This is a genomic window from Streptococcus gallolyticus subsp. gallolyticus DSM 16831 (assembly GCF_002000985.1).
Classification (GTDB): domain Bacteria; phylum Bacillota; class Bacilli; order Lactobacillales; family Streptococcaceae; genus Streptococcus; species Streptococcus gallolyticus.
In genome coordinates, this window is record NZ_CP018822.1 from 943,206 (window position 1) to 1,173,891 (window position 230,686).

Annotated in this window: 202 protein-coding genes, 3 tRNA genes, 1 other RNA gene, 7 pseudogenes and 1 riboswitch (2 of these 214 only partly in view); of the genes and pseudogenes, 174 read left to right on the forward strand and 39 right to left on the reverse strand. The window is 37.6% G+C overall.

Annotated elements, in window-relative coordinates; genetic code table 11:
* The 26 genes and pseudogenes from BTR42_RS04895 to BTR42_RS05015 all read left to right on the forward strand — a co-directional run.
* On the forward strand, positions 1-328 hold the 3' end of the coding sequence (locus BTR42_RS04895; protein ID WP_012961800.1) for a zinc-binding metallopeptidase family protein. It extends 1,298 nt beyond the left edge of the window; the window shows 328 of its 1,626 coding nt (coding positions 1,299-1,626); its start codon lies off the left edge, out of view; its stop codon occupies positions 326-328.
* Positions 329-645: 317 nt separating this feature from the next.
* Positions 646-1,647 (forward strand): tryptophan ABC transporter substrate-binding protein, encoded by a 1,002-nt coding sequence (trpX, locus tag BTR42_RS04900; RefSeq protein WP_077496646.1) that lies wholly within the window; start codon positions 646-648, stop codon positions 1,645-1,647.
* 20 nt (positions 1,648-1,667) lie between these two features.
* The gene (locus tag BTR42_RS04905; RefSeq protein ID WP_009853965.1) at positions 1,668-2,537 is read left to right on the forward strand and encodes an ABC transporter permease; all 870 of its coding nucleotides are present in this window, start codon (positions 1,668-1,670) and stop codon (positions 2,535-2,537) included.
* Positions 2,534-3,292, forward strand: a complete 759-nt coding sequence (locus BTR42_RS04910) for an ABC transporter ATP-binding protein (protein ID WP_009853966.1) — start codon at positions 2,534-2,536, stop codon at positions 3,290-3,292. Before BTR42_RS04905 ends, BTR42_RS04910 begins: the two co-directional genes overlap by 4 nt.
* Positions 3,293-3,420: 128 nt before the next feature.
* Positions 3,421-3,693, forward strand: coding sequence for a TIGR04197 family type VII secretion effector (locus tag BTR42_RS04915; protein ID WP_009853967.1), 273 nt, complete (start codon positions 3,421-3,423; stop codon positions 3,691-3,693).
* Positions 3,694-3,699: 6 nt separating this feature from the next.
* Positions 3,700-4,044 (forward strand): hypothetical protein, encoded by a 345-nt coding sequence (locus BTR42_RS04920; protein ID WP_013642970.1) that lies wholly within the window; start codon positions 3,700-3,702, stop codon positions 4,042-4,044.
* A 1-nt stretch (position 4,045) separates the two neighbouring features.
* Positions 4,046-5,575: an LXG domain-containing protein gene (locus tag BTR42_RS04925; protein WP_077496648.1), complete on the forward strand. Its 1,530-nt coding sequence runs from the start codon at positions 4,046-4,048 to the stop codon at positions 5,573-5,575.
* Complete coding sequence (locus BTR42_RS04930; protein ID WP_013642972.1) at positions 5,565-6,074, forward strand: tetratricopeptide repeat protein; 510 nt, start codon at positions 5,565-5,567, stop codon at positions 6,072-6,074. The genes BTR42_RS04925 and BTR42_RS04930 overlap by 11 nt, the downstream gene beginning before the upstream one ends.
* Before the next feature lie 73 nt (positions 6,075-6,147).
* A complete protein-coding gene (locus BTR42_RS04935; protein ID WP_077496650.1) occupies positions 6,148-6,666 on the forward strand; it encodes a tetratricopeptide repeat protein in 519 nt (172 codons plus the stop codon).
* Positions 6,667-6,674: 8 nt separating this feature from the next.
* Positions 6,675-7,184: a tetratricopeptide repeat protein gene (locus BTR42_RS04940; protein ID WP_077496652.1), complete on the forward strand. Its 510-nt coding sequence runs from the start codon at positions 6,675-6,677 to the stop codon at positions 7,182-7,184.
* Between the two features lie 226 nt (positions 7,185-7,410).
* Positions 7,411-9,072, forward strand: a complete 1,662-nt coding sequence (locus BTR42_RS04945) for a ribonuclease J (RefSeq protein ID WP_009853973.1) — start codon at positions 7,411-7,413, stop codon at positions 9,070-9,072.
* Between the two features lie 156 nt (positions 9,073-9,228).
* Positions 9,229-9,942: a matrixin family metalloprotease gene (locus tag BTR42_RS04950; RefSeq protein ID WP_009853974.1), complete on the forward strand. Its 714-nt coding sequence runs from the start codon at positions 9,229-9,231 to the stop codon at positions 9,940-9,942.
* Positions 9,943-10,033: 91 nt separating this feature from the next.
* Positions 10,034-11,953 (forward strand): ABC transporter ATP-binding protein, encoded by a 1,920-nt coding sequence (locus BTR42_RS04955; RefSeq protein WP_077496654.1) that lies wholly within the window; start codon positions 10,034-10,036, stop codon positions 11,951-11,953.
* 235 nt (positions 11,954-12,188) lie between these two features.
* On the forward strand, positions 12,189-12,635 hold the full coding sequence (locus BTR42_RS04960) for a MarR family winged helix-turn-helix transcriptional regulator (protein WP_074656875.1): 447 nt from the start codon (positions 12,189-12,191) through the stop codon (positions 12,633-12,635).
* A complete protein-coding gene (locus BTR42_RS04965) occupies positions 12,628-14,379 on the forward strand; it encodes an ABC transporter ATP-binding protein (RefSeq protein ID WP_074656878.1) in 1,752 nt (583 codons plus the stop codon). Before BTR42_RS04960 ends, BTR42_RS04965 begins: the two co-directional genes overlap by 8 nt.
* A complete protein-coding gene (locus BTR42_RS04970) occupies positions 14,379-16,256 on the forward strand; it encodes an ABC transporter ATP-binding protein (RefSeq protein WP_012961810.1) in 1,878 nt (625 codons plus the stop codon). Before BTR42_RS04965 ends, BTR42_RS04970 begins: the two co-directional genes overlap by 1 nt.
* Positions 16,257-16,387: 131 nt before the next feature.
* Positions 16,388-16,804, forward strand: coding sequence for a cupin domain-containing protein (locus BTR42_RS04975; protein ID WP_012961811.1), 417 nt, complete (start codon positions 16,388-16,390; stop codon positions 16,802-16,804).
* A gap of 136 nt (positions 16,805-16,940) precedes the next feature.
* Positions 16,941-17,909, forward strand: a complete 969-nt coding sequence (locus BTR42_RS04980; protein WP_014620029.1) for a thiamine pyrophosphate-dependent dehydrogenase E1 component subunit alpha — start codon at positions 16,941-16,943, stop codon at positions 17,907-17,909.
* 31 nt (positions 17,910-17,940) lie between these two features.
* A complete protein-coding gene (locus BTR42_RS04985) occupies positions 17,941-18,945 on the forward strand; it encodes an alpha-ketoacid dehydrogenase subunit beta (protein WP_003064327.1) in 1,005 nt (334 codons plus the stop codon).
* 53 nt (positions 18,946-18,998) lie between these two features.
* A pseudogene (locus BTR42_RS13025) lies at positions 18,999-19,127 on the forward strand (biotin/lipoyl-containing protein); the annotation flags it as partial.
* Between the two features lie 189 nt (positions 19,128-19,316).
* Positions 19,317-20,354, forward strand: a pseudogene (locus tag BTR42_RS04990) (dihydrolipoamide acetyltransferase); the annotation flags it as partial.
* Between the two features lie 145 nt (positions 20,355-20,499).
* Positions 20,500-22,245: a dihydrolipoyl dehydrogenase gene (gene lpdA, locus BTR42_RS04995; protein WP_077496658.1), complete on the forward strand. Its 1,746-nt coding sequence runs from the start codon at positions 20,500-20,502 to the stop codon at positions 22,243-22,245.
* Positions 22,246-22,415: 170 nt separating this feature from the next.
* Positions 22,416-23,372: an ABC transporter permease gene (locus tag BTR42_RS05000; RefSeq protein WP_012961816.1), complete on the forward strand. Its 957-nt coding sequence runs from the start codon at positions 22,416-22,418 to the stop codon at positions 23,370-23,372.
* The gene (locus BTR42_RS05005) at positions 23,365-24,330 is read left to right on the forward strand and encodes an iron chelate uptake ABC transporter family permease subunit (protein WP_009853985.1); all 966 of its coding nucleotides are present in this window, start codon (positions 23,365-23,367) and stop codon (positions 24,328-24,330) included. The genes BTR42_RS05000 and BTR42_RS05005 overlap by 8 nt, the downstream gene beginning before the upstream one ends.
* A 5-nt stretch (positions 24,331-24,335) precedes the next feature.
* Positions 24,336-25,082 carry an iron ABC transporter ATP-binding protein gene (locus tag BTR42_RS05010; protein WP_394297451.1) on the forward strand — a complete coding sequence of 249 codons (747 nt, stop codon included), beginning with the start codon at positions 24,336-24,338 and terminating at the stop codon, positions 25,080-25,082.
* 20 nt (positions 25,083-25,102) lie between these two features.
* Complete coding sequence (locus BTR42_RS05015) at positions 25,103-26,164, forward strand: siderophore ABC transporter substrate-binding protein (protein ID WP_077496660.1); 1,062 nt, start codon at positions 25,103-25,105, stop codon at positions 26,162-26,164.
* A gap of 82 nt (positions 26,165-26,246) precedes the next feature.
* On the opposite strand, the gene BTR42_RS05020 is transcribed toward BTR42_RS05015, so the two are convergent.
* Complete coding sequence (locus tag BTR42_RS05020) at positions 26,247-27,134, reverse strand: DMT family transporter (protein WP_077496662.1); 888 nt, start codon at positions 27,132-27,134, stop codon at positions 26,247-26,249.
* Positions 27,135-27,228: 94 nt separating this feature from the next.
* Here BTR42_RS05020 and pdxR point away from each other — a divergent pair, with 94 nt between their 5' ends.
* Both pdxR and BTR42_RS05030 read left to right on the forward strand, forming a co-directional pair.
* Complete coding sequence (pdxR, locus tag BTR42_RS05025) at positions 27,229-28,632, forward strand: MocR-like pyridoxine biosynthesis transcription factor PdxR (protein ID WP_077498006.1); 1,404 nt, start codon at positions 27,229-27,231, stop codon at positions 28,630-28,632.
* A 98-nt stretch (positions 28,633-28,730) separates the two neighbouring features.
* Positions 28,731-29,720 (forward strand): lipoate--protein ligase, encoded by a 990-nt coding sequence (locus BTR42_RS05030; RefSeq protein ID WP_012961821.1) that lies wholly within the window; start codon positions 28,731-28,733, stop codon positions 29,718-29,720.
* A 98-nt stretch (positions 29,721-29,818) separates the two neighbouring features.
* Here BTR42_RS05030 and BTR42_RS05035 read toward each other — a convergent pair whose 3' ends face one another.
* The 3 genes from BTR42_RS05035 to BTR42_RS05045 form a co-directional block, all read right to left on the reverse strand.
* On the reverse strand, positions 29,819-30,400 hold the full coding sequence (locus BTR42_RS05035; protein WP_077496664.1) for a hypothetical protein: 582 nt from the start codon (positions 30,398-30,400) through the stop codon (positions 29,819-29,821).
* Positions 30,401-30,456: 56 nt separating this feature from the next.
* Entirely contained in the window at positions 30,457-30,765 is a 309-nt protein-coding gene (locus BTR42_RS05040) for a DUF898 family protein (protein ID WP_009853992.1), read from the reverse strand.
* Positions 30,766-30,917: 152 nt separating this feature from the next.
* Entirely contained in the window at positions 30,918-31,790 is an 873-nt protein-coding gene (locus BTR42_RS05045; RefSeq protein WP_077496666.1) for a LysR family transcriptional regulator, read from the reverse strand.
* A 212-nt stretch (positions 31,791-32,002) separates the two neighbouring features.
* On the opposite strand from BTR42_RS05045, the gene BTR42_RS05050 reads away from it, so the two are divergent.
* The 8 genes from BTR42_RS05050 to BTR42_RS05085 all read left to right on the forward strand — a co-directional run bounded on the left by BTR42_RS05050 (position 32,003) and on the right by BTR42_RS05085 (position 38,824).
* Positions 32,003-32,863, forward strand: a complete 861-nt coding sequence (locus tag BTR42_RS05050) for a DUF3737 family protein (protein ID WP_012961824.1) — start codon at positions 32,003-32,005, stop codon at positions 32,861-32,863.
* Positions 32,856-34,022, forward strand: coding sequence for a MalY/PatB family protein (locus tag BTR42_RS05055; RefSeq protein ID WP_077496668.1), 1,167 nt, complete (start codon positions 32,856-32,858; stop codon positions 34,020-34,022). Before BTR42_RS05050 ends, BTR42_RS05055 begins: the two co-directional genes overlap by 8 nt.
* 3 nt (positions 34,023-34,025) lie before the next feature.
* Positions 34,026-34,502 (forward strand): cyclophilin-like fold protein, encoded by a 477-nt coding sequence (locus BTR42_RS05060; protein ID WP_064592652.1) that lies wholly within the window; start codon positions 34,026-34,028, stop codon positions 34,500-34,502.
* A complete protein-coding gene (locus BTR42_RS05065) occupies positions 34,502-34,852 on the forward strand; it encodes a cyclophilin-like fold protein (protein ID WP_077496670.1) in 351 nt (116 codons plus the stop codon). The genes BTR42_RS05060 and BTR42_RS05065 overlap by 1 nt, the downstream gene beginning before the upstream one ends.
* A gap of 79 nt (positions 34,853-34,931) precedes the next feature.
* Positions 34,932-35,432 carry a pyridoxamine 5'-phosphate oxidase family protein gene (locus BTR42_RS05070; RefSeq protein WP_335755413.1) on the forward strand — a complete coding sequence of 167 codons (501 nt, stop codon included), beginning with the start codon at positions 34,932-34,934 and terminating at the stop codon, positions 35,430-35,432.
* Positions 35,433-35,564: 132 nt separating this feature from the next.
* Positions 35,565-36,929 (forward strand): MATE family efflux transporter, encoded by a 1,365-nt coding sequence (locus BTR42_RS05075; RefSeq protein ID WP_077496672.1) that lies wholly within the window; start codon positions 35,565-35,567, stop codon positions 36,927-36,929.
* 96 nt (positions 36,930-37,025) lie between these two features.
* A complete protein-coding gene (locus BTR42_RS05080; protein ID WP_077496674.1) occupies positions 37,026-37,706 on the forward strand; it encodes a RibD family protein in 681 nt (226 codons plus the stop codon).
* A gap of 140 nt (positions 37,707-37,846) precedes the next feature.
* Positions 37,847-38,824, forward strand: a complete 978-nt coding sequence (locus BTR42_RS05085; protein ID WP_077496676.1) for an alpha/beta hydrolase — start codon at positions 37,847-37,849, stop codon at positions 38,822-38,824.
* A gap of 80 nt (positions 38,825-38,904) precedes the next feature.
* Here the strand turns inward: BTR42_RS05085 and BTR42_RS13030 are convergent.
* From BTR42_RS13030 to BTR42_RS05100, 3 genes and pseudogenes are all read right to left on the reverse strand, one after another.
* Positions 38,905-41,387 (reverse strand): annotated as a pseudogene (locus tag BTR42_RS13030) (carbohydrate-binding domain-containing protein).
* Between the two features lie 271 nt (positions 41,388-41,658).
* Positions 41,659-42,843 (reverse strand): MFS transporter, encoded by a 1,185-nt coding sequence (locus tag BTR42_RS05095; RefSeq protein ID WP_077496678.1) that lies wholly within the window; start codon positions 42,841-42,843, stop codon positions 41,659-41,661.
* Between the two features lie 30 nt (positions 42,844-42,873).
* Positions 42,874-44,364 (reverse strand): FAD-dependent oxidoreductase, encoded by a 1,491-nt coding sequence (locus BTR42_RS05100; RefSeq protein WP_077496679.1) that lies wholly within the window; start codon positions 44,362-44,364, stop codon positions 42,874-42,876.
* A 113-nt stretch (positions 44,365-44,477) separates the two neighbouring features.
* Here BTR42_RS05100 and BTR42_RS05105 point away from each other — a divergent pair, with 113 nt between their 5' ends.
* From BTR42_RS05105 to BTR42_RS05115, 3 genes and pseudogenes are all read left to right on the forward strand, one after another.
* Complete coding sequence (locus BTR42_RS05105) at positions 44,478-45,356, forward strand: helix-turn-helix transcriptional regulator (RefSeq protein WP_077496681.1); 879 nt, start codon at positions 44,478-44,480, stop codon at positions 45,354-45,356.
* Positions 45,357-45,585: 229 nt separating this feature from the next.
* The gene (locus BTR42_RS05110; protein WP_077496683.1) at positions 45,586-46,200 is read left to right on the forward strand and encodes an NADPH-dependent FMN reductase; all 615 of its coding nucleotides are present in this window, start codon (positions 45,586-45,588) and stop codon (positions 46,198-46,200) included.
* A 17-nt stretch (positions 46,201-46,217) separates the two neighbouring features.
* Positions 46,218-46,826 (forward strand): annotated as a pseudogene (locus BTR42_RS05115) (NADPH-dependent FMN reductase); the annotation flags it as partial.
* A gap of 199 nt (positions 46,827-47,025) precedes the next feature.
* Here the strand turns inward: BTR42_RS05115 and BTR42_RS05120 are convergent.
* Entirely contained in the window at positions 47,026-47,808 is a 783-nt protein-coding gene (locus tag BTR42_RS05120; RefSeq protein WP_077496687.1) for a protein-ADP-ribose hydrolase, read from the reverse strand.
* 129 nt (positions 47,809-47,937) lie between these two features.
* On the reverse strand, positions 47,938-48,198 hold the full coding sequence (locus tag BTR42_RS05125; RefSeq protein WP_009854011.1) for a metal-sensitive transcriptional regulator: 261 nt from the start codon (positions 48,196-48,198) through the stop codon (positions 47,938-47,940).
* A 181-nt stretch (positions 48,199-48,379) separates the two neighbouring features.
* Between BTR42_RS05125 and BTR42_RS05130 the strand changes: the two genes are divergently transcribed.
* The 20 genes and pseudogenes from BTR42_RS05130 (at position 48,380) to pynA (ending at position 63,456) form a co-directional block, all read left to right on the forward strand.
* Positions 48,380-48,667, forward strand: a complete 288-nt coding sequence (locus tag BTR42_RS05130; protein ID WP_326845432.1) for a rhodanese-like domain-containing protein — start codon at positions 48,380-48,382, stop codon at positions 48,665-48,667.
* Complete coding sequence (locus tag BTR42_RS05135) at positions 48,664-50,319, forward strand: FAD-dependent oxidoreductase (protein ID WP_077496689.1); 1,656 nt, start codon at positions 48,664-48,666, stop codon at positions 50,317-50,319. Before BTR42_RS05130 ends, BTR42_RS05135 begins: the two co-directional genes overlap by 4 nt.
* The gene (locus BTR42_RS05140; protein WP_077496691.1) at positions 50,312-50,611 is read left to right on the forward strand and encodes a rhodanese-like domain-containing protein; all 300 of its coding nucleotides are present in this window, start codon (positions 50,312-50,314) and stop codon (positions 50,609-50,611) included. The genes BTR42_RS05135 and BTR42_RS05140 overlap by 8 nt, the downstream gene beginning before the upstream one ends.
* Before the next feature lie 57 nt (positions 50,612-50,668).
* Positions 50,669-51,318, forward strand: a pseudogene (locus BTR42_RS05145) (HD domain-containing protein).
* A 60-nt stretch (positions 51,319-51,378) separates the two neighbouring features.
* Entirely contained in the window at positions 51,379-51,846 is a 468-nt protein-coding gene (locus BTR42_RS05150; RefSeq protein ID WP_009854016.1) for a GNAT family N-acetyltransferase, read from the forward strand.
* 234 nt (positions 51,847-52,080) lie between these two features.
* Positions 52,081-52,539 carry a DUF2798 domain-containing protein gene (locus BTR42_RS05155; protein ID WP_009854017.1) on the forward strand — a complete coding sequence of 153 codons (459 nt, stop codon included), beginning with the start codon at positions 52,081-52,083 and terminating at the stop codon, positions 52,537-52,539.
* A 161-nt stretch (positions 52,540-52,700) separates the two neighbouring features.
* Complete coding sequence (locus BTR42_RS05160) at positions 52,701-53,888, forward strand: Mbeg1-like protein (protein WP_077496693.1); 1,188 nt, start codon at positions 52,701-52,703, stop codon at positions 53,886-53,888.
* A 35-nt stretch (positions 53,889-53,923) separates the two neighbouring features.
* Positions 53,924-54,808, forward strand: a complete 885-nt coding sequence (locus BTR42_RS05165) for a LysR family transcriptional regulator (protein ID WP_077498007.1) — start codon at positions 53,924-53,926, stop codon at positions 54,806-54,808.
* 151 nt (positions 54,809-54,959) lie between these two features.
* The gene (locus BTR42_RS05170; RefSeq protein ID WP_077496695.1) at positions 54,960-55,724 is read left to right on the forward strand and encodes a carboxymuconolactone decarboxylase family protein; all 765 of its coding nucleotides are present in this window, start codon (positions 54,960-54,962) and stop codon (positions 55,722-55,724) included.
* A gap of 22 nt (positions 55,725-55,746) precedes the next feature.
* Entirely contained in the window at positions 55,747-56,607 is an 861-nt protein-coding gene (locus tag BTR42_RS05175) for an SDR family oxidoreductase (RefSeq protein WP_077496696.1), read from the forward strand.
* 39 nt (positions 56,608-56,646) lie between these two features.
* The gene (locus BTR42_RS05180) at positions 56,647-57,831 is read left to right on the forward strand and encodes an iron-containing alcohol dehydrogenase (RefSeq protein WP_009854022.1); all 1,185 of its coding nucleotides are present in this window, start codon (positions 56,647-56,649) and stop codon (positions 57,829-57,831) included.
* 1 nt (position 57,832) lies between these two features.
* Positions 57,833-58,219, forward strand: coding sequence for a nuclear transport factor 2 family protein (locus BTR42_RS05185; RefSeq protein WP_077496698.1), 387 nt, complete (start codon positions 57,833-57,835; stop codon positions 58,217-58,219).
* 18 nt (positions 58,220-58,237) lie between these two features.
* A complete protein-coding gene (locus BTR42_RS05190; RefSeq protein WP_077496700.1) occupies positions 58,238-58,822 on the forward strand; it encodes an NAD(P)H-binding protein in 585 nt (194 codons plus the stop codon).
* A gap of 97 nt (positions 58,823-58,919) precedes the next feature.
* Positions 58,920-59,312: a stress response transcriptional regulator NmlR gene (nmlR, locus tag BTR42_RS05195; protein ID WP_077496702.1), complete on the forward strand. Its 393-nt coding sequence runs from the start codon at positions 58,920-58,922 to the stop codon at positions 59,310-59,312.
* Positions 59,313-59,323: 11 nt separating this feature from the next.
* Positions 59,324-60,169: an aldo/keto reductase gene (locus BTR42_RS05200; RefSeq protein WP_009854026.1), complete on the forward strand. Its 846-nt coding sequence runs from the start codon at positions 59,324-59,326 to the stop codon at positions 60,167-60,169.
* Positions 60,170-60,271: 102 nt separating this feature from the next.
* Positions 60,272-60,595, forward strand: coding sequence for a carboxymuconolactone decarboxylase family protein (locus BTR42_RS05205; RefSeq protein ID WP_009854027.1), 324 nt, complete (start codon positions 60,272-60,274; stop codon positions 60,593-60,595).
* A 22-nt stretch (positions 60,596-60,617) separates the two neighbouring features.
* Positions 60,618-61,043 (forward strand): cupin domain-containing protein, encoded by a 426-nt coding sequence (locus BTR42_RS05210; protein ID WP_012961847.1) that lies wholly within the window; start codon positions 60,618-60,620, stop codon positions 61,041-61,043.
* Positions 61,044-61,185: 142 nt separating this feature from the next.
* Positions 61,186-62,055 carry a hypothetical protein gene (locus BTR42_RS05215; RefSeq protein WP_077496704.1) on the forward strand — a complete coding sequence of 290 codons (870 nt, stop codon included), beginning with the start codon at positions 61,186-61,188 and terminating at the stop codon, positions 62,053-62,055.
* A gap of 120 nt (positions 62,056-62,175) precedes the next feature.
* Entirely contained in the window at positions 62,176-62,676 is a 501-nt protein-coding gene (locus BTR42_RS05220; RefSeq protein WP_009854030.1) for a YkgJ family cysteine cluster protein, read from the forward strand.
* Positions 62,677-62,763: 87 nt separating this feature from the next.
* On the forward strand, positions 62,764-63,456 hold the full coding sequence (pynA, locus tag BTR42_RS05225; RefSeq protein ID WP_077496706.1) for a pyrimidine 5'-nucleotidase PynA: 693 nt from the start codon (positions 62,764-62,766) through the stop codon (positions 63,454-63,456).
* 80 nt (positions 63,457-63,536) lie between these two features.
* Here the strand turns inward: pynA and BTR42_RS05230 are convergent, their stop codons facing one another.
* Positions 63,537-64,208 (reverse strand): Crp/Fnr family transcriptional regulator, encoded by a 672-nt coding sequence (locus tag BTR42_RS05230; RefSeq protein ID WP_009854037.1) that lies wholly within the window; start codon positions 64,206-64,208, stop codon positions 63,537-63,539.
* 74 nt (positions 64,209-64,282) lie between these two features.
* Positions 64,283-65,155 (reverse strand): LysR substrate-binding domain-containing protein, encoded by an 873-nt coding sequence (locus BTR42_RS05235; RefSeq protein ID WP_009854038.1) that lies wholly within the window; start codon positions 65,153-65,155, stop codon positions 64,283-64,285.
* Between the two features lie 100 nt (positions 65,156-65,255).
* Between BTR42_RS05235 and BTR42_RS05240 the strand changes: the two genes are divergently transcribed.
* Positions 65,256-66,281 carry a YeiH family protein gene (locus BTR42_RS05240; RefSeq protein WP_013643020.1) on the forward strand — a complete coding sequence of 342 codons (1,026 nt, stop codon included), beginning with the start codon at positions 65,256-65,258 and terminating at the stop codon, positions 66,279-66,281.
* Between the two features lie 203 nt (positions 66,282-66,484).
* On the forward strand, positions 66,485-67,861 hold the full coding sequence (locus tag BTR42_RS05245; protein ID WP_043878553.1) for an NAD-dependent succinate-semialdehyde dehydrogenase: 1,377 nt from the start codon (positions 66,485-66,487) through the stop codon (positions 67,859-67,861).
* A 102-nt stretch (positions 67,862-67,963) separates the two neighbouring features.
* On the opposite strand, the pseudogene BTR42_RS05250 reads toward BTR42_RS05245, so the two are convergent.
* Positions 67,964-69,118: pseudogene (locus BTR42_RS05250) on the reverse strand (low temperature requirement protein A).
* Positions 69,119-69,239: 121 nt separating this feature from the next.
* Here BTR42_RS05250 and uvrC point away from each other — a divergent pair.
* The 6 genes from uvrC to BTR42_RS05280 all read left to right on the forward strand — a co-directional run bounded on the left by uvrC (position 69,240) and on the right by BTR42_RS05280 (position 76,254).
* A complete protein-coding gene (gene uvrC / locus BTR42_RS05255) occupies positions 69,240-71,039 on the forward strand; it encodes an excinuclease ABC subunit UvrC (protein ID WP_039694094.1) in 1,800 nt (599 codons plus the stop codon).
* Positions 71,026-71,397, forward strand: a complete 372-nt coding sequence (locus tag BTR42_RS05260; RefSeq protein ID WP_009854043.1) for an ACT domain-containing protein — start codon at positions 71,026-71,028, stop codon at positions 71,395-71,397. Before uvrC ends, BTR42_RS05260 begins: the two co-directional genes overlap by 14 nt.
* A gap of 125 nt (positions 71,398-71,522) precedes the next feature.
* Complete coding sequence (locus tag BTR42_RS05265; RefSeq protein WP_077496708.1) at positions 71,523-73,253, forward strand: putative glycosyltransferase family protein; 1,731 nt, start codon at positions 71,523-71,525, stop codon at positions 73,251-73,253.
* A 157-nt stretch (positions 73,254-73,410) separates the two neighbouring features.
* Positions 73,411-74,013, forward strand: a complete 603-nt coding sequence (locus BTR42_RS05270; protein ID WP_009854045.1) for a nitroreductase family protein — start codon at positions 73,411-73,413, stop codon at positions 74,011-74,013.
* 160 nt (positions 74,014-74,173) lie between these two features.
* Positions 74,174-75,580, forward strand: a complete 1,407-nt coding sequence (gene pepV, locus BTR42_RS05275; protein ID WP_077496710.1) for a dipeptidase PepV — start codon at positions 74,174-74,176, stop codon at positions 75,578-75,580.
* Between the two features lie 89 nt (positions 75,581-75,669).
* Positions 75,670-76,254, forward strand: coding sequence for a uracil-DNA glycosylase family protein (locus BTR42_RS05280; RefSeq protein ID WP_012961862.1), 585 nt, complete (start codon positions 75,670-75,672; stop codon positions 76,252-76,254).
* A 78-nt stretch (positions 76,255-76,332) separates the two neighbouring features.
* Here the strand turns inward: BTR42_RS05280 and BTR42_RS05285 are convergent, their stop codons facing one another.
* Positions 76,333-78,123, reverse strand: a complete 1,791-nt coding sequence (locus BTR42_RS05285) for a subtype A tannase (RefSeq protein WP_077496712.1) — start codon at positions 78,121-78,123, stop codon at positions 76,333-76,335.
* 122 nt (positions 78,124-78,245) lie between these two features.
* Here BTR42_RS05285 and BTR42_RS05290 point away from each other — a divergent pair, with 122 nt between their 5' ends.
* Positions 78,246-78,917, forward strand: coding sequence for a Crp/Fnr family transcriptional regulator (locus BTR42_RS05290; RefSeq protein ID WP_009854049.1), 672 nt, complete (start codon positions 78,246-78,248; stop codon positions 78,915-78,917).
* 63 nt (positions 78,918-78,980) lie between these two features.
* Here BTR42_RS05290 and mnmE read toward each other — a convergent pair whose 3' ends face one another.
* Positions 78,981-80,354 carry a tRNA uridine-5-carboxymethylaminomethyl(34) synthesis GTPase MnmE gene (mnmE, locus tag BTR42_RS05295; RefSeq protein WP_077496714.1) on the reverse strand — a complete coding sequence of 458 codons (1,374 nt, stop codon included), beginning with the start codon at positions 80,352-80,354 and terminating at the stop codon, positions 78,981-78,983.
* Between the two features lie 257 nt (positions 80,355-80,611).
* Here mnmE and rpiA point away from each other — a divergent pair, with 257 nt between their 5' ends.
* The 7 genes from rpiA (at position 80,612) to BTR42_RS05330 (ending at position 86,951) form a co-directional block, all read left to right on the forward strand.
* On the forward strand, positions 80,612-81,286 hold the full coding sequence (rpiA, locus tag BTR42_RS05300; protein WP_077496716.1) for a ribose-5-phosphate isomerase RpiA: 675 nt from the start codon (positions 80,612-80,614) through the stop codon (positions 81,284-81,286).
* Positions 81,287-81,449: 163 nt separating this feature from the next.
* The gene (locus BTR42_RS05305; protein WP_009854052.1) at positions 81,450-82,661 is read left to right on the forward strand and encodes a phosphopentomutase; all 1,212 of its coding nucleotides are present in this window, start codon (positions 81,450-81,452) and stop codon (positions 82,659-82,661) included.
* Between the two features lie 9 nt (positions 82,662-82,670).
* On the forward strand, positions 82,671-83,483 hold the full coding sequence (locus tag BTR42_RS05310; RefSeq protein ID WP_012961868.1) for a purine-nucleoside phosphorylase: 813 nt from the start codon (positions 82,671-82,673) through the stop codon (positions 83,481-83,483).
* A 50-nt stretch (positions 83,484-83,533) separates the two neighbouring features.
* Positions 83,534-84,238: a type 1 glutamine amidotransferase gene (locus tag BTR42_RS05315; RefSeq protein WP_077496718.1), complete on the forward strand. Its 705-nt coding sequence runs from the start codon at positions 83,534-83,536 to the stop codon at positions 84,236-84,238.
* Positions 84,222-85,511: a chloride channel protein gene (locus tag BTR42_RS05320; RefSeq protein WP_077496720.1), complete on the forward strand. Its 1,290-nt coding sequence runs from the start codon at positions 84,222-84,224 to the stop codon at positions 85,509-85,511. Before BTR42_RS05315 ends, BTR42_RS05320 begins: the two co-directional genes overlap by 17 nt.
* The gene (gene deoD / locus BTR42_RS05325; protein WP_077496722.1) at positions 85,468-86,175 is read left to right on the forward strand and encodes a purine-nucleoside phosphorylase; all 708 of its coding nucleotides are present in this window, start codon (positions 85,468-85,470) and stop codon (positions 86,173-86,175) included. The genes BTR42_RS05320 and deoD overlap by 44 nt, the downstream gene beginning before the upstream one ends.
* Complete coding sequence (locus BTR42_RS05330) at positions 86,175-86,951, forward strand: Gbs1250 family HEPN protein (RefSeq protein ID WP_077496724.1); 777 nt, start codon at positions 86,175-86,177, stop codon at positions 86,949-86,951. Before deoD ends, BTR42_RS05330 begins: the two co-directional genes overlap by 1 nt.
* 34 nt (positions 86,952-86,985) lie before the next feature.
* Here the strand turns inward: BTR42_RS05330 and BTR42_RS05335 are convergent, their stop codons facing one another.
* Positions 86,986-87,894 carry a LysR family transcriptional regulator gene (locus BTR42_RS05335; RefSeq protein ID WP_012961872.1) on the reverse strand — a complete coding sequence of 303 codons (909 nt, stop codon included), beginning with the start codon at positions 87,892-87,894 and terminating at the stop codon, positions 86,986-86,988.
* Between the two features lie 294 nt (positions 87,895-88,188).
* Between BTR42_RS05335 and cpsA the strand changes: the two genes are divergently transcribed.
* The 25 genes and pseudogenes from cpsA to BTR42_RS05455 all read left to right on the forward strand — a co-directional run bounded on the left by cpsA (position 88,189) and on the right by BTR42_RS05455 (position 113,134).
* Complete coding sequence (gene cpsA, locus BTR42_RS05340; protein WP_012961873.1) at positions 88,189-89,670, forward strand: LCP family glycopolymer transferase CpsA; 1,482 nt, start codon at positions 88,189-88,191, stop codon at positions 89,668-89,670.
* Complete coding sequence (gene cps4B / locus BTR42_RS05345) at positions 89,671-90,402, forward strand: capsular polysaccharide biosynthesis protein Cps4B (protein ID WP_077496726.1); 732 nt, start codon at positions 89,671-89,673, stop codon at positions 90,400-90,402.
* An 8-nt stretch (positions 90,403-90,410) separates the two neighbouring features.
* Positions 90,411-91,100, forward strand: a complete 690-nt coding sequence (locus tag BTR42_RS05350) for a Wzz/FepE/Etk N-terminal domain-containing protein (RefSeq protein WP_009854060.1) — start codon at positions 90,411-90,413, stop codon at positions 91,098-91,100.
* 14 nt (positions 91,101-91,114) lie between these two features.
* A complete protein-coding gene (locus tag BTR42_RS05355) occupies positions 91,115-91,855 on the forward strand; it encodes a tyrosine-protein kinase (RefSeq protein ID WP_009854061.1) in 741 nt (246 codons plus the stop codon).
* A 38-nt stretch (positions 91,856-91,893) separates the two neighbouring features.
* The gene (locus tag BTR42_RS05360; RefSeq protein ID WP_009854062.1) at positions 91,894-93,270 is read left to right on the forward strand and encodes a sugar transferase; all 1,377 of its coding nucleotides are present in this window, start codon (positions 91,894-91,896) and stop codon (positions 93,268-93,270) included.
* A gap of 32 nt (positions 93,271-93,302) precedes the next feature.
* Complete coding sequence (cps2T, locus tag BTR42_RS05365) at positions 93,303-94,478, forward strand: beta 1-4 rhamnosyltransferase Cps2T (RefSeq protein ID WP_077496728.1); 1,176 nt, start codon at positions 93,303-93,305, stop codon at positions 94,476-94,478.
* Positions 94,479-95,489: pseudogene (locus BTR42_RS05370) on the forward strand (NAD(P)H-dependent glycerol-3-phosphate dehydrogenase); the annotation flags it as partial. It lies immediately after the preceding gene.
* 57 nt (positions 95,490-95,546) lie between these two features.
* A complete protein-coding gene (tagD, locus tag BTR42_RS12890; protein WP_043878653.1) occupies positions 95,547-95,939 on the forward strand; it encodes a glycerol-3-phosphate cytidylyltransferase in 393 nt (130 codons plus the stop codon).
* 10 nt (positions 95,940-95,949) lie between these two features.
* Positions 95,950-96,768, forward strand: a complete 819-nt coding sequence (locus tag BTR42_RS05375) for a LicD family protein (RefSeq protein WP_077496730.1) — start codon at positions 95,950-95,952, stop codon at positions 96,766-96,768.
* 1 nt (position 96,769) lies between these two features.
* Positions 96,770-97,738 (forward strand): capsular polysaccharide synthesis protein, encoded by a 969-nt coding sequence (locus tag BTR42_RS05380; protein ID WP_009854066.1) that lies wholly within the window; start codon positions 96,770-96,772, stop codon positions 97,736-97,738.
* The gene (locus tag BTR42_RS05385; RefSeq protein ID WP_009854067.1) at positions 97,735-98,880 is read left to right on the forward strand and encodes a glycosyltransferase WbsX family protein; all 1,146 of its coding nucleotides are present in this window, start codon (positions 97,735-97,737) and stop codon (positions 98,878-98,880) included. Before BTR42_RS05380 ends, BTR42_RS05385 begins: the two co-directional genes overlap by 4 nt.
* Positions 98,870-100,813 (forward strand): capsular polysaccharide synthesis protein, encoded by a 1,944-nt coding sequence (locus tag BTR42_RS05390; protein WP_077496732.1) that lies wholly within the window; start codon positions 98,870-98,872, stop codon positions 100,811-100,813. Before BTR42_RS05385 ends, BTR42_RS05390 begins: the two co-directional genes overlap by 11 nt.
* Positions 100,814-100,821: 8 nt before the next feature.
* On the forward strand, positions 100,822-101,409 hold the full coding sequence (locus tag BTR42_RS05395; RefSeq protein ID WP_077496734.1) for an acyltransferase: 588 nt from the start codon (positions 100,822-100,824) through the stop codon (positions 101,407-101,409).
* A 10-nt stretch (positions 101,410-101,419) separates the two neighbouring features.
* Complete coding sequence (locus BTR42_RS05400; RefSeq protein ID WP_009854069.1) at positions 101,420-102,610, forward strand: O-antigen ligase family protein; 1,191 nt, start codon at positions 101,420-101,422, stop codon at positions 102,608-102,610.
* On the forward strand, positions 102,607-104,037 hold the full coding sequence (locus BTR42_RS05405; protein WP_009854070.1) for a lipopolysaccharide biosynthesis protein: 1,431 nt from the start codon (positions 102,607-102,609) through the stop codon (positions 104,035-104,037). Before BTR42_RS05400 ends, BTR42_RS05405 begins: the two co-directional genes overlap by 4 nt.
* A gap of 298 nt (positions 104,038-104,335) precedes the next feature.
* Positions 104,336-105,547, forward strand: coding sequence for a hypothetical protein (locus BTR42_RS05410; protein ID WP_012961890.1), 1,212 nt, complete (start codon positions 104,336-104,338; stop codon positions 105,545-105,547).
* Positions 105,548-106,185: 638 nt separating this feature from the next.
* Positions 106,186-106,992 carry a dihydroorotate dehydrogenase electron transfer subunit gene (locus tag BTR42_RS05415; protein ID WP_012961894.1) on the forward strand — a complete coding sequence of 269 codons (807 nt, stop codon included), beginning with the start codon at positions 106,186-106,188 and terminating at the stop codon, positions 106,990-106,992.
* A gap of 9 nt (positions 106,993-107,001) precedes the next feature.
* Positions 107,002-107,946 (forward strand): dihydroorotate dehydrogenase, encoded by a 945-nt coding sequence (locus tag BTR42_RS05420; protein ID WP_012961895.1) that lies wholly within the window; start codon positions 107,002-107,004, stop codon positions 107,944-107,946.
* Between the two features lie 219 nt (positions 107,947-108,165).
* Complete coding sequence (pyrF, locus tag BTR42_RS05425; RefSeq protein ID WP_012961896.1) at positions 108,166-108,858, forward strand: orotidine-5'-phosphate decarboxylase; 693 nt, start codon at positions 108,166-108,168, stop codon at positions 108,856-108,858.
* Positions 108,859-108,902: 44 nt separating this feature from the next.
* Positions 108,903-109,226, forward strand: coding sequence for an inorganic diphosphatase (locus BTR42_RS05430; protein ID WP_043878554.1), 324 nt, complete (start codon positions 108,903-108,905; stop codon positions 109,224-109,226).
* Between the two features lie 14 nt (positions 109,227-109,240).
* Positions 109,241-109,870 carry an orotate phosphoribosyltransferase gene (gene pyrE / locus BTR42_RS05435; protein ID WP_003064536.1) on the forward strand — a complete coding sequence of 210 codons (630 nt, stop codon included), beginning with the start codon at positions 109,241-109,243 and terminating at the stop codon, positions 109,868-109,870.
* A gap of 78 nt (positions 109,871-109,948) precedes the next feature.
* Positions 109,949-110,449, forward strand: a complete 501-nt coding sequence (locus BTR42_RS05440; RefSeq protein WP_043878555.1) for a YbhB/YbcL family Raf kinase inhibitor-like protein — start codon at positions 109,949-109,951, stop codon at positions 110,447-110,449.
* A gap of 17 nt (positions 110,450-110,466) precedes the next feature.
* Positions 110,467-111,120: a uracil-DNA glycosylase gene (locus tag BTR42_RS05445; RefSeq protein ID WP_003064542.1), complete on the forward strand. Its 654-nt coding sequence runs from the start codon at positions 110,467-110,469 to the stop codon at positions 111,118-111,120.
* Between the two features lie 12 nt (positions 111,121-111,132).
* Positions 111,133-111,855, forward strand: coding sequence for a Type 1 glutamine amidotransferase-like domain-containing protein (locus tag BTR42_RS05450; protein ID WP_077496736.1), 723 nt, complete (start codon positions 111,133-111,135; stop codon positions 111,853-111,855).
* Positions 111,856-111,862: 7 nt separating this feature from the next.
* Positions 111,863-113,134, forward strand: a complete 1,272-nt coding sequence (locus tag BTR42_RS05455; protein WP_012961900.1) for a dihydroorotase — start codon at positions 111,863-111,865, stop codon at positions 113,132-113,134.
* A 19-nt stretch (positions 113,135-113,153) separates the two neighbouring features.
* Here the strand turns inward: BTR42_RS05455 and plsY are convergent, their stop codons facing one another.
* Positions 113,154-113,792 (reverse strand): glycerol-3-phosphate 1-O-acyltransferase PlsY, encoded by a 639-nt coding sequence (plsY, locus tag BTR42_RS05460; RefSeq protein ID WP_077496738.1) that lies wholly within the window; start codon positions 113,790-113,792, stop codon positions 113,154-113,156.
* 220 nt (positions 113,793-114,012) lie between these two features.
* Here plsY and parE point away from each other — a divergent pair, with 220 nt between their 5' ends.
* From parE to BTR42_RS05500, 8 genes are all read left to right on the forward strand, one after another.
* Positions 114,013-115,962, forward strand: a complete 1,950-nt coding sequence (gene parE / locus BTR42_RS05465; RefSeq protein WP_009854080.1) for a DNA topoisomerase IV subunit B — start codon at positions 114,013-114,015, stop codon at positions 115,960-115,962.
* 95 nt (positions 115,963-116,057) lie between these two features.
* Positions 116,058-118,517 carry a DNA topoisomerase IV subunit A gene (gene parC / locus BTR42_RS05470; RefSeq protein WP_077496740.1) on the forward strand — a complete coding sequence of 820 codons (2,460 nt, stop codon included), beginning with the start codon at positions 116,058-116,060 and terminating at the stop codon, positions 118,515-118,517.
* A gap of 126 nt (positions 118,518-118,643) precedes the next feature.
* Positions 118,644-119,666 (forward strand): branched-chain amino acid aminotransferase, encoded by a 1,023-nt coding sequence (locus BTR42_RS05475; RefSeq protein ID WP_009854082.1) that lies wholly within the window; start codon positions 118,644-118,646, stop codon positions 119,664-119,666.
* A gap of 66 nt (positions 119,667-119,732) precedes the next feature.
* Positions 119,733-119,963 (forward strand): DUF2969 domain-containing protein, encoded by a 231-nt coding sequence (locus tag BTR42_RS05480; protein WP_009854083.1) that lies wholly within the window; start codon positions 119,733-119,735, stop codon positions 119,961-119,963.
* A 61-nt stretch (positions 119,964-120,024) separates the two neighbouring features.
* A tRNA-Tyr gene (locus BTR42_RS05485) sits at positions 120,025-120,105 on the forward strand.
* Positions 120,106-120,138: 33 nt separating this feature from the next.
* Positions 120,139-120,210, forward strand: a tRNA-Gln gene (locus tag BTR42_RS05490).
* 127 nt (positions 120,211-120,337) lie between these two features.
* Complete coding sequence (gene rpsA, locus BTR42_RS05495) at positions 120,338-121,534, forward strand: 30S ribosomal protein S1 (RefSeq protein ID WP_009854084.1); 1,197 nt, start codon at positions 120,338-120,340, stop codon at positions 121,532-121,534.
* A 70-nt stretch (positions 121,535-121,604) separates the two neighbouring features.
* A tRNA-Arg gene (locus BTR42_RS05500) sits at positions 121,605-121,676 on the forward strand.
* Between the two features lie 431 nt (positions 121,677-122,107).
* On the opposite strand, the gene BTR42_RS05505 is transcribed toward BTR42_RS05500, so the two are convergent.
* From BTR42_RS05505 to BTR42_RS05515, 3 genes are all read right to left on the reverse strand, one after another.
* Positions 122,108-122,803, reverse strand: coding sequence for an LrgB family protein (locus BTR42_RS05505; protein WP_009854085.1), 696 nt, complete (start codon positions 122,801-122,803; stop codon positions 122,108-122,110).
* On the reverse strand, positions 122,796-123,176 hold the full coding sequence (locus BTR42_RS05510; RefSeq protein WP_012961905.1) for a CidA/LrgA family protein: 381 nt from the start codon (positions 123,174-123,176) through the stop codon (positions 122,796-122,798). Before BTR42_RS05510 ends, BTR42_RS05505 begins: the two co-directional genes overlap by 8 nt.
* Before the next feature lie 172 nt (positions 123,177-123,348).
* Entirely contained in the window at positions 123,349-123,960 is a 612-nt protein-coding gene (locus tag BTR42_RS05515) for a TVP38/TMEM64 family protein (RefSeq protein ID WP_009854087.1), read from the reverse strand.
* A gap of 90 nt (positions 123,961-124,050) precedes the next feature.
* Here BTR42_RS05515 and ssrA point away from each other — a divergent pair.
* Positions 124,051-124,401: a transfer-messenger RNA gene (gene ssrA, locus BTR42_RS05520) on the forward strand.
* A 178-nt stretch (positions 124,402-124,579) separates the two neighbouring features.
* Here the strand turns inward: ssrA and BTR42_RS05525 are convergent.
* The 3 genes from BTR42_RS05525 to BTR42_RS05535 are packed head-to-tail and all read right to left on the reverse strand — an operon-like array spanning position 124,580 to position 126,430.
* Positions 124,580-125,353: a hypothetical protein gene (locus BTR42_RS05525; RefSeq protein WP_009854088.1), complete on the reverse strand. Its 774-nt coding sequence runs from the start codon at positions 125,351-125,353 to the stop codon at positions 124,580-124,582.
* An 8-nt stretch (positions 125,354-125,361) separates the two neighbouring features.
* Entirely contained in the window at positions 125,362-126,060 is a 699-nt protein-coding gene (locus BTR42_RS05530) for an ABC transporter ATP-binding protein (RefSeq protein ID WP_009854089.1), read from the reverse strand.
* 1 nt (position 126,061) lies between these two features.
* The gene (locus BTR42_RS05535) at positions 126,062-126,430 is read right to left on the reverse strand and encodes a GntR family transcriptional regulator (RefSeq protein ID WP_009854090.1); all 369 of its coding nucleotides are present in this window, start codon (positions 126,428-126,430) and stop codon (positions 126,062-126,064) included.
* Between the two features lie 177 nt (positions 126,431-126,607).
* Here BTR42_RS05535 and BTR42_RS05540 point away from each other — a divergent pair, with 177 nt between their 5' ends.
* The 16 genes from BTR42_RS05540 to BTR42_RS05615 all read left to right on the forward strand — a co-directional run bounded on the left by BTR42_RS05540 (position 126,608) and on the right by BTR42_RS05615 (position 147,869).
* A complete protein-coding gene (locus BTR42_RS05540; protein WP_077496742.1) occupies positions 126,608-129,715 on the forward strand; it encodes a DNA polymerase III subunit alpha in 3,108 nt (1,035 codons plus the stop codon).
* Positions 129,716-129,805: 90 nt separating this feature from the next.
* Complete coding sequence (gene pfkA, locus BTR42_RS05545) at positions 129,806-130,822, forward strand: 6-phosphofructokinase (protein WP_009854092.1); 1,017 nt, start codon at positions 129,806-129,808, stop codon at positions 130,820-130,822.
* A gap of 81 nt (positions 130,823-130,903) precedes the next feature.
* Positions 130,904-132,406, forward strand: a complete 1,503-nt coding sequence (pyk, locus tag BTR42_RS05550) for a pyruvate kinase (RefSeq protein ID WP_009854093.1) — start codon at positions 130,904-130,906, stop codon at positions 132,404-132,406.
* A 466-nt stretch (positions 132,407-132,872) separates the two neighbouring features.
* Complete coding sequence (gene lepB, locus BTR42_RS05555) at positions 132,873-133,430, forward strand: signal peptidase I (protein ID WP_012961909.1); 558 nt, start codon at positions 132,873-132,875, stop codon at positions 133,428-133,430.
* Positions 133,431-133,639: 209 nt separating this feature from the next.
* Positions 133,640-135,361 (forward strand): ABC transporter ATP-binding protein, encoded by a 1,722-nt coding sequence (locus tag BTR42_RS05560; protein WP_077496744.1) that lies wholly within the window; start codon positions 133,640-133,642, stop codon positions 135,359-135,361.
* A 6-nt stretch (positions 135,362-135,367) separates the two neighbouring features.
* Positions 135,368-135,700, forward strand: coding sequence for a hypothetical protein (locus BTR42_RS05565; RefSeq protein WP_077496746.1), 333 nt, complete (start codon positions 135,368-135,370; stop codon positions 135,698-135,700).
* Positions 135,697-137,091, forward strand: coding sequence for an ABC transporter ATP-binding protein (locus tag BTR42_RS05570; protein WP_077496748.1), 1,395 nt, complete (start codon positions 135,697-135,699; stop codon positions 137,089-137,091). Before BTR42_RS05565 ends, BTR42_RS05570 begins: the two co-directional genes overlap by 4 nt.
* 232 nt (positions 137,092-137,323) lie before the next feature.
* Positions 137,324-139,138 carry a glutamine--fructose-6-phosphate transaminase (isomerizing) gene (gene glmS, locus BTR42_RS05575; RefSeq protein WP_077496750.1) on the forward strand — a complete coding sequence of 605 codons (1,815 nt, stop codon included), beginning with the start codon at positions 137,324-137,326 and terminating at the stop codon, positions 139,136-139,138.
* A gap of 525 nt (positions 139,139-139,663) precedes the next feature.
* A complete protein-coding gene (locus tag BTR42_RS05580; protein ID WP_064592916.1) occupies positions 139,664-141,433 on the forward strand; it encodes a PTS mannitol transporter subunit IIBC in 1,770 nt (589 codons plus the stop codon).
* Positions 141,434-141,458: 25 nt separating this feature from the next.
* Complete coding sequence (locus BTR42_RS05585) at positions 141,459-143,411, forward strand: BglG family transcription antiterminator (protein ID WP_077496752.1); 1,953 nt, start codon at positions 141,459-141,461, stop codon at positions 143,409-143,411.
* A 2-nt stretch (positions 143,412-143,413) separates the two neighbouring features.
* A complete protein-coding gene (locus tag BTR42_RS05590; RefSeq protein WP_077496754.1) occupies positions 143,414-143,851 on the forward strand; it encodes a PTS mannitol transporter subunit IIA in 438 nt (145 codons plus the stop codon).
* 17 nt (positions 143,852-143,868) lie between these two features.
* A complete protein-coding gene (locus tag BTR42_RS05595) occupies positions 143,869-145,014 on the forward strand; it encodes a mannitol-1-phosphate 5-dehydrogenase (RefSeq protein ID WP_077496756.1) in 1,146 nt (381 codons plus the stop codon).
* Between the two features lie 188 nt (positions 145,015-145,202).
* A complete protein-coding gene (locus BTR42_RS05600) occupies positions 145,203-145,535 on the forward strand; it encodes a zinc ribbon domain-containing protein YjdM (protein ID WP_009854100.1) in 333 nt (110 codons plus the stop codon).
* Between the two features lie 185 nt (positions 145,536-145,720).
* Positions 145,721-146,362 carry an amino acid ABC transporter permease gene (locus BTR42_RS05605; RefSeq protein ID WP_009854101.1) on the forward strand — a complete coding sequence of 214 codons (642 nt, stop codon included), beginning with the start codon at positions 145,721-145,723 and terminating at the stop codon, positions 146,360-146,362.
* A gap of 11 nt (positions 146,363-146,373) precedes the next feature.
* Positions 146,374-147,003 carry an amino acid ABC transporter ATP-binding protein gene (locus BTR42_RS05610; protein WP_012961915.1) on the forward strand — a complete coding sequence of 210 codons (630 nt, stop codon included), beginning with the start codon at positions 146,374-146,376 and terminating at the stop codon, positions 147,001-147,003.
* Between the two features lie 23 nt (positions 147,004-147,026).
* Positions 147,027-147,869 (forward strand): amino acid ABC transporter substrate-binding protein, encoded by an 843-nt coding sequence (locus tag BTR42_RS05615; protein ID WP_009854103.1) that lies wholly within the window; start codon positions 147,027-147,029, stop codon positions 147,867-147,869.
* A 95-nt stretch (positions 147,870-147,964) separates the two neighbouring features.
* Here BTR42_RS05615 and BTR42_RS05620 read toward each other — a convergent pair whose 3' ends face one another.
* Together BTR42_RS05620 and BTR42_RS05625 are read right to left on the reverse strand one after the other, a co-directional pair.
* Positions 147,965-149,182: a cation diffusion facilitator family transporter gene (locus tag BTR42_RS05620; RefSeq protein ID WP_077496758.1), complete on the reverse strand. Its 1,218-nt coding sequence runs from the start codon at positions 149,180-149,182 to the stop codon at positions 147,965-147,967.
* 173 nt (positions 149,183-149,355) lie between these two features.
* A complete protein-coding gene (locus BTR42_RS05625; protein ID WP_077496760.1) occupies positions 149,356-150,684 on the reverse strand; it encodes an alanine/glycine:cation symporter family protein in 1,329 nt (442 codons plus the stop codon).
* Between the two features lie 443 nt (positions 150,685-151,127).
* On the opposite strand from BTR42_RS05625, the gene BTR42_RS05630 reads away from it, so the two are divergent.
* The 7 genes from BTR42_RS05630 (at position 151,128) to radC (ending at position 157,290) form a co-directional block, all read left to right on the forward strand.
* Positions 151,128-152,591 (forward strand): glycoside hydrolase family 1 protein, encoded by a 1,464-nt coding sequence (locus BTR42_RS05630; RefSeq protein WP_077496762.1) that lies wholly within the window; start codon positions 151,128-151,130, stop codon positions 152,589-152,591.
* Positions 152,592-152,654: 63 nt separating this feature from the next.
* Positions 152,655-153,269, forward strand: a complete 615-nt coding sequence (locus BTR42_RS05635) for a histidine phosphatase family protein (RefSeq protein WP_012961919.1) — start codon at positions 152,655-152,657, stop codon at positions 153,267-153,269.
* A 2-nt stretch (positions 153,270-153,271) separates the two neighbouring features.
* Positions 153,272-153,895, forward strand: a complete 624-nt coding sequence (locus BTR42_RS05640; protein WP_077496764.1) for a histidine phosphatase family protein — start codon at positions 153,272-153,274, stop codon at positions 153,893-153,895.
* Positions 153,888-154,490 carry a histidine phosphatase family protein gene (locus tag BTR42_RS05645; protein ID WP_077496766.1) on the forward strand — a complete coding sequence of 201 codons (603 nt, stop codon included), beginning with the start codon at positions 153,888-153,890 and terminating at the stop codon, positions 154,488-154,490. Before BTR42_RS05640 ends, BTR42_RS05645 begins: the two co-directional genes overlap by 8 nt.
* 108 nt (positions 154,491-154,598) lie before the next feature.
* Positions 154,599-155,717, forward strand: a complete 1,119-nt coding sequence (locus tag BTR42_RS05650; protein WP_012961922.1) for an AI-2E family transporter — start codon at positions 154,599-154,601, stop codon at positions 155,715-155,717.
* 6 nt (positions 155,718-155,723) lie between these two features.
* On the forward strand, positions 155,724-156,563 hold the full coding sequence (locus tag BTR42_RS05655) for a glycosyltransferase family 8 protein (RefSeq protein WP_077496768.1): 840 nt from the start codon (positions 155,724-155,726) through the stop codon (positions 156,561-156,563).
* A 46-nt stretch (positions 156,564-156,609) separates the two neighbouring features.
* Positions 156,610-157,290: a RadC family protein gene (gene radC / locus BTR42_RS05660; RefSeq protein WP_012961923.1), complete on the forward strand. Its 681-nt coding sequence runs from the start codon at positions 156,610-156,612 to the stop codon at positions 157,288-157,290.
* A 149-nt stretch (positions 157,291-157,439) separates the two neighbouring features.
* On the opposite strand, the gene BTR42_RS05665 is transcribed toward radC, so the two are convergent.
* From BTR42_RS05665 to BTR42_RS05685, 5 genes are all read right to left on the reverse strand, one after another.
* On the reverse strand, positions 157,440-158,087 hold the full coding sequence (locus BTR42_RS05665) for a redox-sensing transcriptional repressor Rex (RefSeq protein WP_009854114.1): 648 nt from the start codon (positions 158,085-158,087) through the stop codon (positions 157,440-157,442).
* Between the two features lie 145 nt (positions 158,088-158,232).
* Positions 158,233-158,580, reverse strand: a complete 348-nt coding sequence (locus tag BTR42_RS05670) for a DUF1831 domain-containing protein (RefSeq protein WP_003064609.1) — start codon at positions 158,578-158,580, stop codon at positions 158,233-158,235.
* Position 158,581: 1 nt separating this feature from the next.
* Positions 158,582-159,697, reverse strand: a complete 1,116-nt coding sequence (locus BTR42_RS05675; protein ID WP_077496770.1) for a cysteine desulfurase family protein — start codon at positions 159,695-159,697, stop codon at positions 158,582-158,584.
* A gap of 7 nt (positions 159,698-159,704) precedes the next feature.
* Positions 159,705-160,676, reverse strand: a complete 972-nt coding sequence (locus BTR42_RS05680) for a ribose-phosphate diphosphokinase (protein WP_009854116.1) — start codon at positions 160,674-160,676, stop codon at positions 159,705-159,707.
* Between the two features lie 85 nt (positions 160,677-160,761).
* On the reverse strand, positions 160,762-161,331 hold the full coding sequence (locus BTR42_RS05685) for a CYTH domain-containing protein (protein ID WP_077496772.1): 570 nt from the start codon (positions 161,329-161,331) through the stop codon (positions 160,762-160,764).
* A 132-nt stretch (positions 161,332-161,463) separates the two neighbouring features.
* Between BTR42_RS05685 and yjbM the strand changes: the two genes are divergently transcribed.
* From yjbM to BTR42_RS05710, 5 genes are all read left to right on the forward strand, one after another.
* The gene (gene yjbM / locus BTR42_RS05690) at positions 161,464-162,129 is read left to right on the forward strand and encodes a GTP diphosphokinase (RefSeq protein WP_003064613.1); all 666 of its coding nucleotides are present in this window, start codon (positions 161,464-161,466) and stop codon (positions 162,127-162,129) included.
* Positions 162,104-162,940: an NAD kinase gene (locus BTR42_RS05695; protein WP_009854118.1), complete on the forward strand. Its 837-nt coding sequence runs from the start codon at positions 162,104-162,106 to the stop codon at positions 162,938-162,940. The genes yjbM and BTR42_RS05695 overlap by 26 nt, the downstream gene beginning before the upstream one ends.
* A complete protein-coding gene (locus tag BTR42_RS05700; protein WP_077496774.1) occupies positions 162,937-163,827 on the forward strand; it encodes an RluA family pseudouridine synthase in 891 nt (296 codons plus the stop codon). The genes BTR42_RS05695 and BTR42_RS05700 overlap by 4 nt, the downstream gene beginning before the upstream one ends.
* A 16-nt stretch (positions 163,828-163,843) precedes the next feature.
* Positions 163,844-164,842, forward strand: a complete 999-nt coding sequence (gene pta, locus BTR42_RS05705; protein ID WP_009854120.1) for a phosphate acetyltransferase — start codon at positions 163,844-163,846, stop codon at positions 164,840-164,842.
* A gap of 67 nt (positions 164,843-164,909) precedes the next feature.
* Positions 164,910-165,665: an SDR family oxidoreductase gene (locus tag BTR42_RS05710; protein WP_077496776.1), complete on the forward strand. Its 756-nt coding sequence runs from the start codon at positions 164,910-164,912 to the stop codon at positions 165,663-165,665.
* A gap of 30 nt (positions 165,666-165,695) precedes the next feature.
* On the opposite strand, the gene BTR42_RS05715 is transcribed toward BTR42_RS05710, so the two are convergent.
* Positions 165,696-166,094: a sodium transporter gene (locus BTR42_RS05715; RefSeq protein ID WP_077496778.1), complete on the reverse strand. Its 399-nt coding sequence runs from the start codon at positions 166,092-166,094 to the stop codon at positions 165,696-165,698.
* A 172-nt stretch (positions 166,095-166,266) separates the two neighbouring features.
* On the opposite strand from BTR42_RS05715, the gene BTR42_RS05720 reads away from it, so the two are divergent.
* From BTR42_RS05720 to BTR42_RS05730, 3 genes are all read left to right on the forward strand, one after another.
* A complete protein-coding gene (locus BTR42_RS05720; RefSeq protein ID WP_009854123.1) occupies positions 166,267-167,106 on the forward strand; it encodes a Cof-type HAD-IIB family hydrolase in 840 nt (279 codons plus the stop codon).
* A gap of 166 nt (positions 167,107-167,272) precedes the next feature.
* The gene (locus BTR42_RS05725) at positions 167,273-168,691 is read left to right on the forward strand and encodes a glycoside hydrolase family 1 protein (protein WP_013643068.1); all 1,419 of its coding nucleotides are present in this window, start codon (positions 167,273-167,275) and stop codon (positions 168,689-168,691) included.
* 192 nt (positions 168,692-168,883) lie between these two features.
* Entirely contained in the window at positions 168,884-174,970 is a 6,087-nt protein-coding gene (locus BTR42_RS05730) for a MucBP domain-containing protein (protein ID WP_077496780.1), read from the forward strand.
* 116 nt (positions 174,971-175,086) lie between these two features.
* Here the strand turns inward: BTR42_RS05730 and BTR42_RS05735 are convergent, their stop codons facing one another.
* Complete coding sequence (locus tag BTR42_RS05735; protein ID WP_012961928.1) at positions 175,087-175,743, reverse strand: ABC transporter ATP-binding protein; 657 nt, start codon at positions 175,741-175,743, stop codon at positions 175,087-175,089.
* 13 nt (positions 175,744-175,756) lie between these two features.
* Complete coding sequence (locus BTR42_RS05740; RefSeq protein ID WP_012961929.1) at positions 175,757-177,307, reverse strand: ABC transporter permease; 1,551 nt, start codon at positions 177,305-177,307, stop codon at positions 175,757-175,759.
* Positions 177,308-177,693: 386 nt separating this feature from the next.
* On the opposite strand from BTR42_RS05740, the gene guaC reads away from it, so the two are divergent.
* A complete protein-coding gene (gene guaC / locus BTR42_RS05745; RefSeq protein ID WP_003064628.1) occupies positions 177,694-178,677 on the forward strand; it encodes a GMP reductase in 984 nt (327 codons plus the stop codon).
* A gap of 50 nt (positions 178,678-178,727) precedes the next feature.
* Here guaC and BTR42_RS05750 read toward each other — a convergent pair whose 3' ends face one another.
* Positions 178,728-179,366: an FMN-dependent NADH-azoreductase gene (locus BTR42_RS05750; RefSeq protein ID WP_077496782.1), complete on the reverse strand. Its 639-nt coding sequence runs from the start codon at positions 179,364-179,366 to the stop codon at positions 178,728-178,730.
* Positions 179,367-179,448: 82 nt separating this feature from the next.
* On the opposite strand from BTR42_RS05750, the gene BTR42_RS05755 reads away from it, so the two are divergent.
* From BTR42_RS05755 to BTR42_RS05770, 4 genes are all read left to right on the forward strand, one after another.
* Positions 179,449-180,387 carry a helix-turn-helix transcriptional regulator gene (locus BTR42_RS05755; RefSeq protein WP_231873079.1) on the forward strand — a complete coding sequence of 313 codons (939 nt, stop codon included), beginning with the start codon at positions 179,449-179,451 and terminating at the stop codon, positions 180,385-180,387.
* 16 nt (positions 180,388-180,403) lie between these two features.
* Positions 180,404-180,946: a TMEM175 family protein gene (locus BTR42_RS05760; RefSeq protein ID WP_077496786.1), complete on the forward strand. Its 543-nt coding sequence runs from the start codon at positions 180,404-180,406 to the stop codon at positions 180,944-180,946.
* Between the two features lie 102 nt (positions 180,947-181,048).
* Positions 181,049-181,144: riboswitch (purine riboswitch) on the forward strand.
* A gap of 174 nt (positions 181,145-181,318) precedes the next feature.
* Positions 181,319-181,900 carry a xanthine phosphoribosyltransferase gene (locus BTR42_RS05765; protein WP_009854130.1) on the forward strand — a complete coding sequence of 194 codons (582 nt, stop codon included), beginning with the start codon at positions 181,319-181,321 and terminating at the stop codon, positions 181,898-181,900.
* Complete coding sequence (locus tag BTR42_RS05770; protein WP_420031093.1) at positions 181,893-183,182, forward strand: nucleobase:cation symporter-2 family protein; 1,290 nt, start codon at positions 181,893-181,895, stop codon at positions 183,180-183,182. The genes BTR42_RS05765 and BTR42_RS05770 overlap by 8 nt, the downstream gene beginning before the upstream one ends.
* Before the next feature lie 48 nt (positions 183,183-183,230).
* Here BTR42_RS05770 and BTR42_RS05775 read toward each other — a convergent pair whose 3' ends face one another.
* The 3 genes from BTR42_RS05775 to BTR42_RS05785 form a co-directional block, all read right to left on the reverse strand.
* Positions 183,231-184,169, reverse strand: coding sequence for an FAD:protein FMN transferase (locus BTR42_RS05775; protein ID WP_074657044.1), 939 nt, complete (start codon positions 184,167-184,169; stop codon positions 183,231-183,233).
* A gap of 134 nt (positions 184,170-184,303) precedes the next feature.
* Positions 184,304-184,489: a 4-oxalocrotonate tautomerase gene (locus tag BTR42_RS05780; protein ID WP_002885057.1), complete on the reverse strand. Its 186-nt coding sequence runs from the start codon at positions 184,487-184,489 to the stop codon at positions 184,304-184,306.
* A gap of 104 nt (positions 184,490-184,593) precedes the next feature.
* On the reverse strand, positions 184,594-184,803 hold the full coding sequence (locus BTR42_RS05785; protein WP_077496788.1) for a hypothetical protein: 210 nt from the start codon (positions 184,801-184,803) through the stop codon (positions 184,594-184,596).
* Between the two features lie 468 nt (positions 184,804-185,271).
* Between BTR42_RS05785 and BTR42_RS05790 the strand changes: the two genes are divergently transcribed.
* The 9 genes from BTR42_RS05790 (at position 185,272) to BTR42_RS05830 (ending at position 194,873) form a co-directional block, all read left to right on the forward strand.
* On the forward strand, positions 185,272-185,853 hold the full coding sequence (locus tag BTR42_RS05790; RefSeq protein WP_012961935.1) for a thymidine kinase: 582 nt from the start codon (positions 185,272-185,274) through the stop codon (positions 185,851-185,853).
* A gap of 38 nt (positions 185,854-185,891) precedes the next feature.
* Positions 185,892-186,971 carry a peptide chain release factor 1 gene (gene prfA / locus BTR42_RS05795; RefSeq protein WP_009854135.1) on the forward strand — a complete coding sequence of 360 codons (1,080 nt, stop codon included), beginning with the start codon at positions 185,892-185,894 and terminating at the stop codon, positions 186,969-186,971.
* Positions 186,971-187,801: a peptide chain release factor N(5)-glutamine methyltransferase gene (gene prmC, locus BTR42_RS05800; RefSeq protein WP_077496790.1), complete on the forward strand. Its 831-nt coding sequence runs from the start codon at positions 186,971-186,973 to the stop codon at positions 187,799-187,801. Before prfA ends, prmC begins: the two co-directional genes overlap by 1 nt.
* The gene (locus BTR42_RS05805; protein ID WP_061100465.1) at positions 187,794-188,393 is read left to right on the forward strand and encodes an L-threonylcarbamoyladenylate synthase; all 600 of its coding nucleotides are present in this window, start codon (positions 187,794-187,796) and stop codon (positions 188,391-188,393) included. The genes prmC and BTR42_RS05805 overlap by 8 nt, the downstream gene beginning before the upstream one ends.
* A 103-nt stretch (positions 188,394-188,496) precedes the next feature.
* Positions 188,497-189,747, forward strand: coding sequence for a serine hydroxymethyltransferase (glyA, locus tag BTR42_RS05810; protein ID WP_013643076.1), 1,251 nt, complete (start codon positions 188,497-188,499; stop codon positions 189,745-189,747).
* A 44-nt stretch (positions 189,748-189,791) separates the two neighbouring features.
* On the forward strand, positions 189,792-190,769 hold the full coding sequence (locus BTR42_RS05815) for a nucleoid-associated protein (protein ID WP_009854139.1): 978 nt from the start codon (positions 189,792-189,794) through the stop codon (positions 190,767-190,769).
* Positions 190,769-191,371 carry a lysozyme family protein gene (locus tag BTR42_RS05820; protein ID WP_012961938.1) on the forward strand — a complete coding sequence of 201 codons (603 nt, stop codon included), beginning with the start codon at positions 190,769-190,771 and terminating at the stop codon, positions 191,369-191,371. The genes BTR42_RS05815 and BTR42_RS05820 overlap by 1 nt, the downstream gene beginning before the upstream one ends.
* A 39-nt stretch (positions 191,372-191,410) precedes the next feature.
* A complete protein-coding gene (locus BTR42_RS05825) occupies positions 191,411-193,135 on the forward strand; it encodes an ABC transporter ATP-binding protein (RefSeq protein WP_077496792.1) in 1,725 nt (574 codons plus the stop codon).
* 1 nt (position 193,136) lies between these two features.
* The gene (locus tag BTR42_RS05830) at positions 193,137-194,873 is read left to right on the forward strand and encodes an ABC transporter ATP-binding protein (RefSeq protein ID WP_077496794.1); all 1,737 of its coding nucleotides are present in this window, start codon (positions 193,137-193,139) and stop codon (positions 194,871-194,873) included.
* A gap of 138 nt (positions 194,874-195,011) precedes the next feature.
* Here the strand turns inward: BTR42_RS05830 and BTR42_RS05835 are convergent, their stop codons facing one another.
* The gene (locus BTR42_RS05835; protein WP_077496796.1) at positions 195,012-196,466 is read right to left on the reverse strand and encodes an alpha-amylase; all 1,455 of its coding nucleotides are present in this window, start codon (positions 196,464-196,466) and stop codon (positions 195,012-195,014) included.
* 155 nt (positions 196,467-196,621) lie between these two features.
* Between BTR42_RS05835 and BTR42_RS05840 the strand changes: the two genes are divergently transcribed.
* Positions 196,622-197,245: a class I SAM-dependent methyltransferase gene (locus BTR42_RS05840; RefSeq protein WP_077496798.1), complete on the forward strand. Its 624-nt coding sequence runs from the start codon at positions 196,622-196,624 to the stop codon at positions 197,243-197,245.
* Between the two features lie 34 nt (positions 197,246-197,279).
* On the opposite strand, the gene BTR42_RS05845 is transcribed toward BTR42_RS05840, so the two are convergent.
* The gene (locus BTR42_RS05845; protein ID WP_013643082.1) at positions 197,280-197,888 is read right to left on the reverse strand and encodes a TVP38/TMEM64 family protein; all 609 of its coding nucleotides are present in this window, start codon (positions 197,886-197,888) and stop codon (positions 197,280-197,282) included.
* 652 nt (positions 197,889-198,540) lie between these two features.
* Here BTR42_RS05845 and BTR42_RS05850 point away from each other — a divergent pair.
* The 19 genes from BTR42_RS05850 to BTR42_RS05935 all read left to right on the forward strand — a co-directional run bounded on the left by BTR42_RS05850 (position 198,541) and on the right by BTR42_RS05935 (position 230,577).
* Positions 198,541-199,374 carry a PRD domain-containing protein gene (locus tag BTR42_RS05850; protein ID WP_009854147.1) on the forward strand — a complete coding sequence of 278 codons (834 nt, stop codon included), beginning with the start codon at positions 198,541-198,543 and terminating at the stop codon, positions 199,372-199,374.
* 23 nt (positions 199,375-199,397) lie between these two features.
* Positions 199,398-199,721, forward strand: coding sequence for a PTS lactose/cellobiose transporter subunit IIA (locus BTR42_RS05855; RefSeq protein ID WP_077496800.1), 324 nt, complete (start codon positions 199,398-199,400; stop codon positions 199,719-199,721).
* Positions 199,714-201,417 (forward strand): lactose-specific PTS transporter subunit EIIC, encoded by a 1,704-nt coding sequence (locus tag BTR42_RS05860; RefSeq protein WP_077496802.1) that lies wholly within the window; start codon positions 199,714-199,716, stop codon positions 201,415-201,417. Before BTR42_RS05855 ends, BTR42_RS05860 begins: the two co-directional genes overlap by 8 nt.
* An 87-nt stretch (positions 201,418-201,504) precedes the next feature.
* Entirely contained in the window at positions 201,505-202,911 is a 1,407-nt protein-coding gene (gene lacG, locus BTR42_RS05865; RefSeq protein ID WP_077496804.1) for a 6-phospho-beta-galactosidase, read from the forward strand.
* A gap of 145 nt (positions 202,912-203,056) precedes the next feature.
* A complete protein-coding gene (gene guaA / locus BTR42_RS05870; RefSeq protein WP_012961946.1) occupies positions 203,057-204,619 on the forward strand; it encodes a glutamine-hydrolyzing GMP synthase in 1,563 nt (520 codons plus the stop codon).
* A gap of 429 nt (positions 204,620-205,048) precedes the next feature.
* A complete protein-coding gene (locus tag BTR42_RS05875; RefSeq protein ID WP_077496806.1) occupies positions 205,049-205,795 on the forward strand; it encodes a class I SAM-dependent methyltransferase in 747 nt (248 codons plus the stop codon).
* 269 nt (positions 205,796-206,064) lie between these two features.
* The gene (locus tag BTR42_RS05880) at positions 206,065-206,280 is read left to right on the forward strand and encodes an AbrB/MazE/SpoVT family DNA-binding domain-containing protein (RefSeq protein ID WP_013643094.1); all 216 of its coding nucleotides are present in this window, start codon (positions 206,065-206,067) and stop codon (positions 206,278-206,280) included.
* Positions 206,277-207,671 (forward strand): macrolide family glycosyltransferase, encoded by a 1,395-nt coding sequence (locus BTR42_RS05885; protein ID WP_077496808.1) that lies wholly within the window; start codon positions 206,277-206,279, stop codon positions 207,669-207,671. Before BTR42_RS05880 ends, BTR42_RS05885 begins: the two co-directional genes overlap by 4 nt.
* A gap of 294 nt (positions 207,672-207,965) precedes the next feature.
* Positions 207,966-208,856 carry a helix-turn-helix domain-containing protein gene (locus tag BTR42_RS05890; RefSeq protein ID WP_012961950.1) on the forward strand — a complete coding sequence of 297 codons (891 nt, stop codon included), beginning with the start codon at positions 207,966-207,968 and terminating at the stop codon, positions 208,854-208,856.
* Positions 208,857-208,917: 61 nt separating this feature from the next.
* Positions 208,918-213,486 (forward strand): glycoside hydrolase family 70 protein, encoded by a 4,569-nt coding sequence (locus BTR42_RS05895; protein ID WP_077496810.1) that lies wholly within the window; start codon positions 208,918-208,920, stop codon positions 213,484-213,486.
* Positions 213,487-213,833: 347 nt separating this feature from the next.
* Positions 213,834-214,697, forward strand: a complete 864-nt coding sequence (locus tag BTR42_RS05900; protein ID WP_077496812.1) for a helix-turn-helix domain-containing protein — start codon at positions 213,834-213,836, stop codon at positions 214,695-214,697.
* A gap of 92 nt (positions 214,698-214,789) precedes the next feature.
* Entirely contained in the window at positions 214,790-219,226 is a 4,437-nt protein-coding gene (locus BTR42_RS05905) for a glycoside hydrolase family 70 protein (RefSeq protein WP_077496814.1), read from the forward strand.
* Positions 219,227-219,403: 177 nt separating this feature from the next.
* Positions 219,404-221,086 (forward strand): GbpC/Spa domain-containing protein, encoded by a 1,683-nt coding sequence (locus BTR42_RS05910; RefSeq protein WP_077496816.1) that lies wholly within the window; start codon positions 219,404-219,406, stop codon positions 221,084-221,086.
* A 110-nt stretch (positions 221,087-221,196) separates the two neighbouring features.
* Positions 221,197-222,522 carry an MATE family efflux transporter gene (locus BTR42_RS05915; RefSeq protein WP_013643100.1) on the forward strand — a complete coding sequence of 442 codons (1,326 nt, stop codon included), beginning with the start codon at positions 221,197-221,199 and terminating at the stop codon, positions 222,520-222,522.
* A gap of 129 nt (positions 222,523-222,651) precedes the next feature.
* The gene (locus BTR42_RS05920) at positions 222,652-223,326 is read left to right on the forward strand and encodes a zeta toxin family protein (protein ID WP_014620134.1); all 675 of its coding nucleotides are present in this window, start codon (positions 222,652-222,654) and stop codon (positions 223,324-223,326) included.
* A complete protein-coding gene (locus BTR42_RS12665) occupies positions 223,319-223,480 on the forward strand; it encodes a hypothetical protein (protein WP_014620135.1) in 162 nt (53 codons plus the stop codon). Before BTR42_RS05920 ends, BTR42_RS12665 begins: the two co-directional genes overlap by 8 nt.
* A gap of 139 nt (positions 223,481-223,619) precedes the next feature.
* Entirely contained in the window at positions 223,620-226,172 is a 2,553-nt protein-coding gene (locus tag BTR42_RS05925) for a type I restriction-modification system subunit M (protein WP_077496818.1), read from the forward strand.
* A gap of 3 nt (positions 226,173-226,175) precedes the next feature.
* A complete protein-coding gene (locus BTR42_RS05930) occupies positions 226,176-227,426 on the forward strand; it encodes a restriction endonuclease subunit S (RefSeq protein WP_077496820.1) in 1,251 nt (416 codons plus the stop codon).
* Positions 227,427-227,442: 16 nt separating this feature from the next.
* The gene (locus BTR42_RS05935; RefSeq protein WP_077496822.1) at positions 227,443-230,577 is read left to right on the forward strand and encodes a type I restriction endonuclease subunit R; all 3,135 of its coding nucleotides are present in this window, start codon (positions 227,443-227,445) and stop codon (positions 230,575-230,577) included.
* 38 nt (positions 230,578-230,615) lie between these two features.
* Here the strand turns inward: BTR42_RS05935 and BTR42_RS05940 are convergent, their stop codons facing one another.
* A protein-coding gene (locus tag BTR42_RS05940) for a site-specific integrase (RefSeq protein WP_167367621.1) crosses the window boundary here: on the reverse strand, positions 230,616-230,686 show its 3' end. The gene runs 856 nt beyond the window's last position; the window shows 71 of its 927 coding nt (coding positions 857-927); the start codon falls outside the window, past its right edge; its stop codon occupies positions 230,616-230,618.

Below are 230,686 nucleotides of genomic sequence, written 5' to 3' on the forward strand. Positions count from 1 at the left end.
GGTTGACCAAGCACTCGAACAAATGATGACAGAATTTCCAGAAGAAAATTTTGTCAAACGTCGTTTTTTCCCATTTTTGAGTGATTCAAGTTACCTTGCCATGCGGGAAACGACAGAAAATATTAACAAGCTTAAAGCTAATTTTCCGTTAATGGATAGCATTTATCCATTGCCAGTTGATACTATTAGAACACTTGATATTCCTGCTGTTGATTTAGGTGTTTACGGCATTGGTGCACATACTTGGAAGGAGAGAATTTATAAACCATATTCTTATCACACCCTTCCTAAAGTCATCAGAAGTTTTATTGAACATCTCACCAAGTAACAAGAAATAAATTGAGAAAATTTCGAAAAGTGCTTGAAATTTCCAAAATTTAGGATATAATTATAAAAAAACACAGGAGGAAGCTAAGATGAACATGACACAAACTCTTACAAATTGGCAAAGTTGGCGTAAGTAGAGTTGTGTTTATGTGTTTGCATAGATACGACTTTTGGAGTGCTTCTAAAAAGTATCTATGCGCTAATCTTAGTTACAAAGATAAAAAAGCGTGTAGTAAGCAATTACTAGACGCTTTTCTTTTTAGTTGACTCACCCTGCTGATAGATAATGTTAAGATTTTAAAACCAACGGAGAAAAGAATGAAAAATAAAGCACTTATTGGAACCCTTATTGCTCTTGTTATTTTAGTTGCTGGTTCGATGATTTATGACCAGACTAAAAGCGATTCAAGTAAAAATGATGTGGTTAAAATTGGTATTTTGCAGTATGTGACGCACGATGCTCTAGATGAGATTGAAAGAGGAATTGAGGAGGGTCTTGCTGAGGCTGGCTATGATAGTGATAATGCTGAAATTACGGTGTTGAATGCTGAAGGTGACCAAAGCAAGATTCAAACGATGAGTAAGCAGTTGGTCAATGCTAAAAACGATGTTTTGATTGGTATTGCAACACCAGCGGCACAAGGTTTGGCGTCAGCAACGAGTGATATTCCAGTTGTTATGGGAGCTATTTCTGACCCAGTCGGTGCAAAATTAGTTAAAAATCTTGAAGAACCAGAAGGAAACGTAACAGGGGTTTCCAATCAAGTTCCGATTGAACAAACCGTAGAGCTCATTCAAGAGATTACACCAAATGCCAAGACAATCGGCGTTTTATATGCTAGTAGCGAGGATAATTCAGTATCACAAGTCGCTGAATTTAAAGAGGATGCCGAAGCTGCTGGCATTAATGTCATTGAATACGCCGTACCGTCAACAAATGAAATTACAACAACAATGTCGGTTATGACAGGAAAAGTTGATGCTATCTTTGTTCCACAAGACAATACCATTGCATCAGCCTTTACGACGGTTGTTAATGCTGCCAATGCTGCGAAAATTCCGATTTATTCATGCGTTGATACAATGGTGGAGCAAGGAAGCATTGCATCAGTTGCCCAAAGTCAGTATGATTTAGGTGTGGAAACGGCAAAAATTGCTGTTAAATTGTTAGCAGGTAAAAAAGTGTCAGAAGTTCCTGTCAATATTGTCAATACAGGGACGCCAATCCTTAACTTGAAAGCCGCACAAGAGCTTGGTATTACAATACCAGATAGTGTTCTTTCAGAAGCCACAGTGGCTGTTGAGGCAGATGATAATTAAGGAAGAAGGAGAAAAATCAGATGATTATTTCGTCAGTATCACAAGGGCTTTTGTGGGGAATTCTTGGTCTAGGAATTTACCTTACCTTTAGAATCTTGAACTTTCCAGATATGACAACAGAAGGCTCATTTCCGCTTGGAGGAGCAGTGGCTGTTACTTTGATGAACCATGGTTTTCATCCTATTTTAGCAACACTTGCAGGAATGCTTGCAGGGTGTTTTGCAGGGCTTGTGACAGGCTTGCTTTATACCAAAGGAAAAATCCCAACCATTTTAGCAGGAATTTTGGTGATGACCTCTTGTAACTCAATCATGCTCATGATTATGAAACGTGCTAATCTTGGCTTGCTTGATATTAAAACATTGCAAGATTTATTCCCGTTTGCAGACAGCACTAACTTGCTGATTATTGGTCTTTTAGCGGTTGCTATTGTTATTTCAGGATTGATTTTCTTCCTATACACACGACTTGGTCAGGCTTATATCGCTACTGGTGATAACCGTGATATGGCAAAAAGTTTTGGGATTAATACCGACCGCATGGAAGTTATGGGGCTTACGATTTCAAATGGGTTGATTGCTTTGTCAGGTGCTCTTGTCAGCCAACAAGATGGCTACGCTGATGTCTCAAAAGGAATTGGTGTGATTGTTATCGGACTTGCTAGTATCATTATCGGAGAAGTGTTGTATTCAACTGGTCTAACACTTTTAGAGCGTTTGATTGCCATTGTTGTTGGGTCAATTTTGTATCAATTCTTAATCACGGCAGTTATTGCCCTTGGCTTCAATACGAACTACCTCAAATTGTTTAGTGCACTTGTCTTGGCACTCTGTCTCATGGTTCCTGTTCTTAAAAATAAATTTTTCAAAGGAGTGACCTTATCGCGATGAAAAAAATTGTAGAATTAAAAAATGCTACCGTTCAAGTTAATAACGGTCTTGACGAGGTCAAAACAATCCTTGATGACGTGAATTTGACGATTTATGAACATGATTTTTTGACGATTTTGGGTGGGAATGGTGCTGGGAAGTCAACGCTTTTTAACGTGATTGCTGGAACTTTGATGTTGACTAGCGGAAGCATTTATATCCTAGACAAAGATGTGACGCATTTACCTGCTGAAAAACGTGCTAACTATTTGGCGCGTGTCTTTCAAGACCCTAAAATGGGAACAGCACCACGTATGACTGTGGCTGAGAATCTTCTTATTGCTAAATATCGTGGTGAAAAACGTGGCCTTTTGCCACGAAAAATTCATGCGTTTACCGATGAATTTCAAGCGTTGGTTGCACGAACTGGTAATGGTCTTGAAAAGCATTTGGAAACGCCGACTGGGCTTTTATCAGGCGGGCAACGTCAAGCACTTAGCTTGCTCATGGCAACGCTAAAACGCCCAGAATTGTTGCTACTTGATGAACATACGGCAGCCCTTGACCCTAAAACGAGTGTATCCTTGATGAATTTAACAGATGAATTTGTAACGGGTGACCACTTGACAGCACTCATGATTACACACCACATGGAAGACGCTCTGAAATATGGAAACCGTTTGATTGTCATGAAAGACGGCAAAATTATCAAAGATCTTAATCAAGACGAAAAAGCCCAAATGGCAATCGCTGATTATTATCAATTGTTTGAGTGAGAGAACAGCGCATTGTTATACAAAAACTCCATAAAGCACTAGCATAGTACTGTTAGTGCTTTTATTTTGATTAAGGTTTATGATAAAATAAATGTAATTTTAAACGGAATAATGGGAGGATGGGATTTATGACGACAATTAGGAGTGATAAGGAGACTGCACAAACTTACGCTAGTCAGCTTGTGACTACTTGTCAAACATTAAGTGACGTTGGTAATGCTAGTCAAGATACACAAACGGAGCTTCAAGGGAATACAAAAGCTCACGACCTTATGGAAGAATCAAAGTCTTTGTTAGCACAAATTGTGTCAAGTGTTGAAACAGCTTCTCAAAATCTTCATTCGGTAGCTAGTGATTTTGAAGTGGTGGATCAAGCGGGTGCAGAAAGTTTTGGGAGTTAAGTTAGAGTGACTAGTCAAGATAGATTAATTCAAAAAGAACGTCAATTATTGCAGGCTTTTGAGGAAGCGACGGATAATCGTAGGCTTGCAGAAAGTATTTCTAATGATTTTGAATGGTATGATAGGGAAAGTTTAAGGTTAGAAAATAGCCTTTGGGAAATTTTAGAGCATAGCCGTTATGCAGGAGAGATTGAGCTTAATAATAATCAGCAAAGAGCCTTTCGGTCACGAACTTTTGATTGTGTGATTGATTCGGTTGTTGATTTAAAAAAAGAGGAGATACGGCTTGAAGATGAGATAGACAACGTCCGCAATGAAAGACGTAAGTTATCTTTACAGGGGGAGAAATGAAATGGGACTTAATATGACTTTGGAGCAGTCAGAAGAACAAGCAAGGAGCACGCAGTCTGTTTGTCAAGCAGAAGTGGAGGGATACCAAGCTTTACAAAGAGTAATCAGCGACTTTGCAGAAGAAACAGAGAAGCTAACAGGAAAAGCCTATGATTCGGCTAAAGCTTATTATTCAGCTGTTTTATTGCCGCTTGCTCAAGGTGGTGAATTGTATTCTGAAACTCTTTCGCAAGCCATTGCTAAATTGCCAGAAGAGTATCAAAACCAAGTGGATACCAAAAGTTGGAGTGAGGACGAATTACTTCGCCTTATTCAACAAGAAGAAGACCTTATTAGCCAATTGGACGACATGAATCAAAAGATTTTGCGTCTAACGATTTCAGCGGATGAAAAATCAGAATTAAGACAAAATAATGTGACGTTAATTCGTGGACATCATGCGAATAAACGCGTTTATGAAACGATTTTAGATGATTTACGATCTTATGATAGTTATTCTGTTACTTTGTTCAATGAATTGGAAACAATTAAAATACAAATTACGACAGGATTATCTCAAATCGGTAGCAGTTGGAATGCTTCATCTGGGACATTTACCATTCCAGATGATTTAAGTTGGGCAACAACATTAACATCTCTTAGCACGTCTAAAAAATCAGTAGAAGACATCGAAAAAGCAGATATTATTAATGATTACATGCAGACTTACGGCTTTGATAGAGAAACGGCTACCATTCTTTTTGACCTACAACAAGGCATTATCAAGCAAGCCCAAAAAGAAGACTGGTCAAATCAAAAGGTCATTTATGAATTTAATCGGATAGTTGCGTCGTTTTATTATACTGCTACTAGATGGTATGGTGTTGCAGGAACACTTGCAGAAAAAGATAGAGATGAATTACTTGAGAAATATGGAGTAGCTGCTATAAAAATCCCAAAATTACAGGAAGCTTTATCTGATAATCATGCGAATAGTACATCAAAAGATTTTCTCCATGAAGCGGTTCAGTTATCTGCTTTTACGGAAGGAAGTTGGGGTGAATCTGCTTTTGATATGGCTACGGTTGCACATGTAATGAGTACGATGGGAAATAATGTTTATCAGTATGTTAATATTTTTGGAACAAAGATTCCAATTATAGTCCCAATGGAAAAATATGAAATTTCTTTTAAAGGCGATATTGATTCTGGGCGATATGATGATGCTGATTTTAATTCCGATTTAGACGCTATTAATACCTATCAAAGAATGTGCGATGCTGATAATGTTGAAGATATTTTTAAAATTAACACTAAATATAACAGTGATGTCATTACGAATCAGGTTAATCGTGTCCAAGAATTTTATCAAAATTTAGGCAAGGGAAATATAACTGCTGGAAAAGAAGTAACGAAGTATGTTGTTTCTGCCGAGACTATTGGAAGTAGCTACATCAAGCATGGTAATGAACGTTCTTTATCTGAACAAAAACAAGCAGAAAATGATTTTTATGACTATCTAGAGCGAGGAGAAAAAGAAAATGTCAAATAGGAAGAAAACAATAATTATCTCTGTCATAATTGGTCTCCTTGTGCTTGTTACTTCGTTTTTTGGTTACCGAACTTATCGTTATCATGATTTTAAAAGGGCTTATGAGCAAGGGACACTTGTGGAGCAGTTAGATGTTTTGATGAATGGTAAACGCTATGTGAAAGCGATTAGACACGCTGGTTATGAGGTTGATGACTATGAATTAATTTCATTAGAACGTGTGGATTCACTTGTTACAAAAGGAACACCCGAAATTAATGTTAAGGCTCCTAGTGAATTGGGAAACGTAATTATTCAATTTAAAACAATAATTGTTGGAGAAGATGCTAATGTCTATTTTCAATTAGATAAAGATTTCAAGGTAACCTATCAGTCTGTTGAAGATGAAAATGGTAATGATATTGACATCACATCAGTCCAGCAGGAAAAATTGCTAAAGGTAGTTAAAAAGGAACTTAAAACCATGCTGAAGACTATTTATGAATCAATGTATGCTTGAAACAACCGCTCCTCAACTAAAAAACAAGCAGAAAATGATTTTTATGACTATCTAGAACGAGGAGAAAAAGAAAATGTCAAATAGGAAGAAAACAATAATTGTCTCTGTTATAATTGTTCTCCTTGTGCTTGTTGCTTCGTTTTTTGGTTACCGAACTTATCGTTATTATGATTTTAAAAGGGCTTATGAAAAGGGAACAACTTATGAGCAGTTAGATGTTTTGATGAACAGTAAACGCTATGTGAAAGCTGTCAGAAAAGCAGGATACCAAGTTGAACAATCTGATGTTTTTATGTATGGTCGTATTCCGTGGTTAGTGATTGATGAGAAAGATAATCTGGAAGTGAAATCTCCAGGAGAGACTATTGCAGTCTCTTTTGTAGCAAATGTAGATTCAATTGGAAAAGTAAATGCATTCTGGGTTTTGAACAATAAATTAAAGATTCAAGATTCTCTCTACTACCCTATTCAAGAGGACGGTAGTGATGGCGAGAGAGTAGAGCTTTCAACATCAGAGGAGCAAAAACTTTTAAAGGAAGTTAAGAAAGAGATAACTGATATGCTCAAATCGGTTTATGAATCAGCTTATTAGAGGTAAAAATGTCAAATAGGAAGAAAACACTAATTATCTCTGCCATAGTTGTTCTCATTGTGCTTGTTACTTCGTTTTTTGGTTACCGAGCTTATCGCTATCATGATTTTAAAAGGGCTTATGAAAAGGGAATAACTTATGAGCAGTTAGATGTTTTGATGAACAGTAAACGCTATGTGAAAGCTGTTAGAAAAGCAGGATATGACGTCGATAGTTCAGATGTTTTTATGTATAATAGAATCTTATATTTAACTACAAATGATATCCCTGCTGTGACCATTAGATCAACCGAAGATGATAATCTTTTTATTGTAACTTTTGAAGTTACCGAGAATAATCAAAAGGAAAATGTCTATCTTCAATTAGATAAAGATTTCAAGGTAACCTATCAGTCTGTTGAAGACGAAAACGGTAATGATATTAACATCACATCATCCCAGCAGGAAAAATTGCTAAAGGTAGTCAAAAAGGAACTTAAAACCATGCTGAAGACCATTTATGAATCAATGTATGACTAATACTTAGAGAATTTTAAAATTAGTGAAACTGAGTCAAAGTGCTCAGTTTTTTCATCCCCACAATCGAGCTCTCTAATTCCAAAAGAAGAAAATCTTCTGAAAATATGGTATAATAGTAGTGCTGTAATTCGACTTGCTAACCTTTTTTGGAGGCAAGGACCGTTTGTATGAAAAAAAGCAAAGTAATTTGCTCGTATAAAAAATAAAATGAGGAGAAAACATCGTAATGAGCGATATTAAAATTATTGCCCTTGGAGGTGTGCGCGAAAATGCGAAAAACCTCTATGTGGTAGAAGTTAATGACTCTATTTTCATTTTGGATGCTGGACTTAAATATCCTGAAAATGAACAATTGGGTGTAGATGAAGTCATTCCAAATATTGACTACCTAGTTGAAAATAAAAAACGTGTGCAAGGAATTTTCTTGACGCATGGGCACGCAGACGCTATCGGAGCTTTGCCTTATATTCTATCGGAATTTAAAGCGCCAGTGTTTGGCTCACCGTTGACAATTGAGTTAGCGAAGCTTTTTGTTAAGAAAAATAACAATGTTAAAAAATTTAATAATTTCCATGTTATTGACGCAGAAACTGAAATTGAATTTGCAGATGCGACAATTTCATTCTTTAAAACAACTCACTCAGTTCCTGAAAGTTTGGGGATTGTTGTTGGTACAGATGAGGGAAATATTGTTTACACAGGCGACTTCAAATTTGACCAAGCTGCCCGTAAATATTACCGTACAGACTTGTCTCGTTTGACGGAAATTGGGCGTGAAGGCGTTTTAGCTCTTCTTTCTGATTCTGCTAATGCGACAAGTAATGTTCTGACAGCTAGCGAATCAGAAGTTGCTGCTGAAATGGATAGCATTATCGCAGATGCTGAAGGTCGTGTGATTATTGCAGCCGTAGCTTCTAACTTGGTTCGTATTCAGCAGGTATTTGATTCAGCCGCAGACTATGGTCGTCGTGTTGTTTTAACTGGTTTTGACGCTGAAAATATTGTCCGCACAGCCATTCGTATGAAACGCTTGCGTTTGGTTGATGAAAAATTGATTGTCAAACCAAAAGACATGCACAAGTTTGAAGACCATGAATTGATTATTCTTGAAGCTGGTCGTATGGGGGAACCGATTAATGGTTTGCAAAAAATGGCGCTTGGACGTCACCGTTATGTGCAAATTAAGGAAGGCGACCTTGTTTACATCGTTACAACGCCAAGTCTTTCAAAAGAAGCAGCTGTTGCGCGTGTCGAAAATTTGATTTACAAAGCTGGCGGTGTGGTTAAACTTATCACACAAACAATGAATGTTTCAGGTCATGCCAATGCGCGTGATTTGCAGTTGATGATTAATCTTCTTCAACCAAAATATTTGTTCCCAGTTCAAGGAGAATACCGTAACTTGGCAACGCATGCTGAGTTAGCGCAAGAAGTTGGTATGTATCCAGAAAATATTTACATCGTCAAACGTGGTGATGTCATGGTTCTTGGTAAAGATGGCTTTAATCACGAGGGAAGTGTCCCAGCTGGTGATGTGATGATTGACGGAAATGCGATTGGTGACGTTGGTAATATTGTTCTTCGTGACCGCAAAGTCTTGTCAGAAGATGGTATTTTCATTGTTGCCTTGACTGTTAATAAACGCGAAAAGAAAATCGTTTCAAAAGCTAAAATTCACACACGTGGTTTTGTCTATGTTAAGAAAAGCCGTGATATTCTGCGTGAATCAGCTGAATTGGTTAATCAAACTGTTGAAAATTACTTGGCACAAGATAGCTTTGACTGGGGTGAATTGAAAGGAGCTGTCCGCGATGATGTGGCAAAATTCCTTTTCGACCAAACCAAACGTCGCCCTGCTATTTTACCAGTAGTTATGGAAGTGAGATAAGAAGATAAGGGAGGTAAGGCAAAAGCCAAGTCTCCCTATTTGTTATTTTTGCTGTGCAGTTTTTTCTTGTTTTTTTAAGTTTTGATTGATATACTAAAAGCCCAAGATTTGAAAGTATGGTATTTAATCCAAAAATTCTAGAAAGTGAGGATACGTATGAGAAATTTATTTAGGATAATCTTTTTTATTCCCAGACTCATTATCAGTATTATCTGGAATTTTTTCTGGGCTATTTTTAGAACGATTGTAATTATTGGAATTGTTTGTTTTGGTTTACTATATTATGCCAATAACAGCAGTTCTCAGTTAGCCAATACGATTTCAACCATTGCCAATAATGTCACAAGTTATTTTTCGGCAAATAGTGATGATATTGCAAATAGTCTAAAAGACTTGTCAACGGATGATTTCACTTATTATTCGGGGGCACGTTGGTCAAGCAATTCTGCCAATGTCTATATTGAGACGACCAATGAAACGTTGATTGAAGCTTATGAGGAAGCTATCAATGCTTGGAATGCCACAGGAGCTTTTACTTTTAATTTGGTTTCTGATGAATCGTCGGCGGACATTATTGCGACTGATTATTCTGATGCTAGCTCAAAAGCAGCAGGTCTTGCAGAGACAGAGACAAATGCTTTGACGAACCGAATTACCCATGTTGATGTGAAATTGAACACTTACTATTTAACGGAAAATGATTATGGCTATACGCATAATCGTATCGTTTACACCGCAGAGCATGAATTGGGGCACGCTATCGGACTTGACCATGATGACGATGAACAGTCTGTTATGCAATCTTCAGGTTCTTACTACGGTATTCAAGATGTCGATATCCAAAAAGTTCAAGAGCTATACGCTTCTTAAACTGACAATAAATCTCGGAAAATCTGCCGAAATCAGCAGATTTTTTCATATTCTCCTAGTTTAACGACTTGTGATTTGGTAAAATAGACATATGATTATTTTACAAGGGAATAAAATTGAACGCTCGTTTTCGGGTGATGTACTTTTTGATAATATTAATATTCAAGTTGATGAGAAAGACCGTATTGCGCTGGTTGGGCGAAATGGTGCTGGAAAATCAACTTTGCTTAAAATTTTAGTCGGCGAAGAAACACCAACATCTGGTGAAATTAACACAAAACGTGATTTGACTTTATCTTACTTGGCACAAGATAGCCGTTTCGAGTCAGAGAATACGATTTTTGATGAAATGTTGCACGTTTTTGATGATGTACGTGGCATGGAATCACGTTTGCGTAAAATGGAAATGCAAATGGCAGAGCTGACAGGTGATGCTTTTGATAAATTGATGTCAGATTATGACCGTATGTCAGAGGAATTTCGTGTCAAGGGTGGATTTACCTATGAGGCGGAAATCAAGGCGATTTTAAATGGTTTTAAATTTGATGAATCCATGTGGCAAATGAAGATTTCGGAATTGTCAGGTGGGCAAAATACACGCTTGGCGCTTGCCAAAATGTTGCTTGAAAAGCCTGAATTGCTAGTGCTAGACGAACCAACCAACCATTTGGATATCGAAACTATTGCTTGGCTTGAAAATTACTTGGTCAACTATCAAGGCGCTTTGATTATTGTCAGTCACGACCGTTATTTCTTGGATAAGGTGGCAACGGTGACGCTTGATTTGACACCACATTCGCTTGACAGATACGTTGGTAATTATTCTAAATTTATGGATTTGAAAGCTGAAAAGTTAGCACTTGAAGCCAAAAATTATGAAAAACAAGCCAAAGAAATTGCCAAGTTAGAGGACTTTGTTCAACGTAATATTGTGCGTGCTTCAACGACAAAACGTGCCCAAGCTCGCCGCAAACAGTTGGAAAAAATGGAGCGTTTGGACAAACCAACGGTAGGGCAAAAATCGGCTAACATGACTTTTCATGCGGATAAAGTGTCAGGAAATGTTGTCTTGACGGTGACAGATGCGGCAATTGGCTATGATAACCAAATCTTGTCAGAACCAATTAATATTGATATCAAGAAATTCGATGCCATTGCCATTGTCGGACCAAATGGTATCGGAAAATCAACCTTGATTAAATCAATTGTGGGTCAAATTCCATTTATCAAGGGAACGTCAACTTACGGTGCCAATGTTGAAGTGGGTTACTATGACCAAACGCAATCAAATTTGACGCGTACAAACACGGTTCTTGATGAGCTTTGGAATGATTTTTCAACGACACCAGAAGTGGAAATTCGTAACCGTCTGGGAGCTTTTCTCTTCTCTGGCGATGATGTCAAGAAATCAGTCAGCATGCTTTCTGGTGGTGAACGCGCCCGCTTACTTCTTGCAAAATTGTCCATGCAAAATGATAATTTCCTTATTCTAGACGAACCAACCAACCACTTGGATATCGATAGCAAGGAAGTTTTGGAAGATGCTTTGATTGATTTTGACGGAACACTTTTATTTGTCAGTCACGACCGTTATTTCATTAACCGTGTGGCAACAAAAGTGCTTGAAATCTCTGAAAAAGGCTCAACCCTTTATCTTGGTGATTATGATTATTACCTTGAGAAAAAAGCAGAGCTGGAAGAAATGGAACGTTTGAAAGCCGAAGAAGCACAGGAAAAAACAGTTGCCATTGTTGAAAAAGCGCCAGCTAATGATTATCAAGCGCAAAAAGCTAACCAAAAGGAACTTCGCAAACTCACACGCCGAATCGCAGAAATTGAAAATCAATTAGAAAACATTGAAGCGCGTGAAGAAGCAATCAACCAAGCGATGTTAGCCACAAATGATGCCGTAGAACTCGTTGATTTGCAAAAAGAACTCGATGACTTGACTGAACAACAAGAAAAACTCATGCTAGAATGGGAAGAACTCAGCGAACAGGTTGAAGGGTGACTTTTTAATGATATGCAGCTGTCTGGGATTGGCAATATGCTAATTTTGGATAAGTTTGCATATCATTTTTTAGTTTTAAAAAAAATCAATAGCAAGCTATTGACTTTTTGTGTCAAAGTTCTATAATAACTATTGGTAAATAGATGAAAATGTCTAGCAAATCTTGAAATTTAGCTAAAAAATTGTTTTGGGGCTAAGTTTTGAGAGGCTTGCTTTTTTGAGTTTGGAGGCAATAATGAACCCGACAAATGCTCCTTATGGCTGGTTAGTCAAACGGATAGCTCATCGTTTGGAACAAAACATGAATAATTTCCTAAAACCGTATAATATCACGATTATGCAGTCATGGGTGTTGATGTTTTTGAAACGAACAGAGAAGTGCTACACTTTTAAAGAATTAGAGAAACAATTTGAAGTGTCTCAGCCGACAATGGCTGGTATTTTGGCGCGTTTAGACCAAAAAGATATGATTATCACAAGCCAAGATGAGAAAGACAAGCGTATCAAAAAAGTTGAAATTTCTGACGAAGGTAGGGCTTTGATTAATCGTTTGGGTGAACACTTGGATGATTCAGAGCGTGCAATTGTGGGGGATTTTACCAAAGACGAGCAGGAGACGTTTCATTTATTGCTTGAAAGAGCTTATTATAATGTTGTAGAAAGAGGTGACGAGAATGATTAAAACTTTACTAGCGCAGGTGAAGGAGTACAAAACGCCATCTTTACTAGCTCCTTTGTGTGCCGCTTTGGAAGTTTTCTTCGACATGTCAATTCCCTTTGTGATTTCGAAATTGATTGACCAAGGGATTCAGGCAGGAAATCTTACGGTAGCCATGAAATATGGTTTGTTTATGTTACTTTTGGCTATTTGTGGTTTGACGACAGGTTTCCTAGCAGGGAAATTTGCGGCGCAGGCCTCAGCTGGTTTTGCTGCTAATTTGCGTGAAGGAATGTATGACAATATTCAAACATTTGCCTTCTCAAATATTGATAAATACAGCACGGCTGGTCTTGTAACACGTATGACGACTGACGTGACAAACGTGCAAAATGCTTACCAAATGATTATTCGTGTAGTTGTCAGAGCACCGTTAACAATCATTTTCAGTATGTTTATGTGTTTTGTGGTTGACCGTCAATTGAGTTTGATTTTCCTTCTTGCTGTTATCATCTTGGCGGCTTCATTGCTGTTTATCATGCGTAAAGCAATGCCTGCATTTAACTATGTTTTCCGTAAATACGATGATTTGAATGCCAGTGTTCAAGAAAATATTTCTGGTATTCGTGTGGTAAAAGCCTTTGTCCGTGAAGAACATGAAAATACAAAATTCACTAAGGCTGCTGAAAACATTTACCGTCTCTTTGTCAAAGCGGAAAAAATTGTTATTTTCAATAACCCAATCATGATGTTTATCATCTTTGCTTGTATGATTTGTTTGTCTTGGTTTGGGGCTCGCTTTATCGTAGCTGGTAGTTTAACAACAGGTGAGTTAACATCACTTCTTTCTTATATCTTTGCCATGATGATGTCACTCATGATGTTATCAATGATTATGGTTATGATTTCAATGAGTATGGCTAGTGCGGAACGTATTTCAGAAGTTCTTAACGAAAAAGCTGACATTGTTAATCCTGAAAATCCATTGATGGAAGTTTCAGACGGAAGCATTACTTTTGACCATGTGCATTTTTCTTACAAACACGGCGGTGGCGAAGAAGTGCTTTCTGATATTAATTTGAGCGTTAAATCTGGTGAAATCATTGGTGTTATTGGTGGAACTGGTTCTGGTAAGACCTCATTTGCTAACTTGATTTCACGTCTTTATGATGTTGATTCTGGTTCAATTAAAGTTGGTGGACGTGATGTTCGCGAATACGATTTGGAAGTTCTTCGTGACCAAGTAGCGGTTGTTCTTCAGAAAAATGTCCTTTTCTCAGGGACTATCTTGGATAACCTTCGTTGGGGAAATGAAAATGCGACAGATGAAGAATGTATGGAAGCTTGCCGTCAAGCTTGCGCAGATGAATTTATCGAACGCTTCCCAGACAAATACAACACTTGGATTGAACAAGGTGGTAGCAACGTTTCTGGTGGTCAAAAACAACGCCTTTGTATTGCCCGTGCATTGTTGAAAAAACCAAAAGTATTGATTTTGGATGACTCAACAAGTGCCGTTGATACTGCAACAGATGCGAATATTCGCCAATCATTTGCTGAAACGATTCCTGGGACAACGAAAATCATTATCGCCCAACGTATTTCAAGTGTGCAACACGCTGATAAGATTTTGGTACTTGATGATGGTAAGATTTCAGGATTTGCAAGTCATGATGAATTATTGAAAACAAATGCTATCTACCGTGAAATCAACGATGTTCAACAACAAGGTGGCGGCGATTTTGATGCGGAAGGAGGTAGCAATTAATGGCTCAAACCAAAAAAGAAATTAATAAACAAGATACGCTAAAACGTGTGTTGGCTTATGTCTTGAAAAATTATAAATGGCGCTTCTTGCTAGTATTGGTTTTGATTTTAGTAACAGCGCTTTGTATGGTACGCTTTAGTTTGTTCATGCAAACATTGATTGATAGTTATATTACACCTCTTTTAGCTGCTAAAAATCCAGACTTTTCAGGGTTAGCACACGCTATTTTTCAATTAATCATTATTGGTATCATTGGTGTTCTAAGTTCTTACACTTATAACCGTTTGATGGTTTATGTTGGACAAGGAACAATGCGTCGTATTCGTATTGATTTGTTCACTCATATGGAACGCTTGCCAATCAAATATTTTGATACACATGCCCACGGTGATATCATGTCTATCTATACTAACGACGTTGATACACTTCGTCAGTTGATTAGCCAAAGTATTCCGCAAGTGGTCAATTCATTCTTTTCAATCGTGGTGACTTTTACAAGCATGCTTATTCTTAACGTGCCATTGTCAATGTTATCACTATTTATGGTTGTGATTTTGTTAACTGTTGCGCGTAAAATCGCTTCGCAATCGTCTAAACATTTCCATAACCAACAAAATGACCTTGGTCGTGTCAATGGTTTCATTGAAGAAATGATGGACGGTCAAAAAGTGGTTAAAGTTTTCAATCACGAAGAACGTGCTAAAGAAGATTTCCGAAAAATCAATCAACAGCTCCGCTATTCTGCCACAAACGCCAATATCTATGCTAATATTTTGATGCCAGTATCAGCTAATATTGGACATATTTCCTATGTACTTTGTGCCATGCTTGGGGCAACTCTAGCACTTCATGGTTATGCTGGATTGACTTTGGGAACCTTGGTTTCTTTCCTAGCGCTTAACCGTAGTTTTACAAACCCGATTACACAAATCAGTCAACAAATTAACTCAGTTATCATGGCGATGGCTGGTGCTGACCGTGTCTTTAACCTACTTGATGCCGAAGTGGAAACTGATGAAGGTTATGTTGAATTGGTAAATGCTACTGAGGACGCTGCTGGTAATCTTCAAGAAGTTGAAGAAACAACTGGTATGTGGGCTTGGAAACATCCACACGAAGACGGGACTGTGACTTATCACAAGCAAGAAGGTCGTGTAACCTTCTCAGATGTAACCTTTGGTTATAACGATGATAAAATGGTTTTACATGACATTAATTTGTTTGCGGAACCTGGTCAAAAAATTGCCTTTGTTGGGTCAACTGGTGCTGGTAAAACAACCATTACAAACTTGATTAACCGTTTTTACGATATTCAAGAAGGTAAGATTCATTACGACGGTATTAACATTCGTAAAATCAAAAAAGCTGATCTTCGTCGTAGTTTAGGGATTGTATTGCAAGATACGCACCTCTTTACAGGAACGGTTATGGATAATATCCGTTACGGACGTTTGAATGCGACTGATGACGAATGTATTGCTGCGGCTAAGTTAGCTAATGCACATGATTTCATTAAACGTTTGCCAGAAGGTTACGATACCATTTTGACAGGTGACGGAAGTAATTTATCTCAAGGACAACGTCAATTGCTTGCGATTGCACGTGCAGCCGTGGCAAATCCACCTGCTTTGATTTTGGATGAAGCAACATCATCAATCGATACGCGTACCGAAGTTCACGTCCAAGAAGGTATGGATGCGTTGATGAAAGGTCGTACAACCTTTGTTATCGCTCACCGCTTGTCAACAGTTCGCAATGCGGATTGTATCATGGTTCTTGAACAAGGACGTATCATCGAACGTGGTAACCACGACGAATTGATTGCGCAAAAAGGTCGTTATTACCAACTTTACACAGGTAACGCCATTAGCGAATAATAGATTTAGACAATCTTTGGAAAATAGCAGAGCTGTTTTTCAAGGGTTGTTTTTTTGTTTTAGGTATATATTTTTAGTTGAAAATGCTAAACTGTCGTGATACACTTTGTTCAAACCAAAGGAGGGTTATCATGGCGAAATCTATTGACATTCGGCGACTTTCAGAGGCTATTTCGGTTGAAAAAGACAATGGAACTAAGGTGAATTATTTCTTATATCCCGAATTTGAAATTCATCAAAATGTTTTACCTGCAAATACCATTCAGGATTGGCATAAGCACCAAGCTATCGAGGAAATTATTGTACCAACAAAAGGAAATGTAACCATTCAAGTTTTGGAAAATAATGCCATAAAGACCTATACGGCGAATTGCGGTGAAGTCTTGCGTGTCAAACAATCCATACACAGAATCATTGGTGATGACAAAGAAGAAACAGAATTTATCGTTTTCCGATTTGTACCGACTGGCAACAACCAATCTGATAAAATCAAAAACGACAAAGTCGATTGCGAAAAATTGGTAAGGGAAATATTGGGGGAGAAGTAAGGTTTAAAGACGCATTTGGCGTCTTTTTTTTACCGTTGTTTTTAAAACGTTTTCAAAGTTTCGGTTAAATAATTTGTGATTTGGGAAATAATATCATATGATGAATGGACTAAGAAAAAGATATTTGGAGGGCAATATGATGAATTTGTCTCAAGAACAATATATAGATATGTATCTTAAAATGCAGCGTATTCGTGAGTTTGATATGCGCATTAATAAGTTAGTCCGACGTGGTTTTGTCCAAGGTATGACGCACTTTTCAGTTGGGGAAGAGGCGGCAAGTGTTGGGGCAATGGCACATTTGACTTATGATGATATTATTTTTTCAAATCACCGTGGACATGGGCAATGTATTGCTAAAGACATGGATTTGAATAAAATGATGGCTGAACTCGCTGGCAAGGTGACTGGTGTGTCAAAAGGTCGTGGTGGTTCCATGCATTTGGCAGATTTTGAAAAAGGCAATTATGGTACGAATGGTATTGTTGGCGGTGGTTATGCGCTTGCTGTTGGTGCGGCGTTGACACAGCATTATCAAAAAACGGACAACATTGTTGTTGCCTTTTCTGGTGACGGTGCGACAAATGAGGGTTCTTTTCATGAATCAGTAAACCTAGCGGCTACTTGGGGGTTACCTGTCATTTTCTTTATTATCAATAATCGCTATGGTATTTCTATGGATATTACGAGAGCGACCAATACACCGCATCTCTACACACGGGCTGAAGCTTATGGCATTCCTGGTTTTTATTGCGAAGATGGCAATGATGTTCTAGCGGTTTATGAGACAATGGGCAAAGCGGTTGACCACGTGCGTTCTGGAAATGGTCCAGCCATTGTTGAGGTAGAATCTTACCGTTGGTTTGGGCATTCGACAGCTGACGCAGGTAAATACCGTAGTAAAGAGGAAGTTGATGACTGGAAGAAAAAAGACCCACTTGTCAAATTCCGTACGTATTTGACTGAAAATCATTTGGCAAGCCATGACGAATTGGATGCTATTGATGCGCAAGTGGTTAAAGAAATTGATGATGCTTACGCATTTGCTCAAAATAGCCCTGAACCAGATTTGTCAGTAGCATTTGAAGATGTCTGGGTAGATTAGGCAGCTTTTTAATCACAAGAGGAGAAAGACAATGACTGAAACAAAACAAATGGCATTACGTGAAGCTGTCAATCTTGCAATGACAGAAGAAATGCGAAAAGATGATACGATTTTTCTCATGGGAGAAGATGTTGGCATTTACGGTGGCGACTTTGGAACGTCTGTCGGTATGTTTGAGGAGTTTGGACCTGAACGTATCAAGGATACACCGATTTCAGAAGCAGCTATTGCAGGAAGTGCCATTGGCGCTGCGATAACTGGGCTTCGTCCGATTGTTGATGTGACCTTTATGGATTTTATCACCATTGCCCTTGATGCTATTGTTAATAACGGCGCTAAAAATAATTATATGTTTGGTGGTGGTTTGAAAACGCCAGTAACCTTTCGTGTAGCCTCTGGTTCTGGTATTGGTTCAGCAGCGCAACATTCGCAGTCTCTGGAAGCTTGGTTAACCCATATTCCTGGTATTAAGGTTGTTGCTCCAGGGAATGCTAATGATGCCAAAGGGCTTTTAAAATCAGCCATTCGTGATAATAATATTGTTATTTTCATGGAGCCAAAGGCGCTTTATGGCAAGAAAGAGGAAGTGAACTTGGATTCTGATTTTTATTTGCCACTTGGAAAAGGTGATATTAAGCGTGAGGGAACTGATTTGACCATTGTTTCTTATGGTCGTATGTTGGAGCGTGTTCTTCAAGCAGCAGATGAAGTAGCAGCTGACGGCATTAGCGTTGAAGTGGTTGACCCACGGACACTTATTCCACTTGATAAGGAGTTGATTATCAATTCGGTGAAAAAGACTGGGAAGCTCATGTTGGTTAATGACGCTTACAAGACAGGTGGTTTTATTGGGGAAATAGCTGCGCTGGTTACGGAAAGTGAAGCTTTTGATTACCTTGATTATCCGATTGTACGTTTGGCAAGCGAAGATGTGCCAGTACCATACGCACGTGTTTTAGAACAGGGCATTTTGCCAGACGTTGCTAAGATTAAAGCAGCCATTTATAAAATGGCACGCAATGGTCGTGATGCCTAAGGGAGGTGTTTTCTGTGGCAAATGAAATTATTATGCCAAAGCTTGGTGTGGACATGCAAGAAGGGGAAATTCTTGAATGGAAAAAAGCTGAAGGTGATGAGGTCAATGAGGGTGATATTCTGCTTGAAATCATGTCTGATAAGACCAATATGGAAATCGAAGCTGAAGATTCTGGCGTGCTGTTGAAAATCGTTCATCCAGCAGGTGATGTCGTAGCTGTTACCGAAGTTATTGGCTATATCGGAGCAGAGGGTGAAACTCTTGTTGATTCTGTGGTTGAGAAACATGTTGAACAGTCAGCATCAGCTCAGGAAGCGAAAGCTCAACCGTTGCAAACAAGCACAGTGCCAGCGATTTCCCAAAAGACGTCTGAAACTGGAAAAGTCCGTGCTACGCCTGCTGCTAGAAAGTTAGCACGTGAGCGTGGTATTGACCTTGAAAAAATCACTGGCAGCGGTGAAAATGGGCGGATTCACAAGGAAGATGTGGAACAATTTAGTAAGATTCGTGTGACGCCACTGGCTCGTAGGATTGCAAAGGACAAAGGTGTTGACCTTGAGACACTGGTGGGAACGGGTGTTTCTGGTAAGATTACCAAGGAAGATGTTTTAGCAAGTCTAGGTGATGTTGCGCCGCAAAAAGAACAAGCAGATGTAAAAGTGACACCGCAAGCAGGCGCTTTGGCTGATGTTACGGCTGCAAGTGACGGCGTTGAAGTCATTAAGATGTCTGCTATGCGTAAGGCAATTTCAAAGGGAATGAGCCATTCTTACTTTACAGCACCGACCTTTACGCTTAATTATGATATTGATATGACGAATCTGATTGCCTTGCGTAAGCAACTCATTGAGCCAATTATGGCAAAGACTGGTTACAAGGTGACCTTTACGGACTTAATTGGGCTTGCTGTGATTAAGACCTTGATGAAGGAGGAACACCGTTTCCTTAATGCTTCTCTGATTAACGACGCTCAAGACATCGAACTACATCATTTTGTCAATCTTGCAATCGCTGTTGGGCTTTCTGAAGGTTTAGTGGTTCCTGTGGTTCATGGTGCAAACCAGATGAGTTTGTCAGACTTTGTGGTAGCATCAAAAGATGTGATTCAAAAAGCACAAGCTGGTAAATTGAAAGCAGCTGAAATGTCTGGCTCAACATTCACCATAACGAACCTTGGGATGTTTGGAGTGAAGTCGTTTAATCCGATTATTAATCAACCAAATTCGGCAATTCTTGGGATTTCAGCAACTATTGAAACACCCGTCGTTCATGACGGTGAAGTGGTTATTCGCCCAATTATGGGAATGAGTTTGACCATTGATCACCGATTAGTTGACGGAATGAATGGTGCAAAATTCATGCTAGATTTAAAAGCGCTTCTTGAAAATCCGCTAGAATTGCTAATCTAAAGTAAAAAACGTGGGCGGTGACATAGGTGACTCGGTCATCTTTAAAGCCTAATGTTGACAAATAAATGATATAGTCGGTTGCTTGGGTGAGAGCCGCCCAAAGCTGACTGAGAAACAAAAGAATTTTCTGAAGGGAAAACGTAAAATGGCAGTAGAAATTATCATGCCCAAGCTTGGTGTTGACATGCAAGAGGGCGAAATTATTGAATGGAAAAAAGCGGAAGGTGAGCATGTTCAAGAGGGCGATATTCTGCTTGAAATCATGTCTGATAAGACGAATATGGAAATCGAAGCCGAAGATTCTGGCATGCTTTTGAAAATTGTTCACGAGGCTGGTGATGTTGTTCCTGTGACAGAAATCATTGGCTACCTTGGTGCTGAAGGTGAAGTTATTGACGAAGTTGCGCAAGTAACACCAGAACAAGCAGCGGCAGACTTAACCGCAGCAGGCTTGGAAGTGCCAAAGGCGGTGACGGCTGATGTGACTTCTGAACAAAAAGCTCCACTTGCAGCTGATGAGTATGACATGATTGTGGTTGGTGGTGGTCCTGCTGGCTATTATGCCGCCATTCGAGGTGCGCAACTCGGTGGCAAAATTGCTATCGTTGAAAAATCAGAATTTGGTGGCACGTGTCTAAATGTTGGCTGTATCCCAACTAAAACTTATCTCAAAAATGCCGAAATCCTTGATGGACTAAAAATTGCTGCTGGTCGTGGTATTAATCTGGCTTCAACTAATTACAGTATTGACATGGATAAAACCGTTGAGTTTAAAAATTCCGTTGTCAAAACATTAACGGGTGGCGTTCGTGGTCTCTTGAAAGCTAATAAAGTAACCATTTTTGACGGACTGGCTCAAGTCAATCCAGACAAGACAGTAACGATTGGGTCGCAAACGATTAAGGGACATAGTATCATTTTAGCAACTGGTTCAAAAGTATCACGCATTAATATTCCAGGTATTGATTCAACGCTTGTTTTGACTTCTGATGATATCCTTGATTTACGTGAAGTACCGAAATCACTAGCTGTCATGGGTGGCGGTGTTGTTGGGATTGAGCTTGGACTGGTTTGGGCATCTTACGGCGTTGATGTGACCGTTATTGAAATGGCAGACCGCATTATTCCAGCTATGGACAAGGAAATTTCGCAGGAATTGCAAAAAATTCTGACGAAAAAAGGTATGACCATTAAAACTAATGTCGGAGTAGCCGAAATTGTTGAGAAAAATAGCCAGCTTGAGTTGACGCTAACCAATGGTGAGACAATTCAAGCAGATAAAGCTCTTCTATCGATTGGACGTGTTCCCCAAATGCAAGGTCTTGAAAATCTCAATCTTGATATGGAAGGTAATCGCATCAAAGTCAATGCTTACCAAGAAACGTCAATATCTGGTATTTATGCTCCTGGTGATGTCAATGGTCAAAAAATGCTAGCGCACGCTGCTTATCGTATGGGAGAAGTGGCTGCTGAAAATGCTCTACGTGGCAACCATCGCAAAGCCAACCTCACCTACACACCAGCAGCGGTTTATACTCACCCAGAAGTAGCTATGGTTGGAATGACAGAAGAGGCTGCGCGTGAGCAATACGGCGATATTTTGATTGGAAAATCAAGCTTCACAGGCAATGGACGAGCTCTTGCGTCTAATGAAGCTCAAGGTTTTGTCAAGGTCATCGCTGACAGCAAGTATCATGAAATCCTTGGTGTGCATATCATTGGACCCGCAGCAGCAGAGCTTATTAATGAAGCGGCAACCATTATGGAAAATGAATTGACCGTTGATGACGTTGCCCAAGCGATTCATGGACACCCAACTTTTTCTGAAAATATGTATGAAGCTTTCCTTGATACCATTGGCGAAGCTATTCATAACCCACCGAAGAAATAAATCAAAAGTATGCTCTAAACATGGTTTTAGAGCATACTTTTATATTTGAAACAGTATACTTAATTTTCAGAAAATTCTGTAATATCAGTTGACGCTTGCATGAAAATTTGCTAAAGTAATAGTGGACAGGGTATGGAAATACTTTGTTCAATTTTTTAGGGAGGAAGCCTATGAAAGCTATACGCTGGTTGCTTCCCCTCAGTCTTGTCTTAATGTTCTTATCACTAAGTATTGGGGCAAGTTCACAATTTTCCTGGCTTAAATTGTTTCAAGGGGAAGAGGTAGCCTATCAAGTCTTTTTTGAATCACGCCTACCTAGAACCTTGGCAATCGTTTTGGCAGCGGGTGCCATGAGTTTATCAGGTTTGTTGATGCAAACCATCACACAAAACAATTATGCTGCGCCATCTACTGTTGGGACTGTCGAAGCAGCTCAACTTGGCATGCTAATCTCACTTTTCTTTTTTCCAAAAGCAAGCTTAGCTCAAAAAATGAGTTTTGCCTTTATCTCTTCAATGTTAATGACTTTATTTTTTATCAAAGTCGTTAGAAGATTGCCTTTTAAGGAAAAATGGATGTTACCACTCGTTGGTCTCATTTATGGTGGCATGATTGGAGCAGTAGCAGAAATGATTGCTTACCGCTTTGATTTGGTACAATCAATGACCTCGTGGACACAGGGTTCTTTTGCTATGATTCAGACCAATCAATACGAATGGTTATTTCTTAATCTGATAATTGTTGTTGGTATCTGGCGTTTTAGTGAAAGTTTCTCGATCATGAGCCTTGGTGAAGAAGCAAGTACAATGCTCGGTCTGCCCTTTTCTCAAATGGAGGCAATAGCGCTGTTTTTGGTTTCTTTAACCACAGCGGTAACAATGATTACAGTAGGTTCTCTTCCTTTTCTTGGCGTGATTATTCCTAATATCGTCCGTCATTTTGTTGGGAATCATTTGAAAAAAAGTAGGCGACTTGTTTTTTGGAGTGGGGTATGTTTGGTCTTGGCGTGCGACATTTTAGCTCGTCTCATTATCCGTCCTTATGAACTATCGGTTTCAGTAATATTGGGCGTTTTAGGCTCTGCGATTTTCATTTGGATGTTATGGCGAGGTGACGTCTATGACTAAGAAAAATCCCTCATCAAAACGCATTATAGCTGTTCTATTTGTGCTTGCTGTTGTCTGTTTTTGGGCTTATTTACTTCCCGTTGGAGGGTCGTTGTTGCCTTTTGTTATAAAGCTTCGCTTGAAAAAATTGTGTGCTTATTGTCTTGTGGCAATAAGTGCTAGCTTAGCAACGATTAGCTTTCAGACAATAACTGGTAATCGCTTTTTAACGCCGTCAGTTTTGGGGTTGGAAAATCTTTATGTGTTAATGCAATCGACCTATTTATTTTTCTATTGGCATTGGTCACAAGAAGAACCCAATGCTATTGTAGAATTTATCATCGTCTTAGCGATACAATTGATTTTCTTCTTTTTTCTCCAGCCTAGTATCAAAAAACTCTTGGAAAAAGGTTTTGGAACAATTCTGCTGATTTGTATGTCACTAGGAACGCTTTTTCGCAGTTTATCAACCTTTATGCAGGTCCTCATGGACCCTAATGAATATGATAAACTTCAAAGTAAACTCTTTGCTTCTTTTCAAAATGCAAATAGTGATGTCCTTGTTTTAGTAGCTATTCTGGTCCTTTTTACGGCTATCTGTCTTTATCGAAAAAGTGCAGAGCTTGATGTTTTTTATCTAGGAAGAGAGACAGCAACCCTCTTAGGAATTGATGTTCCACATGTGCAACGGCAAGTGTTATGGTTTGTTGTCCTGTTAACATCAGCTTCAACGGCAATGGTAGGACCATTGACCTTCTTTGGATTTATTGTTGCCAATCTCGCTTATCAAATCATGCCTGATTCTAACCATAAAACCTTATTTACAGCAACGAGTTTGCTTGGTTTTATTATGTTAGTTGTAGGACAAAGCATTGTGGAGCGTTTATTTAATTATAGTGTGACGATTAGCATGGTCATTGAATTTTGTGGTGGTGGCTCTTTCTTCTATCTTTTATACAAGGAGCGAATAAAACCATGATAAAAATGAAAAGCATTGAGAAAGCTTATGGCGACAAAATTGTTTTGGATAATGTAAACTTGGAGATAAAGCCAGGCAAGTTTACAGCCTTTATCGGACCTAACGGTGCCGGTAAATCAACTCTTTTAAGCATTATGAGCCGTCTTTCAAAGAAAGATAAAGGTGTCTTAATGATAAAAGATAAAGAAATCGAAGCATGGTCTTCTGGCGAATTAGCCAAAGAATTAACCATGCTCAAACAACAACTCTACTATCAGATGAAATTGACGGTAGAAGAGTTGGTTGCTTTTGGTCGTTTTCCTTATAGTCACGGACGTTTGACGAAAAAAGACCAAGAGAAAATAGATGAAGCAATAACTTACATGGACTTGCAGCCGTTTAGAAAGCGGATGATTGACACGCTTTCTGGTGGGCAGTTACAACGCGTATTTATTGCTATGGTTTTAGCTCAAGATACGGACATCGTCCTTCTTGACGAACCGCTTAACAATCTGGATATTAAGCAAGGTATTTCGATGATGAAAATACTGCGTTCTCTAGTTGATGACTTAGGGAAAACGGTGATTATTGTCATTCATGATATCAATATTGCCAGCCAGTTTGTTGATGAAATGGTGGCGTTTAAGGATGGAAAAGTTTTCTGTTCGGGAACGCCTCATCAAGTTATGGTGAAGGAGATTTTAGACAATCTCTATGATATGGACCTTATTTTAGATGAGATTAATGGTAATAGGATTTGTGTTTACCAATAGAAAGTTTATATGGTGAAAACATGAAGAAGAAATTGACATTACTATTAACCGCAATGATGGTACTCGTTATGGCTGTATTTTTAGGTGCTTGTTCGTCAAGCTCTAGCTCAAATAGTACAAGCCAATCTAGTGACGCCTCTGAAGTGACGATTACAGATGCAACAGGAAAAGTCAGCGTAGCGACGAATCCTAAAAAAGTGGTTGTCCTTGATTTTGGTGTTGCGGATACTCTCCGTGCTTTAGGGTACGAAGATGTGATTGTTGGGATGCCGAAAGGGTCTGTACCAACGTATCTCTCTGATTTAACTTCTAAAGATTCTATTACTGACGTCGGAAATTTAAAAGAAGTTAATTTGGAAACTATTGCAAATCTAGAACCTGACTTAATTATCGCTTCTGGACGAACATCAAGTCAATTGGAAGACTTCCAAGAAATCGCACCGACAATTTATTTTTCAACAGATACGAGTGATTATTGGAATTCTGTTCAAAAGAACGTTACGGAATTAGCTAAAATTTTCGGTAGTTCTGCCAAGAAAGAAGCCAAAAGTCAATTATCAGATATTGATGATTTGATTGAAGAAACAGCAGAGAAAAATGCTGACACGACCAAAACAACGTTAATGTTGATGCTTAATGAGGGCAATATGTCAGGTATTGCTGCTGATGGACGTTATTCATTTGTTTATGAGGACCTTGGATTTAAAGCAACCGATTTGGAAATTGAAGAATCAAGCCACGGTGCTAAAGACAGTTCAAGTTCTTCAAGCTCATCAAGTTCATCATCAGACACGAGTTCTTCATCAAGATCAAGCAATCAATATCACGGTTCTGGTCTAAGTTATGAAAGTATTAGTGAAGTCAACCCAGATATTATTTTTGTCGTTGACCGCACTTTGGCTATTGGGGGAGATGACTCAGCCAATTCAGATATTTTAAATAATGATTTGATTCAGGCAACGAATGCAGGTCAAAATAATAAAATCATTACCTTAACATCAGACCTTTGGTATTTGTCTGGTGGAGGTTTGGAATCAACCAAACTAATGATTGAAGAAGTTGCAGCATACGCAGGTAACTAAATCCTAATTGACCATAATCTCTCTAATACACATAGATAAGAGAAATTTTCTCAACCATAAAAAGCCTAAGAAAGTAACATTTCTAGGCTTTTTCGTTTTCTTCAACAGTTTGTGTTTTCGCAAGATAGACACCGATTAAAGTGATAACAATAGCTATGACTGATTGGAGATTTAGATTTTCTTGGAAAATCACCCAAGCGTAAAGTGCCGCAACAACAGGCTGTGATAGGGTGATTAAAGAAGATAGGCTGGCATTGACTTTACCGAGACAGTAAGCTAGTAACCCTTGCCCAAGAATTTGGGAGACGAGAGCCAAAGCCAAAAGTGGCAAAAGCTCTGCTATATTTTGTGGTAGGTAAAATCCTTCGGTCAAGAAAATCACAACAGCAAGCACTAACAGTGTTCCAAAGGCACTAAAAAACATAATCACGTTAGATTTGACGGTGTCGCGCAATTGATAAACGGTAATCATAAACATGGCGTAAAAAATAGAAGCGCCAAGACTAAGAGAATCACCGAGCAAACGGTCAGACGATAGACTGACTTTATTTGCCATAAGCACCAAAACACCGACCAAAGTTACCAAACCACCTAATAAAAATTTAGGAGTCATTTTTTCCTTGAAGAGAAAATAACTCACTGGGATAACCGTAAAAGGTGTTAAATTGACTAATAAATTGGCATTGGCAACGCTAGTGTAAGAAAAGGAACTGTTCCAAAAGGTCAAATCTCCTGCTAAGAACGCCCCTGCCAGAATAATGGTCATTATCTGTTTACGATTAAGCGCCTGCACATCTGATTTCTTGATAAAGGGCAGCAGCATCGGAATTGAAAATAAGACACGATAAAAGCCCGTATTGATTGGTGGGAGCGGGCTTAGTTTGACAAATATACCACCAGTAGCTAAAAAACAAATGGCTAAAAAGATTAGACAAATGTCTTTAATTGAATTACAACGATTTCTTTTCATGACATTTTCACCTCGCTCTAAATTGTAATAAATAAGTGGTATAATAAAAAGTACCAGTATTACAAAATTTTTAGGTGCCACTTTGGAGGAAATTGTGATTCATCTTAATCGAAAAAAGGGAAGTGCTCCCCTGTATCAACAAATTTATCAGCAAGTCAAATCGGATATTCTCTTGGGATACTTGTCACCAAATGAGAAAATTTTAGGCACACGAACATTGGCTAAAATGCTTGGTGTCAGTCGTAATACGGTTGACCGAGCCTATATGCAGCTGACTTTGGAAGGTTACATCGAAAGTCGCCAAAATGCGGGATTTTATGTCTTGAAATTGCCCAAGGCTTTTCAGTCAGAAAAAACGTTTACGGAAGAATTTTCAGATACGAAAAAACAAGCGACAGACGAGCATATTATCTATGATTTAACCAACAGCAGCCATACCAGTAATCTTTTTCCTAAGAAAGTGTGGAAGAAGCATTATCAAAATGCCATTGAGCAGTTAGATGAGGCAGAAAAATTATATACATTGCAGCCATTTCAAGGGGATTTTAGACTGAGAAAGGAAATCAGTCGTTATCTGGAGAGGATTCGTGGAGTGAGGTGCCAGCCGAGTCAGATTATCATTACCAGCGGTTTGCAACAATCGTTAGATTATATTTGTCAATTTTTAGGAGATACGCAAAAATCCGTTTTAATGGAAGAACCAAGCTATCCAAAGGCGCGAGAAATTTTCAAGAAAAATGCGTATCCTATCGTAACGGCAAAGGTTGATGAGAAAGGTTTAAATCTGGAGAACATTGACGAGAACGCAAGGATTGAAATGATTTACACCACACCCTCACACCAATTTCCTTTGGGCATGATTATGCCGATTTCCAGACGTCAGGAGCTTTTAGCTTTTGCTCAAGAAAAGGATTCGTTTATCATTGAAGATGATTACGATAGTGAGCTGCGTTACTACGAGCGACCAATACCTGCTCTGAAATCAATTGATTATCTTGACCGTGTCATTTATTTGGGCACTTTTTCAAAAATTCTGTCACCGTCATTTCGGATGAGCTATATCGTTTTGCCTGATCAATTTACAGAAACTTTCTTAGAAAAATTTCAGCTGTACAATAGCACGGTGAATCTTCTTAATCAAATTGCGCTGGCTAATATTTTATCAAGTGGTGATTATGACCGCTTGGTGCGCAAAATGAATCATGTTTTTAAGAAGCGTTACGAGGCATTCAAAAAGGAATTTGAACAGTTTCAGTCGCCGATAAAGCTTTCATCAAATGTCAGCGGTCAATATTTTTTGGTGACTTTTCCAGATAAAATCAATCAGTGTGATTTGATAAAACAAGCTGAAAACGAAGGGGTTCGTGTTTACGATACCATGCAATTCTGGCAAGAAAAGGCAGCTTGTCCGCAGGAAAGTCTTTTTCTTGGGTTTAGTAAAATTGATTTGGAAAATATCCCAGATTGTGTCAGTCGCCTTAGACGAGCTTGGGATTGACCGCAGCATTTCATTGAGGAATTCTTCCAAGCAGATTAAGAGACTGAAAGCGGCGATTTTGCTATACTATCCTTATATGTTATAAAAGGAGCTTTCGCATGAAATATATTGTCAATAACTCCCATAATCCTGCCTACAATGTGGCTTTGGAAGCTTACGCTTTTCGTGAATTGTTAGCTGAAGATGAGCTTTTCATTCTTTGGATTAATGAGCCAACGATTGTTATTGGTAAACACCAAAATGCTATCGAAGAAATTAACAAAACTTACACAGATGAACATGGTATTCATGTGGTTCGTCGCTTGTCAGGTGGCGGTGCGGTTTACCATGACCTCAATAATTTGAATTACACGATTATTTCTAATAAATCACAAGAAGGGGCTTTTGATTTTAAGACCTTTTCCCAACCTGTCATTGAAACGCTAGCTGATTTAGGGGTGACAGCGACTTTTACGGGACGTAATGACCTCGAAATTGACGGAAAGAAATTTTGTGGTAATGCGCAAGCCTATTATAAAGGACGAATGATGCACCATGGTTGTCTGTTATTTGACGTGGATATGACTGTTCTTGGAAATGCCCTGCAAGTTTCAAAAGATAAAATTGAATCCAAAGGGGTTAAATCTGTGCGTGCGCGTGTGACCAATATCTTAGATGAATTGCCAGAAAAAATGACTGTTGAAGCCTTTTCAAATCAATTGTTAAATAAAATGAAAGAATCTTATCCTGATATGACAGAATATGTCTTTTCTGATGATGAACTGAAAAATATTCAAGCCTTGGCTGACCAACAATTTGGCACTTGGGACTGGACTTACGGAGAAGCACCAGAATATACAATTAAACGCTCTGTTCGTTACCCAGCAGGAAAAATCACCACATATGCTAATGTTGAAAAATCAGTCATTAAAGGAATGAAACTTTACGGTGACTTCTTTGGCATCAAAGATGTGGCTGACATTGAACAAGCCCTAATCGGACTTCGCTACGAATACCCAGATGTCCTAGCCAAACTCCAAACAATTGATACCACCCAATACTTTACCAACATCACTCCACAAGAAATCGCCAAAGCAATCGTGGAGTGAGGGGATTAAACAAGTGAATAAAGGGTTGATTTTCTTTTGAAATGACATGAAACTTACACTAAAAGCACCTAACTGATGTAAGGTGCTTTTGTTGTTAACTATTTTAGTTTCATCGTATTATCCCAGACACTTTCTTGTGCAATTGTTGCCCCATCTGGTGTTTCGACATATAAATATGGAGTATCGCTATCTGAATAGTAATGATTCTCCTCAGCCCATTGCTTAAAGAAGCTGTATTTTAAATTTAACAGACTATCTACCAGCTGTTGGAGTTCGTTATCAGAATAGTATTTATATTCTTGTGGAACGATGACAGTCATAATTTCTTTGCTTACGTATCCTTCACTTACTTGGTCATTGCTGCCACTTGCATATAGTGTATTGTTTAATTGTTCTACATAATATTTTTGATAACTTTTGGCTCCTTCATCATCCAGATTAGACCAAGTGGCATATGATGAACTTGCTGTTGTACTGGATGTACTAGAACTTACACTAGATGAAGAGCTACTAGAATATGTAGAACTAGATGTTGAAGAAGTCTGACTTGTTGAAGTTGATGAAGCTTCGGTAACTTCTTCAGAATTTGAACTTGATGTGATAACGCTAGTTATGACAAGGACAACTAACAGACTAAGACCGATGATAATTGCAATCAGCTTATCATTTTTCTTTTCCAATTTGTAACTCCTTTTCAGCTTTTAACGTGGTTCAGTTTTTTGCACGTTTTCCTAATTTAGTCTAAGTAGTGCGTGTGTTTGGTAATCCATTGTTGCAATTTAATATTAAGCCAGAATGAGTAGATACCGATTGTAATGATAGTTAAAATGAGCCACTTAATCCAATTGCCAAAGAGTTGTGTGGCTGTTCCGTCAAAGGCTAGACGGTGTCCGTCAATAACAGTATGTTTGACTTTCCAGTTTATCATGATACAAATGCCCCAAGGTGCGCAGATTCCAAGGGTTAAAATGGTAATCAACCCAGCTAAAATGCTGTGCCCAACGTAACTTAATAAACCACCGTCAAAATAACTTTCTCGTTTCATCCTATCAATCTCCTTTGTATTAAATGATTGCTTTACGCAAAAACGTTATTAGTGTAGCATATTGAACACAGCTATGCAAGATGATATGAGTAAAAACAAACAAAAACCACCAAAATTTGCATTTTAGTGGTTATTATTTATGTTGAAAAGTGTTATTGTTTTTCGATTTCTTCACGCATTATTTTGAGAAATTGTTTGGTACTTGGGGATTGCGTGTTTTGTTTTTTCCAGAGAATTTGCAGGGTGTCGTGATTATTTTCAGCAAATGGAACAAAGGTTAAGTCGCTATCTGGATATGAGGTGTCGATAATGTTGCCAAGGCAAAGAGCGATTCCCACACCAGCTTTGACGAGAAGTGAAGCATTATAGAGCAGATTATAGGTTGCAACAATACGATAATCTCCTAAACCAGCCAATGCGCTAGGTTCTGTACTCGTTTGAGCAGAAGTGATAAGTGGGTAAGCCAGCGCATCGGCGAGGTTTGGCTTTTCAATCAGCGTCAACGGATGCCCTTTAGGCACCAAGGCTCCCCAGCGGTCACGATTGTCAAGGGCTAGGTGATTGTATTTTTTGATATCGTAACTACCAATGGTAATTCCCAAGTCATAAACGCCTTTATTTAAATGTTCGAGAATGTCATCTGCGTTACCACTGCGAATATGGACACGAATATCTGGATATTGTTCGGTTAGCGTTTTGATAGCACGGGCAACAATATCAAGCGACGGGCTTTCGGCGGCTCCGATGTAAATATCACCAGCAATGCTATCTGATTTTCGAATGTTATTTTCAGTTTTTTCAACCAATGCTAGAATTTCAATGGCACGGTTGTAAAGGTATTGCCCGTCATCGGTCAATTGAATTTCACGGCTGCCTCGGTGAAATAAAATCGTGTCTAATTCATCTTCTAATTCCTTAATTTGTCGTGAGAGTGTTGGTTGTGTCACGTGCAGAGCGTCAGCTGCATTGGAAATGCTTTTGGTCTGCACAATTGTGACAAAATAATTAAGCACACGAATATCCATAATGTCCTCTTTCTATGCTTTTTAGTTATATAAACTATATTATATAAGTATTTGTCATGGTTATTATATCGTGATAAAGTAGCTTTGTAAAATGAAGTGGTCAAATGATTTTAAAAAATAAACATTAATGCTTGACTTTGAGTGGACTCCAAGGTGTACACTGAATGGCGTTTCGGTCTTAAAAAAGACTTTGAAAAAATGGAGGGATAAGAATGACAGATATTAATCAAAAATTATTGACAGGAGAACGTGCCTGTTTTAAAGCAGAAAATGCGACCATTACCCAATCAGTATTTGCGGATGGCGAATCACCGTTAAAGGAAAGTCGTCATATTGTTTTGGAAAATGATATTTTCCGTTGGAAATACCCACTTTGGTATTCACGTGATGTCAAAGCACGAAAGATTCAGTTGCTTGACACAGCGCGTTCAGGTATCTGGTACACGCACCAAATCAACATTTCTGACAGTATCATTCAAGCACCTAAGACATTTCGTCGTAGCTCTGCCATTGTTCTGGAAAATGTCCAAATGCCAAATGCTCAAGAAAGTCTCTGGTCATGCGAGGACATTAAGTTGACTAATGTTAATATAACGGGTGATTATTTTGGCATGAATAGTAAGCATATCAAGGCGGATAATGTGACGATTACAGGAAATTATTGCTTTGACGGTGCTGAAAATGTTGAGATTTCAAATAGCACTTTGTTGTCAAAAGATGCTTTTTGGAATTGTAAACACGTGGTTGTGCGTGATTCGACAATCGTAGGCGAATATCTTGCTTGGAATTCAGAAGATATCACGTTTATCAATTGTACGATTGAAAGCAATCAGGGGCTTTGTTATATGAAACACGTGACTTTGGAGAATTGCCAGCTGATTAATTCGGATTTAGTATTTGAATACGTTGAGGATTTGCGGGCAGATATTCATTCTGACATTATTAGCATTAAAAATCCAATTTCTGGGAACATCACAGCAGATGCCATTGGTGAGATTATTTTTGACGACCCAGAAATCAATGCCAATCAAACAACCATTTCATTGAGAAAGGATGTGCTTGCGCGTGCCTAAGTATCATTTTGATAAAATTGTCAATCGTCGTAAAGTGAATTCCTATAAATGGGATGTTGGTGAGAATGAACTCCCAATGTGGGTTGCGGATATGGATTTTGATACGGCGCCAGAAATTAAAATTGCCCTGCAAAAGCGCATTGAGCAAGGCGCTCTTGGTTACAATACTGTGCCAGATTCTTTCTTTGAAGCCTATATTTCTTGGTGGCAAAACCGTCATGATTTCATACTTCAAAAAGATTGGTTGATGTTTTGCACGGGAGCTGTTCCTGCCATTTCATCAATTGTTCGTAAAATGACTAAGCCAAGTGATAAGGTGTTGCTTTTGACGCCTATTTATAATATTTTTTACAATTCTATTTTGAACAATGGACGAGAAGTGTTGGAAAGCCCTTTGGTCTATAAGGACGGAAATTATCAGCTTGATTATGATGATTTGGAAAATAAGCTAGTGCAATCCGAGACGACGTTGATGATTTTTTGCAATCCTCACAATCCGACAGGTTATGTTTGGACAAAGGCAGAGCTTGAGAAAATTGGTCAGCTTTGTTTGAAACATGATGTCCTTATTTTATCAGACGAAGTGCATTGTGATTTGACACATCCTGATAGCTATTATACGCCGTTTGCATCGGTATCAGAAGAAATCGCAAATATCACTATGACTTGCTTAGCGCCGTCAAAAGCTTTTAATATTGCTGGTTTGCAAACGTCGGTAATTTCTGTGCCAAATGAAGCCCTTCGTAAACGCGTCAATCGTGGCATCAATACGGACGAAGTGGCTGAGCCAAATTCTTTTGCCATTCAAGCAACAGAAGCAGCTTTCAATGAAGCAGGGCAATGGTTAGATGAGCTTAACGAGTACTTGGCAAAAAATCGTGCTTACTTGATTGAGCAAGTGACGACAGCTTTTCCAAAAATCAAAATCGTTCCAGCAAAGGCGACTTATCTTGCTTGGCTTGACTGCTCTGCTATTTCACAAAATACAACAGCATTATGTGCCTTTATTCGTCAAAAAACAGGTTTAATCCTATCTGACGGTGACATTTTTGGTGGCAATGGTAAACTTTTCATCAGGTGGAATTATGCTTGTCCGCTTGAAGTGTTAGTTGACGGTGTTGAACGTTTTAAAAAAGCGGTCAAAGAGTACAAGGAGTAATAAATGAAAAAATTGGGGTGTTTTATCTTAGTTATGATGTTTTTGGGTTTGTCTGCTTGTAGTAGTGTACAAGATAATCAGCAGAGTGAGCAAACGCAAACAACAACGACAAGTAAAACAGAGGAAGAAAAAATGGTAACAGCTACGGTTAATGGAGAGACATTTACAATCACGTTAAATCAGTCACAAGCAGCGCAGGAATTTTTAAATCTTTTGCCCCTAACACTTGATATGCGAGATGTAAACGGTAATGAAAAATATGCGGTGCTCAACCAAACATTTACAAACGATGATAAAAAAGCAGGAACGATTCACGCTGGTGATTTGAAATTATGGTCTGGCGACGGTTTGGTTCTTTTCTATGATGATTTTCCCTCATCTTACCAATATACAGACTTAGGAACGATGTCAGATAGTCAAGGCTTGGCAGAAGCTCTTGGGTCTGGGGACGTTACTATTACCTTTGAGGTCGTCGAGTGATGCGCCCAATAACAGTAACCATTGCAGAAGAAATATTTGAGCTTTCCTTAGAAAATAATGCTAGCGCGCAAGCTTTTTCTGAACTTTTGCCACTTGAATTGGAAATGGTTGATGTGAATGGCAATGAGAAATTTTATTTACTAGCTGACCACCTACCAAGTCAAGAACGCTGTTCTTGTTTGATAAAAGCAGGTGATTTATTACTATGTCAGACAAATGAATTAACCTTTTTCTATGATGATAGTAAAACCTGCTTTAAATACACTTATCTAGGACACGTTAAAGACAGCCAGAATTTCAGAAAAGCCATGACAGGCAAAATAATTACCGTTATTTTTGAGGAAAAGTAAAGTAACTTTGACCATTTCGTGAAATCGCCGCCCATTTTTGCTATAATGTTTGAAAAAAGAAATGATGGGGTGGCAACCTATGACAAAAATGAGACGTCGTGACCGTGAAGTGACTGACTTGACAGAAATCAAAGCTATTGTTGAGAAAAATATGATTTTGCATTTAGGGCTTTTTGATGAGGAATTTCCTTACGTTGTCCCTTTGCATTATGGTTATGAATACCGTGAAGAAACTGACCAGTTTATTTTTTACACACACGGTGCGAGACAAGGGCATAAAATTGATTTAATCCACCAAAATCCCAATGTTTGTGTTCAGATTGAGGGAGAAGCGGTGCCCGATTACGACTATGACGTGCCTTGTAAATACGGTGCTTTCTTTAGTTCGTTTATCGGACGTGGAAAAGCAGAGCTTCTCGAAGATTCAGAGCAAAAAGCCTACGCCCTTAATCTACTCATGCAGCACCAAGCTGGCAAAACATTTGAATTCACCGAAAAAATGACAAAACCAGTCGGCGTGATTAAGATTGTGATTGACCAATATTCCGCCAAAGCTAAGACAATGATGCCTAAAGAATAATAGAAAAACAACTAATCTAAAGCAGATTGGTTGTTTTTTTGTTAATAAAGATAAAAAATTGAAAAATTCCCTTGACTTGGAGCTAACTCAAAGGTGTAAAGTAATAGATGACGTTAGAAAGAGGAGGAAATTATGGAAAGTGACGTAGTCGCAACACAGCAAAAAACGTATTTTTTTGGTAATCGTGATTTGGCTAAATTGTTTATTCCTTTGATTATTGAACAAGGATTGGAATATCTGGTGGGCTTAATCGCCTCGATTTTAGTTTCAAGAGCTGGTGAAGCAGCGGTGTCGGGTGTTTCTCTTGTGGAGTTTCTCATGGCGCTCTTTATCAGTATTTTTGCTGCTTTTGCAACTGGTGGCGGTATTGTTGCAGGTCAATACTTAGGTGACCGTGATGGTAAAAATGCTAATAAAGCTGTCAATCAATTAGCGAAATTTACCCTTATCTTTAGTATCGTGATTACGGTTTTTATTTTTGCCATTAAACCGTTAATTTTAAATCATTTGTTTGGCTCAATTACGCCAGCAGTTCATGCCCAAGCCAATCGGTATTTTAATATCGTTGCCTTATCGACACCATTTATTGCCATGTATAATTGTGGCGCAGCGATTTTTAGAACCTTAAACAAATCACGCTTGCCGATGAATATTATGTTGGTCATGAATGGCTTGAATATTTTAATGGGGATTAGTTTGACTTATGGTCTCGGTTGGGGTGTCGAAGGTGTTGCTGTGCCGATTTTGCTATCACGTGTTGGTGCCATGGTGCTAGTTCTTTGGTTTGCACATCACTTGACATCTGAATTAACTTTGGGAAACTTTTTGCGTGAAAAAGTTGACTGGCAGATGATTAAAAAAGTTCTTGGTATTGGACTACCATTTGGGTTTGAAAATGGCATGTTCTTTCTTGGTCGCTTGATTGTGTTATCAATTGTGTCTTTATTTGGAACAGCGGCGATAGCGGCTAATTCGGTTGGTGGAACGATTATCATGTTCCAAGCGCTTCCAGGAATTTCTATCGTGCTAGGTTTAGCAGTTATCATTTCAAAATGCGTTGGTGCTGGGGATTATGAGCAAGCAGAGTACTATAAGCGTAAGGTTAGCCGAATTATTCATTTGGCAAATGGGGTGATTTCTTTGCTCATTATTGCTGCAATGCCATTATTGATGAAAATCTATGATTTGTCTGCGCAAGCAACGCAGTATGTTTGGATTATTGTCCTTGCACACGGTATTCTTGTTAGTATTTTTTGGAATTCTGGCTATGTGTTACCTGTTGTTTTTCGTAGTGCTGGGGATGCCAATTTTCCAATGGTAGTTAGCACGTTATCAATGCTATTAGCGCGTGTGGTATTTGCCTACATTTTTTCTGTTACGCTTGGTATGGGAATGCTAGGAACGTGGGCAGCTATGTTTTTAGATTGGTTTATCAAAGGAATCATCTATGAAATTCGCTACCGAAAAGGAACATGGAAAAATTACAAGTTAGTCTAGGAAAAACAAAATAATTTAAAAAAATTTTTGAAAAAACCTTGACTTGGAGTTAACTTAAAGGTGTAAAGTATAAGTCGTTGTAGAAAGGAAGAGAAAATGAAGAAACCTTATATCGTTTGTCATATGATGACCTCATTGGACGGTCGAATTGATTGTACAATGACCTCAAAAATTAAAGGTGTGGAGGCTTACTATGATAGTTTAGCTAAACTTGACGCGCCATCAACACTAAGTGGTAAAGTAACAGGCATGCTTGAAATGGCAGAATATGGTGAGTTCCATGCGACGAATGCAAGACCGCTTGGAAAAGAAGATTTTTCAAAGAAAGTGTCGGCAGAAGGCTATGAAATTATCGTTGATACAAAGGGAACATTGCTTTGGCGAGATGATTCGAGCTATGAGAAGCCTCACCTTATCATCACTAGTGAAGCTGTCTCAACAGACTATTTGGATTATTTAGACAGCAAACACATTTCCTGGATTGCCTGCGGTAAGGAGAAAATCAATCTTGCACGTGCCATGGAAATTTTGACTGAAGAATTTGCCGTTTCACGTTTAGCGGTTGTTGGTGGCGGACACATCAATGCGGGATTCTTGCAGGCAGGGCTTTTAGACGAGATTAGCCTTCTTATCGGTCTTGGAATTGACGGTAGAGAAGGCATGGCAAGTGTCTTTGACGGCTTTTCTATGGAAACCGAACCAACAGCGGTTACTTTAAAAGAGGTAAAAACCTATCCAGACGGTGCCATTTGGCTCCGCTACACGCCCGAAAATTAACAATCAAACCTTGTATTCTAGCAAGGAAATTTTAGAAGAAAAACATGCCTTTTAAGCATAATATCTATAAAATATAAGTATTTGTAATATCTGATAACCTTTGTTATCATAACTTTAGAATAAAGAGAGGAAAAAAGAACATGACTGAACAATTACATTTAACCCAAGAATGGGACAAAGCTTTTCCAAAAAGTGATAAGGTTGACCACAAAAAAGTGACTTTCCATAACCACTTTGGAATTACTTTAGTTGCTGATATGTACACTCCGAAAAATGCTTCAGGCAAATTGCCAGCCCTTGCTGTTTCAGGACCTTTTGGAGCTGTGAAAGAACAATCTTCAGGGCTCTATGCTCAAGAAATGGCAGAACGCGGGTTCTTGACAATTGCATTTGACCCATCTTACACAGGAGAATCAGCTGGTTTCCCACGTTATATGCAATCACCTGATGTGAATACAGAAGATTTTCAAGCAGCAGTTGATTACCTTTCAACACTTGAAAATGTTGACGTAGATAAAATCGGTATTATCGGTATCTGTGGTTGGGGTGGCATTGCGCTTAATGCAGCGGCTATTGATCCACGTATCAAAGTAACAGTTGTTTCAACAATGTACGATATGTCTCGTGTGACTGGAAATGGTTATTTTGATGCGTCAGATAATGAGGAATCACGTTACCAAATGCGCTTAGCGCTTGCTAACCAACGTACAGAAGATTACAAGAATGATAGCTACAAATTAGCTAGTGGTGTGGTTGATCCATTGCCAGAAGATGCACCACAATTTGTCAAAGATTATTATGCTTATTACAAACAACCACGTGGTTACCATGCTCGTAGTCTTAATTCAAACAACGGTTGGGCAATTCAATCAAACACAAGTTTCTTAAACACACGTTTCCTTTATTACACTAATGAAATCCGTAATGCTGTTTTGCTTGTTCATGGCGATAAAGCACATTCATACTATATGGGAAAAGATGCTTTTGAAAAATTGACAGGCGACAACAAGAAAATGATTTCTGTTGCAGGTGCTAGTCATTGCGACCTTTACGACCAAAAAGACATTATTCCATTTGATGATATTGAAAACTTCATCAACGAAAACTTATCAAAATAATCTATCCTAAAATTTAACAAAACTTCCTACTTTCTTTGCACATAAAAGGGTTCCGTTACGTTTAACGGAACCCTTTTTAATTATGCTTGTTTAGTGTTTGGTTTAGTCATAGAATGATGTTTTGAAAAATTCTGTGGTTGGTGAGTTAAACTAAGCAATGAAAAATGATTTGTTTTGTTGTGTTTTTGATTTGTCAATTGATGACGGTTTAGAACAAGGTTTTGGCGAGAAGTTGCTGCTTGTCTGAAAAATACTTGTTGGGTCATTCTTGTTTGCATTTGTGGGAAATACGTTCTAGCTACTGGTTGTTGATTGTGATGAGAAACAAAGAAATCGTTGGCTGGTGCAGTCGGTGCTTTGCTAGTCTCTTCATTTGTTTCTTCAGAAGTTGTGTCATCTGTTGTAGTTTGCTCACTTGAATCAGAATCAGCTTCGTCTGATGTAGTCTGTTCACTAGTTTCAGAATCTGTTTCGTCTGCCGTTTCTGTGTCTGTGGTGTCAGCTTCATTTTCAGTATCATCAGTCGTTGTTTCATCAGATGAATTTTCGGTGTCAGAGGTCGTTTCTTCATTTTCTACCGTATTGTCAGTCGTTTCTGTTTCAGCATCAGAGGTCTCATCTTCGGTAGTCTCAGTTGCATTGTCCGTGTCAGTTGTTGGGAAATCAGGTGGTGTCATACCATCTGTTGGGAATGTTTCGTCGCTGTTTGGAAAATTACCATCAGAAAAGTCAGGCATTTCGCCAGAAAAATCACCGCCAGGCATTGGTCCGCCAGGACCGAATTGACTTTCAGTTGTTTCTGTGGTTGCTGTTGCTGTGGCTTGGTTACCGCTTGAAACGGTAATTGTATAAGTTTCACCGTCAACTAAATCAGCTGCGCTAAAGACGACATTTCCAAAATCAGCTGCGGCAGTCGTAGAAGCGATGACGTTTCCTGAACTATCAGTTACCGTAATTGTATCGCCAGCACTACCACTCACATTTGCCATAATATAAGCTTGCGTTGAGCCTGTGTCAAATGCTTGTGCCATACCTTGATTTCCAATTGCCCAGACAGTTCCACCTGTGATAATACCTGTGTTGTCATAATCAAGAGCAGCATTGTCAACACTTGTTAAACAGAACCGCTAGAAATTGTCAGATAGCCATTGCTATCTAGCCCATCACCGTCCGCAATAACATAAACAGTTGCCCCAGCGATATTAATGGCGACATCATTTTCAATATCATCTGTTGAATTGGTTAGATTTGTCAAATCAGCCTTTTCTTTTGTTGTCCACTCAGTCGCATTAATGCCATCATCACCAGCACTAATGGTAATTGTACCGCCAGTTAAATTAATGTAGCGCCCTTCAATGCCTTCGTCGCCAGAAGTGATTGTCACAACAGAAGTTCCTTCAATGGTAACTTGGTCGGTTGCGGTAATGCCTTTATCCGTTGATGTGATAGTGACTGTTGAATCAGAAATCGTTAAATCACCAGAATTGACATCGGTGTCATCTTCGATTTGAATCCCGTCATCTTCAGCAGAAATCACGATAGCAGAGTTTGTAATGGTAACGGCACTAGTGGCGTGAATACCATCGCTTGTTGTTGATGTGAGATTGAGATTAGCATCAGAAATGATAATACTACCAGCTTTCAAAGCGTGTTTGGCAGAGCTTGAGACGGTCAAAGTGCTACTATTTTTACTAGAAATACGAAGAACACCTTCGGCAGCGATAGCAGTTGTCAAATCGGAAGAAATGCTACTATCGGACAGCACGATAATGTTGAGGTCACCGCTAGAAGAGATAGAACTGTTTGTTAATGTGGTGTTGTCCAAGTTAAGTGTTACGGCATCAGTAACACTAGAATCTACTGTAATTGTATAGCCGTCACCATTACCTGTAATGGTATATGTTCCTGCGCTAGTAATCGTAATGACAGAACCAGAGATTGTTATACCGTCGGAGTCACTAGTAGCTGTGTCGTTATCAATAGAAATGGTTGCGACACTTGTATCGTCAGCAGTGGTCGTTTCAGTATCTGTTGAAGTAGCGACATCTGTGGCTGTGCTATCGTCATCAGTTGTATTTTCGTTATTATCTGATTCGCTGCCATCACCGTCAGTTGCCTCTGTGCTGTCTGAAGCACTTGTGTCGCTGGTAGCGTCAGCTTGTGTTTCTTGTTCGGTTGAAGTGTCGTTTTCGTCTGACTCGGTTACACTAGTTGCCGTATCAGCCTTGTCAGAATCGGTACTTTCGCTTGTTGCTTCAGTTGTATCAGCTTCATCAGCAATAGCAGTGCTTTCTGTCTCACTTGTTGCTTCATTTGAAGTCGTCGATTCAGAGGTTGCTTGTTCGCTAGAATCATCGCTAGTTGAACTATCGGTAGTAGCCACAAGGTCATTTGCCGTCGCAGCTGTTGTTTCATCGGCAGAAACGGTTCCAGCAGAAGCAAAGAGCGCAATAGCACCAACAAGGATGATTCCTGAAACTAAACCGTGTTTAGATTTTCGTTTCACTTCGTGCCCTTTTGCTTGTCCAATAGCAGAGCGATTTAAAAGATGTCGTTTGTTCATAAATAAGAACTTCCTCTCTTTATAGAATACCCTTTCATTTTATAAAGCATTACTTAAGCATTTCTAAAATGTCATATGACAGTTTGGTATGTAATATTAATAATAAATGACAAAAATCTCCTAAAATACGATTAAATTGGATTAAAAAACGCCCTAAAGGCGTCAGAATAAAAATTTATGAGGAAGCTCCAAATTTTAAAAATATTCACTGAGAAATACGTAAACAAATAAAGCTAAGCACTTTGTCTTAGCTTTATTTTCAAAACTGATTTTAAGTCGTTTTACAGTCAAAGAAGTTGTAAATGTATTCGATAATTGCAAGGATAACAAAACCAATTGCAACCAATCCAAGTGTGCCTGAGGCACTTGTTTGCCCAAAGATACCAGCAATGGCATTTACCATTGGTGCGGCAAAAGCAGCACCGAGATTGATTCCCATAAGAATGACCGATGTGGTTAAGGTACCACCATTTTTAGGACCGACTTGTGCCACGCGAAGAAAAGCTTGTGGGAACACCCAACCAAAGAATAAACCAGCAATGATAACGCCTGTTGTTACCAAAGCAACGTTTGTCGCTGTGGCTACCAAGTAGAAACCAAATGCAATACCAGTATAGGCAACTGGTAAAATAAAGTTACCAATTAATTTTGAAACTGGTGCGTAAAGAAGGGCTGCTACCATGGAAGACAAACCAAGTAAAGCAAGAATTGATGACGCAGCAGACGGAGAGAATAATCCTGTTTCTTGTCCGAGCACTGCCATTTTGATCGTCATCATGAGAAACATAGCAAAAGTAACCATGAAAAGAAGAGCAAGTAAGAGAATATGACCACTCACAGCATCTTTAAAGCTATTCTTAGGCATTTCCACATCATCAGCTTTTTTATCATCAGGAATGGTTACAAATAGCCAAATAAGAATTAATGGAATAAGACCAACAAAGAAACCAGTAAAGGCAGTTCGCCAACCGCTGATAATTAAGGCTGAAAGGAGAAAAACAAAAGCGGCATTTCCTAGATTTTGTGCGGTATTTTGCAAACCGAGCATTCCTTTTAACTGCTGACCATCGTAAAATTGATACATCAAACTGACAGAATAAGGATTAAATAGCCCAATCCCTAGTCCCATTAATAAACGTGCGGCAATAATGATTGGAAAACTAGAGACAACTGCAGGAAGAACACCACCGATGATGTAAAGTGACAATCCAAACAAAATAGTCCGTTTAATTCCAAATTTATTTCCAATAGCTTCTGTAAATAAAATCAAAACCAGAACGCTAAAATTTGGCAATGTTGAAATCAATTCAATCGTTGATTGTGAGACATTTGGGAATTGCTCTGCAAGCTGTGTGTTAGCAATTGAAATAGAGGGAGCTGTCTGTGCCAAAAGTGATAGAGATAAGAGTGAGGCTTTGAAAAGCCAAGAAGAAGCATTGACTGTTTTTTGTGACATGGGGATAACCTCCGTCTGATTAATTAAAAATTAGTTATTTTCTGTAATATCTTTAACAGCAGCCAAACCAGCTAAACGACCAGAGGTCCATGAGAATCCTGAAGCCAGTCCTTCATAAGCTGGGTAATTGCGAGGGGCATAATAACCACCAGCATTGGCACCACCAGTATAAAGACCAGGAATAGCTTTCATATGAACATCAAGCACACGGAGATCTTTGTCAACTCGAACGCCACCGACCGTGCCTAGGTAAACAACTTGTCCAATAAAAGCATAGTAAGGTCCGTTTTCAACGGCATATTTCAAAGAATCAACTGATTTGCTAAATTGTTTATCATTTTGTGAATGGATTGCGGTATTATATTCAGCGATAGTCAGTTTAAAGGCGGCAACATCGAATCCTGCATTTTGGGCTAATTCCTCAATGGTATCTCCTTTAAATGCGATTCCTTGTTGGACTGCCTCATCAGCAAGAGCAACGAAATCCCCCTTGGCATCGGAAGCGCCAGGACCAGACTTAGAAATTAAAAGTTGTGGCTGCTTGGTGTAACTGTCAAGCGTTGCTTTATCCATGACATAGAAATATTTTGAGCCGACCCCATAAGCAGCATTTGACCATTGTACGGTATCATAAACCACATCCTCATTTGTAAAACGAGAACCGTTTGGGTCAACCCATAGAAGTGGAGATAACAGTAATTGTGTTAATGGAGAATCATTAAAGCCAGCTAATTGTTTTCCTTTAGTATCTTGACTGACAACGGATTCTGCCATTTGTGCGGCATGAATCAGAGCAGCGCCATCAATATTTACCGCACCTGCATTTTCCATGGCTGACAGACCTTCACCAAAATTCGGAACGCCAAGAGAGCGCAAATTAACTGTTCGCATGACTTTAGCGACACGACGTTTATCCGCACCAAAACCACCAGTTGTGATAATGCTAGCTTTAGCATGGACAATAATTTCTTCTCCATTTTCATCAACTGCTGTTAAACCTGTAACACGACCAGAAGTGTCTTGGAGCAATTCTTTCATGGTAACACCAAAGATAAATTGTGCTCCTTCAGCTTCAATAGATTTTTGAACGGCTGGGAAAGTACGATTTTTATCCATATACATATGGTAAGAACCACCACGATATTTATTATTACGGTGAGCAAATTGTGTCGTATTTTCCACAGGATTCAGTTGAATTTCCATACCAAGCTGTTTGAGTTCCTCAAGAGTTTCTTTAGCGTGCTCAACCACATTTTTTAAAAGTGCCCCATTTGAAAGGTAATGGTTATGCTCTTGCAATTGGTCGATAGCTTCCTGCGTGGTTAGTTGATAGCCAAGCGCTTTTTGTTCATCCGTTCCAACCGCAAAGAAGCCAGAAGAAATTTTAGTATTGCCACCGACTTGTGCTAGTTTTTCAAGAACGAGAACACTAAGACCGTTTTGAGCAGCAGCATGAGCGGCAGACAATCCAGCTCCGCCTGCACCAGCAACCACGACATCAACAGTATATTCTTTAACCATATGAAATTCCTCGCTTTGTTTTTTGTGCTATAATTATAAGTGAAAAAAATCACGTTTGTAAGCCCTTTAAATATCTTATAATATGACTTAAAATAACTTTTACGAGGAAAATGATGCTAAAAAAGATATATAATTGTCAGGAATATATGCTCAATGAGCCGATGTTACCGCAAGAGAAAGAGCGAAAGCATCTCTATATTTTGGAAAGTTTGTCACAAGTTAGGGTAAATACTCCCAAAGGTGACATGACGATGCAGCCTTATGATGTTTTGGTGGGGCAAAGTTTAATGGGATTTCATTTAAACTCTCATGACCGCAACCCATTGTTATTACGGCTTTATTCGATTGAATTTGACTTACCGTCACCGCTTAATCGATACACAGTGGGGGATAATCCGCTTATCCATGATTTAATGAATGAAAACAAATCGAGCAAGGCTTATATTCTATTTACCCACTTAACCGCTAAAATTTGTCATGCTTATTTAGATGCAATTGAGCAGCTAGAACAGCTAGCGCAGGATGATGATAAATATGTTCATTTTCAAAAGCAGAAAATAGCAGGGCTATTGTTTACCGAATTGTTGCGTGACCATGAGAATAAGGTATCCAAATCAGGGTCACAATTTCCAAGTGCTCAAGTCAAATATGCGAGTCAAGAAACACAATCTGGTATGATTATGCAATATGTGACGGAAAATATCCAAACCGTCACGTTAAAGGAGACAGCAGCTCATTTTTCTTACCAGCCCAATTATTTTTCACGCCTTTGCCAAAATCTTTTTGGGGTGACCTTTAACGAACTAAAAACGCATATAAAATTAGAATTAGCCAAAGAACAACTGCGTCTGACGACGAAAAGTTTGGATGAAATTAGTCAAGAACTGGGCTATAAAGCTATTTCTAATTTTCATCGTAATTTTAAAGCACAGACAGGTTTGACTCCACGAGAATACCGTCAAGAAAGCCGTTTACCAAATTTTGAGGACTAAATTAGTTATTGAAATAACTTAAAAAGCTATCTAAAGTCATATTTTTAGATAGTTTTTTTCTGTTCTAGAAAAAGCGTTTTCAGGTATAATGAAATTGTTATACAAATCACAACGGCTAATGAGATTTAGTTGATAAGGCTTGAAAACGGAAAAACTTTGTTTGCCATGCCAAAAGCCACTTTTTTTAAGCTGATGATTTTTTCAAGTAAGAAGGTAAAAGGAGACGACTATGACAAGATTAATAGCCCTTGTTGGAACAAATTCTGACAAGTCAACCAATCGTCAATTGTTGAGCTATATTGCCAAACATTTTGCGGATAAAGCTGATATTGAACTTATGGAAATTAAGGATATTCCACTTTTTAACAAAGGGTTGATGCATTCTATTCCGACTAGTGTTCAAGAAAAAGAGGCAAAAATTGCAGCAGCGGACGGTGTTATCATTGCCACGCCAGAGTATGACCACTCTATTCCAGCGGCTTTGCAAAATGCTCTGGAATGGTTTTCGGTAGGGCAACATCCATTTGTTGACAAGCCAGTCATGATTGTAGGAGTATCTTATGGCACGCTAGGTTCTTCACGTGCTCAAGCTCAGCTTCGTCAAATCTTAGATGCCCCAGAATTACGTGCTTATATTATGCCAAGCTCGGAATATCATCTGGCACATTCTTTGCAAGCATTTGATGAAAGCGGTGCGTTGAAAGATTCTGAGCAAATAAGACGTTTAGAAGCCTTGTTTACAGATTTTCTAGTGTTTATCAAAATCACAAGTCAACTGACAGAAACACATGCGCAGCACCAAAAAGAAGTTGAAGCTTTTTCATGGGAAGAATTGGAGCAGTAAGAGAGGAGAATTTTAACATGAAAATCGTTGGAATCGTAGGGTCTAATGCACCTTTTTCACATAATCGTCTCTTGTTGCAGTATATCGGTTATAAGTTTTGGCAGCTTTTTGATTTAGAAATTTTAGAGATTACAGATGTGCCACTTTTTAACCAATCAGATGACCAAACAGATAATCCTGTTATTCAAAATTTGGCTCATAAAATTGCAGCAGCAGACGGCGTTATCATCGCGACACCTGAACATAATCATACCACAAGTGCAGCTTTAAAAAGCACGATTGAATGGCTTTCCTACCAAATTCATCCCTTTGATGGCAAACCAGTTATGATTGTAGGAGCCTCTTATTATCAACAAGGGTCATCACGGGCACAGTTACACCTTCGTCAAATTCTTGATTCCCCAGGTGTTAATGCCATGGTTTTACCAGGAAATGAGTTTCTCCTTGGAAATGCTAAAGAAGCCTTTGACAGTCATTATCATTTGAAAAATGAAGCAACAATCAATTTCTTAGGAACTTGTTTAGAAAATTTTGTGAAGTATGTTGGTTTGGTAAACGGACTGAATGCCCCAAACGAAGAAATTCTCAAACCTGCTGGAGCTAACGAAAGTACACCAGTATCTACGGATGCTAATTCAGGTGCTTCAGCTAGTTGGAATGCGAGTGTAGCCCCAGTAGCCAAGCCTATCACCTCTAACTCAACATCCCCATTTGATAAAACACTAGACGACATCTTTGGTCCTGATTTAGGCATTGAAGGAAAAGATATTTTAGATACAGTAGCTTTAGATTAAAAACAAAAACGCCTTTATGGCGTTTTTTTGATTAATTAAGCAATTGCTGATAAAGATTTAATTCCTCGTCCTCGTCAACGTTAAAGATAATTTTATTAACAAATTGGCTGTGTTCTAAAAAGTCTTTTGTGGTTTGAATGGCAATTCTTGCCGCATTTTCATTAATAAAATGAACTTCATCATCTGTTGCAAGAGATGATAGAGCAACAGATTCAAGATGATTTTTTTCTGCCAACGTTAGACAAGATAAATAACTTTTAGCAAGTAAATCTTCATCAATTGGCGTCAAATGTTCGTTGATAGCAGGGCTAACGGTGTGAAGCACAAATTTGGCAGGCAAGTTATAAGCTGGCGTAATTTTTGCCGTTCCAGTTGGTTCATCATGACCTTGTTCTTGCATGAGTTTGTAGCAATCCAGACGAAGTTGCACACCAGCATAGGTATGAATAGCATTGTCAGCGCAGTCATGAAGCGGTTGGAAACAACCAAGCATACGGCGATTAGCAGCATTGACAATGGCATCCACCTTGAGACGCGTAATATCACCTTTCCAAACATAAAGGCGGTCGTCTGTCGGAATGGGTTGCAGATGATTCAAGAAAACAACGACACGCTCTGCTTTTTTGAGTTGTAGATAGTTGTTTTGCATATCCAAAAAGCTGCTTGAAACCGCCATTGGTGGACGAACATTAAGAAGAGCACGTAATAATGTTTCCTGACCAGCTAAGTCACTAGGGACATCAATTGCTCTAAATTGTGGATTTTCCTTAATCAGGTAATCTAGAAGGTAGGTCACCATTTCTTTTTTTGTCATATGGTCTCCTTAGCATAATAAAATCGCTTTCCTAAGCATAAGTATATCACCTTTTTAAGGAATTAGCATTAAGAAAAATGAAAAAATCTGAAAATGACAAATGGAAATCTGTGCAGCAGTAACGAATTCCTATTTTTTGATAATCAATTCCAATGCTTTTTGTAATTTTTCTTCTTGTTTTTCTTTATCCTCAACTGGATTTTCGATGATTTGATTGATTTTGTTGCTAATAACGATACCCATGGTACGGTTAATACTAGAACGAACAGCAGTTAATTGTGTCACGATATCGATACATTCTTTATCGTCCTCAATCATTTTTTGAATCCCACGCAGTTGCCCCTCGGCACGTTTTAAACGATTAATGATGTCTTTGTTATCTGTTGCCATAAGCCCTCCTTTGACTGCTATTATACCGATATGGGGTATTATTTGTCAAACCCAAGACATTATCGTTGACAGTAAATTGTAGGATGTGATATTATCAAAATATACCCATAGGGGTATTTATCGATAGAGAGGAGACAAGGTTATTTTTCTAAAAAAATTATTTTCATCATCGATAAAAAATATTGATGTTACGGAACTTCAACGACTTTTAGATAAAGATATTGTGTTATTAGACGTTCGAACAGCTCAAGAATACGCTAGGGGGCATATTAAAGGAGCTCGGTCATATCCTTTAGACCGTTTGAATACCTATCAGGGTACCAAAGATAAGCCAATTTATCTTATTTGTCATTCTGGAGCTCGCAGCAAACGTGGCGCAAAATTATTACAACAAAAAGGCTATGAAGCCATTTCGGTTAAAGGCGGTATGATGGCTTGGCATAGAAAAATTATCGGAGGAAATAAATGACTAAAATTTTAATTGTTGGTGGTGTCGCAGGTGGGATGTCAGCAGCGACTCGTTTACGTCGCTTAATGGAGAACGCTGAAATCATTGTATTTGACAAAGGACCTTACGTTTCATTTGCCAACTGTGGGCTTCCATTTCACGTTTCTGGGGAAATAGCAGAGCGTGAAAGTCTTATCGTACAGACACCAGAACGTTTGAAAGCACGATTTGCTATTGACGTTCGACCAGAATCAGAAGTGGTGGCAGTTGATACGGATAAGAAAACCATCACAGTTCGCCATGCGGATAAAGTCTATACAGAATCATACGACAAACTGATTTTGTCACCAGGTGCCAAACCAGTTGTTCCTCAAATGGAAGGGCTAGATAGTGCTGATAACGTGTTTGTGCTTCGCAATATTCCTGACTTGGATAAGATTCTGAATGCATTAAACGACACCAAAGCTAAACGTGCCACTGTTATTGGTGCTGGATTTATCGGACTTGAAATGGCAGAAAATTTGGCTAAAAAAGGCTTGCAAGTGACAATCGTTGAAAAGGCACCGCATGTTTTGCCACCGTTAGATGAAGAAATGGCAGCTTTTGTTAAGGATGAATTGACACGAAACGGCATAACGGTTTACACTAATCAATCTGCCAAAGCTTTCAAGGATAATGGAAAAGTTATCATTCTTGAAGATGGTAGTGAGCTACTATCTGATATTACTATCATGTCAGTTGGGGTTCAACCAGAATCAAATTTAGCCAAAGAAGCAGGTCTTAAACTTGGTATGCGTGGGGGGATTCTTGTTAATGAGTATTATCAAACCAGCAATCCAGATATTTACGCTGTTGGAGATGCCATTATTGTCAAGCAAGAAATCACTGGTCAAGATGCGCTTATTTCTCTAGCTAGCCCAGCAAACCGTCAAGGTCGCCAAGTTGCGGATAATATCGCTGGCATCGCTCGTCAAAATAAAGGAAGTATTGGAACAGCTATTGTTCGTGTCTTTGATTTGGCAGCTGCTTCAACAGGTTTGAGTGAACGCATAGCTCGCCAACAGTTTGAAGATGTTGCTGTTATTCATACGACATCAAAAGACCATGCTAGTTATTATCCCAATGCTAGCGACATCGTTTTGAAATTGATTTTTAATCAGAAAACGGGTGCTATTTATGGAGCACAAGCTGTTGGGCAAAAAGGCGTTGATAAGCGTATCGATATTCTAGCAACAGCGATAAAAGCAGGTCTGACGGTAGCTGATTTACCAGAATTGGAATTCACTTACGCACCGCCATTTGGCTCAGCTAAAGACCCAGTAAATATGACAGGATATGCTGCGCTTAACATTATGGAAGGCATTAGTGAAAATGTTCAATGGTATGCTTTATCAGATGAATTAGCCAAAGGAAAAATCTTGCTTGATGTTCGTACGAGAGAAGAAGTTTCACGCGGTCATTTTGCAAATAGTATTAACATACCACTTGATGAATTGCGTGACCGTTTAGCAGAATTAGACGCCAATCAAGAATACATTATCAGTTGCCACAGTGGGCTTCGTTCTTACATTGGGGAACGTATTTTGAAGCAAAATGGCTTTAAGATTCAAAATCTTGATGGTGCTTATTTCCTTTATAGTACTGTCAAACCAGAGGAGATTGTTCATGATTAAAACAATTACAGCTAGAGAATTACAAGAAAAAATAAGCAAAAAGAAGCTGCATTTGCTTGATGTTCGTGAGAAAGTAGAATACGCCATGGGACATGTGCCAACAGCGGTTAATCTACCTTTAAGCGAATTTGTATCAGGCTACCAAAGACTTGATAAGGACAAGGTTTATCATATCATTTGCCAAAGTGGCTCACGTTCTGAGCAGGCAGCGGTTTTCTTATCCCAACAAGGCTATCAAGTTGTCAATGTCGCAGGTGGCACATCTGCTTGGACAGGAGTATTGGAATACTAAAATAGTTGACATCATTAAGCAAGGCTACTGGTCTTGCTTTTATGTTATAATCAATCTATGATTGATAAGAATAATATGTTACAAAATGCAGAAAAGTTTGTTTATGATAAATTGCATACAGATACCAGTGGGCATGATTGGTGGCATGTGGTGCGCGTGAGAAATACAGCGCGTGAGTTGGCAGAAAAAGAAGGGGCAGACCAGTTTATTTGTGAATTGGCAGCGTTGCTTCATGATATGGCAGATGATAAGTTAAATGCTAATCCCGAGCAAGCTTTGACAGAGCTGAAAGCTTGGCTAATGCAACAAGAACTATCAGAAGAAGCTATTGAGCACATTATCCAAATTATCACGACCATGTCATTCAAAGGAAGTGGTCAAAGTGTTCCGCCAACTTTGGAAGGTAAGATTGTGCAAGATGCAGACCGTTTAGATGCCATTGGTGCAATTGGAATAGCGCGGTGTATGGTTTATTCGGGAAGCAAGGGACGTCCGATTCATGACCCAAGTAAGGTAGCACGTGACAATCTTAGTTTAGAAGATTATCGCAACGGGCAAGATACGGCAATCATGCATTTTACGAAAAGTTACTCAAACTTAAAGAGTTGATGAATACGGCTTATGCTAGAAAAATGGCAGAGCACCGTCACAAAGTTCTAGAAGAGTTTTTAATAGAATTTTACGCAGAATGGGACGGCAAGTTATAGGTTGCAACAAAAAGGCAAAATGTTATAATAGAAAAACGAAAAGATTGGGAGGTCAATAAAATGACAATTAGACGTGCGACAATCGCTGATATTCCAACATTGATGGACCTTTTACAACAAGTCCTTTATGTGCACCATGTGGCAAGACCTGATTTATTTCAAGAAAAAGGTGTCAAATACACAGAAGACGAATTAGCGGCACTTATTGCTGATGATAATCGTCCGATTTTCGTTTATGAAGATGATAACGGTAAAGTGCTTGCGCATATGTTTACTATTGTTGAAGACGTTAGCGCACCAAAAGTTCCTCAAAAAACACTCTTTATTGATGATTTGTGTGTGGACGAAGCAGCGCGCGGACAAAAAATTGGTGAAAAACTCTATCAGTTTGCTTTGAAATACGCCAAAGAAATTGGTTGTTACAACCTAACGTTAAACGTCTGGAGTGCAAACAAATCAGCCGTTCGCTTCTATGAACGTCAAGGCATGACACCACAAGAAACACGTATGGAACAGATTATTGATTAAAAATGAGAAGTAAATGTGTAAAACGTTTACTTTTTATTTTTTGCTAAAAAAGACTTACGAAGAAAAATTTTTTATGCTAGACTAGCTCTTGTTGACTGTAAACTGGAGTCGAGTATGGGAAGGAAAAATCAGTAAAAGATTTTCCAAAACGTTGTCCTTGCAAGGGCTTTTTATTTGTACGCAGACCTAGGTTGATTGGTTAATGAATAATTAATTAATGAATGGAGAACTAAAATGCCTAGAAATTTTAAAGAAGCTTTGCTATTTACGTGTATGATGTGTGGAATGATGGTCTTTGGAATGAGTATTTGGAACTTGCACGTTGCAGGTGCCTTTGCATGGAGCCATGTTTTTCTTGGTTTCTTTCCAGGATTTGTTGTTGCCTTTATTTTAGATATGCTTATTATCGGACCACTGGCTAAAAAAGTCGCTTTTAGCCTTATCCCACGTGATTCAAAAAGCAAATACGTTAAAATTTTTGCGGTATCTGGTTGCATGGTTCTAGGAATGGTCACTTGTATGTCATTATATGGCATCATTTTCAATTTAGGCTTGGAAGGTGTCAGCCTTGTAGCCTATGGACAAGCTTGGCTAACAAATTTTGTTGTCGCATTACCATATAATTTTGTCGTGGTTGGTCCGATCGCTCGTTATTTCCTAGGCGAAATTCAAAAACAAGCCGTACTAGCCTAAACAAAACGCATACAAGCAAGGATAACTCCTTGCTTTTTTTGGTTTTAAGGACGTTTGGAGTGTCGAAAGTCATTCAACGTTTTTAGAGAATTTGGTAGTTTGGCTTTTTCTTGACACTCTTGGAAAATGTTTGTAAAATTCAAGAGAGTAAAGAGGACGATATGGCAACAATTAATGATTATCTAGCAAAACATAAAAATGAAACGTTTGAGCAATTTCCATTTAACGAAGCAGATATTCTTTGTTTGAATGAACTGGGGTATTTTTGCTTTGAAGATTTGGATAATACGCTTGATTTTTCAAAAGAATTGACATTACATGACATTCTGATGCCTTACGAGGCTGGTGAGAAGGTATTCAATCATAGCTTTTTGGTAACCAAGGCGCGTGTTGAATTGCTGAAAAATGTAGCCTCATCAGAAAGGTTCGCTGATTTGCGTTTGTCAGCTTACGTGAATGATGTTGATGCCGAATACGAGAGACAATTTTCTGCCATGGTTTTTAGTTTACCTAAAATTAACCATTATCAATTGGTCTTTCGTGGGACAGATGATACCTTGATTGGCTGGAAAGAAGATTTTAAACTAACTTATGTTCGTGAAATTCCTGCTCATCGTGCAGCGGTGATTTATCTTGAGCGTTACTTAGCGAGTCATCCAATGCCTCTCACGGTATCAGGACATTCTAAAGGTGGGAATTTGGCTTTGTATGCTGCGGCTCATGTAAAGGAAAAATGGCGTCCGCAAATCAAGCAAGTTTATATGCTTGACGCACCAGGATTGCAAGAAAAAGGGCTTGAGCGAGCGGGTTATCAAGCGATTCGTGAGCGCGTGCGTGTCATTCGCCCTGAAGAATCTATCGTTGGTGTCATGCTTTATAATGACATTGCCCCTGTTGTGGTTAAGAGTCAGGCTTCCGGAATCATGCAACACGCTTTGACGACATGGCAATTTGATGCTGAGACGGGGCAGTTGATTTTAGCAGAACAGCCAACCGATTTAAGCCGTAATCTTGAAAAAACGTTTAAACAATGGACGGATGAATTGTCCAGCCAAGAATTGAAAATTCTCTTTGATACCCTTTTTGATACCTTGATGTCAAGCGGTATCAAAAGCATTAACGATGTGACGATTGACCGAGAATTTGGCGCAAAATTGGCAACGAGCATTGCTTCCTTTTATTCCATTGGAACGGAGAAGAAATTGCTCCTTGCCAAATCAGCGAAGTTATTTCTTGAAGCTTTTGTCGGACATAGTAAACTGGGAAGTCTGGGAAAAGACCGTATTACCCTTAATTTTCCTGATTTTAACAGCTTGTTGAGCTATTTGAATACTAAAAAATTGAAATAAAAATGGCTTTTCAGCCTAAGAAGGAGGTTGCCAGCTTGCTAAAACAAATCAAATATTTTCAATCAGTTGTCGAAGAAAATTCCTTTACCAAGGCAGCCGATTCGCATTTTATCTCACAGTCAGCTATTTCACAGCAGATTCGGAGTTTAGAGGCAGAACTGGGTGTGACACTTTTAACGCGTAAAAATCGTGGCTTTGAGTTGACAGAAGCAGGGCGTTATTTTTATGAAAAATCGCTGGCGCTGGTAGCTGATTTTGATGCCCTTTGCCAAGAGACACAAGCAATTGCCAATCAACAAGCTGCGCAACTGTCCGTTGGTTATTTGTATTCCTATGAAGGCAGTGAAATCCAAGAAGCGATTGCGAGTTTTGCTAGTCAATTTCCTGATGTGGCGCTAACGGTCAAAACAGGAACGCATGACCAACTTTATGATGACTTACGCTTTGGTAAAATCGATTTGGTCATCAATGACCAGAGACGTGCTTTTTCGACAGATTATGAAAATTTAGTTTTGACTGATTTGCCACTTTACGTCGCATTTGCGGCTTTTAATCCGCATACCAAAGAAGAAGTGTTAGCTATTGAAAATTCCCTTGATAAGCCCTTGATTTTGGTTGCGGACAGCCAGCAAGAAGAAACAGAGCGCGCATATTACCGTGATTACATCGGCTTTTCAGGCGATATGCAATTTGCACCAAATGCCACAGAAGCTAAAATGTCAGTCGTCGCTAATCGCGGTTATTTGCCACTTGAATTTGGAAAGGGAGCAAGCCTTCCACCGACACTTAGCTGTCGCCCAATATACAAGCAAAGAAAACCCATTTTACGTCGAATGTGCGCATTTTGGAAAAAAGATAACTCAGGCTATTACGTCGAAACAATGGCAGAGCTTCTAGCCAAAGCTTTTCAGCAAAACTAAAACCAAAAAGGTATTTCAGATAAGTTTTTCTTATCCGAAGTGCCTTTTTTTAAAATTGATAAGCCGATAGCTTGGATTTATAATGTAGCCATAAAGATGTTAGAAGTTAAGCAACATCATAACTGACAGCGGAAAAGCAGGAGGAAATAGCATGGCTATTACAGAAAATGCGAAACAATATCATGAAAAAATGTTTCCAGGATATGTCTCTGATTTTTTGAGAACTGACCCTGAATTCATTGAACGATTTGACAACTTTGCCTTTGATGAAGTGGTTAATCACCCGAATGCGACATTGGATGACAAGACACGATTTATGGTGATTTTAGCGACGTTACTAGGTTGCCAAGGCATTGATGAATTTCAAGCTATTGTGTCAGCAGCGCTAAATTTTGGCGTTACACCAGTTGAAATCAAAGAAATTGTCTATCAAGCGGTGGCTTATTTGGGAATTGGGCGTGTCTTTCCATTTCTAAAAGCAACCAATAAAGTATTGGAAGAAAAAGGCGTTACATTGCCACTTGAAGGACAAGCAACCACAACCATTGACAATCGTCGTGAAGCTGGTACACAAGCGCAAGTGGATATTTTTGGTGAAGGCATGCGTGATTTTTGGCAATCAGGTGCTAAGGAAAGTACCCATATCAATTATTGGTTAGCTGATAATTGTTTCGGAGATTATTACACACGTACAGGTCTTGATTATAAGCAACGTGAGTTGATAACATTTTGTTTCTTGGCAGCTCAAGGTGGTGTTGAGCCACAATTGACTAGCCACGCAGCTGCAAATATGAAAATTGGCAACGATAAAGCTTTTCTAATCGCAGTTATTTCAAATGTCTTACCATTCATTGGTTATCCACGTAGTTTAAATGCTCTTCGTTGTGTCAATGAAGCTGCCGATAAGTTAAAGTAAAAACAATCAGGAGGAAAGATAAATGACAAAAGATGTTATGTTAGTAACAGGTGCTGGGCAAATTTCAATGGCGATTGCACGCCGCATGGGATATGGTAAAAAAATTGTTTTAGGTGACCGTTCGATTGATAATGCCAAAGCAATTGCTAAGACCTTAACAGAAGCTGGTTTTGATGTCGTGACATTTGAAATGGATTTGTCATCACGTCAGTCAATTAAAGAGATGATTGCTTATGCGCAAACTTTTGGTGACATTAAGTATTTGGTTAATGGTGCAGGTGTTTCGCCATCGCAAGCTTCGATTGAAACCGTGCTAAAAGTTGACCTTTACGGAACATCTGTTTTATTAGAAGAAGTTGGAAAAGTCATTGCAAAAGGCGGTGCAGGTGTCACTATTTCTAGCCAATCAGGTCACCGTATGCCTGCTTTGACTGCTGAACAAGACCTGGCACTTGCCATGACACCAACGGAAGAATTGTTGACACTTGATTTTCTACAAGAAAATAAGATTGAAAATAGCCTCCATGCTTACCAATTGGCAAAACGTGCCAATGAAAAACGTACCATGTACGAAGCCGTTCGTTGGGGAGAACGTGGTGCCAGAATTAACGATATTGCACCAGGAATTATTGTTACGCCACTTGCTATTGACGAATTCAATGGTATTCGAGGCGATTTCTACAAAAATATGTTTGCCAAATCACCAGCTGGACGTCCTGGAACAGCAGATGAAGTGGCAGATGTCGCTGAATTGCTCATGAGTGAACGTGCGCAGTTCATCACTGGCTCAACCTTCCTTATCGACGGTGGCGCAACAGCTTCTTATTTCTATGGACCATTAAATCCAAATACCGAAACTGGTATGGCAGAAGGAAAAGATTAAATGATTGGTTGAAAGGCAATATTTTACAGGGAGAAAGCAATGAATGATTTTCAATTTCAAAACACAACCAAGGTATACTTTGGTAAACATCAACTTCAGCATTTACACCAAGAAGTCTTGAAATATGGACAGAAGGTGCTGATTGCTGACGGTGGTGAGTTTATTCGTCAATCCCCACTCTATGCACAGGTACTAAAAGAACTAACCGATAATGGTATTCAGATTTTTGAACTTGGTAGTGTTGAGCCTAACCCGAGACATACAACGGTTAATAGAGGGGTGAAACTTTGTAAGGGAAATAACATTCAAACGGTACTGGCTGTTGGTGGTGGCTCAACCATTGATTGTTGTAAAGCCATTGCTGCCACAAGTTGTACAGATGAGGATGATGTGTGGACGCTGATTGAGAAAAGAGAGCCAATTAATCAAGCGCTAGCTGTTATTGCGATGCCAACAATAGCGTCAACAGGTAGTGAAATGGATAAATCTTGTGTCATTGCAAATGAGGAATTACACTTGAAAAAAGGTTTGAATGGAGAAGCGATACGACCTAAAGCAGCCTTCTTGAACCCAGAAAATACCTTCACAGTACCTGCTAGACAAACGGCATGTGGTGGTTTTGATATCATGATGCATTTACTTGATATGAATTATTTTGTCGATAGTGATAAATACCCACTCCAGTTTAATGTTGTGGAGACGTTATTAAGAACAATCAGAGAACAACTTCCTATTGCTTTAAGAGAACCAGAAAATTATGAAGCTAGAGCGACCTTGTTATGGGGAGCAAGCTGGGCATTGAATAGTTTTTGTACAAGTGGCTTTAAGACAGCACCCAGTAATCATGGTTTAGAACAATTCTCAGCATTTTATGACCAAACGCATGGCTTAGGGTTAGCCTTAGTTGTAACAAAATGGATGACGTATTTATTAGAAAAAGACCCAACGGTAGCTCCAGATTTTGCTAGGCTTGGAACTAATGTTTTAGGCTGCCAGCCAGTTGATGATGTTATCGAAGGTGCTAAAAATGCTATTAAAGCCTTTGATGCCTTTATCGTTAATGATTTAGGGTTACCACGAACAATGACCGAAATTGGCTTGAATGATTCAAAATTATCAGAAATGGCTCACGCTGCTGTCACTGGATATGGTGATGGAACATTAAAAGGTTATCGAGAGCTAACAGAAGCAGACTGTTTAGCTATTTATAAAATGTGTTTGTAGAATGGAAAATGGAATATTGTCGGTAGAAGAGATACTTAAAAATCGTTATCGCCAAGTCAACGATGCTATGGTCGCAAAGGACACGAAAACCTTGGCTGAATTGATAGCACCTGATTCAGTTCTCGTTCATATGACGGGTTATGTACAATCTGTGAAAGAATGGCTAGCGCAAATTGAAAGCGAAGAAATGCGCTATTATGCATGGCAAGAAGATGCCATAAAAGCCATTCATATCACTGACAATACAGCCAGTCTTGTTGGGCAAAGTCGTGTTAAAGCACGAGTTTGGGGAGCAGGACCAGCCACTTGGCGCCTGCAAATTAAAATGGATTTTGAAAAGATTGACGGTGATTGGAAAATTATCAAACAAAGCGCAAGCACTTACTAGATTAGAAAGGCAGATATGATGACAAATGTAGCGATTATTGGTGCAACTGGTTCATTAGGACGCAGTTTGCGTGAAGAATTAAAAGATAAAGCTGACTACAAGGTAACGCTTTTCTCACGTCGTGCAGAAAGCTTAGCCTTGGCAAGTAATGAAAAAGCTATCAATGGCTCAGCAACATCTGGCAATGATTTAGACAAGGTTTTAGCCGACCAAGATATTGTTTTTGTAGCTCTATCAGGTGATTTACCCAAAATGGCAAGAGAAATCGTTGCTAGTATGAAGCGTGTTGGTGTGGCTAGAATTGTCTTTGTCTCATCAATGGGCATTTATGGGGAAGTGGCAGGAGAACCAAAAGGTGTAGTTGCGCCGATTCTTAAACCATATCGCAAGGCGGCAGACATTGTTGAACAATCAGGACTTGATTACACGATTTTGCGCCCAGGCTGGTTTGACAATGGACAAGATAGCACATGTCAGATTACGCAAAAAGGTGAGACTTTCTATGGACATGACGTTTCTCGCAAAGCAATCGTGACACTCGTAAAACACATTATTGACCAACCAGAAACTTATCTTAACACCAGCTTAGGCTTGTATCGTTAAAAAATCGACGATTTTTCAATAAATTTGACGTTTTTTGCTTGACTTGGAGTTAGCTCTAAGGTATATACTGAGAGTGAAATAAGAAAGGAGATGACGTATGAATATCAAAAAAGTAAGCGAACAGATAGGAATTTCAGCAGATACCATTCGCTATTATGAACGAATTGGCTTGCTTCCTCGAGTAACGCGTAATAAATCAGGAGTCCGTGATTTTTCAGAGCGTGACATCGCCACTTTGGAATTTGTTCGTTGTTTCAGAAAAGCAGGCATGAGCGTTGAATCTTTAATTGAATACATGGCCTTGGTGGAAGAAGGTGACGGAACTGAAGAGGCACGCATGACTTTGCTTGAAGAACAACGTGATAAATTGGCAGAACGTATTGCTGAATTGCAAAGTGCACATGATAGGCTCAATCACAAAATTGAAAATTATCAAAACATCATCCTCAAAAAAGAACAAGCTCTATTTGAAGATGACGAAAATGAGTAAAGGAGAAGCAAATGGACTACAAAACGTTATCAAATGGCGTTAAAATGCCGATTTTAGGATTTGGTGTGTATCAAGTGCCAGACCTTGACGAATGTGAGCGCGTGGTTAGTGATGCGATTTCGGTTGGTTACCGCTCAATTGACACCGCTCAAGCTTATATGAATGAAGAAGCTGTTGGAAATGCTATCCGCAAGTCTGGTATTGCGCGTGAAGAATTTTTCATCACAACTAAAATTTGGATTAGCAATTATGGCTATGAAAAAGCCAAAGCTTCTCTGGATGCTTCTTTAGCGAAACTTCAAACAGACTACATTGATTTGGTGCTTTTACATCAACCATTTGGTGATTATTATGGTGCTTATCGTGCCATGGAAGAATATTATAAAGCTGGTAAAATCAAAGCAATCGGTATCAGCAATTTTGCACCAGACCGTGTAGCAGATTTGGCTATTTTTGCGGATGTCACTCCAATGGTTAACCAAGTTGAAACGCACGTTTTCAATCAACAATTAAATGCTCGCAAAACAATGGACGAATATGGTGTTCAAATCGAATCTTGGGGACCATTTGCAGAAGGGCGCAATGATTTCTTTACCAATGAAACACTTGTTGCGATTGGACAAAAATATCATAAATCAGCTGCGCAAGTTGCCCTACGTTACTTGATTCAACGTGATGTTATTGTTATTCCTAAAACAGTTCATAAAAATCGTATGGAACAAAATTTTGATGTCTTTGACTTTGTTTTAACAGATGATGACATGGCAGAAATTTTGAAACTTGATATGGGTGAAAGCCAATTCTTCTCACATGCTGACCCTGAAACAGTTAAAATGATTAGCTCGTTTAAGATTTAAATTATGCTTAAAAGGCATAAAACACTATGTCAAATAAGTATTTGTTATTAAAAACGAGAAGCGTATAATGGCAGTATAAACCCTATTAAGAAAGGAAAACCAATGACAATTAAACAAACAGCAGGACGTGACCAATTGGGTGAATTTGCACCAGAATTTGCACATTTTAATGATGATGTGCTCTTTGGTGAAAACTGGAATAATAACGATATTGATTTAAAAACACGCTGTATCATCACAGTTGTGGCACTTATGGCATCAGGTATTACAGACAGCTCACTAAAATTCCATTTGCAAAATGCGAAAGCTAACGGTGTTAGCAAAGAAGAAATTGCAGCAGTCATTACACACGTGGCTTTCTATGCAGGTTGGCCAAAAGGCTGGGCAGTCTTTAACCTTGCCAAAGAAGTTTGGAACGAAGATTAAGAAAGATATGAAAGGATAACAAATGACAGATAAAGCAACTTTTGACAAAGAAAATGTATTCGGACAAGGACAACCAAATGACGCTTTTGCGCAATATTTTGACGGACAATCATTCTTGAACCCATTGGTTGGTACAGATTCACCGCTTTTCTTGGCGAATGTCACTTTTGAACCTGGTTGTCGCAACCATTGGCATGTTCACAATGCTGATAAAGGTGGCGGACAAATTTTGATTTGTACAGCAGGTCAAGGTTGGTATCAAGAAGAAGGCAAAGAAGCTGTTAGCCTTGAACCAGGGAAAGTTATCGTGATTCCAGCCAATACCAAACATTGGCATGGCGCTAAAAAAGATTCATGGTTTAGCCATATTTCAGTGGAAGTTCCTGGCGAAAACACGTCAAATACTTGGCTAGAAGCCGTTAGCGACGACGATTACAACGCCCTTTAAACTATTCTTTTACAATTACATTTTACTCATACAATCAAAACACAAAACAATCTCATTTCGCTTAACGCCCAGCTGAAAACGGTTTGGGCGTTTTTGATGTGACTACCGTGACAATTTTATCTAACCATGCTAAACTAAATTTATGACTCACATCACTCATAAAAGAATTGTGCAAGCTGGTCATTTTTTGCAACTTTTTAAAAATGATTCTCAATTTACAACACCGATTTTTAGAATTGACCACAAGCGAAAGCACCTTCAATTTGTCATTGTTTTTAAATTGGATAACGACGAGGCATTTTACGTCCTCAATCGTTCAAAACTTGGATATGATCATGAGTTGAAACGTCTCAAACGTTTTACCAAATCGACACTTTATCAAGGGATTTTATCCGTTCCGCTAAAGGCACGCCAGACGATTCAGATTTTACAAGTGCCAAATGATAGCAAGGTGGTCAAAGACTATGTGACCTATTACACTCAAACTCAGATTGATGAGATTTTACATGGAAAACCAACTGAAAGCAGTGACGTTTACGACCCATTTCGTGATGCACATTCAGCGATTTTTCACAATCTTTCCCAAGCAGAAAAGCTGATGTCTTACGAAGATTACCAAGGAATTCAAGATTTTCATCCTTTTTCAGTAGTGAAGGACCAAGCTTATGCTTTGACTTGTGCTTACAAAGATCCGATTAAAAAGAAAACAATCCATTTGCAATTAATGGGCTGGTATTATCGTGGTCAGCAATTGAAAATCAGTTGGAAGCCAGATAATCAACGCAAAGCACGTTGGCGTTCGTCCCTCGTTGCCATTGATAGAAAGACACGACGCTATTTCTTTCAAGGAAATATTTATCACGAAAAGGGAACAGCTCCCGTTTTTCTGGAACAGTTGACCTTTACCTTTCACGATTCTATGCAAAATAGCAGGGCTGCTAAGGCGGAATTCGCAAGATTTATAAATGCAATCAAGAAACAAGAACGTGCAGCTTTGTTAAAGCTCCGCTGAAAAGAGGATTTCTTTGACATTACAATTCACTTTTTAGGCTCACGGATAAACTCCTCACCGGAAATTTTATTTATGCTATAATATTTTCTGACTGAAATCGAAACATTAGAAAGTAACAAAATGACAGAAATTGATATTGAACGTTATCATGAACTTGCTCAACAAAAACAAAAAGAGCACCGTAAATTTTTAGCGACACTCAAGAAAAAAGCACCCAAAAATCTTGATAAAATCACTCAAGAAATCCACACTGAAGTGTTTAATGAGATTGATTGCACCAAATGTGCCAACTGTTGCAAAAGCTTAGGACCGCTTTTTACAGAAGCTGACATCACACGCATTTCAAAAGTCTTTCGCATGAAATTGTCTGTTTTTGAAGAAACGTATTTGCGTGTTGATGAAGACGGCGACAAAGTTTTCCAATCTATGCCTTGCCCATTCTTAGGCGATGATAACCTTTGTACAATCTACGACGTTCGTCCCAAAGCTTGCCGTGAATTTCCACACACCGACCGCAAGAAAATCTACCAAATCAATCACTTAACCATTAAAAACACCCTTTTCTGCCCCGCCGCCTATCTCTTTGTCGAAAAACTCAAAGACCGCTTGGAAGGGAAGTAGGAAGAATCCCACTTTAAAACCAATTTGAAGTGGGCTTTTTTTGATTATGTTGCTTTATATGCTATAATATTTGCCAAAGGAGTTTTCATGACAGCAGATTACCATTACTTATTATTCGATTTGGACCACACTTTGCTTGATTTTAATGCGGCAGAGGATGTGGCGTTGACGGAGCTTTTGCAGGAAGCGCGTGTGTCAGATATTCAGGCTTATAAGGATTTTTACATTCCCATGAATCGTCAGTTGTGGGATGATTTGAGCCTTAAGAAAATCACCAAAAAAGAGTTGGTCAATACGCGTTTTACAAGACTATTTGCGAATTTTGGGCATGAGGTAGATGGGCATGCTTTTGCCAAACGTTACCAAGAATTTCTTAGTCAACAAGGGCAGACTTTAGTTGGTGCAGATAAGTTGCTTGATAATCTTAGCCAGCAAGGCTACCGTATTTTTGGAGCAACCAATGGCATTACCAAAATTCAAACAGGGCGCATGGCAAATTCAACGATTAAAGATTATTTTGAGCATGTTTTCATTTCTGATGAAGTCGGTTACCAAAAGCCAGATAAAGGCTTTTATGATGTCATTGCGGGAGCTATTTCCCAATTCAATCATCAAGAAGCGCTGATGATTGGTGACAATCTTTTAGCCGATGTCCAAGGTGGCAACAACGCAGGCATTGATACCGTTTGGTACAATCCAGCCCGCAAAGAAAATCATACCAAAGCCACTCCAACCTACGTGGTTAAAGATTACCAAGGTTTACTTGAATTATTACGATAATGATAAAAATCAAACCCAGCGTGATACAGTAGAGTTAGAGTTAACAAAAAATCAGCTGAACATTGTGTTTCAGCTGATTTTTAGTAATCGATTTTTCGTTCTTCAGTGATTAATCTTGCCATTTGCTCAGGGTTGATAATGCGGATTTGGTGTCCAATTTTATCAATTAACTGTTCATCTCGCAAGGCTTTAACCATTCGAGCGATTGTTACAGCATGTACGCCGAGATAGCAAGCGATTTCTTGATACGTAAAGACGGTGTCGAGCACGAGAGTACCAGAAGCATCTTTTTCTGCTTGATCAAGAAGAAAGCGACTAAATTGGACTAGAGCAGGCTCATTTTTGCTGCTATGAAAATGTTCCATAAGGTAGACAAGATTTTCAGTCAAAGTGTTAACCATCAAAGTTGCCACCGATGGAAAACCAAGTAAATCCTGAAAATTTCTGTTTGGAATACGATAAGCGACACAAGGTGTCTTAGCAACGATTGAAAACGTCTTTTTCCCATAATAATTGAGATTAAAAGCAGTCATCAATGGTGTGAATCCGACAAATTGTTGTTTCTTGAAGTAGAGATAAGTTGTTTCTTTGCCGTCGCAAGAAATAGAAGAAAGTGCACAAACACCTGATGATAGGATATAAATATCACCATTTACTTCTCCAGCAACAGATTTTGTCAGCTTATCGCCTTTTTGAAACGTCACACGCTCACCATATTGGAAAAGTTCTGTAATGTTCAATGTAGATTGCATACTTGCCCTTTCTAAATTAACGTAGGCCTTATATAACTATATAGTTTACGTCAAAAAAGCGTTTAAATCAAGTCCTAATTTGTTAGAAAGAGTTTGAAAATGTCTTGATATAAACTTTTAAAATGACTATTTTTTCGCCAAACAAAAGTAAAATCATGGCTTATTGGTGGTAAATCAAGCTTAATTTCAAAGAGTTTGCCGCTGTCTAATTCTTTTTGAACCACACTTTTATAGACAAAAGTAATACCAAGATTATTCGTAATCAATTGACAAATCGCATTGAGACTACCGATTTCGGTAATGTGATGAAAGTCAGTGATAGCTAGATTAGCTTCTTTTAGTGTCACTTCAAGCATTTCACGTGTTCCAGAGCCTTGTTCGCGAATGATGATAGGATAGTCTAGTAACTCTTCGAGCGTGTAGGTTTTATCCGTAAGTCCAGCTTTTGGGGAAGCAACGGCAATAAAGGGTTCGGTTTTATAGGGCATAAAGTCATATTTTTCTTTGGAAAAGAAACCTTCAATTAAAGCAAAATCAATTTTTCCTTGGTCAATGTCCTTTAATAACGTTTCCGTATTATCAACCAGCATTTTAATTTGAAAATTAGGATGTTCGGAAAGAATGACGGCTAACGAATCGCTTAACACATATTCGCCGATAGTCAAAGTAGCACCGAAGTTAATTGGTGTTTGGTCTTGATTGAGATGTGATTTGAAATGTTGAATGTCATTGTTTATTGTTGTCAGCAAATCAAGCAATTCTTTACCACTTTTGGTGAGTTGACATTGTTTTCCAGAGAAAGTAAAGAGTTTGGTTTGATAATCATTTTCCAAATTTTGAATGTGTTTGGTGACAGCGGGTTGTGTGATATGCAATTCTTTAGCAGCTTGGGTAAAATTAAGCGTTTCGCAGACTTTCATAAAGGTAAAAACACGGTAATCAAGCATAATAATCTCCTATTATTTTTTGTTATTATATCATAATAAATCATAATTTTACATTATGGCTTGTCCAAGTTATAATATTTTGTGAAAAGGAGTTTTTATTATGATGACAATTGAGAAAAAATTGCCAGGAATTATGTTTTGTGTGATTCTGGCTTTGCCAGCCTGGTTTTTAGGGCATTTATTTCCACTTGTAGGAGCGCCAGTATTTGCAATTTTACTTGGGATGGTTGTGGGGAATTTTCATAATAATCGCACCCAAACCACTGATGGTATTGCTTTTACATCAAAATATATTTTACAAGCGGCGGTTGTTTTATTAGGTTTTGGTTTAAACTTAACACAAGTTTTTAAAGTTGGGACACAATCATTGCCAATTATTATTTCAACCATTGCAGTCTCGTTGGTTGTAGCGTTTTTATTGCAAAAATGGCTAAAATTGGATAGTAATATAGCAATCTTGGTTGGTGTTGGGTCATCTATTTGTGGTGGCTCAGCCATTGCCGCAACAGCACCGGTTATCAAAGCAAAAGATGAAGAAGTCGCAAAGAGTATTTCGGTTATCTTTCTCTTCAATATCTTAGCAGCATTAATTTTTCCAACGTTAGGGGACTTACTTCACCTATCTAACCAAGGTTTTGCGCTTTTTGCGGGAACAGCTGTCAATGATACGTCATCCGTTACGGCGACAGCGACAGCTTGGGATGCTGTTCACGGGTCAAATACCTTAGACGGTGCAACAATTGTGAAATTAACGCGCACACTGGCCATTATTCCGATTACTTTAGGGCTGTCATTCTATAAAGCCTATCAAGATTCAAAAAATGGCAGAGCTAAACAAACGACTTTCCAATTGAAAAAAGCTTTTCCAATGTTTGTCCTTTATTTCTTATTGGCTTCGATTGTTACGACAATTGTCAGTGGTTTAGGAATTGATACAGTTATTTTCGATAATCTTAAGACACTCTCAAAATTCTTTATTGTCATGGCAATGGGAGCTATTGGTCTTAACACGAATCCTATCAAACTTATTAAGACTGGTGGACAAGCTATTGGAGTGGGGGCTACGTGTTGGATAGCTATTACCTGTGTCAGTCTTTGGATGCAGCATCTTCTAGGGATTTGGTAATAAAAATGTAGAAACAATGTTTGTGAATGTTCAAGCATTGTTTTTCTTTTTTGAAAAACGATAGCCTTTACTTGAAACCGTTTCCTGAAGTGCTATAATGAACTTGGATACCTTAGTTAAATTTTATGAACAAAGACCGTTAATCTTATGGTTAACAGTTGTAAGGCGTGAAATTTAGCAACGATAAAGGAGGAAAAGGTACGATGGCATATAAAACAACTTATCCTTATACAAACGAGGTTCTTGCGACTTTTGACAATGCAACGGATGAAGCGTTAGAGGAAGCTTTGGCAAATGGGCATGCGCTTTACAAAAAGTGGCGTGCTGAAGGTGGCTTGGATGAGCGAAAAGTTCAATTGCATAAAATTGCTGAGCTGCTACGTCGTGACGTTGACAAATACGCTGAAGTCATGACAAAAGATATGGGAAAACTCTTCACAGAAGCTAAAGGCGAAGTGGAACTCTGTGCAGAAATTGCGGATTACTACGCTGATAAGGCAGAAGAATTTTTGAAACCACGTCCGCTTGAAAACATTAATGGTGATGCTTACTACATCAAGCAAGCGACAGGTGTTTTGGTAGCCGTTGAACCATGGAATTTCCCATTCTATCAAATCATGCGTGTCTTTGCGCCAAACTTTATGATTGGAAATCCGATGATTTTGAAACACGCTTCAATCTGTCCAGCATCAGCACAAGCATTTGATGATTTGGTTTTGGAAGCAGGTGCACCAGTTGGCGCATTCAAAAATCTCTTCCTTTCTTATGACCAAGTTTCTAAGGCTATCGCAGACCCACGTGTTGTTGGGGTTTGCTTGACTGGTTCTGAACGTGGTGGTGCTTCTATTGCGGCAGAAGCGGGAGCAAATTTGAAAAAATCATCTATGGAACTTGGTGGTAACGACGCCTTCATTATCCTAGAAGATGCCGATTTTGATTTGCTTGATAAGACCGTTTTCTTTGCTCGTCTCTACAATGCTGGTCAAGTTTGTACCTCATCAAAACGTTTTGTCGTTGTTGGTCAAGAAAACTATGACAAATTCGTTGATATGGTAGTCAAACATTTCAAATCAGCCAAATGGGGTGACCCAATGGACCAAGCGACAACTTTAGCACCGTTGTCATCAGCAGCCGCAAAAGAAGAAGTGCTTGGTCAAATCAAATTAGCTAAGGAAAATGGTGCAACTGTGGTTTACGGTGATGAACCAATTGACCACCCAGGAAACTTTGTCATGCCAACTGTTTTGACAAATATCACCAAAGAAAATCCAATCTACAATCAAGAAATCTTTGGTCCAGTTGCTTCTATCTATAAAGTTGATACTGAAGAAGAAGCTATCGCGCTTGCCAATGATTCTAGCTATGGTCTTGGTGGTACCGTCTTTTCAAAAAATCTTGATCATGCCAAAGAAGTGGCTGCCAAGATTGAGACAGGGATGTCATTTATCAATTCTGGTTGGACATCACACCCAGAAATCCCATTTGGAGGCATTAAAAATTCAGGTTACGGTCGCGAATTAAGCGAACTCGGCTTTGATGCCTTTGTCAACGAACACCTTGTTTTCGTTCCAAATGATTAATTAACTCGCTCTCCTTTTATTTATATTTAAAATAGAAAACCGCAAACTAATTTAGCTTGCGGTTTTTGGCTATGCTGTAAAAGTCTTATTGTTAAATAACGTTTATGAAAAATCACGTAGATTTTTCCTTGGGTCAGGATGTGGAATGTTGTGATACTCACGTTTTCTTCGACGAACTGTCAGATAGTAACGATTGTATGCCCATGTTGTCGCACAAAGAACGAGCGACAGTAGTAGGATATGATGTCTAACAAGGGACATGATAAAAGCACCAATTCCCAAAAGCAATCCGATTTTAAGATACGTTTTCAAATGAAGTTGATAAATGCTTTGATTATAATGCGTTGTTGTCACAACACCTGCATAAAAACTGAGAAAACCAAAAAGAAAGAGAGCAAATCCAAGGTTAGCATGATGAGAATCAGCTAAAAATTCTATCCCAACGGTGAAAATATTAATACCGATAAAAATCGGAATATGAGCATAGAACAGCAATGAACCTGCTGCTTGACGATGATGGTCTATTGCCAAGAAAGTTTGTGTCATGTAAGAAATAAACATGAAAGACATTCCAGCAAATAATAGGGCACCTTGATAAAGAGATTCTGTCAGCGGATAGGTACTGATAATAGCAATGACAGTTTCACCCAAGGTTAAAATTGTCACCAACTGAGCTCGCTCAACAGCATGCGGAAAATTAATGCGTGACGAATCGTGATAGCGCCTTGTAAGAACTGGAAAAATATTGGGGATGAGGTAAATTAACACCGTCCAAATATTAGCTCCCAATAATCCTAATGCAAAAGGCAACAAAGACATCCCATAAATGGCACAAGCAACAATGCTAAATCTTATGTCTCTGTTAAATCCTAAAACACGCCTTTTGAGAAAATATTGTAGCGCAATAATGGCATAAGCTAGTATGAGAAGCCAATTAAAGATGACGACGGTCGGATGGCCAGCGTAAAGATGCGCCATATTCATATCAAATGTCAAAGCAAGATTTCCAACAACAAACATCAGCGCAATAACAGAGAAAATATCAATTCGCCTCGAATCACCGTATTTATTGTAGTAAAACACTTCGGTCATTCAAAGATTCAGCAAAATAATGTTAGATATAATAAATGAAAAAATTTCTTGAACACCAACATGACTTAAATGGATTGATGAGGTCAATTGACTAATGCCCAAAACAAAAGCCAAGTCAAAGAAAAGTTCATAGTTGGATACACGTTTAGCAAGAAGTTCTGGCATAATAGCTCCTTTACTTTCAATGAATCAATCTTGCCTTTATTTTATCAAAAAAAGCCAAATCCCAAAAATAAGAGGAACTTTTACCACAGCAATGCTAAAACGATTTTGTTATAATAGAGACATGAATGAACTGATTAAACATAAACTGGAGCTATTGCCAGATAGCCCAGGATGCTATATACACAAGGATAAAAATGGCACGATTATTTATGTTGGTAAGGCAAAAAATCTGAAAAATCGTGTGCGTAGCTATTTTCATGGCAGCCATAATACCAAAACAGAACTTTTGGTTTCAGAAATAGAGGATTTTGAGTATATTGTCACAGGTTCCAATACCGAGGCGTTGCTTCTTGAAATCAATCTCATTCAAGAAAATATGCCAAAATACAATATCAAGCTCAAAGATGATAAATCCTATCCTTTCATCAAAATCACAACTAATGAGCAGTACCCACGTTTAATGATTACCCGCCAAATCAAAAAAGACGGTGCCATGTATTTTGGACCCTATCCTGATTCGGGAGCAGCAACGGAAATCAAACGCCTGTTAGACCGCATTTTTCCGTTTAAGAAATGTACCAACCCTGCTAATAAAGTTTGTTTTTATTACCATTTAGGGCAATGTAAAGCACATACGATTTGTCATGTTGACCACGACTATTTTGTTGATATGGCGCACGATGTGAAAAATTTCCTTAACGGTCAAGACAATAAAATTGTTGACCAACTTAAAGATAAAATGCAAAAAGCGTCAGATTTAATGGAATTTGAACGTGCGGCAGAATATCGCGATTTACTGCAAGCTATTTCAACTTTGCGCACGAAACAGCGCGTGATGAGCCAAGATATGATGGACCGTGATATTTTTGGCTACTACGTTGACAAAGGCTGGATGTGTGTGCAAGTATTTTTTGTTCGCCAAGGGAAACTCATTCAACGTGATGTTAATATGTTTCCTTATTACAATGACCCAGAAGAAGATTTTTTGACTTACATGGGACAATTTTACCGTGACAATAAGCACTTTATTCCCAAAGAAATTTTCATTCCTAAAGAAATTGATGAAGAATTGGTCAAGGCAATTGTTGATACGAAAATCATCAAGCCCCAACGTGGCGAGAAAAAGCAGCTTGTTAATCTAGCTATCAAAAATGCACGTGTGAGTTTGCAACAAAAATTTGATTTGCTTGAAAAAGATGTTAAGAAAACTTATGGTGCTGTTGAAAATATCGGCGAATTGCTTAACATTCCAAAGCCTGTTCGTATTGAAGCCTTTGATAACTCAAATATTCAAGGAACAAGCCCTGTCGCTGCTATGGTGGTCTTTGTAAATGGAAAACCAAGTAAGAAAGATTATCGAAAATTCAAGATTAAAACAGTTGTCGGACCAGATGATTATGCCAGCATGCGCGAGGTCATCTATCGCCGTTATAGCCGCGTGATGAAAGATGGCTTAGTGCCACCAGATTTGATTATCATCGATGGTGGTCAAGGTCAGGTCAATGTGGCGCGTGATGTTATTGAAAACAAGCTCGGTCTTGATATTCCAATTGCTGGTCTGCAAAAAAATGATAAACACCAAACGCACGAATTATTGTTTGGTGACCCTTTAGAAGTTGTTGAATTGCCACGAAATTCCGAAGAATTTTTCTTGTTACAACGTATCCAAGATGAGGTGCACCGTTTTGCTATTACCTTCCACCGTCAAGTGCGTAGTAAAAATTCATTCTCATCAAAACTTGATGGCATTGCTGGATTGGGACCAAAGCGCAAGCAATTACTCATGAAGCACTTTAAGAGCCTACCCAATATTCAAAAGGCTGATATAGACGATATTGTGAACTGTGGTATTCCACGAAATGTCGCAACTGCGATTAAAGAAAAATTAAATGAGGAGGAAGCTGTCAATGCTAACCATTAAACCGATTACTGAAGAATTTGCTGTTTGCCAAGTTGAGGATTATTCACAAGTCAATCTGGAAAATCCATTTGTTTTTACTGGGGCAACAGATGACGAAAAATCACTTGTTTGTCCGATTGCACTTGTCCCTGAAAATGCTTTGAGCGTTGATAAGACTTGGTCAGCTTTTCGAATCGAGGGTGTTTTAGACTTTTCTTTGATTGGCATTTTATCAAAAATTTCAAGTCTTTTAGCAGAAAATAATATTGGTATCTTTGCCATTTCGACTTATAACACGGATTACATTTTAACGAAAACAACGGATTTTCAAAGCGCACTCCGAGTATTAGAAGAAGCAGGATATCAGATTTTGGGATAATTTTTGCAAGAAACGAAAGGTACTCTTGAATATAAATAAGAAAATTTCATGAAAGTTTTCTGTTTCTGTTTGTAATCTTTTTTAAACTGTGCTAACATGGATAGGGATTTTTTAAGGAGATAAGCATGTTTAAGAATTTTAAGAAGAGCCTTTCTCATCTGCGAGAAAAGCGCTTTTGGCTACCAAGCTTTATGATAATGCTGGTTGCTTTTTTACTGATTCTTCCACAAATCATATCAAAAGGTGTTATTGTTGGTAGTGATTTTCTCTTTCACTACAATCGTTTTTATGAAACGGCTATGCAGATTAAGACTGGTAATTTCAGTTATTTTATATCTTTGTATGGCTTTTATAGCTCAGGGCGGATTGTTAATGCGTTATACGGTCCCTATTTTGCCTATTTTCAAGGTTTGCTGGTTCTAATCAGTCGCAATTGGTACACGTATCAGTTGCTATCACGCTTTTTGTTGAGTGTGATTGCAGGCTTTTCAATGTATCGATTGATACGCAGGGTAGCTGTCAAGCCTAAAATTTCTCTAGCCATTGCCATTTTTTACATGATGACTTTTTCTGTTCAATATTGGACATTTAGGCAAGGCTTTTCAAGTTGGGGAGCTGCTTTTATGCCGTGGTGCATGATTCCAGCGATTGATTTTGTGAAAACTAAAAAAGTAGGCGTGCTACGCTTAGCCGTTGCTGTCGCTTTGATGATGCAAGTCCATATGCTAAGTTGTTTCTTGCTCATTGTTTCTTATTTGCCGTTTTATTTGTACGGTTTTATCAAATCTAAAGAAAAGAAAACCATTATCATCAAAGGAATACAAGCTGTTTTACTTGCTCTTTTATTGACAACGAATGTCTGGGCTGCGCTTATTGACGTCGGGCGTAATAATAATTTGGTTGAACCATTTATCAATTCAAAATTATATATTATGACGGTGAATCAACGTAGCATTCAATGGCTGATAACACCGTTACCTTTGCTACTTTTGGTGCTGTATCAATTGTATTTTTCATTCAGACATTGGCGCCATTTTGATACACTATTACGAGTCACAACGGGAGCATTTTTCTTCTTTCTTGTTCTGTCAAGTAGCATTTTCCCTTGGTACAGTATTAACAAATTAAACCTTTCTTTGGTCAATTTAATTCAATTTCCATTTCGCTTTTTTGTGCCTGCTACGGTGTTATTATTGTTAGCAGTAGCGTTAGTTTTAGAGCGTTATTTTGACGTCAAATGGTCCAAATTAGTGACAGTCGGAGCGATTTTGATTAATCTTTTCAGCCTTGCTCAGTTAACACATCTGCAACAAGAAAAGATTGCTGAATACTATACTGCTAAACACCCCATCAAAACTAAAAAACATACCTTTGTTTGGGGAAATTCTGAGGAAGTTCGAGCTAGTTTTCACAGTTCAGATTTGTATGAGCTGTTAGATTTAATCTCGAAATCAACACCAGATTATCTTCCCGCCGAAAAATCAAACAAGGACAACAAATACGTTCTTTATGAGGAATTTGTCATCGGTCATACAGATGCTTTTGACAAATCACAAGATGGCAACGCTCTTATCTTCACATGGACTGCTGACAATAGTGGTAAGGTTAACATTCCAATTGCCAAGTACAAAGACACCGAGCTAACACTCAATGGTAAGAAACTAAGTCGTACCGATTATTCCTTGTCAGGAATTGGAACACCAACTGTGACACAAAAAATCGGAAAAAACACATTAAAAATAACTTACCATATTGGCGTCTGGTTCAAGGCTTTGCTGATTGCTAACGCCCTCACATGGCTAGCAACAGCAGGCTACGCTTGGCTAAAGAAATTAAGAGTGATAAAAAAAGTATAATAATTTTAGGACTGGAATTACACATCCAGTCTTTTTATTTTACGAAAATCTTGTTTCATGTTACATTTCTTTCCCAAAACTACTAAAAAAAGCTGTGAACTCTTTCAAAAAATGTTAGAATAGAGGAGCAGAGAATATTTTAGAAGGAGGTTCGCTTATGAAGTTTCTAGAATTAAACAAAAAGCGCCATGCCGTCAAAACTTTCAATGACAAACCCGTTGATTATAAGGATTTACGAACAGCCATTGAAATCGCTACATTAGCTCCAAGTGCTAATAATATCCAACCTTGGAAATTTGTTGTGGTAGAAGATAAAAAAGCCGAACTTGCTGAACATCTCCCAGAGATTAATAAAAAGCAAGTGGAGCAAGCACAGTACGTTGTAGCGATTTTTACCGATACAGATTTGGTTCAACGTTCTCGCAAAATTGCTCGTATTGGTGTCAAATCATTGAGTAATGATATGTTAGGTTACTACATGGAAACCTTACCTGCTCGTTTTGCAGAATTTGACGACAAACGCAAAGGCGAATACCTTGCCCTTAACGCTGGAATTGTTGCCATGAATCTTGTTTTGGCTTTGACTGACCAAGATATTTCATCAAATATTATTCTTGGTTTTGATAAGTCATCAACCAATGATATTCTAGAAATTGATAAACGTTTTCGTCCAGAGCTCTTAATCACTGTTGGTTATAGCGATAATAAGCCTGAACCAAGTTATCGTTTGCCTGTTGACGAAATTATCGAACGTCGTTAAGCGTACCGACTTTAATTTCATGCACCAAACTTGGTTTATTTGCTAGGCTGAGTTTGACAAATACAGTAACATGAGTTTACCGATTTTTGGTGAGTTCAAAGATAAAACAAGATAGCTTTTCTTTTTTGAGAAAAGCTACCTTTATGGAGGAGTTATAAGAATGACAGTAGATTTTAAAGCAGAAGTTGAAAAACGTAAAGATGCCATGATGGAAGACCTCTTTGCTCTTTTGCGTATCAACTCAGAACGTGATGACAGCAAAGCTGACAAAGAACACCCATTTGGACCTGGTCCAGTAAAAGCTTTGGAACATTTCCTAGCTATGGCTGAACGTGATGGTTACAAAACACGTAACATTGATAACTATGCTGGTGATTTTGAATTTGGTGAAGGTGACGAAGTTCTCGGAATCTTTGCTCACTTAGACGTTGTGCCTGCAGGTAGCGGTTGGGATACTGACCCTTATGAGCCAGTTATCAAAGATGGACGCCTTTATGCGCGTGGGTCATCTGATGATAAAGGTCCAACAATGGCATGTTACTATGCCCTAAAAATCATCAAAGAACTTGGTTTGCCAGTATCTAAAAAAGTTCGTTTCATCGTTGGTACTGATGAAGAATCAGGCTGGGGCGATATGGAATATTATTTTGCTCACAATGGCTTGAAAGACCCTAATTTTGGTTTCTCTCCAGATGCTGAATTCCCAATTATCAATGGTGAAAAAGGAAATATCACAGAATTCCTACACTTTGCAGGTGACAATAACGGTGCCTTCACATTGAATAGTTTCGATGCTGGACTTCGTGATAACATGGTGCCAGAATCAGCAACAGCTATCTTCACAGCTGACAGCACTTTGGCTGAACTTCAAGAAAAATTAACAGCATACACAACAGCTGAAAACTTGACTGCTGAACTGACTCAAGAAGGCGACGCTTTCCGTTTGACAGTTGTCGGAAAATCAGCTCACGGTTCAACACCAGAACTTGGTATCAACGGTGCAACATACCTTGCTAAATTCCTTAACCAATTTGCTTTTGAAGGAGCTGCTAAAGCTTATCTTGAAACAGCAGCAAACGTTCTTCACGGTGATTTTGCAGGTGAAAACCTTGGTGTTGCCTATACTGATGAAAAAATGGGCGCTCTTAGCATGAACGCTGGTGTTTTCAAATTTGACCGCAACTCAGATGACAATACAATCACTCTTAACTTCCGTTACCCACAAGGTACAGATGCGCAAACTATCAAAGCTGAACTTGAAAAACTTAACGGTGTGACAAAAGTAACACTTTCAGATCACGAACACACACCACACTATGTTCCAGCTGATGACCCATTGGTTGCAACACTTCTTTCTGTTTACGAAAAACAAACAGGCTTGAAAGGTTACGAACAAGTTATTGGTGGTGGTACATTTGGACGCCTTCTTAAACGTGGTGTTGCTTTCGGTGCAATGTTCCCAGATTATGTCAATACAATGCACCAAGCAAATGAATTTGCCGACGTTGAAGACCTTTACCGTGCTGCAGCAATCTACGCCGAAGCACTTTACGAATTGATTAAATAACCTTTGACAATGACAGGAGGAGATTTTTACAACTTGTAAGAATCTCTTTCTTTATATTTGAAACCTTTGAAAAGTAGAAGGGGGGAGAAATGGATACCATTGAACAATTAATTGCGGACATTATGGCAGATGAGCAAAATGCGACCTACACTCAACAGGGCATAAAGCCACTTTTTACTGTTCCAAAAACGGCTCGGATTAATATTGTCGGACAAGCTCCTGGCATTCGTGCGCAAGAGTCGGGTTTGTATTGGAATGATCCAAGTGGTGATAATTTGCGAAAATGGCTGGGCGTTGACCGAGAAATATTTTACGATTCTGGGCTTTTTGCGGTTGTACCAATGGATTATTATTTTCCGGGAACGGGAAAATCAGGTGATTTGCCGCCACGAAAGGGCTTTGCTGAAAAGTGGCACAAACGAACCTTGGCTTTCGCACCAAATATTGAATTACATATTTTGGTTGGCTCCTATGCACAGCGTTATTATTTGCAGCAGAAATCTTCTGCCACGTTGACAGAAACGGTAAAACATTATCGCGCCTATTTACCAGAATTTTTCCCTTTGGTACATCCCTCACCTCGCAATAACCTCTGGCAAGCAAGAAATCCTTGGTTTGCAAAAGAAGTTATCCCAGATTTGCAAAAATACGTCAAAGAAATTCTTGAAAGATAATATGATACCTCATTAAAAATAAAAGCATAAGAAAGTATTTTCTAAACAGAAAAGGTATTCTTACGCTTTTTTTATTAATTATGAGTTGTCAGCTAAGCTTTGATTAACCCAATCAATGAAGTTGCTTGTTGAATCACCGCTGATTTCGGCTTCGGTATGTTGTTCACCCCAAACCGTTGCAAAATCAAGGTCTTTAACACCGTAATTTTCAAGGGCAAGTGCCAAATTAACCTCAGTAGTTAAAGCTGTATCGCCTTGACTAAGTCCTGTACGAATTCGCCAATAACTAGCAACATTTGAAGAATTTTCACCACCATAATAATCAGTTAGATAGTACAATGGCGTGTACATATTGATACGTGTGGTTAAATCTTTTCCTAAGCTATCTGTTTTAGCAAGGTCGGTAGTAAAGGCTTCTTCGTAATCTGTTCCTTTGACTAAATCTCCCAAGGTTGAGTCCCAATGAACGCTGTTACCGTCACCATAGCCGAAAAGTTGATTTTCGCCTTGTGATAAATCAAGGGCATCAAAGGCACCCAGAGACTTAGTTGATGATTTCATGTATTTGACAAAATCAGCAATGCTAGAGATACTAGCAGTATTGGTATCCTCGTCATAAGTGACCCATGTTGAATCAGCGTTGAGCGCCGCAATATAATCAGCAGCTGTTTCATAAGTTCCAGATAAATCAATTGTGATTGAAGAAGATGACGTACGATTGATATCATCAACATCCTCAATTGATGTTGTATCATCAGTAGTACCAAGATCGGTTGGGGCTTCGCCAGTCGGCATATCTCCGCCGCCTAAGCCGCCTTGAGAAGATGAGCTGGCATCATATGGGAATGTCGTATTAGCTAAAAATGTGTTAAGTGAATCCTCAATGACTGATTTGAGATAATTGTAGTAGGAACCTGCTTGATAAATGCCGTCATCAGATTTCTTCAAGGTGAGCTTGTTGCCATCTTCATCTTGAAGTCCAAGTTTATTAATATATTTCGCAAAAGCAGTAGCTAAGCCATCTGAAATAGTTTGTTCTTCATCGCTCAAATCAGAACGTGTCGATCCCATGTTCCATTCATAAGCTTCATTTGCGGTATCAAGGTTAGTGATTGGACACCAAGCCATAACACCAGCAACGCTGTCAGAGACACCTTCGACAGCACCGATTTCTGTAAGGTAATCGTCATACAAAGAACTATCTCCAGAAGAACCGATAATAGCAGATTGTGCACCGCCACCAGACATTCCAAAAACAAAGATAGAATCTGTATTTCCTGAAATATTGCCTTGGTTATAACGTAAATAACGAATCGCTGCTTTAGCGTCTGTAACACCACTTGGAGCACCAGAATCACGTCCACGCAATCCTGCAGATACGTAAATCATTCCTTGTGATGTATAATCAGTAGCATCACTAGTATATTCTGTAAGTGCAGACATAGCTGAATAACCAGGTGTATTAATTGGAATCACGATAGGAGCCGTTTCAGAAGTATAATTTCCGACTGTTGCTGAGGTATTTATCTCACAAGTATAGGTTCCATCACCATTATCAGTCGCTGTCATGTAATCACCAGGCACAAAAATTGATAACGTTTGCTGTTCAGCGTCTGTAGGATTAGCCGCATAAGAAATGCCGATTTGATAATAAACATTATCATCAGCATTGTACTGCCATTTTGAGTTATCTACCTTATCAAGTGTCGTTGAGACTTCACCAGAAGAAAGACTAGATGTAGAAGCGGTAGTGTTTTGCGAGCTGGAGCTAGAGGTACTAGAGTTAGAACTTGACGAGCAAGCCGTTAGTAACATAGCAGAGCATAATAAAACAGCAGAGCTTGTAAAGAACCATTTTTTTCTTGGCATAGTATTCTCCCTTTTTAAAAATTTGTCCTAAATTTTTCTTAACCAATAAATGAAAATTAGGTTATTACTTTATCTCAAATTATCTCTATGGTACACTAAAGAAAACGCTGTTACCATAACAAATGTTAAGTAGTGAGGTGATAAGAATTAGTAAAGAAAAGATTTTACAAGAATTTTATGCCTTAGGCACACGATTTGAAGTGCCTAAAAATGCTTTGATTAATACAACGGTTTGCCAAGAAAAGATAACCCATGTTTATTTGCTAGAATCAGGAATTGTTTCTTTGAGTTCTATAACGCCTCAAGGACAAACGATTATTTACCAATATTTTTCACAGCCTGGTTTTTTAAATATCGTTCCATTATTAACACGATTTTATCTAGGGTATGAAAATGACATGACGGTTGATTTGACAGCAAAGACTGCCTGTGTCATTTATCGATTGACTGTTGAGACTTTCATGGCAAAATTAGCAGAGCCGTTGGTGAAAGACCTTATCATTCAAACGGTTTTAGCAGATTATGTGACTGTTATGGAGAAAATTCGTGATAGTGGTGAGGATTCTACAAAGGTTAATTTGTACCGTTTTATCACACAGCATGCGAGCCAAGATGAAACTGGAGCTTATATATTAGACGACTTTTTTACTTACACAGAAATCGGTAATTATTTGCAAGTTCACGAAGTGACTATAGCTCGCTTGATGAGTGAATTAAAAAGAGAAAATATCATTGCAAAACAAGGTAAAACACTCTGTATTATAGATATGAACGCCTTAGAACGGCTGAAATGAGGTGTGTACACACAAAAGATGCTGAAATACTCAGCATCTTTTTGTATTATTTATAAGGGAAGATTATTTCCCCAGACAGAATTGGCTAAAGAGTTTTGTGATTAATTCATCAGGTGCTGCATCACCTGTGATTTCACCGAGAATTTCCCAGCAACGTGTTAAATCAATTTGAAGAAGATCAACAGGCATTCCTAGTTCAAGCCCTTCATTGACGGCTTGCAAACTTTGCACCGCTTTTTCAATCAATGAAATATGGCGAGCATTTGAAAGATAAGTTGCATCTTTTTCAACAATACCAGCATTATCGAAGAAAAGTTGGTTAATACGTTCTTCAATCACGTCGATATTTTGATTTTTAAGAACGGAAATGCGAATGACATCATCTGGCAACTGGTCAGCTTCGATTTTTTCTGGTAAATCCGTTTTATTAAGAAGAATAATGCGGTTACTATCTTTGCTAAGTTCCAAGAGTGCACGGTCTTGGTCAGTCAAAGGTTCAGAACTATTGAGCACAAGAAGAACAAGGTCAGCTTCCTCAAGGGCTTTTTTCGAACGTTCCACACCGATTTTTTCAACCACATCATCTGTTTCGCGGATACCAGCTGTATCAACCAGTTTCAAAGGCACACCTTTGATATTGACATATTCTTCAATCACATCACGGGTTGTTCCCTCAATGTCAGTAACGATAGCCTTATCTTCGCGTAACAGATTGTTAAGCAAACTTGATTTACCAACATTTGGACGACCGATGATAGCAGTAGATAAGCCTTCGCGCAGAATTTTGCCACGTTTTGCAGTACGTAATAGATTTTCCAAAAGTTTTTGGAATTCTTGTGTTTTTTCGCGAATCAAAGCCGTCGTCATTTCTTCCACGTCATCATATTCAGGGTAGTCGATATTGACCTCGACTTGAGCTAAGGTATTTAGAATTTCTTGGCGCGTGTCATTGATTAATTGTGACAATGACCCATCAAGTTGTTTTACCGCAATATTCATGGCTTTGTCTGTTTTCGCACGGATAATATCCATAACGGCTTCCGCTTGTGTCAAGTCAACACGACCATTCAAGAAAGCACGTTTGGTAAATTCACCAGGTTCAGCAAGACGAGCCCCTTGGCGCAAGACAAGTTGCAAAATTTCATTTGTCACGGCAACACCACCGTGCGTATTAATCTCCACGACATTCTCGCAGGTAAAGGTTTTTGGCGCAAGCATCACAGACACCATAACCTCATCAAGCACTTCATCAGTATTAGGGTCAACAATGTGACCGTAATTAATCGTATGTGAAGCAACCTTGTTAAGGTCTTTACCACGATAGACTTTTTGTGCAATAGCTAGTGCTTCCGTACCAGAAAGTCTTACAATCCCGATTGCACCCTCACCAAGCGGTGTAGAAATCGCAGCAATCGTATCAAATTCATTTGTAATCATTACTATTCTTCCTATCTATATGTCAAAGTTATTCTTTGAAAATAATCTTAGTTAATTGTAACGCAAAACATTTTTTCTAGCAATAGACGAGTGCCATTGCAATAATTTCTGATAAAATCAGCTAAAGAATTTACCAAAAACACTAAAACAATTAAGTCCGATTAAAATCATTGTGGCAAAAACACCCTAAATCATGATATAATAGTTATTTGGAAATAGGAATTATTGACAATAATACATAAAATGGTGAGGTAGCTATGGAAAAACTCAAAAAAATGGCTGGTGTCACAGCCGCTCAGTACGTCAAAGATGGTATGGTTGTCGGACTTGGAACAGGCTCAACAGCATACTTTTTTGTTGAAGAAATTGGTCGCCGCATGAAAGAAGAAGGACTCAAAGTTGTCGGCGTAACAACTTCAAGCCAAACAACTGCACAAGCAGAAGGGCTTGGGATTCCTTTGAAAGCTGTTGATGATATTGATGTTATCGATGTTACCGTTGACGGTGCAGATGAAGTTGACACTAACTTCAACGGTATCAAAGGCGGTGGTGGCGCCCTTCTTATGGAAAAAATCGTTGCCACACCAACCAAAGAATATATCTGGGTTGTTGACGAATCAAAAATGGTCGATAAACTCGGTGCCTTCAAATTGCCAGTCGAAGTGGTTCAATATGGTGCAGACCGTATTTTCCGTGAGTTTGAGAAAAAAGGTTACAAACCATCATATCGCATGACAAACGGCGAACGCTTTGTGACTGATATGAAAAATTATATCATCGACCTTGACCTTGGCGTTATTGAAAATCCTGTCGAACTTGGCAAAGAATTGAAAGCCATGGTCGGTGTTGTTGAACATGGTCTCTTCAACGGTATGGTCAATAAAGTTATCGTTGCAGGTAAAGACGGTGTCAACATTTTAGAAGCTAAATAATGATTTCAGCAGGAGGAAATTAACAGTTACCATAACTGAATCTTCTCCTGTTTACTATGTTATATTGATTAATTATTATTTCTAATCACTTGACTTATTAGGATATTAAGAGATTAGGAGGTTTTGGGTGCCAACCGTAACCACCCTAGATTAGGAAAAAATTATGTCAACATTTAATCGTATTCACCTTGTAGTTTTAGATTCTGTCGGAATTGGTGCAGCACCAGATGCTAACAATTTTGTCAATGCTGGTGTGCCAGACGGTGCTTCAGATACCCTTGGTCATATTTCAAAAACAGTCGGATTAACTGTTCCAAATATGGCGAAAATTGGTCTTGGAAATATTCCTCGTGAAACACCTCTAAAAACAGTACCAGCAGAAGCGCAACCAAGTGGCTATGCGACAAAATTAGAAGAAGTATCACGTGGAAAAGATACCATGACAGGTCACTGGGAAATTATGGGGCTTAACATTACAGAGCCTTTTGATACTTTCTTTGAAGGATTCCCAGAAGAAATTTTAACAAAAATCGAAGAGTTTTCAGGGCGTAAAATCATTCGTGAAGCCAACAAACCTTATTCAGGAACACAAGTTATCGCTGACTTTGGTGAACGTCAAATGAAGACAGGTGAATTGATTGTTTACACTTCAGCTGACCCAGTACTTCAAATCGCAGCACACGAAGATATTATTCCACTTGACGAACTTTATAAAATCTGTGAATTTGCTCGTTCTATTACATTAGAACGTCCAAGTTTGCTTGGTCGAATCATTGCTCGTCCATATGTTGGTGAACCTGGTAATTTCACACGTACAGCTAACCGTCGTGACTATGCTTTATCACCATTTGCACCAACAGTGCTTAATAAATTAGCTGACGCAGGTATTCCGACGTACGGTGTCGGAAAAATCAATGATATTTTCAATGGTTCAGGTATTACAAACGACATGGGGCACAATAAATCAAATATGCACGGTGTTGATACCTTGATTAAGACCTTGCAATTGCCAGAATTTACAAAAGGATTATCATTTACAAACCTTGTTGATTTTGATGCCATGTATGGTCACCGTCGTAATGCCGCAGGTTACCGTGATTGTCTAGAAGAATTTGACAATCGTTTGCCTGAAATCATGGAAAATATGAAATCAGATGACCTTCTTTTAATCACAGCAGACCACGGTAATGACCCAACTTACACAGGAACAGACCACACACGTGAATACATTCCATTATTGGCTTACAGCCCATCATTTAAAGGAAATGGTGTCTTACCAGTCGGACATTTTGCTGATATTTCAGCAACAATCGCTGAAAACTTTGGTGTTGAGACAGCCATGATTGGTCAATCTTTCCTAGAAAAATTAGTATAAGAGGTGCATATGACAACAATTATTGAAAAAATTGAAGAAGCTCGTCAGTTCCTGGTATCACAAAGTTGTGACGCTCCTGAATTTGGCTTGATTTTAGGGTCAGGTCTTGGCGAACTTGCCGAAGAAATTGAAAATGCTGTTGTAATTCCCTATGAAAAAATTCCTAATTGGGGAAAATCAACAGTAGCAGGACACGCTGGACAATTGGTTTATGGTGACCTTGGTGGACACAAAGTCATTGCTCTTCAAGGACGTTTTCATTTTTACGAAGGAAATCCAATGGAATTAGTGACTTTCCCAGTTCGTGTCATGAAAGCTCTTGGTTGTAAAGGACTTATTGTGACAAATGCAGCTGGCGGAATTGGCTTTGGTCCAGGAACATTAATGGCAATTTCAGACCATATTAATATGACAGGGCAAAACCCATTGATTGGTGCGAATCTTGATGACTTTGGACCACGTTTCCCAGATATGTCAGATGCTTATACGGCTGAGTATCGTGATACTGCTCACAAAGTCGCTGAAAAAATCGGTATCAAACTTGATGAAGGTATTTATCTTGGGGTTTCTGGACCATGTTACGAAACACCTGCCGAAATTCGTGCCTTCCAAACTCTTGGAGCTGATGCGGTTGGTATGTCAACAGTTCCAGAAGTCATCGTTGCTGCTCATTCAGGTTTGAAAGTTTTAGGAATTTCAGCCATCACAAACCATGCCGCAGGTTTCCAAAGTTCACTTAATCATGAAGAAGTTGTTGCTGTTACACAACAAATCAAAGAGGACTTCAAAACCCTAGTTAAGGCTGTTTTGGCAGAATTGTAAGTCAATATTAAAACTTGGTATTATCATACTAAATCAGAAAGAGATGTGTTATGCGAATTCATTTTATTGTTCACGAAGCTTTTGAAGCACCAGGTGCTTACTATGATTGGGCTATTAAACGTGGTCATGATGTGACAATAACAAAACTTTACCAAGGCGAAAAATTGCCAAAAGACAGTTCTGGTATTGACCTACTAATTGTTATGGGTGGACCACAAAGCCCACGAACAACAGTAGTAGAATGTCCTCATTTTGATGCACAAGCTGAAATCTCGCTTATCAAAGAAGCTATTTCACAAGATAAACGAGTTCTTGGTATTTGTTTAGGAGCTCAATTGCTAGGTGAAGCCTACGGAGCATCTGTTGAAAGAAGCCCAGAAAAAGAAATTGGAAATTATCCAATCACATTAACAGAAGCTGGTTTAGCAAATTGTAATCTTTCGCATATTGGAACATCTACAACTGTTGGGCACTGGCATGGCGATATGCCTGGTTTGACACCACAAGCCAAAATTCTTGCAATTAGTCAAGGTTGCCCACGACAAATTGTCAAATACAGTGATAAACACTATGCTTTCCAATGCCATTTAGAGTTTTCAAAACCATTGATTGAAGCACTTTTGGCAGAAGAAGTTGATTATGATGAACAAGTTAAGACACACTCATACCTTCAAGCAGCAAATGAAATGCTAGCTTATGATTATTCAGAAATGAATCATATTTTAGAGCAATTTTTAGATGCTTTCACAAAATAAAAGATTTAACTCTAAAACTTACTGCTTACGCTTTAGTGCTACCCTCCTTTTGACTAGTCTAGTAGCAGGAGTAGGCGGTATTTTACTTCATGACTTATTAGAATTGGTTGAATGGACGATTTTTGGTCATGGGGAAAGTACAGGCGCGCAACCTGTCACAAACCTACAATTTATTATCATCTTATTAGCTGGTATTATTTCAGCGTTTATTTGGTTTGTTTTACAAGATAAAAATCGTCAAATCATTTCAATCAAATCACAGCTAAAAGCTACTGATGACAGCAAACGTCCGATACTTTGGATACACTTGATACATATTTTTCTTCAAGTGGCTTCAGTCGGAGCTGGTTCACCTATTGGTAAAGAAGGTGCGCCACGAGAACTGGGAGCTTTAGGGGCAGGTCGTATTTCTGACCGAATGACATTGACCTTAAAAGACCGAAGGCTTGCTATTGTTTGTGGGGCATCAGCAGGGTTGGCAGCTGTTTATCAAGTACCGATTGCCAGTATCTTTTTTGCTTTTGAAACACTTGGATTAGGGCTGTCATTTTTGAACCTTATTTCAGTTTCAGGCACCGCGATTCTAGCTAGTCTTATTGCGGGAACGGTTATTTCAGATACACCACTTTATCATTCAGGGCAAGTCGTGCTCGATGCTAAAACATGTGGTCTTACAATCCTTCTAGCCATCCTTATCACCCCCTTAGCGCAGCTATTTCGCTACCTCACCCAAAAGGCTCAAGCCAGCAAAGTGACAACTAAAAGCATTTTGTGGAAACTTCCCTTAACTTTTTTGCTTCTCGCAAGCTGTTCTCTTTATTTTCCAGAGATTTTGGGAAATGGCGGAGCTTTGGCACAAGCTGTTTTTGATGGGATGGGTGTGTGGTATGCTTTAGCTTGTGTGGTTATTAAAGCCGTACTTGTTTTGCTGACGCTGAAAAATGGTGCCTACGGAGGCACTCTGACACCGTCATTTTCAATAGGCGCTGTCCTAGGATTCTTGGTAGCAGTGCTGTGTCAATTGGTAGTCCCAGAATTATCACTAACTTCAGCTATGTTAATTGGCTCAAGTATCTTTTTAGCCATTACCATGAACGCTCCGTTAACAGCTGTTGGTTTGGTTGTGTCGTTTACGGGACAATCTCTCAAAGCTCTTCCAATTTTGCTTCTTGCAGTCATCGTAGCCTTTGCTACAAAAACTATTATTGAACACATTGAAAGGAAATATTATGTCAATCCATATCGAAGCCAAACAAGGCGAAATCGCAGATAAAATTTTACTTCCAGGAGACCCACTCCGTGCTAAATTTATCGCAGAAAACTTTTTAGAAGATGCCGTATGTTTTAACAATGTCCGTGGTATGCTTGGTTTTACAGGAACTTATAAAGGCGAACGTGTCAGCGTTATGGGAACTGGTATGGGAATGCCATCAATCTCTATCTACGCGACTGAATTAATCCAATCTTACGGCGTTAAAAAATTAATCTGTGTCGGAACAGCTGGCTCACTTAATAAAGATGTTCACGTTCGCGAACTTGTTTTGGCACAAGCAGCAGCAACAACATCAAGCATGATAAAAAATGAATGGCCACAGTATGATTTTCCACAAATTGCTGATTTCACCTTGCTTGACAAAGCCTACCATATTGCGCAAGACCTTGGAATGACAACTCACGTTGGCAGCGTGTTATCTGTTGACGCTTTTTATTCAGATTTTGCTGAAAATAATGTCAAACTCGGGCAACTTGGTGTGAAAGCTGTTGAGATGGAAGCCGCTGCACTTTACTATCTCGCAGCAAAACACGGCGTTCAAGCACTCGGTATCATGACGATTTCTGATAGCCTTGTTGCTGACGAAGACACAACCGCTCAAGAACGCCAAACAACTTTCACAGACATGATGAAAGTCGGTCTTGAAACTCTTATTGCAGATTAATGCAAGAAATATATGAAACAATAGACATCCTTTTGGATGTCTATGCTTATAATCACGCTTGGAAAATAGCAGAGCAGCACAGCGATTTTCCAGCGCAAAGCCGTTATCTTTTAGAAATGTTAAAAGAGCGTAGGGAACTTAACGTTGACTTTGCTTTTTCACATCCAGCAGAAAATCAAGTAATTTTAGCCAATTATGGCGTTTCACTCATTACCAATGCGTATGAGGAAGAACAATTAGCAAATTATATTATGGATTTGGAAGCTAAGGTGAAAAATGGCAATATCATTGATTTTGTCCGCTCTGTTAGTCCAATTCTATATAGGCTCTTTCAACGTCTTGCCAAACGCGAAATTCCAAATTTGGAAAACTATATCCACGATGCTAAAAACGACCAGTATGATACTTGGCTGTTTACAAAAATGAAGCAGAGCGACTATGCTATTTTTCATAGATATCTTGAGATTCGTCGTGATGGCAAAGTGACTTCAAAAGCTTTGGCAGAACTCTTACAGTACGGACAACTTCCTCAGGAAACTAAACAGTTAATCAGCGAACTTCGTAATTTTGAAAAATCCGTTCGGAATCCCCTAGCCCACCTCATCAAGCCTTTTGACGAAGAAGAACTACACCGAACAACAAATTTCTCATCCCAAGCCTTTCTAGATAAAATCATTGCCCTTGCTACCTATGCAGGTGTCAAATATAACAAAGAAAAATTCTATTTCGACCAAGTTAATGACATTATCAAAAGTGAGTTGAAGAGAAATGGATAGAACATCAAAACTCTTGGACAATGTCCAAGAGTTTTTAGTTATCAAATTTAACTTCTTCAAGGAGATATTCAATAAATCGTTCGCCCATTTTTGAAAGGTTAGCTTTTTCGTGGCGAATATAGACAATGTCAATCATATCTTCAACATCAAGTGGAATAGAAACAATATTATCACCATTTAGATTGCTATTTAAAATACCTGTAGCGATTGTATAACCGTCGAGTCCAATCAAGAGATTGAAAAGTGTCGCGCGGTCACTAACGACAATCGATTTCTTATGGGGAATTTGTGAAAAAATTTCTTCAGAGAAGTAGAAGGAATTATGAATCCCTTGATCGTAGCTAAGGTAAGGAAATTCTTCCAAATCTTCCATCGTTACCAGTTTTTTGCTTGCAAGAGGATTGTTTTTGCTGACAAAGATATGCGGACGCGTTCTAAAAAGACTCGTATAGGTTAGATGATTATCATCGAACATTTTGGTCAAAACATCGTGGTTATAACTATTCAAAAATAAAACGCCAATTTCTGAACGAAAATTCTTAACATCATCAATGATTTCATACGTTCGTGTTTCACGAAGGAAGAGCTCATAACGTGACATATCTGTTCCTTCCAAAAGCGAAACAAAAGCATTGACAACGAAAGCATAGTGCTGTGAAGATACGCTAAACAGTTCTCGGTTTGTATTTTTGCTCTTATAACGTTCCTCTAAAAGAGCTGTTTGTTCTAAAATTTGGCGAGCATAAGAAAGAAACTCAACGCCATCCTTAGTCAAGGTAATGCCTTTTGGGTTACGAATAAAAATTTCAATCCCCATTTCACGCTCCAAATCTCGTACAGCATTTGAAAGGCTTGGTTGAGTGATAAAAAGCTGCTTAGCAGCCTCGTTCATGCTCCCTGTTTCTACTATTTTAACGATATAGTGTAATTGTTGTATTCTCATAGCCTTAGTTTAGCCTAAAAATGAAATTCCCGCAAGTAGACAACGTTTTCTTATGATGGGAGTGCTTTAAAAACGAATATTTACATTACAGCAACAAAATTACAAAAAGATAACTAAAACGTAACATTTTAGTGATTGATTTACTTTTCTTAAAATAAAACGCTTATATTTCTCAAATAATGCTTTAGGAAGCGCCTACAAACGTAAAGGTTTAGAAAATTACAAAATTGCAAAAAAATTACAAAAGTGCTAAAATAGGAACGTTAATATCCTTATAGGAATCGGAGATTTAAAATGCCCACACATTCACGTCATAGAAGACATCATAAGAGTTCACGTTCATATTCTCGTTTTGATACGAAGACGATAGTAAATAGTGTTTTATTAGTGTTGTTTGCTTTGTTAGCGGGAATCGCAACTTATCTCATGTATGCCAATAATATTCTAGCTTTTCGTCATCTGAATATTATCTACACCGTTTTACTAGTTGCTGTATTCCTTATATCTTTGGTTTTGATAATTCGGAAAAAAGGGAAAATTGTTGTGACGGTTCTCTTGGTTATTTTTTCAATTGTCGCAGCTATTTCACTTTTTGCTTTTAAATCATTGGTTGATGTGGCTAATGATATGAATAAATCAGCCTCATATTCAGAAATTGAGATGAGTGTTGTGGTGCCAGCAGATAGCTCGATTTCAGATGTGACAGAATTATCAAGCGTTCAAGCACCGACTAATGCTGACGGTAGCAACATTGATGCGTTAATCTCACAAATCAAATCTGATAAAGGTGTTGATTTAGCGACAGAAACAGTAGATTCTTATCAAGCCGCTTATGAAAATTTGATTAATGGTTCAAGTCAAGCAATGGTTTTGAACAGTGCTTATTCAAGCTTGCTTGAGCTATCATATGATGATTACGAATCAAACTTGAAAACAATTTATACTTATAAAATTAAGAAGAGTGCTTCAAGCGAAGCAAAATCATCTGATGCTAATGTCTTTAACATTTATATTAGTGGTATTGATACCTACGGTTCTATTTCAACCGTTTCACGTTCAGATGTTAATATCATCTTGACAGTTAATATGAATACACATAAGATTTTGATGACAACAACACCACGTGACTCATATGTTCAAATTCCAGACGGCGGTGCAGATCAATACGATAAACTGACACACGCTGGTATCTATGGTGTTGAAACATCTGAAAAGACACTAGAAAATCTTTACGGTATTGATATTGATTATTACGCTCGTATCAACTTTACATCATTTGTGAGTCTTATTGATGCTATTGGTGGTGTAACAGTTTATAATGATCAGGCATTTACAAGTCTCCATGGTAATTATAATTTTGAAGTTGGTAATGTTAATTTGAGTTCAGGAGAAGAAGCTTTAGGCTTTGTTCGTGAACGTTACAGTCTTACAAATGGTGACTATGACCGTGGAAATAATCAACTTAAGGTTATTCAAGCAATCATTAATAAATTAACATCATTTAGTTCAATTTCAAATTACTCAACAATTATTTCTACCTTGCAGGATTCTGTTCAAACGGATATGTCATTAGATACAATGATGAGCCTTGCTAATGCTCAGCTTGATTCAGGTAAGAAATTTACAATTACATCACAAGAAGTAACTGGTACAGGTTCAACAGGAGAATTGACTTCTTATGCCATGCCAACTGCAAGTCTTTATATGATTCAGTTGGATGATGCTAGTGTAGCAAGTGCATCACAAGCCATTAAAGATGTTATGGAAGGTAATTAGATGATTGATATTCATTCGCATATTGTTTTTGATGTAGATGACGGACCAACTACTATTGAAGAGAGCTTAGCTTTGGTTGGGGAAAGTTATCGTCAGGGTGTGCGTACGATTGTCTCAACGTCACATCGTCGCAAAGGAATGTTTGAAACACCAGAAGATAAGATTTTTGCTAATTTTAGTCAAGTCAAAGAAGCTGCTGAAGCCAAATATGAAGGCTTAGAAATCTTATATGGTGGCGAACTCTACTATAGTAGCGATATTCTGGAAAGACTGGAACATCATCAAGTTCCAAGAATGAACGATACACGTTTTGCATTGATTGAGTTTAGTATGACAACACCATGGAAGGAGATTCATACAGCACTTAGCAATGTGATTATGCTTGGAATCACACCAGTTGTTGCTCATATCGAACGCTATAATGCGCTTGAATTTAATGAAGAACGTGTTAAGGAATTGATTAACATGGGGTGTTACACGCAAATTAATAGCTCACATGTTCTCAAACCAAAATTATTTGGCGATAAATACCGTCAGTTCAAAAAACGAGCACGTTATTTCTTGGAAAAAAATCTTGTTCATTGTGTCGCAAGCGATATGCATAACCTTGGACCAAGACCGCCATTTATGGACGAAGCTAGGGAAATCGTTACAAGAGATTTTGGACCAAATAGGGCATATGCTCTTTTCGAGGGAAATCCTCAAACCTTATTAGAAAATAAAGATTTATAGGAGTTAATATGAATTCAAATGATAATGCAAGTATCGAGATTGATGTGCTCTATTTGCTAAGAAAACTTTGGAGTAGAAAATTTTTCATTATTTTCATTGCTCTAGCTGTTGGGATAGTAGCTTTACTTGGTAGTATCTTTTTTATCAAACCTAAGTACACATCAACAACTCGTATTTATGTTGTGAGTCGAAGTAGTGACAGCAGTTTGACCAATCAGGATTTGCAAGCAGGTTCTTACCTTGTTAATGACTATAAAGAAGTCATTACGTCAAATGAAGTTTTGTCATCTGTTATTGATCAAGAAAACCTGTCACTTTCTACAAGTGAATTGTCAAATATGATTTCTGTAAGTATTCCAACAGATACACGTGTTATTTCAATCTCTGTTGAAGATACAGATGCGCAAGAAGCTTCTGATATTGCTAACACTATCCGTGAAGTTGCTGCAGAAAAAATCAAATCTGTAACCAAGGTAGATGATGTGACAACTTTGGAAGCTGCCGAAGTCGCTAGCAAACCATCATCACCAAATATTAAACGCAATGCTGCTTTAGGTGCACTTGTTGGTGGTTTCTTGGCTATTGTTGGTATTCTTGTGCTTGAAGTACTTGATGACCGTGTTCGTCGTCCAGAAGACGTCGAAGAAGTGCTTGGTATGACACTTTTAGGAGTTGTACCAGATATTGATAAATTATAAGGAGAAAAATTGTAATGCCACAATTAGAATTAGTGAGAGCTAAAGCTCAAATGGTTAAATCTATGGAGGAATATTACAATTCTATCCGTACCAATATTCAATTTAGTGGACGTGATTTAAAAGTAATTACGTTAACTTCGGCTCAACCTGGCGAAGGAAAATCAACAACGTCTGTTAACCTTGCAATTTCTTTTGCGCGTGCAGGTTTCCGTACACTTTTGATTGATGCGGATACACGTAATTCAGTCATGTCAGGAACGTTTAAATCTAATGAACGTTATCAGGGGTTGACAAGTTTCTTGTCTGGAAATGCAGAGTTGTCAGATGTTATTTGTGACACAAGTATTGATAATTTGATGATTATTCCTGCTGGGCAAGTCCCACCAAATCCAACATCATTGATTCAAAATGATAACTTCAAAGCGATGATTGAAACTGTTCGTGGACTTTACGACTATGTTATCATTGATACACCACCGCTTGGTTTGGTTATTGATGCTGCTATCCTAGCACACCATTCAGATGCTAGCTTGCTTGTGACAAAAGCAGGAGAAGATAGACGTCGTACAGTTACAAAACTAAAGGAACAATTGGAACAGAGTGGTTCAGTTTTCCTTGGCGTTATTTTGAATAAATATGATATTCACTTAGATAAGTATGGTTCATATGGTAGTTACGGTGGGTATGGTAGCTATGGCAATTACGGAAAAAGTGAAGAAAAAACAAAAATTGGTAGAGGTAAACGAAAAAAATAGCTGATACCTTTACCTTAGAATAGGGAACAGGGAGTTATATGTATAGCGAAGATTCGAAAAAGAAAGTTTATTACCTTTTGTCGGATATTATAGCTTTAGTGGTAAGTTACCTCATCTTAGCACAATTTTATCCTTATCATCTTTTTGATAGTAAATTCTTTGCAGTTGTTTTTGGGATTTTAATTGTGATTGTTGGTGTTTTGAGCGATGAATACTCTTCAATTACAAATCGTGGTTATTTAAAAGAATTAAAAGCATCTGTGATTTATGGTATGAAAGTTTTAGTTTTATTTACTTTTGTACTGATACTTGGAAAAATTCGTTTTATCCATGACATTTCACAGATGTCTTATTTCTTCTTGGGGCAAATTTTTATTTTAGTAAGCCTTTTTGTCTTCATTGGACGTATTTTAGTTAAGAATCTTTTCAAAAGTCATGCAACGGATATTAAACAGGTATTGTTTGTCACGGATTTTACGAATGGTAAGGAAGTCATTAAAGAACTTAATAATTCCAATTACCATATCGCTGCTTATATCAGTCGTCGTGATAATCCTGACATTTCACAGCCTATCTTAAAAAGTACTAAAGAAATTAGGGATTTTGTGGCAAATCACCAAGTTGACGAGATATTTGTTGCCAAAAATCACCAAGATGATTTTATAGAATTTGCTCATTGCTTAAAATTGTTAGGAATTCCAACGACAGTAGCTGTTGGGAATTATTCGGACTTCTATGTTGGAAATAGTGTTCTAAAAAAAGTAGGTGATACGACCTTCATAACGACAGCATTCAATATTGTAAAATTCCGTCAGATTGCTTTAAAACGTCTTATGGATATTGCAATGGCTTTAGTTGGATTAGTGATTACTGGGATTGTAGCTATTATTATTGCACCAATAGTCAAGAAACAATCACCAGGACCTCTAATCTTCAAACAAAAACGTGTTGGTAAAAACGGTAAAGTTTTTGAAATTTACAAATTTAGAAGCATGTACACCGATGCCGAAGAACGCAAAAAAGAATTACTAGCGCAAAATGATTTGGATACTGACTTAATGTTTAAGATGGAAGATGACCCTCGTATCTTCCCATTTGGACATAAGTTACGTGATTGGTCACTTGATGAATTACCACAATTTATCAATGTCCTAAAAGGTGAAATGTCTGTTGTGGGCACGCGTCCACCAACGCTTGATGAGTATCATCACTATGAGTTACATCATTTCAAACGCTTAACAACCAAACCAGGAATCACTGGCTTATGGCAAGTTAGCGGTCGTAGTGACATTACCGACTTTGAAGAAGTCGTGGCACTTGATATGAAGTATATCCAAAACTGGAGCATCAGTGAAGATATTAAAATTATTGCCAAAACATTTGGAGTCGTACTAAAAAGAGAGGGAAGTAGGTAGGGTCCCTCTTCATTCTTGTATTGGGAGAAAAAATGAAAAGTGTCTATATTATAGGTTCAAAAGGAATACCAGCAAATTATGGTGGGTTTGAAACCTTTGTAGAAAAACTAACTGAAAATCAAAAAGATAAAAATATCAAATATTATGTGGCATGTATGCGAGAAAACTCTGCTAAATCAAATATCACAGATGATATTTTTGAACATAATGGAGCAACTTGTTTTAATATTGATGTGCCAAATATTGGTCCTGCACGAGCAATTGCCTATGACATCGCTGTTCTAAACAGGTCGATTGAAATCGCAAAAGAAAATGGTGATGTTAATCCAATTTTTTATGTTTTAGCTTGTCGCATCGGACCATTCATTAATCATTTTAAAAAGCAAATCCACGCTCTTGGTGGTCAATTATTTGTTAATCCAGATGGACATGAATGGATGCGTCAAAAATGGAGTGCCCCTGTTCGTCGTTATTGGAAAGTTTCTGAGTCATTGATGGTAAAACATGCTGATTTATTGGTATGTGATAGTAAGAATATTGAAAAATATATCCAAGATGACTATAAAAAATATTCACCAAAGACAACTTACATCGCTTATGGAACAGAGCTTGAAAAATCTAGCCTTTCTTCAAAAGACCGTGTCGTACGTGAATGGTTTTCAGAAAAGGGAGTTTCAGAAAATAATTATTACCTTGTTGTTGGACGATTCGTTCCAGAAAATAACTATGAGGCAATGCTTCGTGAGTTTATGAAGTCAAATACAAAAAAAGATTTTGTATTGATTACTAATGTTGAACAAAATGCCTTTTACGAAAAACTGAAAAAAGAAACAGGTTTTGACAAAGACTCTCGCATCAAATTTGTAGGAACTGTTTATAATCAAGAACTTCTTAAATATATTCGTGAAAATGCATATGCTTACTTCCACGGTCATGAAGTTGGTGGAACAAATCCATCACTATTAGAAGCATTATCTTCAACTAAGTTAAATCTCTTGCTTAATGTTGGATTTAACAAAGAAGTTGGTGAAGATGGAGCAATTTATTGGGATAAAGATAATCTTCATAAGGTTATTGAAGATGCAGAAGCAATGTCTCAAGAGCAAATTGATGAATTAGATAGACTGTCAACAAAACAAGTCCAAGAACACTTTAGTTGGGATTTTATTGTTGATGAGTACGAAGGATTGTTTGGGGAGTTTGATTAATTGTTTTCAATAGGTGTTATTGGTGCTGGAACATGGGGATTAGCTTTAGCACGTGTACTTTCATTGAACGGGAATAATGTGACCGTTTGGTCAGCTATCCCATCAGAAATTGATGAATTAGTAGAAACACGTCGAAATAATCGATTGCCTGACATGGTTATTCCAGATAATATTGTTTTTACAAAATCAATTGAAGAAGTTTGTAAAAAAAAAGATATCATTTTATTTGCCGTGCCATCTGTATTTGTACGTGAGACAGCAGCAAAAATTCGGGAGTTTATTCCTAAAAATCAAATAATTGTTGATGTTGCTAAAGGAATCGAGAAAAAAACTCACTATATGTTATCAGAAGTGATTACAACTGAAATAAAGAAAGATGGGAAACATGATAACATTGAAGTTGTAGCTTTATCTGGTCCTACACATGCTGAGGAAGTTGCACTTGACTTGCCAACTACCATAGTATCTGCTTGTGAAAATGAAACCGTTGCTAAATTTGTTCAAGATATTTTTATGAGTGAAAACCTACGTGTTTATACTAATAATGACATCAAAGGCGTTGAACTATGTGGGGCGCTAAAAAATATTGTAGCACTAGCTGCAGGAATTTCTCAAGGACTAGGTTATGGTGACAATGCTAAGGCAGCGTTAATTACAAGAGGAATGTCTGAAATTAAACGTTTAGGTTTAGCGATGGGATGTTTAGAAAGCACTTTTGAGGGACTTGCTGGTGTTGGTGATCTAATTGTTACAGCAACTAGCGAACATAGCCGTAATAATAAAGCTGGGCAACTCATTGGTCAAGGATACTCAGTTCAAGAAGCACTGGATAAAGTTCAAATGGTTGTAGAGGGTGTTAATGCGCTACCAGCAGCTTTAGAATTATCAGAGACTTATCAGATTGAACTTCCAATTATTTTTGCGGTCAACGATATTATCAATAAAGGCTGTAATCCAGCTCAAGTAGTAAAAGAATTGATGAATCGAGATAAAAAATCTGAGTGTGAAAAATCAATTTTAGATATCACTTTTGAAAATACAATACTAAAAAATAAAAGGGGAAACGAGATGAAACGTGTGATTACCTATGGAACATTTGACCTTCTACATTATGGACATATTAATCTTTTGAAACGAGCTAAAGCTTTAGGAGACTATCTCGTTGTTGTTATCTCATCAGATGAATTTAATTGGAATGAGAAGCAGAAGAAATGTTATTTCAGTTACGAACAACGTAAAGCCCTAGTTGAAGCTGTTCGCTATGTAGATCTTGTCATTCCTGAAACAAGCTGGGAACAAAAAAAATCTGATGTCCATGAGTATCATATCGATACATTTGTAATGGGGGATGACTGGAAAGGTAAATTTGACTTTCTTGAAGAAGAAGGTGTAGAAGTTGTCTATTTACCGCGCACACCTGAAATTTCTACAACACAGATAAAAAAAGATTTGAATAAGTAAAGGGATAACCATGGAACCAATTGAAAAATTACATAAAATTGATTTAGAAATAGTAAAGAGTGTCATTAAAGTTTTTGAAAAATATGATTTAAAATATTTTATGCTTGGCGGTACGATGCTTGGTGCGATTCATCACGGCGGTTTTATTCCATGGGATGATGATATTGATTTAGGAATGCCTCGTAAGGACTATGAGAAATTTTTGAAAGTTGCAGAAGATGAGCTACCTAGTCATCTACAAATTGTTAACTATAAGAATACCCCATCATATCAATATTATATTACAAGGGTTCAAGATACAAACGTTAAGGTAATTGAGGAACGTATCGGTAATGACTCGAAGTTTACTTTTGCATCAATTGATATTTTTCCAATTGATGGTACCCCAAATAATAAATTACTTAGGAAAATATATTATTTTAGAGTATTGACCCACAGAGCATTAATGTCATTGCATTATAAAGATTCAATCGATAGGAAGCGAAAACGTGGAAAACTAGAAAGTGCTTTTCTTTGGGGAATGGAAAAAATTCCTTTTGAAAAAATAATTAATCCATATAACGAAAAAGAGAAAATTGATAGATTACTTTCACATCAAAATATCGATAATTCTAATTACATAGGTAATATCATGGGAGCTTATAGAACACGTGAGATAGTTCCAAAAGAATGGTATGGTGAGGGAACAAAATATAAGTTTGAAGATATTGAACTTATTGGATTTGATAACTATCACGAGTATTTGAAATACACATATGGAGATTATATGGAGTTACCTCCTGTGGATAGCCGTAAAACACATTATCGTTTAGAAAGTTTAAAGCCATAAAATGAATAAAAAATTTAATTCTTTTTTTAAGATTTTTAAAAAAGTAAACGGTGTCAATATAATAAAGCAGTATGTTAAAACAGGAGTTTTCTTCTTTGCAGTTTTCCAAATACTTTCTCAAGGATTCTCTAAGAAATCGTTAGAAATAGTTCGAAATTCAGTTGATAATAAAATTTTAAATAAACTTAGAAGAAAATATACACCGTATATTATTAAAAATAAGCAGAGGATTTTAAATAGTTCTACTAATCGTAAATCATCTGATAAAGTGTGGGTGATGTGGTTACAGGGAATGAGTAATGCTCCTGAAATAGTTAAAGTATGCTATAATTCCTTAGTTAATAATTTAACCGATAAAGATATTATTCTATTAACAGAAGAAAATTATAGAAATTATGTCACCTTTCCTGAGTTTATTCAAACAAAAATTGATAAGGGACTGATTGGAAAAGCTCATATGTCGGATTTGCTTCGTTTAGAGCTATTAGAAAATTATGGTGGAACATGGGTTGATGCTACGGTTTTTATATCAGATAGAAATATACCCGATTTTATTTTTAATTCGAATTTCTTCATGTATCAAAAATTGAAGCCAGCATTAGATGGTAACCCTTTGTCAGTTTCTAATTGGTTTATCACTTCAACAACAAATAATCCAATTTTAATGATGACAAGGGAGTTATTATATGAATATTGGAGAAAGCATAATAGTGCTATTCATTATTTTATTTTTCATATGTTTTTTCAATTAGTAGTTGAAAATTTTAATGATGAATGGAAAAAAGTGGTACCTATTTCAAGTGCAATGCCACATGTGCTTTTATTAAGGTTATTTGATAACTATGAAGAAGAAATGCTAGATGCAATTTTTTATCAAACATCAATCCATAAGTTGACGTATAAATTTTCTAAAGAAAAACAGAATCAACCAGATACATATTACCAAAAAATAGTAAAGGATAATAAATGAAAGCAAGAGTTATTGCATTTTACTTACCCCAATTTCATCCAACTGTAGAAAATGATAAGTTTTGGGGGAAAGGTTTTACAGAGTGGACTAATGTTGCAAAGGCTAAACCTTTATTTAGAGGTCATAATCAACCACGGATACCTGCTGATTTGGGATTTTATGATTTAAGAATGCCTGAAATCCGTGAAGAACAGGCTAAGTTGGCCAAGGAAGCTGGAATTGAAGGATTTTGTTATTGGCATTATTGGTTTGGAAATGGTGTTCGGACGTTAGAGCGACCTTTTAATGAAGTTTTAGAATCTAAAGAGCCAGATTTTCCTTTTTGTTTAGGCTGGGCCAATCATAGTTGGACAACAAAAACATGGGCCAAGGATAAAAGTAGGTCAGATGACACAATGATTTTTGAGCAAAAGTATCCAGGTGTTGAGGATTATAAGAAACATTTTTATGAAATTTTACCTGCGTTAAAAGATAAGAGATACATTACGGTTGATGGGAAACCATTGTTTTATGTTTGGGATCCAAATAATCTACCGAATCCTAAAGAGTTTGTCGATTTGTGGAAGAAAATGGCGTATGAAAATGGTTTGCCGGGAATGTATTTTGTTGCAAAGGTTGATCCACTTGGTACATTAGGTTTTGATAATATAAAAAATGTGGAGGAGAATTTTCAGAACGAATATCAGAAAATACTAGATGTTGGGTTTGACGCAATAAATTCTCATACTTTGAAATATGCTGAATTGAATGCAAATGGAAAAATAAAAAAAGTGTTTTATGCTTTAGTTAGGAAATATTTTTCATCGGTTTTTGTTGAGAAGTATAAATATAAAGATATTATTCGCTCTTTTAATACTAAGGAGGACTTTCAAGAAAATATTTATCCTCAATTAATCCCTGGTCGCGATCGATCTCCACGTTCCGGGAAAAAAGCCGTTATCTATTATGAAAATACTCCTGAAGAATTTAGAATAGCAGTGAAAAATGCAATTAGTTGTGTTGAAAAAAGAAATCCTGAGCATAGGATAATTTTCTTAAATTCCTGGAATGAATGGGCTGAAGGAGCTTATATGGAGCCTGATACTACTTATGGAAAGAGGTACATTCAAGTACTTAGAGAAGAATTAGAAGATGATGAATAAAAAAGTAAAAATTTCAATTGTTGTTCCCGTTTATAATCAGGAAAAATATCTTGATATTTCAATACCATCTTTGTTATCACAAACATATACTAATATAGAAATTATTATTGTAAATGATGGTTCTATTGATTCAAGTGATGAAATCATTGAAAAATATAGTTCAAATGACAATCGTATTAAAGTAATAGAAAAAAATAACGGTGGTTTAGTTGATGCAACAATTTACGGGATTAAAAATGCTACTGGTGATTATGTTGCATTTCTTGATCCAGATGATAGAGTTGATAGTGATTTCATAGAGAATTTTATCAACGAATTGACAGAAGGTGCTGATATTATTTCTATGGGATATTATTTAGATAATCTAGGAACTTTAACACCGTGCTATTTATATAAAACAGGTATATATACTGGTGAAAAATTAAAGGAACTGACTCGTAATTTTATTTATGAATCCGGAAATATATCTGTGTCAAATAAGATTTTTATTTCTAGATGGAATAAATTATATAGAGCAGAGTTAGTAAAAGAGGTTATAAAGGATTTTGAGGCTTGTAAAGACATTAGCTTAGGAGAAGATACAATATTTACTTCACTTGTTTTAAACAAGAGTAAAAAAGTAAAGGTTATTGAATACCCAAATTCCTATTTTTATAATATTGGAAATCAAAATTCAATGATGAATTCAAGTGACATTAGAGCGGGAATACAAAAAAGTAGGATTGCGTATAATAAAATAAAACAACTGTCTAATATTAGTGAAGATCAGGCATTAGCACTTTATTTTTTTTTAATTGAGAATTTATTCCAGAAAAAGAAAAAAGTAATGGATAAATCTTTTGATGAATTGTTTAAATATTTAAAAAAAGATACACTATATCAAAAAGCTCTAAGTCAGATGGTTATAGGGTGTTCAAATAAAATTAAAAAAATTGAACTAAATTCACGAAAATTATTAACAGGTAATCAATATATGTTCTGCTTTTCTACGTTGAGCAATATTAAATCTTTGGCTAAATTTTTTTTAAGAGAGATTCCTAGTAGGATACAAGATATTAGAAAGTCAGGCTTTTATAAAGCTTATAGGTTTGCTGAATATAGAAAAGATAGAAGGAACGCACGTGAAGATTTAATAAATAAACTTCCTATCGTTGAGCAAGAGGTATTACCTTTTTTGAAAAAATATGTCGGAAAAAGTACTCCGGTGGAAGAGACGGCTTTATCTAAGAATATTTTTGTTTTTTGGTGGGATGGTTTTGAAAGTGCACCAAATATTGTAAGAAAATGTTTAGAGTCAGTAAAAAAATATAATCCTGATTCAAATATTATTGAGGTTTCTAAGAATAATTTTGAAGATTATACAGATATTCATCCAGAAATACTTAAAGGTTTTTATAAGGGAGATATTTCAATCCAAACATTTTCTGATATTTTGAGATTTAATCTTTTAAAAAATAATGGTGGTGCTTGGATTGATGCAACAATTCTGTTCTTAGAAAAATTTGATATTTTTGAAGAATTGAAGGATAAATCATTTGCTACTATATCATTTACATCAAGTATGAATTTTTTAAAATATAAAAATGAAGTATGTTCTTGGTCGGGTTATTTTATAGCTTCAAGAAAGGGAGGTTATTTTGTAACTGTTATGAATGATTTGTTTGAAGAATACTATTTATTATATGGAAAATTTCCGTTTTATTTCTTTATTGATGCATTATTTGTCATATGTAAGATTAATAAAATTGATAATGATGTTCTATCAAAAACGAAGTTTGTCTGTGCAGATATGTTTTTATTACCAAAACTATATGATAAAGATTTTAATATTTACTCCTTAAAGCAATTAACAAAAATTCCTCAAAAACTTTCATGGTCTCACAAAGGAAATTCAAAATTAACAAATAGTTTTTTTAATCGCTTAGAATTATAGGGGATATTATGAAAGAATATATATTTAAAGTATTTCATCCGATAATTATTTTTAATAAACTTTCATGGTTAATAAATAAGAAAAAGCTAAAGAAAGTGGGGACACATGTGTCAATTGGACCGTTTTATGAATTTAAAGGTTCAAAATTTATATCTTTAGGAAACGGTGTTGTTGCCAGAAAATTTTTAAAACTACATGTTTGGGAAAGTTACAGAGGAAAAAATTTTTTCAATACTCCGAACTTATTGATTGGAAATTATACTTCATTTGGTGATAATTGTTATATAACCTGTGCTAATAAAATTGTTATTGGAAATAATGTGTTAATAGGTGACAATGTGTTTATAACTGATAATTTTCATGGAAGAAGCTCAAAGAACGAGTGTAATATACCACCAGCAGAAAGAGAACTTTGGAGTAAAGGACCGGTTATTGTAGAAGATAATGTTTGGATTGGTCGAAATGTAAGTATAATGCCGGATGTGACAATTGGTCGTGGTACGGTAATTGGTGCGAATTCTGTTGTAACTAAAGATATACCAGAATTTAGTGTAGTAGTTGGCTCTCCAGCAAGAGTTATTAGAAAGATTATGTAGGTTTTATGGTATGATAAAAATTCAAAAGAATGTTTTGATCGCTTTTTTGGCATTAATTATATTTTTTGAACCTACTTATATTTCTATTTTGCCTCATGAGGGGATCCTTTATAATATTTTGAAGCTTATTACAGCACTATTCATTTTTATATATTTTATAAAACGAAAAAAAACTTTATCTATCTCTCAGATTTTAGTATTAGTAGGTGAGTTAATAGTACTTATTTTTACTATTCTGAATAATGGTCAAATCGAGTCAGAATTTCTTAATTTTATAATGTTAGGCACCTTAGTTCTCTTAATAGAACTATATAGCGATGATTTTATTTCGCTATTAGAGGCACTTATGCTACACTTTGAATTATGTATCTATATTAATTTAGGTTCTTTAATATTATTTCCAGAAAGGTTATTTAGTCGTTCTAATGTTGCTTATGGAGCAACTTATGAATGGTTTCTTGGGTCGAGAAATAGTTTTATTAGTTGGTTGCTACCAGGCTTAATAATTGCTTTGATATACAGGTTTTATAAGAGAAAAAGTAAGCGTTGGTTATGCTTGGTAGTTGGAATTCTTGTTACACAATTATTCCAGACTTCATCAACTCTTATAGTTTCTTCCGCTATTATATTGTGCTTAGCTGTCATACCATATTTTAATCGTGTATTTAGACCAACTATTAGTTTTTGTGTATCTATGGTGATTCAGTTTGTGATTGTAATTTTAAATAATGTAAAATTTTTAGCTCCTATTGTAGAAGGTATTTTAGGAAAAAACTTAACTTTTACAAATAGGACTACGATTTGGAAGAATGCTATAAATCATACAAGTATTTTTAGAGGATATGGAAAATTACAATCAACTCAGGTTGCGGAAATTCTGGGTAATTTTGGTAATTATATTTGGAAGGGGGCTACACATGCACATAATCAATTATTAAATCTTGGATTTCAGGGAGGAGTTATTTTAGTAGTAATCACACTTATTATTTACTATATTGCATTTTGGAAATTAGAACATTTCTGGAATAATCCCATTGCTCGTGTGTATTCTTTTGGTTTGTTTGCATACATTATAGCTGGTTATACTGAGGTTACTAACCATTTATTGTTGCAGTTGATAGTCATTCTTCCATTAATTATCGAAAAAACAATTATTACTGTGGATGATAATATTCAATTTAAAAGGATTATTTTAAAATGATAAACTCTAAAAAAAATGTAATAAAAGGACTTTTTTGGACACTTTCAGAGAGATTTATGTCACAGATTGTTTCTGTAATAGTTACTATAGTTTTAACTAGACTATTAGCACCAGAAGATTATGGTGTGGTATCGATTGTTACTGTTATAATTACAATTTTAAATGTTTTCATGACGAGTGGTTTTAGTGCGTCATTGATTCAACAGGAAGATGTTGAACAGATTGATTATTCAACAGTTTTATATTTTAGTATTTTATTAGGTTTTTTACTTTATGTAGGGGTGTTCGCTATTTCTCCTATGTTAGCGGCGTTTTATAGTTTACCACAACTTGAATTAGTTTTGAAAATCCTAGCTTTAAAAATCCCTCTATCAGCTCTGAATTCAGTACAACAAGCTTATGTTTCTAGAAATATGTTATTTAAAAAATTTTTCATCTCTACAGTAACTGCGACAGTTGTATCAGGTATTATAGGGGTAGTAATGGCCTACACTAATTTCGGTGTATGGGCTTTAGTTGCTCAAGATTTATCAAATGTTGTAACTATAAGTGTGGTATTATGGTTTTCTGTGGGGTGGCGGCCAACATTACAATTTTCTTTTAAAAGATTAAAAATTCTTTTTGATTTTGGAATAAAAATATTTATTCAAACTTTGTTTAATACCATATACGCAAACATCAGAAGTTTATTGATTGGTGGATTTTATTCTCCTGCTGACTTGGCTTATTATACTAAGGGAAATCAATATCCTAACTTAATAGTAACAAATGTTGATACTGCTGTTAGTAAAACAATGTTTCCAGTTATGTCTAGAGAACAATCTGATTTGGATAGAATTAAAGTATTAACTAAAAGAACAGCTCAAGTTAGTTCCTATATAATGAGTCCAATTTTGATAGGTTTTTTCGTATGTGCTAAACAAATAGTTTCAGTTGTAATGACCGATAAGTGGCTTCCAGCAGTTCCGTATATTAGAATAATTTGCATATGCTTATTAATTAGGGCATCACAAACTGCAATTTTACAAGCAATAAAATCTATTGGTAGGTCAGATATTGTTTTAAAAATGGATATTCCTGTCAGAATACTGGCTTTGATCATTCTGATGTTTACAATACGTTTTGGAGTTATATATATTGCAATATCAGAAATTATTATAGAGTTTCTAGCTTTATTAATTTATTCATACTATTCCTCTAAGTTGTTAAATTACAGTTATTTAGAAATTTTTGGCGATTTCCTAAAAAATGTTATTTTAGCTGTAATTATGGGAGGAGTTGTATATTTTATTGGTGTTGCTAGTGGATTGAACATGTTGCTAACTTTGATAATCCAAATTGTTATAGGTGGGATTATTTATATTGTTTTATCGATCCTTTTAAAAAATGAAAGTTGGCTATTGTTTAATTTAACTATTAAAAAATAAATATTTAGATTCTTTATCATGAGTGACAGGATTTATACCTTAGTGAGAACAAAATTTGTTCTCACTTTTTGTGTTTAACGCATATTCTTATTCAAAAATAAAGTGATTCAGTTGTATAGTCCACATGGGGGATTCCTTTTGTAGGATTTATATTTTCTTCCCCATCGTTCGTTTTTTGTCTTTCTTTGCTAACTTCCTCCTCTTTTTCGTTGCTCTTTTGCCTAGCATATGTTATATTAATAGTAACGTATTGTAACGAAACTGTAATATTAATAGATAAAGGTAAGTGGTGGAAGTGATGGAAAATACTAATTCAAATAATCATCGATTGTTGATTCAGAAGTTGCTTGTTAGTATTCATTACTTGACACTTTTCAGAGATGAGATTGTTTTGGTTGAAAAGACTCCGTCATTGTTGGGGGCGTCTTTTTCGCCGTATGTGGTTCAATCAGAATTGGGTGAAATTTTGGCGGCTGTTGATGCGCTTTCTAAGCAAGAAAAATTGATTAAATCAACATTTTGGTATGATGAAGCATCTTTCAGATTGATGAATCATTCTTTGGATATTGTCGGTAATTGGATTCGTGGGATTGATAATGTTTTAGAAATCTGTGAGTCAAAATCTGTTTTTCAAGCGATTCTTGGTGATAAGCGCCAGCGTGTTTTTGGCGTGCTGATTGATGTTTTTACTTCAATTCGAATTACCAATTTATCAATCAAGGAAGAATCAGAATACCCTATTTTAGTTGACCCTCTGCAAGCGGTAGAATATCAAAAAAGGGAAACGAAAAAAGCCGAATTATTGGCTAAAATTGATGCCTTGACCCCTAGAAAATCAGAACAGAGTCTTGAAGTTGATAAAGACAAAGATGTCCGAGATGCTCCTATCCTTGAGAATAAAGAAGATGAGCTTGTAGCTGAACCGCAATCAGTTGAGCCAGAGGTTGACGAGGAAGAACCGTCTGATGATGTTGAAGAAGAGGTTGCTAGTGTTCAGCCTGAAGTTGCGGATGCTACCGAATCGGTAGCTGAGGTCGAAGAAGAGTTTAAAGAGACAGAGAGTGTATCTGATGCTCCTCTTGCTACGCTTCTTGATGAGGAAGAGTCAGAGCTTGAGCTTACAGAAATTAGTCGTGAGGCTGCTATCAAGCAATTCCGTCATTATCTTTTTGACCATAAAGGGATGATTTATGTTGCAGATGCTCAAGATGATTTAAAACGTGAAATCAAGTTTTACAATGCATTTGATCGTTTTGAGGGTGCTTTTGATGAAATATCAGATATTCTAGTTCTTATGGAAAAAATCTTAGAAGATTTGGAAGAACGTGACGAAGAAACATTTGATGACGAAGGAAACTTAACGAGTGAGCCAACAGAACCAATTTATCTTCTTATCTATGGGCAAAATCTATTAATGGAAGATAGTCGCTTTGAAAGTCTTTTATCAGAGCTTCAGCACTTTTCAAATCGTTCAGATTTACACATTTCAGCCTACAAGGCTTATGAATAAAAGTAAAAGAAGGTTATTTGATGCCTTCTTTTTATTTTTGGGTATTATGTCGATAAGTAGGAGATGATGCAGAAGTGCCTATAAAAGAGAGAAAAAGCTTGAAAGCACTTTTTGAAATTGCTATTATGCAACTTAGAAGTGGTGATTTAGAAATAAGTGAGAGTTTTGATAATTTTGGATGGTGTTAAATTTTAAAACTGATAGCGTTTTTGCAACGAAGTGTCCTTCTTGGAGCTGACGCTCAACATTTCTACGGTATGTTAGTGATAAATGTTTGCCTTTCGGTGTATAATAGTCTTGCATTTTAGAGTCCTTCTAATTGTTATTGTAGCGATTACAATTATATCTTTCTGAGATGTTTTTTTATATGCTCGACTGACTAATTTTATTTTAGAACTTCCAAACTTTAAATGATGTTAACGATAACAATCATTCTTACAAAACTAATTGACAATCATCTTAAAACGCGTTATAATAATAAAAATTTGAAAACCTTTAATTAAGTCCAGAGAGACTTTCAAGGTTACTGTAAAAAGAGTTTTAACTCTAATAAAAGGTATGAGTGTGCTTTGGTGTACTCTGCTTATTTTGCTGTAACCTTGCCTTCTGGCGAGGTTTTTTTGTGTGAAAGGAATGTTATGAATCCAAGTTGTAAAAACAAACCTTTGGTGTTGAAAGAAGATTTATTTATTGTTAGTCAAAGAGAGATTGCTCCACGTATTTTTGAGATGACATTATCAGGAGAAATGGTCTTGGATATGGCTCCTGGTCAATTTTTACATCTGCGTGTGCCTGACCCAAGTAAATTGTTACGTCGCCCAATTTCGATTTGTCAGATTGATAAAGTTAATAAAGTGGCAACGATTGTGTATCGTGTGGAGCGTGCAGGAACAGCGATTTTATCGCAAATGAAGGCTGGTGACCGTGTTGACACAATGGGGCCTCAAGGGAATGGATTCGATTTGTCGGTGGTGACATCAGGTCAAAAAGCGTTGCTAATTGGTGGTGGAATTGGTGTACCTCCATTGGTTGAGACAGCTAAACAACTCGCTGCTAAGGGTGTTGACGTCACTTCTGTTCTTGGTTTTGCCAATAAAGAGGCTGTGATTCTGGAAGAAGAATTGTCAGCTTATGGAAAAGTTTATGTCACAACAGATGACGGCTCTTATGGTATCAAAGGCTATGTCTCAACAGTCGTTGATGACTTGGTGCAAAACGAAACGTATGATGCGATTTATTCATGTGGTGCGCCAGGCATGTTAAAATACGTTGACCAAAAATTTGAAAATCATCCGCATGCCTACCTGTCAATGGAATCGCGTATGGCGTGTGGTATGGGAGCTTGCTATGCTTGTGTTGTTCATTTAAAAAATGCACAAGAAGCGGCTAATAAACGTGTGTGCGAAGACGGACCGGTTTTTGAAACTGGTAAAATCATCTTATAAGGAGGTCTTATGTCAGAAAATCGTTTAGTGGTCAGTCTCCCAGGGCTTGACTTGAAAAATCCAATTATCCCAGCGTCAGGTTGTTTTGGCTTCGGTCAAGAATATGCTAAATATTACGATTTAGATAAGCTTGGCTCAATCATGATTAAAGCGACAACCAAAGATGCTCGTTTTGGAAATCCAACACCGCGTGTGGCTGAAACGCCGTCAGGAATGCTAAATGCTATTGGTTTGCAAAATCCAGGTGTAGATGTTGTTTTGGCTGAAAAACTACCGTGGTTAGCGCAGCATTATCCAGAATTGCCGATTATTGCCAATGTTGCGGGCTTTTCAAATGATGAGTATGCTTATGTGTCTGAAAAGATTTCAAAAGCTCCAAATGTTAAAGCTATCGAGCTTAATATTTCTTGTCCTAACGTTGACCATGGTAATCATGGCTTGTTGATTGGACAAGTGCCAGAATTGGCTTATGCAGCAGTAAAAGCGAGTGTTGAGTATTCTGATGTGCCAGTTTATGTTAAATTAACACCGAGCGTGGCTGATATCACAACAGTTGCTAAGGCTGTTGAAGAAGCTGGTGCAACAGGATTTACCATGATTAATACTTTGGTTGGTATGCGATTTGATTTGAAAACTCGTAAGCCAATCATTGCTAACGGTACTGGTGGCATGAGCGGTCCAGCGGTTTTTCCAGTAGCTCTAAAACTCATTCGTCAAGTGGCGCAAGGTACGGATTTGCCAATCATCGGTATGGGTGGTGTGGATTCGGCAGAAGCTGCTATTGAAATGATGATTGCTGGTGCGTCAGCGATTGGCGTTGGAACAGCTAATTTTGCAGATCCATATGCTTGTCCAAATATTATTGACCGTTTACCAGAAGTTATGGATAAATACGGCATTGAAAATCTTGAAACCTTACGACGTGAGGTTAGGCAAGAATTACGTGGAAAATAAGCTCTGCTATTTTTCCGAAAAGTCAAGTAAGTTTTTGACTTTACCAGTAAAAAAAGATATAATATTAACAACTGAATAACCTTTAATTGAGTCCAGAGAGGCGAGAAAGGTTCGTGAAAAAAGAAGATAAAAAGTCTTTGAATGATGGGTGTTTGCTACCCTGCTTTTCGTGTAACCTCGCCCTTTGGCGAGGTTTTCTTTGTAGAAAAAGGAGAAAAAATGCACGAAAGTCGTCCGATTATTGCTCTTGATTTTCCGTCATTTGATGATGTGAAATCATTTCTTGCTTTGTTCCCTGCTGATGAAAAACTTTATGTTAAGATTGGTATGGAGCTATACTATGCAGCAGGACCAGAAATTGTCCGTTATGTTAAATCACTTGGACATTCTGTTTTTCTAGATTTAAAATTACATGACATTCCAAATACAGTCAAATCAGCTATGCGTGTGTTATCAAATCTTGGTGTCGATATGACTAATGTTCATGCTGCTGGTGGCGTTGAAATGATGAAAGCAGCGCGTGAAGGTCTTGGACAAGGTCCGAAACTAATCGCGGTAACACAGTTAACGTCAACGTCAGACGAACAGATGAAGGCTGATCAAAATATCCAAACAAGCTTAGTGGAATCTGTTTTGCATTATGCTAAGAAAGCAAACGAAGCTGGTCTTGACGGTGTGGTTTGTTCAGCACGTGAGGTTGCAGTTATTAAAGACGCAACTTCTGAAGATTTCGTTTGCTTGACACCAGGTATTCGTCCTGCGGGAGCTGCTGTCGGCGATCAAAAACGTGTAATGACCCCAAGTCAAGCTAGTGCCATTGGCTCAAGCTATATTGTTGTTGGACGCCCAATTACAAAAGCGGATGATCCTGTTGCGGCTTACAAAGCCATTTACGATGAATGGAATGCTTAGTATTGGAATACTAAAATTGTTTTAGGGTTGGTATGGAGTTAACAATGAGGCAATCTTACACAGCGGTTATTGATAGACCAATCGGTTATCAAGATAGATACGGGAATAACTATCCAATCAATTATGGTTACATTCCAAATCTGATTGGAGGTGATGGTGAGTGGCAAGATGTCTATATTATTTCAGAGAATGTCTCAGCTCCCCTAGAAGTATTCGAAGGGGAATTAGTAGCCATTATTCATCGTGCTGATGATGTGGAGACTAAATGGATTTTAACAACCGCTGGTGAAACAGTTACTTATGACCAAATAAAACAAGCAACCCATTTTTTAGAACAATATTTTACATCAACCATTGAGTTATTATAGAAAAGAGGAATATTATGACTTTAGCATCACAAATTGCATCAGATTTGCTTGATATTCGAGCTGTTTACTTGAAACCAAACGATCCATTTACTTGGGCATCTGGTATTAAATCACCAATTTACACAGATAATCGTGTGACGCTTTCATATCCTGAAACGCGTACATTGATTGAAAATGGTTTTGTTGAAAAAATCAAAGAAGAATTTCCTGAAGTAGAAGTGATTGCAGGGACAGCAACAGCAGGAATCCCTCACGGTGCGATTATTGCTGACAAGATGAATCTTCCATTTGCTTACATTCGTAGCAAACCAAAAGATCACGGAGCTGGTAATCAAATCGAAGGTCGTGTGACAAAAGGTCAAAAAATGGTCGTCGTTGAAGACCTTATTTCAACTGGTGGCTCTGTACTAGAAGCTGTTGCAGCAGCAGAACGTGAAGGTGCTGATGTCATCGGAGTTGTGGCTATCTTTACTTATGAATTGCCTAAAGCAACTGAAAACTTTGAAAAAGCAGGTGTTAAATTGGTGACACTTTCTAACTATACTGAATTAATCAAAGTTGCTAAGGTGCAAGGTTATATCACAGCTGACGACCTTCAATTACTACATAAATTTAAAGAAAATCAAGAAACTTGGCGTGATTAATCAAGTTTAGTATTTGGCTACTAAAGTAAAATTGCTTTAGTGGCTTTCTTGGTTTAAAGGATGAAAGGAGTAAAAAAGATGAAACTTTCTTGTACATTTGAAGATAATATTTTGCCAGACGCTTATGCTAAGAAAGCAAAGGTACAAGTAAAGGGAAATGCAGTGATTTCTTTTCCGTTTACGATTGAAGATGTTCCTGAAAAGACGAAAAGTTTTGCATGGACATTTGTTGATTATGATTCTATTCCTGTCTGCGGTTTTGCTTATATTCATTGGGTTGTTGCCAATGTTTCAGCTGACGTAACAGTGATTTCAGAAGATTTTTCACGTCTAGACAACAAGCATGCACATGGCAAGAATAGCTTAGTTAGTAAATTACTAAATGAGGATTACTCAGACATTGACGAAGGGTATATGGGACCATATCCACCTGATAAAGACCATATTTATACCCTTACAGTTTATGCACTAGATTGTGAATTACCATTGGCAAATGGTTTCTACATGAATGAGCTATTGCATGCTATGGAAGGACATGTGTTAGCAAAAGAAAAACTAGATTTAGTAGGGAAATACTAAGATAAAAAGGAGTAAACATGCAACATTCAACTTGGCATGAGTTAATCAAAAAAGAATTGCCAGAGCATTATTTTGGCAAGATAAATCAATTTATGGATTATGTTTATCAGCAGGAGTTGATTTACCCACCACGTGAGAAAGTTTTTAATGCCATTCAGACCACTCCGCTAGAGGACGTTAAGGTGGTGATTATTGGTCAAGATCCTTATCATGGACCTAATCAGGCACAGGGATTGTCATTTTCTGTCCCAGAGAATATTCCTGCACCACCGTCTCTTCAAAATATTCTTAAAGAATTATCAGATGATTTAGGACAACGTGACCATCATGATTTGACACCATGGGCACAGCAAGGGGTGTTGCTTCTAAATGCGTGTTTGACGGTTCCTGCAGGACGTGCTAATGGTCATGCAGGACAGATTTGGGAGCCTTTTACAGATGCTATCATTAAAGTAGTCAATCAAAAGGAAACGCCAGTTGTCTTTATTCTTTGGGGTGGATATGCTCGTAAGAAAAAGGCGTTGATTACTAATCCAATTCATCATGTCATTGAAAGTGCACACCCAAGTCCACTTTCAGCATATCGTGGTTTCTTTGGTAGCCACCCTTTTTCGCGAGCAAATGCTTATTTAACTCAAGACGGGCTTGAAGCAATCGATTGGTTAAAATAATAGGAAAAACAGATGATTTATTTTTTAGCAAGTAATCTCATCATTTATGAAAAAAGACGTCTTAATCCCGCAAATGCTTTTGTTAATCTTTTGAAAGAACACCTGCCTAGCAAGTTTAGCGCTCTTTTTGTATGTTCGGATCCGAACGATAACACGTTTACAGATCAATATGCTGCTGATGTAAAAACGGCTTTTGAAGCCGAAGGCATGACATTTGAAAAATATACGGTGCTGGATAATCGAACGACAAATCAGGCTTCCAGCTTGGTAGCTGAGGCGGACTTGATTTTCTTAGCGGGTGGGCATGTGCCTACACAGAATGCTTTTCTGAATTCAGTTGGTATGCGTGAACTGCTGCAAAGCAGCGATAAACTTGTCATCGGCTCAAGTGCAGGTTCTATGAATGCGGCGGAGCTTGTTTATGCACAACCAGAAGAAGCTGGCGAAGCGATTTCAAAAGATTATCAGCGTTTTTTAGCTGGTCTTGGAATTACCCAAGTCCAGTTAATTCCACACTATCAAGAAACAAAGCATCATATACTTGATGGGCTTCGTGTTTTCGAAGATATTACTTATCCAGATAGTAATGGGCGCTGTTTTTATGCCATTTGTGACGGTAGTTTTCTGTATGGGAATGGAACTGTTGAAACGATTTACGGTGAAGCTTACCGTATCAAAAATGGCGCATTGTCGCAGATAAATGCTGAAAATGAAACTTATCAATTTAGAAAGTGAGTTTAGTATGTTATTAATTAAAAATGGTCGTGTTGTTGATCCAAAATCTGGCTTTGATCAGGTTGCAGATGTTCTTGTTGACGGCAAAAAAATTATTAAAATTGCTGATTCGATTGAAGAAGCTAGCGCTGAAATCATTGATGCGACAGGGCTTGTTGTAGCACCTGGTTTGGTTGATATTCATGTGCATTTTCGTGAACCAGGGCAAACACACAAAGAGGATATTCACACAGGTGCTCTTGCAGCTGCAGCTGGTGGTTTCACTTCTGTTGTTATGATGGCAAATACCAATCCAACGATTTCAGATGTAAAAACACTAAAAGAGGTTTTAGCGAGTGCTGCTAAGGAAGATGTGCATGTTTACACAAATGCAACTGTAACGAAAAACTTTGACGGTCAACACTTGACTGATTTTAAAGCCCTTCTTGAAAATGGTGCACTCAGTTTTTCAGATGACGGTATTCCGCTTCAAAGCACGAAAGTATTGAAAGAAGCGCTAGATTTGGCGAAAGCGAACAATACTTTTGTTGCCGTTCACGAAGAAGACCCTGAATTGAATGGTATTCTTGGGTTTAATGAGCATATTGCACGTGATAAATTCCATTTTTGTGGGGCAACAGGTGTGGCAGAATACAGCATGATTGCGCGTGATGTCATGATTGCTTACGACCGTGGCGCGCATTTGCATATCCAACATTTATCAAAAGCAGAATCTGTTAAGGTGGTCGAATTCGTTCAACAACTTGGTGCCAATGTTACTGCTGAAGCAGCGCCACAGCATTTCTCAAAAACAGAAGATTTGCTGTTAATTAAGGGCTCTGCAGCTAAGATGAATCCACCACTTCGTACCGAAAAAGACCGTTTAGCTGTTATCGAAGGTTTGAAATCTGGTGTCATTTCAGTGATTGCTACTGACCATGCACCACATCACGCAGATGAGAAAAATGTTGATGACATCACAAAAGCCCCATCAGGTATGACAGGACTTGAAACATCATTGTCACTTGGTTTGACGAATTTAGTAGCGACAGGTGATTTAACTTTGTCTGAATTATTGGCTAAAATGACGATTAATCCGTCATCAATGTACGATTTCGATGCAGGGTATTTGGCGGAAAATGGTCCTGCGGATATCGTTATTTTCGCAGATAAGGAAGAACGTATTGTATCAGACCATTTTGCTTCGAAAGCATCAAATTCACCATTTATCGGTGAAAAATTACAAGGTGTTGTTAAATATACCATCTGTGACGGTAAAATTGTTTACCAAGCGTCATAAAAAAAGCGGACTAGTTTTTCTAGTCCACTTTTTGTTTGCTTAAATTTAATCCCCAAGGAACAAGGTTTTCTTCATGTTTTCGAATGCGTGTGATATTGTCTTTGTGTCTAATAATGATAATACTTGCGATTAACACGATAATTAGCGTAAAGGGCAAATCGTAGTGTGGTAACAAAAAACCAAATGCTGGAAAGATAAGGACACTAACAACAGCCACAGCAGCAGCGACAACACTTGATAAGGAAATCATGCTAAAGAGATACAATGTTCCAACAAATATAATCAATAAATAAAGTAGGAACATTGGTGCAAATCCCAAAAGCACACCAGCACTAGTCGCCACAGCTTTACCACCTTTAAATTTGGCAAAAATCGGGAACGTATGTCCGATAATAGCAAAAAGTCCGATCAATATCGGAGATACTGCCGTAACACCGAGAATATGCGGAAGTAATGTGGCTACCGTTCCTTTTAACATATCAATGATAAACGTCACCGTACCAGCTTTTGGTCCTAGGACACGAAAAGTATTAGTTGTTCCTGTATTACCACTGCCGTGTTCTCTTAAATTGACATGGTAAAAGAATTTTCCAATCCATAATCCTGTTGGAATAGATCCTAATAAATATGCAATCACAATCAAAACTAAAATTTTCATGTTTTCATTATATCATATTCAAGTTGGGATAGAAGAAAAATTTGAAAAATAAATAACTTGATTATTCAAAGTAAAACAATGGTAGCGTTTTAAAAATTTACAGTAAAATGAGTGAAAAAAGGCAAAATGACGTGCAAAATCGTCAGAATTTTTGATTTTTTTTTGCAAAAATCAGAAAAAACTTGTAATATAAAAAAGATGAACTATTTGGAGGTCACTTTTGGCTAAAAAAGAAATTAATGTAAATAATTATAATGACGATGCGATTCAGGTCTTGGAAGGATTAGATGCTGTTCGTAAACGTCCAGGGATGTATATCGGTTCAACAGATGCGACTGGTCTTCATCACTTAGTTTGGGAAATTGTCGATAATGCTGTCGATGAGGCGCTTTCTGGTTTTGGTAATCAGATTGACGTGATTATCAATTCTGACGGTAGTGTGACAGTTAGTGACCAAGGACGTGGAATGCCAACTGGTAAGCACGCTATGGGGATTCCAACAGTTGAGGTTATCTTTACCGTTCTCCACGCAGGTGGTAAATTCGGTCAAGGTGGCTATAAGACATCTGGAGGTCTGCATGGAGTAGGTTCTTCGGTTGTTAATGCGCTTTCTAGCTGGCTTGAAGTTGAAATCACACGTGACGGTGCCGTTTACAAGCAACGTTTTGAAAATGGTGGGAAACCAGTTACTACGCTTAAAAAAATCGGTACAGCACCAAAATCAAAATCAGGGACAAAAGTCACTTTTATGCCTGATGACACAATTTTTTCGACAATTGATTTTAAGTTTAACACGATTGCTGAGCGCTTGAAAGAATCTGCTTTCTTGCTTAAAGATGTGACATTGACTTTGACAGATAATCGTCCAGAAGAAGCAGAACATTTGGAATTTCATTATGAAAATGGGGTTCAAGATTTTGTTGAGTACCTCAATGAAGATAAGGAAACGTTGACACCAGTTATTTCAGTTACAGGTGAAGACCAAAATTTCCAAGTTGAAGTCGCTCTCCAATATAACGACGGTTTTTCTGATAATATCCTTTCTTTTGTTAACAATGTTCGTACAAAAGACGGTGGTACGCATGAAACTGGTCTAAAATCAGCTATTACTAAGGCAATGAATGATTATGCTCGTAAGTCTGGTTTGCTGAAAGAAAAAGATAAGAATTTAGAAGGTTCTGATTACCGTGAAGGCTTGTCAGCGGTGCTTTCAATTCTTGTGCCAGAAGAACATTTACAATTTGAAGGGCAAACCAAAGACAAACTTGGAAGCCCATTAGCACGTCCGATTGTTGATGGAATCGTTTCTGAAAAATTAACGTATTTCCTTTTAGAAAACGGCGAAATTGCTTCAAACCTTGTTCGCAAAGCAATTAAAGCGCGTGATGCCAGAGAAGCAGCGCGCAAGGCGCGTGACGAATCACGTAACGGTAAGAAAAATAAAAAGGATAAGGGCTTGCTTTCTGGTAAATTAACGCCAGCACAGTCTAAGAATCCTAAGAAAAACGAATTATATCTGGTCGAAGGGGATTCTGCCGGTGGTTCAGCTAAACAAGGTCGTGACCGCAAATTTCAAGCGATTCTACCATTGCGTGGTAAGGTGTTGAATACGGCAAAAGCCAAGATGTCTGACATTGTAAAAAACGAAGAAATCAATACCATGATTTACACAATTGGTGCGGGCGTTGGTGCAGAATTTAACGTTGAAAATTCTAACTACGATAAGATTATTATCATGACCGATGCCGATACCGACGGTGCTCACATTCAAACGCTTTTATTAACGTTCTTTTATCGTTATATGCGTCCGCTAGTTGAGACTGGACACGTCTATATTGCCCTTCCACCTCTTTATAAAATGTCAAAAGGTAAAGGCAAGAAAGAGCAAGTGGAGTATGCTTGGACAGATGGCGAGTTAGAAGAATTACGTCAAAAATTTGGTAAAGGTGCTCAGCTACAACGTTACAAAGGTCTTGGGGAAATGAATGCTGACCAACTTTGGGAAACAACCATGAATCCAGAAACACGCACCTTAATTCGTGTAACAATTGAAGACTTAGCACGTGCCGAACGCCGTGTCAATGTCCTCATGGGCGACAAAGTTGAACCACGCCGTAAATGGATTGAGGACAACGTCAAATTCACTCTAGAAGAAAATACGGTGTTTTAATCAGTCGTTGAAAGTGACCAGTAGCGCTCTATTATCTGTTTAAAATGATGAGCTTAAATTATAATTTTTGATGTAAGATAAAAAGGATAATAAACATGTCAAATGTACAAAATATGTCTCTTGAAGACATTATGGGAGATCGTTTTGGGCGATATTCCAAATATATTATTCAAGAGCGGGCTTTGCCAGACATTCGTGATGGCTTGAAGCCTGTTCAACGCCGTATCCTTTATTCAATGAATAAAGACGGCAATACCTTTGATAAAGGTTTCCGTAAATCGGCGAAATCCGTCGGTAACGTTATGGGGAATTTCCACCCACACGGTGACTCTTCAATTTATGACGCCATGGTGCGTATGAGTCAAGATTGGAAGAATCGTGCGACTTTAATTGAAATGCACGGTAACAACGGTTCTATGGACGGTGACCCACCAGCTGCCATGCGTTATACCGAAGCACGCTTGTCAGAAATTGCGGGTTATTTACTCCATGATATTGACAAAGATACGGTTCCTTTTGCTTGGAACTTTGATGATACCGAAAAAGAACCAACGGTTTTACCTGCGGCTTTTCCAAATTTATTGGTAAATGGTGCGACAGGGATTTCAGCAGGTTATGCAACGGATATTCCGCCACATAATTTAGCAGAAGTGATTGATGCGGTTGTTTACCTCATTGATCATCCTAATGCTAAATTGGATAAATTAATGGAATTCTTGCCTGGACCAGATTTTCCTACTGGTGCGATTATTCAAGGTAAAGATGGCATTCGTAAAGCTTATGAGACTGGTAAAGGTCGTGTTGTGGTTCGCTCACGCACAGACATTGAAAGCCTCAAAGGTGGTAAAAAACAGATTGTCGTTACAGAAATTCCTTATGAAGTTAATAAAGCGGTACTTGTTAAGAAAATCGATGATGTTCGTGTGAATAATAAAGTGCCTGGTATCGCGGAAGTTCGTGATGAATCCGACCGTGATGGTCTGCGTATTGCTATTGAGCTTAAAAAAGATGCTGACGAGCAAACTGTTCTCAACTATCTTTTGAAATACACAGATTTGCAGGTGAATTACAATTTCAACATGGTTGCCATTGATAACTACACACCACGTCAGGTTGGTATCGTTCCAATGTTGACAAGTTACATTGCGCACCGTAAAGAAATTATCGTTGCTCGTTCGAAATTTGATAAAGAAAAAGCTGAAAAACGCCTTCATATCGTGGAAGGTTTGATTCGTGTGATTTCGATTCTTGACGACGTTATTGCTCTTATTCGTGCGTCTGAAAATAAAGCTGACGCTAAAGAAAATTTGAAAGTTAGCTATGAATTCTCGGAAGAACAAGCCGAAGCAATCGTCACATTGCAATTGTACCGTTTGACAAATACTGATATTGTAACGCTTGAAAATGAAGAAGCAGAGCTTCGTGAACGTATTACAATGCTTAAAGCCATTATCGGCGATGAACGTACCATGTACAATGTCATGAAACGTGAATTGCGCGAAGTTAAGAAAAAATTTGCTACACCACGTTTGACAGAATTGCAAGCTGAAGCTGAAACGATTGAAATTGATGTGGCAAGCTTGATTGTTGAGGAAGATACCTTTGTTAGCGTAACGAAAGGCGGTTATATCAAACGTACCAGCCCACGTTCTTACAACGCTTCGACAGTTGAAGAAATTGGAAAACGTGATGATGATGAGCTGATTTTCGTAGCACAAGCTAAGACAACACAGCACTTGCTGATTTTCACAAATCTTGGTAATGTCATTTACCGTCCAATCCATGAATTGACTGATATTCGTTGGAAAGATATCGGTGAACACTTGTCGCAAACCATTACCAACTTTGCGACAGATGAATACGTTTTGTATGCTGAAATTGTTGATGATTTCGGTTCACAAACCTACTTTGCTGCAACAAAACTTGGACAAATCAAACGCTTTGAACGCAAGGAATTCACACCTTGGCGCACTTACAAATCAAAATCAGTTAAATACGCTAAGTTAAAAAATGCTGATGATAGTGTCGTTACCCTCTCACCAATTGCGTTAGACGACGTAATGATTGTGACACACAACGGTTACGCACTGCATTTCAATATCGAAGAAGTGCCAGTCGTTGGCGCAAAAGCAGCAGGGGTCAAGGCAATCAACCTTAAAGACGATGATTTCGTAGCCTCAGCCTTTGTTGCCAATACAGATAGTTTCTTTATCTTAACACAACGTGGTAGCCTTAAACGTATGGCGACAGAGCTTATTCCAGCTACAAGCCGTGCTAATCGTGGTTTGCAAGTCTTACGCGAACTCAAATCAAAACCACATCGTGTCTTTATGGCTGGCCCAGTTCATGCTTCTAATGATGTGCAAAATCTTGACTTATTCACTATTAGCACAGTAGATTCTGATGATGTCGAAACATTAGAAGTCCATTCAAATAAAGGAGCTGTTTACCAAGCTATTTTAGAAGATTTAAACCTTTCTGAACGTACAAGTAACGGTTCATTTATTTCGGATAAAATTTCTGATGAAGGTGTATTTAGCGCACGAATCAAATAAATTCATAAGTCGGGGAAAAGTCCCCGATTTATTTTCAAAATAAATTTTCAGAATTTTATGAAAAACTACTTGAAAAAAGATTTAAAAAGCGTACAATAAGATAAAAACAAAGAAAGAGGATTTAACATGACAGTAGATTTAGACTGGGAAAACCTAGGATTTGCCTATCATAAATTACCATTTCGCTATATTTCATATTACAAAGACGGTAAATGGGATGACGGACAATTAACAGAAGATGCAACGCTTCATATTTCAGAAGCGTCTCCAGCTTTGCATTATGGTCAACAAGCGTTTGAAGGCTTGAAAGCTTATCGCACAAAGGATGGCTCTGTTCAATTATTCCGCCCAAATATGAATGCAGAACGTTTGCAACGCACAGCAGACCGCCTTCTTATGCCACAAGTGCCAACTGAAAAATTCATTGATGCCGCTAAGCAAGTTGTGCGCGCCAATGAAGAATTCGTCCCACCATATGGTACAGGTGCAACTCTTTATCTACGTCCTCTTTTGATTGGTGTTGGTGATATTATTGGTGTTCACCCAGCTGATGAATACATTTTCACTATTTTTGCCATGCCAGTTGGAAATTACTTCAAAGGTGGCTTGGTGCCAACAAACTTCTTGATTCAAGATGAATATGACCGTGCTGCACCGAATGGTACAGGTGCTGCAAAAGTTGGTGGTAACTACGCAGCAAGCCTTCTTCCAGGGAAAGTGGCGCACGACCGCAAATTCTCTGACGTTATTTATCTTGACCCAGCTACTCATACCAAAATTGAAGAAGTCGGTTCAGCAAACTTCTTCGGTATTACAGCGGATAATGAATTTATCACACCGCTTAGCCCATCTATTTTGCCATCTATCACAAAATATTCACTTCTTTACTTGGCAGAGCACCGCTTTGGAATGAAAGCTATCCAAGGTGACGTAAAACTTGATGAATTAGACAAATTCGTTGAAGCTGGTGCTTGTGGTACAGCAGCCGTTATTTCACCAATCGGTGGTGTTCAACACGGAGATGACTTCCATGTCTTTTATAGCGAAACAGAAGTAGGTCCTGTAACCCGTAAACTTTATGACGAGCTTGTTGGTATCCAGTTTGGTGATATTGAAGCTCCAGAAGGTTGGATTTACAAAGTTAACTAAAAAATGAAAGCTTGCTCTTGCAAGCTTTTTCGTTTTCATGTAAAATGGGTAAAGTGAGGTGAAAGAATGAGCAAAAAAGATAAGAAAATCGAAATTCAACTAGCTGATGCTAAGGTTGAAATCAATAACGCCAAAGTCGAAGGCTACACTTTGACAGCTGGTAAAAAAATCATTGGTGAAATCGCTGAACTAGACGGTAAATTTGCAATTGTCAAGAGTGGAGAAGTCGAAGCATTCTTCAAGACATTAGAACAAACGATTGAAAGTATTATTGAAAATTACAATCTTAATCGCTAAAAAAAGCCGAAAAGTACTTGCAAGAGAACAAAAACTATGTTAGAATAGTTTTTGTTGTAACGGAAGGGTAGCGAAGAGGCTAAACGCGGCGGACTGTAAATCCGCTCCTTCGGGTTCGGGGGTTCGAATCCCTCCCCTTCCATTCTAAGAGAAGTCTTAGATTGTACATTGTTTTTGGGGTATAGCCAAGCGGTAAGGCAAGGGACTTTGACTCCCTCATGCGTTGGTTCGAATCCAGCTACCCCAGTCAAAGGTATCAAGTTTCGGCTTGACACCGTCAAAGATAAAAGTTGTTGTCGTTGCGGGTTACCTTGAGAAATATTATTGTTGTCAAAAGTTAGCATTAGCTAGCTTTTGTTGGAGGATTTTTTAGAATGAATGAATTTGAAGATTTGCTAAACAGTGTTAGCGAAGTAAACCCTGGTGATGTAGTCACTGCGGAAGTTTTAACTGTTGATAATGATCAAGCAAACGTTGTTATCGAAGGAACAGGTGTTGAAGGTGTCCTTACACTTCGTGAATTGACTAACGATCGTGATGCTGACATCAATGACTTTGTTAAAACTGGCGACACAGTTGAAGTTCTTGTTCTTCGTCAAGTTGTAGGTAAAGATACTGATACAGTTACTTTCCTTGTCTCTAAAAAACGCTTGGAAGCTCGCAAAGCTTGGGATAAACTTGTTGGTCGTGAAGGTGAAGTTGTTACTGTTAAAGGTACACGTGCTGTTAAAGGTGGTCTTTCAGTTGAATTTGAAGGACTTCGCGGATTCATCCCAGCTTCAATGATCGACACTCGTTTTGTACGTAACACTGAAAAATTTGTTGGTCAAGAGTTCGAAGCTAAAATTAAAGAAGTTGTTCCAGCTGAAAACCGCTTCATTCTTTCACGTCGTGAAGTTGTTGAAGAAAAAGCTGCTGCAGCTCGTAAAGAAGTCTTCTCTAAACTTGAAGAAGGCGCAATCGTTAAAGGTAAAGTTGCTCGTTTGACAAGCTTTGGTGCTTTCATCGACCTTGGTGGTGTTGACGGACTTGTTCACGTGACTGAATTGTCTCACGAACGTAACGTATCACCTAAATCAGTTGTTTCTGTTGGTGAAGAAGTTGAAGTTAAAGTTCTTTCAATTGACGAAGAAGCAGGTCGTGTATCACTTTCACTTAAAGCTACAACACCTGGACCTTGGGATGGTGTAGAACAAAAACTTGCTGCTGGTGATGTTGTTGAAGGTAAAGTTAAACGTTTGACTGACTTCGGTGCTTTCGTTGAAGTATTACCTGGTATCGATGGACTTGTTCACATCTCACAAATTTCACACAAACGTGTTGAAAATCCAAAAGATGTCCTTTCAGTAGGTCAAGAAGTTAATGTTAAAGTTCTTGATGTTAACGCTGCTGCAGAACGTGTATCACTTTCTATCAAAGCTCTTGAAGAACGTCCAGCACAAGCTGAAAATGAAGAAAAACGTCAATCTCGTCCACGTCGTCCAAAACGTGAAGCTAAACGTGATTACGAACTTCCAGAAACTCAAACTGGATTCTCAATGGCTGACTTGTTTGGCGATATTGAATTATAATAATAATTAGAAAAGACTTGTTTAACAGGTCTTTTCTTTTTACTTTGATGTGGTATAATATAATAAGTTGCCACTCTTAGTGTAATGGATATCACGCAAGATTCCGGTTCTTGAAATAGGGGTTCGATTCCCTTAGGGTGGAGAGTTATAATCTACCTAAAAAGCCTTGAAATCAAGGCTTTTTGAAGTATAAAAACGTTATTTATTTCGAAAAGCTTTAGAGTCATTCAAGGACATTACCAAATAAAAAAATCAAGGTATTTGCAGATCTTTTTTGCCTAAATATCTAAGATAATGTTTGCTATTTGGTACAATACCTTAAAAAACTATTAGAGTACAGATGATATAAATTAAAAAGTTTGTTATGTTTTGAATTAACTTGACTCATAATTTTGGGGAAAGAAAATTAGGGGAATCTTCCTTTAGAAAGATTGAATTGTTGCTGCGGTTTTTATGCATGAATTGGCTAGGATTTTTGAGTAGCTATTGTTTTCTTGCTAAGATTTATAGCTTGAATTTCTACATAGTAAAAAAGTCTGAGATGATTTCTCAAACTTGGTTCTTATACTAGTGTTATTTCAGAATAATTTGAGCAACAATTGGGCTAATAATAACATATACGATTCCTGTCACGCCAATGGCGAGACCAGCCATTGCGCCTTCGACATGACCATATTTTAAGGCTGTCCCTGTTCCGATAGCGTGTCCTGTACCACCAAGACTTAATCCAATCGCTACTGGATCATCAATTTTTAAAAGTTTTAGAAAAACTGGACCAAGAACGCTAGTTAAAATTCCAGTGATGACAACAACGACAAGGGTAACTGTTGTAATTCCGCCCATTTTGTCGGTAATTCCAACTGCCATAGCAGTTGTTACAGATTTGGGAAATAAAGAAATAGCTAAGAGGTATTTAATTCCAAAAGTTTTAGCGATAAGTGCTGTGAATGTAGTGTTAACAATACAAGCGATTAAAATACCTGACAGAATGCTTCTGATGTGATGTTTCATTAGGTGAAATGAGCGATAAAGCGGTATTCCAAGTGCGACAGTCGAAGGAACGATAAGCGTGTTTAGGTAGCTTCCTCCAACGTAATAGTCGGCATACGAAATGTTACTTATTTTTAGAAAGGCGATAATAAAAAAAGTAGCTAGAAGTAATGGTGTTGTAATTGGATGCGGAAAACGTCTAAAAATTAACATTCCCATTAAATAGGCAAGAATTGACACCATTATACCAAAGATTGGATTTGTGATAACCTCATTCATGACGGACTCCTTTATCAACGTAATCTCCTTCAAAACGTTTTTTGATAAATTGCACAACAAAACCGATAACGGCAACGTTTAGGAAGATCGCACCTAAAATAATGATAGTAATAGGGAGCAGGTAATCCTTAATATCGTTAAATTTTTCCATAATCCCAACAGCTGCAGGCAAAAAAAGAATGGTCATATTATTCAATAAAAAATTTCCGACAACGTCAATGTGTCTAAGGCGGATAATTTTAAATTCGAGCGCAAGAAAAAGTAGCACTAGCCCAATAATGCTACCAGGAACGGGTAAATGCAACAAATTTGAAATTGCCTCTCCAATAAATGAAAAGACCAGAATAATCATAAATTGAACGTATAACTTCATTAGTAAACTCCTTCGTTATAAGTCTACTACTATGTAGGGATTTTTCAAGGTTCTTGAAACGTTTACATGAAAATTTCATGTAAATATGGTGAGTTTCATCATGTCAGTAGAAGTAATACGAAGATGATTTAGAAATAAAAATAGGGTGAATCAAATCACCCTAACATTGAATTTAATGCAAAATCATTTTGATAAGGTCGCCACCAAAAATCCAAATATAGCTATATGAAATAATGGAAATCGGTTTTGCGAGCATGATAATTAGAATAAAACGTCGTAGAGAAATACGTGTCAGTCCAGTAATCATCACCAATACATCAGCAGGAGATATCGGTGACAACATACAAAGGATAAAAAATGTCTCAAATCCCTTTGTTTCAAGTCTTGCTTCGTATTTGTAAAAAGTTTTTTCATTTACAAATAGCAAAATAAATTTTCTTCCATAGATACGGACGAGCAAGAAGAGGATAATACTTCCAATGATAATTCCAAGATAATTGTACAAAAAACCGAGCCAAGGACCGAAAATAAGGAAGCCAGCTACAGTTGTTACACCACCAGGGATAACTGGGAAAACAACTTGAAAAATTTGAACCAAAACAAAAATTAATGGTCCCCAGAATTGGTGACGTTGGACAAAATCTTTCAAGGCGTTGCTATCATTCAAGATCCCTAATCGGTAAAACCAAACCACTAAAGCTAAAGTACCAATCAAGGCTAAAATTCCTAAAAACTGGATTAGTCGCTGAAAAAACACATAGCGCTTAGACATTTTCGTTTTCATAATGTTATCATATCATAAGTGATGTTTTTTTGCTATTTTAAACTTTATCTGTTATAATAGTCAGAGTGGTTTTCCACTTTTATAATATCTGGGGTCGTTACGGATTCGACAGGCATTATGAGGTACATTTTGCGACTCATCGGCAGATGTAAAATTGCCAGTTAAATATAACTGCAAAAAATACAAATTCTTACGCTGTAGCTGCCTAAAAACCAGCTCGCGTGATCTCTACAGAATTGCTTGTGTTTTGCTAGAGGTTTCATTGATTAACAAGCTACGTTTGGTTATTGTCTAGCTGACCAAAAAGAGATTAATAGACTCGCTTCATCTAGGTTTGAGTTATGTATCGAGATTAAGTTAAATTAAAAACATAACCTATGGTTGTAGACAAATGTATTGGCAGGTGTTTGGACGTGGGTTCGACTCCCACCGGCTCCATCAAAGCTTTTCATAGTTTAGTAAAGTTTTCCAAAACGTTGTTATATCAACGTTTTTTGTTTTTGTGTTTTGCCTAGTTTGTGTTTTTGAGAGTCTTGTTTTAGGTTTCTTGGTTGAAAAAACTATGTGATTTGAAACGGATTGTTGTACAATAGAAAAAACATCAGCTTGGCTGATGTTTCTACTGAATATTTAGCTTGTTTTTCAATAGATAGTTAGTTGCAAAGTAAAATACAATCCCCTCAATAAGACATTCAATCCCAGAATAAGTAAAAAGATTAATACTAATATCAAATGTGTCTCTTGTGAGTTGACCACTAATCGTTTCAGATAAAATAATGACGATGATAGCAATAGCGAAGTAAGCAACAAAGCCCATGAGCGCACGTCTATCCGTAAATAATTGTCCAACAGCAATAGAAAGATAAATCATTAAAATACCTGAAAGACTTGATAGAATGAAACAAATGAAAATAATTAACCATTCAGTCGGTGTAAAGAGGGATGCAAAGTAAGGAAGAGCCATTAAAAATCTTCCGACACCAGAAATTGGTAAGACAAGAAGAGTAATTCCAATTACTAGGACAATAGCATTGAAAACAGTCCATATAAATGAAGCAAGAAGCTTAGAGAGAATTAGTTGGTGAGAGGAAACAGGCAGTGTCAATGTTAAATAACCTTCGCGCCCAAAGACATTTTTATAAAATCGACGAATAATAATCACCAAGGTTGCAATCCAAGCACCAGCAACTAACACACCAAAAATTAAAGCTAAGATAATTGGAATAAGCTGAGCGAAGTGTGCAGAGTTGATTCCAGACTGATTTTGGGCATATGCTTCAAGAGATCTTATACTAAAGCCAAGGAAAAATGAAATGGCAATAACAGAAGCATTGAGAGCAAAATACCACTTGCCAACGGATTTTAGTTCGTATTTTAAAAGTTTTGAAAACATAATTCCTCCTAAGCTTTATATTTTTCACGAAAGAGTGAGTCAATTGATTTACCATACTCTTCACGAATATCATCGGTATTTCCTTGTAAGATCACTTTTCCTTCTTTAAGAAAGACGATTTCATCAAGAATGGGTTCAATTTCAGCGATTAAATGTGTTGAAATAACAACTGAAGCATCTTCACAGTAATTATTAATAATTGTGCGTAGAATGTATTCTCGTGCTGCTGGATCAACACCGCCAATCGGTTCGTCAAGAATGTATAGCTTAGCTTGGCGGCTCATGACTAGAATGAGTTGGACTTTTTCTTTATTTCCTTTAGATAAATTTTTGAGTTGCTCATCAGGATTGAGATCTAAGTCTTCTAAAAGATGCTCAGCTTTTTCACGTGAGAAATCATTATAGAAGTCCTCGAATAATGTCAAAGCATCCTTGATTTTCATATTTTCTCGCAAATAAGACGTGTCAGGTAGATATGAAACGATTTTCTTTGTTTCCACAGAAGGGCGATAACCGTCAATGACAATATCGCCAGTGGTTGGGTGAAGAAGTCCATTCATTAATTTTATGAGTGTTGTTTTACCACTGCCGTTTGGACCGAGTAAACCAATAATTTTACCAGCAGGAAGGCTGAGTGTAACATCATCGATAGCCACATGCTTTTTGTATTTTTTGGTAACGTGATGCAGTTGGAGCAGTTGTGTCATCCTAATTTTTCTCCTTGATATAAGATTCTAATACAGAAACGATGTCATCGATTTGGAACCCCATTTTTTGCATATTGTTAACAAATGATTGGAGTTCAGCTTCGGCAACTTCGCGACGTTTTTGCATGATAAGATCGGTATCTTCTGTTACAAAACGCCCAGATGTTCGTTGAGAGTAAACCATACCTTCACGTTCTAATTCTGAAAAGGCACGTTGCATGGTGTTGGGATTAACACCAGCTTCTTCGGCAAGTTCACGGACAGTTGGGAGTTGGTCGCCGCTTTTAATTTCTTGACTGATAATCTGCATTTTGATATGCTGTGCGATTTGAACGTAAATGGGTGATTTTTCATCAAATTTCCAGGACATACGATACCCCTTTCTATTTAATTTTCAAAGAAGTCTTGTACTACATAAATGGTACAGAAATAAGTTTGAAAAGTCAAGGAAACTGTCATCTTTATTTCCTATTTATATTAAAAACTAAATTTAATACTATTTTAGTGTATAATAGAACTAAGTATTTTAACGAAAGGAGCGTTTTTTATGTTTGCCCAGTTAGACACGAAAACTGTCTATTCTTTTATGGATAGCTTGATTGACTTAGAGGGGTATGTTAAAGCGGCTAAATCTTTAGGTTATCAAACAATTGGAATTATGGACAAGGATAATCTTTACGCAGCCTTTCATTTTATTGAAGAGGCTAAAAAACAATCCTTGCAGCCTGTTGTTGGGTTAGAGTTATCTTTTGCCGTTGAGGAGACACTATCGTTAAAACTCTACCTACTTGCGCAAGATACAACCGGTTATAAAAATTTGATGAAGATTTCGAGTAAACAGATGTCTTCAGACATTCAGCTAGACGAACTCTCTGATTATTTGACTGGTGTAGCCATAGTAGTGCCTTATTTCGAGGAATTAGAGACATTGTCGCTTCCTTTTGATTACTACATTGGGGTTGATGTTAATTCGCCTCAAAAAGCATATGAAAAGCCGATTTTTCCGCTTTATACGGTTCGTTATTTTGAAACTAATGAGGTGGAAACTCTTCACATGCTACACGCTATTCGTGATAATATTAGCTTAAAAGATGCTCCGCCTGCATCTCAAGGACAAAATCTGTTAGCTTGTGATATTTTGACACAAGCGTTTAGAGAGACATTTCCGCAAGCGTTAGAAAATCAGGAAAAGCTCGTATCAAACATTCATTATGAGTTTGACACAGATTTAAAATTGCCAAGATTTAATCGTCAAAAGCCAGCACAGGAAGAATTGATTGAACGAACAGAAGCGGGATTGCGAGCTAAAAATTTGTGGCTGCCAGCTTATCAAGAGCGTTTAAAAAAAGAACTATCAGTTATCCATAAAATGGGCTTTGATGATTATTTCTTAATTGTCTGGGACTTGTTACGTTTTGGTCGAAGTCGTGGTTATTATATGGGAATGGGACGTGGTTCAGCTGCGGGAAGCTTGGTTTCTTATGCCCTTGATATTACAGGAATTGACCCAGTCAAAAATAACCTACTTTTTGAACGTTTCTTGAATGAAGAACGTTACAGCATGCCAGATATTGATATTGACCTGCCAGATGTGTATCGTAGCGAGTTTCTTCATTATGTGCGTAATCGTTACGGGAGTTTGCATTCAGCGCAGATTGTGACGTTTTCAACCTTTGGAGCAAAACAAGCCATTCGTGATGTTTTTAAACGGTTTGGGGCTCCTGAGCATGAATTGACAAATATCACGAAAAAAATCAGTTTCAGAGATACTTTAACGTCGGTTTACGAGAAAAATCTTTCTTTCCGTCAGATTATTAATTCTAAAATTGAATATCAAAAAGCATTTGCGATTGCAAAACGTATTGAAGGCAATCCACGTCAGACCTCTATCCACGCGGCAGGGGTTGTTATGAGCGATGATAATTTAACAGAACATATTCCGTTAAAAGCTGGCGAAGACATGATGATTACGCAGTATGATGCTCAAGCAGTTGAGGCAAATGGTCTTTTGAAAATGGACTTTCTTGGCTTACGTAATTTGACATTTGTCCAACGTATGCAAGAAAAAGTTGCTAAAGATTATGGGGTCACTATTGATATTAAATCAATAGATTTAGAGGATAAAAAGACTTTAGAATTATTTGCGGCTGGCAAGACCAAGGGAATCTTCCAGTTTGAACAAGCTGGAGCAATTAATCTTTTGAAACGTATTCAACCACGTCAATTTGAAGATATTGTTGCAACGACTAGTTTAAACCGACCAGGTGCTAGTGATTACACTGAAAACTTTATCAAACGTCGTTTTGGGCAAGAAGAAGTGGATTTGATTGACCCATTGGTAGCACCGATTTTAGAGCCAACTTATGGCATCATGCTTTACCAAGAACAGGTTATGCAAATCGCTCAAATTTATGCTGGCTTCACTCTCGGAAAAGCGGATTTGTTACGTCGTGCCATGTCTAAGAAAAAGGCTGATGACATGCAAAAAATGGAAAGTGATTTCTTAGAAGGAGCGCAACGATTAGGACGTCCACTTGAAACGGCAAAGGATTTATTTAGTCGTATGGCAAAATTTGCTGGCTATGGTTTTAATAGAAGCCATGCTTTTGCTTATTCAGCTTTGGCTTTCCAACTGGCTTATTTTAAAGCGCATTATCCTGCTGTTTTTTACGACGTTATGTTGAATTATTCTAGCGCTGATTATATTACAGACGCTCTGGATTCACAATTTAAAGTTAAGAAAATCGATATCAATACCGTTCCTTACAGCGATAAAATTTCAGATGGACAGATTTACCTTGGCTTAAAAAATCTAAGAGGTGTTCCACGCGATTTATGCTACTGGATTATTGAAAATCGTCCATTTAGCAGTGTCGAGGATTTCTTAACACGATTGCCAGAGAATTATCAAAAGAGAGAGATGATTACACCTCTTGTAGAAGTTGGTGCTTTTGACCAATTTGATAAAAATCGTCGAAAAATCATTGAAAACCTTGACCCCCTCTTTATCTTTGTCAATGAGCTCGGGAGTCTATTTGCGGATACGTCTTATAGTTGGATTGAGACAGAAGATTATCCAAATGCTGAAAAATACCGCTTAGAGCAGAGTTTGTTAGGCGTAGGAATTAGCCCACATCCGCTTTTAGAAATCGCAAGGCAATCCACAAAAGATTTTACAGCGCTAGCAGATTTGCAAGAAAATACCGAAGCAACTATTTTGGTGGAACTTAATCAGATTCGTGTCATCAGGACAAAAACGAAAGGTGAGCAAATGGCATTTTTGAGTGTTACAGATACTCAGAAAAAATTCGATGTTACCTTGTTCCCAGAAACCTTTGCGCGTTTCAAAGATGAGCTTCAAGAAGGAAGATTTTATTACCTTACTGGAAAAATTCAGAATCGAAACAACCGCTTGCAGATGATTTTAAATCATATTCAAGAAGCAAGTAGTGAACGATTATGGCTCTTACTTCCAAATCATCTCCATGATAATGAAATTTCTGAGATATTATCACAATATCCAGGAAACATTCCAGTGATTTTACACTATCAAGATAGTAAGCAAACATTGCAAAGTCAAAGACATTTGGTTCAAAGGACAACTGAGCTTATTGAAGCGCTATCAAGTTATACTTTGAAAACGATTTATCAATAAAAATTAAGTAAAAATCAAATAAAGTGAAGCTTTTTACAAAGTAATGTGCTATAATAAGAACGTTAGATTAATAAAAGGAGTATTAGCAAAATGAAACGTATTGCTGTTTTAACTAGTGGCGGCGACGCTCCTGGTATGAATGCTGCTGTTCGTGCAGTTGTTCGTAAAGCAATTAAAGAAGGAATGGAAGTTTTCGGAATCAACCGTGGCTATGCTGGTATGGTTGAAGGCGATATCTTCCCATTGGATGCTCAAAGTGTGTCAAATACTTTGTCACATGGTGGTACATTCCTTCAATCTGCTCGTTATCCTGAGTTTGCAACTCTTGAAGGACAATTAGCAGGTATCGAACAACTTAAAAAACACGGTATTGAAGGTGTCGTTGTTATCGGTGGTGATGGTTCTTATCATGGTGCTATGCGCTTGACTGAACATGGTTTCCCAGCTGTCGGTATTCCAGGTACAATCGATAACGATATCGCTGGTACAGATTATACTATTGGGTTTGATACAGCTGTTAACACAGCTATGGAAGCTCTTGATAAAATCCGTGATACATCATTCAGTCACAAACGTACTTTCGTTGTCGAAGTAATGGGACGTAACGCTGGTGATATCGCTCTTTGGTCTGGTATTGCTGCAGGTGCTGACCAAATCATCATCCCTGAAGAAGAATACGACATCAAAGACGTTGTTGCAAAAGTTAAAGATGGTTATGAAAACAAAGGTAAAGAACGTCACCTAATCGTTCTTGCTGAAGGTGTTATGCATGCCGAAAAATTTGCTGAATTGATGAAAGAAGCTGGAGATACTAGCGACCTTCGTGCTACAAACCTTGGTCACATCCTTCGTGGTGGTGCTCCATCACCTCGTGATCGTGTTCTTGCTTCTTGGATGGGTGCACACGCCGTTGAACTTCTTCTTGAAGGACGTGGTGGACTTGCTGTTGGTATCCACAACGAAGAATTGGTAGAAAGCCCAATCCTTGGAACAAAAGAAGAAGGTGCATTGTTCTCATTGGCAGAAGATGGAAGCATTATTGTTAACATGCCTCACAAAGCACGCCTTGACTTTGCTAAATTAAACCGTGACATTGCTCACTTATAGTATTGTATTTATAGATTAAAAATTATTATTGTTATTAAAAGTCGTTAAATCGACGAAAAATAAAGGGAGTTTCATATTATCATGAATAAACGCGTAAAAATCGTTGCAACACTTGGTCCTGCGGTAGAACTCCGCGGTGGTAAAAAATTCGGTGAAGATGGATATTGGGGCGAAAGCCTTGATGTTGAAGCATCAGCTCAAAAAATCGCTGAATTGATTAAAGAAGGTGCAAACGTCTTCCGTTTCAACTTCTCACACGGTGACCACGCAGAACAAGGTGAACGTATGGCAACTGTACGTCGTGCAGAAGAAATTGCTGGTCAAAAAGTTGGTTTCCTTCTTGACACTAAAGGTCCAGAAATCCGTACTGAACTTTTTGAAGGTGACGCTAAAGAATATTCATACAAAACTGGTGAAAAAATCCGTGTTGCTACTAAACAAGGTATCAAATCAACTCGTGAAGTTATCGCATTGAACGTTGCTGGCGCTCTTGACATCTACGATGATGTTGAAGTTGGTAAACAAGTTCTTGTTGATGATGGTAAACTTGGTCTTCGTGTTATTGCTAAAGATGATGCAACCCGTGAATTCGAAGTTGAAGTTGAAAACGATGGTATCATCGCTAAACAAAAAGGTGTAAACATTCCTTACACTAAAATCCCATTCCCAGCTCTTGCTGATCGTGACAACGCTGATATCCGTTTCGGTCTTGAACAAGGTCTTAACTTTATCGCTATCTCATTCGTACGTACTGCAAAAGACGTTAACGAAGTTCGTGCTATCTGTGAAGAAACTGGTAACGGACACGTTCGTTTGTTCGCTAAAATCGAAAACCAACAAGGTATTGACAACATTGATGAAATCATCGAAGCTGCTGACGGTATCATGATTGCTCGTGGTGATATGGGTATCGAAGTACCATTCGAAATGGTTCCAGTTTACCAAAAAATGATTATCACTAAAGTTAATGCAGCTGGTAAAGCAGTTATCACAGCAACTAACATGCTTGAATCAATGACTGACAAACCACGTGCTACTCGTTCTGAAGTATCTGACGTATTCAACGCTGTTATCGATGGTACTGATGCAACTATGCTTTCAGGTGAATCTGCAAATGGTAAATACCCAGTTGAAGCTGTTCGTGCAATGGCTACAATTGATAAAAATGCTCAAACTCTTCTTAACGAATACGGACGTCTTGATTCATCATCATTCGCTCGTACTTCTAAAACAGAAGTTGTGGCTTCAGCAGTTAAAGATGCAACAAGCTCAATGGATATTAAACTTGTCGTAGCTCTTACTGAATCTGGTAACACTGCTCGTCTTATCTCTAAATACCGTCCAGATGCTGACATCTTGGCTGTAACATTTGACGAAAAAACTCAAAAATCACTTATGATTAACTGGGGTGTTATTCCAGTTGTAACTGAAAAACCTGCATCAACTGATGATATGTTTGAAGTTGCTGAAAAAGCTGCCCTTGAATCAGGATTGGTTCAATCAGGTGATAACATCGTTATCGTCGCTGGTGTTCCAGTTGGTTCAGGTGGTACAAACACAATGCGTATCCGCACTGTAAAATAAGGCGGTAAGTCAGAAATCTTTGATTTCGTTGACGCACCTCCGTCAGGAATGCTAGGATACTCATAGTTCAGAGAACGAAGAGTATCTCCAGCAGTCTACGACGAAAATATAAAAGCCTATCATATCAAGCTTTGCAGCCTGTGTGATAGGGCTTTTTTTATGTTGTGGGGCATTTTGGGGCAAACTAGAGTGGTAATTCATTAATCGTGTCCACAACTTTATCTTTCATTTTGTTTGTGGGGCGCAAAATATTTCTTTGTATTGAAGTCTGTTTGTCTTTTGAAAGTAAGTATCCATATCTTTCCAATCTAATCTAAAAATTTTTCTTTATTCTAAATTATTTCACTTACTCTATATAGGCTGTTATGTTTACGTGTTAGCGGCTTTTTCTTGATTTTGGGGTTAAATGACCTACTTTTTTTATACAATGAAAAATGATATAATAGAACAAAGAATAGGAGAAATTATGGTAAAGCGCGATTTTATTCGAAATATTATTATAGCTTTGATAGCTATTTTGGCGATATTCTTGTTGAGGATTTTTGTTTTTTCAACATTTAAAGTTCATGAAGATGCGGCTAATTCGTATTTGTCGAATGGGGATGTTGTAGTTGTCAATCGTAATCGGACTCCTCAATACAAGGATTTTATTGTTTATGAAGTTGATGGTACTTTTTATATTAGTCGTGTTATTGCGACTGCTGGTGAAAGTGCGACAGTTATGGATGATATCCTATATATTGACAACGAAGTTCAAGAAGAGCCATACATTAGCCAAATTAAGTCTGAATATCTATCGACATCGGATAATCAACAAGCCTTTACATCTGATTTTTCTGTTAATACTATCACGAATGATAAATATAGCGAGGTGCCAAAGGGAAGTTATCTGGTATTAAACGATGACCGTCAGAATACAAATGATAGTCGTACATTTGGTCTGATTAAAGAAAGTCAGATACGTGGTGTCGTCACGTTTAAACTATTACCACTAAGTAAATTTGGCTTCATCACAACAGAGTAGCAGTAGCTGCTCTGTTTTTTTATGCAATTTGATATTATTTAAATTCTGAAATAGAAAATTTTCTTCCAAAAGTACCTTAGTGATAAGTTTTAACTATCACTTGATTAAGAATAATTATTAGATAAAAGTATATACAAATGATAAAATGGATTTACATTTATGTTTTATAGACCTATTATCACTATTTGTTGTTGGTAGGAAGGGAGTTTATGAGTAAATTATTTCAGAGAAAAGAAGCGTCTTGGAAGGCTTTCTTTCATTTATTGCATGAAGCACACTTACCTTGGTTATTCATTGGAATAACAATTAGTATTTCACTAATTTCTTCTAGTTTAGGGTTGTTGTTGCCAGATTATACTGAGCGTATTATTGATGGTGATTATGGTAATCGTGTAATGGCAACTTTTATCGGTGTTATTATTCTGACGGCTGTTGTTGATTTTTTGGTGTCTTTTTTGCAGTATAGTCTTAATGCTCGTGTTGCAAAGCATTTGAGAGAATACATCTTTGGAAAGATTTTAAGATTACCAATTGTTGAAATCGAAAAGAATGGCTCCAAAGAGCTTATCAGTAGATTGACAACTGATTCATCCGCAGTAGGAAGTTTATTTTCTGAAATTTTACCGAATATGATTTCTGGAGGATATTACATTGTTAGTTCTTTAGTGATGATTGGCAAATATAGTTGGAAGTTGGGAATTATTGCCATTTCTGTTGGAGTTGTCCAGCTTGGTTTGGCATTTTTTTCTGGGCGTGTTGTGTTTAAATTTAATCATAAAACACAAACCAAATTATCATATTTGACTGAAGTCGTTTCGGAAGTGATGAACCACATTTCTTTGATAAAGGTTTTCTTGACCGAAAAAAGTGAACAAGAACGTGCACAAAATTTGTCATCAGATTATTATCAAACAAGTTTCAAGGCACAGATGGTGACTAATACCTTTACCTACTTATCACAATTTGTAACGCTTTTGGGTAGTTTATTTACCATTATAGCTGGTGGTATTATGGTGACACAAAACGTTATTAGTAAAGGGGAGTGGGTTGCTTATTTCATGTTTTATTATTACATGTCTCAATATTTAGAGATGTTTCCTTACTATTGGGATGAGTTAAAAGGGCTGCAAGGAACAGTTAATCGATTATCAAATATCTCAAGTCAATCAGAAGAAAATCTCGATGAAGGAATTGCTTTATTAAATAATGAAAATGCTATTTCATTTGAGCAAGTATCGTTTGGGTATGGAGAGAAAACGGTTCTTGAAAATATTTCTTTTAGCATTCCTGAGACAGGTATAACTGCTTTAGTCGGCAAAAATGGAGCAGGAAAATCGACGATTTTAGGTTTGATTGAGCGTTTTTATTCTCCGAATTCGGGAAAGATAACTTATGGACAGCATAATGTTGCTGACTTCAAACTTTCTGATTGGCGAAAAAACTTTGCGTGGGTTCCACAAAACATACGTTTGACAGAAAAAACGATTCGCGAAAATTTATTGTATGGTTGCACAAAAAATTACTCTGATGATGAGATTATTTTTTATTGTCAAAAAGTTGGTTTAGGAGATTTTATAACGGAATTGCCACTAGGGCTTGATACGAAAGTTGAAGAATTCGGTGAAAATTTTTCTGGCGGTCAAAGACAAAAAATAATGATTGTTAGAGCGATATTGCGCGGGGCTAAGTACCTTATCTTGGATGAACATAGTTCCAATCTTGATACTGAAAGTTCTTCTAAAATTGCTGAATTGTTGTTTGAATTGGCAAAAGAAAAAGCGGTTATTTTAGTTTCTCATAAGATGTCGTATGTTAGTCAAGCTGACAATATTCTTGTTCTTAATCAAGGGAAGATAGAAGCCTGGGGAAAACATAGAGACCTTCTTGAGAAAAGCCTTGTGTATCGAAATCTTTATCGTCAGGGAGTGTAGGAAAAGATGGAAAATATTATTGAAAATTCGGAGACTAGGGGGCAATGGAAAAGTTTTTGGGGATTGATAAAAGAAGCAAATGTGCCTTGGTATCTCTATTTTTTGACATTAGGAATGGATATTTTATCAGCTAAGTTATTTGTGAAATTACCTGTTTTACTTGGCGATATAATGGAGGGCATGATTTTTAATGGAAATCTTGTTTTTGATTATAGCCTTATTAGTTTAGCCAATTTAGTGTTTAGTTTTTTAACAATACTTGTCTTTAATATCGTGGACTTGAAGATTAATATTTCAGGACTGTGGGGGTATGGAATAAAATCATTCAACTTCCAATGAAGCGAATAATATCAGAAGGCGCAAGTTCTTTGACAAGTCGTGTCACCAATGATAGCACAGGTCTTGGCTTGGCTTTAAGCGGAATTTTTAATTTATTTAGTACGATTTGTTCAATTCTTCTGGTTTACCTTGAGATGTTAAGAGTGAACAAAAATCTGACACTATTGCTCTTAGTTGTTCCTTTGTGGGTTGTGTTTTCAATGAAAATTATTGGTCGTCTTGCTTATGGGGCTCAAAAAAATATTCAAGATAATCTATCCACATTGACATCATATCTAAGCATTCAACTTCCAAATATCAAACAGATAAAATCCTATGGCATGGAGACTCAAGAGTTTGTCAAGGGAAAAGCAATCATTGAGGAGCAATACCATTCTGAAATGGTTATGGCGCGAGTGAATATTGTCAGTAATTCTTTAACTTTGATGACCAATTTATTGAATAATTTAATTGTTCTTGGTTATGGAACGTTTTTGATGAGTCAACAGCAATTGTCATTAGGAGATTTTACCACATTTTTTGTGTTTGTTACGCAGGGAAATTTGAATGCAGGTATGTCTGTGATTTTGATGTACTATCAGAATATAAAGACTGGTCTAGGATGTTGCTCGAAAATTGCTGAAATCATGAAAGCAAATTCTGAATTGCTAAATGTGGGTGAGACTTTGCTTGGTGAGGCGTTGGAACAAGCACTTTATTTTGACTCGGTTTCTTTTGCTTATAACGATAAAATTATTTTAGACGATGTCAGTTTTTGTATTCCAAAAAACAAGCTAACCGTAATTGTGGGAACGAACGGCTCTGGTAAATCTACACTTTTAAAATTAATTGAACGTTTGTACCAACCAAATTCGGGAAATATTTATTATGGAAAAGAAAATATTCAAAAATATTCTTTGAATGAGTGGCGTCGTCAAATCAGCTATGCCATTCAAAATAGTCCATTAATGTTTGGAACGATTAAAGAAAATTTGGTGTACGGTGTAACAGCCTCTGATGAAACTGAATTACTTTCACTAACGAGTAGCTTGGGATTTGATATCAAAGACAGTGCCAAATTTTTAAATGCTCAAGTTGGTGAAATGGGAGAGCATTTATCAGGTGGGCAAAAACAGAAACTTTCAATTATTAGGTCTATTGCTAAAGATGCAAGCATTTATTTATTTGATGAAATTACAGATGCCTTAGACTCGACAAGCGACTGTAAGGTTCTTGAGTTGTTGACTGAGAAGCTTAAAAATAAAACCATTGTTGCCGTTACCCATGATATTAATATGGTAAAAGCAGCAGATTATGTTGTATTTCTTGAAAACGGGAGATGTGTAGAAACTGGAAAGCATGAAGAATTGCTTCAACAGAGTAAAAATTATCGTAACCTTTGGTCTTACTAGATAACTTTATATCTTGGCTTCATCACAACAGAGTAGCAGTAGCTGCTCTGTTTTTTTATGAGATATACCAATCGATAATTGGTATATACAAAACTATACCAATTTAATTGTTGACAATATAAAATCAAAATTATATACTGATGTTGTTAGGTTTTAGAAGTCTTTATTAGACTATACCAATTTAAAAAATAAGAAAGAATTAGCAAGTAAAGTCTTGCTAAAGGTGAAAATTATGTGTGGTATTGTTGGTGTTGTAGGAAATAAAAATGCAACAGACATTTTGATGCAAGGTCTTGAAAAGCTCGAATATCGTGGTTATGATTCTGCTGGAATTTACGTGACTAATGGTACAGATCAAGGACGTTTGATTAAATCTGTTGGACGTATTTCAGATCTTCGTGCTAAAATCGGTATTGATGTGGCAGGATACACAGGAATTGGTCACACACGTTGGGCAACTCATGGTCAAGCAACAGAGACAAATGCTCACCCACATACATCAGAAACAGGACGTTTTGTCTTGGTTCACAATGGTGTCATTGAAAACTATTTGCAAATTAAAGAAACATATCTTTCAGAACATCATTTGAAAGGTGAAACAGATACAGAAATTGCTGTTCATTTAGTTGGACAATTCGTTTCAGAAGGTTTATCAGTTCTTGAAGCTTTCAAGAAAGCTTTGACTATCATCGAAGGTTCATACGCTTTTGCCCTTGTTGATTCAGAAGATGCAGATACGATTTATGTTGCTAAAAATAAATCACCACTTTTGATTGGTTTAGGTGATGGTTACAACATGGTATGTTCAGATGCGATGGCAATGATTCGTGAAACAAGTGAATTTATGGAAATTCATGATAAAGAATTGGTTGTCTTGACTAAAGATTCTGCGACAGTTACTGATTACGAAGGCCATGAAATTGAACGCGAATCATACACAGCTGAGCTTGATTTGTCAGATATTGGTAAAGGAACTTACCCTTACTATATGTTGAAAGAAATCGACGAACAACCAACTGTTATGCGTAAATTGATTAATACATACTCAGACAGCGAAGGAAATATGGTTGTTGATCCTGATATTGTTAAGACAGTACAAGAGGCTGACCGCATTTATATCTTGGCAGCAGGAACTTCTTATAATGCTGGTTTTGCATCAAAAGCAATGCTTGAAAAATTGACAGACACGCCAGTTGAACTTGGAATTGCTTCAGAATGGGGCTACAATATGCCACTTTTGAGCAAGAAACCAATGTTTATCTTGCTTAGCCAATCAGGTGAAACGGCCGACAGTCGTCAAGTTTTGGTAAAAGCCAATCAAATGGGTATTCCAAGTTTGACAGTTACTAATGTTCCTGGCTCAACGTTATCACGTGAAGCAACTTATACAATGCTTTTACACGCTGGTCCTGAAATTGCCGTTGCATCAACTAAAGCTTACACAGCACAAATTGCTGCTTTAGCCTTTTTGGCTAAGGCTGTCGGTGAAGCAAACGGCAAAAAAGAAGCGCTTGAGTTTGACTTGGTACATGAACTATCTATCGTTGCACAATCTATCGAAGCAACGTTGTCAGAAAAAGATGTGATTGCTGAAAAAGTGGAATCACTGCTTAAAACAACTCGCAATGCTTTCTATATTGGTCGTGGCAATGATTACTATGTTGCGATGGAAGCAAGTTTGAAATTAAAAGAAATTTCTTACATTCAATGTGAAGGATTTGCTGCAGGAGAATTGAAACACGGTACAATTTCATTAATTGAAGATGGTACACCAGTTCTTGGTTTGATTTCATCAAGCGAAGCGATTGCTAGTCACACACGTGGTAATATTCAAGAGGTTTCTGCGCGTGGTGCAAATGTATTGACAGTCGTTGAAGAAGAATTGGCTAAACCAGGAGATGATATTGTTGTTAACCAAGTTCATCCATATTTAACAAGCATTTCAATGGTAATTCCAACACAACTCATTGCTTACTTTGCTTCTCTGCAACGTGGTCTTGACGTTGATAAACCACGTAACTTGGCAAAAGCGGTTACTGTTGAATAATAAGATTTATAGAAAATATGACTACCGAACATATGTTTGGTAGTTTTTTTATTTGCAAAAATACTGATTGGTTTGAAAAAAGTTTAAAGTTGTTTTTAAATTACCATACAACTAAGAAAAATTTTGCTTAAAAGGGTGGAGAGTCATGGTTGAGTTTTGTAACTCTATGAGAAAACGGTTACAATATATTTAGATATAATTTCTAAAAGTTATTACCATTTTGTGGTGAAGAAATTTTCTAACAAGAATTTCGACAATTCATTCACTACAACAAAAACTTGCAAGTCGTTTTACCATCACGTAATTCTAAATAACATTCCTAAATGATTTCAGGAGTAGGTTTTAGTGCATCTATTTTACAGGTGAAACTTGGAAAATATCGTCACTCGTTTATACGAGTGCTTTTTATTTTTGTACAGGATATCAAGTATCTAACCATTTGTCACAAATTTTGTGACAAAGCTTGAGTGTAAAACGCTTACATCAAAGATTATAATGGACTCAAGAATAAAGGAGGAATCTCTGATGGAAAATAAAAGTTCATTGAAAGTGAGAGTTCAAAAGTTAGGGACTGCACTTTCCAACATGGTTATGCCCAATATCGGAGCATTTATAGCTTGGGGGATTATGGCGACTTTGTTCATTGATACGGGGTGGATTCCAAATCCTACGCTGAATGTCATGGTGTCGCCAATCTTAACGTATTTGTTACCTTTGCTGATTGGATACACGGCTGGTTATAACGTTTATGGACAACGTGGTGCTGTCGTTGGTGCAATAGCGACATTTGGTGCCATTGCTGGTTCATCAGTAACAATGTTTATTGGTGCCATGGTAATGGGACCATTAGGAGCTTGGTGCATTAAGAAATTTGATGAAAGATTCCAAGAAAAAATTCGTCCTGGTTTTGAAATGCTGGTTAATAATTTTTCAGCTGGAATTATCGGATTTATTCTTATCATCTTGGCATTCTTAGCTGTCGGACCAGTGGTTTCTAGTTTGACTGATGCTATTGGTGTTGGAGTTCAGGCTATCATCGATGCTAAATTGTTGCCAATCGCTAATATCCTTATCGAACCTGCGAAAGTGCTTTTCCTTAACAATGCACTTAACCACGGTATTTTCACACCTTTGGGAACTGAACAAGTAGCCGAAACTGGAAAATCTATTTTGTTCTTGCTAGAAACAAACCCAGGTCCAGGTCTTGGTATCTTGCTTGCTTATTCTATCTTTGGTAAAGGTTCAGCAAAATCTTCAGCACCTGGAGCAATTATCATTCATTTCTTGGGTGGGATTCATGAAATTTACTTCCCATACGTCATGATGAAACCAATGTTGTTCTTTGCAGCAATTGCTGGTGGTGTGACAGGAACATTTACTTTCCAACTTCTTGGAGCAGGTTTATCGGCAGCGGCTTCTCCAGGGTCTATCATCGCTATCTTGGCAATGACACCTCGTGGTGGTTACCTTCCAGTTCTTGCAGGTGTCTTAATGGCAACGATTGCGTCATTCCTTGTAGCTGCCATTATCCTTAGAACAGATAAATCAGAAGGTGATTCTCTTGAATCTGCTCAAGCTGCTACACAAGCTGCAAAAGCTGAATCAAAAGGTCAAGAAACTTCAACATCAGGTGATGTTAAAGCTGTCACTTCAGAAGAAGTTCAACAAATTATCTTTGCTTGTGACGCTGGTATGGGAAGTTCGGCTATGGGAGCTTCAATCTTACGTGACAAAGTTAAAAAAGCTGGACTTGATATTCCAGTATCTAACAAAGCAATTTCAAATCTAACTGATACTCCAAATACTTTAATTGTCACTCAAGAAGAATTAGCTGAACGTGCAGCGCAAAAAACACCAAGTGCAGTTCATGTGAGTGTTGATAATTTCTTAGCTACTCCAAAATATGATGAAATTGTTTCTGCGCTAAGTGGCGAATCTGCTGGTGTTCAACCTGTTAATCAAGAAGCTGCTGACGCTGCCAATACTGAAAGTAATGAAATTGACCTTAATCAAATTGACGAAGTTATCTTTGCTTACGGCAAAGCAAGAGGCTCAGTAACAATGGGTGAAGCAACCTTAAAAGCAATCTTTAAAAATAAATCAATCGGTATTCCAGTTGCAAAAGAAGCAAATGACCAACTCGGAAAATTCAATGCGAAGAATATTCTTATCGTATCAACGATTGCAAATCAAACAGAAGTACAAAAATATGCGCCAAATGCACAACTTTTGATAGTAGATAGTTTGGTAACAACTCCTGAATACGACAAAATGGTTGCTCGAATGTATAAATAATGATGAAAGTAGTCTTTAGTACATTATGCTATTAACAAAACGAGAAGAACAGTTGTTGAAAGCTTTCTTAGAATTTGGAAAGCTTTCAATTGATAATATTTCAGATATTTTAAAGGTGTCAAAACGTACGGTTTATCGTACAATTGCTGACTTAACAGATAGTCTAGCGATACTAGATGTTGACATTGTTAAAGAAGAGAACAAGTATCAATTATTGGGAAATTTGGAAAATCTTTCTGACTTTACAACGCAAGTTGCCTATACACGCAATGAACGTCTTAATTTGATTACTTATCAGCTTTTGATTAGTGATGAAGAAGTCACAAACGATGATTTACAAGAACAATTTGCGGTTAGCAATGTCACGATTATCCAAGATATTGCGGATATTGAAAAACGCCTAAAAGATTTTGATTTAATCTTAGAGAGAAAAAAAGGCTATTTTTTGAGTAGTCCAACTCACAATAAGCGGAGAGTTTTGGCAATATTGTTAACGAATAATATCAGTCTGCCAAATTTTTGGAAACATGACTACAATCACTTTACCATTGTTTCTTCTGAACAATTGAAACAAGCGACTGAAGTTTTTCAACGTTATCAAAAAGAACTTCCTGAATTTGATGCGAAGTTGACTCAATTTTTCATTATTTTACTAGCTTTGACAAATTGGGGGCAAGTTGAGTTGAGGTCAACACCTGTTACGAAAGTATCACTTGAATTCTCGCAGAAAGTTTTTGCTGATTTTTCACGCATGAGTGGGCAATTTTATAGCTTAAAAGAAATTCTTTATTATGCTGAGATGGTGGATGAATTAGCTGTCAAACGTCAAGAAACACCTCTATTTAATGAAAATTTTGACAGTGAATTCTTCTATAACGTTTCAAATCTCATCGATAAAGTTGCTCGTTATACTAAAATCAATTTTGCTAAAGATCAGGTTTTGTTTAAATTTCTATTTAACCATATTCGTTTAAATTTAGCTGTTCCGCTGATTTTTGAGGAATCAAATAGTACTTCAATTGCTCACCAGACGCTTCATAGCAACGAATACCTTCATCGAGTAGTGAGCTTATTAGTTAAAGAAATTTTTCCAGCTTACCTACAGAGTGAGCGAGAGTACGAGTTAATCACTTTGCATTTTGCTTCTAGTTTACGTCGTAGCCCAGATATTTACCCTATTTCGCTGTTATTGTTAACGGACGAACGCCCATTGGCTACGGAATTATTAGTGACAAGGATAAAGACCATTGCGCCTTTTGTTGAAACAATCCAAGTCAAAGCAAGTTCTCAGTATGATGCTAAGGACAAGGAATACTACGACAGCGTTTTATCAACCAAGGTTTTACGCGATGATGACATCAAGATGATTTCAATTTATCCAGATGCAAAAGAATTATTAACGTTACAAGAATACCTTCAAAATGTGCAGGCACATCGAGAAGTGAGAGTTCGTGAACAAATCATTCGGACACCGCAGTATGATTTTCAAAAATATTTGCTTGCCAGTCAAATGCTTCTCAGTCGTTTTGCCTATCAGCATATCGATAATCCAAAATCATTTGTCGAAACTGTGCCGACATTGATAGATAATATCGAGGGCATTACGGATAAGAATTACCTATCTCAAAAATTATTGCAACGTTTCAAGACAAGTCCAATGGCTATTCCAGAAACCAATCTTGCCTTGCTTCACACTTATTCAAGTAAGGTTACGAAAAGTTGTTTTGTTATTTTTGATTTGGAAAATCCTGTGCCAGCCATGTCCATGAATCACCAAGAAGAAGAAATTTCACGGGTGCTTGTCATGCTAACTCGTCTCAACGAGAGCGATGAAGTTAGAGATTTAATGACGGCTATTAGTCAATCTATTATCGAAAATCATTTGTACACAGAAATTTACAAAACGGGTAATAAGGATATTATCTATCAACTACTCAATCAAATTTTTACGGAAAAAATAAAGAAACTGGAGAATTAGACATGGATTTTCAAAAAGATTTAATCAAGTTAAATGAATCATTTGACACCAAAGAAGAAGCCATTCGGTATTGTGGCAGACTTTTGTTTCAAGGTGGTTATGTTCAAGAAGATTACATTGAAGCAATGATTCAACGTGACAATGACCTTTCTGTTTATATGGGGAATTTTATCGCTATTCCTCATGGAACAGATGAAGCTAAAGAGAAAGTCTTGGAATCAGGCATTACCGTTGTTCAAGTGCCAGATGGTGTGAATTTTGGGACTGAAGATAATCCGCAGATTGCAACGGTTCTGTTTGGAATTGCAGGAATTGGGAACGAACATTTGGAAATGATTCAAAAAATCTCAATTTTCTGTGCTGATGTTGATAACGTCGTCAAATTGGCAGATGCGCAATCAAAAGACGAGATTATTCGATTATTAAATAATGTGGAATAGACAGAGAGGGACGAAAAATGAAAAATGCAGTACATTTTGGTGCAGGAAATATAGGACGTGGTTTTATTGGTGATATTCTTTCAAAGAATAATGTTGCCATTACCTTTGTTGATGTTAATGAACGCGTGATTGACGAGCTTAACAAACGACATTCCTATGAAATCGAAGTCGCCGAGGAAGGGCAACCGCATATCGTTGTCAAAAATGTAAGCGGTGTCAATAATTCTAAAAATCCTGATGAGGTTATCAAGGCTATTGCCAGTGCGGATATTATCACGACCGCAATCGGTCCTAATATTCTGCCGTTTATTGCTGAGTTAATCGCAAAAGGAATTGAAGCTCGCAAAGCTGCTGGGAACAACACACCGATTGACGTTCTAGCTTGTGAAAATATGATTGGTGGTTCGCAATATTTGTACCAAGAAGTGAAGAAGTATTTATCAGCAGACGATTTGGTATTTGCTGAACAGTACGTTGGTTTTCCAAATGCAGCAGTAGATCGTATCGTACCAGCACAAACTCATGAAGATCCTCTTTTTGTTGTTGTAGAACCTTTCAATGAATGGGTAGTTGAAACAAGTCGTATGAAAAATCCAACCTTTAAACTAACTGGAGTTCATTACGAAAAAGACTTGGAACCATTTATTGAACGAAAACTTTTCTCAGTTAATTCAGGTCACGCAACGTCAGCTTATACAGGTGCATTTTATGGCGCTAAGACAATCTTAGAAGCTCTAAAAGATGATCGTGTCAAGGCTCAAGTTGAAGCTGTTCTTGGTGAGATTCGCAGTCTTCTCATTGCTAAGTGGAACTTTGACGAGCAGGCATTGATTGATTATCATAAAATTATCATCAGTCGGTTTGAAAATCCTTTTATCGTTGATGATGTCAATAGAGTAGCTAGAACACCGATTCGTAAACTTGGTTATGATGAACGTTTTATTCGTCCAATTCGTGAATTAAAAGAACGTCAGTTATCTTATCAAAATCTCCTTAAGACAATTGCTTTTGTTTTTAATTACAACGATTCAAACGATGAACAAAGTGTTCAATTGCAAGAACTTTTGGCGACAAAACCATTACCAGAAGTAGTTGCTGATGTGACAGGTTTAACAGACCAAGACTTGATTTCAGAGATTGTTGATAGCATCGAAAATCTATAACGACGATTTTAGAGGATAGGTTTTTGTTTGGAGGCATTTTGCCTCCTTTTTATATTGATTTCTAACCTCGCAAAGTCGGTTACCGTTGAATAATCTCTTGTCAAATAGCGATTTCTAGGGTAAAATGGGTAATGTAACTTTTTGAAGTCGGAAATAAAAGTTATAGCTATTTTTGATAAGGAGAAATGATGTCTTTACCAAATTGTCCACAATGTAACTCTGAGTATGTTTACGAAGATGGTTTATTACTAGTTTGCCCAGAGTGCGCTTATGAATGGAATCCAAGCGATTCAGTTGAAGAAGAAGGCTTGGTTGTTCTTGATAGCAACGGTACACGTCTTGCTGACGGAGATAGCGTTACTATCGTGAAAAATCTAAAAGTAAAAGGTGCACCAAAAGACCTTAAACAAGGTACTCGTGTGAAAAACATTCGTCTTGTTGAAGGTGACCACAACATTGATTGTAAAATTGATGGTTTTGGCGCAATGAAATTAAAATCAGAGTTTGTAAAAAAATTGTAATGATTGAAAGCTAGACGAGATGTCTAGTTTTTTAGTTTGATGCCGATTTTTGGAAAAAATTTTAAGCAGAGACTAGTCAGCAAATGTCTGTTATTTTTATACTTTTTATGTAAAAATATTCTCAGATATATTCAAACCGTCTGAAATTTTGGTATAATAGAAGCAAATTCTATTTAGGAGATCACATGTCATATATTTTACAAGTTCTGCCAAGCTTGTTAGATGGCGCTAAGGTAACTTTGCAAGTTTTCTGTATTGTTATTGTTTTGTCAATACCGTTTGGTGCTGTCTTGGCTTTTTTGATGCAGATTAAATTCAAACCATTACAATGGTTGTTGACGTTATATGTTTGGATTATGCGTGGAACACCATTGTTATTACAATTAATTTTCTTCTACTACGTGTTGCCGAGTGTTGGTGTTGTAATGGATCGCTTGCCAGCAGCTATTTTAGCGTTCACGTTGAATTACGCAGCTTATTTTGCAGAAATTTTTCGCGGAGGTATTGCAGCCATTCCTAAAGGGCAATACGAAGCAGCTAAGGTTTTAAAACTAAATCAACTCCAAACGATTCATTATATTATCTTACCGCAAGTGTTCAAGATTGTTTTACCAAGTGTTTTCAATGAAATTATTAATCTTGTTAAAGATTCATCATTGGTTTACGTTCTTGGTGTGGGCGATTTGTTGCTTGCAAGTAAAACCGCAGCCAATCGTGATGCCACATTAGCACCGATGTTTGTTGCTGGAGCAATTTACCTATTGATGATTGGTGTGGTGACACTGATTTCAAAACAAACTGAGAAAAAATTTAATTACTATAAATAAGAGGTGACCAGATGTTAGAATTAAAAAATATTTCCAAACAATTTGGTCAAAAGAAGATTTTTGATCATTTTAATTTGACGATTGAAGATGGCAAAATTTTATCTCTCGTTGGTCCTTCAGGTGGCGGAAAGACAACCCTGCTACGTATGCTTGCTGGACTTGAAAAAATTGATTCTGGGGAAATCATTTACAATGGCGAAGTTGTTCCTATCGACCATTTAGAGACGCTTAATTTACTTGGTTTTGTTTTCCAAGATTTTCAGCTTTTCCCTCATTTATCTGTTTTAGATAATTTGACCTTATCACCTGTAAAAACAATGGGCATGACAAAAGAAGCAGCTAAAGAAAAAGCGGTTACCTTGCTTCAACGCCTTGGTCTTGGTGAACACGCTGACGCTTATCCGTATTCGTTGTCAGGTGGTCAAAAACAACGTGTGGCTCTGGCGCGTGCCATGATGATTGACCCACAAATTATTGGTTATGATGAGCCAACATCAGCACTTGACCCAGAATTGCGTCAAGAAGTTGAAAAGTTGATTTTACAAAATCGCGAAGCTGGCATGACTCAAATCGTTGTTACCCACGATTTACAGTTTGCAGAAAGCATTTCAGATCATATTTTAAAAATTAATCCAAAATAAAGAAAGTCTTACTAGGTGAGTTTATGAAATTCAAAAAAGTTCTTGTGGGCGCTTTGGCGCTTGTATCAACACTAACTTTGGCAGCTTGTAGTTCTTCATCATCTAAAAAAGCTACTAGCACTGACCAATGGGACACTTATGTTAAAAACGGTGAAATTACTATCGGTTTTGATAATACATTCGTTCCCATGGGGTACGAGGATGAGGACGGAAGCAATGTCGGTTTTGATATTGATTTGGCAAATGCCGTCTTTAAAGAATATGGTATTACCGTCAAATGGCAATCAATTAACTGGGATATGAAAGAAACCGAGTTGAATAACGGAACCATTGATTTAATTTGGAACGGTTATTCAATCACAGATGAGCGTGCAGAAAAAGTCCTTTTCACAAACCCATACATGGTTAACGAGCAAGTCTTGGTAACTAAAAAATCATCAGGTATTACAAGCTTTGCTGACATGAAAGATAAAGTGCTTGGTGCACAGTCAGGGTCATCTGGTTACGATGCGTTCACATCAAATCCAGAAGTGTTGAAGGACATTGTTTCTGGTGGCGATGCGACACAATACGAAACCTTCACACAAGCACTTATCGATTTGAAAAATGACCGTATTGACGGTTTGTTGATTGATAAAGTTTATGCTAATTACTACCTTGAACAAGAAGGTGAACTTGATAACTACAATATCATTTCAAGTGAATTTGACGGTGAAGACTTTGCCGTTGGTGCTCGTAAAGCCGATAAAACACTTGTTAAGAAAATCAATCAAGCTTTTAAGAAATTGTATCAAGATGGTACATTCCAAGAAATTTCAAACAAATGGTTTGGTGAAGATGTCGCAACAGACGACGTTAAAAACTAAACGAAAATAGTAAAACTCTGAGGTTAGCCTCAGAGTTTTTGTTTATTATGATTTTGATAGATTTCTTGTTTAGTCAAAAGACTAGAAGAGCATATTTAGTCTTTTGCTTCAATATTAGAGTTATCGCTAATTGGGGTAATCTGGTGAAAAATAAGGTGCCATTCTTCTTTACGACGCCAAATGCTAGTGTGTGATTTATGACCAAGCGTATAAGTGATGAGTTTTGTTTTTTGGCTTATTGATGTCATTTGAAAATCATCAAAATTGCTCATGCAATGTTTTTTACGGGAAATCATTTCCTCTTTTGAATAAGTTTTTCCGTCATCATCAATAAGTGTAAAATTATCAGCTAGCAGGTCTTCGTAGTCTGGAATTTTAGAAAGAATGATTTTTTCGTCTTTATAAAGTTTTTTATAAACATTTTCCCAAATTTCATCTTCGGGAATAGCAGCAGGTTCAACGTGAACGTCGGTATCATACACCGAAAATTTCTGACTGAGCAATGTTTCAATCTGTTCGGTAATTTCATGACTTTCATAAACAGAAAGATCTGGATTCATTTCGACGACAATATCAAGGTAAATATTGCTTCCATATGAACGCCCACGTTGAGATTTAACAGCAGTTACTTTAGGAATTTTTAAAATGGCTTCCTTGTATTTTTTAAGCTCTTTTTCATCAAATCCGTCTGATAAGCTAAAGGCGCTTTCCATAAAGATGTCATAAGCTGTTTTCAAGATAAAATAGGTAATGACAATAGCAGCAAGTCTATCAATGATAACAAGATTGAAAGAAGCAGCAACAATAGCAACAGACGTACCAATAGAAGTGACCGCATCAGAAAGATTATCCTTTGCAGCAGCAACCAGAGCACTCGATTTCACTTTTTGCGATAGGCGTTTATTGTGAACATAAACACCGTACATAATAATGGCTGAAATGACACCGACGATAGCCCCCTCTGGGTCAATGGCTGTGCGGCTTCCAGAAATGATTTTCTGAATTGTTTGAGACAGCACTTGGAAACCAACGATAAACATGATAAAGGATGTAATCAAACTCGCTAAATCTTCAATTTTCCAATGCCCAAAACGATGTTCGGCATCCGCTGGCTTACTGGCTAAATGAAGCCCGATTAGCAGAGCGACATTTCCCAAAATATCAGACAAGTTGTTAAAACCATCGGCAATAAGCGATGATGAATTAAGCGTGTAACCTGCAATTAGCTTGGCGGCAGAAATCGTAAGATAGGCAATGATGCTTACTATTGGACCACGTTTAGCTAACCGAAGATTCTCAGCTGGTGTTGGCATAAGCAATAACTCCTTTGAAAACGATAGTTATATCATAAAATCAATAATCGTTAAAATAAATATTACTCTCTATTATACCATTAGTTTAAGCTTGTCACAAAGAAAATATGATAAAATCAACTATTTAGCGACGATAGCAAATTAAAAATCTGGAATGAATTCCAGATTTTTAATCAATGATTATCAAAATAATGTTTTGTTTCTTTAATAATAATTGGTGAAAGTGCTAGTAAGGCAATCAAATTCGGAATTGCCATAAGCCCATTAACAATATCAGCGATAACCCAAATTGTTTCTAGGCTGATGTAGCCACCCAAAGCAACCATAGCAATAAAGACAATACGATAAACCGGGATAGCTTTGACACCAAATAAGAACTCAAAACAACGTTCCCCATAGTAGCACCAACCAAGAATCGTTGTGAAGGCAAATAAAATCAAGCTAATAGTTAAGGCATAAACACCGAAGTTTCCAAAGACAGATGAAAATGCTGATTGCGTGAGCGTTGCCCCATTCAAATTACTTGACCAGCCACCAGTAACGATAATAGAAAGACCTGTTAAAGTACAAATAATAATGGTATCAATAAATGTTCCTGTCATAGAGACAAGCCCTTGTTCAACAGGTTCTTCCGTTTTAGCAGCAGCAGCGGCGATAGGTGCAGAACCAAGTCCAGATTCATTAGAGAAGATACCACGTGCAATCCCTGCTTGAATAGCTGTGACAACTGTTGCACCAGCAAAACCACCCGTAGCAGCTTTTCCAGTAAATGCTGAACGTATAACTAATCCTAAACCTGGAATAATATGCTCAAAATGGAAGGCTAGGATTGTAAGGGTTGCTAAGATGTAAATAATTGCCATGAAAGGAACAATTTTTTCAGCTACCTTAGAGATAGATTGAATACCACCAAAGATGATAATACTAACTAGCACAGCTAAAACAAGACTGATTACTTTAGGCGACCAACCAACGGTATTGTTAAGAGAATCTGTAATAGAATTAACTTGTGTAAATGTCCCAGAACCAAAAAGTGCCACCATAACACCAAAGATAGAAAAAGCAATAGCGAGTGGTTTCCAATGTTTGCCCATTCCGTTTACGATGTAGTGCATTGGTCCGCCTGCGATGTCTCCGTTGGCATCTCTGGTACGGTATTTAATGGCAAGAACACCTTCGGCATATTTGGTTGCCATACCGAAGAAAGCAGCCATCCACATCCAAAATAACGCCCCAGGTCCACCTAACTTAATGGCAGTTGCGACTCCGACGATATTCCCAGTTCCGACGGTTGCTGCGAGAGCTGTTGCAAGAGCCGCAAAGCTTGAAATGTCTCCTTGACCTTTAGCCTCAGCTGAAAAGATGAGTTTCAAGGCTTTTGGAAGTCGGAAAATCTGCAACAGACCTAAACGAGTAGAAAGGTAAATCCCCGTTCCAACAAGAAGAACAAGAAGTGGCGGTCCCCAGACAAGGCTGTCCAAAGACGATAGAAAATCATACATAAGTAAAAACTCCTAATAATCATAGCACTTAAATCACTGGTTAAAAGATAAAACCAATTTTTTAACTATTAACCACTAAATGAGTACTAGCTATTTTTCGTATTTTCAGAAAAAATAGAATAATTTCAACTTATTTATTATATAGAGAGAAACGCCGTTTGTCAAATTGTCATCTGAAAAGTCTATATCAATAAAGGATAGAAAAGGCTTGGTTAAGGGATTTTACAAATCTTTGTCAGAACATAATCATCAAAAAGTTGAGCAAAAGAAAAAGACTTCCTATTTACCCAATAAATTCAGTTATCATAGGCTAAAAATGCATTTATTTGGTAAATTATCGTGATAATAGTGGTATAGTATCATATTTCAAGAACATAGTAATAGAAAACGCCTACATTTCTGGGTATAATACAAGAGTAAATCAATGTATGAGGTGACTATATATGACAAAACAATTTCCAGAAGGATTTTTGTGGGGCGGTGCAACAGCTGCCAATCAATTTGAAGGCGCTTGGAATGTTGACGGACGTGGTCCAGCAACATCGGATACAGCGCGTGCCGTTGCTCCAGAAGAACGCAAATCAATGGGAAGTGAATTTAATTCACCAATGACTCGTGCTAAATTGGATGCAGCTTTGAATGATAAAGAAGGGCTTTATCCAAAACGTTGGGGGTCTGATTTTTATCATCGTTATAAAGAAGATATTGCCCTTTATGCCGAAATGGGCTTCAAGACGTTTCGTCTTTCTATTGCATGGTCACGTATTTTTCCAAATGGTGATGATGCGACACCGAATGAAGCTGGGTTAGCTTTTTATGATAAGGTTTTTGATGAGCTTAATAAATACGGCATCGAGCCACTGGTTACTTTATCTCACTATGAATTTCCAATCCATTTGGTAACAGAATACGGTGGCTGGCAAAATCGTAAAGTGATTGATTTCTTTGTTCGTTATGCTGAAACGGTCTTTAATCGTTACAAAGATAAGGTCAAATATTGGTTGACATTCAATGAAATTAATATTATTGGTATGACTGGTTATTTATCAGGTGGGCTCTTGTTTGAAGATGGTAAATTGAACCTCCAAGATATGTATCAAGCAGCTCATCATCAGTTTGTAGCATCAAGTTTGGCAACAAAAATCGGTCACGAGATTAATCCTGATTTCAAGATTGGGTGTATGTTAGCGCGTATGCAAGCCTATCCTGCGACCTGCAATCCAGAAGACGTCATGGAAGAAATCAAAAAAGACCATGAAAATCTATTCTTCTCTGATGTTCAAGTTCGCGGAAAATACCCAGCATATGCCAAACGTTTCTTTAAAGAAAATAATATCGAATTAGAAATCGCAGACGGTGACCTTGAAATTCTTGAAAAATATCCTGTTGACTTCATGTCATTCTCATATTATATGAGTTCAATTGCTCGTAAGCAAAAAACGGGCGACCAAACAGCAGGAAATCTTATCCTAAGCGAACCAAATCCATATCTTGAAGCTTCTGACTGGGGTTGGCAAATCGACCCTGTCGGACTTCGTATCACGCTTAACAATCTTTATGACCGTTACCAAGTACCGCTTATGGTTGTTGAAAATGGTCTAGGTGCTCTTGATACAGTAGAAGAAGACGGTTCGATTCACGACCAATACCGTATTGATTATCTCCAATCACACGTCAAACAAATGTATGAAGCCATTGAGGACGGTGTTGATTTGATGGGATACACTTGGTGGGGTTGTACAGACCTTGTTTCGGCGTCAACTTCTGAAATGTCAAAACGCTATGGTTTTGTTTACGTTGATGCTGACGACCAAGGAAACGGTAGCTTTGACCGCTCACGTAAAGACTCATTCTTCTTTTATAAAGATTTGATTGCAACACGTGGCGCTAATATTTTAAATGATTAATGATAATAAACTCAGTTGGGCTTTTTCAGCTGAGTTTCTTTGCTAGGAAGGAAAATGATATAAATGGCAACAAAATTGTATTTGATGCGCCATGGCGAGACCTTATTTAATACACAAGGGCGGGTGCAGGGAGCTTGCGATTCGCCTCTAACAGATTTAGGTATTCAGCAAGCTCTTCTTGCCAAAGATTATTTTAATGAAAATAGCATTTGGTTTGATAGTGTTTATTCTTCAACGCAAGAACGAGCGACAGATACTGCTAAATTGGTGTCTGGTCAATCACAAGTCACTCAATTAAAAGGCATCAAAGAGATGAACTTTGGTGAGTTTGAAGCACAGCCTGAATTTCTTTTGCCAAAATTTAGAGCAGGTGCTAATTCGTTTGAAGATTTGTTGGTGCCTTTTGGTGGCGAGGACATTGTAACAGTTGGTAAGCGGGGGTTGGACAGCATTCTTGAAGTGCTGGCAAATGATAATCATGCTGATAACATTTTAATGGTTAGCCATGGAGCAACGATGTGGGGTGTTTGTCTGCAGCTCGGTATTCAATTTCCAGAGGGAGTTGGCTTTTCAAATTGTGCTATTTGTGAGTTCCAATATCATCAAGAACAGTTAGAGTTGCAAAAACTGATTTTACCAACCAAGGCATTTAAGACATATTCATTTGAAGGGGAGTAAAAATGATTAAAACTTTTTATGTGATGCGACATGCTCAAACGCGCTTTAATCTTCAAGGACGTATCCAAGGAGCTTGTGATTCTCCCTTGACTGAACTGGGAATTGAGCAAGCAAAGTCTGCTAGACAACATTTTAAAGAAGAGGGCATTACGTTTACACGTGTCTATTCTTCGACGCAGGAACGTGCTTGTGATACTGCTGAATTAGCAACGGGGCGCACAGATTATATTCGTTTGAAAGGACTAAAAGAAATGGATTTTGGTTCTTACGAAGCACACCAAGAATACCTCAATCCACCTTTACACCGTGAAGATGGTTCAGGTTACCGTGATTATTTTGTGGCTTATGGTGGCGAATCCAATGTTCAAGTTTATGAACGAATGGCTAAGACTATTCGTGAGGTTTTAGAGCAAAGTAGTGATGAAGACCAGCTCTTATTTGTCAGTCATGGTGCGGCAATAACTCAGTTTTACCGTCATGCTACGCTGAATCCGCCAGTTCCTAAGAAACGTCTGGCAAACTGTGCCATTTTCAAAATGACTTATGATGGTAAGGATATTATGGTGCAATCAATCTATAATCCAACAGAAAAAGAGTACATTTTTGAAAGGGAAGAGAATGACTAAGACACTCTACTTAATGCGTCATGGAGAAACCTTGTTTAATCAACTTGGGTTGATTCAAGGCTGGTGCGATTCACCCTTGACGAGAAATGGCAAACAGCAAGCTCAAGCAGCGCGTGATTATTTTCATGCTCATCACATTACTTTTGATAAGCTTTATTGTTCGACAGCAGAACGTTGTTCTGATACTTTGGAAATTGTGAGCGGACGTGCAGATTATACACGGCTCAAAGGTTTGAAAGAATTTAATTTTGGTCGAATGGAAGGAAAGCCAGAGTATTTACATCCGAATCGTGAACCTAATCAAAAGGGACATGGCGATTTCTACCTAAAATATGACGGTGAAAGTGAAACGCAGGTGAAAAAACGGGTTAGTGATACTGTTTTTCGTTTAGTGTCGCAAGCAGACGATGATGCAACGATTTTAGCAGTCAGCCACGCAGGCGCAATCATGAGCTTTTTTAGCGCTTTAGAATTAGATAATCATCCTGAATTGCATTTTTCAAATTGTTGCATATTTAATTATAGTATCACGGATAGCACTTATGATTTAATCAAAATCATTGACCCCGTTAGTGGGCAAATTTATGATAAATAGTATTGTTAGCCAAGAATAGCAAAAAGCAGGTTAAAAGAAGTAGATATTTCGGTTTTTCGATAAATTTTGATATGATATAATGAAAGCAACTGAAAATTAGGAGCTGTTATGAAATTCGAGAAAAAACAAGTCTATTATGTTGTACTTGCCTTTGTCCTTTGTTATGCTATCCAAGCTTATTGGAGTAATGGTGCGTCGATTGTCGGAACGATTTATAAGGCAAGCTTCCCCTTTTTAATTGGTGCTGGAATTGCCTATATTGTCAACATTGTCATGAGCTTATATGAAATGCTCTACACGCGCGTTATCAAAAATAGAGTGCTTTTGAAGGCCAAACGTGCAATTTCGATGATTTTGGCATACTTGACCTTTATTTTATTGATTAGCTGGCTCTTTTCGATTGTCCTGCCTGATTTGATTTCAAGTATTAATTCCTTACTGAAGATTGATACGACTGGCATTGCTAATTTTATTAAAGAAGTGAGTGATAATAAGGCTATCAAAGAACTGTTTGATTATTTTGGAAATTCATCTGATATTACCTCAACTCTTTCAGATTATAGTCAGCAAATTTTAAATCAAGTGCTGTCCGTTTTAACAGGGGTTTTGACGTCGGTTAGTACGATTGCTTCAACTGTTTTAAATGTCTTTGTTAGCTTAGTCTTTTCAATTTATGTTTTGGCAAGCAAAGAACAATTGGGGCGTCAGTTTAATCTTTTGATTGATACCTATCTTGGCAAATACGCCGAAAAAGTTCACTATGTCCTAGACATTTTGCACCAACGTTTTCACGGTTTCTTTGTTGGTCAAACGCTAGAAGCGATGATTTTGGGGAGCTTGACAGCAGCAGGAATGTTTCTGTTTAGTTTTCCCTATGCGGCAACAATTGGTATTTTGGTTGCATTTACGGCACTAATTCCTGTTATTGGTGCTTATATCGGAGCGACCATTGGTTTTATCTTAATTGCCACACAATCTGTTTCACAAGCGTTTCTCTTTTTAATTTACTTGATTGTTTTACAACAATTTGAAGGGAATGTCATTTATCCGCGTGTCGTTGGTGGTTCAATTGGATTACCAGGTATGTGGGTCTTAATGGCAATCACAATCGGTGGTGCTTTATGGGGTATCCTTGGAATGTTAGTAGCTGTACCTTTGGCAGCAAGTCTTTATCAAATCATTAAAGACAACGTTGCTAAGCGCCAACAAGCAAACTTAGATAACTGAGATAATATGGATACAATCAATTTACTCTTTTCAATCGATGATGGCTATGTTTCGCAATTTATGGTCACGCTATATTCGATTTATCAAAATAGTAGCAATCATAACCTAGCCGTTTATGTTTTACAAAAGCAATTGTTAAAAAAGAATGATGACATTTCGGAATTCTGTCAAAAACTAGGTGTCCGTTATACGCCTGTTGTGATTGGTGAGGAAGCATTTGAAGATGCTCCAACAACAGATCGTTACCCTGAGACCATTTATTATCGCCTTTTGGCTCATGAATATTTGCCAAAGGAATTGGACAAGATTTTATATGTTGATGCGGATATTTTGTGTTTGAATGATGTTGTTCCCTTATATAAGCTGAATTTAGGGGATAAACTATATGCCGCTGCTAGCCATACGTCAGATGGCAATATTTCAGAACTCGTTAATAAACTGCGTTTAGGGAATTTTGAGGCAGAAGGGTATTTTAATTCTGGTGTCCTTTTGATGAACTTGGATGCCATTCGCCAGTCGGTGCACCGACAAGACATTTTAGATTATATTGAGCAAAATAATCATCTCTTGTTGTTGCCAGACCAAGACATCTTGAATGCCTTATATGGGCATCAAACCTTGCAAATTCCTGACCAGATTTATAATTACGATGCGCGATATAATGTTCTTTATTATAGTAGAAGTTCTGGCAAATGGAATTTAAATTGGGTTATTGAACATACGGTGTTCTTGCATTTTTGCGGACGAGATAAGCCATGGAAAAAAGATTACCGCGGACGTTACAGCGCTCTTTATAAACACTATCAGCACCGCGCATTACGTTTAAAAAATAAGAAAAATCATTAAAAAAGTACCTCGACTTACGAATAAATAAGTGGAGGTACTTTTTATTATGTATGCAATTGAAATGAAAGCAGATGCTATGTTGCCACGAGAACGCTTGAGAGATTTGGGGGCAGAGCACCTTAGCAATCAGGAACTATTATCTATTTTATTACGAACAGGAACAAAAACAACCCCAGTTTTGGAAGTTGCCAATCAAATCTTGAAAAATCTAGATAGCTTAGCTGATTTTCAACACCTATCCCTGCAAGAATTGCAACAAATCAACGGTATTGGTTATGTTAAATCAATTGAAATCAAAGCAATGATTGAACTAGCAAAGCGCATTAGCAAGGCTGAATATGTCCAAAAAGAACGCATTATGAGCAGCGAACGCCTAGCACGTAAAATGATGTTAGAATTGAGCGACCAAAAACAAGAGCACTTGGTGGCTATTTATCTGGATACGCAAAATCGAATTATTGAACAACGAACGATTTTTATCGGTTCTGTTCGCCGTTCGATTGCTGAACCACGTGAAATTCTCTATTATGCATGCAAAAATATGGCAACATCAGTTATTATTGTCCATAATCATCCGTCAGGCTCCCCAGAGCCAAGCGAGAACGACCTGCAATTTACCCAAAAAATGAAACGCGCTTGTGAAGATATTGGTATTATTTGCCTTGACCATATCGTCATTGGAAAATACCAATATTACAGCTTCCGAGAAGAAACAGATGTTTTGTAATGTCGTTCACTTTGAATTTCTAACGAGAAAGCAGCAGAAGAAAGTCATTCATAAAATATATTCTAAAAAATAAATGGTAAGCAACAAAAAAGATACTTTCACTTAGTGGAAAGTATCAAGAATGTTGTTTTTGAAGCTAACTTGATAGCCTAATTATTTTGATTGGATTGATTCATGAAATATAGTAAGGTTTGCAACTCACTTGTTAAATCAACGTATTGAACGATGATACCTTTTGGAACATTGAGGTGAACAGGAGAGAAGCTCAAAATACCATGAATACCAGCATCAACCAAGACATCCGCAACTTCTTGAGCTTTTGAACTTGGAACAGTTAAAATAGCTGTTTCAATGCCAGCTTCTTGCGCGTGTTTTTTTAGTGATGAGATACCATAGATTGGAATGCCATCTGATGTTTCATGTCCCACCATTTCATTATCGTCAGTATCAAAAGCCATAGCAATTTGCATTTTATTACGATCGTGGAAACGATAGTGAAGCAAAGCTCGTCCAATATTTCCGCAACCAACAAGAAGAACATTTGTCGTTGAATGGTCATTTAAAATGTCAGCAAAGAAATTCATCAATTTTTTGACATCATAGCCGAATCCTCGACGCCCTAGTTCGCCGAAATATGAAAAATCTCGACGTACGGTTGCAGAATCAATTCCCATAGCATCTGCAATTTGTTTAGAACTCGCTTTTTCGACATTATCTGTATTGAATCGCTTGAAAATACGATAATAAAGTGAGAGTCGTTTAGCTGTTGCTTTAGGAATAGATTTCTCAGTAGTCACAATACCATCTCCCTTTTACTTGTTAACACTATTGTATCAAAAAGTTTGTGAAAACAGAAACAAATTTAACGAAATAAGCTAAAAAAACGACTTAAACTAACAAAAAATGTTAGATATTAAGTCGTTTTTAGTGTTTAAAAGGTTATTAAACACGTTTTTTTGTGAAAATATCACGTTCCACAAGACTATCCATTAAGAAATAAAATTTTTCTTGAAGGATTTTATTGTCCTCAGATTTGAAGATATTGACAAAACGCAGACCAGATTTATCAGTAATGCTGAGTTTAAAACCTGTCAAATCTTTGTTAATCGTAATTTTCAATGGGAAACCATCACCAGAATTAGGCACTTTTTCCAACAAGCGTGTTAATTCGTAGTTTCCGATACGATTTTGTGAAAATGTGGTATCACGAAGCGTGTATTTTTTGATGTTATCGCTAATAGCATAGCTATAAAGACAGTTTTCTAAAGTAATTTCTTTTTCAAATGCCATCTTATTTTCCTACAATTTCTATTAATTTTTGAGCGAGTTGTTGGACTTCGCTGATTGTATTAAGCTCTGAAAAGCTAATGCGAATAGATTCTGTTAAACGTGGAGAATCGTCACCATAAATGCTAGACAAAACATGACTTGGATCGACTGTTCCAGCAGTACAAGCAGAACCTGTTGAAACGGCAAAACCTGCTAAATCAAGTTGCGTTAAAAGAATACCGTTGTTTTGATTTGGAAAACCGATGTTAAGAACGTGAGGCATGTTATGTTGGCTACCATTGATATAATAATCCAAATCAGAAATGCCATCAAGGAATGCTTGACGAAGTTCTTGAACGTGTTGATAATTTTCATCTTTATGAGCAATGGCGTCAGACAAAGCTTGGGCTAAACCGGCAATACCAATCATATTTTCCGTACTAGCACGGCGTTTCTCTTCTTGTTCGCCACCATGAAGCAAGTTATCAAAATGCTGTGGTGTTGAGTAGAGAATACCGACACCTTTTGGTCCATGGAATTTATGAGCAGAAGCTGAAAGAAAATCAGCTTTGATTTCTTCAGGAAAGACATCAATTTTTCCGACGGCTTGAACGGCATCAACATGGAATGCGGCTTGATGGTCTTGAAGAAGTTCTCCAATTTCTTTAACAGGAAGAAGATCACCAGTTTCGTTATTGGCAAACATGATGCTAACCAAAATAGTATCATCACGTAAAGCGTCAGCAACTTGTTGCGCAGAAATATGACCATTTTCAGGCTTCAGATAGGTCACTTCAAAACCAAAGCGTTTTTCCAAGTATTCCATGGTGTGAAGCACAGAATGATGCTCGATAGCAGTAGTGATGAGGTGTTTTCCTTTAGCTTGATTAGCAAGGGCGTAACCTTTGATAGCAGTATTGTTGCTTTCGGTTGCACCAGATGTAAAGATAATGCGGCGTGGGTCAGTCTTTAAGGCTGAGGCAATCATTTGGCGGCTCGAGCGTAGGCGCTGGTTGGCTTGACGTCCAATGCCATGAATACTTGAGGGGTTACCAAAATCGTTGACCATGATTTCTGTCATTGCATCAATAACAGAAGGTGTGAGAGGGGTAGTAGCAGCATTATCGAGATATATCATATATTAGTTAGTCCTTTGTAGCGTTATATGAGAATAATGGGCTGAGTGGTGATTTTTCGTGGATACGAATAATCGCGTCAGCAATTAATTTGCTTGCTGAAAGATATTTAATATTTTTTGGCAAGCGTTCTTTAGTAGCGACAGAGTCAGTTACTAAAATTTCTTTAATAGGAGCTGTATCAAGGCTTTCGGCAGCACCGCCAGCAAACAAACCGTGACTTGCTACGGCATAGATTTCTGTTGCGCCATCGCGTTCTACGATTTTAGCAGCTTCAGCAAATGTTTTACCTGTGTTCAAAATGTCATCGATAAGGATAGCTTTTTTACCAGCAACTTCACCGATGATATAACCTTCTTCGCGGTGAGAATCATCTTCTGCATAGTCGATGATTGCGATTGGTGAATCAAGGTATTGCGCTAAGCTACGAGCACGTTTGATACCAGAGTTTTTAGGGCTAACAACGACAACGTCTTCACCTTTTAGTCCTAATTCACAGTAGTATTTAGCAAAAAGTGGAACAGTAAAGAGGTTATCAACTGGAACATCAAAGAATCCTTGAACTTGAACAGCGTGAAGGTCAAGAGTCAATAGACGATCCACGCCAGCTTTAACTAACATGTTAGCAACAAGTTTTGCAGTAATTGGTTCACGTGATGCAGCGATACGGTCTTGACGTGAGTAACCAAAATAAGGGATAACCACGTTAACTGTGCTTGCACTAGCACGTTTACAAGCATCAACCATAATCAAAAGTTCCCAAAGGTTGTCATTAACAGGGTAGCTAGTAGATTGGATGATGTAAATATCATCTCCACGAACTGTTTCTTCGATGTTAATCATGATTTCGCCGTCTGAAAACTTACGTGTTGACACTTTTCCAAGTGGGACACCAACTGTGTCCGCAATCTTTTGTGCAATCTCTACGTTAGAAGAAAGAGAAAAAAGCTTGAATTGTTTGTCGGCGTAATGTTCTGCCATGATATAAATAAACTCCTTTAAAATTAATACTTATATTCTATCAAAAAAAATGAAATAATTCAGCACTTTCTCATGAAAAAGCGCCTTAAATTCGTTTTAGGGTCGCGCTGAATCGAGCGACTTTACTTTTAGCGTACTTGAAATCGATAGCGTGTTCGGCTAAGAAGTTGTCAAAATCTTTCTTGCCTTGTTCGGCATTTTCAACTTCTAATTCAAGTTCGTAGTCTTTAATACCAGCGTATTGGTTGCTATCAAGTGCCATTAAACCAATTTTAGTCATGGTTTCACGGCGTGTTGTTGTAAGGCTGCCAAAGTTTTTAAGACTTGAGAGTTTAACCCCGTTTTCTTCGATAAGTTTTAGAAAATCAACATCTGGAAATTCTCCAGATTTGATGGTTTCTTTAGCATCTGCAACACTCAAATTATAGTTATATTCTAAGTTGCCAACTTCTTTTGGAATTTTTAGTGTTATTTCTGCACGGTTGGGCAAGGTTCTAATACGTAATGACATACGATTAGCCTTCATATCAAAGTTTTCTGAGTCGAAGTAGTAGTTTGTCTGTGTGACTGGTGCTACGTGTGAAAACTGATTATTGAGACGATTAAATTCGTCTTTAGTGAGTAAGGTTTTGTACTCAATTTCAAGGTGTGTCATAAATAAATTTCCTTTTTTTCACCATTAGATTTATGGTATAATTAGTTTATTATATTAATTCTATACAAAAGTCAATTTTTTGACAAGGATTGGTCATGTCTTTCGTGACAGGTCCATTAGGAAGGAAATGTGATGGACTGGGAAAAATTTTTAGATCCTTACATACAGACAGTTGGGGAGTTGAAGATTAAATTACGTGGTATTCGTAAGCAGTTTCGTAAGCAAAATCGCCATTCTCCGATTGAATTTGTAACTGGTCGTGTAAAATCAGTTGAAAGTATCAAGGAAAAAATGGAACTTCGGGGAATTAAACCTGAAAATATTGCACAGGATTTGCAAGATATTGCAGGTGTTCGTGTCATGGTTCAATTCGTAGATGACGTTGATGAAGTTCTAGCTCTTTTGCGTGGCCGTCACGACATGACAATTGTTCAAGAACGTGATTATATCAATAACATGAAAGCAAGTGGCTATCGTTCTTATCATGTTATTGTAGAGTATCCAGTAGATACGATAGATGGTCAAAAGACGGTCTTGGCTGAGATTCAAATTCGAACATTAGCCATGAATTTCTGGGCGACAATTGAGCATTCATTGAATTATAAGTACAAGGGTGAATTTCCAGATGAAATCAAGAAACGCCTTGAAACGACAGCGAAAATTGCGCTTGAATTGGATGAAGAAATGAGAAAGATTCGTGAGGATATTAGAGAAGCACAGCTTTTATTTGATCCCGCAAGTCGAAAATTAAGTGATGGTGTAGGAAATAGCGATGACACAGACGAATATTACAGATAAAGTGACACGAGTAGCTATCGTGGCAAACGGAAAATACCAAAGTAGGCGAGTTGCTTCAAAACTTTTTGCGACCTTCAAGGAGGACAAGCGATTTTATCTATCTAAGAAAGATCCTGATATTGTCATTTCTATCGGCGGTGATGGTATGTTGTTATCAGCGTTTCACATGTATGAAAAAAATCTTGATAAAGTGCGCTTTGTCGGAATTCATACAGGACACCTTGGCTTCTATACGGATTATCGTGATTTTGAAGTTGAAAAATTAATCGAAAATTTGCATGCTGATAAGGGACGTAAGGTTTCTTATCCTATTTTGAGGGCAAAAATTACCTTGGACGATGGGCGTGTGGTTAAAGCGCGTGCGTTGAATGAAGTAGCCATTAAACGTATTGAAAAAACGATGGTTGCGGATGTTGTTATTGATAAAGTGAAACTAGAACGTTTCCGTGGTGACGGTCTTTCTGTATCGACACCAACAGGAAGTACAGGTTATAATAAATCATTAGGTGGTGCGATTTTGCATCCGACAATGGAAGCCCTGCAGCTGGCGGAAATTTCTAGTTTGAATAATCGTGTCTATCGCACGCTAGGGTCTTCAGTGATTGTTCCTAAAAAAGATAAAATTGAGATTATTCCTAAACGTCAAGGCGTTTACACGATTTCAATCGATAATAAAACGATGCATTACAAAAATGTGTCTAAAATTGAATATTGCATTGACAATAAAAAAATTAGTTTTGTGGCGACACCGTTCCATACAAGTTTCTGGGAACGCGTAACAGATGCCTTTATAGGAGAGTTGGAGTCGTGAGATTTGATTTTGTTGCTGATCGACAGACAAAAGTAAAAACATTTTTAAAAGGTCATGATGTTTCAAAAGGATTATTAGCCAAAGTTAAGTTCAAAGGCGGGAATATATGGGTAAATGGTGTTGAACAAAATGCCATTTATTTATTGAACGTTGGTGATATTGTTACCATTGAAATTCCTGACGAAGAAGAACATGAGACGTTAGTTCCTGTCAAACATGACCTTAATATTGCTTACGAAGATGAGCATTTTTTGATTATCAATAAACCGCATGGCTATGCTAGTATTCCAAGCGTTTTGCATTCCAATACGATTGCTAATTTTGTGAAACATTATTATCTAGAGCAAAATTATCCCAATAAACAGGTGCATATTGTGACACGTTTGGATAAGGATACGAGCGGATTGATGCTGTTTGCCAAACATGGCTATGCACACGCTAGATTAGATAAGCAACTGCAAAATAAAACCATTGAAAAACGGTATTATGCTTTGGTTTCTGGCAAAGGTGAATTAGCAGATAAAGGTGAAATTATTGCACCGATTGCTCGTTCAGATGATAGTATCATCACACGTTGTGTGCATCCGTCTGGCAAATACGCCCACACGAGCTATGAAGTTGTGGCGCGTTTTGGTGAGGTAGCTTTGGTAGATATTCGTCTCCATACGGGACGTACCCACCAGATTCGTGTGCATTTTTCGCATATTGGCTTTCCATTGCTGGGAGATGATATGTATGGCGGAAGCATGGATTATGGCATTACACGTCAAGCCTTGCATTGCCATTACCTTCGCTTTGTAAACCCATACACAAACGAAGAGATAATTCAGACCACAAACTTGACAGATGATTTTGATAGCGTTATCATGGAACTACAACAAAATTAGATAGAAGGTTAAAAATATGGGAATTCGATCTTTATTTGGTAGCTTACGGGAAAAAATTATTGGTAAAAACCTCAAAATTGTTTTTCCTGAAGGAAATGACGAACGCGTGCTTCGAGCAGCCGCTCGTTTGAAATTCGAGGGATTAATTGAGCCGATTATTTTAGGAGACGCTAAAGAAGTTCGAGCTTTGCTTGCGAAATTTGGCTTCGCTGATCAAAATTATGTCATTATCAACCCAGCAGAATACGATCAATTTGATGAAATGAAAGAAGCATTTCTTGAAATTCGTAAGGGAAAAGTAACACCAGAAGATGCTGAGCGTTTGTTGCAAGATGTCAATTATTTTGGTGTCATGCTTGTCAAACTTGGCTTGGCTGACGGAATGGTTTCTGGTGCCATTCATTCAACCGCTGATACGGTTCGCCCAGCGCTTCAAATCATTAAAACGAAACCTGGCATTTCACGCACTTCAGGAGTGTTCTTGATGAATCGTGAAACAACAGAACAACGTCTTGTGTTTGCTGACTGTGCGATTAATATCGACCCTACCGCTCAAGAATTGGCTGAAATTGCTGTGAATACTGCGGATACGGCTAAAATTTTTGACATTGAACCAAAGATTGCAATGTTGAGTTTTTCAACGAAAGGAAGTGCTAAGGCGCCACAAGTTGAAAAAGTACAAACAGCAACTAAGATTGCTAAAGAAACACGTCCTGACATTCTTTTGGATGGTGAATTGCAATTTGATGCGGCATTTGTTCCAGGGACAGCGGCTGTAAAAGCACCAGATAGTGATATTGCAGGACAAGCAAATGTCTTTATCTTCCCAGACCTTCAATCAGGAAATATTGGTTACAAAATTGCTCAACGCTTAGGGATGTTTGAAGCTATTGGTCCAATCCTTCAAGGACTCAACAAGCCTGTGAATGATTTGTCACGTGGTTCAAGTGCTGAGGATATTTACAAATTAGCTATCATCACAGCTGCTCAAGCTATTGATGGTAACGACAATTAATAAAAATTAACAAAGCTCAGTTGGTTTTTCCGACTGGCTTTCTTGTCTTAATAAGAAAAGAGGAAATATGTCAAAAATTGCTTTAGTTACGGGAGCTTCTGCTGGATTTGGTAAAGCTATCGCTGAAAAATTAGTATCTGACGGTTATCGTGTCATTGCTAGTGCCCGCCGTTTGGAAAAATTGCAGAGCTTACAAGCAGCACTAGGTGAACAGAATGTTTACCCTCTTCAAATGGATGTCTCACAAACACAAGCTATTGATGAAGCTTTGGCTTCTTTGCCTAAAGAGTGGCGAGAAATTGACATTCTGGTTAACAATGCAGGCTTAGCACTTGGCTTGGATAAGGCATACGAAGCAGATTTTTCAGATTGGCTGACAATGATTAATACGAATATCATTGGTTTGACTTATTTAACTCGCCAAATTTTGCCAGATATGGTTAAACGTAATACTGGTATGATTATCAATCTTGGGTCAACTGCTGGTACAGTTCCTTATCCTGGGGCTAATGTTTACGGGGCTTCAAAAGCTTTCGTGAAACAATTTTCATTGAACTTGCGTGCGGATCTTGCAGGCACTAAAATTCGGGTTACCAATATTGAACCAGGTCTTTGTGAGGGAACAGAATTTTCAAATGTTCGTTTTAAAGGCGACAATGAACGCGCTGAAAAACTCTACGATGGCGCACATGCTATTAAAACAGAAGATATTGCTAACACCGTTTCTTGGGTGGCAAGCCAACCTTCTCATGTCAATATCAACCGCATTGAAATAATGCCTGTTTCCCAATCTTTCGGACCACAACCCGTTTACCGAGATTAAAAAAGAGCCATATGGCTCTTTTCATCATTCCTATAAATCATTACCAATAGAAGGTCCTGATGTGGTGTCAGACCAAGCAACGATAGCTTGACCAGTTTCTTTTAGATAACTAGACAGAAGTGGTTTTAAGTCTTGAATGTAAGTTATGATACCAAGTGATTGACCAGAAGTATCTAAAATCAGCTGATAAGTTTGCGTTAAGATGACATCAAAACTATCTGTCGGTATTTGCAAATGTAGGCTTTTTTCTGGAGATTGATGCAGGCTTTGCCAAATCCATTCAGAAAGTTTCTCGCTTTCATTTTCTGGAAAAAATGAACCGTCAGAGCGATTGTTGCTATAAATGAGCTTTAAATTGTTATCATAAAAACTAGCTCGGTAGGGAAGATGAGCCAGTAATGCTTTAATGTTTTTCATGTTATCAATCATAACGATTTTATCAGAAAAGCACAACTAAACTGTTTGTAAGCTGCTATGAGGGAACTTGCACATGCATTGTCTTGAACATTCAGAGGATAATATCAGAAAACGCTAACATCATACTATCTTCTTGCTAACAAACTGTTTATAATAGATAACAAAGATAGGTTGGAGGAAAACGATGAGTAAGATTATTTTTTTAGACGTCGATGGAACATTAGTGGATTATCATAATCGCGTGCCAGAGTCTGCTGTCAAAGCAATTCAACAAGCGCGTCAAAATGGACATTATGTCTTTGTTTGCACGGGACGTAGTCGTGCAGAAATGCAGCCTGAGCTATGGGAAATTGGTCTTGATGGCATGATTGGTGGCAATGGTTCTTATGTTGAACATAACGGTCAGGTGATCATGCACCAGTTGATTTCAAAAGAGGATGCCAAAGCTATTGTTGACTGGCTACACGAACGTGGGTTGGAATTTTACTTAGAATCAAATAATGGTCTTTTTGCTTCGGAAAATTTCAAAGAAGTTGCCCGCCCAGTAATGCGACAATATGCGCTTTCTAAAGGCAAAACTGCGGCAGAAGTTGAACATATGGAAGCAGAAGATGCTCTTCATGGCTTGATTTATGGCGGCGAATTGTATCGTGATGATTTGAATAAGGTCAGCTTTATTCTTAATTCTTACCAAGACCATTTGGATTCAGCCAAAGCTTTTCCAAGTTTAAAAGCTGGAACATGGGGTGGTCGTGGTGAAACGGCGTTATTTGGAGACCTCGGTGTTAAAGATATTACCAAAGCACACGCAATTGATGTTCTTTTGGAGCACTTGCAAGCTGATAAAAAGGATACCATTGCTTTTGGTGATGCTAAGGTTGATATTCCCATGCTAGAATATTGTGAAATTGGTGTCTCAATGGGAAATGGCGGTCCAGAAATTCTTGCTATGGCAGACATGGTAACCGATGACGTTGAGGAAGACGGACTTTATAATGCCTTTGAAAAATTGGGATTAATTTAAAACAAAGAAAACTGCTTGGCAGAGGCGTTGAGCAGTTTTTTGATATTTTATTGAGATTCTTAACATTGGTTCATATGATAGTACAAGGAATGCGTTTTATATCATTAGTTTTTGTTTGATTTTAACGATATAATATTATTGAAAAATCATTAGTGAGGAGATTTTTATGTTACACAAAAATTTAAAACCATTTCCAGAACATTTTTTGTGGGGAGCTTCAACGTCAGCTTATCAAGTTGAAGGAGCTGCTTTGGAGGACGGCAAAGGTCCGTCATGCCAAGACGTGAAAGAAATTCCTGCAGGAACAGCTGATTTGTCAGTTTCAGTTGACCATTATCATCATTACAAAGAAGATATTGCTCTAATGGCAGAAATGGGCTTCAAATCATATCGCTTCTCCATTTCTTGGACACGTGTTTTGCCGAATGGAACAGGCGAGGTTAATCCAAAAGGGATTGAATTCTACAATAATTTGATTGACGAATGTTTGAAATATGACATTGAACCAATCGTCACAATGTTCCACTTTGATATGCCAGCGGCGCTTGATGAACGTGGTTCTTGGTCAACACATGATTCTGTTGATTGGTTCGCTGAATATGCGCGTGTCTTGTTTGAAAACTTCGGTGACCGTGTTAAATATTGGCTAACAATCAATGAACAAAACATGCTAACATTGGTTGGTCCAGTTATCGGTACGCTTCATGTGCCAGAAGGAACAACTAATCTCACTAAAGAGATTTACCAACAAAATCATCACCAATTGGTTGCGCAAGCTAAAGCAATGCAACTTTGCCATGAAATGCTTCCTGATGCTAAAATTGGTCCAGCGCCAAATATCTCTTTGGTTTACCCAGCGTCATCAAAACCAGAAGATGTTATTGCTGCTCAAAACTTCAATGCGCTTCGTAATTGGCTTTATTTAGATGCTTATGTTTTCGGTGAATATAATAACCTAGCTTGGGCATATTTGGAAGAAAATGATGCTTTGCCAACGGTTACTGATGAGGACCGTGCTATCATGAAAGCAGCTAAACCTGATTTTATTGGCTTTAACTATTACAATACAGCGACTGTTGAAGCTTCTGACGGTAGTGAAGTCGCAGGCGCTAATGGCGACCAACAATCAAATCAAACTTTCCCAGGCTTTGCGAAGAGTGTTGACAATCCAAATCTTGTGAAAACAGAATTTGGTTGGGAAATTGACCCTGTTGGTTTCCGTGCAACTGTTCGCGAAATGTACAGCCGTTACCGTTTACCACTTTTAGTCACTGAAAATGGTCTCGGAGCCTATGATACTTTGACAGAAGACGGCAAAATTCACGATAACTACCGTATCGAATACCTTCGCCAACACATTGCACAAATCCAATTGGCTATTTCTGACGGTGTTGATATGCTTGGTTACAATCCATGGTCGGCAATCGACCTCATCTCAACACACGAAGGTATCCGTAAACGTTATGGCTTTATTTACGTCGACCGTACAGATGAAGAAGTAGGCAGCCTCAAACGCTACCGCAAAGATTCCTTCTTCTGGTACAAGAAAGTCATTGCCGCAAATGGACAAGATTTGTCAGATTGATAAATAAAACGTTAAAAGAACTGATTCAGATTAGAATTGGTTCTTTTTATTTTCTAACAGCCTTAATTCAGAAATAAAATACTATCTAGTCTTTATTTTTTATTAAAAATAAAAAACAATCATTTAAAAAGTATATTGTTTATGTTATATTAGTATATATTTTTAAAGAAAGTTGAAGGTAATTTTATTTTTATGAGTGAAGAATTAAGGAAAAAAGAACGTCAACGATTTACAATACGGAAAACAAAAGCTTGGGGAGCATGCTCAGTACTTTTAGGCTTGAGCATTCTTTTTGTATTGTCGCCAGTAAGTGTCAAAGCAGATGATGCAACAAACTCAGTTTTAGAAAATACCACAGTAGTGGAAGATCCGAATGAGACTTTGTCTGTAGATACAGATGATTCTAGCACTACACCAGAAAACAATAATGATGATAATTTTTCTGAAGCGCAGGAAGAGAGCTCTGTAGAAAATGACATTAAGTCGAAAAATCTTAATGCTTTATCACAATCTGCCCTATCATCTAATAGTTTGTCGAGTGATGCGAATGATGAAGTATCGACGGTTACAATTTCTTATACTATTAATTATGTTAATTCGGAAGATAACTCGATTGTATCAACAAAAACTGCTTCGGTTGATGTGGAATCTACTACTGATACTGAAGTAGCATCGACTACAGTTACAGAAAAATCTGAAGCGATTTCTGGATATAGTATTGCAAGTGGTACTTCAAATATTATTACAACAACCCTGACTGAAGGCGAGGAAAACGTCATAACATTTTACGTGATACCTTCGGAAAGTACAACGAAAGATGTGACAGGGGTGGAAACTGTTTATTCACGCGATACATCTGCAACAACGAATAATGATAGTACAGTAGCTAATGAAACAGGGGAATATTGGCCAAATACAAACGGTGAGATACTTTCTGAATATGCAAAAAGCATTACTACTAGTTTTGCCACAGCACAAGTTTATTCTGATGAGTATAGTGCAACGCCAACACTTGTAAATTACTCTGATTTACTACTTTATGTAAACGGTGAACAAGTAGACGTTGCTACGTTAATAAGCGATGGTAGTTCAGGAAATCCAAGTTCTATAGCGACAAATTTATTTGGTGAAAATACTTATTTTTATGTTAAAAATGCTTTTTCTATCTATAATCAAGAGACTGGGCAAATAGATGTGTATAGCATGAAATGGACATTGCAGTCTGTTAACTATTCAACAGATGATACTACTATCGGTTTTAGTGTTTATGAGACAGGTAGCGGTCGTGTAAATACTTTCTTAAGTTTGGGATCAGGTTCACAGGTGCAGCAACGTGGTAATTACATTAATAGCCATGTTCAATTTTTCAAAGTAGTTGATAGCGAAAATGCTGGAAGTGTATCCGTTGAAGAAGCTATAGCGGCAGGCTATATTGAATCATCTGCTGTAAAAATACACTTGGGTTATGCTGATATTGACGCTGATGAATCTGTGGAAATCACAGAAAGTATCATTAAAAATGTTTATGTCTCAGAAAATATAGCACTGGCTTATCAAGTTACAGATGATGGTTTTTTGGCAGTGACTCGCAAGTATAACGATACAAGCAATGTTAGTGAAACAACAGAAGGGCAAGCATATTTTCTTATGGAACTAGATGTTCCTGCTGATGGTTTCGATATTTCTATTAGCACTGTAGGAACTAAGCTAGATGCTTCAGGAAATAATATTGTTGGACAAGGTTCCAAAGTTGCTCCAAGTATTTTATCGACTATTAAGTATCCTCAAAAACTTTTTATCAATTATTATGAATTAGATGAATATGGAAACAAGACGACTATTAAACTTCAAGATAGTGTCGTAGGAAACGGTTATTCTGGTGATTTATATACTGATGCTGTCGATGAAAATGGTGATAAAATTAGTTTAACTCCACCAAGTACAATCACAGATACCGAAGGAAATGTTTGGGTATTAATTTCTGATAGGACTGATGGAACAAAAAATACACGTTTTATAGATGGGACAACTGAATCTATTAATTATTACTATGCGTTATTGACAGGAGATGTTATTGTCCATTATGTTGATGAGTCAGGCAACTCAATTTCTGATGATATTTTAGACACAGAAAATGGGAACAATGGTTCTTCATACGATACGACAGATAATAAGTTAACTTCTATTACTTCAAATGGAAAACTTTACCACTTGGTAGGGGTTGGTGTGGAAGATAGTGATGGTGCATTAACTTTTACTAGTGATGGAAAAGTTATTACATCAGAAACGTCATCAGAGGAGCAAGGATATCTAACTTCTACTTCAACATCGACTACGGAAATAACATCATCATATGATTCAACGACAGAGCCTTCGACTATAACTGTCACGACAGAGAACCGAGATGAAACCACAAGAGAATTATTATCGATTACCGAAGTGACAACTACTATCACTGTAAGTGCGGTTGAAGGTTCGGATGAAAATCTTGTGACTAAAAACGTTACAACTACAATAATCACGATACCTACAGTTGAAGTCACTTATGTTTACAAGCTCGTTACCGGCGATGTTCTGGTTCATTATGTCGATAAAAATGGCAACATCATTTCTGATGATGTGGTCGATGAAGAAAACACCCCGGTCAACGATACTTATGACACGACCGACCACAAGCCAAGTGAAATCAGCTATAACGACCACACTTATCGCCTAGTTCCGTCATTAACCGAAGGTGCTGAAACTGGTACAGTTGTTGAAGGTACAACTGAGGTAACCTATGTTTATGAATTGGTAACCGGCGATGTGTTGGTTCACTACGTTGATAAAGCCGGCAATACTATCTCTGCTGACGTGGTTGATGAGGAGAATACCCCAGTTAACGACACTTATGACACGACCGACCACAAGCCAAGCGAAATCACTTACGGCGGTCACACTTATCGCTTAGTTCCGTCATTAACAGAAGGCAACGAAACCGGCACAGTCGTTGAAGGCACCACTGAAGTAACCTATGTTTACGAATTGGTAACTGGTGATGTTATCGTTCATTATGTCGATAAGGACGGTAATATCATTTCTGCTGATGTTGTTGATGAGGAGAACGCCCCAGTCAACGACACTTATGACACGACCGACCACAAACCAAGTGAAATTACTTATGGTGGTCACACTTATCGTCTAGTTCCAACATTGACTGAGGGTGCAGAAACTGGCACAGTCGTTGAAGGTATAACTGAGGTCACTTATGTTTATGAACTGGTAACCGGTGACGTTGTTGTTCACTACGTCGATAAAACTGGCAATACTATCTCTGCTGACGTGGTTGATGAAGAAAACGCCCCAGTCAATGATGAATATGACACAAGGGATCATAAACCAAGCGAAATCAGCTATAACGACCACACTTATCGTTTAGTTCCGTCATTAACGGAAGGCAATGAAACCGGCACAGTCGTTGAAGGAACAACCGAGGTGACTTACGTTTATGAATTGGTAACCGGTGATGTTCTGGTTCATTATGTCGATAAAACTGGCAATCCGATTTCCGATGATGTGATTGATGAAGAAGCTGCGCCAGTCAATGATACTTATGACACGACGGATCATAAGCCATCTGAAATTAATTATGACGACCATATTTATCGTCTAGTTCCGTCATTAACGGAAGGTGACGAAACTGGAACAATTGTCGAAGGCACAATTGAGGTGACTTACGTTTATGAACTGGTAACCGGCGATGTTCTGGTTCATTATGTCGATAAAGATGGCAACACCATTTCTGATGATGTGGTTGATGAAGAAGATGCCCCAGTCAATGATGACTATGATACAACGGATCATAAGCCGACAGAAATTTCGTATAATGGTCACATCTATCGTCTAGTTCCAACATTGACTGAAGGCAACGAAACTGGTCAAGTTGTCGAAGGAACGACTGAAGTGACTTACGTTTACGAGCTCGTTACCGGCGATGTGCTTGTTCACTACGTTGATAAGGATGGCAACACCATTTCTGATGATGTGGTTGATGAGGAGAATGCACCAGTCAATGATGCCTATGATACGACGGACCATAAGCCGACAGAAATTTCACATAATGGTCACATCTATCGCCTAGTTCCATCATTAACGGAAGGTGACGAAACTGGCACGGTCGTTGAAGGTACAACTGAAGTGACTTACGTTTATGAATTGGTAACAGGTGATGTGCTTGTTCACTACGTTGATGAGGATGGCAATCCAATCGCAACTGATGTGATTGATGAAGAAGCTGCCCCAGTCAACGACAAATATGATACGACGGACCATAAGCCAAGTGAAATCAGCTATAACGACCACACTTATCGCTTAGTTCCGTCATTAACGGAAGGTAACGAAACTGGAACAATTGTCGAGGGCACAACCGAGGTGACTTACGTTTACGAGCTCGTTACTGGCGATGTGCTTGTTCACTATGTTGATAAGGACGGTAATATTATTTCTGCTGACGTGGTTGATGAGGAGAACACCCCAGTCAATGATGACTATGATACAACCGACCACAAACCAAGTGAAATTACTTATGGTGGTCACACTTATCGCTTAGTTCCATCATTAACCGAAGGCGACGAAACCGGCACAGTCATTGAAGGCACAACTGAAGTCACTTATGTTTATGAACTGGTAACCGGTGACGTTGTTGTTCACTATGTCGATAAGGATGGTAACACGATCTCGGATGACGTGGTCGATGAAGATGGTGCACCAATTAATGATTCTTACGATACAACGGATCATAAACCAAGTGAGATCACATATAACGGTCATGTTTACCGTATTGACACAACTGCGACTGAAGGTAACGAAACTGGCACGGTCGTTGAAGGTATAACCGAAGTCACTTATGTTTATGAACTGGTAACCGGTGATGTGTTGGTTCACTATATTGATAAGGCTGGCAATCCAATTTCTGATGATGTGGTCGATGAAGAGAATGCACCGGTCAATGACGCATATGACACGACTGACCACAAGCCAAGTGAAATTACTTATGGTGGTCACACTTATCGCCTAGTTCCGTCATTAACGGAAGGTAACGAAACTGGAACAATTGTCGAAGGCACAACTGAAGTCACTTATGTTTATGAACTTGTTACTGGCACAGTCGTTGAAGACATACCTGAAGTGGCCTATGTTTACGAATTGGTAACCGGAAATGTGCTTGTTCACTACGTGGATAAAGACGGTAATTCAATCGCAGATGATGTAGTTGATGAAGAAGCTGCGCCAGTCAATGATACTTATGACACGACGGATCATAAGCCATCTGAAATTAATTATGACGGCCATATTTATCGCCTAGTTCCGTCATTAACGGAAGGCAACGAAACTGGTACAATCGTCGAGGGCACAACTGAGGTCACTTATGTTTATGAATTGGTAACAGGTGACGTTATCGTTCACTATGTCGATAAGGATGGCAACACCATTTCTGCTGATGTGATTGATGAAGAAGCTGCCCCAGTCAATGACGAGTACGATACAACGGATCATAAGCCGACAGAAATTTCGTATAATGGTCACATCTATCGCCTAGTTCCGTCATTAACCGAAGGTGCTGAAACTGGTATAGTTGTTGAAGGTACAACCGAGGTGACTTACGTTTACGAGTTGGTAACAGGTGACGTTGTCGTTCATTATGTTGATAAAGACGGTAATCCAATCGCAGATGACGTAGTCGATGAAGAAGCTACTCCAGTTAACGATGAATATGATACGACAGACCACAGACCGACTACGATAACAGTTGACGGTGTGACTTATCATTTGGTGGAAAGTGAGTTGCCAAGTAACGAAATTGGTAAGGTATCGGAAGGTGTTACAGAAGTTACTTATATTTATCAAAAAGAAATAATAGAAGTAGTAACACATCATATTGATGAAAATGGCAATCCCGTAGCAGATGATGAACGTGGCACAACTCCACATAAGACACCAGAAGAACTTCCTGAATACGAGTTTGTTAAAACAACGACTGATGAATTTGGTAATACCACTCATATCTACAAAAAAGTAGAAAAACCAGTTGTAAGAAAAACTGTAGCACCACCTACAGACAATCCTCAAAAACACGAAACTAATGTAAAAACTGTTATTAATCCTACAGATAATAAGGCTCAATCTAACGATTTCTTGCCAAATACTGGTAATGAAAACAGCAGTATGACATCACTTGCTGGAATGCTTGTGACGTTTATTGCTACTTTATTATTTAGAAAAAAACGTAAGGATAACTAGTAAGGCTTAATTATAGATAATAAGCATTCCTTCTGTTTACATTATAAGGATAAAACAACACCCCAAAAGTTGGTTCACTTTTGGGGTGTTGTTGTGTAATAAAGTTATTTATATCACTAAACCTCTGTAAATTGTTTTTTCTTGAGTTCAAACGTGACGTCTGTTTCTTGAGCGACAGCTGTTTCGTGAGTGACGATAATAACGGTTTTATTTTGCTTATGTGCAATATCTTTGAAGATATTGACAATGTCTTGTGTTGTTTCTTCGTCCAAGTTTCCTGTCGGTTCGTCAGCGATAATTAAATCATGTTCTGTTGCTAAAGCGCGAACGATAGCAACACGCTGTTGTTGCCCACCAGAGAGTTGAAGAACTGGCTTGTCAATCATTTCTTTGGGAATACCAACGAGTTCAAAAAGTTCTTCGATTTTGGCATTGTCCACGGGTTTGTTAGAGATTTCTAGCGCCGTTTGAACATTTTGACGAGCAGTCATGTAGGTCATTAAATTATAAGCTTGGAAAATCGTTGAAACAGAGTTTTTACGATAATTGGTCAAACCAGATTTATTGATATCATTATCTTCCAAATAAATTTCACCAGCTTTGGGGCTATCTAAGCCAGCTAGTAGAGAAAGGAAAGTTGTTTTTCCGCTTCCTGACTGACCAAGAATAGAGTAAACTTTCCCTTTTTCAAAGGTTAGATTAACGTCTTTAAAAAGATAATCGTCAGGATTGTTGGTGTACCAATAACCGATATTATGTGTTCGTAAAGTCATTTCTTAGTCCTTTCTAGTTAGATGATAAGATATCCTTAGGTTTCATGCGGATAATGCCAATACTTGCAAGAATTGTTGAAACAAATGAAATCAGAAGTGCAATTCCACCAAGTTTTGCGACATCAGTTCCTGTTAATTTGATATCAAGGTCATCGATTTCTTGAGTTGAAGAGGTTGCCATTGATACCATATTACCCATGCCGCCACGACCGCCTCCGCCACCAGGGGCACCAGATTTTTGACCAGAATCACTATTGTTGCTGTCAGAAGAATTAGTATCTTGACCAGGACCACCGCCATTTTGTCCTGAAGTTTGGGTCGTTTGTTCGGTAGAAGTTGATGATGACAAGAGCTGATTACCGAGCGCATTTCCCACAAAATTACCAGCAAATGAAGCAATAATAAGTGATACCACCGTTACCATGAAGAGTTCCATAAAGAATTGACCGATAATCTTAATGCGATTTTCACCGAGGCTCATCAGAACACCAATTTCATAACGACGTTCGCGAATGCTAAGGATAACAATAAGTGTCAAGATAACAGCGCCAGCGATTGCTACCAAGATAACGATGTTTTGAGCGATTGATGAAATATTGTTAAGTGGTGAAAGCATTTGTTCGTAGATTTCATCACTTGAAGTGACAGAGTAAGAATCAGTATCGATTTCAGATTCTACTTCGTCAACGAAATCGTCCATATCTTCTGGATTTGAGAGAGTATAAACAGCTGAATCAAGTGTGTCTGTTTCACCTTTCATTGTATCTGCTGTTGTTAGATTGGTGTAGATATTGTTTTGAGGATTTGAAGCATTAGACATCATTTGAGCCGTAGTAGCTGTTGATGAATTCTCATAGATACCAACGACAGTCAATGTATAACTTGTTTCAGTATCATCTACGGTTGTTGTTACGGTAAAGGTATCTCCGACACTAAGGTCATTAGCGTCAGCTAAATCTGAAGAAATCACCGCAGAATTATCCGCAGTATCAGACGTGATACCAACACCGTCAGTGATTTCACTTGTGCCAGATGTAAAGTCACTCACGTAATCAGTGCTGTTGACACCTGTAATGGTAAAGTCACCAGATGTCATTTCCATACCGCCACGACCAGAGGGTTGATTGCTATCAGATGAATCATCGCTGCTTGAATCTGAATCATCTGAAGAAGATGAAGATGATGTCGAAATAGCAGAAATATCATCACCAGCTGTTGCTGTCGTTGTTGTGGTAAAGAGATAAGAAGCTACGCCGTCTTTTTCAGCGATAGACTCGGCTGTCGCAAGGTCAACAGAAGTAGTTGCTGAACTATCGTCACTAGAATCATCAGAACTGCTGTCGCTGTCAGGATTGAAAGCTTTCATCATCGCTTCCCGATTAACAGATAAGGTGACTGTTGCGCCAGCTTCACTTTTGGCTGATTCGACAGCTGAATCGGCAGCATTTTTAATGGTCAATCCAGCTAAAACGAAAATTAAAATAGCACTAGTTACTAAAATTAGTAGTGCCGTACGTCCTTTCTTTGCTTTTGTCGCAAGCCAAGCTCGCTTAATAAAGTTCATATAAAACTCTCCTTTGAAATTTTGATACGAAAGAAGTATAGACAACTTGTCTTAATTTCAACTGAAAGAAAACTGAAACAAAACTTAAATCATTTTGTCACGCTTTAAACATAAAAAACATACGTTAAAAACGAACATTTTAAAAATACAAAATAAAATAATTGACATAAAACGAACGGTAGTGTAAAATAATAATGGAAAGGTAAGTTTTTACCTAGCGATGCTCTGCTATTTTCAGACGTAGGAGAGTTATAGGAAGGTCATTTTTTAATGAAAGAGTTTCTAACTATTAGGCAAACTCTACTATCAAAAAGTGACTTTCTTTTTTAGTTAAGACATTTTTGACAGGTTGGAGTTGCGGTAGCAGAAACTATGGAGAAACTGATATGTATAACGAAATGCCTGTCTTTGATTACGAAGATATCCAATTGATTCCAAACAAATGTATCATCAGTAGTCGTTCGGAAGCTGACACGCAAGTGACACTTGGCGATTATACCTTTAAATTGCCTGTTATTCCTGCCAATATGCAGACCATTATTGATGAAAACATCGCAGAAGATTTGGCTAAGAATGGGTATTTTTACATTATGCACCGTTTTGATGAAGAGGCTCGTAAACCATTTGTTGAGCGTATGCACGAACAAGGGTTAATTGCGTCTATTTCAGTAGGTGTTAAAGACTATGAGTACGATTTCGTCACAAGTTTAAAAGATGATGCGCCTGAATTTATCACAATTGACATTGCCCATGGACATTCTGATAGTGTGATTAACATGATTCAACACATCAAAAAAGAATTGCCTAAAACCTTTGTCATTGCTGGTAATGTTGGAACGCCAGAGGCTGTTCGTGAGTTGGAAAATGCTGGCGCTGATGCTACGAAAGTTGGGATTGGTCCAGGGAAAGTCTGTATCACTAAAGTAAAAACTGGCTTTGGAACGGGTGGGTGGCAATTAGCTGCGCTTCGTTGGTGTGCCAAAGCTGCTCGTAAGCCGATTATTGCTGACGGCGGAATTCGTACGCACGGCGATATTGCCAAGTCAATCCGCTTTGGTGCAACAATGGTTATGATTGGTTCATTATTTGCAGGGCATTTGGAAAGCCCAGGAAAATTGGTCGAAGTAGATGGTGAGCAGTATAAAGAATATTACGGTTCAGCTTCTGAATACCAAAAAGGTGAACATAAAAACGTCGAAGGAAAGAAAATTTTATTACCAGTCAAAGGGCATTTGAAAGATACTCTGGTTGAAATGCAAGAAGACCTTCAAAGTGCAATTTCCTATGCTGGTGGACGTGATTTGCACAGCTTAACACGTGTTGATTACGTCATCGTTAAAAATTCCATTTGGAATGGTGATTCGATTTAAGTTTGAAATATATAAAAGCCGCTCTTTTTTTGAGTGGCTTTCTTTGTATGTTAATGATAAAACTCTGAGAATGCTTTATTTAAAGTGGCATCTGTCTCGGCTAGTATCTCTTCCTTAGAACGAACAGCAGTTCCTTGAGCTCTGACAAGGTGGAAAGCGTCAAAACCCATGATTTCTTGGAAAATGCCACGAATGTAGTTAGGAGCAAAATCCAAAGTTGTATAGCGGTCTTGATTAGTGTAAATAGAACCGCTGGCAAGAAGCAAAAGCACTTGGTAATCATCGGTCATTAGCCCAACAGAGCCATTTTCAGTATATTTGAATGTTTCACGAGCAATCAAGATATTGTCAATATAGTCTTTCATTCGTGAGGTCACATTGAAATTATGCAAAGGTGACACAATAACGATACGGTGGTGATCTTTAAACTGTTCTAACAATGCTTGCGATTGTTTTGCTAGAGCTAATTCAGCTTCAGTCAATGGAAGATTGTCAGCTTGTTTTTTCCAAATTCCTAATAATTCGTCTTGTTCAATGCGTGGGATGTCTGTCGCATAAAGATTTAAAATTGTGAGATCATCGTTTGAAAATCGGACAGCGTATTTATCAAGGAATTTTTCTTGCAAAGTCGCACTAAAACTGTTGTTATTTTGGTAATCAGGGTGTGCATTTATTAGTAAAGTTTTCATCTTTGTGTTCTCCAATTCTTTTTGATATACTAAGCATAACACTAAATGGTGTCAAAATATGACACCGATAAGGAAAGAAAAGATGAAAAAATCAGAACGCCTTAACCACGAACTTATTTTTCTGTCAGAACGCCCATTTTTTCAATTGAAAGATTTAATGGCAGAATTTCAGATTTCAAAACGAACAGCTTTGCGAGACATGGCTGCACTAGAAGATATGGGACTGGCTTTTTATACGGAAACTGGTAAAAACGGTGGCTATCATCTGGTTAGTCAGACCTTGCTGACACCGATTTATTTCACCCAAGACGATTTGACAATGATTTTTTATGCCTTAAATTCATTGCGCAGACTTTCTGTGACACCATTTGATAAAAGTTATCCGCAGATATTTGAAAAACTTTTGGTCTCTTTATCGACAGCACAGCGAGAATATGTTTTAAAAATCTTAAACGTTTTGGAATTTTACGATGTTCCTGTCATTTCATCTAGCACATTTTTGCGCGAATTATTGGAAGCGACGGTAGATGAGCATATTTTACACATTGACTATAAGCAAACGGAGCGCTTACAGCAGTTGATACAAGTCTATAAAGTTTTTTATCGTAGTGGGATTTGGTTTTTTGAAGCTTATTTGGTGGATGAGGACAAATGGAAAACCTATCGTGTGGATTGTTTGCTTGCTTGTGAGAGGGCAGAAAACCAAGAAAACCGTCAAAAGCGCACGCAGTTAGAGAAGTCTTTTAGGGCATTTTACCAAGATTATCTGACAATTTCTTTTAAGTGCGAAATCGATGGTGCTGGAAAAGAGCATTTTTTAAAGGGGGCTTATCGTGATATGCAACTCCACGAAGAAAATGGTCAGTATTATATTGTAGGACATTTTAGTAGAGAAGAATTGGACTATATGGTACAATACTTAATCACTTTTGGAAAACATTTAACTGTGATGGAGCCTGATTTTTTACGCGAGGCTTATTTAGCAGAATTACAAGAAATCGTTGACCGCTACGCACAATAAAGGAGGAAAAGTAGTGATGAACAAAGGAAGATTGGAAGCTTTTACAGATGCCATTGTTGCCATTATTATAACGATATTAGTTTTGGAATTGCCAAAGCCAGATAGCTATACCATCTCGACGCTTTTTGAACATTGGCAAGCTTACATTGCTTACATATCATCGTTTACCTTGTTATTAGGTGTTTGGTATAATCATCATAATTTATTTAAATCAATTGAAGTGATTGACCGCAGGGTCTTTTGGGTTAATGGTGTGTGGTTATTGATTCAGTCATTTATCCCATTTGTAACTTCATGGATTGGTGATTATCCTGATCACGCCCAACCTTTGGTGACCTTTATTGTACTGAGCATATTGTGGACCATGTCTTATCGATTACTTTATCATTTCCTGAGTGAGATTAATGACCAAATGCCACCTTATCCTTATCGTGTAACGCTAAATATCATAACAGTTTATATTGTCTTGATTGTAATAGCGCTTATTCAACCGCTTTTAGGATTATTAGCCTTAGCTTCTTATAATATTTATGGTGTTTTTCGCCCAGCAGCATTTTAATGACTGTATTTTCAGAAAATTACTTCTTTTAATAATAGGACCAATGTCATCTTGCCATATAACCATTGAAAATGATACAATAGACGTGTCATTAGTTAGTGATGGTTAAAATTTAATAAAACTTATTTATGCTACGAATGGGCGTAGCGTCTCTACAAGACACCGTAATGTCTAACAATAAGTCTTTGCTCAATGACAGTTGAGATGTTTTTGCATATAGTTGTGAAAATATGACCGAGTAACAAGAGGTGTTTACCATATGTGTAAACATCTCTTGTTTGTTTTTATATGTGTCCTTATGCCTAATCACGTTTCATCATAAGTTATTATTTTTAGCCAATTCGATTTTAAAAATTTTCAGAAGGAGAATCCATGAAATTATTGGAAAATCGCATCTTAAATGATGGGAATGTTTTAGGTGAGGACATCTTAAAAGTAGATAGTTTTCTAACTCACCAAGTTGACTATGAATTAATGCAGGAAATCGGCAAAGTTTTTGCTGATGCCTACAAAGATGCTGGTATTACTAAGGTTGTTACTATCGAAGCATCAGGTATTGCTCCAGCCCTCTATACAGCGCAAGCGATGAACGTTCCGATGATTTTTGCTAAAAAAGCGAAAAATATCACGATGACTGAAGGTATTTTAACCGCAGAAGTTTATTCGTTTACAAAACGTGTGACTAGCACCGTATCAATCGCAAGTAAATTCTTGTCAGAAGACGATACAGTTCTCATCGTTGATGATTTCTTGGCAAATGGTCAAGCTGCTAAAGGGCTTTTGGAAATCATTGGTCAAGCAGGAGCGAAAGTTGCTGGCATTGGGATTGTCATTGAAAAATCATTCCAAACTGGTCGCCAATTATTAGAAGAAACTGGTGTCCCTGTAACATCGTTAGCACGTATTAAAGAATTTAAAGATGGACAAGTTGTCTTTATGGAGGCAGATGCGTAAAATGGAAATGAACGAACAAAAACATTCACAAGCAGCTATTCTTGGTTTGCAACACTTGCTTGCTATGTATGCTGGGTCAATTTTAGTGCCAATTATGATTGCTGGTGCGCTTAATTATTCAGCTGAACAGTTGACTTACCTTATCTCAACAGACATTTTCATGTGTGGAGTTGCAACATTCTTACAACTTCAATTGCGTAAGCACTTTGGTGTTGGGCTTCCAGTTGTTCTTGGCTGTGCCTTCCAATCAGTTGCTCCACTTTCAATCATTGGTGCTAAACAAGGTTCAGGTTATATGTTCGGTGCTTTGATTGTGTCAGGAATTTACGTTATTTTGATTTCTGGGATTTTTTCAAAAATTGCCGATTTCTTCCCACCAGTTGTGACAGGGTCAGTTATCACAACAATTGGTTTAACATTGATTCCTGTTGCGATTGGAAACATGGGAGACAATGCTGATTCTCCAACGGCTCAATCAATGATTTTAGCATTGATAACAATTGCTATCGTGCTTGCGGTTAATGTTTTTGCAAAAGGCTTTATCAAATCTATTGCGATTTTGATTGGCTTGATTGGAGGGACAATTATTGCAGCTTTCATGGGCTTGGTTGACACGTCAGTTGTTACTGAAGCACCGCTTGTTCACATTCCACAACCATTCTACTTTGGTGCACCAAAGTTTGAAATCACATCAATTGTGATGATGTGTATCATCGCAACCGTTTCAATGGTTGAATCAACCGGTGTTTACCTTGCGCTTTCAGATTTGACTGGTGAAAAACTTGACAGTAAACGACTTCGCAATGGTTACCGTGCAGAAGGTGCAGCTGTTTTACTCGGTGGTATTTTCAATACATTCCCATATACAGGATTCTCACAAAACGTTGGTTTGGTTCGTATTTCTGGTATCAAAACACGCCGTCCAATCTACTACACAGCCTTGTTCCTTGTTATCCTTGGACTTCTTCCAAAATTCGGTGCTATGGCACAAATGATTCCTAGTCCAGTTCTTGGTGGCGCTATGATTGTTCTTTTCGGTATGGTAGCTCTTCAAGGGATGCAAATGCTCAATCAAGTCGATTTCCAACATAACGAACACAATTTTATCATTGCAGCGGTGTCAATTGCCTGCGGTGTTGGTTTTGACGGAACCAATCTTTTTGATAGCCTACCAAGCACACTTCAAATGTTTTTGACAAATGGTATTGTTATCGCAACTTTGTTTGCTGTTGTTCTTAACTTGATTTTAAACGGTAAAACAAAAACAGAAGAAGCAAAATAAACTAAAAAAGCATTTCTAAGGAATAACCTTGGAAATGTTTTTTGTATCTTATGAATAGAGTAATTGAAAATCTTGTTTAAGACCGCTGGTGACTGCAAAGCGATTATCTTTGGTAATGATAATTCCTTCGATATTTGGAGTGCTTTGAATGGTTTCAAAAGCTTGCTTAATCGGTAGACCAAACAGACGTGTCGTCCATATTTCACAATTAACAGATAGGTCTGAAACAATGGTTAAACTCGCCATGTCAGTCTCGATAGGATAACCCGTATGTCGGTCAAAAATATGATGATAATCCTTGTCGCCAACTTGTAGATGGCGTTCATAAATGCCTGAAGTCACAACAGATTTGTCTTTGAGTGTTAAAATGCCGAGATTGTTGCCACGCTGTTTTTGGGGATGTTGGATACCAATATGCCAAATACCATTTTCACGCTTGGGATTATCACCATAAACGAGGACATTGCCACCAAGATTAATCATAGCAGAGCTGACATTTTCAGTTTTCAGATAATCCATAATTTTATCGGCAATGTAACCCTTGGCTAACGCACCAAGGTCAATTTTCATGCCCTTGCGATTAAGAAATACACTTTTTTCAGCTGCATTTAAAATAATGTGTTCTGGGTTTGCGAGTGCAATAGCTTTCTGAATGTTTTCCTTGTTAGGAACCTTGGCATCTTCAAAACCAATGCGCCAGCTTTGCACCAAAGGACCAATAGCAATATCAAGATTGCTAGGTTGTAAAAGGCTATGCGTTTTACCAAGTCCGATAAGTTCAAACAAATCTGGATGAACAGTGACAGGAGCGATACCAGCATTATGATTAATAATCATTAGCTCAGAATCGTTATCGTTGGCGCTAAAGCGATTCTTATAAACGGTTAGAAGATGACAGACTTCCTTGATGTGCTGATGGGGAGTGTCAGAATCAACGACAATATCAATAATCGTTCCCATCATTTTCACGCTATGAGCAAGTTGCAAAATGTCACCTCCAAAATCATTTTATGAAATTAGGATAACGCTTTCTATCACGAAAATCAAGCTCAAAAGTACAAAAAAACTTTCCTAATCAATACGACTAGGAAAGCAGTAAGTGTTTTAAAAATCGTTAAAACTTAGTTTTTCTTTTTCATTTCGCCATGTGGGTAGTAAGTTCCTTCTGGCATATCATTGATGAAAACGTGGATAGCTTCTTTTGGAGCTTTAGCAACACGTGAAACAACCTCAGTTACTTCGCGAGCAAGCTCAATTTTTTGTTCTTCAGTACGACCTTCGAATAAATCGATTTTTACGAATGGCATAAGAATCTCCTTTTATAATTTATCTAACACAAACATTGTAGCATATTTTGCGAGAAAATTCAGTAAATTTCAGGAAAGAGAAGAAGCATTTTCAAAGGTAAAAGTTATTTAAAAAGTTTCAGAATGTCAGAAAGACCAAATGTCGTTTTATGGTAAACCTTATTGTAGGCTGCTTTTTTAGGATTTTTTAGCCAACCTGTTCCTTTTTTACCATAGCCAGGGATGACGGCTTTTTTTGTTTGCCTTTTCCATTTTGCCGTTGTTCGAGCCTTTAAACTCTTTTTAAAACTTGGTTTTCGAAAACCAACTTTCATAATCGTAACCTCCACTAATTAACTAAATAGTAGCTATATACGGTATAAGATACCTTATCATCCTTGTTTAGTCAATACAATTTCTATTGGTTTAAGCCCGAAAAATCAACTTTAAAAACAATTTTGTAACAGAATAGTGATTTTTTTAACAATGTGTCATTGAATCAACATGATTGTCTATGTTATAATAATAGCGAGCATTAACAACTTAACAGCACGTGGGAGCGGCAAATTTTGTCGCTCCTATGTGTGTTTTTGTTTTATTAGTAGTAATGAATGATGAGTTAGGAAACGGTGGTTTTTTAGCTTTTTTGCTGTAAACAAGTTTTTTCGTCCGTTGTAGCGATTAGCTTCGTCTATTTAAAGGTTTGTAAGGTCTATTATGCTAAATGCTAGTTTCTCTTATTTAACCCTAGGCAATTTTATGGTAGAATAGAAGAATATTAGTAGAAGGTAGGATTGTCACTTTTGGCTCAACTCTATTATAAATATGGAACCATGAATTCTGGTAAGACCATTGAAATTTTAAAAGTTGCTCATAACTATGAAGAACAAGGCAAACCAGTTGTCATTATGACTTCGGCACTTGATACGCGTGATGGTTATGGTGTTGTTTCAAGCCGTATCGGTATGCGTCGCAAGGCGATTGCTATTACGGAAGAAATGGACATTTTTGCTTTTATTCAAGAATTGCCAGAAAAACCATACTGCGTTTTAATTGATGAATGTCAATTTTTAACGAAAAAGCATGTCTATGATTTGGCGCGTGTTGTTGATGATTTGGACGTTCCTGTGATGGCTTTTGGGTTAAAAAATGATTTTCAAAACGAATTGTTCGAAGGCTCCAAATATCTACTGTTATTAGCAGATAAAATTGACGAGATTAAAACCATTTGTCAGTTTTGTTCTAAAAAAGCAACCATGGTCTTGCGAACTGAAAATGGCAAGCCTGTTTACGAAGGAAATCAAATTCAAATCGGTGGCAACGAAACCTATATCCCCGTTTGCCGTAAACATTATTTTAACCCAATGATTTCCAAAGAAAAATAAGAAAATGAATTTGCAAAAGAGAGGTTAATCGAAAACAAATGAACATTTATGATCAGCTACAAGCGGTTGAGGACCGTTACGAAGAATTAGGCGAATTGCTATCTGACCCTGATGTCGTTAGCGATACAAAACGCTTTATGGCTTTGTCTAAGGAAGAAGCGAGCACACGTGAAACCGTAACTGTTTACCGCGAATATAAACAAATTCTTCAAAACATCGAAGATGCCGAAGAAATGATTAAAGACGCTGGTGGCGATCCTGAACTTGAAGAAATGGCGAAAGAGGAACTCAAAGACTCAAAAGCAGCTAAAGAAGAATACGAAGAAAAACTTAAAATTCTTCTTTTACCAAAAGATCCAAACGATGACAAAAACATCATCTTGGAAATTCGTGGTGCTGCTGGTGGTGACGAAGCTGCGCTCTTTGCTGGCGACCTTCTTCAAATGTATCAAAAATATGCTGAAAGCCAAGGTTGGAAATTCGATGTCATGGAAGCTTCTTACAACGGTGTTGGTGGCATCAAAGAAGTTGTTGTCATGGTATCTGGTCAATCTGTTTACTCTAAGTTGAAATACGAATCAGGTGCTCACCGTGTTCAACGTGTCCCTGTCACAGAGAGCCAAGGTCGTGTTCATACCTCAACAGCAACTGTCCTTGTCATGCCAGAAGTTGAAGAAGTCGAATACGAAATCGATCCAAAAGACTTGCGTGTGGATATTTACCACGCATCAGGTGCTGGTGGACAAAACGTCAACAAAGTTGCGACAGCTGTTCGTATGGTTCACATTCCAACTGGTATTAAAGTTGAAATGCAAGAAGAACGTACGCAACAGAAAAACCGTGACAAAGCCATGAAAATTATTCGTGCGCGTGTTGCTGACCACTTTGCCCAAATTGCTCAAAATGAACAAGACGCTGAACGTAAATCAACAATCGGTACAGGTGACCGTTCAGAACGTATCCGTACTTATAATTTCCCACAAAACCGTGTCACAGACCACCGTATTGGTTTAACATTGCAAAAATTAGATACGATTTTGTCAGGAAAACTAGACGAAGTTATCGATGCCCTTATTCTTTTTGACCAAACTAAGAAATTAGAAGAGTTAAATCAATAATGAATTACGCTGAAACAATCAGCCAACTAGAAAAACAATTACAAGCAATCGGCGAGGACCCAGAAAATCTCACTTACGTTTTCCGTGAATTAAAAGGTTGGACCTTGCTTGATTTCATCTTACATCAGAACCAAGCTATCACCGAAAAAGACCAAATGTTACTTGAGCAAATCATGGCTCAGTTGACAGAACATCGCTCACCTCAGTACATCACTGGGAAAGCCTATTTTCGCGATTTAGAGCTTTCAGTTGACGAGCGTGTTTTGATTCCACGACCTGAAACTGAGGAGCTGGTTGATTTGGTTTTAAAGGAAAATAGCAGAGCTGACTTGCGAGTTTTAGATATTGGTACAGGAAGCGGTGCGATTGCCATTTCGCTCAAGGCTGCGCGACCAAATTGGCAAGTAACCGCCTCTGACATTTCAGCAGACGCCCTGCAATTAGCGAAAGAAAATGCCCTCAAAAATCAAGTAGAGCTCACCTTGATTCAATCTGATGTTTTTAGCCAAATTACAGAAAGATTTGATATGATTATTTCAAATCCGCCCTACATTGCTTATGACGATGAAGATGAAGTTGGCATTAATGTGCTCGCTTCAGAACCGCATTTAGCACTTTTTGCAGATGAAGATGGCTTTGCCATTTATCGTCAGATTATTGAGAATGCTAGTGAGCATTTGACCGAAAACGGAAAACTTTATTTTGAAATTGGTTATAAACAAGGAGAAGGTTTGCGTGCTTTGTTGAGCAAGCATTTTCCTGCTAAACACGTTCGTGTCATCAAAGATATGTTCGGTAAAGATAGAATGGTCGTGATGGATAATGACTGATTTAGAAACAATTTTGCAAAATGGTGGAGCGGTGATTTTACCGACAGAAACCGTTTATGGGCTTTTTGCCCAAGCGATGAATGAGAATGCCGTTGAGCATGTTTACCAACTCAAACGTCGTCCTAAAGACAAGGCGATGAATCTCAATGTAGCTGATTTTGAGACAATTTTAGCTTTTTCAAAACAGCAACCAAGTTATCTCAAAAAGCTTTATGATGCTTTTTTACCTGGTCCATTAACCATTATTTTACAAGCTAATGACCGCGTGCCAGCTTGGATCAATTCTGGCTTATCAACAATTGGTTTTAGAATTCCCAATCACCCACAAACCTTGAAATTGATTAAGAAAGCTGGCCCCTTAATTGGTCCGTCAGCTAACATTTCTGGACAAGAAAGTGGGAAAGTTTTCAAGGAAATTCAAAAACAGTTCGGTGGTACTGTGACTGGTTTTGCTGACGACGCTGCCTTAACAGGGGTTGACTCGACAATTTTGGATTTATCTGGAAAAACTGCTCGTATTTTACGTCAAGGTGCGATTACCCAAAACGACTTATTAGCAGTTGTGCCTGACTTAACATTTACGAAAGAGTGATTTTTGGGAAATTCTTCTCATACTGTTTCGGCTTTTACATCATCTTGGAGCTACTAAGCTTTTAAGTAATGTGATATGGTCTTATCAAAAAGGAGATAAGGATATGATTTTTGACAAGGAAAACTACGAAGCATTTGACAAAGAACTCTGGGAAGCAGTGCATGCTGAAGAAGTTCGTCAACAAAATAACATAGAACTCATTGCCTCTGAAAATGTTGTTTCAAAAGCTGTCATGGCAGCTCAAGGCACATTGTTAACCAATAAATACGCTGAAGGCTACCCTGGCAAACGTTATTATGGCGGAACAGATTGTGTGGATATCGTTGAGAATTTGGCGATTGACCGTGCAAAAGAATTGTTCGGAGCTAAATTTGCGAATGTCCAACCTCACTCAGGAAGTCAAGCGAATGCCGCAGCTTATATGGCTTTGATTCAACCTGGCGATACAGTCCTTGGAATGGATTTGGCTGCTGGCGGACATTTGACACACGGTGCTCCTGTTAGTTTTTCAGGGAAAACATATCACTTTATTTCTTACACGGTTGACCCTGTGACAGAACGCATTGATTATGATAAATTAGCCGAGCTAGCAGAAGAAGTGAAACCAAAATTGATTGTTGCGGGAGCATCAGCTTACTCACGTATTATTGATTTTCAACGTTTTCGTGCCATAGCAGATAGTGTCGGTGCTTATCTTATGGTGGATATGGCGCACATTGCAGGTCTTGTGGCGTCAGGTCATCATCCAAGCCCAGTTCCTTATGCGCATATCACAACCACAACGACACATAAGACGCTTCGCGGTCCTCGTGGTGGATTGATTTTGACAAATGACGAAGCTCTCGCTAAAAAAATCAATTCTGCTGTTTTCCCTGGATTGCAAGGTGGACCATTGATGCATGTCATTGCAGGTAAAGCTGTCGCGCTCAAAGAAGCCTTGGACCCTGCTTTCAAAGAATATGGCGAAAATGTGATTAAAAATGCTGCCGCTATGGCTGATGTCTTTAATCAACACCCAAATTTCCGTGTGATTTCAGGCGGCACAGACAATCATGTCTTTCTTGTTGACGTGACAAAAGTCGTTGAAAATGGGAAAGTGGCGCAAAATGTCCTTGAGTCTGTTAACATCACGCTCAATAAAAATTCAATTCCATTTGAAACCTTATCACCGTTTAAAACATCAGGTATTCGTATCGGTTCACCAGCCATTACGAGCCGTGGCATGGGTGAAAAAGAATCGCGTGCTATTGCTGAATTGATTGTTAAGGCACTTGAAAATTATCAAAACGAAACTATTTTAGAGGAGGTTCGTCGCGAGGTTAAAGCATTGACAGATGCCTTCCCGCTTTATTAACGAACAGTTGAATACTATTTGGGTATTCAACCACAAAACTAACCATGATTGATTTATATATTAAACGCATTGTTATTCATCAATTTACACCCAACGATACTGAGCTGATTTTGTCAGACCAATTGTTGACAATCACGCCACGTATTGATGAGTATTTTCGTAAAAAACTAAGCAAAGTTTTCTCAGATGAAGCTAAACGTGGAATGTTTGCAGAAGATAATGTCTTTCTTAGCTATTTAAGTGATGATTTGATGGAGTCATCTGTTAAGATTGCCCAACTTTGGAAAGAAGAATTTGTCATCTCGGAAAATCAAAAAACAAATGATTTGGTTTTTATCCAATTTGACAAAGACGGTGTTGAACATTTTGCCTTTCTTCGTATTGCTTTGAAGGAAAATTTCACCCATATTTCTAGTGATAGTGAAAGTCCGATTAAGGTGACACAAAATAATCTGCCATCAGCTGCGCAAACACCAGATGAAGCTTTGGTGATTAATCGCTCTAACCATCATTATTATTTGATTGAGAAGCGTATCAAGCATAATGGTAGCTTTGCTAATTATTTTTCAGAAAATCTCTTGCAAGTCCAACCAGAGCAATCGGTGAAAAAATCGATAAAAATGGTTGAACAAACAGCGCAGAAAATTGCTGAAAATTTCCAACAAGATGATTTTGCTTTCCAATCCAAAATGAAAGCTGCTATCCATAAAAATCTGGAAGAAGAGCAAGAATTATCACCAGAAAAATTGGCAGACCAACTTTTTGATAGTAATTTGACTGCTCGTTTAACTTTTGTTGATGAGTTAAAAGAAAGTATTCCAGAACCAATTCAGGTAGCAGATATTGACCATTCACGTCAGACGAAAAAATTGGAAAATCAGAAGTTATCCCTATCCAATGGTATTCAACTGATTGTACCTAATAATGTCTATGACGACGCTGAATCGGTAGAATTTATCCAAAATCCAAATGGAACCTATTCTATCTTGATTAAAAATATAGAGGATATTCAAAATAAATAATGTTTAAGTTCTTAAGACGCCTAATCATACTGGGCTTTGTCATTTTTTGTGGTTACCAAACGTATGTGGTTCACAAAAACGTGCAAAATGTTTTACAGTATAAAGATATGGTCAAGGAGATTTTAGACGACAACGATACCACCGCCAATGTTGATTTGGTCTTGGCAATGATTTACACGGAGACCAAAGGTGATGACGGTGACGTTATGCAATCAAGCGAAAGTTCAGACGGTGTTGCTAATTCCATTACGGATAGCCAGACCAGTATTCGTCAAGGCGTGACGGTACTTTCAGAAAATCTTACCTTGGCAGATGAAGCAGGAGTAGATGTTTGGACAGCTGTGCAAGCTTACAATTTCGGAACTGCTTATATTGATTACGTGGCAAAAAATGGTGGCGAAAATACGATTGCTTTGGCAACGGCTTATTCTCGTGATGTTGTCGCTCCAAGTCTTGGAAATACAACGGGAGAAACTTATTTTTACTATCATCCCCTTGCCCTTATCTCAGGCGGAAAATTATATAAAAATGGTGGGAATATTTACTATTCTCGCGAAGTTCACTTTAATCTGTATTTGATTGAATTGATGAGTTTATTTTAAAATGACATGAGAGCCAATGCTCTATTAGAAAAGAGAAGAATGAAAGAATTAGGTCATTATTTTAAAGGGTACCTCAAGGAGACAATCTTGGGTCCCCTTTTCAAATTGTTTGAAGCATCTTTCGAGCTTCTAGTTCCGATTATTATTGCTAGAATTGTTGATACCATTATCCCTCATCATGATAAAAATCACCTTTATATGATGATAGGGCTGTTATTTTTACTGGCAATTGTTGGGGTGCTTGTGGCTATTACGGCACAATATTTTTCTTCCAAGGCTGCCGTTGGTTACACACGTCAGTTGACAAAGGATTTATTTAAAAAAATCATGGGCTTGAGTAAAGAGGACCGTGACCAGCTGACAACATCTAGTTTAGTAACACGTTTGACAAGCGATACTTACCAAATTCAAACGGGTATCAACCAATTTTTACGTCTGTTTTTACGAGCACCGATTATTGTTTTTGGTGCGATTATTATGGCATTTACCATTAGTCCTAAAATGACGATTGACTTCTTGTTAATGGTGGTGATTTTGTTTGCGATTGTCTTTACCATGTCGCACTTGCTCAATCCGATTTACGCAAAGATTCGTCAGGCTACCGATAGAATTGTCAATATGACACGCCAGCAATTAGAAGGTGTGCGTGTGATTCGTGCATTTGGTCAGGTTGTAGCAGAAGAACAAGAATTTGCGGCAGCCAACCAAGATTATACTGACTTGCAAATTAAAGCTGGTCACCTATCAAGTCTCGTAACGCCGTTGACTTATCTGGTGGTTAATGGCACATTGATTTTGGTGATTTGGCAAGGAAATCTTGAAATCGGTCGTGGGCTTTTGTCACAAGGAATGTTGATTGCTTTGGTGAATTACCTCTTGCAAATTTTGACGGAATTGCTCAAGATGACCATGCTTGTCACATCATTGAACCAATCTTTTATCAGCGCTAAACGTATCACAGAAGTATTTGAAAAGGATTCTGAAGATTTGGCAACTGAGCTGGTACAAAGTGAGTCAGCATTTGCTTTGGCGGTCAAAGACATGACGTTCACCTATCCAACCGCTGCCGAGCCGTCGCTGTCACATATTGATTTTAGTGTGAACGCTGGTGACTTTTTAGGTGTGATTGGTGGAACAGGCTCTGGGAAATCAACTTTAGTCGAACTTCTCACTCATCTCTACACACCGCAAGAGGGAAGCTTAGCTATTTTTCAAAATCAGCACTCTCCTAAAACACTTGGGGAATGGCGTTCTTGGGTCAATGTGGTGCCACAAAAGGCAGAGTTATTTCAAGGAACAATTCGTTCAAATTTGACCTTGGGAATTCGTGATGAAGTGAGTGATAATGAGCTCTGGAGAGCTTTGGATATTGCTCAAGCTAGTGATTTTGTGTCAGAAAAAGAGGGACAATTGGATGCCAAGGTTGAGGCATTTGGGCGTAATTTCTCTGGCGGACAACGTCAACGTTTGACAATTGCGCGTGCGCTTGTTAGAAAAGCGCCGTTCTTAATCTTAGACGATTCGACATCAGCGCTTGATTATTTAACAGAAGCGAAGTTGCTATCAGCCATTCATGAGGAATTAAAAGAAGTGACTCTTGTCTTGATTTCACAACGCACTAATAGCTTGAAAGTAGCTGATAAGATTTTGCTGCTAGATAAAGGACATCAACTTGGTTTTGCCAGCCATGATGAGTTACTCAAGCAAAATGATGTTTACCGCGCTATTCATTACTCACAACACCAAGAAGAAAAGGAGGCGTAAGATGAAGGCAAAAAATCAAAATCATACTAGCCGCCGTTTGTTCAAAGATCTTTTATCACAAAAAGGACTTGTTCTTGGTGCCACACTTGGAACGATTGCGCAAGTCGCTCTGACCGTTTATTTGCCTATTTTGATTGGGAATGCGGTGGACGTTGTTTTATCTCCGAAATCAATTAGTTTAATTGTGCCAATTGTAGCGAAAATGATTGTTGTTGTCGCTTTGAATACCTTGATGCAATGGGTGAATCCATTGATTTATAACCGTCTAACGTTTGGTTATATTTACACATTGCGTCAAAAAGTCATGGAAAAATTAAACCAGATGCCGATTTCTTATCTTGACAAGAAAAGTTCAGGTGATTTGGTTAGTCGTGTGACAACTGATGCCGAACAATTGAGCAATGGTCTGTTAATGGTGTTCAATCAATTTTTCATTGGTATTCTAACGATTATCATTACCATTGTGACAATGGCTGATATTGATTTGTTAATGCTTGGTTTGGTGCTAATTTTAACACCATTATCACTTTTCTTAGCACGTTTTATCGCTCAAAAGAGTTATCATCTTTATCAAAATCAAACAAAATCACGCGGGCAACAAACGCAGTATATTGAAGAAATGATTCGTCAAGAAAGTTTACTCCACACCTTCAATGCGCAAGATATGGCTATTGACACTTTCACGACGATTAATGATACTTATGCTGATTACTCACAAGGAGCTATTTTCTATTCTTCAACGGTTAATCCGTCAACGCGTTTCATTAATAGCTTGATTTATGCTCTTTTGGCAGGAGTAGGGGCACTTCGGATTATGTCAGGTGCTTCTACAGTTGGGCAATTGACAACTTTCTTGAATTATGTCAATCAATACACCAAGCCATTTAATGATATTTCATCCGTTTTGTCAGAATTGCAGAGCGCCATTGCCTGTGCAGAACGTCTCTACGCTATTTTAGACGAAGAAAATGAGCCTCTTCCAGTAAAAGCTCATCTTAATGCAGATAGTATCCAAGGACAAATTGAATTCAAAGATGTGTCGTTTGGCTATACTAGCCAAAATACCTTGATTAACCACCTTAATTTATCAATCCCAGCGGCTTCAAAAGTGGCTATCGTTGGACCAACGGGTGCAGGAAAATCAACTTTAATCAATCTTTTAATGCGTTTTTATGAAGTCAATAGCGGAGCTATTTATTTGGATGGCGTTTCTATGGCAGATTATTCTGTGTCAGAATTGCGCCAACAAATCGGTATGGTATTGCAAGAAACGTGGCTGAAAGTTGGAACGATTCACGATAATATTGCATATGGAAATCCTGATGCTACACGAGAAGAAGTCGTTGCTGCCGCAAAAGCAGCCAATGCTGATTTCTTTATTCGTCAGTTACCAAATGGTTACGATACTTATCTGGCTGATGCAGGAGCATCATTGTCGCAAGGACAACGTCAGCTGTTAACGATTGCTCGAATTTTTGTCAAACTACCAAAAATCTTAATTCTCGATGAAGCAACCTCATCTATCGATACTCGGACAGAAGTATTGATCCAAGAAGCTTTTGAAAAATTAATGCAAGGAAGGACAAGTTTTATCATTGCACACCGCTTGTCAACCATTCAATCAGCTGATTTTATTTTAGTCATGGTAGATGGTGACATTATTGAACATGGTACGCATGACGATTTAATGGCAAAACAAGGCGTTTATTACCAAATGCAAACAGCCCAAGCAGGGTAGAAAAGATGTGAAAGTTGCCATCGTCATTTACGTAAATATAATTATGTAAATAGATGTAAGAATTTTTCGATTCTCAGTTTAAATTAGAAAAGAAATTCCCTTAGAAATCGCTATTCTAAGGGAGTTTTTTTGTATTCATTAGTGATTTGGCACCCATGCGCTGACAGATTTTTCATTAACAGGAAAAACGCCATAACCTTGCACATCAATGGTGACCTCGGTCTGATTATTTTCTAAGGCGTCTGTAAAAATGTGTTTGGCCCATTTCTCGCCAACAAATAAGCGTTTTGAAGCAGCGTTAGCATTACTGATGAGTATAGCTAGTGCTGTGGGGTGTTCATCATCCCCAAGACAAGTCCACGCAATGCAATTTGGGTCATCAAAGTAATCTTCTTCCTGTCCATAGACAGCTGTTTGACGAAGTTGCAACAATTGGTCAATCTCTTTTTTGAAATTTTCTTGTGCAAATTCGCCAGAAATACCGTAGTAATCACCATAGAAAATGCAAGGCAATCCAGTCTGACGAAGTAGAATCAAAGCGTAAGCAGCAGGCTTAAACCATTCTGCAATGGTTGATTCCAAAGCTTGCCCACGTTGTGTGTCATGGTTATCGACAAAAGTAACGGCAGAATCTGGGTGATTCTTGACCAAGGTTTGGTCAAAAATTGTCCGCAAATCATAAGTTTCCATTTCTTGGCTAGCTTCAAAGAGATTTTGATGAAGGCGGACATCTACCAAATCAAAACGATAATCGGTATTTTCCAAGTAATCGTTGTTAGACTGTTCATCACCATTCCAAAATTCACCAAAGACGTAGAAATCGTCGCCGTATTTTAATTTCATATCACGGATAAAATTGCCCATGAAGAAAGAATCAATGTGTTTGATAGCGTCTAATCGAAAACCAGCGATACCAGTTGTTTGAACAAACCAATCTGCCCAATCGTAAATGTTTTTAATGACTTCAGGGTGTTTGAAATCCAAATCAGCATACATCAGATAGTCATAATTCCCATTTTCACCGTCAACTAAATCTTGATTTGCCCAACCTTTATTGTCGCCTTGAATTTGAAAAATTCCAGTTTTTCCAGTTTTGACATCATAATCTGTTCCTGTAAAATGATACCAGTGCCACTCAAAATCATTATAGGTTTTATGCCGACCTGCAAAGGTAAAATTTGTCCAACCTTCGATTTCAAAAGGCTCACTAAGAACCTCTGTGCGGTCCTCTGGCGATACTTCGACAACAGTAAAGGTTTCGGTGTGGTCAGCTGCTGCCTTGTGATTCAAAATCACATCCGCTAAGGGCTCAATACCATTTTCTTTTAAGCTAGCAATGGCAGCAAGATAATCGGCTTTAGTTCCATATTTGGTTCGAATCGTTCCTTTTTGGTCAAATTCTCCGAGGTCGAAAAGGTCATAAACACCATAGCCAACATCGCCAGCGTGTGTAGCCTTAAAAGCAGGAGGTAACCAGATTTTAGAAATGCCTTTTTGAGCTAGTTCGGGAGCATTAGCTGCTAATCGTTGCCAATGTTTCCCGTCATTTGGTAAATACCATTCAAAATATTGCATCAAAGTTTCGTTTGTCATAATAAAGCTCCTAGGAGAAAGACTTTTTTCTTTCATTTTACCAAAAAGATAAAATAACGCAAGCGTTTGCGTAATAAAAAATATCTCTACCTATCAAAACAAGCAAAGAATTCTGGTATAATATTTTCTAAAATGATGTAAAGAGGAGTTTAGGAATGATGAAAAATCCATGGGAAACAATTAAGCTAGATGATTATGAAAATCACATGAAGCTGGCTTCTGTCAGTCAATTACAAGCAATGAATCAGATGATGAAAGGGCAACTTGATTATCCTGTATCTAGTGTGATGATTCTTGGAGTTGCTGGTGGAAATGGACTTGAACATATTCAAAAAACAAGGTTCAAGAAAGTCTATGGCATTGACGTTAATCAGCATTATTTGGACCAAACAGCGGAACGATATGTTGATTTGGCAGACATTTTGGATTGCAGACGTGTTGATTTAACAGCTGACCTGGCAAATCTTCCTCGATCGGAATTAGTAATTGCTAATTTATTGATTGAATATATTGGTTATTCATCTTTTCAAAAGATAATCCAAAAAGTTGCTCCAAAATACGTGTCTTGTATTATTCAGCAGAATCCTCAAAAGGATGTTTGGGTGTCTGATTCACCTTACTTGCATTCATTTGATTGTCTAGACAGCGTTCATCATCAGATTGAAACCAGCAAATTAACGGAAATAATGTCCAATATTGGTTACATAAAGATAAAAACATCACGTTATCGATTACCAGATAAAAAAGTCTTGATTCAATTAGACTTTGAGAGAAACTAAAAAATCTGAGAAACAGATCTCAAATTTTTTGAGTCTAAAGAAAATGTAGTGCCCATTCACCACCGTAAATGAGAATTAACACGTGTCCGATAATGGAAATTGGTTTACAGAGGATAATGATTTTTGAAAAAGTTTTGAAGGACATATTGCTAAGCGCGGCTAACATCACAAGTAAATCAGCAGGTGCAAAGGGTGATATCATACATAAAATAAAAATGATAGTAAAGGATTTATGGGTGGCAACAAGTTTTTCATATTTTTTGAAGGTTTCCTCTTTGACAAAAAGCAGGCAAAATCGTTTCCCATACCAACGTGTCAGTAAAAATAAAATAGTAGAACCAAGGATAATACCAATGCAACTCGTTAAAATGCCAACAACTGGATGAAAAGTCATGACAGCTAAAACCATAGTCAAGCTAATAGGGACGATTGGCACAACAACCTGCATCATTTGTAAAAGAGTGAAGAAAAGTGCCCCTAAAAATTTATCTTGCCCCACAAGCGTTTGTAATTTGGCTTGATTAGTTAGATAGCCATGCTGATAAAGCCAAATCATAAAGAGACAAGAAGCGATAAAAACAACAGCTGAAATGATATGAATCAAACGCTGCACAAGTTTGTAATTGTTAAACAGAAATCTCATCTCCAATCTTACTTAATGATATTTATTGTAAAACTTTTTACTAACATCAGTCAACTTTTTAAAATTCATTTATCACTTTTAAAAAAATAGGTCTTAAGACGGATGTATCCTATCCTAGAAAGTCATATAATATAATCATCCTAAAAACTTTTCATATAACTCCTAAGCAAGTGGTTTTCCAGCCGCTTGCTTTTTTTTATCCTTCCCTTTGTAAGGACAAAGTATATCTCCTTTGGTAAGCCTCATGCCCTTGCTAAATCCAGTGATAGATGGTTGAAATGGGATCATTGCCCCTTGTGTCTCACCATCATTTTAGGAGAGTGTTTCTATTTAATGTATTAAACAAAATCTTTTCCTTAATTTTATTAGTTAGGAAGGGTTATTTAACCAAGCACTTACGGTTGCTTTCATATGGATAATTGCATTTTAAAATTTTTGTTGATTTTTAAACAAAAAAAACAAAAAAATAAACAAGAAAGGGTTTACAAACAAAAAAGGTTGTGCTATAATAAACCCATAATTAAATAAAGTAAGCGTTACTAAGCGAGATTAGGCGTGATCATAAATGAATTTGGAAAGACAATCATTGGATTTGTATTCCTTAATTTGTATTATGATTACGCCTTTTTGCTTTAACTAATCAGGAGGGATTATGTACCAAATAATATCTTCTATGAATAACAATGTTACTCTAGCACAAGATGTGAATGGAGAAGAAGTTGTTTTGATTGGAAGTGGTATTGGATTTAACAAGAATAAAGGTGATACCATCAATGAAGAAAAGATTGAAAAAATTTTTCATCTTCGGACAGAGGAATCAAAAGAGAACTTTATTTCTTTATTAAAAAATATACCACTAGACTTCATCACGGTTACCTATGATGTTGTAGATTATCTGTCCAAGAAATATCACTATCCTGTACAGGAGTATATTTATGTGACATTGACAGATCATATTTATTGCTCATATCAAGCCCTTGTGGCTGGAAAGTATAAGCCCAGTAGTCTTCCAGATGTTTCTTCAAAATATCCTATTCCCTATCAAATAGGGCAAGAAGCACTTGATATTTATCGTAAGAACCTACTAGAGTCGCTTCCTAATGAAGAAGTTAGCAGGATTGCTTATCACTTTATGAATGCTGAAGGAGTGATGATATTACAAAAAGAGAAGAATTTAGAAGTAAGGAAAAATATTTTACATTTAATTGATGGTGTTCTGGAAAAGAACAATATCAAACGGACAAGTGAAAACAGTAATTTTTATGATCGTTTTATGATTCATTTGAATTATTTTTTAGATTCTTTAGATCGAAGTGAAAACGAAAATAAATCATTGATGGAGATAGAGAAGCAAGTAAGATTAACTTACCCTTTAGCCTATCGAATTGGTAGTGATATTTATGATATTGTCACCCGAGAAGTAGGGGTAGAAAGTTATAAGTGTGAGAAAGTGTTTTTAGTTTTACACATACAACGACTATTATAATAATGATTAAGGAGAATTTTATCATGAATAGAGAAGAAGTAACATTACTTGGTTTTGAAATTGTAGCCTATGCTGGTGATGCCAGGACAAAGTTGTTAGAAGCTTTGAAGGCAGCAGAGAGGGGAGAATTTGATAGGGCAGACGGGTTCGTAAAAGAAGCAGAGAATTGTATTATTGAGGCGCATAAATCACAAACAAATTTATTGACTAAAGAAGCATCAGGTGAAGATATTGCTTATAGTGTAACAATGATGCACGGGCAGGATCACTTGATGACAACCTTGTTACTAAAAGACTTAATGCAATATCTTATTGAGTTATATAAAAGAGGAGTAAAATATGAATAAGCTAATTGAGTTTATTGAAAAAGGCAAGCCTTTTTTTGAAAAGTTATCACGTAATATTTATTTAAGGGCCATTCGAGATGGTTTCATTGCTGGAATGCCTGTTATCTTACTTTCTAGTATTTTTATCTTAATTGCCTATGTGCCAAATGCTTTTGGTTTTTATTGGCCTTCGGGCGTTGAGACTCTCTTGATGAAACCATATAATTATTCAATGGGACTCTTAGCAATGTTGGTTGCTGGAACTACGGCTAAATCATTGACTGATTCTGTTAATCGTGACATGGCAGCAACAAACCAAATTAATTACATGTCAACATTACTGGCTTCCATTGTAAGTCTATTGATTTTGGCAGCAGATCCTACAGCAGATGGTTTTGCAACTGGATTTTTAGGAACTAAAGGACTTCTGACAGCCTTTTTAGCAGCTTTTGTTACTGTGACTATCTATAAGGTTTGTGTGAAAAATAACGTTACCATTCGTATGCCTGATGAAGTACCACCTAACATTTCACAAGTTTTTAAAGATGTTATTCCATTTACTTTATCAGTAGTTTTTCTTTATGCTTTGGATATTTTAGCGCGTCATTTTGTAGGAACAGGTGTGGCAGAAGCGATAGGTCAGTTTTTTGCACCACTTTTTTCTGCAGCAGATGGTTATGTTGGTATTACTTTTATATTTGGTGCCTATGCTTTCTTCTGGTTTGTTGGTATTCATGGCCCATCAATTGTTGAACCAGCTATTGCGGCTATTACCTACGCTAATATTGATACGAATTTAGCTCTTATGAAAGCTGGGGAACACGCTGATAAAGTTTTAACTTCAGGAACACAAATGTTTATCGTTACGATGGGGGGAACAGGAGCAACTCTTGTCGTTCCATTCATGTTCATGTGGCTATGTCAATCAAAACGTAATAAGGCTATTGGACGTGCTTCAGTCGTGCCAACTTTCTTTGGGGTAAATGAGCCAATTTTATTCGGAGCTCCAATTGTTTTGAACCCTGTCTTCTTTGTGCCATTTATTTTAGCACCCATTGTTAACGTTTGGATTTTCAAATTCTTTGTTGATACACTTGGTATGAATAGTTTCACGACTAACTTACCATGGACTACTCCTGGACCTTTGGGAATCGTTCTTGGTACTAATTTTCAACTTCTTTCATTTATTTTGGCGGCTCTCCTGATTGTGATTGATGTTATAATCTATTATCCATTTGTCAAAGTTTATGACCAACAGATTCTAGAAGAAGAACGTACAGGGAAGTCTAATGATTCTCTAAAAGAAAAGGTAGTCGCAAACTTTAATACTTCTAAAGCAGATGCTATCCTTGAAAAAGCAGGAGTGGGCAGTGAAGAAACACCTGTTCACAACAATATTGTCAAAGAAACCAACGTGCTTGTCCTTTGCGCAGGTGGTGGGACTAGTGGACTTTTAGCAAATGCTCTTAATAAGGCAGCTGCTGAATATGGCGTACCTGTTAAAGCAGCCGCAGGTGGATATGGTGCTCATCGTGAAATATTACCAGAGTTTGATTTAGTTATTCTTGCACCACAGGTGGCATCTAACTATGAAGATATGAAAGTGGAGACTGATAATCTTGGGATTAGGCTTGCTAAAACTGAAGGTGCTCAGTATATTAAATTAACCCGTGATGGACAAGCCGCTTTAGCCTTTGTGCAAGAACAGTTTAACTAATTAGTTAGCAATATTTGAGATGAATGATAGTTCACCTCCTTTGACTATTATTCATCTCAAATGCTATTGATATCGAAAGGAAAGAATATGACAAAAACATTACCTAAAGATTTTATTTTTGGTGGTGCTACAGCTGCTTATCAGGCTGAAGGTGCGACTCATGTAGATGGAAAAGGTCCTGTTGCCTGGGACCAATATCTGAAAGATAATTACTGGTATACAGCTGATCCAGCTAGTGATTTCTATCATCAGTATCCTGTGGATTTGGAATTGGCAGAGCAGTTTGGTGTGAATGGCATTCGTATTTCAATTGCCTGGTCACGAATTTTTCCTAAAGGCTACGGTGAAGTTAATTCTAAAGGTGTGGCTTTTTACCATAAACTTTTTGAAGAGTGCCATAAGCACCATGTGGAACCTTTTGTAACACTTCATCATTTTGATACGCCCTTAGCTTTACACTCTAATGGTGATTTTCTTAATCGTGAAAATATAGATCATTATGTTAATTATGCTGATTTTTGTTTTGAAGAATTCTCTGAGGTTAATTACTGGACGACGTTTAATGAAATTGGTCCAATCGGAGATGGTCAGTACTTAGTGGGGAAATTTCCTCCAGGCATCCAGTATAATTTGGCAAAAGTTTTTCAGTCTCATCATAATATGATGGTTGCTCATGCACGTGTTGTTAAATTATATAAGGATAAAGGGTACTCAGGAGAAATTGGTGTTGTTCATGCTTTGCCAACTAAATACTCGTATAACCCAGAAAATCCTGAAGATGTCCGTGCCGCCGAGTTAGAAGATATACTCCATAATAAATTTATTTTGGATGCAACTTATTTAGGTGGCTACTCTGAGGAAACGATGAAGGGTGTTAATTACATTCTAAAAGTAAATGGTGGAGAATTAGATCTCCGTGAAGAAGATTTTGCCGAACTTGAAGCAGCAAAGGACTTAAATGATTTTTTAGGGATTAATTATTATATGAGTGACTGGATGCGAGCTTGTGATGGTGACACTGAAATCATTCATAATGGAAAAGGTGAGAAAGGAAGTTCTAAGTATCAGATTAAAGGGATTGGTCGTAGAGAAGCTCCGGTAAATGTTCCTAAGACAGATTGGGACTGGATTATTTATCCACAAGGATTATATGATCAGATCATGCGCGTGAAAAAAGCTTATCCAAACTATAAGAAGATTTACATCACAGAAAATGGTTTAGGGTATAAAGATGAATTTGTAGACAATACCGTTTACGATGATGCTCGCATTGATTATGTAAAAAAACATTTAGAAGTTATTTCAGATGCAATTGAAGCAGGTGCAAATGTTAAAGGATACTTTATCTGGTCATTGATGGATGTATTTTCTTGGTCTAATGGATATGAGAAACGTTATGGTCTATTCTATGTTGATTTTGAGACACAAAAGCGTTATCCAAAGAAAAGTGCTTACTGGTATAAACACCTTACTGAAACAAGAGTTATCCAATGATAATAGTTATTTTCTTATTATCCTATTGAAAAATTATGATTGTATGCTAAAAGATATTGAAAATCTACTGCTAAATGCATGAAATTATGCTACAATTAAAAAGAATACTGTCAGCTTAGGGCTGACTTTAATAGAAAGGGTAATAATGACTGACAATTCTAGTTTGAATGATGTTCAAAAAATCATTGTTCTTGATTATGGTAGCCAGTACAACCAATTGATTGCACGTCGTATCCGTGAATTTGGTGTGTTCTCAGAATTGAGAAGCCACAAAATCACAGCAGAAGAAGTGCGTGCGATTAACCCAATTGGTATCGTACTTTCAGGTGGTCCAAATTCAGTTTATGCTGACAATGCCTTTGGTATTGATGAAGAAATTTTTGAATTGGGTATTCCAATTCTTGGTATCTGCTATGGTATGCAATTGTTGACTGACAGACTTGGTGGTAAAGTTGTTCCAGCAGGTCAAACTGGTAACAGCGAATACGGTCAATCAACACTTCGCTTAAAAGCAAATTCAAAATTGTTTGCTGACACACCAGATGAACAAACCGTTTTAATGAGCCACGGTGATGCAGTTACCGAAATTCCAGCAGGTTTCCACCTCGTTGGTGATTCTGCTGATTGCCCTTACGCAGCCATTGAAAATACTGAGAAAAACATTTATGGTATCCAATTCCACCCAGAGGTTCGTCACTCAGTATATGGTAATGATATTTTACGTAACTTTGCTTTCAAGATTTGTGGAGCTAAAGGTGATTGGTCAATGGATAATTTCATTGATTTGCAAATTTCTGAAATTCGCAAAAAAGTTGGAGACCGTAAAGTTCTTTTAGGACTTTCAGGTGGTGTTGATTCATCAGTTGTTGGTGTTCTTCTTCAACGTGCTATCGGTGACCAATTGACATGTATCTTCGTTGACCATGGTCTTCTTCGTAAAGGAGAAGGGGACCAAGTTATGAATATGCTTGGTGGTAAATTCGGATTGAACATCATTCGTGTTGATGCTTCAAAACGTTTCTTAGACCTTCTTGCTGGTGTTGATGACCCAGAGAAAAAACGTAAAATCATTGGTAATGAATTTGTCAGTGTATTTGATGACGAAGCAAGCAAACTTAAAGGTGTTGACTTCTTAGCACAAGGTACTCTTTACACAGACGTTATCGAGTCTGGTACAGATACTGCTCAAACAATCAAATCACACCACAACGTTGGTGGTCTCCCAGAAGATATGCAATTTGAATTGATTGAGCCACTTAACACACTTTTCAAAGATGAAGTTCGTGCGCTTGGTACAGCTCTTGGTATGCCAGATGAAATCGTTTGGCGCCAACCATTCCCAGGACCAGGACTTGCTATCCGTGTTATGGGTGAAATCACAGCTGAACGTCTTGAAACTGTTCGTGAATCTGACGCTATCCTTCGTGAAGAAATTGCTAAAGCAGGTCTTGACCGCGACATCTGGCAATATTTCACTGTTAATACAGGTGTTCGTTCAGTTGGTGTTATGGGTGACGGACGTACTTACGATTACACAATCGCAATCCGCGCTATCACATCAATCGACGGAATGACAGCAGACTTTGCACGTATCCCATGGGATGTGCTTCAAAAAATCTCAGTCCGTATCGTAAACGAAGTTGACCATGTCAACCGCATCGTCTATGACATCACAAGTAAACCACCAGCAACAGTAGAGTGGGAGTAGTACTAGATTTTTAGCGACGAAGTCGCAATAAAAATCTTTAGTACTACCCCTGCGATAGCTGTCTCAGAACAAGGAGCAAAAAGCGACGCAGTGATGAGTTAACAGCGAACCGCTGGGAGTTTAAACGATACAACCACTTAGAACAAGATAGTCTAAGTGGTTTTTTTTATGTTTGACACAACGATTGATAAGCGAAGCGTCATCAGAGTTGATGTCAACCCCTCTGCATGTGAAAGTTGAACTTGCAATTGAAGTGAATCAAGGTTAACTTGATTCGATGGAGTAGAAAGCTGACCAGATTTGGTTAGCTTTTAGTTGTCATTTTTAGTTGTCTAATTTAGAGCGTGGTTTTCAATATATTGTATTTTCACTTTACAATGCAATTGATTGCTGTATAATTAAGGATAAAAAGACTTTGTGGAGGAATATATGAGCGAGTGGAATGCGGTATTATATGATAATAAACATGATTTTGTGGCTGAATATGGGAAAGGACTTTTAGAGTTTGTACCTAAGAATAAAAATCAACATATTTTAGATTTAGGGTGTGGAACGGGAACGCTTACCTCACAATTGGCAGATCTTGCGGATACAACGATTGGTCTTGATAGCTCTGAAAGTATGATAGAAAAGGCACGAGAGCACTACACCGACATACAGTTTGTGGTTGGTGACGCCCTTACTTTGCCGTTTGAAAAGCAATTTGATGTTGTTTTTTCAAATGCCGTTTTTCACTGGATAGCTGACCACAATACTTTGTTAAAACAGATTCATAAAGTCTTGAAACCAAATGGTTTATTGATATGTGAATTCGGAGCAAATGGTAATATTGCAACAATCGAGAATACATTTATGGCAGCTTGCCGAGATTTTGGGTATGATTACAAACCTAAGTTCAATTTTCCAACAAGTCAAGAGTTTGCAGATTTATTGGAAAAGAATAAGTTTGTGATTGAGAAAATATATGATTACGACCGACCAACGCCGTTAAAAGACAAGGAGAAAGGATTAGCCAATTGGATGCGACAATTTTTTGCATCAGATTTGGAACGAATACCTGAAAAAGCTCAGAATGAAATCATTGAAGAAGTCGATAAATTAACAAAAGAATCGCTTTGGAATGGCAAAGAATGGGTTGCTGACTATCGTAGATTGAGAGCTATCGCACATCTGTAACTTCTAATTTTTCAAAAAGCTGTTGTGATAGAAGCAGCAGCGAAAGATTTAACACCACTTAGAATTTTTCTAGGTGGTTTTTGTTTCTGGCTAACACCAACTTAACACCCAAAATCACTTTTGGTTAGCTTTTTGACATTGTCTTTTTCTATTTATTGCAAAGTTACTAAAAAGTTTGATTTCATCAGTTATGCATTAATTTTTTATCATTTTTTGGTATAATAAGTTATACAAATCATACTTTTTTGTATTTAAAGAGGGTTAATATAATGACATCAGAAGATAAAAAATATGCATGGACGGCGACTGTTGGGGAAAAAGGTCAAATTGTTATTCCAAAGCAAGCAAGGGATGTTTTCGGGATAAAATCAGGTGACACGCTCTTGATTCTGGGGGATGAGCAAAAAGGACTTGCTATACCACCCAAAGGCGCTTTTGCAGAGCTTTTTGACATGATATATGATGAAGGTGGTGATGATAAGTGAAGAAGATTGCTTGTTTTTGCATACCTGCGCATGGTCATACCAATCCCATGCTGCCAGTTATAGCTGAATTAGTAAAGCGCGGAAATATTGTGCGCTTCTATTCGTTTGATGAATTTAGTGAAAAAATCAAAGCAACAGGGGCAACATTTATCTCAGTTGACAGATTTTTACCAGAACTTTCAGAGGGAGAAATGGAGCGTCTCAAAAGTATTTCGACGACTGAGATGACAATTCAAGCTATTCGTACAACTTGTGGTATGAATGATTTTCTTGATGAGCAATTCAAGGATTTCCAGCCTGATGTGGTCTATACAGACAGTGTTTGTTTCTGGGGGAAATTAGCTGCTTGGAAATATCATGTGCCAATGGTTGTATCGACAAGTACTTTCGCTTTCAACCAAATGTCTTCGCAATACATGAAATATAGTTTGTCAGAAATGACTGATATGATTTTCGGACTTCCCAAAATTTCTAAAGAATTAAAAACGCTAAAGCCATATGGTTACCATGTCAAAAATGCTTTAGCATTGGTGCAGAGTGATAACGAGACGGATAGTGTAGTTTACACGACCGAACGCTTTCAACCTTATGCTGAGAGCTTCTCGGACCACTATCTCTTTGCTGGTCCGAGTGTTTTTTCTAAAGCAAATCCTGCTAAAGATACCAAACGCCCTCTCATCTACATTGCTATGGGGACAATTATCAATGATAGACCTGACTTGTACGAAAAATGCATTAGCGCCTTGAAAAGTTTGACTGTTGATGTCGTTATTTCTTGTGGACGGATGTTTGACCAGTCATCTCTCGGAAAATTACCAGATAATATCAGCATTTATCCCTATGTTGACCAACTTGAACTATTGTCTAAGGCGAGTGTATTCATTACGCATTGCGGTATGAATAGTGTTTCAGAGAGTTTGTACATGGCAACACCAATGGTGCTCTATCCGCAGACAGGTGAACAGCAGGCAGTTGCACGTAGGGTGACAGAAATGGGTGCAGGAATATTGCTTACTGATGATGGTGTAGATGGCATACGGACAGCAGTTGAGGAAATTTTGCGTAATAAAAATTATGTAAAAGCAGCCGAAGCATGTAGTAGTGATTTTCGTTCATCCTCTGGAGTAGTTGGAGCAGCAGAATTTATTGAAAACGCTCCCCACACAAGTGATGACGTGGATATCCTTAAGGAGCTTAATGCTGCTAATGGTAAATTTCAAATATGCTATTGGCTGATAGTGTGCGTGGTCATGTTTCTTTTTGGAATGTTTGTTAGAGATTGGACAAAGGTCTGGATAATTGGTGTTTTAGCAGGTATATTAGCCTACCCTATTGGAAATGTTAGGCAGAAAAAATACTATGATAAGCTTATTGAGAGATATAACAAATAATGCACAAGTGTCATCCGCAAATTACAGAAAATGAAACCATCTAGAAATTCTTCTAGGTGGTTTTTGTTTGTTCAAAAATCTATTTTAAGGATATGATTGATTAAAAATTGTTTCTTAAACATCAATTTTGACTGATGTTATTTGTAAATTCAAACTAAAATTTTGCATTAATGCAAAATCGAGAGTTGATTATTAGAATTTTTGAAAATTTGCTGAAAATATTCATTTTTACTTTCAAAACATCCCAAAAAGAGGTAAGATAGTAAATGTGCATTTAAGGGAAAAGGAGGTTCTATGAAAGAAAATTTAGGAAAAAGCTTTAAAATGCTACGGGAATCAAAAGGATTATCACAAAAAGAAATAGCAGGCGACATCATTTCGATTGCCCAGTTATCTCGATTTGAACGCGGAATAAGCAGCATTAACGCCGAAACTCTCTATAACTGTTTGGAAAATATGAACGTTTCTGTTGAAGAATTTCAATGTGTTTGTCGTGATTTTTTACAAAATCAGAATGCCATTTTTCAAAACGACGTTGCCAAAGCTTTTCTTGAAAAAAACACCTTAAAATTACGAGAATACTTAGCGAAATACCAACGTTTGACGACTATTGCGCCAGAACAAAAATTTTACCGTTTGAACACAATCGTTATTAAATCGGTATTGTATCGGTGTGATGACTTTGACAAAGTTGCTAAAAAAGATATTCAATTTTTGGTAGATTACTTGTTTTCTGTGGATGAATGGGGGCGCTACGAACTATGGCTATTTACCTACAGCGCTTCCTTGATGCCTAGTAATTTAGTGGAAATTTTTGCCTGTGAAATGATTAATCGAACGCAGTTTTATCAAGAAATTCCTGAAAATCGCCGTCTCGTCAATCAAATGTTATTCAACGTTATTGTTGTTTGCATTGAGAAGAATCGGCTGTCGCTCGCTTTTAAATTACTGAATTATGCGGATAATTTAAAAAGGGAGGAAACGGATTTATTCACGCGCAATGCAGTCAAATATTGCCGTGGTTATTATCTCTGTAAAAAGGGCAATTTATCTGGGCTGACAATCATGGAAAAATGCACAGAAATCATGATATTTTTGGAATGTTACACTATCGCGCAACAGATGTCAGATAGAGTAACAAAAATTAAACAGGAAAAATCACATTTGCAAAAAGAAATAACATAAGAAAAAATTGGGCTATACTTTTGAGTGTAGTCTTTTTTTTATGAAATTATTAGGAGGAATTATGGAGAAAAAGATTCATTACAAACTACACAAAGTGAAGAAACAGTGGGTAACGATTGCTGTTACTACTTTGGCATTAGTGGTAGGCTTGGGAGCTGCCACTTCAACGCAGGTCGTAACAGCTGACGAAACAAGTGCTGTTACGGTAACAAGAGGAAGTGATAGTCCAGGAGCTAGTGTTGACAGTAGCAAGACACAAGCAACGGACACAACTACAAGCAATTCTGACACAGTAACAGAAGCTAGCACTAGCACAACAGGTGAAGATACTACGATTGCTAGCGATGATTCACAAAAAGTAACAGATACTACAACTGCGCAAGGAGAACAAAAGACTACAAAAAACACAGCAGAAGAAGCGTCACAAACATCATCAACAAGCACAGATGAGACAACAACTGTTTCAGCAGAAGATGAAAAATCAACAAAAGACCCTGACACAACAACTACAACAGATGCTTCATCTGATAAAGTAAGCGATAAAACAGAAGAAACTGCTGACGCTGATAAAGAAAATAACTCTGAAACCGAAACATCTGATGATAAAACAAAAGATGCCTTGGCAGAAGAAGTTAGCCATTCAGCCGTTAGCGAAACAGGAGAATCAACTGACCAATTAAGCTTGGATAACATCAAGAAAATCGATGGCAAATATTATTATGTCCAAGCAGATGGTAGCGTGAAGAAAAACTTTGCTATTACCGTTAACGGTCAATTGCTTTACTTTGATGCGGAAACTGGTGCTTTAACTTCAACGTCAACTTATTCATTTACTGAAGGATTGACAAATCTTGTCGATAACTTTTCAAAAAATAATCAAGCTTACGATTCAACCGAAAAAAGCTTTGAATTGGTTGATGGGTATTTAACAGCCAATTCTTGGTATCGTCCGACTAAAGTTTTGGAAAATGGTGAAACTTGGGTCGATTCAACAGAAGAGTCATTCCGTCCATTGGTTATGGCATGGTGGCCTGACGTTGATACACAAATCAACTATTTGAACAGCATGTCTGAATACTTTGGATTAAATAAAAAATATTCTGCGTCAGACTCACAAGCTAGTTTGAACCTTGCTGCGGAAGCTATTCAAGTGAAAATTGAACAAGAAATTGCTCGTCGTGGAAGTACTGAATGGTTGCGTGAAGTGATTAGTTCATTTGTGACAACACAAGACAAATGGAACATGAACTCTGAGGACCGTGATACGGACCACTTGCAAGGTGGTGCTCTCCTTTACGTTAATAGCGATTTAACAGAATGGGCTAATTCAGATTATCGTTTGCTTAACCGCGCACCGACTTACCAAACTGGTGAAACCAAATATCATAAAGCTGATCGCACAGGTGGTTATGATTTCTTGCTTGCTAATGACGTTGACAACTCAAATCCTGTCGTTCAAGCGGAGCAATTAAATCAACTTTACTATCTCATGAACTGGGGGAAAATCGTCTTTGGTGATGCTGATGCCAACTTTGATGGTGTTCGTGTGGATGCCGTTGATAACGTCGATGCTGACCTTCTTCAAATTTATACTAATTTATTTGAAGCGGCTTATGGTGTTGATAAAACAGAAGCACAAGCCCTTGCTCACATTTCTATCCTAGAAGCTTGGAGCTTTAATGACCCTGATTATAACCATGATACAAATGGTGCTGCGTTAGCTATTGACAATGGGCTTCGCATGGCATTTCTTGACGCTTTGACTCGTCCATTGGATAGCCGTACAAATTTGGAATCATTGATTCATAATGACCTCGGCATGACTGACCGTACGGTAGATAGTGCTTATGGTGATACCATGCCGTCTTATGCTTTTGTTCGTGCACATGATAGTGAAGTTCAAGGCATTATTGCATCAATTATCGCTGGTCAAATCAATCCTAAGACTGACGGATTCACATTCACACTTGATGAATTGCAAAAAGCTTTTGAAATTTACAATGCTGATATGAATAGTGTTCATAAAAAATACACACATTTCAACATTCCAGCAGCTTATGCGCTTCTTTTGACAAATATGGAATCTGTGCCGCGTGTTTACTATGGTGACTTGTTTACTGATAATGGTCAATACATGGCAGTTAAATCACCATACTATGACCAAATCACAGCATTGCTTAAATCACGTATTAAATACGCTGCGGGTGGTCAAGCAATGAATGTTCAATACCCAGACGGAGCTTGTGCAGGCATTTTGACATCTGTTCGTTTTGGTTATGGTATTATGACAGCTGACCAAAAAGCAACTGACGATTCTGTGACAACTTCAGGTATTGTGACAATTGTGTCTAACAATCCAAATCTGAAATTAAACAGTTCTGATAAAATTGCTGTCCAAGTTGGTCTTGCTCATGCTGGTCAATATTATCGTCCATTGCTCTCTCCAACAGAAAATGGTTTGCAAGTTTTCCTTAACGATTCTGATACTGACATCACAAAACTTGTTGATGAAAATGGTTATATTTATTTCACAGGTGATGAAATCAAAGGTTTTGAAACCGTTGATATGAACGGTTTCCTTACAGTTTGGGTACCAGTTGGTGCAGCTGCTGACCAAGACATTCGTGTCAAAGCAAGCACAGAAGCTAAAAAAGACGGTGAATTGACTTACGAAACAAGTGCTGCGCTTGATTCACAAGTTATCTTTGAAGGTTTCTCAAACTTCCAAGATTTTGTTCAAGACCCTTCACAATACACTAACAAAGTCATTGCTGAAAATGCTGATTTGTTTGCTTCATGGGGAATCACATCATTTGAATTGGCACCACAATACGTGTCATCAACCGATGGAACTTTCCTTGATTCAATCATTCAAAACGGTTATGCTTTCACAGACCGTTATGACTTGGCAATGAGCAAAAACAATAAATACGGTTCAGCAGAAGATTTACGAAATGCTATCAAAGCGCTCCACGCGCGTGGTATCCAAGTCATTGCTGACTGGGTTCCAGACCAAATTTACGCTCTTCCAGGTGAAGAAATCGTCACAGCAACACGTGTTAACGATTACGGTGAAGAACGCGAAGGCGCTCAAATCAAAAACAAACCTTACGCCGCAAACACTAAAAGTAGCGGTGAGGACTATCAAGCACAATACGGTGGTGAATTCTTAGAATACCTTCAAGAAAACTACCCAGAATTGTTTGAAAAAGTCATGATTTCGACTGGTAAAACAATTGACCCATCAACTAAGATTAAAGTTTGGAAAGCCGAGTACTTCAACGGTACCAATATTCTTGGCAAAGGTGCTGATTATGTCTTGAATGACGCTGCAACAGGAACATATTTCACCGTGACTGAAAATGGTGCATTCTTACCAAAACAAATGACATCAGATACAGCGCAAACTGGTTTCTATTATGACGGTACTGGTATGACTTACTACTCAACAAGTGGTTACCAAGCCAAATCTTCATTTGTTCTATACAATGGCAACCGTTATTACTTTGATGAAAATGGTCATATGGTGACAGGTATGCGTGACATTGACGGTCAAACTTATTATTTCTTGCCAAATGGTATCGAACTTCGTGATGCTATCTATGAAGATGCTAATGGTAATCAATATTACTTTGGTAAGTCTGGTAACCGTTATGCTGGTCATTATTATGCTTTTGAGACAACATCAACAGTAGATGGCGTGACTAAAACGACAACAAACTGGCGTTACTTTGATGAAAATGGTGTCATGGCGCGTGGTCTTGTTAAGATTGGCAACGATTATCAATATTATGATGACAATGGTAACCAAATTAAAGGTCAACTCGTTACCGATAAAGACGGTAACACACGTTATTTCAAAGCTGATTCAGGAGCTATGGTGACTGGTGAATTTGCCCTTGTTAACGGTGGTTGGTATTATTTCGATGAAGATGGTGTGGCTGTTAAAGGTGCTCAAACGATCAACGGACAACAACTCTACTTTGATGAAAATGGTGTTCAAGCTAAAGGTGTCTTTGTGACAAATGAGGACGGCACACGCAGTTATTACGATGCCAAATCAGGTGAAAAATTTGTCGGTGATTTCTTCACAACAGGTGATAATCATTGGTATTATGCTGACGAAAATGGTAATTTGGCAACTGGTTCGCAAGTTATTCGCGGTCAAAAACTCTACTTTGCAGCAGACGGATTACAAGCCAAAGGTATCTTCGCCACAGACGCTGAAGGAAATCGTCATTTTTACGACCCAGATTCAGGTGACCTTGCTGAAAATAAATTTATCGCTGATGGCGACGACTGGTACTATTTCGATGAAACTGGTCATGTCGTAACGGGTGAGCAAGTCATCAACGGACAACAACTCTACTTTGACGAAAATGGTGTTCAAGCTAAGGGTGTCTTTGTCACAGACGACAACGGCAACAAACGTTACTATGACGCACAGACTGGCGAAATGGTCGTTAACCAAACTCTCACAGTTGACGGCGTTGAATACACATTTGGTGCAGACGGTGTGGCTGTTGTAAACGCACAAGATTCTGATGAGCAAAGTGAAAGTACAGATGAGACACAAGTGACATCTGACGATGCAACTGTTGCCGAAACAGAAACTAGCTCTGCTGAGTAAACAAACGTAATATCATCATATCGCTAAATTAACGTTTATATCCTACATACTTATAGAAAAAAGCTGCTAAGCCTATTAAATAGGGCTTGGTGGCTTTTTTGTTATACCAATTTTATGGCCTAATTGACTAAAAAATGCCTAAAATTAGAAATTTAATTTTTGTAAAAATCTCTTGGATTCATTATTAGTTTGATATATCAATATATTATTGCTGTAACATTAGGTTGCTAAAATAAGTGACGAAGTAGTGAAGAGTGTAACGATTGTTTTAAGATTTCATGCTTCCTTCTTTTAGGGGAAATAAGTAGATATTACATATATGCAATTTTGGGAAATAAAGGGGGAATATGAAAAAAACATTAGGTAAAACATTTAAAATGATTAGGGAGTCAAAGGGATTATCGCAAAAAGAAGTCGCTGAAGGGGTCGTTTCTGTCGCTCAATTATCAAGATTTGAACGTGGAATTAGCGACGTTACAGCAGATGTTCTCTATATCTGTTTGCAAAATATGAATGTCACTATGGACGAGTTTCAAAGCGTTTATCACAACTTTGTCCAACCACAAAATACCTTTCTTCAAAACGAGATTTCTGAAGCATACCTTGAAAAGAATATTTTAAAATTGGAAAAGATTTTAGAAAATTGTAAAAAATTAGAAGAAAGGTTTTCAAATTATAAACTTTATAAACTAAATACGCTGGTCGTTAAAGCCGTTCTAAGCCAATGCACCAAGCAAGAAAAGATAAATAAAAAGGAGATTCAGTATCTGGTTGATTACCTTTTTTCAGTTGAAGAATGGGGGCGTTATGAACTCTGGTTATTTACTAATAGTGCCTCTGTAATGACAGTCCATTTATTAGAAACATTTGCGGGAGAAATGGTGAAGCGCACGCAATTTTACCAAGAAATTCCTGAAAATCGTAAGCTCATCATTCAGATGTTGCTTAGTGTTATCAGCGTTTGTATTGAAAAGGAACACTTTTCAGTGGCACTCAAACTTTTAAACTATGCTGACCGATTAAAGAAGCCTGAAATAGACTTTTTTGAAAACGCTGTTATTAGATATTATAGAGGTTATTATCTATTTAAAATGGGAAATTCAGACGGTTTAGCAACCATGGAAAAATGCACAGAAATCATGATGTTTTTGGATTGTTATAATGTCGCTCAGCAAATGCAGGACACCATTGCAAAATTGAAAAGCAACTAGTCATATATGTAAAAAAATAAAACGCAATTTTAAATCTAGATTACACTTTAGGTGTAGTCTTTTTGTTTATGAGCTATTTAGGAGGGAACTATATGGAAAAAAAGGTTCATTATAAACTACACAAGGTTAAGAAACAGTGGGTAGCAATTGCCGTTACGAGCTTGGCATTGGTAGGCTTGGGAGTAAGTGTCCCTACTCAATCTGTTTCTGCCGATACGACAGACACCACAACGTTAGTTTCTGATGATTCAGGAGCGGATACAGCAGTTGATAGTAGCACATCACAATCACAAGATGTAACCGTTGCTGATACGCAAGATACTTCAACGGTGGCTGACGATAGCACAACTACTGATTCGACTGTTTCAACAGATGATTCGCAAGATGTTACTGATGTTGTTACTGGTGACGCTGACCAACAGACTACTACGAGCGCAGCAGTACAAGCTTCTCAAGTCACATCAACAGATACAGATGCTACGACAACAGACGAGGCGACTGTTAATCAGACAGCAGATGATTCTGATGATACAACAACGGATACAGTAGACACAACGACAGCAGTAACAGCTGACTTAGCAGGGGAAGTTAGTCGTTCAGCTGTTACCGAAACTGGAGCGGATGCCGATCAGTTGAGCTTGGATAATATTCAAGAAATTGATGGCAAATATTATTACATTGACGAAGATGGCAATGTTAAGAAAAACTTCGCGATTACCGTTGATGGACAATTACTCTATTTTGATGCGGAGACAGGTGCTCTGACCTCAACATCAACTTACTCATTTTCGGAAGGACTAACGAATTTAGTTGACAATTTTAGCATTAACAATCAAAGTTATGATTCAACCGAAGAAAGCTTTGAATTGATTGATGGGTATTTGACAGCTAATACTTGGTATCGTCCTACTAAGATTTTAGAAAATGGTGAGACTTGGGTTGATTCGACAGAAACTGATTTCCGTCCATTGTTAATGGCTTGGTGGCCAGATGTCGATACGCAAATCGATTATCTGAACTATATGTCTGATTATTTTGATTTGGGAACAACCTATTCAGCAGACGATTCTCAAGCCAGCCTAAATTTGGCAGCAGAAGCTGTACAAGTGAAAATTGAACAAGAAATCACACGTCAAGAAAACACCGCTTGGTTGCGTGAAATTATTAGTTCATTTGTGACGACACAAGACAAATGGAATATCAATACTGAAAATGAGGGAACTGACCATTTGCAAGGTGGAGCGCTTTTATATGTTAATAGCGATTTGACGCCATGGGCTAATTCAGATTATCGATTGCTTAACCGCACACCAACTTATCAAACAGGTGAGACAAATTACTTCAAAGCCGACCGTACGGGTGGTTATGAATTCCTTCTTGCCAATGACGTTGATAATTCAAATCCAGTTGTTCAAGCAGAGCAATTGAATCAGCTTTACTATCTCATGAATTGGGGAAGTATTGTCTTTGGTGATGACGATGCTAACTTTGACGGTGTTCGTGTGGATGCTGTTGATAATGTGAATGCTGACCTTCTTCAAATTTACACTAATTTGTTTGAAGCAGCTTACGGTGTTAACGAGTCAGAAGCGCAGGCTCTTGCTCATATTTCTATCTTAGAAGCTTGGAGTTATAATGATCCAGACTATAACCATGATACGAATGGTGCAGCGTTAGCTATTGATAACGGACTTCGTTTGTCATTCCTTTATTCATTGACACGTCCGACAGCTGAGCGTTCTGGCTTAGAACCACTTATCACGTCAGAAATTGGCTTGACTGACCGTAGCGAAGATAGTGCTTACGGCGATACCATGCCATCTTATGTCTTTGTTCGTGCACATGATAGTGAAGTGCAAACCATCATCGCATCAATTATCGCTGAACAAATTAATCCTGAAACAGACGGTTACACATTCACTTTAGATGAATTGAATCAAGCTTTTGAAATTTATAATGCTGACATGAATAGCGTTGATAAGGAATACACACACTATAACATTCCTGCGGCTTATTCACTTCTTTTGACAAATATGGAATCGGTGCCACGTGTTTACTATGGTGACCTTTATACGGATAATGGTCAATACATGGCAACAAAATCACCATATTATGACCAAATCACGACCTTGCTACAAGCACGGATCAGATATGCTGCTGGTGGGCAATCAATGGCGGTTAATTATTACACGCCAGCTTCAAGCATGTCAACTGATAATGCTGATTCCGTTTTGAATGAAACAGGTGTTCTGACCTCTGTTCGCTATGGTTATGGTATTATGACAGCTGACCAAGAAGCAACAGATGATTCTGTTTTGACCTCAGGTATTGTGACGATTATTTCTAACAATCCAAATCTTCAATTGGACGATTCCGAAGTGATTGCTGTTCAAGTCGGTGTTGCCCATGCTGGTCAATACTATCGCCCATTGCTTTACCCAACTGCTGACGGTTTGCAATCTTATCTCAACGATTCTGATACTGACATCACGAAACTCGTTGATGACAATGGTTATATTTACTTCACAGCAGATGAAATCAAAGGTTATGAAACCGTTGATATGAATGGTTACCTTTCTGTTTGGGTTCCAGTTGGGGCAGATGAAAATCAAGATATTCGTGTATCAGCTGACACATCAGCTTATGCAGAAGGTGAATTGACTTATCAAGCAACCGCTGCGCTTGATTCTCAAGTAATCTACGAAGGCTTCTCAAACTTCCAAGATTTTGTTACAGACGATTCGGAATACACAAATAAGCTTATTGCTGAAAATGTTGACCTCTTTACGTCTTGGGGTATTACCTCATTTGAAATGGCACCACAATACGTGTCAACTGATGACGGTACATTCCTTGACTCAATCATTCAAAACGGCTATGCCTTTGATGACCGCTATGACCTAGCAATGAGTCAAAACAATAAATACGGTTCATCAGAAGATTTACGAAATGCGATTAAGGCGCTTCATGCGGCAGGTATTCAAGTCATTGCTGACTGGGTTCCAGACCAAATTTACTCACTTCCAGGTGAAGAAGTTGTCACAGCAACTCGTGTGAATGATTATGGTGAAGAAACAGAAGGTGCTTACATTAACAACACTCTTTATGTCGCTAACAGCAAGAGTAGTGGTGAAGATTATCAAGCACAATACGGTGGTGAATTCTTGGATTATCTTCAAGAAACCTATCCAGAAATGTTTGAAGTAGCAATGATTTCAACTGGCGAACCAATTGACCCTTCAACTAAGATTAAGACTTGGAAAGCCGAATACTTCAACGGTACTAATATTCTTGGTAAGGGGGCAGGTTATGTGCTTAGCGATGCGGCGACGGGTACTTATTTCACCGTGACTGAAAACGGCACTTTCCTTCCAAAACAGTTGACAACGGATTCAGCTATCACAGGATTCTATTATGACGGTACTGGCATGAGTTACTTCTCAACGAGTGGTTATCGTGCGAAAGCTTCATTTATCGTTTACAACGGTTACTATTATTACTTTGATGACAATGGCTACATGGTGACTGGAACCGTTGAAATTAATGGTAAAACCTATTACTTCCTACCAAATGGTATTCAACTACGTGATGCGATTTACGAAGATGAAAATGGCAATCAATATTACTTTGGACCACTTGGCAACCAATACTTCAATAATTATTATTCATTTGATGTTGAAGAAGTCGTAGATGGTGTGACAACAACTGTCACAAAATGGCGTCATTTTGATGAAAATGGTGTCATGGCGCGTGGTCTTGTTGAAATTGACGGTGTTTATCAATATTATGATGAAAATGGTTATCAAGTCAAAGGCGAATTGATTACAGACGCAGACGGCAACCTTCGTTACTTCAAAGAAGATTCAGGTGAAATGGTCGTATCTGATTTTGTGAAAATCGGTGACAATGACTGGTACTATTTCGATGAAAATGGTATTGCTGTTACAGGTGCCCAAACCATTGCTGGACAAAATCTCTACTTTGACGATAATGGTGTTCAAGCTAAAGGTGTCTTTGTGACTAATGCAGATGGCACTCGTAGTTACTATGACGCTGATTCAGGTGAAAAAATCGTTGCTGATTTCTTCACAACGGGTGATAATGACTGGTATTACGCAGACGAAAACGGCAATTTAGTTACAGGTTCTCAAACCATTAACGGACAAAACCTTTACTTTGCTGAGGACGGACTACAAGCCAAAGGCGTCTTTGTCACAGATACAGCAGGAAATATCCATTATTATGATGCCAATTCAGGAGAACTTGCAGTCAATACATTCATTGGTGACGGTGATGATTGGTACTATTTCGATGAAAATGGCATTGCCGTAACTGGTGCCCAAGTCATTGACGGACAAAATCTCTATTTCAACGCAGATGGTTCACAAGTGAAAGGTGACGTCGTTAGAATTAACGGCTTACGTTATTACTATGACGCTAATTCTGGTGAACAAGTACGTAACCAATGGGTAACCTTGCCAGACGGCACAGTCGTGTTCTTCAATGCGCGTGGTTACACATGGGGATAACATGATTTACTAAATTTACTAATAGTTCCTTAAAAATAGTCCATTTTCAATGGGTTGCAAAACTGGTTAATCTGGTGGTTGTGACATATTTTTAGACACTATGTATGAAAAAGAACCACCAAATCAACCGTTTAATGGTCTGGTTTGGTGGTTTTTGCTTTTTTAGGAGGATTTGATATGTTTAAAAAGTCTAAGGAAACATTTTACATTCGGAAATTGACCATTGGCGTGGTTTCAGTAGCTGTTGCAGGTTTATTAGTGATAAACAATGCTCAAGTCAATGCTGATGAGACAACAACTGACACGGTAGAGCAAGTAGCGACTGATACAGAGCTGACAGAATCTGATTTGATACAAGCTCAAGCCGACCAAGACCAAGCTATCACAGAAGCGCAAGCGGCAGGTGTTGAGGTAACAATAGAAGACATGGTGACCACATCTGATTTATCTGAAGCTGTTACCAATACCATTGCTGATACAGAAGCTATCCAAGACGCTACCGCTCAACAAGAACAAAATAATGCTGACTATGCTGTTGCCATTGAAAATTATAATCAAGAAGTTGCTGACAATCAAGCCGCTTATGAAGCAGCAGTAGCCGATTACGAAGCTAAAACGACTGAGGACGGCTATTTAAGCGAAGCAGCAGGACAATCTCTTATCTTCGAATCAGGCTCAGAACCCAATACCATTGCAGAAGTTGATAACAATGCCACAGCAGTTGACCAAGCAACCGCACTCGCATGGGTAGAAGCTAATGCCGTCGAGGACAAAGACATCATTGCAAATGATATTATCAGCAATCCAAATTACATTAGTAGTGGCAGTTATTATTTCCTACAACAAGGAATTCCAACAGTAGTTACTTATAACAATCTTGAAAATACCTATTTCAATACAACAAAAGTTGCTAGTGTGGTATATACTTACACCCTAGAAAGCCAAGAATCTGGCGACCAAGTCTTGGTAAAATTCTTCAACGATCCAACAAACACCATTGATGTTATCAGCTTGAATCAAACAACGCAGATTGGCATGGACGTGCAATTTTTAGATGAAAATGGCGAAGCTATTGACGTCTCTGGAGCTCTACTCTCGTTTGCCTCTCTTAATTCAGGTGCAGTTTATGATGACGAAAGTGAGTCTTATGTTTTAAATTCTGATGAATATGTGACGAATTTTGATGGTGATTATATTGCTATCAATGGGGCTTCTGTAAGTTACAATGCTAGTGAAAATCGAGCTTACGCCGCTACCAGCAACGAATCCCTTGAACAAGGTAGCCGATTTGAGCAGAATGAATGGGATGGTACGGAGTTATCATGGTATGGTGCCATTGTCGGCGTGGTTGGAGATGACGGTGAGATTCATTTTTCATTCGGTTCCAACAACCGTTCAACGCAATGGTTTGCTTTCAATTCAAGCGTTAAGGCGTACAGCGTTCCCGTTCTAGAAACGGTTGAAGAACCAACTTTGCAAGTTGTTAGTGTCAGCTATACTCCATATCAATATCAAGCTCCGACAAGTTCTTTAGATGATATTATCGTATCAGAAGAAAGTTTGGATGACCCAGAAACAACCGTTTTAAATCCGACTACGGATGATATTTCTGCTGATGTCGATGATGAGATTAATACTGACGACGAAGTAACTGCAGGTGATACGGCAGTTATCGTTCCGAGACAAGAAGCGATTGACAATGCCCTTGATCCAGTTAGCTCGGTCACGGTTTCTGATGCCTACATCGCTGATACATTGCCAAAAACAGGAACGGAAAAACAATCACTCCTTGCCATTCTTCTCGGGACTTTATTGACAATGTCAGGTCTTATCGACATTCGTAAAAAAGTGGATAAATGACTTAGAACGTTTATGGTTTAACTGTCTAAAAAATTTGTGCAAATAGTCCATTGCATAAATGCAAACGATTGCTCTATAATGACATTAATATGGATTATGGAGACAATAAGATGACAAAAACAGAGCACTTTTTTAGAGATTCGATGAAGATTGCAATCCCAGTAGCTTTGCAGGCTATGCTGCAATCTTCTTTTTCCATGATAGACCAATTAATGGTAGGTCAGCTTGGCAAAACAGCCATTGCAGCCGTAGAAGTAGGCGGTAAGCCAGAATTCGTCTTTGCCTTTGTTAGCGGAGCTATTGCCACCGTGACAGGCATCATGGTTTCTCAGTATATGGGAAAAAATGACCAAAAGAAAATCAACACCAGTATGTCTGTTAATCTTCTGGTGATGATGATTTTAGCTGTTTTCACGATGAGTGTCTGCTTTTTCTTGCCGCACATGATTTCAGGGATATTTACCAAAGACACGACCGTGATTGCTAATGCCGCAGACTATATCAAAATCTTAGCCTTGGTTTATCCCTTGTCTGGGATTTCTTCAATCCTAGCGGTGCAAATGAGATGTCATAATCATGCCGAATATCCGCTTTATATTAGTGCCGTGGCAGCAGTTGTCAATACCGCTTTGAATTATCTCTTGATTTTCGGACATTTTGGTTTTGCGCCAATGGGAGTTAAAGGGGCAGCCGTAGCAAGTTTGATGTCACAAATCGTCAATCTTCTCTTAATGATTTATTACTACCGTAAAATCTGTTCTTTCGCAGTTGATTTACATATGGACAGCGTTGAAATTCGGCAATACGCTGTTATGCTTTTACCAATTGTTATCAATGAATTCCTCTGGACAATGGGACAAAATGTGAATACCTACATTTACGGGCATATGGGAACTAGTGAATTAGCAGGAATGTCATTGACAGGACCAATTCAAGGGCTATTTATCGGAGCTTTATCAGGACTTTCTCAAGCGGCAGGTATCCTTATCGGACGACGCCTTGGAAAACGTGATTACGACAAAGCCTACGAAGAATCCAAACAGCTGTGCCTCTACGGTTTGGTGGGCTCTTTGATATTATCGATTACCCTTATTGCCACCAAAGGCTTGTATATCGGACTTTACAATGTCGAAGCAGATGTTAGTCAAGTTGGCTCACAACTACTGGTAGCCTTTGCCATTCTAGCCCCAATCAAAGTGCAAAATATGATTTTAGGTGGTGGCATTATCCGAAGTGGCGGTAGAACCAAATACATCATGATTATCGACATACTAGGCACTTGGCTTATCGGCGTCCCCATCGGACTCCTCACAGGACTCGCCTTAAAACTACCAATCGTATGGGTCTATTTCCTCCTATCACAAGAAGAACTCTTCAGACTAATTATCTCTATCATCATGTTCCGCAGCAAAAAATGGATGAATACTATAAGATAAGGTGAGGTGAGGGGGGAAAAACGTAGCATGAATTGAAACAAAAAACATTCTTTTATGGTATAATAGTGTTGTAAGTGTGTTTATGTTTTATGATGAAATTAAGAATAATCTAACGCAAGGGGGCATATGATGAATTTAGAAGATAAATATCTACAATATGCCAAAGAAAATAAAGAGGAATTTATTAAAAAAATAACTCATGGAAAATTTCCGAGCGACGAAAGGGATGCTGTTTTTATGGCAGGAAGCCCAGGCGCTGGAAAAACGGAAATTGTTACAGAGTTAATTAAAAACTATGATAATTTAGTTGTTATTGATGCTGACTGTTTTAGAGAGATGTTTGCTGACTATAATGGACAAAATTCGAGTTTATTTCAAAAAGCTTCGTCTTGGTTAGTTGAACAAGCTTTTCAGTTTGCTGTTAAAAATGGTTATTCATTTATTATGGATGCTACATTTGCTGTTCCGAGTGCAGAAAAGAAAATTGTTAAAGTTTTAAAGAAGAATTACCAAGTGTTGATTTTTTATGTTTATCAAGAACCTGAAATTGCTTGGAAGTTCACAAAAGCTAGAGAAATTGCAGAAGGTCGCCTAGTTCCAAGACTAACTTTTATTAACGCTTTTTTCAAAGCTAGAGAAAATGTAAAAAAAGTAAAAGAACGACATTCTGAGGTTATTTTGCATATCATTATTAAAGACTATCAAAATAATATTTCTGAAATCCATTATGACACTGATAACTTAGAACTCATTATCCCACAAAGATATAAACTGGAAGAATTGGAGAAAATACTAAATGACTGAACAAGAGCAAGTAAAACAAATCGTTGAGAAATATAATAAAAGCCTTTCGAACTTATCAAATAATGCAAGTGCAAAAGAATTTAAAACTGTCATGAAATACATCGCCGACCAAGCTAATAAACGCCAACGTCAATTGGTTGGATTGGAAGATTGAATAGAATATGAGGAATAAACACCCTTCCTATTTAGTTTTATATAAGGAAGGGTGTTTTTGGTTGAATAATCAAAAATGTATCAATAATATGGTATTATATTGGTATATAATTTATAAATCAAGTAATCGGAGGAAGATTATGAATAAACAGCAACTTGCTTCAAAGATTTGGGAATCAGCTAATAAAATGCGTTCTAAAATTGAAGCCAACGAATATAAAGACTATATTTTGGGTTTTATATTTTATAAATTCCTTTCTGAACAAGAAGAAAAATATTTAAAGGAAAATGACTGGACTGACGAATATCTATGTGAATTAACTGAAGAAGATTCAGAAGTTGTTGAAAGTATTCAAAAAAATCTTGGATATTTTATTTCATATAATAATTTATTTTCTACTTGGATTAAAAAAGGCAGTGACTTTGGTGTTCAGGATGTACGAGATGCATTATCAGCCTTTAGTCGATTAATAGATTCAGCTCATAAAGATGTTTTTGATGGTGTTTTTGACACTCTTCAAACTGGAATTTCAAAATTAGGTGACGGTTCAGCTTCTCAAACAAAGGCAATTAGTGATTTAATCTATCTTATTAAAGACATTCCTATGGATGGAAAACAGGATTATGATGTTTTGGGATTTATTTATGAATATCTGATTGGTATGTTTGCTGCAAATGCTGGTAAAAAAGCTGGTGAATTTTATACCCCTCATGAGGTTTCGCTATTAATGTCAGAAATTGTTGCTGAACATTTAAAAGATAGAGATTCAATTAAAATCTATGACCCCACAAGTGGTTCTGGTTCATTGTTGATTAATATTGGTAAAAGTGCTTCAAAATATATATCGAATAAGGATAATATTAAGTATTATGCACAAGAGTTAAAACAAAATACATATAATTTGACACGTATGAATCTTGTTATGCGAGGAATTTTACCGGATAATATTGTTACACGAAATGGGGATACCTTGGAGGATGATTGGCCTTACTTTGATGACAAAGATCCAATTGCTACTTACGAACCTTTGTATGTTGATGCAGTTGTCTCTAATCCACCATACTCACAGTCATGGAATCCCACTGATAAGGAATCTGACCCTCGATATGCACGTTTTGGATTAGCACCAAAAGGAAAAGCAGACTATGCTTTTTTACTTCATGACCTTTTTCATATTAAAAGCGACGGTATCATGACAATTGTGTTACCACACGGTGTATTATTCCGAGGTGGTGAAGAGGGTGAAATTCGTAAAAACTTAATTGAACAAAATAATATTGATGCCATTATCGGTTTACCGTCAAACATCTTTTTTGGGACTGGTATTCCAACAATTATCATGGTTTTGAAACAGAAACGTGAAAATACAGACGTATTAGTTGTTGATGCTTCGAAAGGTTTTGTTAAGTCAGGTAAAAATAATAAATTACGAGCTTCTGATATTAAGCGTATTGTTGATGCTGTGATTGATCGTGAAGATGTTGCAAAATTTTCACGTGTGGTATCTCGAGATGAAATTCGAAGTAATAATTATAATCTTAATATTCCTCGTTACGTTGATTCTTCAGAGAAAACTGAAAGTTGGGATATTTTTGCAACAATGTTTGGAGGTATCCCAAAATCTGAATTAGAGGATTTAAGTAACTTTTGGAATGCTTTTCCAAATTTAAAATCAGATTTATTCAAAGAGATAAACGCATCAACATATCAATTAAAGGTATCTGATGTCAAGAAAGCTGTTTTGGCTCATCCAGAAATTCAACAGTTCTTTGAAACTTCTCGAAAAGTTTTCTCAGATATTCCACAATATATGCGAGAAGAACTAATTGATCGTATCAATGAAGTACATGTTCAGAGAGAAGAAGAAAAATTAGCGCAATATATTTTTAAATGTCTTGAAAATATGCCACTGATTGATAAATATGATGCGTATGAAAAATTAGACACTCAATGGCAATATATGCAAACTGATATAGAAATTCTTCAAACAGAAGGTTTTGATGCTGCTAAAAAAGTTGATCCTAATCTAGTTATCAAGAAAAAATCAGGTAAAGAGGTAGAAGTTCAAGAAGGTTGGCTTGGACATGTTTTCCCATTTGAATTGGTTCAAAGAGAGTTGCTTGCTGATGATGTTAACTCAATTTCTAGTAAAGAAAATCGCTTAAATGAAATCTCAGCAGAAATAGAGGAACTTTTCGAAGAGTTACCAGTAGAAGAAAAAGAAAAAGATTTTGTTAATGATGCTAAAGATGCATTTGTTAGTGCAAAAGTTAAGAAAGCTCAAAAGGATGAAACGTTAGATGTAGCGGTAAGAAGTATCTTAAAACAAGTAACTCGTCTTCAAAATGAAGAAAAATCTCTTAAATCTGATGTAAAATCAGCTGTCGAAACTCTGCATAATAAAACTAAAAATCAAATTGAACAATTGTCTGCCCCTCAAGTTTACATGCTATTAGAGAAAAAATGGATTGCTCCATTTATCGAGCAAATGCAATTACTAACTCAAGAATTAGTTAATGGATTAGTGCAAAAACTAGAACAACTTTCTCAGAAGTATGATGAAACTTTATCGGATATCGATAACGAAATTAAGAAAGCAGAATCTGATTTAGCCCTAATGTTGAAAGATTTAGAAGGTAATGAATTTGATATGAGTGGCATTCAGGAATTCATTAAATTGTTGGGAGAATAGCTAATGAAAGATACAAATAAGTTAAGCCCCAAAATTCGTTTTTCAGGATTTACTGATGATTGGGAACAGCGTAAGTTAGAATCATTATGTGAGGTTTTTACTGATGGCGATTGGATTGAGGCAAAAGATCAAAGTAATTCAGGAGTAAGATTAATCCAAACAGGAAATATTGGCATCACAGAATATTTAGATAAAGAGAATAATAAAAAGTGGATTTCAGAGGAAACACTTAAAAGGCTTCGTTGTGAAGAAGTATATCCAGGAGACATTCTAATTTCTAGATTGCCAGATCCAGCTGGAAGAGCTTGCATTTTACCTAACTTAGGTATTCGTATGATTACAGCTGTTGATTGTACAATCATTAGAACTTCTAAAGAATATGACAGTAAGTATTTAGTTCAATACCTTTCAACACCAACATACTTTAAAATTGTAAATTCATTTCTTGGTGGTGGTACAAGACAAAGAATAAGTCGTAAAAACTTATCTAAAATTGATATCCCAGTACCTCATATATTTGCTGAACAACAAAAAATCGGTGAGTATTTCTCAAACTTAGACCGCCTCATCACTCTTCATCAGCGTAAGTTAAATGGCCTAAAAAATGTAAAAAAAGCGATGCTTGAAAAAATGTTTCCTAAAAATGGTGAAAAAATTCCAGAAATTCGTTTTTCAGGATTTACTGACGATTGGGAACAGCGTAAGTTGGGAGAAGTGGCAGATATTGTTGGTGGAGGAACACCAAGTACATCAAAGGATGAGTATTGGGACGGTGATATTGACTGGTATACTCCTGCTGAAATTATCGACCAAATTTTTGTTTCCTCAAGTGAAAGAAAAATTACTCAAGAAGGCTATGATAATAGTTCTGCTAAAATGCTTCCTATTGGAACTGTACTCTTCACTTCTCGTGCAGGTATAGGTAAAATGGCAATTTTACGCAAAAAAGGGTGCACTAACCAAGGTTTTCAATCAATTGTTCCTCATGCAAACGAGCTTGACTCATATTTTATCTTTTCCCGTTCAGAGGAATTAAAAAGATATGGAGAAATGGTTGGGGCAGGTTCAACCTTTGTCGAAGTATCAGGGAAGCAAATGTCCAATATGAATTTATTGCTACCTAAAGATATAAGAGAACAACAAAAAATCGGTGAGTATTTCTCAAACTTAGACCGCCTCATCACTCTTCATCAGCGTAAGTTAGATAAGTTAAAGACAGTAAAAAAAGCTATGCTTGAAAAAATGTTTATTTAGTAATTAGGAGAATGTTATGGTTTTTAATAGTGAATCAGAATTCGAAGAAGCCTTAATTAAACTCCTTTCTGAAAAAGGTTGGGAGAAAAAAGTCTTAAAGAATTATACAGAAAAGGACTTATTACGTAATTGGGCTGATATTCTTTTTGAAAATAATCGCGGTATTGATCGTTTAAATGATTATCCGTTGACAGACACTGAAATGCAGCAAATCATGGAACAGATTGAAAATTTACGAACACCATTAAAACTCAATGGATTTATTAATGGTAAAAGTGTTTCAATAACTAGGGATAATCCAGATGATAAACTCCATTATGGAAAAGAAGTAAGTTTAAAAATTTATGATCGGCGTGAAATTGCAGCTGGTCAAAGTCGTTATCAGATTGTTCAGCAGCCCAAATTCCCTACAAAATCTAAAATGCTTAATGACCGTCGTGGAGATTTAATGCTTTTAATTAATGGAATGCCAGTTATTCATATTGAATTAAAGAAGAGCGGTATTCCAGTTAGTGATGCTTACCACCAAATTGAGAAGTATTCGCGAGAAGGAGTGTTCACGGGACTATTCTCATTAGTTCAAATTTTTGTAGCAATGGAACCTAATGAAACGGTTTATTTTGCAAATCCTGGACCAGATGGACAATTTAATAAAAGTTATTATTTTCATTGGGCTGATTTTAACAATGAACCTATTAACGAATGGGATAAAATTGTATCCACACTTCTATCTATTCCGATGGCACATCAATTAATTGGTTTTTATACTGTTGCAGATAATTCTGACGGTGTCTTAAAAGTTATGCGTAGCTATCAATATTTTGCAGCAAATGCTATATCTGACAAAGTTTCCCAAACAAATTGGGATGGTGATAATCAATTAGGTGGTTATGTATGGCATACAACTGGTTCAGGAAAGACAATGACAAGTTTTAAATCTGCTCAATTAATCGCAGCTTCTAAAGATGCAGATAAAGTCATTTTTTTAATGGATCGTATTGAACTCGGAGAGCAATCTTTGAGAGAATATCGAGGATTTGCTTCAGAAATGGAAGGGGTACAAGAAACAGAGAATACAGGGGTTCTTATCACTAAGTTAAAAAGTACAGAGCCTTCAAATACGTTAATTGTGACGTCTATTCAAAAAATGAGTAATATAAAAGATGAACCAGAAGGTCTTAATTCAAATGATATCGAAATAATGAATAGCAAACGTATTGTGTTTATTATTGATGAGGCTCACCGCTCAACTTTTGGTGATATGCTTATTACAATTAAAAGGACATTCCCTAAAGCGATTTTCTTTGGTTTCACAGGTACACCGATTCAAAAAGAAAATCAAAAGAAAAATAATACAACCTCGACTGTATTTGGAAATGAATTGCATCGTTATAGTATTGCTGATGGTATAAGAGATAAAAATGTTTTAGGTTTTGATCCTTATAAAGTCCTTACTTTTAGGGATAAAGACATACGACAATCCGTCGCTTTGGAGAAAGCAAAAGCTAAAACTGCAGAAGAAGCTATTTCTGATCCTCTGAAGTCTAAAATATATTATAAATATATGGCTTCAAATGAAATTGGAATGGCTGGTTATACTGAAGATAACGAGCGATACGTAAAAGGAATAGAAGACTATGTTCCAATGACTCAATATCAAACAAATGAGCATGTTAATAGTGTAGTTAACGATATCTTAGAAAATTGGGTAAGATTAAGTCGCGGTGGAAAATTTCATGCGATATTTGCGACGAGCAGTATTCCAGAGGCTATTGTTTACTATAGAAAGTTAAAAGAATTAAAACCTGACTTGAAAGTTACAGCATTATTTGATCCTAATATAGACAATAGTGGGAATATTGACTTTAAAGAAGATGGATTATCTGAAATTATCAAGGACTATGATGAAAGGTATGGTCAAAAATTTGTAATTGCGACATTTTCTAAAATGAAGGAAGATATTTCGAATCGTTTAGCTCATAAAAAACCATATCAAAGGCTGTCCGCTGTTCAACAGATTGATTTATTAATTGTTGTTGATCAAATGTTAACTGGTTTTGATTCTAAATGGATTAATACTCTCTATATGGATAAAATGCTTCAATATGAAAATATCATTCAAGCTTTTTCTAGAACTAATCGTTTATTTGGTGATGAAAAACCTTTCGGTACAATTCGTTATTATCGAAAACCTCATACAATGGAACGAAATATAGAAAAAGCTGTAAAAATGTATTCTGGAGATAAACCATTAGGCTTATTTGTTCAGCATATTGTTGAAAATGTCGAAAATATGAATCGTATATATAAAGAAATTTCTGATTTATTTGTACGTTCAGGTATTGATAATTTTGAGAGTTTACCAGATGATAAATCGATTTCTCGTAAATTTGCCAAACTATTTAGTGAATTAAGATCGTGTTTAGAAGCTGCTAAAATACAAGGATTTACTTGGGAAAAGAAAACTTATAAAGACGACTTTAATAAAAAAGTTACAATTGATTTTACTGAAACGGATTATTATGTTTTGTCATTACGATATAAAGAATTTAATTCAAATGATGGCGGAGGTATTGGAGAGCCTTCCGTTCCGTATGATATAAATTCTTATGTTACTGAACTTGATACTGGTGTAATTGATGCAAATTATATGAATTCGCGATTCAGTAAATATCTGAAGTTGTTAAATGATTCTTCATCAAGTAAAGCTATTTCAGACGCCGAGGAAGAACTTCACAAAACATTTGCTACTTTAACACAAGAAGAACAAAAATTCGCTAATATTTTTCTTCATGAAATTCAACGAGGAGAAGTTGAGGTGTCTGAGAATAAAACATTCAGAGATTATATAACAGAGTATATGGTAAGGAATAAAAATGACCAAATTCATAATCTAGCTGAAAAACTTGGGCTTGACGAAGAGAAATTACGTCGTATAATGAAATTGAAGCTTAATGAAGCAAATATTAACGAATTTGGACGTTATTCAGAGTTAAAAGATACTGTTGATAAAAATAAAGCTAAAGAGTATCTAGAAAAAATTGAAGGGAAAAAAATTATTCCTCCAAAAGTTGGAATAAAAGTGGATAAGTTATTAAGAAAATTTATCATAAGTGGCGGATTTGATATAGAAACAGTTCATGAAGAATAGAAAAATAAAAGAAGGAGATTTTCTCCCTCTTTTATTTTTTACGAATTTAAACTTGATAGTGACCGCATAATGATGTCAATATCTTTGCTTTCTAGTTCGTTAATGATAT

Excerpts from the sequence above, each read along its gene's own strand:
- BTR42_RS05080 (WP_077496674.1), top strand. The coding sequence starts at position 37,026 with ATGAAGAAACCTTATATCGTTTGTCATATGATGACCTCATTGGACGGT.
- BTR42_RS05740 (WP_012961929.1), bottom strand. The coding sequence starts at position 177,307 with ATGAACTTTATTAAGCGAGCTTGGCTTGCGACAAAAGCAAAGAAAGGA.
- BTR42_RS05400 (WP_009854069.1), top strand. The coding sequence starts at position 101,420 with ATGATAAAAATTCAAAAGAATGTTTTGATCGCTTTTTTGGCATTAATT.
- BTR42_RS05935 (WP_077496822.1), top strand. The coding sequence starts at position 227,443 with ATGGTTTTTAATAGTGAATCAGAATTCGAAGAAGCCTTAATTAAACTC.
- BTR42_RS05310 (WP_012961868.1), top strand. The coding sequence starts at position 82,671 with ATGACAACAATTATTGAAAAAATTGAAGAAGCTCGTCAGTTCCTGGTA.
- plsY (WP_077496738.1), bottom strand. The coding sequence starts at position 113,792 with ATGAAAATTTTAGTTTTGATTGTGATTGCATATTTATTAGGATCTATT.
- BTR42_RS05230 (WP_009854037.1), bottom strand. The coding sequence starts at position 64,208 with ATGCAATCTACATTGAACATTACAGAACTTTTCCAATATGGTGAGCGT.
- BTR42_RS04950 (WP_009853974.1), top strand. The coding sequence starts at position 9,229 with ATGAGAAATTTATTTAGGATAATCTTTTTTATTCCCAGACTCATTATC.
- lpdA (WP_077496658.1), top strand. The coding sequence starts at position 20,500 with ATGGCAGTAGAAATTATCATGCCCAAGCTTGGTGTTGACATGCAAGAG.
- BTR42_RS05675 (WP_077496770.1), bottom strand. The coding sequence starts at position 159,697 with ATGATATATCTCGATAATGCTGCTACTACCCCTCTCACACCTTCTGTT.
- yjbM (WP_003064613.1), top strand. The coding sequence starts at position 161,464 with ATGGACTGGGAAAAATTTTTAGATCCTTACATACAGACAGTTGGGGAG.
- radC (WP_012961923.1), top strand. The coding sequence starts at position 156,610 with ATGTATGCAATTGAAATGAAAGCAGATGCTATGTTGCCACGAGAACGC.
- BTR42_RS05900 (WP_077496812.1), top strand. The coding sequence starts at position 213,834 with ATGAAAAAAACATTAGGTAAAACATTTAAAATGATTAGGGAGTCAAAG.
- BTR42_RS04940 (WP_077496652.1), top strand. The coding sequence starts at position 6,675 with ATGTCAAATAGGAAGAAAACACTAATTATCTCTGCCATAGTTGTTCTC.
- BTR42_RS05735 (WP_012961928.1), bottom strand. The coding sequence starts at position 175,743 with ATGACTTTACGAACACATAATATCGGTTATTGGTACACCAACAATCCT.
- BTR42_RS05150 (WP_009854016.1), top strand. The coding sequence starts at position 51,379 with ATGACAATTAGACGTGCGACAATCGCTGATATTCCAACATTGATGGAC.
- BTR42_RS05670 (WP_003064609.1), bottom strand. The coding sequence starts at position 158,580 with ATGGCATTTGAAAAAGAAATTACTTTAGAAAACTGTCTTTATAGCTAT.
- BTR42_RS04910 (WP_009853966.1), top strand. The coding sequence starts at position 2,534 with ATGAAAAAAATTGTAGAATTAAAAAATGCTACCGTTCAAGTTAATAAC.
- BTR42_RS05565 (WP_077496746.1), top strand. The coding sequence starts at position 135,368 with ATGGAAAATATTATTGAAAATTCGGAGACTAGGGGGCAATGGAAAAGT.
- trpX (WP_077496646.1), top strand. The coding sequence starts at position 646 with ATGAAAAATAAAGCACTTATTGGAACCCTTATTGCTCTTGTTATTTTA.
- BTR42_RS05120 (WP_077496687.1), bottom strand. The coding sequence starts at position 47,808 with ATGACAAAAAAAGAAATGGTGACCTACCTTCTAGATTACCTGATTAAG.
- BTR42_RS04935 (WP_077496650.1), top strand. The coding sequence starts at position 6,148 with ATGTCAAATAGGAAGAAAACAATAATTGTCTCTGTTATAATTGTTCTC.
- BTR42_RS05125 (WP_009854011.1), bottom strand. The coding sequence starts at position 48,198 with ATGGCAACAGATAACAAAGACATCATTAATCGTTTAAAACGTGCCGAG.
- rpsA (WP_009854084.1), top strand. The coding sequence starts at position 120,338 with ATGAATGAATTTGAAGATTTGCTAAACAGTGTTAGCGAAGTAAACCCT.
- BTR42_RS05475 (WP_009854082.1), top strand. The coding sequence starts at position 118,644 with ATGACAGTAGATTTAGACTGGGAAAACCTAGGATTTGCCTATCATAAA.
- BTR42_RS05075 (WP_077496672.1), top strand. The coding sequence starts at position 35,565 with ATGGAAAGTGACGTAGTCGCAACACAGCAAAAAACGTATTTTTTTGGT.
- BTR42_RS05750 (WP_077496782.1), bottom strand. The coding sequence starts at position 179,366 with ATGAAAACTTTACTAATAAATGCACACCCTGATTACCAAAATAACAAC.
- BTR42_RS05840 (WP_077496798.1), top strand. The coding sequence starts at position 196,622 with ATGATGAAAAATCCATGGGAAACAATTAAGCTAGATGATTATGAAAAT.
- BTR42_RS05335 (WP_012961872.1), bottom strand. The coding sequence starts at position 87,894 with ATGAGAATACAACAATTACACTATATCGTTAAAATAGTAGAAACAGGG.
- BTR42_RS05605 (WP_009854101.1), top strand. The coding sequence starts at position 145,721 with ATGTCATATATTTTACAAGTTCTGCCAAGCTTGTTAGATGGCGCTAAG.
- BTR42_RS05685 (WP_077496772.1), bottom strand. The coding sequence starts at position 161,331 with ATGACACACCTTGAAATTGAGTACAAAACCTTACTCACTAAAGACGAA.
- BTR42_RS05725 (WP_013643068.1), top strand. The coding sequence starts at position 167,273 with ATGTTACACAAAAATTTAAAACCATTTCCAGAACATTTTTTGTGGGGA.
- BTR42_RS05925 (WP_077496818.1), top strand. The coding sequence starts at position 223,620 with ATGAATAAACAGCAACTTGCTTCAAAGATTTGGGAATCAGCTAATAAA.
- BTR42_RS05930 (WP_077496820.1), top strand. The coding sequence starts at position 226,176 with ATGAAAGATACAAATAAGTTAAGCCCCAAAATTCGTTTTTCAGGATTT.
- BTR42_RS05590 (WP_077496754.1), top strand. The coding sequence starts at position 143,414 with ATGGATTTTCAAAAAGATTTAATCAAGTTAAATGAATCATTTGACACC.
- BTR42_RS05175 (WP_077496696.1), top strand. The coding sequence starts at position 55,747 with ATGACAAAAGATGTTATGTTAGTAACAGGTGCTGGGCAAATTTCAATG.
- BTR42_RS05200 (WP_009854026.1), top strand. The coding sequence starts at position 59,324 with ATGGACTACAAAACGTTATCAAATGGCGTTAAAATGCCGATTTTAGGA.
- pfkA (WP_009854092.1), top strand. The coding sequence starts at position 129,806 with ATGAAACGTATTGCTGTTTTAACTAGTGGCGGCGACGCTCCTGGTATG.
- BTR42_RS05155 (WP_009854017.1), top strand. The coding sequence starts at position 52,081 with ATGCCTAGAAATTTTAAAGAAGCTTTGCTATTTACGTGTATGATGTGT.
- BTR42_RS05220 (WP_009854030.1), top strand. The coding sequence starts at position 62,176 with ATGACAGAAATTGATATTGAACGTTATCATGAACTTGCTCAACAAAAA.
- BTR42_RS05395 (WP_077496734.1), top strand. The coding sequence starts at position 100,822 with ATGAAAGAATATATATTTAAAGTATTTCATCCGATAATTATTTTTAAT.
- BTR42_RS05450 (WP_077496736.1), top strand. The coding sequence starts at position 111,133 with ATGATTTATTTTTTAGCAAGTAATCTCATCATTTATGAAAAAAGACGT.
- parC (WP_077496740.1), top strand. The coding sequence starts at position 116,058 with ATGTCAAATGTACAAAATATGTCTCTTGAAGACATTATGGGAGATCGT.
- pepV (WP_077496710.1), top strand. The coding sequence starts at position 74,174 with ATGACAGTAGATTTTAAAGCAGAAGTTGAAAAACGTAAAGATGCCATG.
- uvrC (WP_039694094.1), top strand. The coding sequence starts at position 69,240 with ATGAATGAACTGATTAAACATAAACTGGAGCTATTGCCAGATAGCCCA.
- BTR42_RS05065 (WP_077496670.1), top strand. The coding sequence starts at position 34,502 with ATGCGCCCAATAACAGTAACCATTGCAGAAGAAATATTTGAGCTTTCC.
- BTR42_RS05760 (WP_077496786.1), top strand. The coding sequence starts at position 180,404 with ATGAACAAAGGAAGATTGGAAGCTTTTACAGATGCCATTGTTGCCATT.
- BTR42_RS05060 (WP_064592652.1), top strand. The coding sequence starts at position 34,026 with ATGAAAAAATTGGGGTGTTTTATCTTAGTTATGATGTTTTTGGGTTTG.
- BTR42_RS05850 (WP_009854147.1), top strand. The coding sequence starts at position 198,541 with ATGTACCAAATAATATCTTCTATGAATAACAATGTTACTCTAGCACAA.
- BTR42_RS05420 (WP_012961895.1), top strand. The coding sequence starts at position 107,002 with ATGTCAGAAAATCGTTTAGTGGTCAGTCTCCCAGGGCTTGACTTGAAA.
- BTR42_RS05540 (WP_077496742.1), top strand. The coding sequence starts at position 126,608 with ATGTTTGCCCAGTTAGACACGAAAACTGTCTATTCTTTTATGGATAGC.
- BTR42_RS05390 (WP_077496732.1), top strand. The coding sequence starts at position 98,870 with ATGATGAATAAAAAAGTAAAAATTTCAATTGTTGTTCCCGTTTATAAT.
- BTR42_RS05235 (WP_009854038.1), bottom strand. The coding sequence starts at position 65,155 with ATGCTTGATTACCGTGTTTTTACCTTTATGAAAGTCTGCGAAACGCTT.
- BTR42_RS04960 (WP_074656875.1), top strand. The coding sequence starts at position 12,189 with ATGAACCCGACAAATGCTCCTTATGGCTGGTTAGTCAAACGGATAGCT.
- BTR42_RS05405 (WP_009854070.1), top strand. The coding sequence starts at position 102,607 with ATGATAAACTCTAAAAAAAATGTAATAAAAGGACTTTTTTGGACACTT.
- BTR42_RS05030 (WP_012961821.1), top strand. The coding sequence starts at position 28,731 with ATGAAATATATTGTCAATAACTCCCATAATCCTGCCTACAATGTGGCT.
- BTR42_RS05285 (WP_077496712.1), bottom strand. The coding sequence starts at position 78,123 with ATGCCAAGAAAAAAATGGTTCTTTACAAGCTCTGCTGTTTTATTATGC.
- BTR42_RS05315 (WP_077496718.1), top strand. The coding sequence starts at position 83,534 with ATGCGAATTCATTTTATTGTTCACGAAGCTTTTGAAGCACCAGGTGCT.
- pynA (WP_077496706.1), top strand. The coding sequence starts at position 62,764 with ATGACAGCAGATTACCATTACTTATTATTCGATTTGGACCACACTTTG.
- pyrF (WP_012961896.1), top strand. The coding sequence starts at position 108,166 with ATGCACGAAAGTCGTCCGATTATTGCTCTTGATTTTCCGTCATTTGAT.
- BTR42_RS05830 (WP_077496794.1), top strand. The coding sequence starts at position 193,137 with ATGAAGGCAAAAAATCAAAATCATACTAGCCGCCGTTTGTTCAAAGAT.
- BTR42_RS04985 (WP_003064327.1), top strand. The coding sequence starts at position 17,941 with ATGACTGAAACAAAACAAATGGCATTACGTGAAGCTGTCAATCTTGCA.
- BTR42_RS05535 (WP_009854090.1), bottom strand. The coding sequence starts at position 126,430 with ATGTCCTGGAAATTTGATGAAAAATCACCCATTTACGTTCAAATCGCA.
- BTR42_RS05875 (WP_077496806.1), top strand. The coding sequence starts at position 205,049 with ATGAGCGAGTGGAATGCGGTATTATATGATAATAAACATGATTTTGTG.
- BTR42_RS05240 (WP_013643020.1), top strand. The coding sequence starts at position 65,256 with ATGATGACAATTGAGAAAAAATTGCCAGGAATTATGTTTTGTGTGATT.
- BTR42_RS05620 (WP_077496758.1), bottom strand. The coding sequence starts at position 149,182 with ATGCCAACACCAGCTGAGAATCTTCGGTTAGCTAAACGTGGTCCAATA.
- BTR42_RS05280 (WP_012961862.1), top strand. The coding sequence starts at position 75,670 with ATGGATACCATTGAACAATTAATTGCGGACATTATGGCAGATGAGCAA.
- deoD (WP_077496722.1), top strand. The coding sequence starts at position 85,468 with ATGTCAATCCATATCGAAGCCAAACAAGGCGAAATCGCAGATAAAATT.
- BTR42_RS05185 (WP_077496698.1), top strand. The coding sequence starts at position 57,833 with ATGGAAAATGGAATATTGTCGGTAGAAGAGATACTTAAAAATCGTTAT.
- BTR42_RS05455 (WP_012961900.1), top strand. The coding sequence starts at position 111,863 with ATGTTATTAATTAAAAATGGTCGTGTTGTTGATCCAAAATCTGGCTTT.
- BTR42_RS05265 (WP_077496708.1), top strand. The coding sequence starts at position 71,523 with ATGTTTAAGAATTTTAAGAAGAGCCTTTCTCATCTGCGAGAAAAGCGC.
- BTR42_RS05320 (WP_077496720.1), top strand. The coding sequence starts at position 84,222 with ATGCTTTCACAAAATAAAAGATTTAACTCTAAAACTTACTGCTTACGC.
- BTR42_RS05160 (WP_077496693.1), top strand. The coding sequence starts at position 52,701 with ATGGCAACAATTAATGATTATCTAGCAAAACATAAAAATGAAACGTTT.
- BTR42_RS12665 (WP_014620135.1), top strand. The coding sequence starts at position 223,319 with ATGACTGAACAAGAGCAAGTAAAACAAATCGTTGAGAAATATAATAAA.
- BTR42_RS05815 (WP_009854139.1), top strand. The coding sequence starts at position 189,792 with ATGATTGATTTATATATTAAACGCATTGTTATTCATCAATTTACACCC.
- BTR42_RS05350 (WP_009854060.1), top strand. The coding sequence starts at position 90,411 with ATGAATTCAAATGATAATGCAAGTATCGAGATTGATGTGCTCTATTTG.
- pyrE (WP_003064536.1), top strand. The coding sequence starts at position 109,241 with ATGACTTTAGCATCACAAATTGCATCAGATTTGCTTGATATTCGAGCT.
- BTR42_RS05290 (WP_009854049.1), top strand. The coding sequence starts at position 78,246 with ATGTTAAGTAGTGAGGTGATAAGAATTAGTAAAGAAAAGATTTTACAA.
- BTR42_RS05070 (WP_335755413.1), top strand. The coding sequence starts at position 34,932 with ATGACAAAAATGAGACGTCGTGACCGTGAAGTGACTGACTTGACAGAA.
- BTR42_RS05765 (WP_009854130.1), top strand. The coding sequence starts at position 181,319 with ATGAAATTATTGGAAAATCGCATCTTAAATGATGGGAATGTTTTAGGT.
- BTR42_RS05000 (WP_012961816.1), top strand. The coding sequence starts at position 22,416 with ATGAAAGCTATACGCTGGTTGCTTCCCCTCAGTCTTGTCTTAATGTTC.
- BTR42_RS05855 (WP_077496800.1), top strand. The coding sequence starts at position 199,398 with ATGAATAGAGAAGAAGTAACATTACTTGGTTTTGAAATTGTAGCCTAT.
- BTR42_RS05270 (WP_009854045.1), top strand. The coding sequence starts at position 73,411 with ATGAAGTTTCTAGAATTAAACAAAAAGCGCCATGCCGTCAAAACTTTC.
- BTR42_RS05820 (WP_012961938.1), top strand. The coding sequence starts at position 190,769 with ATGTTTAAGTTCTTAAGACGCCTAATCATACTGGGCTTTGTCATTTTT.
- BTR42_RS05380 (WP_009854066.1), top strand. The coding sequence starts at position 96,770 with ATGAATAAAAAATTTAATTCTTTTTTTAAGATTTTTAAAAAAGTAAAC.
- BTR42_RS04925 (WP_077496648.1), top strand. The coding sequence starts at position 4,046 with ATGGGACTTAATATGACTTTGGAGCAGTCAGAAGAACAAGCAAGGAGC.
- BTR42_RS05355 (WP_009854061.1), top strand. The coding sequence starts at position 91,115 with ATGCCACAATTAGAATTAGTGAGAGCTAAAGCTCAAATGGTTAAATCT.
- BTR42_RS05720 (WP_009854123.1), top strand. The coding sequence starts at position 166,267 with ATGAGTAAGATTATTTTTTTAGACGTCGATGGAACATTAGTGGATTAT.
- mnmE (WP_077496714.1), bottom strand. The coding sequence starts at position 80,354 with ATGATTACAAATGAATTTGATACGATTGCTGCGATTTCTACACCGCTT.
- cps4B (WP_077496726.1), top strand. The coding sequence starts at position 89,671 with ATGATTGATATTCATTCGCATATTGTTTTTGATGTAGATGACGGACCA.
- BTR42_RS05625 (WP_077496760.1), bottom strand. The coding sequence starts at position 150,684 with ATGTATGATTTTCTATCGTCTTTGGACAGCCTTGTCTGGGGACCGCCA.
- lepB (WP_012961909.1), top strand. The coding sequence starts at position 132,873 with ATGGTAAAGCGCGATTTTATTCGAAATATTATTATAGCTTTGATAGCT.
- BTR42_RS05215 (WP_077496704.1), top strand. The coding sequence starts at position 61,186 with ATGACTCACATCACTCATAAAAGAATTGTGCAAGCTGGTCATTTTTTG.
- BTR42_RS04975 (WP_012961811.1), top strand. The coding sequence starts at position 16,388 with ATGGCGAAATCTATTGACATTCGGCGACTTTCAGAGGCTATTTCGGTT.
- BTR42_RS05805 (WP_061100465.1), top strand. The coding sequence starts at position 187,794 with ATGACTGATTTAGAAACAATTTTGCAAAATGGTGGAGCGGTGATTTTA.
- BTR42_RS04955 (WP_077496654.1), top strand. The coding sequence starts at position 10,034 with ATGATTATTTTACAAGGGAATAAAATTGAACGCTCGTTTTCGGGTGAT.
- pta (WP_009854120.1), top strand. The coding sequence starts at position 163,844 with ATGGGAATTCGATCTTTATTTGGTAGCTTACGGGAAAAAATTATTGGT.
- glmS (WP_077496750.1), top strand. The coding sequence starts at position 137,324 with ATGTGTGGTATTGTTGGTGTTGTAGGAAATAAAAATGCAACAGACATT.
- BTR42_RS05015 (WP_077496660.1), top strand. The coding sequence starts at position 25,103 with ATGAAGAAGAAATTGACATTACTATTAACCGCAATGATGGTACTCGTT.
- BTR42_RS05180 (WP_009854022.1), top strand. The coding sequence starts at position 56,647 with ATGAATGATTTTCAATTTCAAAACACAACCAAGGTATACTTTGGTAAA.
- BTR42_RS05095 (WP_077496678.1), bottom strand. The coding sequence starts at position 42,843 with ATGTCACAAAAAACAGTCAATGCTTCTTCTTGGCTTTTCAAAGCCTCA.
- BTR42_RS05560 (WP_077496744.1), top strand. The coding sequence starts at position 133,640 with ATGAGTAAATTATTTCAGAGAAAAGAAGCGTCTTGGAAGGCTTTCTTT.
- tagD (WP_043878653.1), top strand. The coding sequence starts at position 95,547 with ATGAAACGTGTGATTACCTATGGAACATTTGACCTTCTACATTATGGA.
- pyk (WP_009854093.1), top strand. The coding sequence starts at position 130,904 with ATGAATAAACGCGTAAAAATCGTTGCAACACTTGGTCCTGCGGTAGAA.
- BTR42_RS05530 (WP_009854089.1), bottom strand. The coding sequence starts at position 126,060 with ATGACACAACTGCTCCAACTGCATCACGTTACCAAAAAATACAAAAAG.
- BTR42_RS05650 (WP_012961922.1), top strand. The coding sequence starts at position 154,599 with ATGAAATTCGAGAAAAAACAAGTCTATTATGTTGTACTTGCCTTTGTC.
- BTR42_RS05430 (WP_043878554.1), top strand. The coding sequence starts at position 108,903 with ATGAGGCAATCTTACACAGCGGTTATTGATAGACCAATCGGTTATCAA.
- BTR42_RS05905 (WP_077496814.1), top strand. The coding sequence starts at position 214,790 with ATGGAAAAAAAGGTTCATTATAAACTACACAAGGTTAAGAAACAGTGG.
- BTR42_RS05330 (WP_077496724.1), top strand. The coding sequence starts at position 86,175 with ATGCAAGAAATATATGAAACAATAGACATCCTTTTGGATGTCTATGCT.
- BTR42_RS05880 (WP_013643094.1), top strand. The coding sequence starts at position 206,065 with ATGACATCAGAAGATAAAAAATATGCATGGACGGCGACTGTTGGGGAA.
- BTR42_RS05515 (WP_009854087.1), bottom strand. The coding sequence starts at position 123,960 with ATGAAAACGAAAATGTCTAAGCGCTATGTGTTTTTTCAGCGACTAATC.
- BTR42_RS05595 (WP_077496756.1), top strand. The coding sequence starts at position 143,869 with ATGAAAAATGCAGTACATTTTGGTGCAGGAAATATAGGACGTGGTTTT.
- BTR42_RS05045 (WP_077496666.1), bottom strand. The coding sequence starts at position 31,790 with ATGGATATTCGTGTGCTTAATTATTTTGTCACAATTGTGCAGACCAAA.
- BTR42_RS05910 (WP_077496816.1), top strand. The coding sequence starts at position 219,404 with ATGTTTAAAAAGTCTAAGGAAACATTTTACATTCGGAAATTGACCATT.
- BTR42_RS05305 (WP_009854052.1), top strand. The coding sequence starts at position 81,450 with ATGTCAACATTTAATCGTATTCACCTTGTAGTTTTAGATTCTGTCGGA.
- BTR42_RS05410 (WP_012961890.1), top strand. The coding sequence starts at position 104,336 with ATGGAAAATACTAATTCAAATAATCATCGATTGTTGATTCAGAAGTTG.
- BTR42_RS05440 (WP_043878555.1), top strand. The coding sequence starts at position 109,949 with ATGAAACTTTCTTGTACATTTGAAGATAATATTTTGCCAGACGCTTAT.
- BTR42_RS05860 (WP_077496802.1), top strand. The coding sequence starts at position 199,714 with ATGAATAAGCTAATTGAGTTTATTGAAAAAGGCAAGCCTTTTTTTGAA.
- BTR42_RS05580 (WP_064592916.1), top strand. The coding sequence starts at position 139,664 with ATGGAAAATAAAAGTTCATTGAAAGTGAGAGTTCAAAAGTTAGGGACT.
- BTR42_RS05100 (WP_077496679.1), bottom strand. The coding sequence starts at position 44,364 with ATGGTTAAAGAATATACTGTTGATGTCGTGGTTGCTGGTGCAGGCGGA.
- BTR42_RS05835 (WP_077496796.1), bottom strand. The coding sequence starts at position 196,466 with ATGACAAACGAAACTTTGATGCAATATTTTGAATGGTATTTACCAAAT.
- BTR42_RS04970 (WP_012961810.1), top strand. The coding sequence starts at position 14,379 with ATGGCTCAAACCAAAAAAGAAATTAATAAACAAGATACGCTAAAACGT.
- BTR42_RS05525 (WP_009854088.1), bottom strand. The coding sequence starts at position 125,353 with ATGTTTTCAAAACTTTTAAAATACGAACTAAAATCCGTTGGCAAGTGG.
- BTR42_RS05105 (WP_077496681.1), top strand. The coding sequence starts at position 44,478 with ATGCTAAAAAAGATATATAATTGTCAGGAATATATGCTCAATGAGCCG.
- BTR42_RS05915 (WP_013643100.1), top strand. The coding sequence starts at position 221,197 with ATGACAAAAACAGAGCACTTTTTTAGAGATTCGATGAAGATTGCAATC.
- BTR42_RS05445 (WP_003064542.1), top strand. The coding sequence starts at position 110,467 with ATGCAACATTCAACTTGGCATGAGTTAATCAAAAAAGAATTGCCAGAG.
- BTR42_RS05845 (WP_013643082.1), bottom strand. The coding sequence starts at position 197,888 with ATGAGATTTCTGTTTAACAATTACAAACTTGTGCAGCGTTTGATTCAT.
- BTR42_RS04965 (WP_074656878.1), top strand. The coding sequence starts at position 12,628 with ATGATTAAAACTTTACTAGCGCAGGTGAAGGAGTACAAAACGCCATCT.
- BTR42_RS04980 (WP_014620029.1), top strand. The coding sequence starts at position 16,941 with ATGATGAATTTGTCTCAAGAACAATATATAGATATGTATCTTAAAATG.
- BTR42_RS05135 (WP_077496689.1), top strand. The coding sequence starts at position 48,664 with ATGACTAAAATTTTAATTGTTGGTGGTGTCGCAGGTGGGATGTCAGCA.
- BTR42_RS05730 (WP_077496780.1), top strand. The coding sequence starts at position 168,884 with ATGAGTGAAGAATTAAGGAAAAAAGAACGTCAACGATTTACAATACGG.
- BTR42_RS05260 (WP_009854043.1), top strand. The coding sequence starts at position 71,026 with ATGCTAACCATTAAACCGATTACTGAAGAATTTGCTGTTTGCCAAGTT.
- BTR42_RS05210 (WP_012961847.1), top strand. The coding sequence starts at position 60,618 with ATGACAGATAAAGCAACTTTTGACAAAGAAAATGTATTCGGACAAGGA.
- cps2T (WP_077496728.1), top strand. The coding sequence starts at position 93,303 with ATGAAAAGTGTCTATATTATAGGTTCAAAAGGAATACCAGCAAATTAT.
- BTR42_RS04915 (WP_009853967.1), top strand. The coding sequence starts at position 3,421 with ATGACGACAATTAGGAGTGATAAGGAGACTGCACAAACTTACGCTAGT.
- cpsA (WP_012961873.1), top strand. The coding sequence starts at position 88,189 with ATGCCCACACATTCACGTCATAGAAGACATCATAAGAGTTCACGTTCA.
- BTR42_RS05770 (WP_420031093.1), top strand. The coding sequence starts at position 181,893 with ATGCGTAAAATGGAAATGAACGAACAAAAACATTCACAAGCAGCTATT.
- BTR42_RS05480 (WP_009854083.1), top strand. The coding sequence starts at position 119,733 with ATGAGCAAAAAAGATAAGAAAATCGAAATTCAACTAGCTGATGCTAAG.
- guaC (WP_003064628.1), top strand. The coding sequence starts at position 177,694 with ATGTATAACGAAATGCCTGTCTTTGATTACGAAGATATCCAATTGATT.
- BTR42_RS04905 (WP_009853965.1), top strand. The coding sequence starts at position 1,668 with ATGATTATTTCGTCAGTATCACAAGGGCTTTTGTGGGGAATTCTTGGT.
- nmlR (WP_077496702.1), top strand. The coding sequence starts at position 58,920 with ATGAATATCAAAAAAGTAAGCGAACAGATAGGAATTTCAGCAGATACC.
- BTR42_RS05615 (WP_009854103.1), top strand. The coding sequence starts at position 147,027 with ATGAAATTCAAAAAAGTTCTTGTGGGCGCTTTGGCGCTTGTATCAACA.
- BTR42_RS05895 (WP_077496810.1), top strand. The coding sequence starts at position 208,918 with ATGGAGAAAAAGATTCATTACAAACTACACAAAGTGAAGAAACAGTGG.
- BTR42_RS05630 (WP_077496762.1), top strand. The coding sequence starts at position 151,128 with ATGACAAAACAATTTCCAGAAGGATTTTTGTGGGGCGGTGCAACAGCT.
- BTR42_RS05005 (WP_009853985.1), top strand. The coding sequence starts at position 23,365 with ATGACTAAGAAAAATCCCTCATCAAAACGCATTATAGCTGTTCTATTT.
- BTR42_RS05890 (WP_012961950.1), top strand. The coding sequence starts at position 207,966 with ATGAAAGAAAATTTAGGAAAAAGCTTTAAAATGCTACGGGAATCAAAA.
- BTR42_RS04945 (WP_009853973.1), top strand. The coding sequence starts at position 7,411 with ATGAGCGATATTAAAATTATTGCCCTTGGAGGTGTGCGCGAAAATGCG.
- BTR42_RS05680 (WP_009854116.1), bottom strand. The coding sequence starts at position 160,676 with ATGGCAGAACATTACGCCGACAAACAATTCAAGCTTTTTTCTCTTTCT.
- BTR42_RS05610 (WP_012961915.1), top strand. The coding sequence starts at position 146,374 with ATGTTAGAATTAAAAAATATTTCCAAACAATTTGGTCAAAAGAAGATT.
- BTR42_RS05600 (WP_009854100.1), top strand. The coding sequence starts at position 145,203 with ATGTCTTTACCAAATTGTCCACAATGTAACTCTGAGTATGTTTACGAA.
- BTR42_RS05635 (WP_012961919.1), top strand. The coding sequence starts at position 152,655 with ATGGCAACAAAATTGTATTTGATGCGCCATGGCGAGACCTTATTTAAT.
- glyA (WP_013643076.1), top strand. The coding sequence starts at position 188,497 with ATGATTTTTGACAAGGAAAACTACGAAGCATTTGACAAAGAACTCTGG.
- BTR42_RS05920 (WP_014620134.1), top strand. The coding sequence starts at position 222,652 with ATGAATTTAGAAGATAAATATCTACAATATGCCAAAGAAAATAAAGAG.
- BTR42_RS05780 (WP_002885057.1), bottom strand. The coding sequence starts at position 184,489 with ATGCCATTCGTAAAAATCGATTTATTCGAAGGTCGTACTGAAGAACAA.
- prfA (WP_009854135.1), top strand. The coding sequence starts at position 185,892 with ATGAACATTTATGATCAGCTACAAGCGGTTGAGGACCGTTACGAAGAA.
- prmC (WP_077496790.1), top strand. The coding sequence starts at position 186,971 with ATGAATTACGCTGAAACAATCAGCCAACTAGAAAAACAATTACAAGCA.
- BTR42_RS05505 (WP_009854085.1), bottom strand. The coding sequence starts at position 122,803 with ATGAATGAGGTTATCACAAATCCAATCTTTGGTATAATGGTGTCAATT.
- BTR42_RS05570 (WP_077496748.1), top strand. The coding sequence starts at position 135,697 with ATGAAGCGAATAATATCAGAAGGCGCAAGTTCTTTGACAAGTCGTGTC.
- BTR42_RS05825 (WP_077496792.1), top strand. The coding sequence starts at position 191,411 with ATGAAAGAATTAGGTCATTATTTTAAAGGGTACCTCAAGGAGACAATC.
- BTR42_RS05640 (WP_077496764.1), top strand. The coding sequence starts at position 153,272 with ATGATTAAAACTTTTTATGTGATGCGACATGCTCAAACGCGCTTTAAT.
- BTR42_RS05245 (WP_043878553.1), top strand. The coding sequence starts at position 66,485 with ATGGCATATAAAACAACTTATCCTTATACAAACGAGGTTCTTGCGACT.
- BTR42_RS05050 (WP_012961824.1), top strand. The coding sequence starts at position 32,003 with ATGACAGATATTAATCAAAAATTATTGACAGGAGAACGTGCCTGTTTT.
- BTR42_RS05695 (WP_009854118.1), top strand. The coding sequence starts at position 162,104 with ATGACACAGACGAATATTACAGATAAAGTGACACGAGTAGCTATCGTG.
- BTR42_RS05375 (WP_077496730.1), top strand. The coding sequence starts at position 95,950 with ATGGAACCAATTGAAAAATTACATAAAATTGATTTAGAAATAGTAAAG.
- BTR42_RS05040 (WP_009853992.1), bottom strand. The coding sequence starts at position 30,765 with ATGAAACGAGAAAGTTATTTTGACGGTGGTTTATTAAGTTACGTTGGG.
- BTR42_RS05585 (WP_077496752.1), top strand. The coding sequence starts at position 141,459 with ATGCTATTAACAAAACGAGAAGAACAGTTGTTGAAAGCTTTCTTAGAA.
- rpiA (WP_077496716.1), top strand. The coding sequence starts at position 80,612 with ATGGAAAAACTCAAAAAAATGGCTGGTGTCACAGCCGCTCAGTACGTC.
- BTR42_RS05415 (WP_012961894.1), top strand. The coding sequence starts at position 106,186 with ATGAATCCAAGTTGTAAAAACAAACCTTTGGTGTTGAAAGAAGATTTA.
- lacG (WP_077496804.1), top strand. The coding sequence starts at position 201,505 with ATGACAAAAACATTACCTAAAGATTTTATTTTTGGTGGTGCTACAGCT.
- BTR42_RS05785 (WP_077496788.1), bottom strand. The coding sequence starts at position 184,803 with ATGAAAGTTGGTTTTCGAAAACCAAGTTTTAAAAAGAGTTTAAAGGCT.
- BTR42_RS05360 (WP_009854062.1), top strand. The coding sequence starts at position 91,894 with ATGTATAGCGAAGATTCGAAAAAGAAAGTTTATTACCTTTTGTCGGAT.
- BTR42_RS05715 (WP_077496778.1), bottom strand. The coding sequence starts at position 166,094 with ATGATTGATAACATGAAAAACATTAAAGCATTACTGGCTCATCTTCCC.
- BTR42_RS05710 (WP_077496776.1), top strand. The coding sequence starts at position 164,910 with ATGTCAAAAATTGCTTTAGTTACGGGAGCTTCTGCTGGATTTGGTAAA.
- BTR42_RS05645 (WP_077496766.1), top strand. The coding sequence starts at position 153,888 with ATGACTAAGACACTCTACTTAATGCGTCATGGAGAAACCTTGTTTAAT.
- BTR42_RS05020 (WP_077496662.1), bottom strand. The coding sequence starts at position 27,134 with ATGAAAAGAAATCGTTGTAATTCAATTAAAGACATTTGTCTAATCTTT.
- BTR42_RS04930 (WP_013642972.1), top strand. The coding sequence starts at position 5,565 with ATGTCAAATAGGAAGAAAACAATAATTATCTCTGTCATAATTGGTCTC.
- BTR42_RS05010 (WP_394297451.1), top strand. The coding sequence starts at position 24,336 with ATGAAAAGCATTGAGAAAGCTTATGGCGACAAAATTGTTTTGGATAAT.
- BTR42_RS05190 (WP_077496700.1), top strand. The coding sequence starts at position 58,238 with ATGACAAATGTAGCGATTATTGGTGCAACTGGTTCATTAGGACGCAGT.
- BTR42_RS05110 (WP_077496683.1), top strand. The coding sequence starts at position 45,586 with ATGACAAGATTAATAGCCCTTGTTGGAACAAATTCTGACAAGTCAACC.
- BTR42_RS05170 (WP_077496695.1), top strand. The coding sequence starts at position 54,960 with ATGGCTATTACAGAAAATGCGAAACAATATCATGAAAAAATGTTTCCA.
- BTR42_RS05085 (WP_077496676.1), top strand. The coding sequence starts at position 37,847 with ATGACTGAACAATTACATTTAACCCAAGAATGGGACAAAGCTTTTCCA.
- BTR42_RS05510 (WP_012961905.1), bottom strand. The coding sequence starts at position 123,176 with ATGAAGTTATACGTTCAATTTATGATTATTCTGGTCTTTTCATTTATT.
- guaA (WP_012961946.1), top strand. The coding sequence starts at position 203,057 with ATGACTGACAATTCTAGTTTGAATGATGTTCAAAAAATCATTGTTCTT.
- BTR42_RS05140 (WP_077496691.1), top strand. The coding sequence starts at position 50,312 with ATGATTAAAACAATTACAGCTAGAGAATTACAAGAAAAAATAAGCAAA.
- BTR42_RS05755 (WP_231873079.1), top strand. The coding sequence starts at position 179,449 with ATGAAAAAATCAGAACGCCTTAACCACGAACTTATTTTTCTGTCAGAA.
- BTR42_RS05205 (WP_009854027.1), top strand. The coding sequence starts at position 60,272 with ATGACAATTAAACAAACAGCAGGACGTGACCAATTGGGTGAATTTGCA.
- BTR42_RS05655 (WP_077496768.1), top strand. The coding sequence starts at position 155,724 with ATGGATACAATCAATTTACTCTTTTCAATCGATGATGGCTATGTTTCG.
- BTR42_RS05385 (WP_009854067.1), top strand. The coding sequence starts at position 97,735 with ATGAAAGCAAGAGTTATTGCATTTTACTTACCCCAATTTCATCCAACT.